The sequence below is a fragment of the Embleya sp. NPDC001921 genome (genome assembly GCF_053594475.1).
This window is the reverse complement of sequence record NZ_JBSFEO010000008.1, coordinates 13,482-244,167: the sequence shown is the minus strand read 5'-3', so window position 1 is coordinate 244,167 and position 230,686 is coordinate 13,482. Positions and strand designations below refer to the sequence as shown.

The window sequence follows — 230,686 nt, the reverse complement described above, 5'->3', positions numbered from 1 at the left end:
CGTCGACGACGGTCCCCGCGCTTGTCCGTGAAGTCCGTTCGGAGCGGGCGCAGGCCAGAAGCCAGGCGTTGCACACGCTGTCCAAGATCGGGGATCGGCAGGCGTGGCCAGCGATCACCCGCGCACTCCTGTCCGACGCCGACGACGAGGTGGCGCGGAGCGCTTGGCGGGCGGCGGTCGTCCTCGTGCCCGAAGGCGAAGAGCCGGCGTTGGCCGCTGTGTTGGCGACCCGGTTCGGGCGCGGCGGGCAGGAGACCCGGCTGAGCCTCAGCCGGGCGCTGATCGCGCTCGGTGAGGCGATCGAGCCGACCCTGCGCGCGGCGATGACGGATCTCGACCCTCGCGTACGCCGGCACGCGATCGCCACGGAGCGGCTGTTGCGCGACCCGGACGCGGCATTCGAGTTCGCGACCGAGCAGGCCAAGCGTGTCGTGGCCCTCGGCGGGGCCGGCCAGGAGAGTGCCGGCCGGTGTTGATCGGTGACGTGGCACGACGGTCCGGGGTCAGCGCCCGCATGCTCAGGCATTACGAATCGCTCGGGTTGTTGCGGCCGACGGGTCGTACCGGAGGCGGCTATCGCGAGTATTCCGGGGAGGACATCCGGCGCATCTTCCATATCGAGAGCCTGCGGTCGTTGGGGCTGTCGCTGCGCGAGGTCGGGTCCGCGCTGGATGATCCCGGCTTCAGGCCCGCGGATCTCGTCGACGACCTCATCCTCCGCACGCGGGAACGCATCGCGCGTGAGACGGCGTTGCTGACGCGGCTTCGTCGGATCGGGGCCGCGGAACCCGCCGGCTGGGAGGACGTCCTCCAGGTCGTCGCACTCCTCCAGGCCCTGGGGTCGGAGAGCGCCGGGAAGCGCCAGCGCGCGGCGCTGGCCTCGACCGAAGAGGTTCCGGTGCCGGTGGAAGCCCTGGTCGAGGCGGCGTTGAGCGAGACGGATCCGAACGTCGCCGGGGCCCTTCGCTGGGCCCTGGCGCGATCGGGCGACGGCGGATGGGCGCAGCCGCTGGCGGAGGGCCTCGGCTCACCGTCGGCCCAGGTGCGCGAACGTGCCGTCCGGGCCATCGCCGAGATTCCGGACGACGAGGCGACCGCGCTGCTGCGGGACGCGCTCACGCACTCCGACCTCATGGTCCGCCGGTGTGCGGCGCTGGCGCTCGGTCCGCGCGGAGTGGCCGACGCGGTCCCGACGCTCGTCGACATGGTCGTCCAGGACACGAACGACGTCGACGCGGCCGATGCGCTGAGCGCGCTGGCGAGTCGTCCCGCGTCGGCGGATGAGATCGCCACCAGGCTCGTCGACCGCCTCGCCCACGGCAGCACCGAAGCGTCCGCGCGTCGACGGCTGACGCAGGCGCTCGCGGACATCCCCGGCATCACGGCGTCCCGTGCCCTGGCGGATCTCGCACGTGACGAAGACCGCGTGGTCGCGCTCACGGCGGCATACATCCTCACGCTGCGCGAGGCGCGGTAACGATGCCTTCCGGGTGCCGGGCGCAGTTCCTCCGTCCCGCTCCCATCGCATAATTGAACACGTTCAAATCCTCTGACATGATGCGTCGTGGTATCCGGAGAATGCTCCATGAGGGGACCATGGCCATGACGAGTTCGCTGCTTCGACCCAAGCGCCGTATCCACGAGGACACCGTCGAGCGGAGAGTGGTCGCGGGAAGCACGGCGCCGACGCCGATCCTCGACTGGCCGGACCCGCGCGTCACCGCACTGGCCGAGCGCGCCGCGAGCGCGGGCGCGGCGTCGGCCGAGCACCCGGGAAGCACCGGGAATCCAGGCGTCGAGGGTGCGATGGGCGCCGAGGATCCCGGCATTGCCGGGGATCCCGTGCGTCGGGTGCAAGTCCTGCGCACAGCCCATCGCTTGATCGCCACAGCCGTCCGACCCGTGTACTCCGTACAGGACGAACGGCCCACGTCGCAGGTGCTGCGCCTGGGTCGCGGATCGTGCAGCCAGCGCCTGGCCGTGCTCGAAGCCGTGGCCCGCGCGTCCGGAGTGGCCACACGGGTGCGCGGCCTGCTGCTGGACGGGGCGTTCTGGTATCCGAGGTTCCCGCACCTGCGTCGCATCGTCCCGGACCAAGTGGTGCTGGCCTGGCCGGAATTCCACCTGACGGGCCCGTCCACCGGCGACCACCCCACGTCGCACTGGTTGACGGTCGCGGAACTCTTCGGCGGCCTCGACGAGTTGAGCGGCGGTCCCGGCGGCGGCTTCACCAACGCCGGCCCGGAGACCCTCTTCGAGGCGCTGTCCAGGACGGCGATCGACTGGGACGGGGCGACGCTGTGCCCGACCACCGACGCCGGAGCCGCGTGCGACCTCTCCGCCTACGTACTGGCAGACTTGGGCCACTTCGGCTCGCGCGACGAACTCTTCGCCCGGCACGGCCAGACGTTGTGCCGCGTGGCGCGACTCGTCGCGGAACCCGTCCTCGGCCGACACGCGGCGGGCGCCCGGTAGTTGCGTATCGACCCGGCCGATGGAAGGCACCATGCTCACCCGGGCGAACCGCCTCGCGCCTGGGCTTCCGGGGGGCCGACGAGGGGGTCGTCGGGTGGTGGTGGCAGGCGATCGAGAGTGAGGAAGCGGCATGTCGATGTGGTTGACCCTCGTGAAGGTCGGGCCGGCGATGCTCGGGAAGGTCGGGGACTCTCCCGTGCCGGTCGGCGAGTTGTCCGTCGACCGGGGTGGCAGCGGCTCGGCCGTCTCCGGTTTTCGTCCGGAGGTGGACCGCTACGGATGCGACTATCGCGTGCTGACCATGGCGGCCGAGGGTCGACTGGAGGCCGAGGGCGGTACGGGACGTTGGACGAAGGAGTATCCCTGGTTGGCCATGGCGGTCGGGTACGGCTGCGAGATCGTCGAAGGTGTCGAAGTCGCGGGTGAGTCCGCGTACCTCCTGCCCCCGGAGAAGGTGGGTCCGGTGGTGGAGGGACTACGCGCCGAGCGGTGGGCCGCCGGCGCGGGCACGTCCCGGCCCTGGAACGGGACCACCGGAGGCAACACGTTCGAGGACCTGATCGTGTTCCTCACCGCAGCCGCCACCGAGGGCAAGGCCGTCATCAGCACGGTGACCTGACCACCCTCCGCCCGACCCGAATCACGATCGTGTCGGCCGATCCGGTCGTGCTGGTCGTGCTGATCCCCCGCGACCACGACGCCGGGGCGGCGGTGGTGTACGGTCCGCCGCCGGCAGCACCGGGCGCACCGCCGCCGAACGGGTGGTCCGTCGTTGTCACGGACCCGGGCCGGGGAACACGGCCGAGGTGAACGAGGTCCCGCCGGGCCCGGAACGCGCCACCGGCGCGCGACGCCCGGCGCGGTTCGACCACATCGACACCCCTCGCGCGGCGGGCCCCGATCGGCCCCCGGGAACGGAGACACCACGTGTACGCGCTCGCACACCTGCGGCGGATCGCCCTCGCGATCGGCGCCGCCGTCGTCCTGGCCACCGGGCCCATCGGCTCGGCCCACGCCGCCACCGGCACGTTCACCTACGAGAACGTCGACGGCGAGCAGTTCCGGCTCGTCGACCCGGCCGACGGCGAGTGCTTCCCGCTCGTCGGCGGCGCCCGCATCGCGACGAACGGCACCGCGACGGTGGCCGCGGTGTACGCGGACCAGGGGTGCGAGGACGGGCCGTACGGGCTGCTGGGCCCGCACACCACGGCGGTGTTCGCCGCGCCGATTCCGCACAGCGTGAAGTTCGGCTGACCCCGCTCGTATCGAGGGCCTACCGGGAGGCGGCCCGGAGGACCCCCGGAGCCGGGGCCGGCGCTCCCCCGACCGGCTCCGGGCGATCCGGGTCGGATTCGTCGTCTCGCCCGCGACTACTCGATGACGAGTTCGACCGGGATGTTGCCCCGGGTCGCGTTCGAGTACGGGCAGACCTGGTGGGTGGCCTCGATCAACGCGCGTCCCTCCTCCGCGGACAGGTGCTCGGGCAGTTCCACCCGCAGGGTCACGCTCAGCCCGAAGCCGCCGTCGCCGTTCGCGTTCAGGCCGACCTCGGCCGTCACCGAGGCGTCCGCGGCGTCCACCTTCTGCCGCTTGGACACGAGCTGCATCGCGCTCGCGAAGCACGCCGCGTAGCCCGCCGCGAACAGTTGCTCGGGGTTGGTCCCCACGCCGTCCCCGCCGAGTTCCTTCTGCATGCCCAGCTTGACGTCGAGCTGCCCGTCGGAGCTCACCGCACGTCCGTCGCGTCCGGCGGAGGTGGCGATCGCGGTGTACAGGCTCATGGTCCCGCCCTTTCGAAGAGGTAGACAGATAGGTCTGTCTTGGCGTGTTCCGAATGTAGACAGACCTGTCTGGTAAAGTCAAGGTGTGAGTACGACAACCTCCGACCACCGCCGCGAGAGCCCGGCCCGCCGCCGCGTCCTCGACAGCGCGACCGCGCTCTTCTACGCGGAGGGCGTCCACGCCGTGGGCGTCGACCGGATCATCGCCGAGGCCGGCGTGGCCAAGGCGACGTTCTACAACCACTTCCCGTCCAAGGACGAGTTGGTCCACGCCTACCTGGACGAGCAGTACCGCACGCAGCGCGACGGTGTCGCGGCGCTGTTGGCGGGATCGACCGACGTACCGCCGCGCGACGTGCTGCTGCGGATCTTCGACCTGATGACCGAGATCGGCCGCGAACCCGGCTTCCGGGGTTGCCCGTTCATCAATGCCGCCGCCGAGTTCCCGGACGTGTCCCACCCGGTGCGCAAGGCGGTCCTCGACCACCGCACCTGGTTCCGCACGATGCTGACCGACCTGCTGTCCGCCGCCGGCGACCCGAACCCGCTCGCGACGACCGACATCCTGATGCTGCTGCGGGACGGCCTGGCGGTCGGCTGCTACCTGGACGACGCCGACGCCCTCCGGCGGATCATCCCCGACGCCCTGAACCGCGTACTCGACGCACCCGGCGACACGGACCGCTGACCGACGGCGCGAACGGCACGGCCCCGACGCACACCTCGGCGCACCCGCCGGCGCGAAATCATGGCGCCCCGGGGCCCAGCGGAGCAGAAACCCGGGCACGGGACGGCTCGTGCTCGACGACCTCGACCGGGTCGTCTCCGCGCCGCGGGTCGACGCGCGTGTCCCGCGGGGCCGCCGGCACCGACCCCTCGCGCGCGACCCCGGCCGCGCGCGCGGTGGTCACCCGTTCGTCAGCTCGGCCATCAGCCGGACCGTGACGGGTACGGGCGTGCCGTGCCGCGTGGCCGCGCGCAGCAACGCGCCGCCGATCGCGTCGAGTTCGGTGGGACGGCCCGCCTCCGCGTCGCGTTGCATGGACGACTTGGTCTGCGCCGGGAAGGAGTCGTACAGCGCCAGGGATCGCGCGGGATCGACCGGCGCACCGCAGGCCGCGCTCACCGCCGCCGCTTCCTCGACGAGAGCGACCAGCTCCGCCCGGCGCTCGGTCCTCACCTCGCCGATGGTGAGCCCGTAGCGGGTGGTGAGCAGGGCAAAGGGGGCGAGGAAGGCGAGTTTCGCCCACAGGGCGGCGGCCTCGTCCCCGACCGTGCGCGTGTGAACGCCGGCGTTCGTGAGCACGGCCGCCAGGGGAGCGAGCGGCTCCCGCGGTCCGGCCAGGTCGATCTCCGTGAACGGGCTGCCGTGTTCGATTACGCCCGGTGCGACGCGCGTCGACTCGACGCGGATCACGGCCGGCGCGACGACGCTCCGTTCGCCGAAGTGTCCACGCAGTACGGAGGGATGCTCGATGCCGTTGAGCAGTGGCACGATCAGGCCGTTCCCGACCGCCTGGGGCGGTATGCGTTCCAGCGCGCCGCGCAGCGCGGTGTGCTTGACCGTGATCAGGCACAGATCGACGGGATCGCGCAGTTCGGTATCCGTCTCGACGGGCGCGGCGAAGTCCCCGAACTGCCCGCTGCGCACCCGAATCCCGCCTCGCCGCAAGGCGTGTGCGGTCTCCTCCCCCGCGACGCAGATCACCCGGTGACCGGCCCGGGACAACAGTGCGGCGAGCAGGCCGCCCACTCCCCCCGGCCCGAGTACCGCCACGGTCCACGGGCGCGCGCCGGCGTGTTCGTCGTCGGAGGGAGTGGGAGTCGAAGCGGACACGGGATATTCCTCTCGATGGCGGCCGGGGTCGGCACCTGCTCCACCGGGCTCTCCCGTCCGGACGGGGGCGCGTGGGTGGGAGCAGGTTGCCGCCCGGATCGATCATCGAACCGGAGCACTTCCAAGTCAATCCTCGGGTTTTATGCCAACTACCCAAGCATTACCTTAAGTCCATGACCCTCGATGATCTGCGTGTCTTCGTGGCGGTGTGCCGGGCCGGGAGCCTGAGTGCCGTCGCCCGGGAACTCTCGTGCACGCAGTCGGCGGTGAGTCAGCATGTGAAGCGGCTGGAACGGGAGACGAAGATACGACTCCTGGAACGCCACCCCCGCGGCGTCGCCCCCACCGCGGCGGGACGCCTGCTGCAAGCCGCGGCGGCCGACGGCATCGCCGGCCTGGACGTGGCCCTGCGCCGGCTCGACGAACTGGCCCACGGCGAGGCCGGATCCGTACGGGTCACCACGGGCGCCACCACCGTGCGGCACTTCCTGTCCGGGGCCGTCGTCGCCTTCCGCAGCCGATTCCCCAAGGCCAGCCTGGAGTTTCGGACGGAGACCTCCAGCCGCGGTTGCTTCGACGCGCTCGCCTCCAACACCCTCGACCTGGCCTGGATCACCGTCGGCGACCCGATTCAGGGGATCCAACAACGCCGCGTCGCCGAACTGCCCTGGGTATTGGCCGTCCGCGCCGACGATCCGCTCGCCGATCGCACCCGCATCGACGCCGCCGACCTCGTCGGCATCCGGCACATCAGGCTTCCGGAGGACTCCTCCTCGCGGGCCCACCTCGACGCGGCCTTCGCGAAACTGGGCATTCACGTCACATCCGACACCAGCGTCGCCGACTGGGACACCGCCATCCTGCTCGCCGAACTCGGCCTCGGACACGCCGTCGTCCCCGCACTCCCGGACCGACGCACCACCGACGAAACCGGCCCCGTACGCTTCCTCCCCATCCCCGACCTGCCACCCTTGTCGGTCGGCTGGGCCGTCCGCCGCTGGGACGACCTCACCCCCCTGGCCCGAGCCTTCGCCGACAGCGTCGCCCTCGACGGCACACGGTGAGGAACGAGCCGGCACGGTAGCCGGCGGGACGGCGGTTCTCGATCGGGCGGACACCCTTGGATGTCGTGGCGCGCCGACTGTCGACGGATCGCTCGGGACGGGTCGGGACGGGTCGGGGTCGGGACGGCCCGCGCGTGGGTGGCCGGTGCCTCGGTGGGATGCGGGACCGGTCAGGGACTGCCGGCTCAGGCGCCCGGGACAGCGCGAGATCGATGGTGAATGGCAGATGCCGCGATCCGGACTCGGATCCGAATCCGGATCGAAGGGTGAATCCGGGATCGGGCCCCGAGGGCCGCGTGTCCTCTCGGCACCTTCCCCCCACCACCACTCCACGCACAGCAAGGCAACCGCAATGATCCGCACCGAACGCTGCCACGGGCCGTCCCTGCCCCGCCCCGTCGGCCGTCCCACCGACGCCACCGGCAACACGGGCAGCACGGGCAGCACGGGCGCTACCGAAAACACGGGCGTTACCGGCAACACCGGCACAACGGCGACTCGCTCACCCCGGCCCCGTATCCACCACCCGTCCGCGCCGCCTCGCGGGCCGACCTCGCCGCTGCCGGAGGTCGACCTGCCGGCGACACCCCTGGCCCGCCTCGAACACCTCGTCGGCGCGGCACGGCTCGCCGAGGTGCGCGGCGCACTGCACGAGGCCCGCGAGCGCCTCGACGGACGCGAGGTGTGGCACGTGAGTGACAATCCGACGCGCGGTGGAGTCGCCGAGCTTCTCCGCACCACGCTGCCCCACGTGCGCGGTGAGGGCATCGACACCCGGTGGGCCACGATCGAGGGCAGCCGCGCGTTCCGCGCCCTGACCAAGTCGCTCTATTACCGGATGTGCGGTGTGGCCGCGAGCACACACGAGGACCCGCCGAACCCGGAGAGCGGACGGGCCCTGTACGAACGCGTGTCGCGCGCCGCCGCGGAGCGCCTGCTCGGTGCCCTCGGCCGACGCGGCGTGGTCGTCCTGCACGACCACCAGACCGCCGGCCTGATCCCGTACCTGCGCGAAGCCGGGTGCACCGTGTTGTGGCAATGCCACATCGGCACCCCTCTGAACGCCGAACCCGCTGGGCCGGCTTGGCAGTTCCTGCGCCGGTACCTGTCCGCCGCGCACGGCTTCATCGCGTCGTACGACGGAGCGCTGCCGGCCGGCCTGCCCGACATACCGGTCCGCATTCAGTCGCCGTCGATCAACCCCCTGTCACCGAAGAACCTGCCGCTGCGTCCCGCCGTGGACACGTCGCGCCTGATGGCGCGTATCGGCGTCTTCCCGGAGCCGGGCGACGGTGGCGCGGATCCGTCCGGTGGCTCCGCCTTCGCCGATCCGCTCCTTCGCGCCGGCGCGCGGATCGATCGGCACGCGGGCGCGTTGCCGGCGGGCACGCCGCTCGTCACGCAGGTGAGTCGATGGGACCGGGTCAAGGACATCCCGGGCGTGATCGAGGCGTTCACCGACCATGTCGACCCGGACTTCGGTGCGCACCTGCTGCTCGTGGGACCACGGGCGGCCGGCGACGCGCAGGCCGAACAGGTGCTCGCGGAGTGCCGCGAGGCCCGCGAACGCCGGCGGAACCGGCCGGGTCGGGTACATCTGGTGGAGATTCCCACCGAACATCCGACCGAGCACGCGTTGACGATCAACGCCATCCAGCGGTGTTCGACCGTGGTGATCCAGAAGAGCCTCGCCGAGGGATTCGGACTGACCGTGTCCGAGGCCGCCTGGAAGGGGCGGCCCGTGATCGCCTCACCGGTGGGGGGCATCCGACAACAGATCCGACACGGCCGATCCGGCCTGCTGCTGGACCACCCGCACGATCTGCCCGGACTCGGCGCCGGCATCGGGCAACTGCTCGCCGACCCGGCGTACGCCCGGGAACTCGGCGACAACGGACGCCGGCACGTGCGCACGAACTTCCTCACGGACAGCGGCGTGCTGGGGTTCGCGCGGATTCTCTGCGACCTCCCGTAGGAGGTGGCGGCGAACGCCGTACGCGATGGACCGCACGACCTGGCGCACCGAACGCACTCCCGAGACGGACGCGGGACCCGGGCAACGCCATCCACCCCGACACCAAGGACCGATCGCCATGCGAATCCTCGCCCTCGGCGCACACCCCGACGACGTCGAACTGTTGTGCGCCGGAACCCTCGCGCACTACCGAGCGCGGGGCGCCCACGTGACCATCGCCGTCCTGACGAACGGCGCACCGGGCGCACCGCCCAAGCCTCCGGCCGCGTCCCCACCCCCACCCCCGTCCCCGATCGCCCGTATCCGCGCCCACGAGGCCCGCGAGGCCGCGTCCCTGCTCGGAGCCGACTCGATCATGCTCGGACTGCCGGACGGCTTCCTCTACGACACCCCCGAGACCCGTCTGCTCGTCGTGGACGTGCTGCGCCGAACCCGCCCCGACGTGCTGTTCGCGCATCACCCCGAGGACTACCACCCGGACCACCGGGCCGCGGGCGCCCTCGCGAGCGCCGCGCGGCTGCCGGCTCGCGAACCGGGCCTCGAAACCGGGTACGCCGCCCTCGACACCGTTCCGGCGTTGTTCCGGATGGATACGTTGACCGGCGCGAACGCGGGTACGCCGGACCTGTGGGTGAACATCACCGACACCATGCCGACCAAGGAGGCCATGGTGTCGCGGCACGCGAGTCAGAACGACCGCCGCCGGCAGCGCGGTGGCCACGACTTCGTGGACCTCGCCCGACGGCAATCCACGCTGCGCGGCCGAGAGGTGGGCGTCGCGTACGCGGAAGCGTTCACCCTTGCCCGCGCCCATCCACCGACGACGCCGGCCGACCTCGCGCTGCCCTGGATCACTCCCACCACGCCGGCCACGCATGACACGCTCGGAGTCGCCGCGAACGCGGCCGGCCGCCGCCCGAGCAGGACGTGAAGCCACCCGGAGAACGCAGATCGGAGAGCCATGCCCATCCGCCCCGACGCGCCCGGCGCCCGCCGCGAGTCGCGCCTACGCCACCGAGACCGGGAGCGCCGGTCGGGTTCCGGCCGGTGGGGGCTGTACGCCGTGTTCTTCCTCAACGGGACGGTCCTCGCCAGTTGGGCGCCGCGCATCCCGCAGGTCAAGGCCGATCTGCACCTGTCGGACGGACAACTGGGCATCGCGCTGCTCGGCGTCGCGCTCGGGTCGGTACCGGCGATGCCGGCGGCCGGCGTCCTGGTCAACCGATTCGGAAGCCGCGTCGTCACCCGCGTCGCGCTGCCGATCTACGCGTCGGCGGTCGCCCTGCTCGCCCTGGCCGACGGTCTGATCGCGCTCACCCTCGCCCTCGCGGTCCTCGGTGCCGCCGTCGGCGCGCTCGACGTGGCCATGAACACCCACGCCGTCGACGGCGAACGCGACGCGGAACGCCCGCGGATGTCCTCCTTCCACGGCCTGTACAGCGCGGGCGCGCTCACCGGCGCGCTGATCGGCACGATCGCGGCGGCGGCCGGCGTACGTCCGGCCACCCAGTTCGTGGTCACCGCCGCCGTCGCCCTGATCGCCTCGGCGCCCGCCGTCGCGGCGCTGCGGCCGGCCCTCCGCCATGTGCCGAAGCCGCGCACCGGACCCGCGTCCCGAATCCGGCCGGGCCTGCGGGGGCGCCTGTTGTGGCTCAGCCTGCTCGGGCTGTGCGTCCTGCTCATCGAGGGTGTGGTCACCGACTGGGGCACCGTGTATCTGGCGGACTCGGTACACGCGGGGCCCGGTGTGTCGGGCGCGGGCTACACGGTGTTCGCGCTGGCCATGACGCTCGGACGGCTCGCCGGTGATCGTGTGGCCGCGCGCTTCGCCCCGGTACGGGTCGTGCGCCTCGGCGCGTTGGTGACCGGTTCCGCCGCCGCTCTCGCGATCGCGGCGCCGTACCCGTGGGTGGTGGTACCCGCGTTCGCGGTCGTCGGCCTGGGCATCGCCTCGTCGTTCCCGCTCGTGGTGGGCGGCGTCGGCCGGCAGTACCCCGACACCCCCGGCCCCGCGGTCGCCACCGTCTCCACCACCGGCTACCTCGCCTTCCTCGCCGGACCGCCACTCGTCGGCTTCCTCGCCGGCCACATCACGCTGCGCTTCGCCCTGCTCCTGCTGCCCCTGCTCGCGGTCGTCGCGGCGTGCCTCGCCGGACTCCTGTCCGAAAACCGGACCTCCCGGAACCCCGGCGGTGTCGAGGGCCGTCGGGAGCGTTCGGAATTCCCGGAGGGCTCGGACGGATCGACAACCCCGACCGACGATGCCGGCCGGGGCGTGCCCTCGATACCGACGAAAGTCGGCTGCCCCGACCCGAGAGTCGAACCGGACCCGGCCACCTCGGGGAACGTGCCGCCGTCCCGCGACGATGTGCGACGCTGTGGCCATGTCAACACCCCTGGACCTCACCGAGGTCCGCACTCGGATCGATGAACTCGACTGTGAAGTGGTCCGGTTGCTCGCCAGGCGGCAGGAACTGGTCCGCACGGCCGCCGGATTCAAAAGCGACGAGCAGGCGGTCCGGGCTCCCGATCGAGTCGAACGCGTCATCGCGGCAGTACGTGACCGCGCCGTCACGGCGGGACTGGCACCCGAGGTGGCCGAAGCCGTCTGGCGGGCCATGATCGCCGCATTCATCGATCTCGAACTCCACGAGCACCGCCGGAACACCGAAGTGGCCGCGGCCGATCCCGTGCCACCCCCGGGGTCGTAGCCGGCCCCTGCACGTCGCCGGTTCGGGCTTCCCTGTGCGGCGACCTGCGTGTACCTGCCCTCTTCGCGGGTCTTCGCTTCCCACGGGGTGCACGCCTCGGAGAGGTCGACGGTGACCCCCGCCGGTTCGAGGGCTTCGCGGAGCCGTCGGGCGGCGCCGTCACCCAGGAAGTGGTGCCGGATGGTCAGGCGCTGGAGATGGGTGAGGGGGCGGCCGGCGAGCAGGGCCTCGGCGCCGGTGTCGGAGAGCGTGCCCATGGGCAGGTCGCGCCGACACGCCACGCGCGCGACGTGCGGGGCGGAACGCGGCGGGGCGCGACGCGGCGACGGATCGGGCGTGGGCGCTCAGGCGTCGAGCGCGTGGCCCGTCGTCGCGTCCACGTGGGCCGGGATCTCGTCGTGACGATCGCCGACCGTGGGCGTCCCGGTGGGCTCGAACAGCAGGATCTCGGCGCCGGACGGGGCAAACGGCTTGTGCTCCGTCCCTCGGGGGACGGTGAAGACGGCGCCCTGGGGAAGCACGACCGTGCGCTCCCCCGCGGGCTCGCGGAGCGAGATGTGCAGTTCGCCGCCGAGCACCAGAAAGAACTCGTCGGTGTCGTCGTGGGCATGCCAGATGTGTTCGCCGTGGACCTTGGCAACGCGTACGTCGTAGTCGTTGACGCGCGTGACGATGCGCGGGCTCCACAAGGCGTCGAAGGAGGCCAGGGCCTTGCCGAGGGCTATGGGTTCGCTGCTCATGGGCTCATCCTTTCCCGCGCCCCGCACCCGGCGTGAGTGCTAGGAATTGCATATGGCGCAAGAATCCTCGCATTCGCTCCCGGCAGTCCGACCGGTCCACGCGGCCCCGGCGCCCCCGGCGCCCGCCCCGCATCGGGTCGTCGTCATCGTCGACGAGAACTCGAATCCATTCGAGCTCGGTTGTGCGACCGAGATCTTCGGCCTGCGCAGGCCCGAGATCGGTCGTGACCTCTACGACTTCCGGCTCTGCTCTCCCGAACCGCGCACGTCGATGCGGGACGGCTTCTTCACTCTCACCGGAGTCGCGGATCTGGAGGCGGCCGACTCGGCGGACACCTTGATCGTCCCCAACCGGCCCGACGTCGAGGTGCCGCGCCGCCCGGCCGTGCTCGATGCCATTCGCCGGGCACACGCGCGCGGGGCGCGGCTGGTCGGTTTCTGCAGCGGCGCCTTCACGCTGGCCGAGGCCGGGGTACTCGACGGTCGCCGGGCCACCGCGCACTGGCAGTGGGCGGACTCGTTCCGGGCCCGCTTCCCGGCGGTTCGGCTCGAGTCGGACGTGTTGTTCGTGGACGACGGCGACATCCTCACCGCCGCGGGAAGTGCGGCCGCGCTCGACCTCGGGCTGCACGTGGTACGCCGTGACCACGGCGCGGAGGTCGCCAACGCGGTGAGCCGGCGACTGGTCTTCGCGGCGCACCGAGACGGTGGGCAGCGGCAGTTCGTGGAGCGGCCGGTACCCGACCTGCCGGACGAGTCGCTGGCGCCCCTCCTGGCCTGGGCCCAGGAGCGGCTCGACTCGCCGCTCACGGTGTCCGGTCTCGCCACCCGCGCGGCGGTCAGTCCGGCGACCCTGCATCGCCGTTTCCGAGCGCAACTGGGCACCACGCCGCTGGCCTGGCTCACGGGCGAACGGGTCGCCCTGGCCTGCCGGTTGATCGAACGAGGAGAGTCCCGCTTCGACGTGGTCGCGCGCCGCAGCGGACTCGGCACCGCCACCAACCTGCGCGCGCTGATGCGTCGCGAAACCGGGCTCAATCCCTCGGCGTACAGACACCGATTCGGACCGGAGGCGGGCTGAGGTCCGGGCATCACCCGCCGACCGACCCATCGGGCAACGGACACGGACCGGCCGAGCCGGGTGCGCCCCGCCCGACGCCTCGGCATCCCCTCGCGACGCGCCCATCGTGTTCGTCTCAACGCCGGCCGCCGGCGGTGATCTTTCGCCCCCGGCTCCTCGCCCCTACCTTTGAGATGCTTCGCGAACCGAGGGGAGGACGAGCCGTGGCCTACATCCGGCGGCACCGATTCAAGCTGATGGCGTGGCCGTGGACCACGATGGCCTGGGTGCAGGTCCCCGAGGGGCTGGAGTACACCCTCTACGAGGTCGGCGACGTCGGCCCGCCCGTGCGGCCCGTTCGCTGCCTCCCGCAGGAGTACGCCCGGTGGTACCGCGCCTTCGAGACCTTTCAGGACGAGCTGCGATCGGCCGAGTCGGAGCTGCGATACCGGCACGGAGTGCGAACCGTGACCCGGCCGTTCGCCGACCGCACGGTCATCCGCCGACACTGGGTCGACCTGATGCCCAACCGCCGCGAGCGCTCCCGCGTCTCCTTCGAGCGCTGCGCCACCCGCATGCGCGCGGCCGACGCGGCGTACGCTCCGATCCGCCTGGTCATCGAGGAGCGATTGGCACAGGCACACGCGGCGGAGGCGGGTACCCAAGCCGCCGAGGAGTGACCCGGCAGGCCCATCGGGCTCCAGCCGCGATGGTCGCTCGATGAGCCGTGGACGAGCGCGAGCGGCTCGCCCTCGCGCGCGGCTTCGGGTCGGTGGGGGAAATCCCCGTATCCGGTGTGATATCGCCGCGCCACACTGGTCGGCAGGTCTCCCGGACGGAAGGAGCGGGGCCTTGACGACGACCCACCGGTACTGGGCCCGATCGAGCGACGGCCGCACCCATGAGGTGCGTCTGAACCGACTCACCTACGACGTGTTCGTCGAGTGCGACGCCTGCGGTACGCGCCGCGCGGTGTACCGCGTCACGCCGCGCCAGGCCGCGGCACGCCATCTCGCCGAGGCACACGCGGCGTTCGACCGCCCCGGAGGCAAGCGCACGGCCGGGTGGTACTCCGGAATCTTCTGGCGCCTGCTCGGCTCCGCCTGATCACCACCGCCGACTCGCTCGGCGCCGCACGGATGCGGATGGCGTCGACCCGGGTGATCATGAAGACCGCCCGAGGAGAAGGCGGCATATATCCATGATTGTTGCGGAAGGCCTCACCAAGAGGTACGGAGCGAAGACGGCTGTCGACGACGTCAGCTTCGAGGTTCACCCCGGACGGGTCACCGGGTTCCTCGGCCCCAACGGCGCGGGAAAGTCCACCACGATGCGGATGATTCTGGGCCTGGACCGGCCCAGTGCCGGTCGGGTGACGGTGGACGGTCGGGCCTACCGGGACCTGGCCGCGCCGATGGTGGAGGTGGGGGCGCTCATCGACGCCAAGGCCCTGCACGGCGGCCGCACCGCCCGCGACCACCTGGTGGTGCTGGCGAAGTCGAACGGCATCCCGCTCACCCGGGTGGACGAGGTACTGGACACGGTCGGCCTCACCTCCGTCGCCCGAAAACGCTCCGGGGGCTTCTCCCTGGGTATGGGCCAACGCCTGGGGATTGCCGGGGCGCTGCTCGGCGACCCTCGGGTGCTGCTGTTCGACGAACCCGTCAACGGGCTCGACCCCGAGGGCATCCTGTGGATCCGGAACCTGATGAAGCGGCTCGCCGGCGAGGGCCGCACGGTCTTCGTCTCCTCCCATCTGATGAGCGAGATGTCCCTCACCGCCGACCACCTGCTGGTCATCGGGCGCGGGAGGATCCTCGCCGACACGGGCGTGGCCCAATTCATCGCGGAGAACTCGATCAGCCATGTGAGGGTGCGCTCGCCGCAGGCGGACCGACTCGCCCGGCTCGCGACGGACGCGGGCTGGCAGGTGACGCGGGATCAGGCGGGGGCGCTGCTGGTCCAGGACGTGAGTACCGATCAGGTCGGTGACCTCGCCGGGCACAACGGGGTGTTCCTGCACGAACTGGCGAAGGTCGAGGCCTCGCTCGAGGAGGCGTTCATGCGGCTCACCGCCGACAGCGTCGAGTACCACACCGGCGGCGCGCCCCCGGAGGCCGCCGCGGTCCCGGGCTGGGGTCCGCCGGCCACCGCCGACCGGATCGGATGAGGCCTCCATGACGACGACCACGCCCACCGCGCCCACCGCCTTCGGGCACGCCCCGCGGCTGACCTTCGCCCGGATCCTGGACTCCGAATGGGCCAAGATCAAGACCGTACGCTCGACCATGTGGACGCTGCTCGCCCTGTTCGTGGTGAGTGTCCTGATCAGTTGGGGCATCGCCGCCCTGGCGGCGGGCGATGTGGCCGACGACGTGGCCGAGGGAAAGCAGAACGACGCTCCCGACCTGCTCACCGTCGGCGTCGCGTTCGGCCAGATCGCCGCCCTGGTGCTCGGGGTGATGTCGATGACCGCCGAGTACTCGACCGGCATGATCCGTACCAGCCTGACCGCGGTGCCGTGGCGCGCCTCGATGCTCGCCGCCAAGGCCCTGGTGCTGGCCCTCGTCCTCTTCGTGGTCGGGGCGGTCACCGCGTTCTGCTGCTACTTCCTGGCCAACCTGATGCTCGACGCCAAGGACGTCGGTGTCGGCATCGACGAACCCGGCGTGCTCCGGGCGCTGATCGGCACGGGCCTGTACCTGGCCGTCCTGGGCCTGTTCGGGATGGCGCTGGGCGTGCTGCTGCGGCACACCGCCGGCGCCATCACCCTGGGCATCGCGCTGATCTTCGTGGTCGGCGGCGTGGTGGGCCTGATCCCGGGCAGGACCGGCGACTGGATCGCCAAGCTGATGCCCGCCAACGCCGGCGGACAGGTCATGGCGGTCGAGGCCGCGGACAAGATGTTCCGACCGTGGACCGGCTTCGCGGTCTTCGTCGCCGAGACCCTGCTCCTGCTGCTCCTGGGCGCACTCCTCCTGGAGAAGCGGGACGCCTGATCCCGGCACGCCCGGGTCCTGACGCCCCCGACCCACCACGAACACGCCGGAAGGCGCCGACCGCACAACGGTCGACGCCTTCCCCGGCCGCACGGTCACCGACGCGCGACGCGTCGGTACACCACGCCCGGATCGATCGCGCTACTTCGCCGGGTCGACCGCGAACGTGCGGGCCAGGTCGTCCAGGACCACGTCCGCGCCCTGGAGGGACACCGCCGTCATCCAGCTCTCGTCCTTGACCTCGTACACGTGTCCGGCCTGCACGGCCTTCAGGCGCTGCCACAGCGGGTTGGCCATGAACTTGGCCTTGCGCTCCTCGCCGCCCGAGAAGGACGTCAGGAAGATGTAGTCGGCGTCGGCCTGCCCGATCTGCTCCTCGCTGACCTCGATGTTGAACTTCTCGGGGTCGCGCTGGTTCTCGGGACGGGTCAGGCCCATGTCGCTCAGGATGATCCCGCTGAACGTCTTGCCGAGGTAGATGCGCGTCGGGCCGTCCACGAAGCGCACGATGGACACCGTCGGCTTGTTCGCCTTCGCGTTGATCGCGTCGCCGACCTTCTTGGCGCGCGTCTCGTACGCGGTCAGCTTCGCCTTGGCCTTGTCGTCCTCGCCGAGCGCCTGGCCGACCAGCTTGACGTTCTCCTTCCAGATCGGACCGGTGGTCTTGACGAAGACGGTCGGCGCGATCTTGGACAACTGCGCGTACAACTGGTCGTGTCGCACGGTCGCGGAGACGATCAGGTCGGGCTTGAGCAGCGCGATCTGTTCGAGGTTGGGGCTGTCGAGCGGGCCGACGTCCTTGGTGTTCTTCACCGCGTCGCCGAGGTAGGGCGGGAAGCCCTTCTGGTCGCGGTAGGAGCCGATGCCGCCGACCAGCGGAACGTCCAGGGCGGCGACCGCCTCGACGAGGCTGTTGTCGAGCGCCACCACGCGCTTGGGCTTCTCCTTGATCGTGGTGGTGCCCTTGTCGTGCGTGATCGTGCGCGGGAAGGAGGCCGTGGAGGCGGCCGCGCCGGAGGACGCCGCCGCGGGCTTGTCGGTGCCCGCGGCCTTGTCGTCGGAGTCCTCGCCGCACGCGGCGAGGCCCGCCGTCAGCGCGATGGCCAGTGCGGCGAGGCCGAGACGGGCGCTCCGTCCGCGGCGTCCGAGCGTGAGCATGTGCCCTCCATGGATGAGCGATTCGGCAGGATGTCCGGGCACGGCGCAGCGCGAGGCCATCCGCATCCGGGAAGTGGGGATGAGGTTAGCCTTGCCTATCCGGGCACAAGCGACAGGGTCGTGTTTTCCGGATTTTAGGCGTGCCTTACCTTACGTTCGTGCCTTCGAACATCGATCTCGCCGCCCCACTGGCGGCACCCGAACGACCACCGGCGCCGGAGCGCCACGGCGCCGGCCGCCGCGTCACGGTGGCGGCCGTCCTGCTCGCGGCCCTGGCAACGGTCCTGTTCGCGTCGCTCGCCATCGGCGCCAAGAACGTCCCGCTCGCGGATGTCTTCCACGCGCTGGGCGGCAGCCGCGAGGGCGACGCGATCATCGTTCGGGATCTGCGCGTCCCGCGCACGTTCCTGGGCCTGTTGGTGGGCATCTCGCTGGGTGTGGCGGGCGCGGTCGCGCAGGACATCACCCGAAACCCGCTCGGCGACCCCGGGCTGATCGGGGTCAGCGCGGGCGCGGCCTGCGCGGTCGCCGCGAGCATCGGCCTGCTCGGACTGACCAGCCCCTACCAGTACGTGTGGTTCGCCTTCCTCGGCGGCGCGCTCGCGGGCCTGCTCGCCTACGTCGTCGGCGGCACCGGGTACGGCGGCGCCACCCCCGCCAAACTCGCCCTCGCCGGCGCCGCCGTGACCGCGTTGCTGGACGCGTTCACCAACGCCCTCGTGCTCCTGGACGTCCGCACCCTCGACCAGTACCGCTTCTGGGCGGTCGGCTCGCTGGCCGGACGCGACACCGATCTCGGCGTCCGCCTCCTGCCGTTCGTGGCAGTCGGGCTGATCCTGGCCCTCGGTCTGTGCGGCCGGCTCAACGCCCTCGCCCTGGGCGACGACCTCGCCTCGACCCTGGGCGTCAAGGTCGGCACCACCCGCGCGCTCGGCGCCCTCGCGGTCATCCTGCTCGCCGGCGCCGCGGTCGCCGCCGCCGGCCCGATCACCTTCGTCGGCCTGGTCGTTCCGCACGTGGTCCGAGCCTTCACCGGCCCCGACGCCCGCTGGCTCGTCCCCTGTTCCGGCCTCGCGGGCGCGACCCTCACCATCGGCGCCGACGTGATCGGCCGGGTGGTGGCGCGCCCCGGCGAACTCGAGGTGGGCGTGGTCACCGCGATCATCGGCGCGCCGTTCCTGATCGCGCTGGTCAAGCGCGGCAAGCTCAAGGAGCACGCCCGATGAGAGTCGAACTCGGCCCCTTCGGCATGTCCGTTCGTCCGCGCGTCGCGATCGTCGCCGGCACGCTGCTCGCGCTCATCGCGTGCGGCCTGGTGGCGTCGGTGTCCATCGGCACGTACTCCATCCCGATCCGCGACGTCGTCGACTCGCTGCTGGGCGTCGGCTCCGGCGACGCCGACCTGATCGTGCGTGAACTGCGGCTGCCGCGCGCCCTGACCGCGCTGCTCGTCGGCCTCGCGTTCGGATTGTCCGGCGCGATCTTCCAGGCCGTCACCCGCAATCCGCTGGCCGGGCCGGACCTGATCGGCATCTCCGCCGGGGCGAGCGCCGGCGCGGTCTGCACGATCCTGATCGGCGGCGTCACCTCGGCGGGCGCCGCGTCCTTCGGCGCCGTCCCCTTCGGCGCACTCGCCGGGGCGTTGCTCACCGCGGTCTTCATCTACGTAATGGCCTACCGCGGCGGCACCATCACCGGCTACCGGTTCGTGCTGGTCGGCCTGGCGATGCACGGCGTGCTGATGGCCCTGACCCGCTGGATGCTCGCGCGGGCCGACATCGACCAGGCCTCCCGGGCCATGGTCTGGCTCACCGGCAGCCTCAACGGGCGCGACTACGCGCACGTGCGCTGGGTGGGTCTCGCGCTGCTGGTCCTGGTGCCGCTCACGCTCGCGCTGGCCCGCCCGTACCAACTGCTCCAGTTCGACGACGACACCGCGCTCAGCCTCGGGATGCCGCTGCGCCGCGCCCGGATCGCGCTGCTCGTGGTGGCCACGTGCCTGGCGGCGGTGGCCGCCGCCTCGGCCGGACCGGTCGCCTTCATCGCGCTCGGCGCACCGCAGATCGCCCGCAGACTCGCCGGCACCGCCGGCATCCCGCTGATCGCGAGCGGACTGGTCGGTGCCGCGACCCTGCTCGCCGCGGACCTCGCCGCCCGGCTCGCCTTCTCGCCGACCGAACTGCCGGTGGGCGTGGTCACCGGCGCGGTCGGCGCCCCGTACCTGATGTGGCTGCTCGCCCGAACCAACCGGGCCGGAAAGGGAGGCTGACGTGACCACCAGCGCACTCGACACCATGGGGTTGTCCGGTCGCGGCCTGCGTCTGGGCTACGGCGACCGCGTCGTCGCCGACGACCTCGACCTGCACATCCCCGCAGGCAAGGTCACCGCGCTCGTCGGCCCCAACGCGTGCGGCAAGTCCACCGCGTTGCGCGCCCTGGCCCGCCTGCTCAAGCCCGCGGCGGGCGTCGTACACCTGGACGGGAGCGACATCGCCGACCTGCCCGGACGCGAACTCGCCCTGCGCCTGGCCCTGTTGCCCCAGACACCGACCGCGCCCGACGGCATCGCCGTCCGCGATCTCGTCGCCCGCGGGCGTACTCCGCACCAGCGCTGGTGGCGGCAATGGTCCTCGGCCGACGAAGCCGTGGTAGATCGTGCACTCGCGGTCACCGGCGCCACCGCCCTCGCCGAGCGCTCGATCGACGAACTCTCCGGCGGCCAGCGGCAACGCGTGTGGATCGCGATGGCGCTCGCCCAGGACACCGACGTGCTCCTGCTCGACGAGCCCACCACCTACCTCGACCTCGCCTACCAGGTCGACGTGCTCGAACTCGTCGCCGACCTCAACCGCACCGACGGACGCACCGTCGTGATGGTCCTGCACGAACTCAACCACGCGTGCCGGTACGCCGACCATCTGGTCGCGATGCGCGCCGGCCGCGTCGTGGCCGCGGGTCCTCCCGCCGACATCGTCACCCCCGAACTGGTCCACGAGGTCTTCGACTTGCGCACGTCGGTCATCCCGTGCCCGGTCTCGGGCGTCCCGCTGGTGATCCCCCTGGGCGGCCGGCGGGAGGCCGGCGAGCCGTCCGTGAAGGCGTAGACCCCCCGCGCGCGCGGCCGACCCGCCCGACCGGCGGTCGACCGCTCGCGCCGTTCGGCCGCGCCGTTCGGCGCACCTGCTGATCGCAGCTCGCGAACCGGGCGGCACCACGCGTCGATTCGCCGTCCCGCGCGACCACAACGCGCCCCCCATACCGCCGAAGTACGCGCCGGCACCACGCGCAGCCGGCGGTCCCCGCACGGACCGGGCGGCAACCGTCGCGCATCCACATCCCGAGATCATCAATCGAGTTTCCTTGACTGTCGTCATGTCAGCGGCATACTGACCTCGGCGTCGGACGCCGCTGGGGTGTCCGGCGCGGACCGAAGGGAAACCACGAGCATGCAGGATTCGCCTCCCGATGTGATCGTCTCGACATCGCACGGCGCCATCCGGGGCACCGCGCACGGAAATTCCTTCGCCTTCAAGGGCGTTCCCTATGCCGCGGCGCCGATCGGCACGCGGCGCTTCGGCCCGCCGCTGCCCCCGGAGCCCTGGATCGGGGTTCGCGACGCCCGGGCGTACGGGCCGGCCGCACCGCAGAACCACGACGCCGTCCTGGAACGGATGTTCGGCCACCCTCCGTTCGTTCGGGACGAGGCGGAGTGTCTGAATCTGAACGTGTGGACGCCCGGCCTTGATGCCGCGCGGCGACCGGTGATGGTGTGGCTGCACGGCGGGGCCTTCCTCACCGGCAGCGGAAGCGACCCGGTGTTCGACGGAGCCCGTCTGGCGAAACGACACGACGTGGTGGTGGTCACCCTCAACTACCGCCTCGGCGCGTTCGGTTTCCTCTACCTCGGCGAGCTGCTCGGCGAGGGCTACCGGCACTCCGGAAACCTCGGCCTGCTCGACCAGCGCGCCGCGCTCGCCTGGGTCCGCGACAACATCGCGCGCCTGGGCGGCGACCCCGGCAACGTGACCCTGTTCGGCCAGTCGGCCGGCGCCTGGAGCATCGCCGCCCACCTGGCCGCCTCCGGGTCCGGCGGCCTGTTCCACAAGGCGATCCTGCAGAGCGGCAGCGGCGAGGGCACACACGACACCGCCTCGGCGGCCGAGGTGACCCGCGAGGTACTCGCCGAGCTGGGGATCGGTCCCGCCCGGGCGCGTCGAATCCTGGACGTCCCGACCGCGGACCTGCTCCGCGCCCAGGACGCGGTGAGCCGGGCGCGGTGGGCGAGGAGCGAGAGTGTGGCCCTGGCGTTCGGGCCGGTCGTGGACGGCCTGACGCTGACCGGGACGCCGCTGGCGCGGATCCGCGACGGCGCGGGCGCCGACATCCCGCTGATCCTGGGCGCCAACGCCGACGAGGGTCGGATGTTCACCGTGCTCGACCCGTCCGCGAGCGAGGTGCCGCCGGCGGCGCTCGCGCCCCTGTTCGCCGCGGCCTACGGCGCGCCGGAGCCGGCCTTGGCGGCCTTCCGCGGTGTCGAACCGGACACCTCGCCGCCGGGCCTGGTCTCCGCGCTGATCGGGGACCGGGCGTTCCGGGCCCCGACCCGGCGACTGGCCGAGGCGCGGGCCGGCCTCGGCGGCGCAGGCGTGTGGCGATACCGGTTCTGCTGGCCCTCGACCGCGCTCGACGGCCGGCTCGGCGCCTGCCATTCGCTCGAACTGCCTTTCGTCTTCGACAACTTGGCACTCGACGGGGTCGAGCGGTTCACCGGCGCACGGCCACCGCAGGAACTCGTGGACACCCTCGGCCGGGCCTGGGCGGCGTTCGCCCGGGACGGCGATCCGGGGCTGTGGCCGGCGTACGACCGGGTGCACCGGCACACCATGACCTTCGATCACGCCTCGCGTGTCGAGCAGGATCCGGACCGGGCGCTGCGGCTGCTCGACGACGTCGCCGAGGCGCACTGAACGCGCGGACGGGCACCGAGGTCATCGACGAGCCGACACACCATCTATCGCGTCTCATTGACTGTCGTCCAAATTTCAAGATACTGGGGCCTCGGCCTTCACGCCGACGCTCCACCGCGACAGTCCACCTTCCCCATGTTCGCCGCGCACCGGACCGGCCCACCCCAAGCCCTCCGCGCCGGCGCTCCACGACAGTCCGCGTTCCGCCGCGCAGCGAGCCGGCCCACCCCCGCCGCCCACGCCCGGCGCTCCACGACAGCGGCACGTTTCGCCGCGTTCGCCGCGGATCGAGCCGCCGGCCCACCCCGAGCCGCGGCCGTATCCGTACCCGTCCACGCCGGCGTTCCGGCCGGTCCACGTTTTTCGACACGTCTCGACGGTGACGCACGTCGAGGACAGGAGGATGTCCATGGGCATGATCGTCAAGACCACCGGCGGTGAGGTCGAAGGCGTGGTCTCGACCGCGCCGACCGTATTCAAGGGAATCCCGTTCGCGTCCCCTCCCGAGGGGCCGCTGCGCTTCCAGGCGCCGAGCGCGCCGCCGAAGTGGGCGGGCGTTCGTCCCGCACGCGAGTTCGGCGCGGCGCCGCCGCAGCTTCCCCTGGTGCCCGGCTCGCCCAGGGTGTGGCTGCCCGAGGACGGAATGGACTGCCTGAGCGTCAATGTCTGGACGCCGGGCGGCGCGGGCGACGGTTTGCCCGTCATGGTGTGGATCCACGGCGGCGGCTGGAAGTCCGGGCACTCCGGTGACCCGGCCCACGACGGCGCGGTGCTCGCGCGCGGCGGCGTCGTGCTGGTCACCTTCAACTACCGGGTGGGCTTCGAGGGGTTCGGCCACGTTCCCGGCGCTCCCGCCAATCGCGGTTTCCTCGACCAGATCGCGGCGCTGACCTGGGTCCGGGACAACATCGCCGGGTTCGGCGGCGACCCGGACAACGTCACCGTCTTCGGCGAGTCCGGCGGTGGCGCCTCGATCGCGGCCCTGATGAGCGCGCCCGCGGCGCACGGCCTGTTCCGCCGCGCCATCGTGCAGAGTCTGGCCGGCCGCTACATCCCGCAGGAGGAGGCGCGGCGGATCTCGACCCTGATCACCGACGCGGCGGGCGTGGACCCGGACCATCTCGCCGACGTGCCGCCCGAGGTCCTGCTGGCCGTCCAGGACGTCCCGCTCGCGGCGATGGAGGCGGATCCGGCCGCGTGGAGCACCCCGGAGGCGATCACCGCGTTCTCGCCGACGATCGACGGGGTCACGGTGGTGGACAAGCCGTGGCTCGCGCTCGCCTCGGGGGTCGCCCGCGACATCGACCTGATCTCCGGGTACACCCGCGACGAGTTCACTCTGTGGTCGCTGCAGCAGGGCGCGATCAGGCCCACCGTGCTCGGCATGGCCAAGTCGCTGCCGCAGCTCCTGGCGATGGCGCGCAGCCGACCGCCGCGGGACAAGGCGGCGCCCAAGCCCGCGCGCCGCTCGACCGACCCGGCCGAGACCGCGAGGCTGCTGGGCCTGGACGCCGACGCGCCGGCGGTCTATCGGGCGGCGATGTCCGGGCGCGGCGACGGCGAGGTGTACACCGCGATGTATTCCGACTCGCTGTTCCGGATGCCGTCGACCTGGTTGGCGCAGGCGCACGCGGCCGCCGGCGGTCGCGCCTTCCTGTACGAATTCGCTTGGCCCTGCCCGGTGTTGGGCGGCGTCCTGGGGGCCGTCCACACGCTCGACGTGCCGGCGACGTTCGGGCACGCCAGGGGCGAGCTCGGCGGGTTCCTGTTCGGCGGCAAGCAGCCGCCGGCGAGTTTCTTCCAGGTCTCCGCGGCGCTTCGCTCCGCGTGGATCTCGTTCGCGACCACCGGCGATCCCGGCTGGCCGCGATTCACCGCGACGGACGCGTCGACCCGGGTCTGGGACGTCGAGCCCACCGTGGTCGTGGACCCGCTGGCCGCCTCGCGCCGCCTCTGGCGGGTTCGGTCGGAACTGTAATCTCGCTCGTATGCAGTAAATCTAGCGGTGGTCAAAATTCCGCAGTACGATTCCGTTGATCGCTGAATCGAATCAGCTTCCACGGTGAATTGATGGTGATCCGACGCGGTGCTCCGCCACCGCGCAGTCGAGGGACCGGCGCGATCCGCTTTCGTCCCGCTCGCCGCACGATCTCGAAACCTGCCCACGGCGCCGGACGGTGCCCGCCTTCTGCCCGTCCGGCGACCGCGGGCAGCCGGGGTCGGCCACCCGCCGACGGGGCCGACCACCGGCCGACCACCCTCCAGGCCCGGGCCCGGCACAGGCCGAGCACAGGCCGCTCGAAGGCCGAGCACCGACCGACCACAGGCCGAGCACCGGCCGACCACCCTCTTCAACGCTCCCGGTGACGGCAATGGCGCCGCCCGCTCCCCGCGCCCGACGGGCTACACCCCACCCCATGAGGTGAGCGCATGGCAGTACTCCGAACAGTGGCCGGCCGGCTGCTGTCCTCGATCCCTCTGTTGTTCGCGGTCTCCGCCCTCACGTTCGTCCTGGTTTCCCTGGTGCCCGGGGACCCCGCGCGGACCATCGTCGGCCAACACGCGACCGAAGCGCAGTACCACACCGTTCGCGACCAACTGGGCCTGGACCAGCCGCTGCCCGTGCAGTACTGGCACTGGCTGAAGGGGGTCGCGCGCGGCGACCTGGGATCCTCGCTGTTCAGCGGCGAGCCGGTCACCGCGATCCTGGGCAGCCGGCTCCCGGTCTCGCTGTCGCTGATCCTGGCGGGCACCGCGCTGTCCGGAATCGTCGGCGTCGCGCTCGGCGTGCTCAGCGCGCGACGCGGTGGGGCGCTGGTCCGGGCCGTCGACGTGTTGTCGCTGCTCGGACTCGCCGTCCCGGCGTTCTGGCTGGCCCTGGTCCTGATCGCCGGACTGGCGGTGAAACTGGCCTGGTTCCCGGTCACCGGCTACGTGCCCCTGGCCGAGGACCCCTTCGAATGGGCCCGTTCACTGGCACTGCCCGTGCTGTCGCTGTCCCTGGGCGCGGTCGCGATCATCGCGAAACAGACCCGGGACTCCGTACTGGACGTCTCCGGCAAGGACTTCATCCGGGTCATGGAGGCGAACGGCTTCGCGCCGCGATCGATCCTGTACCGCCACGTGTTGCGCAGCGCGGCCATGCCGGTGGTGACCGTCCTGGGCGTCGTCCTGGTCAACCTGCTCGCCGGCACCGTCTTCGTCGAGACCGTGTTCGCGATGCCGGGCCTGGGCGGCGTGATCCAACAGGCCACCGTGCAGCACGACATCCCGCTCATCCAGGGCACCGTCCTGTACATCACCCTGCTCGTGGTGCTGGTCAACCTGCTCGTCGACCTCGCCTACAGCCGGCTCGACCCGAGGGTGCGTGCGGCATGAACGAGCCGACCACAGAGGCGACTTCCGGGTCGGTGACCTCCGGCGCCGCGACCTCCCCGGTCGCGACCTCCGCCGCCGCGGCTTCCAACCCCGAGGCTTCCAACCCCGTGGCTTCCGAAGCGACTTCCAAGGCGACTTCCCATGCGACTTCCGACCCCGCGACTTCCGACCAGGTGACTTCCCACCCGGCTGCCGCCGACTCCGGGACGTCCGACCCCACGACCCCCGGGCCCGGCCGGCACACGCCCGCCGAACCGGTGCGCGCCGGTCTCGCCCGTCGCGTGCTCCGCCGACCCGTCGCGGTGTTCGCGCTGGGATGGCTGGTACTGCTGACCCTCGCCACCACCGGCGCGTCGGCGGTCACCACGTACGGGCCGCTCGAACAGGACCTCGGCAGCGTCCTGTCGGGCCCTTCCGGGGCACACCTGCTCGGCACCGACGGCCTCGGCCGCGACCTGCTCAGCCGGCTGTTGTTCGGCGGCCGGTCCACCCTGCTCGCCGTCGCCGAGGCACTCGTGGTCCACCTGTTCCTCGGGGTGACCCTCGGCTTGCTCGCCGGCTACCTCGGCGGACGCGTGGACCGGCTGATCACCTGGACCGCCGACCTGATGTTCGCACTGCCCGGGATCATCATCGTGCTGGTGGTGCTGTCGGTCTTCCCCGGCAACCTGCACGCCGCGATGATCACCTTCGGGGTGCTCGGCAGTCCCGGACTCGTCCGCATCCTGCGCTCGCAAACCCTGGGCATCCGCGAGGAGTTGTACGTCGACGCGGCCAAGGTGGCGGGCCTGTCCCACCCGCGGATCCTGGCACGGCACATCCTGCCCCGAATGGCGAGCATCGTCATCGTCCAGGCCGCGCTGTTCGCCGCGATCGTGGTCACCATCCAGGCCGGGCTCGGCTTCCTCGGGCTCGGGGCACAGCCGCCCGACCCCTCGTGGGGCGGCCTGGTCTCCGACGCCTCCCAAGCCATCGACCGCGACCCGTGGATGCTCGTCCCCGCCGGCGTCCCCATGGTCGTCACCGTCGTCGCGCTCGCCCTGCTCGGCGACGCGGTGCGCGACGCGGCCGTGGAGAACTGGTCGGTCCGGCAGGGCTCCGGTGCGACGCGGCGGGAGAGGGCGCAACGCCCGGTCCCGGGGAGCACCACCGGCGCGCCGGATCCGACGGCGCTGCTGTCGGTGCGGGACCTGTCGATCGAGATCGGCGGCGTACTCGTCGTGCACGGGCTCAGCCTCGACGTCCAACCGGGGGAAACCCTGGGAGTGGTCGGCGAATCCGGCTGCGGCAAGTCGGTCACCTCGCTCGGCATCCTGGGCATGGTCCCCGGCGGCGGCCGGATCAGCGCCGGCAGCGTGGTCTTCGACGGGATCGAACTCGTGGACGCGCCCGAGGCGTTGGCGAGCGTGCGCGGATCCGGCATCGCCTACGTCTCCCAGGAACCCATGGTCGCCCTGGACCCCACCTACCCCGTGGGCCGACAACTCGCCGAGGCGGTACGCCGACACCGTCGGTGCGACCGCGCCGCCGCCCGGCGGCGCGTGCGCGAACTCCTGGACCTGGTGAACCTGCCGAACCCGGAAGCGGTGGCCCGGCGTTACCCCCACCAGCTCTCCGGCGGCATGGCCCAGCGGGTGGCCATCGCACTGGCCCTGGCCGGCGAACCCCGGCTGCTGATCGCGGACGAACCGACCACCGCGTTGGACGTCACCGTCCAGGCGGAGATCCTCGATCTGTTGCGCACCCTCCAGGCCGAGACCGGGATGGCCGTACTCATCGTCACGCACGACTGGGGTGTGGTCGCCGACCTGTGTCGACGCGCGGTGGTCATGTACGCCGGCCAGGTCGTCGAACAGGCCGTCGTGGACGCCATGTTCGACGTACCGCTGCATCCCTACACCGCCGGACTGATGGCGGCCAACCCCCACCACGCGGGCGCCCGCGGACCGCTCCCGACCATCCCCGGGTCGGTCCCGGCGCCCGGAAACCGGCCGCACGGCTGCGCGTTCGCCGCACGCTGCCCGCGCGTGACCGACGCGTGCACGCGCGAACCGGTGGCCCTGGTCGAACCGGCACCCGAGCGACTCACCCGCTGCGTGCATGCCGAACACCTGCTCACGGAGGGATCCCGCCGATGACACCACCCCTCGTCCTCGACATCCGCGACCTGGCGGTCGAGTTCCGCCAGGGCCGACGGACACCTCCACTGCGCGCGGTGGACGGCGTCTCGCTGAGCATCCGCGAAGGCGAGACCGTCGGCCTGGTCGGCGAATCCGGCTCCGGCAAGTCCACCATCGGGCGCGCCGTCCTGGGCCTGAACCCGATCCACTCCGGTCGGGTGCACTTCCAGGGCACGGACATCACACACGCCGCCCGCGCCACGCGCCGCGACCTGGCCGACCGCCTGCAGGTGGTCTTCCAGGACCCGTACTCCTCGCTCAACCCCGCCCGGACCATCGGCCGGACCCTGGCCGAACCGCTGGTGGCGCGGCGGCGGTCGGATCGGGCGGCGATCGCCGAGCGCGTCGCGACGATGCTCGAACGGGTCGGCATGCCGGCCGACACCGCCGACCGCTACCCGGGACAGTTCTCCGGCGGGCAGCGCCAGCGGATCGCGATCGCCCGGGCCCTGATGATCTCGCCGCGGCTGGTGATCTGCGACGAACCGGTCAGCGCGCTCGACCTGTCGATCCAGGCCCAGGTGATGAACCTTCTGGGGGACCTGCAAAGGGAGTTCGCGCTCAGCTATCTCCTCATCGCGCACGACCTGCCCGTGGTCCGGCACCTGTCCCACCGCATCATCGTGCTCTACCGCGGCCGGGTGATGGAATCGGGCACCGCCGACGAGGTCTACTCCGACCCCGTCCACCCCTATACGCGGACCCTGCTCGCCGCCGTGCCGGTGCCCGACCCGCGCGCACAACGCGCCCGCAGGCGGCACCGCGTCGCGGCCGAGCCGCCCCGCCCGCCCTCGGCGGCCGGCTGCGTCTTCGCGCACCGCTGCGCGCACACGGTGGACATCTGCCACACCGTCCGCCCCGAACCGCTGCCCCTCCCGGGCCCGTCGGGCACGCACACGGCCGCGTGCCACCGCAGTGCGGAACTGCACCCCCATCCCGTCGCCGTGAACCGTTCGGCGAAGCAGCAGCCGGTTCCCACCGGTCACCACGTGAGAGAGGGATCGTCTTGCGAAGACTCCGAATAGCCCATGCGGTAGCGGCCGTTGCCGCACTCGTGTTGGTCGCCGCCGGTTGTGGCGGCTCGTCTACGGGCAGTTCCGGCGGCAAGGGCGACACGCTCACCCTCGTCTCGCTCGGCCCGCCGGCCAGCCTGGACCCGGCCAAAGCCAATGTCGGCTCCGACAACTGGTTCGTGAACCTGACCTACGACACGCTTCTTCGACTCGACCCGAACGGCAGGACCCAACCCGCGCTGGCCACCGAATGGGGCTATGTCGGGACCGGCAACACCGACTTCGAGTTCAAGCTGCGCGAGGGTGTGACGTTCGCGGACGGCACGCCGCTCACCGCCGAGGCGGTCGCCGCGTCGCTGAACTACACCCGCAAGAACGGGCTCAACGTCTCCTGGTTGTCGTCGATCGAGTCGATCACCGCGACCGGCCCGTTGAGCGTGCGCATCCACTGCGCGACCCCGAACCCGGTGCTGCCCCGGCTCCTGGACCACGTGTCCCTGGTCGGTTCGGTGATCAGCCCGGCCGGCCTCGCGGACCCCGCGAAGATGGGTACCGCCTCGTTCGGCGCCGGCCCCTACGTCCTCGACGCGGGCCGCACGGTGTCGGGCGACCACTACACGTACACGCCCAACGCCCGGTACTGGGACAAGAGCAGGATCCACTGGAAGACGGTGGTCATCAAGGTCATCCCCAACCCCAACTCCGCGCTCCAGACGGTCAAGACCGGCCAGGCCGACGTGCTGAACATCACCGCCGGCCAGGTCGCCACCGCCAGGTCAGGCGGCCTGGAGATCAGCAACACACCCCTGTTCACCCTCGGCGTCGACCTGGTCGACCGGGCCGGCACGGTGGCTCCCCCGCTCAAGGACGTCCGGGTCCGACAGGCGCTCAACCACGCCGTCGACCGCGAGTCGATCACCAAGGCCCTGGTCCAGCAGTACGGACAACCCACCACCCAGGTCGCCCTGCCCGGAGCCGACGGCTTCTCGGCGGAGCTCGATCGGCGCTATCCGTACGACCCGGCGAAGGCCAAGCAGTTGCTGACCGAGGCCGGCTACCCCAACGGCTTCTCCTTCGACATGGAGACCACGAACCTGCTCGGCATGGACCTGGCCACCCAGGCCGTGGTCGAGCAATGGAAACAGATCGGCGTCAACGCCAAGGTCACCACCGACACCAGCGTCGGCCAGTGGCTCGCCAACGCCACCTCCAAGAAGTTCCCCGTGCTCGCCTTCGGCTACGGCGCGGCGCCCACCTATCTGATGTCGCTGGACTGGCTGCTGCCGCACGCCACCGCGTTCAACCCGTTCGCCTCCGAGGACCCCGAACTCACCCGCCGACTGACCGAGGCCGCCGCGGCGCCCGCCGACCGACAGGGGGCGCGATACGAGGAGGTACTGCGCTACGTCGTCGACCAGGGTTGGTTCGTGTCCGTGATGCGGATGGACGGCATCTACGCGTTCAACGGCAAGAAGCTCTCCGGCTTCACCTCCGCCCCCAATTACCTGCCGGACGTCGCGTGGGTGGTCGCACCCCGGTAGGCGGTCGCCCGTGGCGTCGCGAGACGCCACGGGCTTCCGACCACGGTCCGCAGGACGTGGGACGGGACGGTCGGGTCGGGTCGGGTTCAGGCGTCGACACCCTCGCCGGCGCCGGCGCGCTTCGGCAGGAGCCCGGCATCGGACACCGGTCCGAGGTGGCCGAGCTTGTCGGGATTGACCACCGAGTGGATCGCCCGGACCACGCCGTCGACGATGTCCAACTCGACCACACTGGCCACCCGTTCCTCGGCGTCGTACATCACCACCCCCGGCCGGCCGTTGACCCATGCCGGTCGGACGGAGACGCCGAGCATCCGAACCCGACGGAATCCGCCGACGAGCAACTGTGCGACACGCCCCGGCTCGGTCTGCGGCCGGCCGATCGCCTGCGCCTTGCCGCCGCCGTCCCCATGGAACACCACGTCCGGTGCGAGCATGCCGAGCAGCGCGTCCATGTCGCCGCCGTCGGCGGCCTCGAAGAACCTGCGGGCCAGTTCCTGGCCTTCGGCCCGCCGCGCCGGGGCCGGGGCGCTGTCCCGCACCCGCCCCGCGGCGGCGATGCGCTGCCGGGCGCGCGTGAAGATCTGCCGGCAGTTCACTTCGGTCTTACCGGTCGCCGTCGCCACATCCGGGTAGCCGTACCCGAACACCTCGCGCAGCATGAACACCGCTCGCTCCACCGGCGAGAGGGACTCCAACAACACGAGGAACGCCATCGACAGCGAGTCGGCCAACTCGGCGTGCTCGGCCGGGCCCGGCCCGTCGGCGGGCGTGACGACCGGCTCGGGCAGCCATTCCCCCACGTACGTCTCCCGCCGCACCCGCGCCGAACCCAGGTGGTTGATGCCCAGCCGCGTCACCGCTGTCGTCAGATACGGCTTCGGCTCGACGATCGTGGTTCCCGCCCGGCGCGCCCGGGTCAGGCCGAGGAAGGCGTCCTGCACGATGTCCTCGGCGTCGCCGACGGAACCGGTCATCCCGTAGGCGATGGAGAACAGCAGCGGGCGGTACCGGGCCACGTCCGCCTCGTCGACCGACCCGGACATCGATTCCCGTTCGCCGACCGGCGTCTCGCGACTCATCACCACGCCCCTCACTCGACGGCGCTTCCGATCGCGCGCGACGTCGGGCAGGCTATCCGTGGCCGTCCGGCCCGATGATCATGACGTACGCGGCACGATCGCCCGCGGCGCCACGACCCGGGGTCGAGGCCGGATGCCGGCGCCGGCCGTCCGGCCTCGACCCCGGGCGGGTCGCGTGGCGCTCACCAGGCAACGGGGCCGAGGCGGTCGGTGAAGGTCCCGGTCGGGCCGTCGGCGTCGAGCAGCGCGAGCCTGACGATCGAATCGGTGCCCTCGGTGACCGTCAGCTCGCCGGTGTGGCGATTCATGTCGGTGGCGGCGAACTTGCGATTGGCGACCTCTCCGGGAGTGGCGACATTGAACTTGATCCCCGGGAGTGCCTGCGCGTATCGCACGGTGAGCATGTTCAGCGCCGCCTTCGACGAGCTGTAGGCCAGCTCGTGCATCTTCGAGACGGGCTGGGCCGGATCGGTCACGACCGAGAAGGCACCACCGCCGCTGGACACCATGACCACCCGCGGCTGTTCCGCCGCCCGCAGCAGGGGAAGGAACGCGTGGGTGACCCTGATCGGTCCGTAGACGTTGGTGTCGTAGACCGAGTGGATTTCCTCGACCGTCGCGTCCGCGGGCGTGATGCCCCTCCCTGACGCGCCGGCGTTGTTGATCAACACGTCGAGCCGGTCGGTGTGCTCTCGAACGAGTCGTACGGCCGCGGCCACCGACTCGTCCGAGGTCACGTCCAGCGGGACCATGACCACCTTCGCGCCGCCGTCGGTCAGCGTCTCGGCGGCTGCCCGCCCCCGGCCCTCGTCACGCGAGCCGAGAAAGATCGTCCAACCCAGTTCGCCGAGGCGCCGAGCCGCCTCGAAGCCGAGTCCCTTGTTGGCGCCGGTGATCAACACTGTGGTCTGTTCCGAGTTCGTCATGGCCTCTAGGACATCCCTCTCCCATCGGCTGTGACACATCCGGGCCACTTGTGACCGGCCTCACAATCACCCGTCGCGGCCGGCGGTACCGGCTGCGCCCGCGTCACGGCGCGTCGACGCCGAGCGGGTCCCGGTTGCGTCGGACGAAGTCGGCCGGGTCGAGGGTGCCGCCCAGGCGGGGCGTCAGTCCCACCTCGGCGACCCGCCGGAAGTCGGGGGCCGTCGCGGCACCCTGCGCGAGGGCGCCGGCCGGTGGTTCGCCGATCGTGTGGGTGAGATCGGCGAGGTTGGAACGGGCGGCGAGGTCGGGTTCGGTCGGCCAGGCCCCGATGACGACTCCGGCGCAGCGTACGTCTCGCGCGGCCAACGCCTCCAAGGTCAGCGTGGTGTCGTTGAGCGTGCCCAATCCGGCCGCGGTGACCACGAGCACCGGCGCACGCAGTTCCTTCGCCAGGTCCGCCACCGTCCAATCGCCGAAGCGCACCAGCAGCCCTCCGGCCCCCTCGACCAGCACCAGGTCGCGCAGCGCGCCCAGTTCGCCGATCGACGCCGCGACATCGTCCAGTGCCGGTGCCGGGCGGCCCGCACGGCGGGCGGCGGCCTCGGGCGAGAGCGCGTCGCGGTAGCGGGCCATCTCGTGCAGATCGTCGGCGCCGGACAGGCGACGCACCTCGGCCGGATCGCCCGGTTCGTCGGGCGTGACTCCGGTCTGGGCGGGCTTGACCACCGCGACCGACCTGCGCCGCGCCAGTGCCATCGCGGCAACGGCCGCGGTGGTGACGGTCTTGCCGACGCCGGTCCCGGTTCCGGACACGATCACGATTCCTTCGAGCACGACGAATTCCCTTGCTGTGGTCGGTGGTTCCCGGCCCTGCCGGGCATGCCCCGCTCCGACCGAGCCTTGCGGGCGCAGTCCGCGCGGCACCCGTGCCCGGCAGTCTCTCCGAGCCCGGCCCTCCCCCACAGCGGCGCGATGCGACAAGAACGACGCCCTGACGTTGTCCGCGGGTCACCACAACGCGCGGACTCGCGCGGGGCGTTGCCTTGCTGCGAAGTACGCTCGCCCGTGCCGCAGCTTGGGCGGGATCGCGGCTTGCGCGGATCGCGGCTTCCCGGGCCACGCGAACCAGCGCGGGACGGCCCTGCCCGGGGGCGGCGTTGCCCGGGGCGGCCCGCGGTAGGCGCGCCCCTGCCCCGGACGCGAACTCGCGGGAGGTCGGCTCCCCGGGAGGCGTGCAGCGAACGGAAGCCGGCCCGGAGCCGGTTGGCCGACTCCTGCTCGGGGCCGACTCCAGCTCGGGGCCGTCTTCGTCCAGGCGGATCAGGGGCCGCAAGGCCGGATCGGCGTCCTCCACCGGCAGCCGGCCACCCGGTCGCGGGCGACGCCCCGAGGCCGCCGCCGCGAACCGCGTGGACGGAGTCGGCGTCGACGCGGAAGGGCCTCGTGGACGACCCGCGATCAGGCGCGCGGCCCCAGGAACAGGCCACCGCTCGCGTCGATGACCTGTCCGGTGATCCAGCGCGCCGCGTCGGAGGCGAGGAACACGACCACGTCGGCGACGTCGTCGGGACCGCCCAGCCGGTCGAGTGCCGTGCTCGCGGCGATGAGTTCGGCCAGGCCCGGCGCCTCGAAGACCGATGTGTTGCTCGCGGTGCGAGTGGCGCCGGGAGCAACCGCGTTCACCGTGATTCCGCGGGTCCCGAGTTCGTTGGCCAGCGTCTTGCTCATCGTCTCGACGGCGCCCTTCGTCATCGCGAAGGACGTCTGGCCGGGGTTGGCCATCCGGGTCGCCACCGACGAGATCGTGACGATGCGCCCACCGTCGCGGAGCAGCGGCAGTGCTCGCTGGATGATGAAGTACGGCGCGCGCACGTTCACCGCGAAGAGGTGGTCGAACTCGGCCCGCGTCGTGACTCCCATCGGGCCGGCGGGCGGGGCCGCCGCGTTGTTGACGAGGATGTCCAGCGGCCGTCCGGCCAGGCCCGCCTCGACTCCCGCGAACAGCGTCTCGACGTCGTCGTCGGCACCCAGCGCCGCTCCCACGGCGAACGCGGTCCCGCCGCCACGCTCGATCTCGTCGACCGTCGCCGTCGCGCCGTCCTCGTCCGTGCCGAAATGTACGGCGACCGCCACCCCCTTCGCGGCCAGCCGGGCCGCGATCGCCCGCCCGATGCCGCGCGACGCGCCGGTCACCAGAGCCGTTTTTCCGGTCAAATCAGTCATATCGCCCACCCCATGATGTCAGTCACTACCGATTGGAGAGTTTCTACCTACTTGATAATCACTACCGATCTGGTAGTCACTACCAGTCAGGTAGGGTCTACCATATGGTCGACCAGCACTCAACCCTGCGAGCGCAACGACGAGCCGAGACCCAGCGCACGATCCAGGCGCATGCGGTACGGCTGTTCACCGAGCGCGGATACGACGCCACGACCATGACCGACGTAGCCGAAGCCGCGGGCGTGTCGCCGATGACCGTGTATCGGCACTTCCCCACCAAGGAAGACCTCGTGCTCGCCGACCGGCACGGCCGGCTCGTCGCCGAACGGATCCTCGCGTCGCCCGCCGCACAACCCCTGGTCCGCCGCATCGGCACCGCACTCGTCGAGTCGGCCTCGACGTTGACCGGTCGCGGCGAAGGAGACGATCCGTCGGCGAACAGGCAGTTCCTGCTCGCCCGCCTCCGGCTCATGATCTCGACGCCTGCCCTGCGCGCCAGGCACTTGGACAACCACTACGCGCTCCAGCAGGCGATCGTCGACGCCCTCGGGGACGAGGCCGGCGATCCCGACGCGGCGTTTCAGGCCCAGGCGGCGGCCGGCGCCTGCCTGGCCGCCATGCACACGGCACTGGTGCGCTGGGCCGAGGACGACGGACGCACCGAACTGCCCGATCTGATCGCGAAGGCACTCGCCGCCGCCTTCGGCAACGACATCGTCGGGACCGACCGGGGCGCGTGAGAAGGACTCTCCAAGCGCATACTCCCGGGCACAAAGCCGCGCACGCGGCACACGGCCATCGCGCCGGTCATCGGCGTCCCTGTCCGTCCGGCGCGCTCAGGACCGCGATCGTCTTGCCGCCGCGGCCCGTTCGGCGGGCGGCCCCGCCCACACCGGACTCGGGCTCCGCCTCACCCGGACTCGGACCCGGGTTCGAGCCCGGGCTCGGGCCCGGCCACGGCCCCGGACCCGAACGTGGACCCGAACGTGGACGCGGACGTGGACGCTGACGCGGACGTGGACGCGGACTGTACGAGCACGCGCCGAAGCCAGCGCAAACGCGCGTCGCGGGCGTCCCGGCTCAGCGCCGCCCCCGGCACGAACGTGTCGAATCCGTGGAAGGCCCCGGGCCACACGTGCAGTTCGGCTTGCCCACCCGCCTGCCAGATCGCGTTGGCGTAGGCCACGTCCTCGTCCCGAAACGTCTCGGCCGACCCGACCTCGATGTAGGCCGGGGGCAGCCCGGACAGATCCGTGGCCCGGGCGGGCGCCGCGTAGGGCGACAGGTCCGCGGCGCCGTAGCGGTCGCCCAACAACGCCTGCCACGCGGTCGCGTTGGAGGTTCGGTCCCAGGTGTCGACGCCGGCCATCTGGTGACTGGAGAAGGTGTCGTTGCGGTCGTCGAGCATCGGGGACAGCAGCAGTTGCCCGATCGGCGTGGGCCCGCCCCGGTCGCGGTTGAGCAGGGCGAGTGCCGCGGCGAGTCCGCCGCCGGCACTCTTTCCCCCGATGACGACGCGGCTCGTGTCGATGCCCAGTTCGGCCGCGTGCGCGGCCACCCGGACGAACCCGGCGTGGCAGTCCTCCACCGGGGCGAGGTACCGCGCCCGTGGTGCCAACGGGTACTCGACGGAGACGACGGCCAGTTCCAGCGGGAGCGCCCATTCCCGAAGCAACCGCGGCAGTACGGACCACGCGTTGCCCGTGATCATGCCGCCGCCGTGCATGTAGTACAGGAGCGGCAGCGGCCCGGCGATCCCCGCGGGTCGCGCACTCACGAGCGTGACGTCCCGTCCGCCCGACGCCCCGGGCACACGCAGCTCCTCCACCTCGAACCGACCGTCGGCTCGGAGGTCCCCAACCGTCGGCCTGGGTCGGGTCGCGGCATCCCGCTCCTGTCGGGCGGCGAGGTTCTCCGGGGTGAACGGCTGCCTGTCCTCGTCCCCGAAGGCGGCCTGCGCCGCGCTCGGTTCGGGGTCGAAAGGGGGCGCGTCCCAAGCCGTCGAAACGGGTCCGGGCTCCACCGGCATGCCGGCCCCCACGCTCACGACAGGCCATCCCGCCGGGCGAACGCACACCGGTAGCCGGCGCGGCCCGACCACACGCCCTCAACGGCAACTCCGTGCAGGAAGAACGCTCGCGCGATGTCCATGCGACGTAGTCAATCATCGATGGTCTCGCCGCCTCGGGACGAGGGCGGTGAGTCAGGGCATCCGTGCGGGGATGAACCGCGCGGCCCGCGCGGGGTGTTCGTCTGTTACTCCGCCGACCGGGTGAGAACACGACGTCTCCGGTCCGATATTCGGAGAACCCCGATCGTGTGCTTGTATATGCCACCGGAAGTGCCGCGGATCATCGAATGAGAGCGAACCGCGAAGACGGCGCAATTCGCAAAGGGCGATCTCGATTTGATACTGCTCGATTGTTGTCGGAATCGGCTCGGATTCGGCTCGGTATCGGCGCGAAGTCGTCTCGCTATCGGGCCGGACTCGGCACGCACTTGGTTCGCACTCGACGCAGACCCGGTTCGCGCTCGGTTCGCGCTCGGTTCGCGCTCGTTTCCCATTCGACATCGACACGTGATCACCGATCGCCCGTCCCCGGCGTATCCGCACGCGGCCGAGCCCCCGCCTTCGGGTGGGAACTCGGCCGGGTGTTCTCGGGCTTGCGTGGGGCACCAGGGCGTGTTGTACGTTCGTACTCCCGTATGCTCCGCCGCCTCCCGGGCGGTGCCTTGGCGCGGCGGTTCGGCCGGGGCCGAGGGTGCCCGTGGTTCTGTCCGTACTTTCACTACGGACAGCATCCACCACGGGTACCCGAGGCCGGCGACCGAACCGGTCCGGTTCGTCCGCGCACGTGCGTCGTGTTCGACCACGCACGCGTCCCGTTCGACCACGCACGCGCGTCCGGTTCGTTCGGATCGCGATCGGACCGGGAGTCGGTCAGATCGGGAAGCCGGTCGGAGCCGGGGACGCCTTGAGGGTGCAGGTGACGGTCAGCCCGGGCGGCGTGATCGTCATGACGATGCTGCTCGGCGCACTGGGGATGCCCACACTGGCCGCCTTTTGCAGGACGATGCTGGTGTGCACGCCCGCGCTGATCGCCGTGGGGTTGGCCAGGCCGCTCTGGTTGCCGGTCAGTGTCCCCGTGATGCCACCCGCCGGGATGGCGGTCGGCACCCAGTAGGTGATGCTGGCGGTCAGCGTGAGCAGGTTGGTCGCGCTGCGGTTGAACGTGGCGCCGACCGAACCGCCGTAGATGCCACAGTCGTAGGTCGCCTTGCCGGTACCCGCCGCGGAGGCCGGGGTGACCATGGCGGCGGCGGCGCCGATCGCGCACACCCCCGCGATGGCCGCGCTTCTGATCTTCGACATGAGAGGTAGTCCCTTCCGCATCGACCTCGAAGCGCGGGACTGCGCAACGCACACGTGGCCCCGAGCGCCGAACGTGATGCAGTGATTGCCATTCGTGAGAACCGGGCCGGGCAGCCCGGACGTAGCCGTGCGGTCGCGTATCCTGCCGGCCGTTCGGCGAATGCGACAAGGCAAAGCTCCCTAAGGATCGCCCGCAGGTCAAGACCCTTCGAGAGGAAACCGTAACGACGGTGAAATCCGGGCGTCGGTGAATGATCTTGGATTTGAGACCGCGTGCGGAGTCGACACGTGTCACCTGAATCGGCTGTTCGCCGCTATTGATTTCCGAGCGATTTGCGTACAGATTCCCCAGCATCATTGGACCTTCGCATGCCGCCCCGCATCCGACGGATGTCGTTCGCGCGTGGCCCGGAGCCGGGACGACTTGCGGAAGCGATCTCCCACTCGTCCCCGGCGGGTGGGGGTCAGTTCACGAAGGAGCACGGTTTTGGGGTTACGAAGATTGATTCCCCACAGGGCCACGGCCGTCGTGGTGACGGGGATGCTGGGAATGGCGGGGATCGCGGCACTGGCGCCGGCCGCGCATGCCGCGCCCATCGAGTACACGTCGCAGTGCGTGAACCAGACACTGCCGGACCTTCCGATCGACCCGTCGCAGACCAAGGTCGACATCTCCGTGGACCCGGTCAAACCCGCGTACAAGGTGGGCGAGACGATCACGGTGAACTGGAAGTGGCTGTCGTACGGCATCGTGCCGCCGAACACGCCGATCGTGACCAAGGTGGAGAAGGACTCGACACTGCCCAAGGGCAGGATCGGGTTGTCGGGTGCGCAGACCCGGGAGATGGACCTCGAGGGTGAACGCAAGAATCCCGAGACCCCGCTCGGTCAGGAGTTGATCGTCACCGACATGAAGGGCACCGTCACCCTCACCGACGCCGGGACCGTGAACCTGACACCGCTTCAGCACTCGACGTGGACGAAGGCGTTCGGCTTCGACTCCGAGACCCGGTGCCTGCCCACGACCGCGGTGCCGGTGGGTGCGTCGATCACGGTGGAGCCGGGTGAGGTGGAGTTGCCGGTTCTCCAGGCACCGGACGGTGACGTCTACTCGGGTTCGACCATCACGCTCACCGGCAGCAGGTTCGCGCCGAACGGCACTCCGCAGGTCGCGCTGTGCGACGCGAACGGCAGCGGATGCGATGCGAGCAGGTTCCTGATGAACACGCTCGCCATCGACGCCCAGGGCAACCTGACCGGGACCGCGATGTTGTACCCGTTCGGCATCGACGACGGACGATACGTCGTGCGCGTCTCCGACGGATCCAAGGAGGCGACGGACACCCTCTCCATCAAGGCGTTCGTGCCGGGGCAACGAGTGCTCACGGCCGACAGGACGTCGGGCCCGGTGGGCACCGTGGTCAAGCTGGAGGGCCACGACTGGGTTCCCAACTACGAGATCCAGATCAGCGGTGTGGACGCGGACGGGAACATCTCCGACGTCCCGATCGGTGTCATGACCTCTCCCGACGGCAGGTTCGCCGCCGAGTACGTGATCGGAGCCGCCGAGGACGCCGCGATCCGCGCCGTCGCGGGCTTCGAGGACGAGGGCATGTCGGTGCCGTTCACGGTGACCGACGGCGGCGGCGGCCTGGAGCAGTCGCTCACCGGCACGATCACCCCCGGCGGCCTGACGATGACCCAGACCGCGGCGGGGATCGACTTCGGTACGACCACCCTCAACGGCCGGGTGCAGACCATGCACGCGGCGTTGAACCGGGTGACCGTGGTCGACGCGCGCGGCAGCGAACTCGGTTGGCAGTTGACCGGGTCGGTGTCCGACCTCACGTCGGACCGGGGCACCATCCCGGCCGCCAACGTGGCCTGGACGCCGTCCTGCGCGGCGACCCAGGGAAGCCCGTCCACGGTGTCCTCGGGATCGACCGGCCCGATCGGGTCCGGCGCGACCCTGTGCACGCAGGCCCCGGGCGCCGGCCCGACCGGCGGCACCTTCACCGCGGACGCCGCCCTGGCGCTGACCGTACCGGCGTACGCGGCAACGGGTACCTATGGCGGGACGATCACGCTGACCCTGTCGTGACCGACCCGGCTCGCCTCTCGCTCTCGCGCGAGGTCGCGTGACCGGTCCCGGCGCATCGTCCGGCCCCGTCCGATCGGACGGGACACCCGGTGCGCCGGGGCCTTCGCACGCCGCCCGGGCCACGACACGCCGCGCCGCGAACCGGTGGGCGCCGACGACGACTTCCCGAGGCCGTGTGGGCACGGGTCCGTCCGGGGTGCAGCGGTCGAGCGGTCAATAGGCCGGCGCCGAACGCCGCTTCGGCGGCGCCGAGGCCGCCGGGACCCGCGCGCGGGCGGTGCCGGTGACGGGTCCGGCGGCGGGCGCGGCGCGCGGTGCGGGGTCGGTGACCGCTGTCGCCGAGGGTCTGCCGGGAAGTCCCGCCGCGGTGCAGGCGGCGGCGAGGGCCGCCGCCGCGGCCAGGGCGAAGACGATCAGGTAGGCGTGCAAGGTGGGGTACGCGGTGCCGTGCACGTCGGTGGTGAACTGTGCCAGGACGGCCACCACCGTGGTGCTGCACACGCTTTGGCCCATCGTGCGCATCAGGACGTTGAGACCGGTCGCGGAGGCGGTCTGCTCCTGCGGCACCGCCTGGAGGACGAGGGTGGGCAGCGCGGAGTACACCAGTCCGGTGCCGACCGAGCACAGGGTCGCGCCCAGGACGATGGTCCACAGGGTGCCGCTGGTGAAGATCCGGAACACGTACGCGCCGGCGATCACCAGGGATCCCGCCAGGAGCGTCCATCGGCCACCGCGGGCGGCCGAGAGTCGCGCGGAGACGGAGGACATGCAGACCATGACGAATCCTCCGGGCACCAGGCACAGGCTCGCGGTCAGCGCCGACGCGCCCAGGCCGTACCCGGTCGAGGTGGGCGCCTGGACGAGCTGCGCGGTGGCCAACCAGTTCGCGTAGAACGCGAAGCCGGTGAGCAGGGCGGCGGTGTGCGGCAGCGCCACGGTACGGCGTCCGGCCAACCGCAGGTCCACCAGCGGTTCGCGGGCCCGCAGTTGGCGCCAGACCCACAGGCCCAGGGCCACCACGCCGGTGGCCGCCGACACGGCCACGGGCATGCTGCCCCAGCCCCAGACGGCGCCCTTGGACAGCGCCAGCAACAGCGCCACCAGGCCCACCGACAGCAGCACCGCGCCCACGACGTCGAAGCGGCCGCGCGTACGCACCGGGGAGTCCGGGACCACCCACCACGACGCGCACGCGGTCAGCGCGCCCAGCACGGTGGTCACCCAGAACAGCGCGTGCCAGTCGGCGTGTTCGACCACCACCGAGGCCAGCGGCAGGCCCAGCGCCGCGCCGATGCCGACGGTGGAGCTCATGAGCGCGACGGAGGATCCGATCCGGTGCCCCGCGAGTTCGTCGCGCAGGATGCTGGTGGCCAGCGGCACCACCGCGGCGGCGGCGCCCTGCATCGCACGGGCGGCGATGAGCACCCGGATGTCGGACGTGAGCGCGCACAGCGCCGACCCGATGGTCATCGTCACCAGTGCGCCGATCAGCACCGGGCGTTTTCCGTACATGTCCCCGGCCCGCCCCAGGACCGGGTTGAGCACCGCGCCGGTCACCAGGGTCGCGGTGAGCATCCAGCTCACCGTCGAGGGCGAGGAACCCGTCGCGCGAGGCAGGTCCGGCAGCATGGGCACCACGACGGTCTGCATCAGCGCCATCAGGACGCCACCGAACGCGAGCACCGGCACCAGCAGCCGCTGCCGCAATCGCACCCCGAGAGCGGTCGGGCCCGGCCCGGGTTCAGCCTCGGGCGCGGCCTCGGGCGCGGCCTCGGGCGCGGCCTCGGGCCCGGTCGGGGGCGCCGCGGAATGGTCACGGGGTTGTTCCATGGTGCTCCTGAGACTCGGCGAGCCGCGCCCGTCATCGATCGACTATCGATCACAGTCACGCATGTACCGTGCACGTGATCAAGAGTCGCCACCCAGGAATCTGACGCTCCGTCAGATGACTTGTCTCACACACGCCGGCCGTGGATCGGCGCCGCCCCGGGGGCACCGTGGAGGGCGCAGGACTCCGCTGCCGCTGCGACGGTGCCGCACGCGGCTGGGGCGTCGCGCACAGGGCAGGGGGCACGAGACGCGGATCGTTGCACTCGCCCGGTGCTGCTCGCCGTACCGCCGCCCGGAAACCCGGTTGCCCACGATCGGGCGTACGCCGGAGGATTTCGACATGCCCGAGGCCACGTCCGACAGTTCCGTGTGGATTCCCTACCCCAAGATCTCCGCGAAGGCGCGGCTCGGGATGGCCGGGGGTCGGGAGTGGCTCGCACAGGAGAAGGTGCACGGGGCGCACTTCGCGGTGGTGTGCGACGACTCCGGCGTCCGCCCCGCGAAGCGGCGCGAACTGCTGTCCGACGACCTGCTCGACGACTTCTTCGGCGTCAGCAGGATCTGGCCGGGGTTGTCCGTGGCCGCCGCGCGATTCGCCGCCGCGCTGCGCGGTGTGTGGGGCGACGCGGCCGTGGTGACCATCTACGGTGAACTGGCCGGCGGGCACTACCCGCATCCGGACGTTCCCGCGGACTCCGCGGTCGAGCCGGTGCAGACCGGCGTCTGGTACACACCGGACCTGCACTGGTTGTTGTTCGACACGACGGTCGAGACCGAGGGCGGGCGTTGCTGGATCTCCGACCGTGCCCTGCGCGACGCCGCCGCCGACGCCGGGCTGCGCTGCGTACCGACCCTCGCGCACGGCTCGCTCAACTCGCTTCGGCGGTTGCCGTGCGCGTATCCCAGCCTGGTTCCGGGCCTGTTCGGGCTGCCCGCACTCGTGGACAACCTCGCCGAGGGGTACGTGCTCAAGCCCGCCGGGGACTGGTGGGAGCACGGCGGCACCGGCACGAATGCCTCCTCCGCCCGCCCGGTGGCCAAGGTCAAACAGGACGGTTTCGCCGAGGACGAGCGCTTCGCCGGTTCCCGCCCGTACCTCGCCCCGCCCGAGGGCGCGGCCGGCGTACCCGCGTGGCTCCTGGTCCGGGCGGCGGCCCTGCTCACCCCCACCCGCGCGGCCGCGGCGGTGAGCAAACTCGGGCCGCGTGCCCCCGCCGACGCCGTGGCGGAGGAGATCACCCGCGACGTGGCGGAGGAGATCGCCGACGCGGTGGGCGGCCTGCCCGACGCCCACCTTCGCGCCCTGACCCACGCGCTCGAACCGGGGGCACGCGCGCTCACCCGCTTCGACGCCGACGAACGCCGAGCCGCAAGCTCTCGGCGCCGGCGGCCGTAGCCGTCGCGCCATACGGGACGGATGCCCGGATCCGAGACGGACACCGCGATAGTGGAGCCGCGATACCGGATCCGAGACGGACACCGCGATACCGGATCCGAGACCGACACCGCGATAGTGGAGCCGTTCGACGCATTCGATCCATCCGGTCGCACGTCGACCCGCACGACGGCTCGGCTTGTCGCGGGACATCCGACCGACCGACTCATCCCAGGAGGGAACATGACCCACCCCGAGGCTCCGAAGACACCGCCGGTACGTCAACTACGCCTGGTCGTCGAGGCGGACGACTTCGAGGCTGCCCTGGCCTTCTACCGTGACGCCCTCGGCCTGCCCGAGCAGGCGGCCTTCTCCGGGGACGGCGGCGCCCGCGTCGCGATCCTCGACGCGGGCCGCGCCACGCTGGAGATCGCGAACCCACAGCAGAAGCGCATGATCGACGACGTCGAAGTCGGCCGTCAGGTCGCACCCAGGATCCGCATCGCCTTCGAGGTCGACGACACCCACACCGCGACGAACCACCTCATCGCCGCGGGCGCCACCCAGATCGCACCCCCCACCCGCACGCCCTGGAATTCCCTGAACTCCAGACTCGACGCCCCCGCCGACCTCCACATCTCCCTCTTCCAAGAACTCACCGACCCCAACCACCAGCCCGCGTCCGGCGCCCCCCAACCGACGGAACCCACCCCGCCCCGCACCGACTCCTGACCCCACCCGCAACCACATCGCCGCCGACCCGACCACCGAACCCGCCCGGCGAATGTGCGGATGTGCGGATGGATGTACGGATGTACGGATGTACGCGTGTCCGCATGTCCGCACCGCGCCTCCAGCGCGACGTGATGCCCGCCGGCGCGAGCCGACCATCCTCGAGTGCCGGTGGGACGGCGGGCGGGTCCGGGAGGGCGGGGTCGTTGAGTGGGGGTAAACGATGGGGTGGGGATCGGGCGTTGATCGGCGACGTCACAGGCGTGAAGGTTGAGGTGTTGGCATACCACCTCGGGAGCAGTCGACATGAGCCTGGAAATCGTCGAATCCGCACACCCTCACCCACCCACGCCCTCCGGCGGCGACCCGTACCGACCCGACGCGTTCGCGGACGCGGCGCTGCGCAGCGTGGAGCGGGTGTACCTGGCCGCCGTACGGCTGACCGGTGATCGGGACGCGGCGGTGGATCTCGTCCTGGACACCTACGCACACACGTACCGAAGCCATCTGGAAGGCAGTCCGAGCGCCCCCGCCACCTTGCCGCCGGAACCGTGGTTCAGTGCCTGGCTGCTCCTGGTCCAGTACGAGCTCTGGTCGGCAAGCGGCAAGGGAGCGGCGGCCGGGAGTCGATGACCCCGGCCGCACGGGGCTTGGGCGAGGACCGGGTCACGCCCGGGTTCGCGTGCGGTCGCGTGCGACGGGATCAGGTGCGGCCCTCGTCGTTCTGGGCCTGCCGCAGAATCGTCGAGGCGGGCATCCAGTCGGCCCGGACCACGTGGAATCCCGCGGCCTCGTAGGCGTCGCAGACCTGGGCGTCGTCGTCGACGACCATGGCAACGGTCCGGCCCCGCGCCAGTTTGCGCAACAATTCGGGCTTGGCGACACGGGCCGCACGGCGGTCCCGGTCGGCGCGCATCACCAGCCGGCCGGAGGGCAGGCCGTGCCGGTCCAGCCAAGCCACGGTGTCGCGGCGGCAGCGCTCCGGGCGACCGGTGACGTACACCACCTCGTGTGCCTCGGCGCTGTCCCTCGCGAGCGCGACCCCCTCCGCGAGCGGCGCGTCGTGCGCCGCCGCCGCGAAGAACGCCGCCCAGTCACGGGGCGGCGACTCGACGAGGTGCAGCCGGTGACGGGTGTCGGCCACGGTGCCGTCCAGGTCGAACACCGCCAACGGGCGGGATATCACAAGCGCCTCCAAGGCATTCCGACTCGGCCGGGGAGTCTACGCCGAGCCCGGCACCGGCGTGCCGGCGCGCCGGTCGGCTCCCGGAAACCCGAGTGCGTCCCCTCGGCGCGGTCTGGGACCATGCCGGATGGCCCACACTCTCGAAGCCCTGATCGTCCGACATGCCCGCCGCCTCCCGGTCCCCTCCGGACCCACCGGGCAAGGCGACGTCGCCGCACGGCAATTCGACGCCGCGCTGTTGTCCGTGGGCTTCAAGTTGTCGGCGGACCTGTGGGGACGGCTGTCGGGACTGGCCGAGGACACGGTCCTCGACATCGCCGCACGTACGCTGAAGACCGTCCGCGAGATGGTCGGCGACCACGTCCGGCACAACAGCTACTTCATCGACTTCCCGGCCCACGTGCCAAACACCCTCGAATTCTGGACGCGGTGCATCACCGAGGCGCTCGCCGACGACGCGTCGCACGACGACGTCCTGGCGCAGCTCGACACCGGCGTGGTCGACCTGCTGACCCTGCCGTCGTACGGCAACTACCGGCACACGTATGCCGAGATGCTCGCGGCCCACGGCGAGCTGATCGCCGCCGCGGGCGACCGCCTGACGATCCTGCACCTCGGGGGAACCCCGGACGAGGAGGTCACCGCCCTCTACCTGGCCCTGGCGGGAAGCACCACTCCCCTGGGCGACGAGGGCCTGCGCGACCTGGGTCTGCTCGCCGCGCACTGCGCCGCCGGCCCCCAGCCCGAGGCGATCCCGGTGCGGGAGAACCGCGCCGTCGTCAACCGTGCCCGTCTCGACCTCGGCGCGGACCTGCTCGTGGACACCGTCACCGACGTGCTCCGCCTGGCCTGCGCGCTCGCGGACGGCGATGTGGCCCTCGTGGAACCGACCCGGTTCAAGGCCCTTTCGCGCCCCGTACGCCGCGCCCTGCTCGCCGCCCTCGACGCGCTCGTCGCCGCCGCCCCGGCCAAACTCGCCGACGTCACCGCGCACCGCGAGGCCTTCAAGCGTCTCGGCGAGCGGCTCCACCCGCACGAGTACCCCCGTTGGCCGCACGCCGCGGACGTGTTCGCCGTGGCCCGGGGCGAGCTGAAGGCGCCGTCCCTGGACAGCCGCGTCGAGCAGTTGCTCGGCGCCGGCGACGTCACCGGGGCGACGCGACTGCTGACGGCCGCTCCCGGCAGGCTGTTCCGCGCCCTGGACCGGCTGCTGCGCCTGTCTGGCACCCAGGAGGAGCGCGACGCCGTCGTGGCCGCCGCCGAACAGCTCGCCGCGCGGGTCTCCGGGCGCGTCCTGCTGTCGGTCCGCGAGCACTTCCACAACCGCACCGACGAGTGCACCGCGCGTCGCGTCTTCGTCAACCGCCTCGGCCGCGCCTGGGTGGCCGCCGACACCCGCGCGCCGGTGCGGTCGCCCGAGCGCGAGCGGCTGATCGCCGCTCTGGACGCCGAGACGCGCCGCCGCCTCCCCGAGCCGGGGCACCTGCTGATCGACCCGGACGTCCTCGACGTCGCGCTCCCGCTCAGCGGGAAGGCGACGGCCGCCGGCCTCGGCGTACTGCCCCGCGGCTCGGTCTCCGCCATCGACGGCGAACTGCTGCGGTTCTTCGTGTACTGGAAGCAGACCCGACACAGCACCGACTACGACCTGTCGGCGCTGATGCTGGACGAGGAGTACGCGACGGTCGGCTGGCTGTCGTTCACCGCCCTCACCTCGTACGAGGGCGAGCACTCCGGCGACATCACCGACGCGCCCGACGGCGCCTCGGAGTTCATCAACCTGCGTCTGGGCGGTGTCACCGGGAGCTACATCGTCCCGCAGGTGAACATCTACTCGGGGGAAGGCTTCGAGCAGGTCGAGGAGTCGTTCTTCGGCTTCATGCTGCGCGACGCGGAGCAGCGGGGTCGTCCCTTCGAGCCGAGCACCGTGCGGATGAAGTCGGACCTGCGCGGCCCGGGCCGGGTCGCGCTGCCGCTGGCGTTCATCCGCGGGAGCGACGGCCGTTGGCGCGCCAAGTGGTTGCACCTGTACCTCCAGGGCGCCCCGAACTCCAACATGGTCGAGGGCAACCGGGTGTCCGTCTCGACCCTGCTGCGCGGCATGCTCGAGCGCGAGCACCTCACCATCGAGTACCTCGCCGAACTGATGGCCGACCGAGCCGCGGCCACCACGCTGTGGGACCCCGAGTCGATCCCGGACGGCCCCGTCACCTACATCGGCCTGGCCCGCCCGGACGGCCTGCACCCCGACTCCCGGATCTTCACCCCGGAAAACCTGCGCGACCTGATCCCCGCCTAGTGCTAACGTTGGCCTCGGCGAGGCCATGATCGGACTTCCTTCTCACTCCTTGAATAGTCCCTTCGCTTTCCTCGCCCTCGACTTGCGAGGCCGGGATGCCGTCAGGCACCCCGGCCTCGTTGTTTTTCCCGGACTCCCTCCCGGGCACCGTCCCGCAGACATCACCGACACGCGCCGCGTGGGTCGGCGCCGTGCGTGGGGTGCCTGCCCGGGGGATCTCCCTGGCGCGGGCGCTCGTCCGCCAGGGCCGGGAGCGTGTCGATGATGTCGAAGTCCGCCCGGAGGCCCGGGAGTTGCAGGACGTGCCGGACGAACGGGTCGACCCGGAACAGGCGCAGGTCGCCGTTGCGGGCGTGGGCGCGCTCGCGGCCTCGGGCCAGCACGGAAATGGCGCGGGCGCCGAGGAAGGTCACCTCCCCCAGGTCGACGATCACGTGCGGCCGGTCGATTCCGGTCAGGGCGTCCAGGGCGCGGGCGAGCGGGAGGACGGTGGCCACGTCGAGTTCACCGCGTGGGGTGATGACGAGGTGGCGTCCGTGCGACCGCGTGGACAGGCGCGGGCGGGCGAGGGCTCGGTGCGTGCGGGTCATGGCGGAATCGACCTTCCTGGCGGCGGGTGGGCGTGGGGGACGTGGCGGGCGGAACCCGGCGCCGTTCCGGGTACCGCCCGCCACGCCGGCGGGGCGAGGTGTCGGCCGACTCCCACCCCCGGGGGGTCTCGATGGGTCCGCATCGTCCGGCACCGCAACGACGCGGCGCCTGTGCGGCGTCGAGCGTCGAGACCCCCGGACCTGCCCCGAACCTGTCTAGGCGTGGCCGGCGGCGGCGAGCAGGCAGGGGAAGCGGTCGTTGGGTCGGCAGATCTCGCCGAGGTCGGGATCGTCGACCTCCTCGATGCCCGGTTCCACCCGCGCGACGTACGCCTGCGGGTCACCCGCGCCCTCGGTCTCGGCCGGCACCGGGGCGGGCGTGGCCGCCCGCAGGCGGCCGGCCCAGTGGTGGGCGTCCTCGGGTTCGCCCTCGACCCGGTGGTGCAGGGTGAGCAGGCGCATCGCCTCGACGGTGTCGGCGCCGGCGGCGTACCGCCACCAGAACGCGGCGGGTGCGGGCCGCCCGGTGAGGTACAGCAGACATCCGAACACCAACGCCCCTGCGGGAATGCGCCTTTGCACGAAATCCCCGAGGAGGGGGCCGGTGGTCGGTCGGGCGACGATCGCCTGGCAGAACTGTTCGAGTTCCGCCGCGGCGGCGTTCTGCGCGGCGTGGGCGTCCGTGAAACCCGCCCCGCGCGGGCGTGCGATGCCCGCGGGCCGGACCAGTGCGGCCACGAGTTCCTCCTGGACGATGCGGTCGGCCAGGCGGCGGGTGGCGGCGGCGGGGTCGTAGTCGGCGAAGGCCGTGTCCATGTCGCGTCGGCGCTGTTGGAGGGCGCGGTCGAGCGGGGTCAGGTCGTTCATGCCTTGGGTTCCCGGGGGTGCGTGGGGGTCGGTGGGGTGGGGGCCGGTGGGGCGTGCCGGGTTCGGTCGAGGGCGTTGGCGAGTTGTTTGCGGGCCGCGTGGACGTGGCTGCGCACGGTGGAGATGGTCACTCCCAGGTAGTCGGCGACGTCCTGGAGCGGCAGTTGCATCACCAGGTGCAGGCGGGCGCAGGTGGCGCGCTTGGCGGGCATGGCGGCGATGGTGCGGTCGAGGGTGTCCAGGTGCGGGACGAGGGCGGCCGGGTCCGCGGTGGTCGTGGAGGCGACGTCGGGGGCGCCGGGGGCGGTGAAGTCGATCGGTACCTCGAGGCTGCGCCCGCGGCGGCGGCGGATGTCGACGACCCGCCGGCGCAGGATCTCGTACGCGAGCGCGAGCGGCGGGCCGGGGTGGCTGACGATCTCGGCCCAGCGCCTGGACAGGGCGAGCAGGACGTCGGCGACCGCCTCGTCGGCGTCGTGCGGACAGCCCAGTTGTTTCCAGGCGTGGTCGGTCAGCGTCTGTTGGTGCTCGCGACAGAACCGTACGAAGTCCCCGGGCGTGTCGAGGACCGGGCCGCCCGGGGCGGGACGCCATCGACCGAGCGAGTCCCGGCTGCGGGAGTCCCGGTCGAGCGAGTCGCGGACGAGGTCGCGGCGCAGGCGGAGGTCCTCGAGGGCGTCGGTCAGCATGCGGAACGCGCGCTTGACCGGCGGGGCGGGCTCGCGCAGTACGTCGTCCCAGCGCCGGTAGAGCGCCAGGAGGACCTCGGCGACGATCTCCTCGGCCTCGGCACGCGATCCGAGGTGGTCGTACGCGAAGCGGGTCAGGGTCGGGTGGTGGCTGTGGCAGAAGGCCACGAAGTCGACGCGCAGGAGGTCCACCAGGTCCACCGGGTCCATTTCCACGACCGGGGCCTGGTCGGGGCGCAGCGGTTCGGTCATCGCCCGCCGCCCTTGCCGCGCGCGGGGCGCGTCCGCCGATGCCCGGAGCCGCAACGGTGGTTCGGCTCGGGGAACGCCGTGCCGCGCATCAGGGCACCGAGCGGCGCGCGCACGACGACGACCAGCACGCCTATGACCAGCCACAGTTGTCTGGCCTCGGGGCCGAGAATTTCGTTCAAGGCAGCGCATCCTTCCGTGAAGTCCGGCGCGGACCCTGCCGGGGTACGAAGGGCGTGTCCCCGGCGGCGTCCACGAGGCCCGAGGGCCTCTCACCCCATAACTCGCCCACCGGGCGTCCCGCGTCCAAGCCGGAACCGCAAAATCTCGCCCACCGCGCCCCAACGACCACACGTTCTCGCGCCACCAGGGGAAACGCCGACGAATGTATCCGCACGGCGGCGCACGCGGGCCTGGTCGCCGCGGAGATCCGCCGGATTGCCGGCGAAACGCCGGGCGCCGAGCGCGCATCGGCCGCCTGACCGTGCGGGTCGGGCCGAGTTGCCGGCTCATGTCGCGTCGGCGGCTCGGGGGCGCTTGAACGGCTCGGCGAGCTGGGCGAGATAGGCGTCGGGATAGTCGGGCTTGGCGGCCATGCCCAGGTCGTCGCTGGTGAACTCCCGTGCGCGGTCGTACGAGTGGGTCCCCAGCAGGTGGTCCCAGAGCAGCGTGAACAGACCGAAGTTGACGTCGCCGACGCCGGGCCACTTCAGGTGGTGGAAGCGGTGGCCCTCGTTCAGCGCCAGGACGTGCTTGAACGGGCCGACGCTGTAGTCGGCGTTGGAGTGCTGGAGCAGCAGCTGCACCGCCACGGCGAAGGCGAGCGCGGCCCCGACGGGGGTCGGGAGGCCGATGAGCAGGAGCGGGGCGACGCCGGCGGTGGTTTCGACGGCTTGGTGCAGGGGGTGCTTCATCAGGCCGTTGAAGCCGTAGAAGCGCTTCACGCTGTGGTGGACGGCGTGCAGGCGCCACAACGCGTCGATGTGGTGGCTGGCGTAGTGGGCGAGGGTGATTCCGGCGTCGGCGACCAGGATCGCGGTCAGCACTTGCAGCGCGAACGGCCAGTGCTCGGGCCACAGGTCGACGAGGGTGAGAGCACCGGCGAGGGCGGGGATGACGGCGAGCGAGGCGGTCAACAGGCCCTCGTTGACCACCGCGTGTGCCACGTCGCGACCGGTGTCGTCGCGGTCACTGTTCCACGGCCGGTGATAGGGCAGGACACGTTCGGCGGCGAACGACAGGCCCACCGCCACGAGCAGCAGCGGAAGCAGCCACACCTTGGAACGGCCGTCGGCCATCAGCGCGATGGCGACGGCGTTGACGCCGACCAGCATGAGCGGGACGTGGCCGTAGCGCACGAGGGCGCGGAAGAGGCGTTTCATGTCCGCCAGCCTCGCCGCCGACCGTACGGGAGGGCTTGAACGGATCCGCTACGGGTTCGGGTACAGCTCCGGACACGGATTCGGACACGGCTTCGGGCACAGCTCCGGACACGGCTTCGGCCGCAGGTCCGGCTACGGATTCGGCCGCCGGTTCGCCCAGCGGGTGCTGCCGAGGGCTTGCGAGGGTGTGATGCCGAACATGGCGCGGAACGTGCGGGTCAGGTGGGGGCTGTCGGCGAACCCGGCGGCGTGCGCCGCCTCGGTCAGGTTCGCGCCGTCGCGGGCGGCGTCCATCGCGGCGCGCAGCCGTGCCCAGCGCACCCAGGCCGGGAACGGCAGGCCGAGCTGTTCGGCGAACAAGTGCCCCAGTCGGCTCGCGGACACCCCTGCCCGGGCCGCGAGTTCGGTGATTCGCACCGGTTCGCCCGCGGCGAGGGCTTCGGGCAGCCGGGCCAGCGCGGCGGAGAGCGCGGGGTGTCGGGGCGACGATGGTGGGCCGAAGCGGTCCGCCGTCGCCGCGATGTCGGCGGTCGGCGTTTCGGGCCCGGTCAGGAGGTGGGCTGCGGCGGCCCACCTCGACACCGGCGCCGCCGCGCCCGTCGGCGCGTCGTACCCGGCGGTGGCGCGCCGATGCAGGGCCTGGCCGGCGGCACCGTCCGCGTCCAGGTACAGCGACCAGCCCTGCGGCGGCTCCCGTTCGTCCGGAGCGAGGGTGACCGCGTGCCGGGCCCCGGCGGGGATGACCGCCGCCCGTACCACGGCCCGATGCCGGCCGTCGTCGAGGAGCACCGCGCCCCGGGTGCAGACCAGGACCTGCACGGCGGCGTGCGCGTGCGCGTCGGCCGCGCCGAGGGTGCCGGTCAACGCGAGCACGCCGGGCCGCAGTTCGGCGCGGACCTGCCACGCCGCGGCCGGTGACGCGGACGCCGACACGCGGGGAACCGTCGACGGCGTGGGCGGGCTCATCGTGGGCGGATGCGCGCCGGGCCGACAGCGGCGGCGGGCAGGGCGGCGAGGTCCGGCGGGGTCGGCGCGCTCATGGGTACGTTCGCCCGGCCGGTGTCCCCGACCGGGTAGCGCCCGGTGCCCGACCCGCGCGCCACCCGGCCGACCGCGCGCCGGACGAATTCCCCGGCCACCTCGCGCGGGTCGCGCGGACGCACCGCGCGGGCGAGCATCGCTCCGTGCGCACGCACGTGTGTCCGCACCCACGGCCGGGACAGGACACGCGCCCGCTCCGGATACGCCCGCCCCCGCGTTCCCGGTCCGGCGGCGCGGGCGGCGGCCGACTCCGCGGCCGACGCGGCGTGTACGCCTCGAAGCATCTCCGGCATCCCAATCCCCTCCGTACACCGCCGACGCCCGGTCGCAACCACGCGCCCACGTGCGGTGGTTCGGCGGATTCGTCCGCGACACCCCGAGCACCTCGGCCGGTTCGCTCGGAGTACGCCGGGCTCTCCCGCAGCGCCGGCAACAGCCGCGAACGGTCGGGTCCGACCGTCAGTGCCCGAGTCGAGCCGGCGCTCCGCCTGCTCCGCGGCAATAGTCGTAATGTGCCGAACAATAAGTCCCATGCCGAACAATCAGGAAGGGGTTCGGCGGGGATACGGGTGCCGAGGATCCGCCGTGCGCGGGCGAGGAAGCCGGAGACGACGAGGCTGCCGGAACGGTCAAGTGGTGCGCGTCGGCCGGTCGCTCTGCCGGTCGTGACCGGCTTCGTGCAGCCGCGCGCCGCCGCCCTCGGTTCGCTGCCCGGCTCCCCGTCCCCGCTCTCGACGGGTCGCTCCTCGGTCAGTCCCGGACGGGGATCGCATCGCGGTCGTCGGTCCGGTCGTCCTGTTCGACCCGTGACGGCGGGCCGGTCCGACGCAGGACGGTGAGGGCGATGACGGCTGCGGCGACCAGGAGCGCGGCGCCGAGGGTCAGGCCGAGCGCGTACCCGTCGTTGAGGGCCTCGCGCGTGCCGGTGTCACCGGTACGGTCGTGTGCCGCGGTGCCCAGGGCGGCGAGGCCGAGCGAGGCGCCGATCTGGCGTGAACTGGCGAGCAGGCCCGACGCGGTGCCGGCCTCGTGCGGCGCGACACCGGCGGTGGCGATGGAGACGACCGGTCCGAGGCACAACCCGAAGCCGAGGCCGGCCACGATCGAGGGTCCCAGGACGTCGGTGGCGAAGCTGCCGTCGGGGCTGATCAGGCCGAACCAGGCGAGTCCGGTCGCGGTCAGGAGTCCGCCGGCGACCAGCAGGAGGCGCGGAGGGAAGCGGTAGCCGAGTTTCACGGCGACCACGGAGCCGGCGATCACGCCGAAGGCGAGCGGCAGGAACATGGTCCCGGTCAGCGCCGCGCCCGTCCCGAGGACGCGTTGCAGGTAGAGGGACGCGAAGTAGAAGGCCGAGGCCATGGCCGCGCCCACCAGGAGGTTGTAGGCGTTCGCACCGGCCACCGCGCGATTGGCCAACAGGCCGAGCCGGATCAGCGGTTCACGCGCGGTGGTCCGCTCGACATGGATGAACGCCGCCAGCAGCGCGACGGCTACCGCCAGGGTGGTCAGGGTGACCGACGAGGTCCACGCGTACCGATCGGTGCGCACGACGCCGAACACCAGCAGGGTCATGCCCGCCGCGGCCAGGACGGCACCGAGCACGTCGGGGCGCCCACCGCGCGAGGTCGGCGCACTCTCCGCGATGCCGCGCCACGCCAGGGCCAGCGCGCAGGCCGCCATCGGCACATTCACGAACATCACCCAGCGCCAACCGGCGTACTCGGTGAGCAGGCCGCCGATCAGGACACCGAAGGCACCCCCCGCGGCGTTCGTCGCGCTCCAGATCCCGAAGGCCCGGACGCGGGCCTTGCCGGTGGGAAACGTCGCCGTCAGCAGCGCCAAAGCGGCCGGGGCCAGCGCGGCTGCCCCGATGCCCTGTGCGGCTCGGGCGGCGACGAGTTGGCCGGGCTCCCGGGCGAAGCCGCCGAGGAGCGAGGCCAGGCCGAACAGGCCCAGCCCGAGCAGCAGCACCCGTTTGCGGCCGTACCGGTCGGCGGCCTTGCCACCCAGCAGGAGCAGTCCGCCGAAGGTCAGGGCGTAGGCGTGGATCACCCAGGTCAGGCCCACCGCGCCGAAGCCGAGACCGGCGGCGATCTCCGGGAGTCCGACGTTCACGACGGACAGGTCCAGCGACACCATGAACTGCACGACGGCCACCACGGCGAGCGTGAGCCCCGGTCGGGTACTCGAATCATTCGTCCTATTCGTCATCGCGAACCCCGTCCCCCGTGTTGCCGACTGTCTTTTCGAACATGTTCCGAAAGTAACATCGAGGCAGGCCGCTGTCGACCCGCGAAAAGCCGAGCACCCTCGGCCGACCCCGCACCGGTTTCGCGGCGAAACAGGGCGGGGCGGCATGATGGGGCGATGCCCTCACCGCTCCCGTCGCCCGTACCGCACGGCCGCACCGGCCGCCCGCCCGTGACCTCCCGCGCGCAGATCCTGACGGCGGCCCGCCGGCTCATCGACCGGGACGGCTGGGAGAAACTGACCGTGCGCCGGCTCGCCGCCGAGTCCGGCATCGGGGCGACGACCATGTACCACCACATCCGCGGCAAGGACGACCTGCTGGTCCTGCTGCTCAACGGCTACATCGAAGAGATCGAACGTCCACCGCTCCCCGACGACCCGCGCGAGCGCATCCTCACAGCCGCCACCGCGATGCACGACGCCCTCGCCTCCTGGCCCTGGGCCGCGGAGATCCTCTCGGCCGACGGCTTCGTCGGCCTCCTCGACGAGTCCGCACTGTGGATGGTCGACGCCATCGTCGGCGGTGCCCGCGACCACGGCTGCACACCCGCGCAGACCGTCCGCGTCTTCCGCGACATCTGGTACTACACCATCGGCGAGGTCCTCGTCCGCGCCCACAGCACCCGTGCCCGGGAGAACCACGAGCACCCCGCCTATCGCGAAATCTTCGACGCCGCCCGGGTCCCCCACCTCGCCGCCGTCGCCCACCTGTGGGCCGAGGAGGCCGCACGCGACAGCTACCCCCGGGGGCTGCGCGCCCTCGTCGACGGACTCCTCGCCCAGACCACGCCGACGAACTCCCGCGGCATCGACTGAGCAAGGCGGCGTGGCGGCACGGCTATGGCGTGGGCGTGGGCTCGCGCATGAGCGTGGGCGTGGCGGACCGTACGCCCCTCACTCGGACCGTGGTTCGCCCGTCGTCGGCGGGCCCGCCGATAGGCTCCCCCCGTGTTCGAATACCACGGCTGGATCACGATCGTCGAAAGCGCCGCGGTCGACGAGGACGACAGCCGGTGGGCCGAGATCGTCGAAAATCTCCGGCAGCGCGTCCGGGAGATCGCCGACCCCTACCTCCTCGACCTCCGATGGATGAACGGCCGACCGTTCATCCACATGGCGGGCTTCCCCAACCATCGCACCGCACCCGAGATCCTCGAACTCTTCGGCCACGTCGGCACGATCGCGCCGGGCTCCTACGGGCTCCTGCACCTCCGCGACGACGAAGACCCCGCTCACGACAACGACTTCCGCGTGCTCAGGCTCGCTCGCGGAATCGTGACCGAGCACACCGAGCCGCTGCTGTCGCCGTGCGTCCCGACCCTCGAGGATCCCTACGAGGGATGACCGGACGGATTCGCCACCGGCAGCCGCGTGACGGGCGCCGGCGGCGTCCCGTGACATCGAGTCGCGAGGATGGATCCGGGCCCGGAAGCGTCGTTGCCGGTTGCGGATCCACCTCTCCGGATCGATCAGACAGGTCCGTAGAGGGCATGGTCGGTGTCGGTGTGCAGTGCCCAGTAACGGTCGCCGTAGGACCAGTGCCACCATTCGGTGGGGTAGTTGACGAAACCGGCCGCGGTCATGGCCGATGCCAGGATGTCCCGATGCCGGCGTGCACGAGCGGGCACCGGGGCATCCATCGGGCAGGACATCTCGTCGCCGAAGCGGTGGGCGTTCACGACCCCGCCCATGTCCGTTTCCACGCCGTCCGAATCGGCGAGCGTGACGTCCACGGCAGCGCCGGCGCAGTGCGGGGCAACTTCGACCGGGGAGACGAACGCACTCGTGCGGCGCCGGAGTTCGGCGGGATCGGTGACACCGGACCTGCGTATCCGGTCCTCGTGGCGGGCGAATCGTCGTGCTTGCTCGGCGCTCTCGCGGTGTCCCTCCAGGACGAGAAGGACGTAGCCGTCCGGCAGTTCGTCCGCCGCGAAGCGCAGACGATCGAGCACGCCGGCCCGGACCCGACCGTACGCTCCGGCCTCGTCTCGCTCCCGGGGGTCCAGCCGTAGCGCCGTCACGGAGGCGACTTCCACCAGGGGTTCGCCACAGTCCCGAACCGGGACGGCCATGACGCGGGGATCACTCAGCAGGATCATGAGCAGCGAGCATAGGCGCGCCGGCACCTCGCCCTGGTCGGCGCCGGAACCGCGACCCGCCCACGTCGTGGCAGGGCCTTCGAGAACGGGCCCGGTCCAGGCGACGATTCGACCTGTCGGAGCCGCAGCGGCGCGGGCAGTTCGGGTCGCCGCTTCCTCGGTGGTCGGTCCGTTGACGTCACCCAGGGGCCTGTTATTCATATAATCCGCATATTCCTTCGCGCCTCGCGCTCCCGGCGTTGAGCCGATCAGGGCGACGCCCGGGCAGGACCCAACCTGCCCACAAACGGGCGGCGTTGGTGCCGCGGATGCCCACCTGCGCCAACCCCGTGCGCGCGCCGAACCGGTCGACGCGCGGCGATTCGCGAACCGTCCCCTCGGCGCACAGAGCCGACATCCGCCCGCGGCGCGCCCACCCGCCTCCGGCGCTACGCGATGCTCGCGGTCGCGGCAGCGACAGGGCCCGAGTTCGGGTCGACGGCGTCGTCGGTCGCTATGGCGGCGATGATCCCGGCCGCCCAGTGTCGCGGGTGGTCGTGGCCGAGGGCGGTCGACAGGTGGACCATGCGCGTGCGGCGTTCACGGCGGGGCATGCGCAGGGCCCGTCGCAGGGCCCGCACCAGGTCGGTCGGGGAGCGGGGGTCGGTGAGGAGGGCACCGTGCGCGAGTTCCTCGGCTGCTCCGGCGTAGCGGGACAGCACCAGGACGCCGGAGCCGCCCGCGGCCGATTGGGCCGCCACGTACTCCTTCGCCGTGAGGTTCATCCCGTCCTGGAGCGACGTCACCCAGAACACGTCCGCGGCGAGGTAGTGGTCCAGGACTTCGTCGAACGAGAGGTTGTGCGGGAGGTATTCGACCGGTTGCCAGGTCTCGGTGCCGAACCGGGCGTTCACGTCGGCGATGCGACATTCGAGCGCGACGCGCGTCGAGTCGTAGGCGGTGATGCCGGGTTCGGGTGGCGGGCAGACCAGCCGGAACCGGAAGCGACCGTGCAGGTCGGGGTCGCGCTCCAGCAGTTCGGCGACGGCGGCGACCTTGCGCTCGGGAGCCTTGACGTAGTCCAGGCGCTCGACGGAAAGCACCAAGTGGCCTACGGCGGACCGAGCGTGCCGCCCGCGGGACCGCACCATCGCGTCGATCGCCGCGCGGTCGACGCCCAGCGGATGCACGCCCACCCGTGGCGCCCTGCCGGTCTCGCCCAGTGTGTCCCGGAAGTTGGCGGCGAATCCCTCGGTCTGGAAACCGACCCAGTCCAGCGCCGCCAGCGAAGTTCGCACCTCGGCCGCCACCGGCAGCGCGTCGAAGACGTGGGCCGGTGGGAACGGCGTGTGATGGAACAGGCCCACCCGCAGGTCGGGCCGCGACGCGCGCAGCAGTCCCGGTACGAGCCACAGGTTGTAGTCGTGCAGCCAGACCGTCGCCCGCTCGGCCGCCCGGTCCGCGATGTGTTCGGCGAACCGGCGGTTCACCGTTCGGTACTCGATCCAGGCCGCGCTGTCGAAGCGCACGCGTTCCGGCTGCGACATCAGGGCCGGCCACAACGTTTCCTTGCAGGCCCGGTGGAAGTAGGCGGACCACACGGCGGGTTCGAACCGCTGCAAGGACAGCGCAAGGCCGTGATCGTCCTCCCCGACATCCGCGCCGAAACCCGGCGCCGGACCCGGACCCGCACTCGCACCCGCACCGACGCCGGCATCGACACCGGCTCCGGCCTGGTCCCCCTCCACCACCGCCCCCGCGACCCACAGCGCCGGGAACACCTCGGATCCGTCCGCGTGTTCCGCGCCGAGAACGGCACACAATGTCGGCAGGATCCCGTTCGGGCTGACCGGGGCGCGCCACCCCGTGGAGGTCCACACCCGGGGCGGCCGGTGATAGCCCACGACCAACGCGTGCTCCGGCTCCACCCAACCCAGGTTCCGTAACGCGGCGACGATCCCCGCCGCGCCGCGCCGTTCGGTGCGGTACACGGTCTCGTCGCCGGCCACCGCCCGCTCCAGGGCGGGCTCCGCGCCACCGACCACCACACCGTGCGCACCGATTCCGAACATCGACAGATCGTTGAGCGAGTCGCCCGCGACCAGCATGTCCGCCCGTTCCCAATCCAGCGAACACGCCAGGGCGGCCACCGCCGCGCCCTTGCTCGCCCCCGGGGGCAGAACGTCGAAGTAGCGATCGGCCGAGTAAGCCCACGAGCAGCCCAACGCGACCACCGCTGCGATGAGTTCGTCGGTCAACTCCCCGGGAGGCAGATCGAAGGAACACCGCCCCTCCTGCGCCACCCCGTCCTGATACCTCAGAGCGGAGAATCCGGAGAGCGCGTCGCGCACCCGGGCCGCACCGGGCCAGCCCGCGCGCAACCGGGACTGAAGATCCGCGACGGCACCCAGGTCCCTGCCGTCGGCCAGGCTGGCTCCGACATCGGCGACGATCCACCGCGGCCTGGGCACGAGCGGGTCGGCCAGCACCCGGCGCACCGAGGCAAGCCCGCGGCCGGTTGCGAAGACCACCGTGATCTCGGGATGACGCGACAGGATCCCGTGCAACCGCAGGCGTTCGGCGTCCGTACCGCCCAACAGCGTGCCGTCCAGATCGGTGACCAGGACTCTCACCACACCCCCCGACCGACCCCGACGCGCACGCCACGAACACCCCACACGCAAACGAGCGTCGATCGACCCACGCGGAACGCGCTCCGCCCGATGAGCCGGAGCATGTGGTCGACCGACGACCTCGAAACGCTAACACGCGCGGGCAACCATCGGGAGTACCGCAACTACCTGGGGTGATGCCCGAGTTGTGGCTCCCGGAGCGGCGGCACCGGCTTGGCCGGCGCAAGCCACGCGGACAGTTCGCCGGCATCCAGGGCCCCGCCCGATCCCGGAGCCGTGGCCGCCGCCGATCCGCAGGCCACTGCCGCTGCCAGAGACCGGGGCAGATCCCAGCCGGCGAGCAGTCCGTGCACGAATCCGGCGTTGAAGCAGTCGCCGGAACCCGTGGTGTCCACGACGCGAACCGGCACGGCGGGAACGGCGATCCGGTCCCCGCCCCGCGCCGCCAAGGCACCGTGCTTCCCGCGCTTGATCAGGACCGTGCCCACCAGTTCGCCCAACAACGTCGCCGCGTCGTCCGGCGTGCCGGCACCGGTGAGGCGCAGCGCCTCGTCGACGTTGGGCGCGAAGACGTCGACACACGCCAGGACTTCACGCACGGTCGGCGTCTCCAGTGTGACCGGGACATCCTGGCAGTCCATGAAGATCGACGTGCCCGCCTCCCGCACCGCACGCAGCGCCTCCGCGACCCCCGGGCCGTACCGCAGTTCGGGCAGTACGAGGACCCGCGGCCGGTGTACGCGCACCAGTTCGTCCACCGGGCGCGGCGTCATCGGGTCCTGAAAGCTGACCATGGCCCGGTCCGCGGTGTAGGAGAGCGCGACCGTGACGCTGCGCACGGGCCCCGGGTGGTGCCGGAATCCGGACTCGGGCAACCCCGCGGCCCGCGCCCCGGCCAGGACGTGCCGGCTGAACTCGTCGTTCCCGAAGTCGGTGGCCCACACCACGTCGTCCCCCAGCCGGTGCAGCGCCATCGCCGGGTTGAAGGCGCCACCCGGCAACATCTCGAACCCGCCGGCGAACGTCTCACGCCCCACGGTCACCGTCCCGGGCAGATCACGAAAGATCAGATCGGCGAAGTACGCCCCGGCAACCAGCACATCGCAACGAGCCTCGGAAATACGCATCCCCGCATCATCACCCTCGACCACGTCACGGGCATCGGACTCGGGCATCGGATGCGGAGTTCGGACTCGGGCATCGGACTCGGGAGTTCGGACTCGGGCATCAGACCTCGACCCTCAGGCGTCGGTCCGCTTCCCGGCACGCACGCGCCTCCGTTCCACGGACATGCACACGCCGTACACGTTCACGCACGCGAGTCGACAAGGCGCGATAACCACCCGACATCGAGCGCCAAACTCGAACACTCTTAGGCTAGGCTCACCTAAATTCGCTCAGCGATCGGTCGCGGATGCGCAGTCCGCGTACTTCGCCCTGCCCTGGAAGAGGGAGTTCGTGTCCGGATCGTCGTCATCCCTGGTGAAGAGACTCACCGACAAATCCCGGCTCGCCGCGGTCGCGATCACGGCGGCATTGGCGTTGACCGCCTGTGGCGGCGGCGGTGACGACAAGTCCGCGAACGATCCGCCGGCCTCCGCGGGACCTGCGGCAAGCGCCGCCGGAACCTTCCCGGTCACCGTGGAGCACAAGTACGGCACCACGCAGATCAAGGCTCAGCCGAAGAAGATCGTCACGCTGGGCCTGTCCGACCAGGACACGGTCCTGGCCCTGGGCGCCAAGCCGGTCGGTGCGATCGACTGGTTCAAGGAGAAGCCGTACGGCAAGTGGCCGTGGGCGAAGGACCTGTGGGGCACCGCGCCGCAGATCGTGGGCGAGCGCGACGAGTACAACATGGAGAAGATCCTCAAGCTCCAGCCGGATCTGATCATCGCCGTCTACTCCGGGATGAAGAAGGAGCAGTACGAAACGCTGGCCAAGATAGCCCCCGTGGTCGCCCAGCCCAAGGGCTTCGACGACTACGGCGCACCGTGGCAGGCGATGACGCGGCAGATCGGCAAGGCGCTCGGCAAGGAGCCCGAGACCGAGCAGCGCATCGCGGGCATCGACGCGCGGTTCAAGGCCATCCGCGCGGAGCACCCCGAATTCGCGGGCCAGACGGTGACCGTGGCCGACACCTTCGAAGCGGGCATCTACTCGGCCTTCGGCAAGACCGACCCCAAGGCGATCTTCTTCGCCGAGCTGGGGTTCAAGAGCAATCCCCGGGTGGACGCGCTCGCCAAGCCGGGCTCCAATGTCGTCAACCTGAGCGCCGAGCAGTTGGACGTCCTGGACACCGACCGGCTGATCTGGGTCACCTCCGGAGCCGAGCACGACGCACGCATCAAGGCCGAGCCGTTCTACGGCAAGCTGAAGGTCTCCCAGGAGAAGCGCGACCTGTTCGTCCCGTACGAGAACCCGGACATCGGCGCCGCGTTCTCCTTCAACACGGTGTTGTCGATCCCGTACGCGATCGACCGGATGTTGCCTCTGCTCACCGCCAAGTCCAACTGACGTCTCGTGGATGTGGAATCCGTTCGCCGGGAGACCGCGGTTTCCCCCGACGCGTCGTCGTCACGGGCGACGCGTCGGGTGACAGGGCTGGCAGTCGCGGTCCCCGTATTGGTGCTGTTGTGCTTCGTCAGTGTCTGGGTGGGCTCGCGCGACATCGCGTTCACCGAGGCCTGGAACCTGTTGTGGCACAACGACGGTTCCAAGGCCGCGCTCGTCATCCACGACTACCGCCTGCCCCGTACGGTGTTGGGCCTCCTGGTCGGGATGGCGCTGGGCCTGTCCGGGGCGCTGATGCAGGCGATGACGCGCAATCCGCTCGCCGACCCCGGTCTGCTCGGGGTGAATTCCGGCGCGTCGACCGGTGTGGTCCTGGCCATCGCGTACGCCGGCGTGGGTTCGGTCCTGGGTCGGCTGTGGTTCGCGTTCGTCGGTGCCGCGATCGCGTCGGTGCTCGTCTACGTGGTGGGATCGTCCGGGCGCGGCCCCGCGACGCCCGAGCGCCTGGTGATCGCGGGGGCGGCGGTGACCGCCGTGTGCTACGCGTTCGACTCGGCGGTGCTCCTCCTGGACCCGCGCGCGTTCAACGACTACCGGTTCTGGATCGTCGGCTCGCTGGCCGGCCGGCAGTACGACGTCGTGTGGGTGATCGCGCCGTTCATCCTGACGGCGATCCTGCTGGCCCTGAGCCTGGCCCGGCCGCTGAACGCGCTGTCCCTGGGCGACGACGTCGCGCGCGGGCTCGGCATCCGGGTCGGCCGCGTCCGGGTGCTCGGCGTCGTCGCGGTGATGCTCCTGTGCGGGACCGCGACCGCGGCGGCCGGCCCGATCGCCTTCGTGGGCCTGGCCGTTCCGCATGTGGCGCGCTTCATCGTCGGCCCGGACCAGCGCTGGGTCCTGGCGTACTCGATCGTGCTCGCGCCGATCCTGCTGATCGGTTCGGACGTCCTGGGTCGGGTGCTGGGATCACCGGGCGAGATCCAGGTCGGCATCGTCACCGCGCTCCTGGGAGGGCCGATGTTCCTGGCGTTGTGTCGCCGGCGGAAGCTGGTGGCGTTGTGACCCCCGGCCTGGTCCTGCGCGATCGGGGCGGCCGATTCTCCATCCGGGTCCGGCCCCGGCCGGTCGTGGTGGGCCTGGTGTCGTCCGCCGCGCTGGTGACCCTGATGGCCGTCACCCTGACCACCGGCGAATTCACGCTGTCGTTGTCCGAGGTGGTCCGGGCCCTGATCGGTCGGGGCACGCCCAGTGCCGACTTCGTCGTCAACACCCTGCGCCTGCCCCGACTGCTGACCGCGGTGTCGGTGGGCGCCGCGCTCGCGGTCAGCGGGGCGATCCTGCAGACCGTGTCGGGCAATCCGCTCGGCAGCCCGGACGTCATCGGCTTCACCAACGGATCGGCGACCGGCGCCCTGGTCGTCATCACCGTGCTGCACGGCGGCATGACCGAGATCGCCCTCGGTGCCCTCGTCGGCGGACTGGCCACCGCCGCGGCCGTCTACCTCTTGGCGTTCGGCGGGGGTGCCGGCGGATTCCGGCTCGTCGTGATGGGCATCGGCGTCGGCGCCATCCTGCTCGCGCTCAATTCCTATCTGGTCACCCGGGCCGACTGGCAGGACGCGCTGGAGGCCCAGCACTGGCTCGTCGGCAGTCTCAACAGCCGAGGCTGGGATCAGGCGAACGCCATGCTGATCGCCTGCCTGGTCCTGCTCCCGGTGGCCTTCGGATACACCCGCAGGCTCTCGCTGTTGGCCATGGGCGACGACAGCGCGCAGGCGCTCGGAGTGGACGCGGGCCGCACCCGACTGGTCATGTTGCTGGTCTCCGTCGCACTGGCCGCGGTCGCCACCGCCGCCACCGGCCCGATCTGGTTCGTCGCACTGGCCGCCCCGCAACTCTCCCGGCGCCTGGTCCGGTCCCCCGGCCCGGGACTGGTCAACGCCGCCCTGATGGGAGCCGTCCTGCTCACCGCGAGCGACCTGGCCGTCCAGCGCCTGTTCACCTCCGGTGTGCTGCCGGTGGGCGTGGCCACGGGATCCCTCGGCGGCCTCTACCTGATGGGCCTCCTCCTCACCGAGTCCCGCCGAACCCGGTCCTGACGACACGGGGCGCTGCACCGATGGGAGATCGAAGACCCGCCCTGGCTTCGAGGAAGGCTGGTCCCGCACAGCGCTGCCTCCCCCGTTGCGAACGTCTCCGTCCTCCGTCGGCGAACCGACGCCCTGCGATCCTGCCGTGTGACCGGTGCGGCGGCACGCCCGATACGCGGAAACCGCACCGCGTGGAGGCACCGTGTCGACGCACCGGATCAGGTGAATGTCGCATCCGCCAGGGCGGCGCCGAGGTAGGCCGCGGCCAGGCCCGCCGCAGTGCCGAGGATCGCGTTGGCGGCGGCGAACGCCTTCGCTCCGGTCTCGGTCAGGCGGACGGTCTCGAAGGAGAAGGTGGAGTACGTGCTGAGCGTCGCGCACAGCCCGGGGCCGATCAGGTGTTGGAGGGCCGCCGGCACGGTGGTGGCGGTGGCGGCGCCGGTCAGGAAGCCGAGCCCGGTGCAGGCGGCGAGGTTCACCGCGAGGGTGCCCCACGGGAAGACGCCTCCGTGCCGGGCCTGGATGGCCTTGTCGGTCAGGTAGCGCAGGGGTGCGCCGATGAGGGCGCCGGTGATGACCATGAGCCAGTTCACGCCGAGCCCGCCGTCCGGTCGGCGCGGGGCGGGGCGAGCCGCCGGGTGAGTCCGGCCGCGCCCCACAGCGCGAACAGGGCGGCGGCGAGGGTGGCCGCGAGGTAGGCCGACGCGACGCCCGCGCGTCCGCTGTCGATCAGGTGTCGGGCGTCGACGGCGTAGGTGGAGAAGGTGGTGTAGCCGCCGAGGACGCCGGTGCCGAGGAAGGGCCGCACCAGCGGGTGGGCGGTGGCGCGTTCGGTGATCAGCACCATGAGCACGCCCATCAGGGCGCTGCCGGTGACGTTGATCCAGAAGGTGGTCCACGGGAACGTGCCCGGTGCGGTCGGCCAGATCAGGGTCGCGCCGTAGCGGGCACACGCGCCGATCACGCCGCCCGTCGCGATCGCCGCGAGGATCTCGGCCCGGTGGCCGCGCCGCCCGGGGCGCGGCCAGGGATCGATCGCGGTGTCGGGGTCGACGGGCTCGGCCTGCCACCCGCTCGGCGCGGCGGGTTCGGAGTGTGAATCGGGGCGCTGGTCGGGATGCACGGCGTTCAGGCTCCCACCTGATCGACTTGGCCCCGTGGCGCACGGACACGCACGGGGAAGGTCAGGTAGGGACCGTTGGCGACCGAGTCGCGGTTCGGGTACGGCGGGCCCCACCGCCGCGCGACCGCCCAACGGACGGCCGCACGGCCAGGATACCGACACGTACGGCGGCGTCGGGCGCACCCGGGCCCTCGCCGGAGGGCCGGTCGGCGCGGGGAGCCGGCTTGCGCGGAGGGCGGGGCCGGCCGCCCTAGCGCGTCGCCGGGTCGGTCGCGTCGCGGACGGGCTCGGGCATGGTCCAGCGGTGCTCGCGCCTGGGGTGCAGGTAGGCGTAGTAGTAGAGGTAGCCCGCCGCGACCATGGCCACGGCGATCCCGACCGGGCGCCAGTCGGAGTCGATCGACTCGTACAGCACGTAGGCCATCACGCCGATCACGCCCACCGGCACCCACGGCCAGGCCGGCATCCGGTATGTCGCGTGCGCCGTGGTCCCCTTGATCCGGCCGTACAGCGCGCAGACGGCGACGAAGATGTACAGCACCACCAGGTTCGCTCCGGTGGCCAGGATCAGGGTGTCGAGCGGGACGAGCCACGCGACCACGATCGCGGCGCCGCCCATCACCAGGGTGGCCAGGACCGGGGTGCGCAGCCGCGGGTGCACGGCGGCCAGCGGCCTGCCCACCACGTCGGGCCAGGCCCGGTCGCGCGCGGAGGAATACAGCAGACGGCCGACCTGCAGCATGATCGCGATCACCGCGTTGACGATGGCGATGGCTATGCCGAGGCTGACGACGGTGTTCACCGCGTCGCCGCCGCGTTCGAGCAGGAAGTAGTTCATCGGGGACGGGGCCGCCATGAGTTCGCTCGTACTCGGCGTGCCCAGGAGCACGGCCACCAGCGGGAGGCACTCGGCGACCACGGTGATGCCGAGCGACCACATCACGACCTTGCCGATCGAGGAGACCTGCCGGGTCTCCTCGGCGAAGTACACGGCGGTGCCGTAGCCGTTGTAGGCGAACAGCGCCGTGGCGGCGAAGGACACGACGAGCCCGGCCGAGGCGCCGACCAGGACGTTGCCCTCGCCCAGGGCCTGCGCCGTCCACAGCGTGGACACCGGCTGGTCGACGTGGACCAGGCCGAGCCAGGCCAGGACCGCGATCGCCGCGAGTTCGACCGCCAGGAAGACCCCGGTGACCCAGGCGTTGAGGCGAATGCCCAGTACGGCGACGAGCGAGGCCAGTGCGATGACGGCGAGCCCGGTGCTCTTGCCGCCGAGCGAGCCCCACACCACACCCAGGTAGTCGCCGGTGCCCAGCGCGATCACCGCCACCGTCAGGACTCCGCCGAGCAGGCCGAGCGCGAACAGCGCGAAGCCCGTCGACCGGCCGAGGGTGCGCGCGGCGAAGGCGTACTCGCCGCCGGTGATCGGGAACGCGCTGGACAACTCGGCGTAACACAGGGCCATCAGCATCCCCGCGACGGCCGCGAGGGCGAAGGCCAGGGCCGCGGCGCCGCCGAGCCCGCTGATCGCCGACGGCATGATGATGAAGACGCTCGACGCGGGCGTGACCGAGGACAACGTGATGAACATGTTCTCGCGCAGGCCGAGCGAGCGGGACAGGTCCTGGGCGTAGGCCGTCGGCTGCGCCGACGAGGTGCCGGCGGGCGTCTGACTGCCATCGGTTTCGACCATGAGGCTCCCTTGTCAGTTCTTTGACGCCGGAGTCAACGTTATGGAAGACTTCCACGTCAATAGGCATTCAATAATTTGGCACTCAGGACAAGGAACGGTGCATGGCGCGACCGAGGAACCAGACGGCGAGACGTGAGCAACTGGTCCACGCGGCCACCGCGGCGGTCGGCCGGCACGGTCTGGCCCAGTTGCGGGTGGCCGACATCGCCGAGGTGGCGGGCGTCGCCAGGGGGTCGGTCAGCTACTACTTCAGCGACCTGGGCGACCTGCTGCGGCAGGTGTACCAACAGGCCGCGGACCGCTTCTACACGTCCCGCACCGACACCGCCTCCCGGCTGCCCGACGCCCGCGACAAGCTCGTGGCCTGCGCACGGCGCGGTCTGCCGGCCGGGCCGGAGGACGAACTCGCGGTGGTCCTGTACGAGTTCAGCGCCGCGGCTCGCGACGAGAGCGAATACGCCACGCTGGCCCAGAGCCTGTACGACCGTCAGGTAGCCATGTACGGCTCGATCCTGGAAATCGGGCAGGCCCAGGGCCACTTCCGGTTCACCGAACCGATCCGGGACGTGGCCGCGAACCTGGTCACCCTCGAGGACGGCTACGGCCTGCACATCGTGAGCCGCAACTCCTCACTGCCGCCCGAGCGGGCCCTGGCCCTGATCCTGGCCCATGCCCGCCAGGCCACCGGCTGCCCCGACCTGCGCCCGGACCGAGCCGTCCCCGATCCGGGCGTCCCCGATCCGGGCGCAGCGGGCCGAGACGCGCCGGGGCACGACGCGCCCGACCGGGGCGCGCCGACCCCGGACGCGACCGACCACGGCAGCGGTGGCCACGGCACCGGTGGCCACAGCGCTCCCGACGACGACCCCCGGAAAGGCACCGCGTGAACGCCCCCGCATCATCCCCCCTGACCTCCACCCCGTCGGGGCGACCACGCGCCCGGGCCCTGGGCATCCCCCTCGACGGCACGCCCGGGCCGGCCAACGCGCTCACCGACGTCCCCGGAGTCCGCGTCGGCTACACGACCCTGGTCCAGGGGGCGTCGGTGCGCACCGGCGTCACCGCCGTGTTGCCGCGCGGCCGGGACGGCGTCGGCCTGCCGTGCGCGGCGGGTCGGTACTCGCTCAACGGCAACGGCGAGATGACCGGCAGCAGTTGGCTCGACGAGACGGGCAGCCTGGCGGGCCCGGTGATGATCACCAACACACACGCGGTGGGTCCCGTGCACCGCGGGGTCGTCGACTGGACGGTGGCCAACCGACCCGAACTCGCGCGGCAGTGGCTGCTTCCGGTGGTCGCCGAGACCTGGGACGGCTACCTCAACGACATCAACGGCCCGCACGTACGCGCCGAACACGCGATCGCCGCGATCGACGCGGCCACCCCCGGCCCGATCGAGGAGGGCTGCGTGGGCGGCGGGACCGGCATGAACTGCTATGGATTCAAGGGTGGTTCGGGAACCTCCAGCCGGGTGGTGGAGTACGGGACGGCCCACTACACCGTCGGCGCCTTCGTCCAGGCCAACTTCGGCGCGCGGCGCGAACTGGTCGTCGCCGGACTGCCGGTGGGCCGGCGGCTGACCGAGGACAACCCGATGGAGGACACCGACTGGTTCGCCCCCGGCGGGGCCGGTTCGGTCATCGTGGTGATCGGCACCGACGCTCCCCTGCTCCCGGGCCAGTGCAAGGCCCTGGCCCGCCGGGTCCCGCTGGGCCTGGCCCGTACCGGCACGACCGGCAGCCACTTCTCCGGCGACATCTTCCTGGCCTTCTCCACCGCCAACCCCGGCGCCCTGACCAGCACCTTCCCGCAATCCCCGCCCACGGACGAGGACTACGACACCCTGCGCCACATCCCCTGGGGCCGCGTCGACCCGTTCTACGACGCGACCGTGCAGGCCGTCGAGGAGGCCGTACTCAACGCCCTGGTCACCGCCCAGGAGACCACCGGCCACAACGGTCACCGCACCCCGGCCCTCCCGCACGCCCGCCTGCGCGCCCTGCTCGCCGAACGAGGACCCGACATCGCCGGCTGACACCCCGGGGGCAGCGGGTCGGATCCGGCCTCCGACATCCCGTTCACGCGACCGCGCCGGCCGGATGGCGCGAGGCCCGTCGGGCCTGAATTCGGCCCGAGTACCTCCCTGTACGGTGGTTTTCGGCCGGCGCCGAAAGGCGCGTGCACGGCCTTGAACGAGGGGGTTACGGGGATTTGAAAGTCACGGGGAAACGCCGAATATCGCTGGTCGCCGCCTTCGCGGCGACCGCCGCGATCGTGGGTGGATTGCAGCTCTCGGGCTCGGCGTTCGGCGACCAGAGCGACCAGGACGCCAAGCCGGCTCCGACCGCCGAGGCTCCGGTGCCGACCCGGCAGGCGCTGGAAGGGGTCGAGGCACCCGACACGGGCTGGTCGGATGTGGACGGCACCGTTTTCGTCAACGGGCGGATGACGATTCCCGCGGTAGGCCCCACCAGACAACGCGCGGCCGTTTCCGCCGCCGCGGCGGCACCGTCCGGGCCCGGTTGGAAGTCGGGAGGCGCGACGAAGTTTCTGTCGACCGGCTACACGATCAAGTTCTACGACCAGAAGTCCGTCGACTGGCTGGGTCCGTACGTCAAGCGCTCGGCGGCCGAGATCCAGCGCGAGACGGCGCTGCCGATCAACGTGGACACCAAACCGGTCGGCCACGACTACGTCCGTCCCAAGGGCGAGATCGTGATCGGCGCGTTCCTGAACCCGTGCGTGACGACCACGGACGGCAGTCCGTGGAAGATCGTCATGGACGGTTCCGGCACGCCTGGGTGGAGTTGCGGGTTCCATTCGCGCAGCACTCCGGACACGGTGACCAGCGGGCACGCGTACATCAACACGTCCTTCTTCACCGCCGCCGGCAAGCCCACCGCGCGCTTCGGCGAGGTCGGCATGCGCAACCACATCAGCCACGAACTGGGCCACACCCTGGGCCTGGCGCACGCCGACGACTCGCCCGGGAAGTGCGTCAAGGGCACGGACTCGGGTGAGAACCCGGTCATGTGCACGCTCTTGAACGCCTACCCGGACTCCCGAGCGGGCCAGTACGTCCAGCAGTTCGACGTGCAGGGTCTGCGCTCGCTGGCCGCCGCGACCGGCGCTCCGGTGTCCCCGCAGGGCAAGGTCACCGGGATCGCCGGCAAGTGTCTGGACGTCAAGGGCGGCAAGCCGGCCAACGGCACCCAGATCCAGATCTACACCTGCAACACCGGCCCGGGCCAGTCCTGGATCCTGCACCCGGACGGCACCCTGCGCTCGATGGGCAAGTGCCTGGACAACGCCCGCAACGCGAGCACCGAGAACAACAGGATCTCGCTGTACGACTGCAACGCCTCGGCCGCGCAGAAGTGGCGGATCGACGCCAACGGTCGGATCGTTCACGTCGCGAGCGGCAAGGTCCTCGACGTCAAGGGCGGCAACACCGCGAACAGCACCGTGGTGCAACTCCACTCCGCCAACGCGGGCAAGGGTCAACTCTGGAACGTCCCCAAGTAGGGACGACGGAAGCGGGACACGGAAGCAGGACAACGAACACCCCCGTCGATCGGTGCCGCGAGCCTCGGCAAGCGCGCCGTTCGACAGGGCGGCCCGGGTCGGCTCCCCCGACCCGGGCCGCCTTGCGTTCGACCCGGGGCCGGCGGCCGCTTCGGTCAGCGACCGGAGGTCGGGCGCTTGGGCGGCTCGATGCGCACGCGCCGCTCGGCGGGCGCTTCCTCGATGTCGTCGAGCTGCGCGACGATCGTGCTGCGCAGGTCGTCGTAGTCCGCGAAGTAGTAGTCGTTGAACAGGGTGTAGCCCGTCCACATCAGGTTGGCACACACCCGCGCCGGCACCCGGCCGGTCTGCGCGCCCATGCCGACCAGCGCGACCGACGCGATGCTGCCCGGCGCCTCCTCGTTCTGCCGGTGGATCGCCTGGAACGCGGCGGCACACGCCAGCGCCACGTTCAGCGTCTCGCTGACGTTCTCCGACGACGTCTGCATCGTCGGGGTGGAGATCAGGAACTTCGGGTTGATCGCGCCGGACGAGACGCACACCGCGCTTCCCACCGGGAGGCTTCCCGCGAACCGGTCGCGGATCGCCCGCTGTACGCGCAATTGGATACCCGCCCCGAGGTGGCGCTTGATGACCGCGTCGACCCCGCCGTCCATCCGCCCGCGCGAGTTGGTCGGGGTGACCCAGGCGTCGACCTTCTCATCGAGAATCGAGCCTTGGTGAATCTCGATCCCGGGAGTGTCGGCGAACGCCGCCCGCCACGCCTGCACCACGTCGGCACTGATGTCGGTCAGCACCACCTCGAGCGGCGACTGCGCGCGATTTACCGTCATAATCCACTCCGATCAACAAATGCGTCTTCCCGGTGTCTGCCACTGCTCGAGAACGTTACCGGGCCGCACCGACAATGCGGATGTCGGTCGGGCTGCATACCCTGTCGTCATGATTGCGAGCGCACCGGCCCGGTGCCGGCGACGCTGTCGACGGGGAAGTCCACGAATCCGAATATGTGGGCCTTTTGGGCTCTTTGTCGGCGAGTCCTGGGCTTTCGCGTGGAAATCGTCCGGCTCGCCGATCATGCCCATGTCAGCACGGTTCGATAATTCGGAGCCTGTCCACAATGAGCGACGCCAACGTCACCGCCAACGACTCCGCCACGCCCGACCCGAACGACCCACTGGCCCTCGCCGACCTGTTCAAGGGCGGCGGCGAACCGTGGCTTCCGCTACTGAAGCCGGTCATCGAGGCGCAGCCGGACGCGGCCGCGTTCATCGGCCCGGGCCGCGGCCCCGAGGTCGTCCCCGTCCGCGAACTGACCTTCCAGGCGCTCAAGCCCAATCCGCCGCACAAGTGGAAGGTCGTCGTCTTCGGCCAGAATCCGTACCCGCGGCCGGAGAGCGCCACCGGTATCGCGATGTTCGACAACACCTTCCACGACTGGAAAGACAGCCAGTTCGGCAGGGTGGTCAGTATCCGCTGCATCATCAAGGCAGCGGCCATGTGGAAATACGGAATTCCCAAGAAGACCCCCATCGCCGATATACGCTCCCTTTTGGCGAAGCAGGACACCGTGCAGCCGCCGGAATGGTTCCAGGCGATGCTCACGCAGGGCGTACTGCTGTTGAACGCGGCACTCACCGCCCATAGCGACGGAGCAAGGGCTACCGACCGGCACACCGCGTTCTGGCGTCCGGTGATCGAACGGATCGTGGAGGGAATCCTCGAAGCCAAGCAGAATGCCGACGAGGAGGACCGCAGCGTCGTCTTCGCGTGGTGGGGGGCACACGCGCGCAATCTGAAGAAGGTCGTGCTCCGGCTCGAGAAGAAATACCCCGGCGTCGAGGTCCGGCATATCGACCACGCCAATCCCGCGGCGCAGGGCGACCTCTTCTGCGACGGCGACCACTTCGCCATGGTGAACGACGCCCTCGCGTCGTTGGGCGCGCAGGAGATCGACTGGTTGCCGAGCCAGGGGTGGAACAAACCCGCGGCGGGGACCGGCGGGGCGAACGCCGATACGGCCGAGCGCATGGGCGCGTTCATCGCGTCCACCATGGAGCTGCATCAGCTCTACCTGGAACGGCTCGCCGGCGTCAAGGACGAGGGGCTCGACCTCCCGGCGATCACCGGCGTGTTCGACACCGCGCTGATGGACTTCCGCGACGCCGTCACCCCGGTCGCCGAACTGCTGGCCGGCCTGGACCGGCACGTCGAGCGGTCGCACGAGTTCGGGAAGCGGCGGGCGGACGAGGCGGACGGCAACCTGTCCGCCGACGCGATCGCGGCCCTGTACCTCTACACCTGCGAGTCCACGTTCTACCGGGAGATCAACGCCATTCTGCGCGCCCCGGACCGGGCGAAGGTCGTGCCGTACCTCCCGTATCTGCGGCTGCTGTTCTCCGCGGTGTCGCGGCTTCCCGCGCGTACGGAGCCGTTGTGGCGCGGGGTGTCGCTGGATCTGCGTGCGCAGTACCCGCTGGGCCGGACCGTGACGTGGTGGGGCGTGTCCTCGTGCACGTCCGAGCTGGGCGTGGCACGGGCCTTCCTCGGCAGCCGCGGCAAGCGCACCCTCTTCGAGGTGCTCCCGGCCCGGGCCGTGGGCATCCGCCGCTTCTCCGCGTTCACCGACGAGGAGGAGTTCATCCTCCTGCCGGGCACGCAGCTCAAGGTGACGAGCGTCAAGGCCGAGCGCGGCGGCCTGTGCACCGTGCACCTGACCGAGTTGGAGGAGCAGACCCTCGTGTCGTGATCCACCGCCGGTGCGGTCCGCCGCACCGGCGCTCACGCGGGAAAGGGAACTCGCCGTGCCCGAGCCGGGCGCGGCGAGTTCTTGTCGTCGCCCCCGATCGTCGTCCCCGATCGTTGCCCCCGGCCATCGCCCCCGGCCATCGCCCCCGGTCGTCGTCCCCCGGTCGAGCCCGAGCCGTTCCGGGGCTTCGAACACCCTCAGCAGCCGGGCGGGTTCGACCCGGGCTCCCCGCACACGCCGGCGTCGTCGGAGACCGCCAGTTCGAGCAGGTGGAAGAGGCTGTCGCGTTGGGCCGGGGTCAGCGCGCCCAAGACCTCCTCCTCGGCCGCCGCGAGGGCGAATTCGGCCCCGGCGAGCATGCGCAGCCCGGCGTCGGTGATGTGCACGGTGTGCCGCCGCCGGTCCTCGGGAGAACGCCGGCGCTCGGCGAGTCCGGCGGTCTCGAGTTCGTTGAGCAGCCCCACCACGTTCGCACGATCCAGCGACAACTTCGCCGAGAGCGCCTGCTGGCTGCTGCCGTCGATGTGCCGCAGCACCGTCAGGGCGACCAAGTGCCGCGGACGAAGCCCCAGTTCGGTCAGGACGGCCTCCGAATGCACGCGCATCCTGCGCGCGAGGTGGTCCAACAGGGCGCCGGACCGGCGCGCCGGCTGATTCACCACGGGCAAGGAGGCCATGCAAGGAGGGTACCCATGCCCCCGAAGATATGTATGCTGTGAATCGTTGGCGATGCACAAATCAATCATGGAAGGCAAAGCGATGCCTCACCTGCTGCACATCGACTCCAGCGTCCTGGGCGACCGCTCGATCAGCCGCCGGCTCACCGCGCGCGCCGCGGCCGCCTGGCAGGCCGCGCACCCCGACGGATCCGTCACCTACCGCGACCTCGGCGCCGATCCCCTCCCGCACGTGGACACGGCCTCCGCGTCGGCCGGAGCCGTGCCGGCGGACGAACGCACGTCCGCTCAGGCCGCCTCGTGGGAGCTGGTCGAGCGGGTCGTGGGCGAGGTGAAGGAGGCGGACACGGTGCTCCTGGGCCTGCCGCTGTACAACTACGGCGCGCCCAGCAGCGTCAAGGCGTGGGTCGATCACCTCATCGCCCCCGGCCTGTCCCTGGACGCCGCGACGGGCGAACCGTTGCTGGGCGGCCGGGAGTTCCTCGTTCTCGCCGCCCGCGGCGGCGGGTACGGTCCCGGGACCCCGCGCGAGGGGTGGGCGCACGCCGAGCAGTGGCTCGCGCACGGGGTCTCGCTGACCGGACTGGAACCGGTCTTCATCACCGCCGAGCTCACCCTGGCGCCGGTGCAGCCGGCCATGGCCGAACTGATACCGCTGTTCGAGGAGAGCCTCGCCGAAGCCGAACGTGCCATCGACCGGCGCTGGACCCCGGTGACCGTGGCGTAGCACGCCGACGCCGACGCCGACGCCGGGGCGGGAGCGGGGAGCGGGGGGCGGGATCCGGCACGGGCCGGCCGCCTGCGGGCGCCGGGTCGGCCCGACGGCCGGCGGGGCCCGTGCTCGCGCCCGCCCGTGTCACCCGACCCGCGTCACCCGCCCCGTGTTCACCCGGATCGGGTCGACACCGGCTCGGCCGCGCGGCGACGGTAGGCGTGGATCGCGACCGCGAGGTCCTCCCACGCCATCCCCACACTCTTGAACAGACGCGGCCGGTCGTCGGGAACGACCGCCCGTCCGCGCACCAACTCCGCGATGTTGACCGGCGCGAGCGCCCCGTCGAGCGCCTCCTCGCCGGCGGGGATGATCAGGTCCCCGGCCTCCTCGAGCGCGGCGGCACGCGCCTCGACATACACGGCCGAGCGCCGCACGAGCGCGGTGTCCACCTCGCGCGCGGTCGGTTCGTGGGATCCCACCGCCGCCACGGCGGCGTGGGCGGGGACCAGGCCGCCGTCGAACAGTGGGGTGCGGGCCGTGGTGGCGCACACCACGATGTCGGCGCCGGCCACCGCCTCCGGACCGCCGACGGCCGCCGCGAGACCGAGCGAACGGGCGTACTCGGCCAGCGTTCGGGCCGACGCGACGCGTCGGGCGACCACGGTGAGTCGGGTCAGCGGGCGGATGGCGAGCAGGGCCCGCAGGTGTCCGTACGCCTGCGGGCCCGTGCCGAACAGCACCAGGTGCGACGCGTCGGGCACGGCGAGGCGGCGCAGCGCGACGGCGGTGACGGCCGGGGTGCGGATCGCGGTGAGCGCGGCGCCGTCGAACAGTGCCAGTGGCTGGAGCGTGGGTCCGTCCAGGAGCAGATAGCTGCCGGTGATCCGCGGCAGGCCCCTGGCGGGGTTGCCGGCGGCCACTCCGGCGATCTTGACGCCCACATGGGTCGACAGGGCGGCGGGCATCAGCAGAAGTTCCCCGGCGGGAACGGCGACGCTCGAACGTGCCGGCACCCGCTCGGGATCCAGCCCCGCCACCAGGGTGTGCTCGATCGCCGTGACGGCCTCGATCGGCGTCGAGGCGAGCTCGATCGTGGGGAGTCGGCCCGTCGTCACAGCAGAAACCCGGTGCCGAGGCGGTCGTCGGCGTCGAGCACGAAGCGGTGCTCGCCGGTGCGATGCGCCGTGCCGGTGACCTCGGTGATCACGCCGGCGGGATGTTCGCCGGCGACCCGGCCGGTGAAGACGGTGCCGATGATCGACTCGTGCCGCAGTTCCTCGTGCGGCCCGATCCGACCGCCGTCGGCCAGCAGCGCCAGTCGGGCGGAGGTGCCCGAACCGCACGGGGACCGGTCTATCTGGCCGTCCGCGAAGACGGTGACGTTGCGTTGGTGGGGTCCCGTCGCGGTGTCCGGGAGTTCCTCGTACAGGATGACGCCGTAGACACCGGACAGGCGGGGGTCGTCGGGATGCCGGGTGGCGGGTTCATCCGCGAGGGCGGCGCGGATCTCCCGGCCGATCGCGGTGAGTTCGGGAAGTCGGGCCGGGTCGAGGGCGAGCCCGAGGGCCGCCGCCGAGACGGAGGCGTAGCACGCCCCGGAGTGGGCGATGTCGACGTGCACCGGGCCGCGGGATGTGGTGACCGGGATCTTTCTGCCGGCGACGCCGGTGGGGACGTTGCGGAAGGTCACCGCGGTGGTGCGACCGGCCCGGCGGTGCACGGTGGCGGTGACCCGGCCGGAGGGGACGTCGATGCGCACCCGTGCCGGACCGTCCGCTGGGGCCGCGACCAGTCCCGAGTCCACGGCCCACGCACCGAGCGCGATGGTGCCGTGGCCGCAGGCGGTGGAGTAGCCGTCCTTGTGCCAGAAGAGCACCCCCAGGTGCGCCTCGTTGTCGTCCGCGGGAACCACGAACCCGCCGTACATGCCGCTGTGTCCGCGCGGTTCGCGGGTGAGCAGTCGGCGGATGTCGTCGAGCGGTCCCGGACGCGGGGCGGTGGCGGTGCCGCCCGCGCCGAGGGCGATCGCGCGGCGCTCGGCGACGGTGTCGCCCGCGACGGGGGGCAGCCCGCGCGAGACGATCCGGAACGGTTCTCCCGCGGTGTGGTAGTCGACGGCGTCGATGGTCACAGGGTCGGCACTCACCAGGCAACTCCTCTATGAGATGTGACATGGTACTGACCATCGTCGACACGCCGCAAGACACCGGATCCTCCCGCCCCTCCCCCGCGATGGCGGCGCCGTCACGACCACGGCATCCACCCGAACGGCGAACACCGCGACCAGGGCGAGCCGTTGCCCGACCGAACCCTGCGGGCCGGTCCCGACTAGCCCCGCGGAACGTCCCTGACGAAGACGATCCCGTCGATTCCGGCGAGGTGCGCCGGGTCGAGCGGGGCGTAGCCGTACCAAGTGGACACGCGCGGGGCGGGCCGGGTTTCGCCCAGGGCGGTGGCGAGCCGGCGCGGGTCGACGACGCGGTTGTCGTGCGGGAGCGCGTACAGAAGTCCTTCGACGGTGTCCGGGGACGGTGTGTGCACGCCCCGGTGCCGAATCGTGCCGAGGGCCGTGTGGACGAAGGCGTACTCCTCGCCCAGATGGGCGTTCACGATCGCGCCGGCACTCCACCACTCCAGCGGCAGGTCGTCCATCCGCGTCGTACTCATCTCCCGCTGGAGATGGCCGTTGTGCGCGTGCACCAGTGCCGGGCCCCGCGCGGCGACGGCGAGCAGGTTGTCGGCCATCATCTGATCCCGTACGCCCAGCAGTTGCGTCATGCGGCTCGGCCCGGGGTCGGCCATCCGGACGTGGTAGCGCAGCAGGCCGGTGGCGGTACGCCCGTACAGACGCGCCCGGTCCCAGTCCTCGCGCGAGCCCGCCGCGATCGACTGGGGCGTGCGCGCGTCCAGCAGCGCCACCAAGTCGTCGACGAGCAACCGCAGTTCTGCGACCTCGGCCGATCGCCCCACGGACCGGGAGGGGTCCCTCATCGCGGCGGGATCGCTCCACCGCCCGTCCGCGCCGAGCAGGCGGTCGAGCGTGTGCGCCGTGCAGGGGAGCAGTTGCGCGTCCACCAGGGCCGCGAGGTGCTCGTGCAGCGCGGTGACGGCCTGTCGTGGACTCGCGGCGCCGGTGATCTCCAACGGGCCGTCGACGCCGGCGAAGCGGAGTTGCTCGGGTGCGGGCCGTCCTTCGTTGAACTCCCGCATCCAACGCACCAGTTCGCGGTTCGCCGCAGACGCGCCGAACCCGTGGCTGAAGCCGCGCTCCATCACCTCGTCGAGCGTTCCGGCACCCGAGGTGACGTAGTCGTCCACAACCAGGCCCATCATGCAGTCGCTCTCGATCGCGATCGTCCGATACCCCTCCTGCTCGACGAGTTGTCGGAAGAGGTGGTTGCGCAGTTCGAGCAGGACGTCCTCGCCGTGGGTGGGCTCGCCCAGCGCGAGCAGCCGCGGCCGGACCGGGAGCAGCCTCATGACGGCGGCGGCCTCGACGGCGTGGGCGGTGTCCTCGACGGCGGCGTTCATACCTTGTCCAGTAGCCATGCCTTGAACGGTATCGTTGAACTTTCGGTTGAAGCTTTTTTGCTGGAGCATGGGGTTCATGGGGCAAAGCGGTCGGCAAAACCCTCAAACCGGTGATCGGCTCAGGCCGGTCGACCTGGCGCGCGGGCACGGTCTGTCCACGCAGGCCGTCCGCAACTACGAGGACGCCGGCATCCTTCCGGCCGCCGATCGCACGGCCCACGGCTACCGCACCTACACGCCGCTGCACGCACGTGCCCTGGGCGCGTTCCTGGCCCTGGTGCCCGGCCACGGCCACCGCACGGCGAGCGCGATCGTGCGGGCCGTGAACGAGGGCGCGGTCGACGAGGCGTTCCGCCTCATCGACGAGAGCCACGCCCGACTCCTCGAGGATCGGCAGACGCTCGAGGCCGTGCGGGGCGCCCTGCGCGATCTGGCGCCCGCGATGGCGTCCGCACCCGACGCGGCGGTGTCCGGCGGGCGCGGCGGCACGTTCATCGGGCCGTTGGCGGGGAAGCTCGGAGTCCGGGCCGCGACGCTGCGCAAGTGGGAGCGGGCCGGGCTGGTGCGTCCGCGCCGCGACCCGCGGACCGGGTACCGCGTCTACGACGAGGCGGACGTACGCGACGCCCGGCTGGCCCACCAACTCAGGCGGGGCGGCTATCTGTTGGAGCAGATCGCCCCGCTGATCGCCCGGGTGCGGGCGGCCGGCGGTCCGGAACCGCTGGAGGCCGCGCTCCGCGACTGGCGCGACCGGCTGTCCGCTCGCGGGCGGGCGATGCTTGCCGGCGCCGCCGAACTGGAGGCGTACCTCCGCGCGCGCGGCTGACACCTCGGCCGCCGACCGAGGAGAACACGTCCGCGGACGACGTGGCGGCCCCCGACCACACATGCCTCCGGGTCACCGCTCCGGCCCGGCTCACGGCGGAGGCGGCCGGCCCCCGCCTCGACCCAGCCCCCACGGCGGCGCCGGCGATCGCGCGCGGCGGGGCGATCGGCCTCAGCCGAGGAAGAGCGGGAACCGCGCCGCCGACTCGCCCAGTTCGGCCTGCTCCGCGTCGGTCGGGGCACGCCGCCCGGTGCCGATCAGCAGCGCGTCCCGGTCCGCGAACGACGCGGGGAACGCGGCGCCGGCGATCTGCTCCAGCATCTCGCGCGTCCGGGCGAGGCCCTCCGCCGGTGGCTCGGCGGCGTCCGGCAGATGCGCGATCAGGTCGAGGTGGTGCAGCGTCCACTCCAGGACGTACACGCTCAGGTAGTCGTGCACGGTCAGGACCTCGTCGCGGGTACCCACCCGAAGGTCGGGGTCGGCGAGTTCGGCGGCGCGACCGGCGGCGGAGCCGACGTCGTCCAGGTGGAACTTGAGCAGCCCCGGGTCCTGGTACGCGGCGGCCAGCCGAACGGTCAGCGCGTCGAGCGGGTCCTCGCCGGTCGGCGCCGCCTCGGCGACGTCCCAGTAGGTCACCGCGTCGCGGGTGGGTTCGGTCTCGGCGGGGGTCACGAGGGTGATCAGGACGTCCTGGGCGTCGATGACCAGATGGCACACCAGGTCGCGCACGAGCCAGCCGGTACAGCCGGACGGCTTGGCGAAGTCCTCGTCGGAGAGTTCGGCGACCGCCGTGCGCAACGCCGTCCACGCTTGTGAGAAGAGTTCCACGTCGCCACGCTAGTGCGATGCCGCGCGGGCGGACAAACGTATTCGCGGCCGCCGGATCGCGTCCCCGGACGGCCGCCTCTCGACGGCGGCGCGGCGTAGGCGGCACTCGGGCGGCCGCGTTCGCGCCGTCGGTCCGGATGTGACGCGCGGCACAGGGAACGAGACCACGATTCACGGCCTCTTCCGGACGTCAACATCGTCGACATCCGTGGAGGCAACGGTGCGGCCCGGCACATTCACAACACGCCGAGTGTTCGGCAAACGCGCGACGGCATCGGTCGCGGCTCTCCTGCTGGGGGCGGGACTCGGCCTCGGCGCGGCCCCGGCCGAGGCCGAGGACGGCGGCCGGGACGGCCGGCGGTTCCGGGAGGCGTACGTGTCCGTCGACGCGGTCCGCGTGCTGAAGGTGGGGCGTCCCGACGCCCGCCGAGTCCTCGTCCTGACGCCGGGCATGTACGGCGCGGCCGGCGATCTGCGCGTCCTGGCCCGCGATCTGACCCGCGCGTCGCCCGGCACGCAGGTATGGGCGGTGGACCGCCGCGAGCAGTCCCGTGCCGACACCCGGGGTTTCGAGGGCGGCGATCCGGCCGCGTACTACCTCGACGGGCACTACCGCCGGCGCCCTCCGCTGCCCGAGGCCCGCGACTGGGGGCTGGCGACCGCGCTCGCCGACCTGCGCGGTGTCGTGCGCCAGGCGGCCGACTCCGGCCGCCGGCGGGTTGTGCTCGGCGGCCATTCGTGGGGTGCCACCACGGCACTCGCCTACGCCGCCTGGGACTTCGGCGGTCGGCCCGGCTATCGCGACCTGGCCGGGCTGGTCCTCATCGACGGGGGCGTGGACGGCGCCTTCGCGGGCGAGGGCTGGGAACCGCGGAACGCCCCGGACGTCGTGCGCACCCGCCTCGCCGCGATCAACGCTCCGGACGCCCCGTCCTCCGCGCTCGTCGACGACTACCTCACCCGGGCCCTGGGCCTGGGCGATCGACCCGAAACCACAGCCGTCTGGTACCAGTTGATCGCCTGGTACGCGCAGCACGCACCGCACCACCGCTCGCTGCTCGCGGCCCGCCTGCCGGAACACCTGCGACCGCCGCGCCCCGTCACCAACGCCGGGCTGCTCGGCTGGTTCATGCAGGAGTCCCCGCACACGCACGCCGCGCTGTCGGTGCGGTCGGGTCACCTGGACGCCGCGGGCGACTGGGTGGACGACGACATGACGCCGCTGCACCGGGTGGCCGAGGCACAGGCCGGCCCCGCGCCGACCGGCTTCGAGTGGTACTGGCCGCAGCGCCTGAGCCTGGACCTCGAGGCCGCCGACGCGTACGGCGACACCGAGTCCGCGCGCATCCTGGACCTGCGTCTTCACCACACGCGCGAAGTCGACGTCCCCCTGTACGTCTTCGAGACCGGCCTCGACAAGGGCACGCAGTCCGCCGCCGCCCGCCGGGTCGTCGCCAACTCCCGTATCCCGCGGGCCACCTATGCGGCCGACCCGACGATGACCCACCTCGACGCCCTGTTCGCCGCCCCCGAGCGCAACGAACTCACGCGCACACTCCCGGCGTTCCTCCGCACCACCTGAATTCCCCCGGAGCGGGCCCACGCGGTCGACCGAGTGGGCCCGCTCCGGGGAGTACGCGGAGTTGCTCGAACCCGTTCGCGAGTCGCGCGTGGTCGACTCCGAGACAATCGATGGAAGCGAGGGAACCGATCGGAGTCGATCCACGTCCGATCGACGCGGGTCGATTCGAGAACACTTGGGTGGGGTGCGCTGTGAGGACATGGAACCGCGGGGTGCGGACGGTACTCGTCGCGACGGTGGTGCTGATCACGGGGGCCGCGACGGGGGCGTGCTCGGACGACGGTTCCTCCGGGCCGGATGTGGTCCGGGACAACCCGGAGTTCACCCACCGTGCGGCGCGGATCTGCGGTGACGTGCTGAAGCGGCGCGCCGGCGACGCCGACTACCGCAAGGACCGCGATGCGATCGTGATGGCACTGGCCGCCGTCCTCAAGAACCAACGCCCTCCCGCCGAGGTGGCCCAGGCGCTGACCCGCACCGCCGAGGAGTACGAGCGCACCACGCGCGACCTGGGGAAGATCACCGCCGCCGACCCGAAATGGGCCGAGGCCTGGTCCCAGGTCGCCGCGGCGATCACCGGGGACGCGAAGGCATACCGTGATCGGCGTGACGCGCTGGCCGGCGAGGACTCCGCGCGGTGGGCCGCGTCGTTCCGCCCCGATCGCCTCACCGCCGACATCAACGCGCCCTTGACCGTCCTCGGCCTCAACGAACGCGACTGTCGCCTCCTGCTGCGCTGACGACCGCCGAACCCGCACACCACACCGGCCGTCCCCCACCGGCGCACCGCACGCGCCCGACTTCGCCGGAAGCGGTCCCGGCGGCCGGGATGCCCACCGCGAACCCGAGCCGGCGAAACGTGCCCGCCGCGGCGCCCGCCATCCCCGCCTGGTCCCCGCGGGCGCCGCGGCGAGCGCGGCCGACGCCGGAGTCGGCGAGGCGATGCCGATTTCGATGCCGACACCGCTCACCGACAGGCCGGGCAAAGGCACCGTTCAGCCGGGGCTCCGGTCCGCCGACCCCCGGGCTCCGCACGGGCGGGATCGCGTGCGGTGACGGGGCGTCAGTCACGCTCGTTCTGCAGGGCCGCCGCCGAGCGGCGAACGGTGTCCGGGTCGATCTCCTGGATCTGGATGGTGACGCCGTCGGGGTCGACGACGCGGATGCTGCGCCCGAAGTCCTCGTCGAAGAGCTCGAATGCGTAACCGGCGTCGGCCAGGCGCCGGGCGACGTCCTCGAGCCTCTCGTCCGTGGCGAAACCCAGTTCTACCGTGCCGGGAGCACGCCCCTTGGACACGGCCGCGTCGTGGATCCCCAAGGCCCCGGCTTCGGCGGACAGTTGCGCCCAGACGTCGACACTGAGCTCCGGCCGGAAGGCGAGACCGAGCCCGGCGTAGAAGCGCCGTGAGGCGTCGACATCGGTCACATACCTGATCGGAAGTACGGTCAGCAAGATTGCGCTCCTTGGATCGTCGAAAGGGTGCGGCATCCGGTCGCCGCGCGTCGTTCACCCGCTCGGACCGCCCGTCGGTCGGCCGTGCCGCCCGCACGCACCGCGCGGCGGTCGAGTACGGGCGCCGCGGCCCCGCCGGGTCCCGGGATCGGGGAGCGGCGGCCTCGTGTGCGTTCGGTGCTGCCAGTATCGTCACCGGCTGTCCGGCACCGGATGCGATCACCGTCGAGTTCATCGAAATAGGACGTTCCAGGAGGCGAAACCCGTGGAATCCGTCACGTTCGACGATCTGGATCGCCGGCTGATCCACGCCCTGCAACTCGACGGACGGGCCTCCTACAGCCGCATCGCGGCGGTGCTCGGGGTCCCCGATCGCACGATCGCGCGCCGTTACCTGCGCCTGCGCTCGCGGCTGATCGTGCGCGTGGTCGGCAACATCGACAGTCGCCGTATCGGGATGCTCGACTGGTTCGTGCGCGTCCGCTGCCTGCCCGCGACCGCGGCGGCCCTCGCCCGGACGCTCTCCCAGCGTGAGGACACCTCCTGGATCGCCCCGCTGGTGGGCGGAACGGAGATCACGTGCATGGTGCGTACCCCCACGGGAGAAGACGAGGCACACCCTTCGTACGAGGCACGCCCCTCGTTCTTCGACCAACTGGGGCGTACTTCCGGGGTGCGGGACGTGCGCGCGTCCTGTGTGCTGCGGCCGATCGTGGGAGTCGGCGGTTGGAAGGGACGCATGCAGGCCCTCGACGCGTCCGAACAGACCCGCCTTCGTCCTGCGGCCCCCCTCGAAGCGCCCGAGGCGGTGGATGCAGCGCGCGGCTCGATCGTATGGAACGACGGCGACGAGCGCCTGGCGCGGGCGCTCGCCGAGGACGGCCGTGCGCCCCTGTCCCACCTGCGGAGCGCCACCGGATGGTCGGAGTCCACCGTTCGGCAGCGCATCGCCCGGTTGCGCGACGCCGGGGTCCTGGCCTTCGAGGTGGAGGTGCATCCCGGGTTCTTCGGTCGCTCGGTCGAGGCGATCGTGTGGCTGGAGGTGGCACCGGGCGAACTGATGGCCGTCACCGAGGCGTTGTCCCGCCACGACCTGGTCGCGTTCGCCGCCGTCACCACCGGCCGGGCGACCGTCGTCGCGATCCTGGAGTGCCGCGACACGGACGCCCTGTACGAATACCTGGCCACCGACCTGGCCGAGGTCGCCGGCATCGGCCGCATCGAGATCTCCATCACGCAGCGCCGTACCAAACGCGCCGGACCGGTGGCTCCCGTGGCGTCCCGACCTGCACGCACCCGACCCGAGGACACGAGGAGGTCGTCCCGTCCGGGGTGACGGAATCCGCCGGCCGCGCGCAAGGGCACGTTTCCGACCGGGAGGCGACCCGCCGGAACGGGGTCGAGCCGGGGCCGCCGTCGGGGGACCCGGTCAGCTCAGCAGCAGGGCCCGGTCCCAGGTGGGGGGAACGTCGGTGGCGGCGGCCAGCAGGGCCAGGATGGCGCCCGCCGCGCCGTCGAGGAAGCCCGGTCCCGCGGCCGGCAGCGCGGCGCGCAGCCGCAGGAGGTGTTCGGTGAGGTGGCCGGCGGCCTCCACGAACGCCGGGTCGCCGGTGTCGTGGGCGAACCGCAGGGTGATCTGCAGCAGGCCGGCGACACCGTGGCACAGGCCGGGCGTGTCGTCGACCAGCCGCGCCGACGCGGGGCGGCGATACACGGCCTTCAGGGACCGCGTCGCGAGCTCGCACAACGACGCGTCGCCCAGTGCGGACCCGGCCAGCCACAACGCCCGCGCGATGCCCGGGCTGCCGTAGCACCACGAGGCGCGCGCGACGCGGGTGTTCGCGGACGTCGGGCGTGCGGATCCAGGCGTGCCCGGGGGTTCGGGTACCGCGACCATCGCCGCCCAGTTGGGCCCCCACGCGTCGTCGGCCCGGTGGTCGGTCAACCAGCGCGCCGCGCTCGTGAGAACCTCGCGTTGGCCCTCGACCCGGACCCCGGCGTCCAGGGCCAGCGCCAGCAACGCGAGCGGGCCGGAAATGCCGTGCGACATACCGCAGTTGAGCGTGCCGTTGGGGAACATCTCGCGCACCCGCGGGTCCTTCGCGGCCTCGACCGGCGTGTACCAGCGCGGCGTCCCCTCCCGCTCGGCACACAGCCGCACCAGCGCGGTCAAAATCGCGCGGAGCGCCGCGCCCGAGGTCGGGTCGGCCGCCGACTCCGGGTCCGAGCCCGCGGCGCGGCGCAGCAGGTAGGCGCCGATTCCGGTCAGGCCCGAAATGACGTCGAACTCCCGTACCGGCAGCCCGGATCCGCCGGCGCCGAGGGCCCGGGCGCGGGTGATCGCGTCCGCCACGACCCGGTCGTGTGGCGTCTCGCGGCCGTCGCCGTCGGGATTTCGGTCCGGCGTCCGAGCCGCGAAGGCGGGTCCGGCGAGACCGCCGAACAGGCCGGGCGCGCAGGCGCCCACCCGTTCCGCACCGGCGGTCGCCGCGGTCAGCCAGCCGTCGGCCGTGGCGCCCCAGCCCCGCCCGGGCAGGCACAGGTCGAGGTGCCGGTACACCAAAGCCAGGCCCGTGCCGCCGCCGGCGAGGTCGTGTCGCACGGCGCGGGGAAGCTCGCGCGGCCGCCCGGCCAAGGCGACGACGTGGTCCAACACGGCGGCCGACGTCGCGTCGGGCAACACCGCTCTCCATCGCGCGTCGCCCAAGGCGCTCCCTCCCGCGACCCGGCCGGTGCCGTGCGGACGGCGATGCCTCGTTCGCCCGCACCCCGCCCGCACGGCACCGCGTGCGTCGATCCGACCGTCAGCCGTGGCAGCGCGGCGGTTCCGTACAGGTGTCCGTGCACTCGAAGCTGGTGTGCATCGTGTCGCAACACATCACCGGCTCCAGCAATTGCTCGTCCGTTTCCGGCAGTTCCTGAAGTTCCAGAACCAGAGTCTCCGTGGTTTCCATGGTCGGCGTCCTCCCTTCGGGGGTGATCCTCACGCGTGTTCGTTCGGCCGCGACGGCGATCGGCCGGCATCCACCAGCCACGAACGATCGCCGCCGAGTCTGAGGCGCAGCAGGAAGTCCAGGACGCCGGCCAAGCCGACGTTGTAGCTCGCGCAGACCTCCCGCATCGTGTCGTCGGGAACCAGCAGCCGGCCGTTCCTGCGCGTGGCCCGCACGAACAGGCAGTGCGCCATTTCGGCCGCCCGGGCCCGATGCCGGTCCTCACCCGTCGCGTCGGCCAGGTCCAGGAGCAACTCGGCGTTTCCGGCGACTCCGTGGCAGGTGCCCGGGCCGAGCCGCCAGCGGTCGCGGTACGCAGCGAGCGCGGCCCGTTCGGCGTACTCGCGAAAGTGCGGGTCACCGGTGGCCCGCCACAGCCGGACCAGGAACGTGCCCACGCCGGACGTGCCGTTGCACCAGAGGTTCAGCCCGACGCCGTCGGTTCGGCCCGGCCCCTTCGGCCACCGGGCACTGTCGCCGCGGCGCTCCGCGACGGCGCACAGGAGGCGTCCGCCGGCGACCGCCGTCTCGATCCAGTCGGGCCGCTTCAGATCGCGTCCGGCGGCGAGCAGGAAGGCCGCGTTGCCGGCGACGCCGTGCCCGAAGCCGTACAGGGCCGAACCGCGCAGGTCGTCGGGGTGATCGGGGCCCAGCGGCCAGTCGACGCCGGCTTCCGCGGCGCGGGTGATCCGAAGCAGCCCCTCGGCGCACCGCGCGACCCGGTCGGCGAAGCGTTCGTCGCCGCTCGCGTGCCACAGATGCAACTGCGCCATGCCGGCGCCGGCCAGTCCGTGGCAGATGTCGGGGTTGTTCCACTCCAGCGGGATGCCCAGCGCGTACTCGCTCGCCCGTCGGGCCAGTTGCCGATCGCCCAGGGTGTGTGCCGCGTCGTACAGGGCCCAGGCCGTGCCGGAGCGACCGAAGTACAGGCCGGGCAGCACGCGGCTGGGCAGGGTCAGGCGGCGGTCGAGCCAGTGGGCGGCGGTGGCGAGCGCGGGCTCGGCCCGGGTGTGGCCGTGCCGCACCGCCCGGTCCAGGACGGCCAGCACCCCTGCCGCGCCGACCTGCACGTTGCAGGCGTCCCCGTACGGGAGCGAGCGCGGGCGCGCCCACAGGTATTCGCCGGCCGGGTCGATCGTGTCGCCGAGGTGCGCCAGGCCGTCGTCGATCAGCCGGTCGAGGTCGGCGTCGGCCGCCATGGGCCCCGCGCGTACCGGCCCCGGGGCGGGTTCGCGATCGAGGAACGCCGCCGCCCTGGGGAGCGGCCAGCGGACCGGCCCGTCCGCGGTCAGCCCCAGCACCAGTGGGGCGAGCGCCCGCAGCGCGGGGGACGCGGGCGCCGCGGCGTGCACGATCGCCGCGATCCGGTCGCCGTACGACCTAGCGGGCGCGGTGTCCGCGGCCTGCACCGGGTTGATGCCGGTGGTGACGTACAGGAGTGTGGCGCCCAGGCTGTAGGCGTCGACGTCCGGGCCGGGCGCGGGCGGGGCGGTGTGCGCGTCCCGGCCGGGGCCGTCGAGGTATTCCGGCGCGGTGAATCCCTGGGTGCCGGCGACGTGCGCGGGCTCGTCGAGGCGGACCGTGCACTCCATGTCGACGAGTACGGGCGCGTCGCCGGGGGCCATCACCACGTTGCTCGGCTTGAAGTCGCGCACCACGAAGCCGGCGGCGTGCACCTCGCCGAGGAGTCGGACGAGTTCGCGGGCCAGGCGCCACGCGAGCGGCACCGGCAGGCGACCGTCCGTGTCGTTCAGCCGGTCCGCGGACCACTGTTGCAGGCTCCTGCCGTCGATGAGGTCCTCGACGAGGAACACGTGACCGGCACTCTCGAACACCTCCCGTACCGCGGGCGTGACCGCGCGCGGCGCCAGGCGGGTCAGGATGTCCGCCTCGTAGCGCAACCAGTCGCGGGCGTCGCGGCCGGCGAGATCGGCTCCGACGTGTGGGCGGGCCTCCTTGAGCAGGACGTCGTCGCCGGTGTGTTCGTCGAGCGCGCGGTAGACACCGCCGCGATTGGAGTGCCGGATCGCCTCCTTGACGAGGTAGCGCCCGCCGATGCGCACGGGGTCGCCGCGCCGCCGGCCGGGGACGGCGGGGGCGGGCGGGTCGAAGGGCGGGCGGGCCCACGCGGGCGGCGAGAACCACGGGTCGCGCCGGTCGGGTACGAGCGTGCCGTCGGGCGCTTCGAGCCGCCCTTCGTAGAAGCCCTCGTCGGTCAGTTCGCGAGGGCGGGCGAAGCAGCCGAAGCGGTAGTGGACCAGGCTGTCGGGCCGGTATCGCCGGTCGGACAGGATGGCCGGGCCCGGCAGTCCGAGGGTCACCGCATGCAACCGCTCGGCCAGCACCCGCAGTTGGGCGTCGTCGGCCGGGTAGGCGGTGAGGAACTTCCCGGACTGGGCGCGGTTGGCCCGAACCGAGTTGATCTCGGCGGTGAATCGCGGCGTCACCGCGAATTTGAACGCGCATTCGTGCGCCACCAGGATCCGGGCCGCGTGCTCCAATACCGCGGGCGCCGACGCGGGAGTGGCCGAGATGTGCAACTTCCAGCCCTGCGCCCGGCGTTCATGGCACGGCGGGGTCACCATGCACCAAGATTCGCCGTCCCGGATCTGCCACGCGCGGGACGGGCCCACCGCACTCAGGATCTCTTTCGTGATCGACTGATAGCTGCGTGTCACGGCAACAGAATGGCACCGGCGGGGTTGGTCCGGGAGAGCGGCCACCGGAAAGTCCGAAAACCGATGGTCCGCGGACGGGAACCGGGAAGGCGAGGGGCGCCCGGGCCGGGCCGGCCGAAGGCGATCGCACCGCGGTCGGCTCCGATTCCCCTACCTCGGCAGAGGGAGGGCCCCTACCTCGACCGAGGCGTCACCACCTTCCGGGCGATCGCCACGGGCCGTGTCGAGGCTGGTCACGGGGCACCGGCGTGGACGAAGTCGACGTACGCGCGGAGCCGTTGCGCCTCGTTGCGGCGGGCGCTCCCGAAATCGGGATCGGGAACAACCCCGAGAACTGTTCCAGGGACGGGTCGGGAACATCTCCGATAGTGGCCCGGAGCGTGGACCGGCACGCTCGGGGCATGACAACCTCGCCTGGCTCGACCCCTAACTACCCTGACGCAAACGGGAGTTCAACCACGTCGCCAGCGTCCCCCGGGGGCGGCACGCACCGCACTGCCGGTACCGCCTCCCCGCCCGCGCTCCCCCAGTACTCCATCGCCGCGGTCCTCACGATCTGGGCGGCGGCCGTCGTCCCGATGGCGCTGCTCGCCTGGGTGGCGGCCCCGATGGTCGCCGGCGACGACGCCTCGAAGGGGCGGTTCGCCACGGTCTTGATCGTCGCCCTGACCTGTGGCCTCATCTGGCAGGGAATCCTCGTGCTGGCCCTGGTCGCCCGCGAACAGGCGAGCCTGCGTTGGTCGGTGCTGCGCGACGCGTTGTGGTTGCGGGCCCCTTCGGACCACCGGGGTCGGCGAGGAGGCGGACTGTGGTGGTGGGTGGCGGTGTTCGCGCTCGGCTTCCTGCTGGTGCAGTTCGTCCCCACCGGCCTGTCCGAGCCGTCCGACCGTAGCCTCGGCGCATTCCTGGAATCGACCGAAGGGCAGGACTACGTCAGCGGCGCGTGGGGATGGCTGGCACTGGTCGCCGTCATGATGACCTTCAACAGCGTGCTGGGCGAGGAACTCCTTTTCCGTGGCCTGCTGTTGCCGCGCATGCGCGGGTCCTTCGGCCGGCACGACTGGTGGGTGAACGGTCTGCTCACCGGCCTGTACCACGTGCACCAACCGTGGTCCATGCCCGGCGCGGCGGTGGCCGGCTGCCTGTTCGCCTACCCGAGCAAACGATTTCGCAGCGCGTGGATGGGAATCGCGATCCACTCGATCCAGAACGTCGTCCTGATCGTCCTCATCCTCGCCCTGGTCGTGCGCTGAACCGATCCCCACCGGTGCCCGCGATCCCCGCACGCACCGGACACCCGGCGTCGCGTCGGCGGCCCACGCACCCCCGGGGCCGCTTCGACGCCCGCCGGACGTCCGGGTCGACGTCGACGTGCCGCTCGTGCGTCCGGCGCCGTCGACCGCGTCCCGCCGGACCAGGAGAACCGCGTTCCTGCCGACCTGCGGCCTGCTCCCCCGGGCGATCGTGAAGACGGTCCGGACGCTCGGAGGCGTCGCGCTCGGCGTCACCGGAGAACGCCGGCAGGCATCGAACTCCGGCGAATCCCGGGCGGCGCGAGCACTCGCCGCCGCGGGCGTCGACGCGACCGTATCGGCCGCGGGACTGGCGTTCTTCCTGATCGCCGGACTGATGTACCTGTGGGGGCAACGGTTTCCGCGCCGGATACCGTATCTCGCCGGGCGCCGCGTCGCTCGCCTGATCCCGGCGGCGCCGACCGCGTTCGGGCTCGCCCTGTACGGCGTGTTCCTGTCGGTGTACGCCCCGCTCGCCGCACTCGGCGCCGTCCCCGCCCCCGATCCGGACCCGGCGCCGGGCGGCACCCGGTCCGGCACCCTGTGGCTGGTCGCCTTCGGCGCGTCGGCGTTCGGCGGCCCGGGCTTCGCCCTGCTGATCGCCGCCCGCTCCCACGCCGCCCGCACATGCCCCACGCGCGCGTCCCCCTCCGGGCAGCCCGAGGCGCCCCTGCCCACTGCGTGACGGGTGGACCGCCGTACGTGTCGCCCCGTAGGGAGCGAGGAGGCGCGGGGGCGGCGCGGGCTTCCGTGCGCTTCCGGTGCGTCGCAGTGCGTCGCGGTGCGCTGCGGTCCGCCGCCGGCACGCTGACAGTATGGACTCGTGAACGCAGAGAACCTCGCCGCATTCGTCGTACGCCGCGCCCGGGAGTCGGACTCCGACACGTTGGTCGGGATCGACGCGGTCGCGATCGAAGGGGACGTCGCGCGCCGGGCGAGCATCCGAAAGTGGTGCCGGCAGGGCCTGGCGGTCGTGGCGGAGGACGCGTCCGGCGCCTGCTCGGCTACTGCGTCGTCGAGTACACGTTCTTCGAACAGGGCTTCGTCACGATGTTGATGGTCGCCCCGTCGGCGCGCGAACGAGGCGTCGGGCATCGGTTGTTGGACGCCGTGGCCGCCTCGTGCGCGACGCCGAAGCTGTTCACCTCGACCAACGTCTCGAACCAGCCGATGCAGCGGCTGCTCCAACGGGCCGGATGGAGCCCGGTCGGCCTGGTCCACGGCCTCGACGAGGGTGACCCCGAGTTGTTCTACCTCCACCGACCGCAGGCCGAGCAGACGTGCTCGTGACCCGTACTTCCGGGCGCATCGCACGAGTTCATCCGATGGACACATAGTGTGTCCGATCGAACTCGTAACGCGACACGCGCGTTTCCGTGTGCCGAACGGCGTGCGACGGACCACACTGGCACCCATGAAGGATCACGAGGGCTCGGCGATCGTGGTCCTGCCCAGCGGACGGCGAATCGGCGTCCACGCGATCGTGGACGCGGACGAAGAGCGCTTGTACGACCCCGGGCCGGACGCGACACCGATCGGCTGGACCGCGACGCTGAGCCCCAGAAGCCCGGCGTCCCGCACAGACCTGCACGAGATCTATCGGGCCGGCCACGGAAGGTTGTGCCTCCCCTGTGGCACACGCGAGAACTTCCTGGTGGTCGGCATCCGCATCGGGGCCGGCCAGGGCGATCGGGTCGACATCCAGGGCACGGGCGCCCCCCCGAGCGAGTGACACGGCCGTCGCCGACACCGAGAACAGGCCGGCCGAGGCCGCGGCACCGGTCGCCCGTTCCGCGGACGGGGTTCAGCTCACCGCGCGCTTCACGAGCTCGGCGATCCGCGCCTCCACCTCTGTTGTCACCTCGATCAGCGCGAACCCGGCCGCCCACATGGGGCCGTCGTCCAGCTTCGCCAGGTCGCTGAACCCGAGCGTCGCGTAGCGCGCCTTGAACTTCTCCGCGCTCTGGAAGAAACAGACGACCTTGCCGTCCAGCGCGTAGGCGGGCATCCCGTACCAGAGCTTCGGCGCGAGCACCGGGGCGTTGGCCGTGATGACGGCGTGCACGCGCTCGGCCATGACCCGGTCCGAGTCCTGCATCTCGGCGATCTTCGCGAGTACGTCCCGCTCCGCCTCCGCCGCCTTGTCCGCGCGCGAACCGCGGCGCGCGGCGGCCTTCCCCTCCTTGGCGTGCTCCTTCATCGCGGCCCGCTCCTCGGCCGTGAAACCCTCGTACGTGCCGCTGTCGTCGTTGCCCATGACAGACCTCCCCCGTCGATGATCATGCTGTGAACGATCTTGAAATGGGACCTTATCCCGGCGCCACGGCAGCGACCAGTACCTATCGCGCGGACGGGCCGGGGTGTCCCCGGGGCTGCCGTTCGCCCGCGACGTCGTCCGGGCGTCGGCGCCGACCGAAGGCCCGTCGGCGGTACGGCCCGTGCCGGCCGAGGGTCTTCGCGGGGTCGCGCTCCCATTCGGCTCGACTCGTCGTCGACCTTTGAGCTCGACGCCGCGAACGGCACGGTTCGGGTGGCACGGCGCGGGTGGGTTGTCGTGGTGTCGTAGGCTCCGGGACATGCACAGCAGCCCGACGGAGCACGCACGCTGCCTTTACGGAGACGAGTACCGACCCACGCCGCCGTGCGACCTCGAACACCGGGAGTCCTCCTTCGTCGAGGAGCTGACCTTCGCCGACGCGGATTCGATTCTCGCCATGTTGCGCGAGTTGTCCCCACACCTGGTCGACGGCCGCCTGCCGGTCTGGATCCGCAACCTGTCCTACCGGCTCGTGCTCCTGCAACGACCGGACGAGCCCGCGCTGATGCGCGAGGCCGCCGAGAACCTGTGGCTGCACGGACCGGACTGGGACGACATCGCCGCGGACCTGACCAGGGCGGCGGACGCTCTGGGCTCGGGCTGAACCCGGGCCGAACCCGGGCCGAACCCTGGCTGAACCCGGGCCGAGCCCTGGCTGAACCCGGGCCGAGCCCGAGCGCTACTCGGCGCGAAGGGCCTCGCGCAGCGCCTGTACGGCGCCGCTCGGGTCGTAGCCCTCGGGCACGCCCTCGATCAGGATGATGTCGCCCTCGATGTGCCGCGAGCGCAGCGGCGCGATCATCCGGTACGCGGGCGAATCCCACCAGGCCCGCGCCTCGGCGATCCCGGGAAAGCCGATCATCACGACGTTCCCGACCCAACCCCCCTCCAATACCTCGTGCTGCGTGACGTGCACGAGGTAGCGGCCGCCGTACGGCGCGAAGGTGCCGGGGAGTTGCTCGATGTAGTCGGCGATCTCGGGGTGCGGGGCGGCGTCCCGCAGGTTGGCGATGACGTACGCGGGCATGTCTTAACCTCTCGGTCGATCGGGTCCACCGGACGAATTGGCGTTGCCTCGGGTCCGCTGCCGGGCCGACGGGTCGTCAGGCGGCCCGGGCGGCATGGGCGTTCGGGTTCAGGGCGACGCGGACCCGGGAAGGGGAGAGCACCGCCCGGACCCGCGGTATGCGGGCACGCGTCGACCGGTTCCGGGCCGCGGCGGCCGGCGCGTCACAGGCCTTCCAGCCGGCCGGGTAGTTCTCGACGGCAGCGGTGTAGTCGATGGCGCCGCTCATGGCGTCCGTCCTTCCCGGGTCGATCCGCCGGGCGTACCCGACGGGTTCCAGTGCTTTGACCTGCGCGGTTCCTGTCGTGCTTTCCGCAGGTCAAAACGTTACGGACGAACAACCGACCCGGAATCAGTCACGCATCAGTACTCGGACGAAGGTGGTCACCCACGCGATCAAGCCCGATCACCGCTGGACTTAGTAGGACGTCCGACTATATCGTCTTGAACTACAAGGTCCGCGGTGCAGGGAAGTCGGTGTGAATCCGGCACGGTCCCGCCACTGTGACCGGGGAGTGCGCTGCCGAGGCACCACGCCACTGGCGAAAGCCGGGAAGGCGGGCGGCGTATGTCGATCCGGAAGTCAGGATACCGGCCGCGGGTATATCCGTGTTGTCCACGAGGATGGAGCAAACACGCATGACGCCGGTCTGCGCACTCGCCCCGGACGATCTTGCGAACGTCGAGGTCGTCGGGCTCGCCTGACCACCCGCACGTGCCACCCGACCTCGGCAACCCCGCGCCCCGAAGCGGCGGTTGCCGTGGTCGGGTCATTGCCCCGCCTCCGGACCGCACCTGACGAGAGACAGGTCGTTCATGGTCCGCGAGCTTTCCCACTTCATCGGCGGCAGGCACGTCCACGGCGCGTCCGGCGCGTTCGGCGACGTGTACGACCCCAACACCGGACGCGTGCAGGCGCGCGTTCCGCTGGCCGACCGTGCCGACACGCTGGCGGCGATCGCCGATGCCGAGCAGGCACAACCGGCGTGGGCCGCCTGGAACCCCCAAAAGCGCGCCCGGGTGTTGTCCCGATTCCTGCAACTGGTCGAGCCCGAACGCGATTCGCTGGCCGAGCTGCTGTCGGCCGAGCACGGCAAGACCATCGCCGACGCCCACGGCGACCTGCAACGCGGCCTGGAGGTGGTGGAGTTCGCCGTCGGTATCCCGCACCTGCTCAAGGGCGAGTTCACCGACAACGCGGGTACCGGTATCGACGTGCACTCGCTGCGCCAGCCGCTCGGTGTGGTCGCCGGCATCACCCCGTTCAACTTCCCCGCGATGATCCCGCTGTGGAAGATCGCCCCCGCCATCGCGTGCGGCAACGCGTTCGTCCTCAAGCCGTCCGAGCGCGACCCTTCGGTGCCGCTGCGCCTGGCCGAGCTCTTCCTCGAGGCGGGGCTGCCGCCGGGTGTGCTGAACGTGGTCAACGGCGGCAAGGAGTCGGTCGACACGCTGCTGGAGGACCCGCGCGTCCAGGCGCTGGGCTTCGTCGGCTCGACCGCGATCGCCGAGTACGTGTACACCTCGGCCACCGCGCGCGGCAAGCGTGCCCAGTGCTTCGGCGGCGCCAAGAACCATCTGATCGTGATGCCGGACGCGGACCTCGACCAGGTCGTCGAAGCCCTGATCGGCGCCGGATACGGTTCCGCGGGCGAGCGCTGCATGGCGATCTCCGTGGCGGTTCCGGTCGGCGCGGAGACCGCGGACGCGCTGGTGGCCAAGCTCGTCGAGCGCATCGCCACGCTGCGGGTGGGCCCCTCCCACGACCGCGACGCCGACTTCGGCCCGTTGGTGGGTCGGGACGCGCTCGCTCGGGTCCACGACTACCTGGACATCGGCGTGCGAGAGGGCGCGAAGCTGCTCGTCGACGGCCGTGACGTGCGCGTCCCCGGCCACGAGGACGGCTACTTCGTCGGCGCGTCCCTGTTCGACCACGTCACGCCCTCGATGCGGGTGTACCGCGAGGAGATCTTCGGTCCGGTCCTGTCGGTGCTGCGCGCGGCCGACTACGAGGACGCGCTGCGACTGGCGAGCGAGCACGAGTACGGCAACGGCGTGGCGATCTTCACCCGCGACGGCGACACCGCCCGCGACTTCGGTCGCCGGGTGAACACCGGCATGGTCGGCGTCAACGTGCCGATCCCGGTGCCGGTGGCCTATCACACGTTCGGCGGGTGGAAGCGGTCCGGATTCGGCGACCTCAACCAGCACGGACCCGACTCGATCCGCTTCTACACCCGGACCAAGACGATCACCTCGCGCTGGTTCTCCGGTGCACGCGAGTCCGCGAGTTTCACCATCCCCACGATGGGCTGACCCGATGACGACCCTCACCGAGGATCAGCACGCGATCGTCGAGACGACGCGGGACTTCGCCCGCGAGCACCTGGCCCCGCAGGCGATCGAGTGGGACCGCACCAAGCACTTCCCGGTCGATGTCCTGCGCAAGGGCGCCGACCTCGGGCTCGGCGGCATCAACGTCCGTGAGGACGCGGGCGGTTCGGGTCTGAGCCGACTCGACGCCGTGCTGATCTACGAGGCGTTGGCCGGCGGCTGCCCGAGCATCGCCGCCTACTACTCCATCCACAACATGGTCGCCTGGATGATCGACCGCCACGGCACCCCCGAACAGCGCCACAGGTGGCTCCCGGACCTGTGCGCGATGCGCGGTCTGGCCAGCTACTGCCTGACCGAACCGGGCGCGGGGTCCGACGCCGCCGCGCTGCGCACGCGCGCGGTGCGCGACGGGGACGACTATGTCCTGCACGGGGTGAAGCAGTTCATCTCCGGCGCCGGGTCCTCGGCGGTGTACGCGGTGATGGCGCGCACCGGCGGGGACGGCGCCGACGGGATCTCCGCGTTCGTCGTGGAGGCCGACTCCCCCGGGCTGTCCTTCGGCGCGAACGAGTTGAAGATGGGCTGGAACGCCCAGCCCACCCGCCAGGTGGTCCTGGACGGCGTGCGCGTGCCGGTCTCCCACCGGCTGGGCGCCGAGGGCGACGGCTTCCGCATGGCGATGGGCGGCCTCGACGGCGGCCGGATCGGTATCGCCGCCTGCTCGCTGGGCGGCGCTCGGGCGGCCCTGGACGCCGCCGTGGCCCATCTCACCGATCGGGAGGCATTCGGCGCCAAGCTGATCGACGCCCAGGCATTGCGGTTCGAACTCGCGGACATGGCGACCGAGTTGGAAGCCGCACGCACGCTGGTACGGCACGCGGCGTCCTGCCTGGACCAGGGCGATCCCACCGCGCCGCAACTGTGCGCGATGGCCAAGCGGTTCGCCACCGACACCGCCTTCTCGGTGGCCGACCGCGCGCTGCAACTACACGGCGGCTACGGCTACCTCTCGGACTACGGCATCGAGAAGATCGTCCGCGACCTGCGGGTGCACCGCATCCTCGAAGGAACCAACGAGATCATGCGCGTGATCGTCGCGCGCGGACTGATCGGAGCGACCCGATGACCTCCACGACGGAGCACGAGACGGTACTGACCCGCCGTCAGGCGGGCGTGGGCCGCATCGTGCTCAACCGGCCCAGGGCGCTCAACGCCCTCACCCACGCCATGGTTCGCGGAATCGACGCCGCGCTCACCACGTGGGAGCACGACGAGGACGTACGACTGGTGGTGATCACCGGCGCGGGCGAGCGTGGGCTGTGCGCGGGCGGCGACATCCGGGCCATCCACGCCGACGCCGTCGGCGGCGGTACCGGTAGTCTGGACTTCTGGCGCGACGAGTACCGGCTCAACGCCCGCATCGCCCGCTACCCCAAGACCTATGTCGCCGTCATGGACGGCATCGTGATGGGTGGCGGTGTCGGTGTGTCCGCGCACGGCGGCCTGCGGATCGTCACCGAACGCTCGACGATCGCCATGCCCGAGACCGGCATCGGGTTCGTCCCCGACGTCGGCGGCACCCACCTGCTCGCCCGCGCACCGGGCGAGTGCGGCACCCATCTGGCGCTCACCGGTTCGGCGATCGGCCCCGGCGACGCGATCGCCTGCGGGCTCGCCGACCACTTCATCCCCTCGCATCGGCTCGACGCGGCCCTGGAGGCACTGGCCGGCCGCGACAGCGGCGAGGTCGTGGCGCGGTTCGCCGAACCGGCGCCGGGCGGTGAACTCGTCGAGCGGCGTGGATGGATCGACGCGTGCTATGCGGGCGACAGCGTCGAGGAGATCCTCGAACGCCTCGAGGCCGATGGGGAGCAGGCCGCGAAGCAGGCCGCCGAACACATCCGCGCCAAGTCGCCCACCGCGCTCAAGGTCACCCTGGCGAGCCTGCGCCGTGCCCGCGAACTCGCCTCCCTGGAAGCCGCGTTGGATCAGGAGTATCGGGTCTCGACGGTGGCGCTCGGCACGCCCGACCTCGCCGAGGGCATCCGCGCCCAGGTGATCGACAAGGATCGCGCGCCGCGCTGGTCCCCCGACACGCTCGAAGCCGTAACGCCCGAGCACGTCGCCGCATTCTTCGAGCCGCTGGGCGCACGCGAGTTGGGCCTGGCGATCTCGCCCCCGACCGAGGAGGCCGGCCGATGAACGCCGCGATCGCATTCGTGGGGTTGGGCAACATGGGCGGCCCGATGGCCGCCAACCTGGTCGCCGCCGGACACCGGGTCACCGGGTTCGACCCGGCCCCGGAGGCGCTGGATCGCGCGCGGGAGAGCGGTGTGCGGGTCGCCGCCTCCCCCGCCGAGGCCGTCGCCGACGCGGATGTCGTGATCACCATGTTGCCGGGCGGGCCGCACGTGCTGGACTGCTATCGGGGTCCCGCGGGCCTGTTGGCGGCGGCGCCCGCCGGTGCGGTGTTCGTCGACTGTTCCACCATCGACGTCGCGGACGCGCACGCCGCGCACGAGGCGGTGGGTGCCTCCGGGCGCCGCTCGCTGGACGCGCCGGTCTCCGGTGGGGTGGTCGGCGCGGTCGCCGGAACGCTCACGTTCATGGTCGGCGCCGCCGACGAGGACTTCGCTGCGGTCGAGCCGGTGTTGACCGCGATGGGCCGCCGCGTCGTGCACTGCGGTCCTCCCGGCGCCGGGCAGGCGGCGAAGATCTGCAACAACCTGATCCTGGGCGTCACGATGATCGCGGTCAGCGAGGCGTTCGTACTGGGCGAGCAACTCGGGCTCTCCCACCAGGCGTTGTTCGACGTGGCCTCCGCGGCGTCCGGCCAGTGCTGGGCGCTGACCACGAACTGCCCGGTGCCCGGGCCGGTTCCGGCCAGCCCGGCCGACCACGACTATCGACCCGGTTTCGCCGCGGCCCTGATGGCCAAGGACCTGCGGCTGGCCGCGAACGCGATCCGGGCGGGCGGGGTGTCCGCCGAACTCGGGCTGCACGCGGCCGAGGTGTACACGGCGTTCGCCGAGAACGGCGGCGCCGAGCGCGACTTCTCCGCCGTCATCCACGCCATCAGAGACCACGCCGACACCGGCGCGAACGAAGGAAACCGCACCGCATGAGCGACTACGAGACCATCCTGCTGGAGCGGCACGACCGCACCGCGGTGATCACCCTCAACCGCCCGAAGGCCCTGAACGCCCTCAACCTCCAAGTGATGGCCGAGGTCGTCGACGCCGCGACCACGCTCGACCGCGATCCCGACGTCGGCTGCGTGGTGATCACCGGGTCCGCCAAGGCGTTCGCCGCCGGCGCCGACATCAAGGAGATGCTGCCCAACGACTACATGGACGTCTACCTCGCCGACTGGTTCTCCGCGTGGGACCGACTCGGCGACGTCCGCAAGCCCACCATCGCCGCGGTCTCCGGCTACGCGCTCGGCGGCGGATGCGAACTCGCCATGCTGTGCGACATCCTCCTCGCCGCCGACACCGCCGTGTTCGGCCAGCCGGAGATCAAACTCGGCGTCATCCCCGGGATCGGCGGCTCGCAACGCCTGACCCGGGCGATCGGCAAGGCCAAGGCGATGGACCTGTGCCTGACCGGCCGCACCATGAACGCCGAGGAGGCCGAACGCGCCGGTCTGGTGTCGCGGGTCGTACCCGCCGCCGACCTGCTCACCGAGGCCCTGGCCACCGCCGGGATCATCGCCGGCATGTCCGCGCCGATCGCGATGATGGCCAAGGAGAGCGTCAACCGCGCCTTCGAGACCACCCTGGCCGAAGGTGTGCGCTTCGAACGCCGCCTCTTCCACGCCACGTTCGCCACCGCCGACCGGAAGGAAGGCATGGCGGCCTTCACCGAGAAGCGCCCGCCGTCGTTCACCCATCGCTGATCCAAGGGCCGGCGCGCGCCCGGCCCCGGATCAGGGGCCGGGCGGCCGGCCGCCGGGACGCCGCAGGGACGCACCCTGCGGCGTACCCGGCACCGGTATCGCGGACGGTGCGCCGCGCCGGAGTGCGCTCGGGCCGCACCGGCGGTCACCGCACCGCCCGGTCACGGTGGGCGGCCGAGGCCCGATTCCCGTGCCACCGCGATCCGACCGATCCGTGTCGGTGGCGCCCGGCGGCATGTTCGGTGGTCCACTCCTTTGCGCGGTCCGCCTTCGGTGTGTCGCCGGTCCGCGTTCGGTGTGTCGCCGGCCGTCTTCGGTGTGTCGCCGGGCCATCCGGATGCGACGCCTGCGGTCCCATGTTTGCCTGAACGGGAGTCCTCCCGGTGCGTCGCGCGCCGGAACACGCTTCGCCACGGCTCCTGATCGAGTCGCAGGCCCGCTCTCCGGTCGGGATACACGGAAGGATCAGCGGTGGAAGAGTCCGAGGGTCCCACCCGACGCCCGGGGCCGGGTCGGAGCAGGCGACTGGTCACGGTCGCGGGGTTGCTGGGTGTGCTGCTCTGCGTAGGGGCCGGGGTCATGGCACCGATGTGCATCGCGCACACCCAGGTCGCACCGCCACCTCCCCCGCCACCGCCTCCACCTCCTCCGCCGCCACCCCCGCCGCCGCCACCACCCCCACCACCTCCGCCACCTCTGGTACCGGAACCGCCCCCACCACCGGTCACCCGTCCACCGGATCGTCCCTCCCCCGTGGTTCCGACCTCGGCCCCGGGCTATCGAGGAACGACGGCGCCGCCACCCTCCCAGAACAGTCGGCCGCCCACCCAGCGGACGACGCCCGCCCCTGATCCTCGATCGCGCCCCGCTCTGGTCCTGGCCCCCGCAAGGGGCGGTGCCGGCACGACGGTGGCGGTCTCCGGTTCGGCCTACTCGGCCTGCCGCCCCGGATCCCGGATCGACATCCGTTGGGACGGTGCCGCCATCGCCTCCCTCGATGCGCCGGTTGCCCCGAATGGAGGCAGTTTCAGCGTCCGATTCGTGGTCCCGAAAGGCGCGTCCAAAGGGAGCCACCAGGTTTCGGCGCGATGTGAGGGAGCGGACGCCTCCACCTCCTTCGAAGTCACCACGGGCACCGGACCGGGTTCTTCTCGGCCGCCGACCGCAACCCGCTCCCCGTCGTCTTCGACCGCGGTACTCGACACCGGAGCCGGAGCCGGCGCGGGCTCGGGCTGGGTGATCGGGGCGGCGGCGGCCGGCGGTCTCCTGGTGGCCGCGCTCGCGGGCTACCTGGGCTTCTCCCACCGAGGGCGCGGACCGCGCTGGACCCGTCGACACGTCCGCGCGGTGCTGCGGCCGGGCTTCGCGTCGGACGGGGTGCAGGACGTCAGGGATACGGGCGGAGCGAGCCGAACGGTACGGCTCGAACCTCGTTCGGATCCCGGTGAACAAACCATCAAGGAGGTGGACCCATGACCGACGGCGTCCCGCATCCCACGTCCGTGCGCGAACTGCTGTTCGGCGACGACGTCGAAGCCGCCGCGGAATCGCTCGTCGACGCGGCTCGCGAACACGAGGTCGCCGCGATGCTCAAGCGCGGAGCCCAGGGCCTGACGGACAACGCGAGCCGGACCGTCGAGCGTGAGGTCGCCTCGGTGGTCAACGGCTTCCTGAGCCTGGATCTCCTCGACCTCGTGGCCGCCGGATGGGCCAAGCACAGTGCGATGGTCGAGGCCGCACGACGCACCCGTGCCGCTCCGGACACCGAGGAGGTCGTCGCCCTGGCAACCCACCAGGTCACGTCCACGCATCGCCCGTGCGTCGACCTGAGGGTCGACGGTGTCCGGGTCGGCACCCTGGAGATCGGCCTCACTGTCGCCTTCGACATCGAGGGGATGCTGGCCGTCGTCCGCCAAGCCCATCTGATGTCGCTGCGCTGCGGCACCTGCACGACCACCGGCACGCTGGCGATGCAGGATGCGGTCGTCGCCAGTCGCCACTGCGACCTGGATCTGCCGGGCGCCATGCGGTTCAGGTCGGGCATCGCCCTCCTCCCGGCGCAGGACCGGACGTCGCACAACGACCCGGCATAGCGCGTCGAGCACATCGGGTGTCCTGCGGCGCGCCCTGCGAGGGCGGATCGCGGGTACCGGGAACCGGACGGCCCGAGGGTGCGTCACATCGGCGCCGCGCAGGGTGCGTGGCGTTCCGGAGGTGGACCCGTGCCCGTCACCCCAGCGCGATTGACCCTGGCGCTCGCGGCCACGCTCTTCGCGACCGTGCTGACCGCGTGCGGTGCGGAGCGTGATTCGGCCGACCCGAGCGGACCCGCACACAGCGGGCGCGAGCCGGCCGACACCGGCGCGCAGGCCCGACGGGACGCCGAACAGGCGGCCGACCGCTGGGAGGCGGATCACACGACGGACAGGCCGCGCGCGTTCATCGTCCGCGACGCCCACCCGACCCAGGCCGGCAACTGGGAAGCGCACAACCACGCCTTCAAGGTCTCGCTCTCCGACGGCTGCTTCGCGCCTCCCGAGCCGGGAGTCCTGCCGCGGACACCGGTCGACGGCGAGGTCCGCTGGGCCGACGGGGTCCTCCAGCGCCGCCCCTCGCGGGCCCCGCTCCAAGGATTCGGCGCGTCGCTGCCGGCCGAGTCGAAGGCACGGTGCGGAACGGCGGAGTCGCCCAGGCTGACCGTCGCCTCCGCGACCGCCACGACGCGCACCGTGCAGACCACCGAGGGCGCCGCGACCGTCCCGGCCTGGGAGATCGCGTTCGCGGGAACCTCCGTACGGGTGACCACCCTCGCGGTCACGACCGACCCGCCGCCGTCCTCGCGCGGCGCGTTCGGGAGCGCGAGTACCGCGACGGTGGGCGCGGACGGCCGCACCGTCACCGTCGGATTCAGCGGTTCGCCGGACGGGCCCGGCCCGTGCGGAAACGACTACGAGTTGGTGACCGTACAGCGCGACAGGGTCGTCGCGGTGGCCCCGGTCACCATCCCGAAGCCCGGCCCGACCGCCGACGGCGCCGGCCACCCCCTCGCGTGCCCCGCGATCGCGGCCATGCGTACCGAAACGGTCGTCCTCGACGCACCACTGGGCAACCGGGCACTGATCGGCACCGACGGCCTGCCCCTCGCCCCGGCCCCGACGATCCCGGCGAGGTGACCACCGATTCCGCGAGTCGGCACGCCGCGGGCAGGACGGGCTTCCCACCCGTCCTGCCCGCGGCGGCGGAACACCCGCCCCGTCGACCGCGGTTGCCAAGGCCGCGGGGCGGCACACCGCCCTGGCGCGGCGGGATGATCAGCAGGGCTGGTCGATGTGGTCCGGGTGGAACCGCACGGCGCCCAGGCCGTTCGGGTCGAAGAGGTCCAGGAGACCGCGCAGCGGCTCGTCCGGCTGCGCGGGTCCCCACAGTTCCAGGGCCATCTCGCCGTGGTAGAGCATCGGCCAGCGCACGTAGTGGCGGGTGTCCGCGGGGTCGTGCAGGGCGCGCGAGGCGGCCAGCGTGGAGCGGGCCACGTCGATCATCAGGTCCGTGCCGCAGCCGAAGCCGTACGGGTAGCGCTCCCGGTCCGGCGGGATGGTCTCGATCAGGGCCGGGTCGGCGTACGAGACCCCGACGTGCGCGTGCAGGCCCGCCCGGATGGCCGGTACCTCGTGGGTGCCGTTCGGGTCCCACTGCCAATGCCCCGCCGCGTTCCTGCCGACCCGTACGGTGGGCGCCGCCTCGAACAGCGCGCACACCTCCCACGCCTCCACCGACGGCGCCATCGGCTGCGCGCCCTCGGGGGCCAGGACCCGCAACCGGCCCTGGTTCAGCCGGTAGTCGACGGCCACGAGGTCGGTGTCGGAGAGATCGCGCTTGTCCACACCCCAGCGTCCGGACGCGGTGACCACGAGCGCGTTCAGGTCGGGGTCGAACGCGAAGAGCATGCCCTCGCTGAATCCCTGCAGGTTGAGGTACATCGCGTAGGTGCGGCTCAGCCGCGGCGACACGAAGTCGCGCATCGCGTGCGGGGCGGGCAACAGCCCGAGGTCCCCCATCCGCGTCCCGGCCACCGCCAGGCTCCGCGGCGCGTGGGCCGCGGCCCACGCGTCGGCGGTGATGGCGTCGGGCACCACGTCGTGCCGGCCGGCCACCTCGTGGGCGCAGGCCGCGGAGACCAGTCGGTCGCAGACACCCTGGGCGACGTTCTCGGTCTCGGTGGGGTGTCCGCCCTCCATCGTGCACAGCGTCGCCTCGGCGACCTCACCGGGCACCGCGCCGGGCGTGATGAACACGACGGTGAACACGCCCACCCTGGCCATCAGGATCCGCGCGGCGCGCACCACCTCGGGGTGCGACATCTCGCTCAGCCGCTCGGGCACTTCCGCCACCGCGACCAACCGCCCGACCGTGCCCTGCCGGCCCTGCTCCTTGCGGAGTTTGAGCATCAGCGGGGTCTGTTCCTCCACGATCCGGTCGGCCAGCGGGCCGGGGCCGTCGGGTACGGACACGCCCACCAGGACCACGTCGAACCTGGTCTCGTTCTCGCCCGGCGGGATCACCCGGTGCCCGCCGCGCTCGAACGCCGCCGCCAGGTCGCGCAGGAACGAGCGTGCCACATCGGAGAGTTCGGGAGCCGGGTCGATGACCCGGACCGTGCACGAACGCCACCAGTCCAACTCCTCGAGCCGTCGACCCGGGGCCGGGGCGGCAAGTCGCGCCGCGGATCCCGCCGATGTCGATTCCGCCCGGGTTACGGTGGTCATGAAGGAGCTCCTGACGTTGCTGTGCGGAAGGCGAGGACGGCGTTCTGCCCGCCGAACGCGACCGACGTGGAGATCGCGGTGTTCAGGCGAGTGGGACGGCGCGGGGTCTTGGCAACCACGTCCAGGTCCGGATCCAGATCCGGGTCGGTGCGGTGGTGGTTGGCGGTGGGTGGAATGCTCCCGTGTTCGAGGGTCAGGACGGTCACGATCGCCTCGATCGCGCCGCCCGCGCCGCCGGTGTGGCCCAGCACGCTCTTGACGGCGGTGATCGGTGGGCAGCGGTCGAAGGTGGTCGCGAGGAAGCGCGCCTCGGCGGCGTCGTTGAGCAGCGTGCCGGTGCCGTGCGTGTTGACGTGGTCGACGTCGGCCGCGCTCCAACCGGCGTCGGCCAGGGCCGCGAGGGTGGCCAGTCGCGCGCCCCGGCCGTCGGGGTGCGGCGCGGTGAGGTGGTGGGCGTCGTTCGCGGCGCCGTAGCCGGACAGCAGGGACCGCACCCGGGCGCGGCGGGCGCGTGCGTGCTCCGGGCGCTCCAGCACCACGACGCCCACGCCCTCCCCCAGGACGAAGCCGTCCCGGTCGGCGTCGAACGGCCGGCAGGCGTGCGCCGGGTCGCCGGGGTGGGTGGACAGGGCGCCCAACTGGGCGAAGCCGCTCGCGGTGAGTGGATTGCACATGCTGTCGACACCGCCGGCGAAGACGATGTCCAGGGTGCCCGCGCGCAGCAGGTCGCGGGCGACGCCCAGCGCCGTCGCGCCGGAGGCGCAGCCCGCGGCGGGCGCGAAGTTGGTGCCCTGGGCGCCGAGATCGAGACCCACCTCGGTGGCCGCGGTGTTGGGCAGCGAGCGGGGCAGACCGGCCGGGGAGATGGCGGTGATCCGGCCGGTGAGCAGCCTCTCCATGCAGGTCAGCAGGGACTCCATGGACGGTCCGCCCGCGCCGATGACGACGCCGACGCGGGTGGGGTCCCAGGTCTGGGGATCCAGCCCGGCGTCGGCCAGGGCCTCCCGGGCGGCGACGACGGTCATCTGCGCGCTGCGGTCCATCCGCCGGGACAACCTCCGGCCGAGGACGGCGTCCGGCGCGAAGCCGGGGACCCTGCAGGAGATGTCCACGGGCAGGCCGGCCAGCCCCGGGTCGCGGCGAGCGGTGGACACACCCGCGCACAGGGTCCGCCAGGTGGCTTCGACTCCGATCCCGCCGGCGGTCACCAGGCCCAGACCGGTGACCGCAACCTCGGAGGACGCCATCTCAGCTCGCCGGGGACGCGACAGGGGCCGGAGGCTGTGCCGGGGCCGGGACGGGGGCCGAGGCCGACTCGGCGGCCGGCGCTTCGGAGGGGGCGACGGCGGAGGGCGGCGCGGTCCGCACGAACGGTTCGGCCTGCGGGGCGGCCTCGAACGCGGCGACGGCCTGGGCCAGCGTGGTGTCCTTGCCCAACTCGCCGAGCCTGCTGAAGTCCTTGCCCGTCTGGTCCGCGATGATGACGGCCAGCTCCGCCATCGACAACGAGTCCAACTCCAGCGCGCTGAAAGTCGCTTCCGGAACGACATCCCCGGCGTCGATGCCGAACTCCTCGACCAGCAACTCACACAGCATCGCGTACACGGGGAATGCCTTCCTGCTCGGTGGGACCGCGCACACCCGGCGGCGCGTGCTCGTACGGCACCGATCGGGTATGCGATCGAGCACCTTGTGTATCGGTGGCGAAGGCTCGGGCAAAATTCCCGCCCCGCGTCTCCCTTGGCCCCCAATCTGCCCTCCACCTGGGGTGATGTGCCGGGAACTGCGCCGGACGACACGCTGATGTTCACCCGCAAGTACGCAGCGCCACGCGCCCGGACCCATCCCGCGGCGGCGGAGCGTGACCTTTCCGGGGCCCGTTCGGTTAACGATCCCGGACGCCTCGGAAGGCAAGCCTCGGAGAGACAAGGAGGACAGCGATGTCCACCGCCCTGGTCACCGGCGCCAGTCACGGCATCGGTGCCGACCTCGCCCGCGCTCTCGCCGCCCGCGGCCACGATCTGGTGCTGGTCGCCCGCGGCGCCGAATCGCTGGACGCTCTCGCGGTCGAGTTGGAGAAGGACCACGGCGTGTCGGTGCGCGCGCTGCCCGCCGACCTGACCGTCGAGGACGACCTCGAACGTGTGGCCGTCGCGGCGCGTGACGCCGACATCCTGGTCAACAACGCCGGCGCGAGTGTGGGCACTTCCTTCGAACGTACGGCCTGGGCGGACGAGCGGCGCATGCTCGACCTCAACGTGGTCGCCCCCTCGCGGCTCGTCCACGCCGCGCTTCCGGAGATGCTCCGGCGGGGCAACGGCCGCATCCTGACGGTGTCCTCGGTGTCCGCCGTCGCCCCGGTCTGGCAGGGCACGGCGTACGGCGCGACGAAGGCGTACGAACTGGTGATGACCGAGTCGTTCGCCTACTCCCGCCGCGTCCGCACGTCGCCGGTGGCGTTGACCGCGCTCGTACTCGGCTACACCGCCTCCCGGTTCCACCTCAGTGCCGGCATCGCCGCGCCGCCGCCGTCGCTCACGCTCGCGTCGCCGTACGTGGCGGAGCGGGCGGTGCGCGCCATCCACCGACGCCGCCCACCCGTCGTCTGCGTGCCGAGCCTGCGCTACAAGGTGCTGGCGGGCCTGTTGCGGCACACCCCCCGCCGGCTCCTGACCCTGCCCGGCCTGGCCAAGGACTTCACCACCCTCACGGGTGAAGTCGACACCTCCGTCGCCGGCGTGCGCGAAGCGGAGAGCGTGCCCGAGGTCTCGGTGCGGGCCCGCGTACCCAGCCCGATGGAGCCACGCCCGTAAGCCCCGGGCCGAGCCTTTGGGGCATCCGGCGCGACCTCCCCGCGCGGCGGCGGGCTCGGGTTCGCCTCGTGGCGCACCGGGTCGAATCGGCGGGGGCGGCCGGGGGCGGGGAAGGTGGTCCGGGGCTTGTCGGGTCACGGGTGCGCGGCCTCTCCGGTGGGTGATGCCTGCCCGACTGCCGCCGGCGCCAGGGTTTCCACGGGTCCGCTCGCCGCGGGCCGGCGCCGCGCGGACCCGGGCGCCCGCACGGGCTGCGTCTTGACCGGCTCCGGGAAGTGGCAGGCCACCTCGTGTCCGGGTCGGCCCTCCAGCGCGGTCAGCGGCGGTTCGGTCGTCGCGCACACGTCCTGCGCCTTGTGGCAGCGGGTGCGGAAGCGGCATCCCGAGGGCGGGTCGATCGGGCTGGGTACGTCCCCGCTGAGCCGGATGCGCTCGAGCCGGGCGCCGTCCGGGCCGGTCGCGCCGGGCACGGCGGACAACAGCGCGTGGGTGTAGGGGTGGTGGGCCCGTTCGTACAACGATTCGCGGTCGGCGCTCTCCACGACCCGCCCGAGGTACATCACCATCACCCGGTCGCAGAAGTGCCGGACCACGGCCAGGTCGTGCGCGATGAACACGAACGCGATGCCCAGATCGCGCCGCAGTTCCCCGAGCAGGTTGATCACCTGTGCCTGGATGGACACGTCCAGCGCGGACACCGGTTCGTCGGCCACGATCAGGCTGGGTCCGGCGGCGAGCGCCCGGGCGATGCCGACGCGTTGCCGCTGGCCGCCGGAGAACTCGTGCGGGAAGCGGTTGCGATGCTCGGGGTTGAGGCCGACGGTCTCCAGGAGTTCCTCGATCCGGCGTTCGCGTCCGCCGGGCGGCTCGATGCCGTTGACGTCGAGTGGGGCGCGCAGAATGGTGCCGATGGTCTGCCGCGGATTCAGGGAGGAGTACGGGTCCTGGAAGATCATCTGGATCTGCGCGCGGATCGGCGCCAGTTCGCGGCGTGAGGCGTGCGTGATGTCGCGGCCCCGGTAGGCGATGGTGCCCGCGGTCGGCTCCAGCAGTCGGGTGATCAGCCGCCCGGTCGTGGACTTGCCGCACCCGGACTCGCCCACCAGGCCGACGCTCTGCCCGGCGCCGACGGTCAGGTCGACGCCGTCGACCGCGCGGACGGCCCCGGTGCGACGGCGCAGCAGGCTTCGGCCCGTCGGGAAGTGCTTGGTCAGTCCGCTCACCCGGAGCAGCGACGACTCGGGCGCGTCCGGCGACTTGGTCTTCATGGGGTGGCTCCTCGCGAGTCCGTCGGCGCCGCGGTGGCCGGCGCCCCGTCCAGATGGCAGGCGGCGGCGTGCTCGCTGCCGCCGGGTCCCGCATGCACGCGCTCCAACAGCGGGAGCACCGTGCGGCATGGTGCCTCGGGGCCGTCGATCACCTGCGTGCAGCGCGGATGGAAGGCACAGCCGGGCGGTGGCGCGAGCAGGCTGGGCGGCGAGCCCGGCACCGGCCGCAGCGGCCGGTCCAGGGCGTCGGACAAACGCGGGACCGAGGCGAGCAGACCCCGGGTATACGGATGCCGGGGCGTCTCCAGGACCTCGCCGACCGCGCCGAACTCGACCGCGCGGCCCGCGTACATCACCAGCACGTCGTCGGCGACGTCGGCGATCACCCCCAGGTCGTGGGTGACCAGGATGATCGCGGTGCCCAACTGTTCCTGCAACTCCGCGAGCAGGTCCAGGATCTGGGCCTGCACGGTGACGTCGAGCGCGGTGGTGGGTTCGTCGGCGATCAGCAGGTCGGGTTCGCACACCAGCGCCATCGCGATCATCGCGCGTTGGCGCATGCCGCCGGAGAACTGGTGCGGGAACTCCCGGGCCCGGCGCGCGGGTTGCGGAATGCCGACCCGGTCCAGCATGTCGACGGCGCGGGCCGTGGCCTCGCGTCGGCCGGCGCCGGTGTGCCGGCGGTAGGTCTCGACGATCTGCGCGCCGACCGTGAAGTACGGCGACAGGGCGGTGAGCGGGTCCTGGAACACCATCGACACGCGTTGGCCGCGCAGGTCCCGCAGGACGCGTTCGGGGGCGCCGACCAGTTCCGTCCCGTCCAGGATCGCGCTGCCCTCGATGGTGGTGCGCGCCGGGTTGTGCAGACCGAGCAGGGTGAGGTTGGTGACGCTCTTGCCCGAGCCGGATTCGCCGACGATGCCGAGCGTACGGCCGCGCTCGACGTCGAAGGAGACGCCGTCGACGGCCTTGACCACGCCGCCCTCGGTGGCGAAGCGCACCCGCAGATCGCGGACCGCGAGGAGGGGAGAGGCCATCACACACGCACCCGGGGGTCGATCACGGCGTACACGGCGTCCACCGCGACATTGGCGAGCACCATCGCGGTGGCGGCGATCAGCACCACGCCGGTGATCATCGGCAGATCGGAGTTGGCGACCGCGTTCACCGCGAGTTTGCCGATGCCGGGGATGTTGAAGGTGGTCTCGGTGACCACCGCGCCGCCGAGCAGGACGCCGAGTTCGATGCCGTAGACGGTCACCACCGGGGTGATCGCACCCCGCCACGCGTGTTTGGCGTAGACCTGACGGGACGTCAATCCCTTGGCCCGCACGGTGCGTACGTGGTCCTCGCCGAGCGCGTCGATCATCGACGCCCGGGTCAAACGCGCGTACACCGCGGCCTGTACGCAGGCCAGCGTCAGCCAGGGCAACAGCAGCCCGCCCGTCCATCCGCCGGGGTCGTCGAGGAGCGGGATGTACTCGGGTTTGGGCAGCCAGCGCAGTTGGTCGACCAGGACGTAGCGGGCGATCACCCCGAGGAACTGGATGGTCACCGAGGCGCCGATCAGCGAGAACGCCATCGTGGCCTTGTCCAGCCAGGTGCCGCGGCGCAGCGCCGCGAGCATGCCGATCATGATGCCGACGCCGAGGAAGATCACCGAGGCGCCCAGGGCCAGCGACAGGGTCGCGGGGAAGCGGTCGAGCAGGGTGTCGAGCACCGGCTCGTGGTTGACGAACGAGTAGCCCAGGCACGGCGCGGAGCAGTGCGAGGAGCCGAAGTCGCGGCCGGCGAAGACGCCGACGATGTAGTGCCAGTACTGCATCGGTACCGACTCGTCCAGCCCCAGGTCGCGTCGGATCAGGGCGAGCGTCTCGGGTGTGCAGGTCTTGCCGCAGGACAGGCGGGCCGGGTCGTCCGGCATCGCGAAGAACAGGAAGAAGGTGACGGTGAAGACGATGAACAGGATCAGCGCCGCACCGAGCAGTCGCTGCACCAGGAATCGGAACATGGGGCCCTCACTGGAGGTCGGACCGGGCAGTGGCCGGGCGGCCCGGCGGCGCGAGCGGGAAGGGGTGAGCCTGCCCACCCGCGCCGGCGGTCGGAGCCGGGGCCGCCCCGCCCGGGGCTACTTGACCCAGACGTCGATCGGATAGGTCGAGCCGATGAAGCCGACTCGTACGCCGCCCAGACCGGGGCCGTACAGGGTCAGTTGGCGCCGGTACACGAACGGCACCACCGGGGCCTCGGCCATGATCTTCTTCTCCAGGTTCGACCATTCCTTGCCGGCCGCCACGACGTCCGACATCGCGGTGATGCGGTCCATCTCGGTGCTCATCACCGGGTTGTTGTAGAGGCTGTAGACGGAGCCGTCGTCGATGATCTTGCGGCCGTCGAACTTGGCCGGGAGCACGGTGGCGGCGCTGGGCCAGTCGGCGCCCCAGCCGGACCAGTACAGGTCGTACTTGTTGTCCATGCGGCCGATCTCGGTGTAATAGCTCTTGTCGTTGATCGGCTGCGGAACCACCTTGAAGCCGGCCTGCTGCAGGGCCTGGACGATGGTCACCGAGACCTGTTCCCACAGCGGGGTCTGGCTGTACGCGTAGGTGATGCTGGGGTTGGGGGTGCCGGACTCGGCCAGCAACTGCCTGGCCTTGGCCGGGTCACCGGTGTTCGGCACGCCGGCCAGGTCGAAGGGTTCGAAGCCGAGCACCGTCGCGCCCATCAGCGTGGTGGCGAACTCGCCGTACGCGGGGCCGCCCAGGATCTGCCGCACCTGTTCCTTGGGGAACGCCGCGATCAGCGCCTGGCGGATCTTCGGGTTGGTCTGGCGCCGGTTGTTGATCTCGAAGTACTCGGTGTACGGGGTGGCCGCGTCCGCCGTGCGGGCCTTGAGGTCCGGTGTGGTGAGCACCTGTTGGGCGACCTCGCGGCCGACCGCGACGCGGAAGGTCATCGCCGTGCGGTCACCGCCGTTGGCCGCGATCAGCCGCTCGTTGATCTGCTGGTTGGACGCGCCGAACTCGAACTTCCACTGGTCGGGGTAGGCGTGCCGGACCGCGTCGGTGTTGGGGTCCCAGTGCTCGTTGCGGACCATCGTCATGGACTTGTCGATCTCGCGGGCGGAGATCTTGTAGGGGCCGCTGGAGAACGGGTGCTTGTCGTACTCGAGTTTCGTGTCCTTGGCCCGCGGCACCGGAGTGCTGGTGTGCATGGCGACCGCGAACGGGAAGTCGCCGCGCGGAGCCGGGAGTGCGAAGGTGATGGTGCGCGCGTCCGGGGTCTTGATCGCGTCCAGTTCGCGGCCGGCGTACGGGCCGTCGTACACCGAGCGGAAGTCGGCGTTGCCGACGAGCCATTCCTGGATCCAGGTGGGGCCGCCGGTGATCTCCTTGGCGAACGAGCGCTCGACGCCGTACTTGACGTCCTGCGCGGTGATCGGCGACCCGTCCTCGTACTTGAGCCCGTCCTTGAGGGTGAAGGTCCAGGTCTTGCCGCCGTCGGGGCTGGTCCCGGTGTCGGTGGCCAGGTCGCCGACCAGGGTGGTGTGGTCGCCCTCCTGCTTGTACGTGGTGAGCTGACGCGAGATCAGCAGCTCCGCCGTCTGCTCGTGCGAGACGTAGACCCGGGCCGGGTCCAGATGGTTGAAGTCCGCGCGCTCCAGGACCGTGGCGGTGCCGCCGGTCTTGGCACCGGGGAGTGCCTTGGCCGGGCCCTTCGACTCGGCGGCGGCGCCGATCGACACGGCGCGGACCTGGGCCTTGGGGGCACCCTTTCCGGGCTCCTTGGTGTCCGGGGTGCCGCCGCCGCCCGAACAGGCGGCCGCGCCGAGGGCGAGGGTGAGCGCGGCGAGCGCGGTTCGGGTGAGGCGAGTGGGTCTGCGCCGAGGGTTCATGATTCCTTCCGAGGGTTGCCGTGCGAGTGCGGTGTGGCGAAGGGACCGGTGCCGGACGCGACGTGGCGGGCTCAGCGGTCGCTCTTGGGATCGAGCGCGTCGCGGACCGAGTCGCCGAGCAGGTTGAAGGCGACGACGAAGACGAGCATCGAGATGCCGGGAACGCACATGTAGGTGATGTCGGTCCGGTAGACCTCGGCGCCCTTGAGCAACATCCGCCCCCAGTCGGGGGTGGGTTCGACCATGCCCACGCCCAGGTAGGACAGGGCGGCCTCGGTGGTGACGTACGCGGGCACCGCCATCGACGCGCTGACCAGGATCGGGGTGACCAGGTTGGGCAGCAGTTCGCGCAGCACGATGCGGCCGGGCGAGGCGCCGATCACCCGTGCCGCCTCGACGTATTCGCGGGCGCGCAGCGAGAGCACCTGACCGCGCAGCAGTCGGGCCACCGAGGCCCAGCCGAAGGCGGAGAGCACCGCGACGATGACCGCCCCGCGCAGCACCGGGGACATCTGCTCGCCCGGGCGGGTCAGCAGCGAGGTGACCACCGGGGTGAACGCGATGAAGAACAGCGTCGCCGGGAAGCTGAGCATGACGTCGATCAGTCGGCCCACCAGGAAGTCGGCGCGTCCGCCGAGGTAGCCGGCGGTCACTCCCACCAGCACGCCGAGCACGGTGACGATGGCGACCACGGCCAGCGAGATGAGCAGCGAGGTGCGGATGCCGTACAGGAGTTGGGTGAGCACGTCCCGGCCCAGTCCGGGTTCGAGGCCGAGCCAGAACTCGCCGGACATGCCGCCGTTGGGTGCGATCGGGAAGCCGAACTCGTTGAGCAGGCCGGGTCGGTTCTGGCCGTAGGTGGTGTAGGGGTCGTGCCCGTACCACCGGGCGAACAGCGGTGCGCCCAGGCCCGCGACGACGAAGACGGCGACGACGCAGGCGGCGACGATCCCGGTGCGGTCGCGCCGGAAGCGACGCCAGGCGAGTTGCGAGGGGCGCAGCCCGGTGGGGGCGGTGCCGACGGCGGGCGAAACCTGGTCCGCCGGCGGATCCGTGGGGGGCGCGAGCGTGGTCATGGTGGCGGGCCTCTCGGGAGGCGGCGGGGTGGGGTGGTTGGTGGGGAACTCTGCCCACGGGCGATGCAATGGTCAAGATCTGCACCGTGTCACATTTAAGGTGCGACATTGTATTTATCTTTTCTTTACCATCCACCTGCGGTTTTACCGCCACGCTCGACTTTCGACGCGATCGACGCCGGGTCTGGTGAAACCATGAAGCAATGTGACATTGTACTGACGTTGTCACTGCCATCGACTTCCGCATCGACCCGAGGAGCCCCCGTGTCCGGCCCGATCCCCACCGACCACACCCGCCGGCCGTGGCGCGGCCTGATGGTCGCCACCACGCTGCCGCTGCGCGCGGACCTGAGCATCGACTACGACGCCTTCGCCGACCACGTGCGCGCACTCGTCGACGCGGGCTGCGACGGCGTGGTGCCCAACGGTTCCCTGGGCGAGTACCAGGTCCTGACCCCCGAGGAACGCGCCGAGGTGGTCCGCGTCGCGGTCGAGGCCGTGGGCGGCGCCCGGGTGATGCCCGGCGTCGCCGCGTACGGCTCGGCCGAGGCCTGCCGCTGGACCGAGCAGGCGGCCCTGGCCGGCGCCGAGGCGGTCATGCTGCTGCCGCCGAACGCCTACCGCGCCGACGAGGCCGAGGTGCACGCGCACTACGCCGACGTGGCCTCGGTCGGCCTGCCCGTCGTCGCCTACAACAACCCGTTCGACACCCGGGTGGACCTGGCCCCCGAACTACTGGCGAAGCTGCACGCCGACGGCCACATCGTCGGCGTCAAGGAGTTCAGCGGCGACCCCCGCCGCGCCTACCGCATCGCCGAACTGGCGCCCGGCCTGGACCTGTTGGCGGGTGCCGACGACGTGCTCCTGGAGCTGGCCGTGGCCGGCGCCAAGGGCTGGATCGGCGGATTCCTCAACGTCCTCCCCCACTCCTGCGTCGAGCTCTACCGCGCCGCCGTCGCCGGCGACCTGCCCCGGGCCCGGGAGTTGTACGACGTCCTGCACCCGCTGCTGCGCTGGGACACCCGCACCGAGTTCGTCCAGGCGATCAAGCTGTCCATGGACGTGGTCGGCAAGCCGGGCGGCCCCTGCCGTCCGCCCCGCCGGCCGCTGAACGCCGAGACGCGGGAAAGCGTCCGGCTGGCGACCGAGCGGGCCCTCGCGGCCGGACTGAGCTGAACCGGCGCCGCCGCACCCGGCCGACACGACGCCGACTCCCGCCGGGCCGTCCGGCCGACCGGTCGTCCCGCCGACCCCGGCCCGCCGTCACCGGGCGCGCCCGGATCACCGCGCACCCGCGGTATCCCGATCGATCCACCGACCCCTTCCCGAAGGGCTTCCCGCCGTGACCACCACGTCCGCCGCACCGCCGGTGCGCAGCCACAACCCCGCCGACCCCGACGAACTCGTCGCCGAGGCACCCGCGGTGTCGCCGTCCGACGTGCGCCGCGCCGCCGAACGTGCCCGCACCGCCCAACGCGGTTGGGTGGCGGCCGGGGCCTCGGCCCGGTGCGCCGCGCTCGGCGCCGCCGCCGACCGACTCGCCGCCACCGCCGACTCCTTCGCCGACCTGATCGTGCGCGAGGTCGGAAAGCCGATCGGCGAGGCGCGCGGCGAGATCACCCGCGCCATCGCGATCCTGCGCTACAACGCGCAGCAGGTCTACGACCCGGTCGGCTCCGTGCACGAGCCCGCCTCGGGCCCCGGCCTGCTGCTGACCCGACGCCGACCGTACGGCCTGGCCGGGCTGGTGACACCGTGGAACTTCCCGCTGGCGATCCCGCTCTGGAAGGCCGCGCCCGCGCTCGCCACGGGCAACGCGGTGCTGCTCAAGCCCGCCCCGCAGGCGGTCGGCTGCGCGCTGCGCCTGGCCGAACTGCTCGACGCGGTGTTGCCGGCCGACCTGTTCACCGTGCTGCCGGGCGAGGCCGCCACCGGTGCGGCCGTGGTCGAGGCCGCCGACGTGGTCTCGTTCACCGGTTCGACCGCCGTGGGCCTGGACGTGGTCCGCGCGGCCACCGTTCGAGGGGTCCCCGTGCAGGCCGAGATGGGCGGTTGCAACGCCGCCCTGGTCCTGCCGGACGCCGATGTGCGGGCCACCGCCGCGCAGTTGATCGCGGCGGCGTTCGGCTACGCGGGCCAGAAGTGCACCGCCACCCGGCGGATCATCGTGGTGGGCGATCCCGATCCGCTGCGCGAGGCGCTGGACGCCGCCGCCCGGGCGCTGCCGGTGGGCGACCCGGCCGACGCCGCGACGGTGTGCGGGCCGGTGGTCACCGAGGCGGCCCGCACCCGGGTGCGCGACGCGCTCGACTCGGCGCTCGCCGCCGGCGGCCGGGTGCTGACCGCGGGCCGCGCGTACGACGGCGCGGGCTGGTTCGCCACCCCGACCATCCTGGAGCGGGTGCCGACCGGCCACGCCGTGCTGCACGAGGAGATCTTCGGCCCCGTCGCGGTCCTGCAACGCGCGAGCGACCTGGATCGGGCCATCGAGCTGGCGCGCGACGTGCCGCACGGCCTGGTCGCGTCGGTGCACACCCGCGACCTGGACGCCGCGCTCGCCGTCGTCGACCGGATCGACACCGGCCTGGTCAAGGTCAACGCGCCCACCACGGGTGTCGACTTCCACCTGCCCTTCGGCGGAACGAAGGCCTCCAGCCACGGGCCGCGCGAACAGGGCCGCGCCGCGGCGGACTTCTACACCGCCACCCGCACCGTGAGCCTGCTGCCGGCGAATCCGACGGGCGCTGTGTGAGCACGCCGGAGCACGCGAGCGCCGCAATGCCGAAGCTCCGGGGCAGCACGCGTCGGGAACGGGACGGGGAGGTGGTGGGCACAATGCCGAACAGACTGTAACATTGCACATTGCACAGGTTTTCGAGGTGCACCCCGCCTCGAGGAAGGACATCCGATGAGAGCGCACGCCGAAGTGCCGACCGAGCCGACCGGCGAGACCGCCGCCGCGGCGAACACGCCGGAGCGGCCCCTGGATCTGCCGTTCGTGCAGGAGCGCCGCAGCCTGCGCGACCAGGTGACGCACGCCCTGCGTGCCGCCCTCATTGCCGGTGAGCTGCGCCCGGAGGTCGTCTACTCGGCGCCGAGCCTGGCCGCCCAGTTCCGCGTCTCGGCGACCCCCGTGCGCGAGGCGATGCTCGACCTGGTCAAGGAAGGTCTGGTCGAGGTCGTCCGCAACAAGGGCTTCCGGGTCACCGCGCTGTCCGGACGCGACCTCGACGAGTACACCGAGATCCGGTCGATGATCGAGATCCCGATCGTCGTGGGCCTGGCCGAGACCGCCGACCCCGCCGCGCTTCAGGCACTGCGCCCGGTGGCCGCCGCGATCGTGGCCGCCGCCGAGCGACGCGACCTGATCGGCTATCTGGAGTCCGACCGGCAGTTCCACCTCGGGCTCCTCCAACTCGGCGGCAACCAGCGCCTGGTCGAGGTCGTCGGCGACCTGCGCAAGCGCTCGCGCCTGTACGGACTCACCCGACTCGCCGAACGCGGCGCGCTGGTGGCCTCCGCCCGCGAACACGAGGAGATCCTCGACCTGTTGCTCGCCGGCGACGGCGAGGGCGTGCGGGCGGCGATGAGCGAACACCTCGGCCACATCCGCTCGCTCTGGTCCGACCCGGCCCACGAGCCCGCACCCGGGTCCGCACCCGAATAACGCGCGTCGCCGGCGCGGTGGCCGGGAACCCACCACGGTTCCCGACCACCGCGCCGAACGCGGACCTCCGCGATCACCCTCACCGATCCAGGTTCGCCGGCACCCGGTCGGCACGGGGGCGGTCGGCACGGGTGGACACATGCAGCCGCGGCGTGTCCCCCGCGCGAACACTCGGCCAACCTGACCACGCCACAAGATCCATAACGCTGATCCGCACACCGACACACGCCCGCGGCAGGCGCCCTCGGTGCCGGACCGGTCATCTGCCCGAGGCAGCCGCCGGGTTGCCCAGGGCCGCCAGCTCGACGCGGGAGGTGATGCCGAGTTTGGGGTAGGCCTTGTACAGGTGGTAGCCGATCGTGCGCGGGCTGAGGAAGAGTTGGGCGGCGATGTCGCGGTTGGAGAGCCCGTCGGCGGCCAGCCGGACGACCTGGAGTTCCTGCGGAGTGAGCCGGTCGAGGATCGATCCCGCGGGTTCGGTCGGGATCGACACGCCCGTCGCGCGCAGCTCGGCCCGGGCCCGATCGGCCCACGGTCTCGCCCCCATCCGGTCGAACGCCTCCAGCGCGGACCGCAGTTGCGAGCGGGCCTCGGCCTTGCGGTGCTCCCTGCGCAGCCATTCCCCGTAGAGCAGTTCGGTCCGCGCCCGCTCGAACGGACGCCCGCCGCGCTGGTGCAGGACCACCGCCTCGGCGTACAGCCCGCCCGCTTCCCCCTCCGCCGCGAGCAGCGCCCGACAGCGCAGCGTCACGGCGTCGGCCCAGGGCCGGTTCGCGGCGGCGGCCCAGCGCTCGAAGCGGGCCAGCGGCGCGGCGGCGCGGGCGGGCTGTCCGCTGCGCACCGCCGCCTCGACCTGATCGGGCGCGAAGAACGTGGCGCCGAGGTGATGGCCGATGCGTCCCCGGGACGCGGTCTCGAGCCGGTCCAGCGCGTGGTCGACCCGGCCCAGGGACAGATCGAGCAGTCCCAGGGCCATCACCCCCCACGCCGACGTCCGCACGATCCCGCGCTCGGTCGCGCGCGCCACCGCGGGTTCGGCCGACGCGCGACAGAGCCCCTCGTCGCCGGCGACCGCCGCGTGGCACGCGAGCACGCAGCGCAGATGATCGACCCGGTGCGCCTGGCCGATGCTCTCGGCCAGGGCCAGCCCCTCCTCGGCGTGGGCACGCGCCTCGCGGAAGCGGCCCAGGAAGCCCTCGACCACCGCGAGATGCTCCAGCAGATGTGCCGACCAGCCGACCAGTCCGGCGGTCCTGGCATCGGCCACCAGCGCCACCAGGATGTCGGCGGACGCGTCGTCGTCGCCGGTCATCATGCCCATCGATCCCGCGATCAGCCGCTCGCCGGGGCCATGGGCCGCACCGGACCCGAGGTCGGCCCGTACCGCGTCGGACAGCGCGCGCATGGCCGGCAGCCCTCGCGCGGGTTCGCCGGCGAGCAGGTGCGCGAGTCCGTCCAGGGCCCGGACGAAGACGGTGTCGCCGGCGATCGCGCGCAACCGGTCGGCCGCGTCCCGGGCCAGTTCCGGCTCGCCCGCGAAGTAGCCGTTGCGGACCGCCTCCATCAACAACGCGGCGGCCTGCTCCCGGTGTGCACCGCCCAGCGTGGCCGCGGCGGCGACCAGCAACCGGGCGGCGCGTGCCGGCGAACCGTCCTCGAACTCGACGGTCGCCCGCACTCGGGCGATCCGCGCGGCCAGGAGCGGTTCGCCAAGTTCGCTCCCGACCCGCCCGGCCGCCCGCGTCGCCCGGCGCGGTTCACCGGCGGCGAGGGCCGCCTCGGCGGCTCCGGTCAGCCGTCGTGCGCGCGAGAGCGGGTCCGGCGAGAGTTCCGCGGCACGCTCCAGGGCGGTCGCGCCCGCCGCGAATCCGCCGCGTCTGCCCGCCCGATCGGCGACCTCCTCCAGGGCCGACGCCGTCGCCTCGTCCGGCCCGTCGGCCGCGGCCGCGAGGTGCCACGCCCGTCGGTCGGCCGCGTCCGGCGAACTCGCTCGCCCGGTGCCCGCGGTGTCGGCGAGGGCAAGGTGTGCCGCGCGGCGTTGCTCGGCCGACGCGCCCTGGATGACGGCGGCGCGGGCCAGCGGATGCCGGAAGAGCACGGTCTCGCCCGAGGCCCGGCGCAGCAGCCCCGAGCGCTCGGCCGACGCGACGGCGGCCGCGTCCGCACCGAGCGCGCCGGCCGCCGCGCGGATCGTGTCGAGGTCGCCGCTCTCCTCGAAGGCGGCGACGAGCAGGAGGGCGCGCGTCGCGTAGGCGAGAGAGTCGGTGCGCGCGCCGAACGCGTCCCGGAGCCGCTGCGTCAGGGGCAACGGGTCCGGGTGCGGGCGCGCGGCGGGCGATCCGAGGTCGCCGGCTCGTTGCCGGGGGGTGAGGGCGGCGGGCAATTCGATGAGCGCCAGCGGGTTTCCGTCCGTCTCGTCCAGGATCCGTGCGCGCACGTCGTCCGCCAGATCGGGGGCGCCCTCGGCGAGGAGCGCGGTCGCCGCGGACCGGTCCAGCCCGCGCAGCGACAACTCGGGCAACCCGACCGCCGGCGGCTCCGGACCCTCGTCGCGGGCCCCGAACAACATCAGCACACCCTCGTTGGTGAGCCGACGGGCGGCGAACAGCAACGCCTGCGTCGACGGGCGATCCAGCCACTGGGCGTCGTCCACGACGCACAACAGGGCCCCGTCCCGCGCGAGTTCCGCGAGCAACGACAACACGGCAAGACCCACCAGGAACCGGTCCCGGGGCTCGGCCCGCCCGAACCCGAGCGCCGTGCGCAGCGCGTCCGCCTGTGCGGCGGGCAGCGCGTCCAGCCGATCGAGCACCGGGAGCAGCAGCGCGTGCAGGCCGGCGAACGGCAGTTCCGCCTCGAACTCGATGCCGGTGGCGCGGATCACCCGCGTGCCCGGCGACTCGGCCGCGACCCGGGCCGCGTGCGTCAACAGCCGGGTCTTGCCCACCCCGGGTGCGCCGCGCACGACCAGGACGGCACTTCGGCCCAGTGGTGCGTCCGCCAACAGACCTTCGACGAGCCGCCGTTCCTCGGCCCTCCCGTGCATCATCGTGCGCGACCAACGGATCCGCGCAGGGGCGGATGCACGCCCGGGATCGGGGTCGAGGAAGGCCGAGACACGGCACGAGCCTAACGACCCGCACCGGTGCACGATCTCGGCACCCCGGACGTGCCTCCGCCCGCGCCCCGGCCATGCGTACCGGACACCCCAGTCATTCGACGGAATCCGCCGGCGTGCCCGGCGCCTAGTTTCGGAACCCGGATCACAACCACCCGGGAGCAAGCGATGCCACACCTTCCCTCCGACACGGACGTCCTGATCGTCGGCGCCGGGCCGGTCGGCCTGACCCTGGCCACCCACCTGGCCTCGAGCGGGATCGGCGTGGTCCTGGTGGACCGTGCCGCGACGGTCGCCGACACCTCGCGCGCGGCGGTCGTACACGCCCGGACCCTCGAAGTCCTGCGGGAGATCGGCGCGAGCGACGAACTCGTCGAACGCGGCCTGACCGTCTCCCGCTTCAGCGTCAACGACCACGACCGCACGCTGCTCGGTGTCGGATTCGACGATCTGCCCACCGACTATCCGTTCACCTTGCTGATCCCGCAGAACGTCACCGAGGAGGTGTTGCTCGGGCGACTGCACGCGGCCGGCGCAACGGTGCTGCGGCCGTACGGGCTCGTCGATCTCGCGCAGGACGCCGAGGGGGTCGTCGCGACCATGGACGACGGTGCGCGCGTCCGCGCCCGGTACGTGGTCGGCGCGGACGGCATGCACAGCACGGTGCGCGAGTACACCGGGATCGCCTTCACCGGTGACAGCTACCCCGAGTCCTTCGTGCTGGCGGACATCCGCCTGGACCGGCCCTACGGCGACGATGAACTGCGGCTCTACCTGGCCCCGGAGGGGGTCACGGTGGTCGCCCCGCTGCCGGGCGGTCGACACCGCGTCGTGGCCACCGTGGACGACGCGCCCGCGCGCCCGGACGCCGCGTACGTCCAGGGCCTGCTCGACACCCGAGGTCCCCGCGCGCATCGGGTGCGGGTGTCGGACGTGGTGTGGAGTTCGCGCTTTCGCGTGCACCACCGACTCGCCGACCGCTATCGCGCCGGGCGGCTCCTGCTCGCGGGGGACGCGGCGCACGTGCACAGCCCGGCCGGCGGACAGGGCATGAACATCGGGATCCAGGACGCGCTCGTGCTCGGCGACAAGCTCGCCACGACGCTCCGCACCGGGCACGACGTGCTGGACGAGTACGAACGCGAACGCCGCCCGGTCGCGGAGCAGGTGGTCGCCTTCACGCACCGCATGACCAGGGTCGCCACCGTCGGTTCCGGCCCGCTCCGGGGTGTCCGCAACACCCTGCTGCGCGCGTTGGACTGGCTCCCGGCCGTCCACCACACCCTGGCCATGAACCTCTCCGAGCTCGCCACGGCACCGAGGACCCCCGCCGCATCCACCGGAGCCGGCACCCGGCATTGACGTCCCGTACATCGTGCGCACCCCCGATGCCGCACGGGAGCGGCGGCCGAGGCGGCCCGGAGAGGATTCCTCCGGGCCGCCTCGACACCCATGAACACGGCTCGGCGGTCGGTCAGTCGGCGGTCTCGGCGATCTGTGCGCGGGTCTCGGCGGCCTGGGCCTCGATCCGGCGCTGCACCTGGGCCGGCAGGTGCTTGGAGCGGAAGTGCCCGACCATCCTGTCCAGCACGACCGCGGCCTGTGCGACGTCGCCCTCCTTCGCGTGCACCGTCGCCAGCCGGCGCATCGCGGCGTTGAGGGTGATGTTGTCCAGGCCGTCGTCGCCCTTGGACGCCGCGATCGCGGCGGACAGTTGGGTGATGCTCTCCTTGATGTCTGGTTCGCGGACCTGGACCCGCCCGTCACGCAGATGCTGGAAGTGGCGCCCGGCGTTGGCACCGCGCACCAGGCGGGCGTACGCGGCGAGCGGGTGCTTGCCGTGTTTCTCCACGATTTCCGCCAACGCGTCGTTCCCGTGCCGCAGTTGCGGCGCGTCGGAACCGAGCAGGGCGAGCAGCGTGCCCTGTTGGTCGCCCATCAACAGGTCGCCGACCTCCTGCTCGACGCGGGTGACCGGGTGCCGGACGCGGATGACCCGCGAGTCGGAGACCACCCGGGAGCCGTCCGGCGCGAGATACACGGCGGTGACCTTGTACCGGCCGGGATCGGAGAAGTACAGGCCGTCGCTGCCGTACCCGATGAAGGCCGTGTCGTAGACGGCCGGTTCGGCCTCGGTCAGGGTCCGCAACGGCGCGCCCGGCCCGTGACCGGTACACAGCCGCGCGATCGGCCGGAACAATCGGGTGCGGCCCTGCGGGTCGCCGACGAAGATCGCGACGTGCTCGCTCTTGGGGTTCGGTTCGGGGACGACGCGCACATCTCCCCGGGTACCGGTGCGGGTCAGCTTGAGTTCGGCCATGACCGGCTCGCCGTACTCGAACGTGGTCTTGCCGCCCACCTCCAGGCGCAGCCCGGACTCGTCGCCGATCGGGACCGTGGCGACCTCGGCGCCGCCGAGGTCGAGCGCCGAGTCGACCACGAAGTTGTCGCCGCCGGGCACGACGTGCCGGTAGAAGCCGTGCCGCAGGTGCCGCAGTTCGTCGTCGGAGAATCGGAACGCGAACGCGCCCCAGAACGCGTCCTCGCCGTTGTCGCCGGACGGTCCCTGGTAGTTCTGCGGGTAGTTCATCCAGGACAGGTCGCCGAAGCCGTTGTTCGGGCCGAGCGGTGCGGGCGGCCGGGCCAGGTTCTTCTGCCACGCGTGCAACAGGTTGAAGGCGTGACCCAACTCGTGCACGTAGGTGTGGAATTCGTGGTTCCGGCCGACCAGTCCGAAGTCGGCGAGCGCGCTGTGGAACACCGCCATGCCCTGGCGCTGCGCGCCGCTCTGGTCGAACATGACGCCGATGACGCCGTTCTTGGTGTGCCGGGTCGTCACGAACGTCCACAACTTCCACTGCGGGACGTCGCGTTGCAGGCCGAAATTGGCCACCATCGACGCGTGCAGTTCGGCCTCCGACCAGCGCAGGTCGGCGCCGGAGGCGTCGGTGGCCACGTTGGTGGTGCCGGCCGCGCGCAGTTCGATCCCGGCTTCGGCGTACGCGCCGGGAACCGTCGCGACCCGGTGCCGATCCCAGGCGGGCGCCGGACCGCGCGAGGTGTCGTAGCACGTGAACGGAACCGTGCCGGCGATGTGGTCGGTCTCCACGTCCACGCTGCGGAAGGCCGTGGATTCGTACGCCGCCGACCACTGGTCTCCGTCGTCCCAGGCCGGGACGGCCAGGATCAGGTCGGCGTTGCCCTGCGGTTGCCCGACGGCGCTTCGGGGGACGACCACCTGCAGGTCGGTGCGCGTGGAGGGGTTGGCGAACAGTACCGAGCCGGTCACGTTGATCTGCACCTGGTGCTCGGACACCAGCGCGTCCACGCCGCCCGCGCGGAAGGAGTTGGTATACGTCGTGGTGCCACCGGTGACGGTGAACACGTCGCCGCTGACCGTGTTGAGCGCCCGGTCGCCGTCGACGTCCAGCCGCAGTTCGACGCGACTGGCGCCCTCGACGCCCACATACCGACCACTGACCGGGCGGTACTGCGTCGTGAACGGGGCGGGCAGCGCGGCCAGGCCGGGCATCAGCGTGGCGAGCGGGCCGGTCTTCTCCACGCCGCTCCCCCAGTCGAGCACGCAGCCGATCTCGCCCCGGATCAGCAGCGAGCGGCGCGTGCCGTCGGCGGTCGGGGGCAGCGCGAGCACGTGGTCCAGGTCGGCCCGGAAGTCGGCGGGCAGTCGCGCCCATCCGGCGCAGCCCGCCGGGTCCGGGCCCTCGGTGATCAGGCCTTCGCGTTCGACACCGGTCACCCAGTGCAGGGTCAGCACGCGCGGTCCCTTGAAGAAGTACGTGCGCCAGTTGCCGTCGGCCGAGTTCGGCGCCTGCGACATCGCGTCGATTCCCGAGCGGTATCCGGCGGGAAGCGCGATGCCCCAGTTGTCGTTCCGCGTCCACGGCACGTCCCGGATGACGCCGCGCTCCCAGTTGTAGAGCAGCGCGCCGTCGCCGCGCACGAACATCGTCTGCCACGATCCGTGCGCGTCGTCGGGCAGTTGCAGCAGGCCGTCGGTGTGGAACCGATAGGGGTCGGGCACGCCGCCCAGCTTGCCGCCCCCGGCACCGGCCAGGTCGCCGTTGTAGGCGAGGCCGTTCTCGTCGATCACGGCGACCTTGTCGCCGCGCAGGAAGAACGCCTGCCAGGAAGTCGCGGGAGAGGCGAACGCGCCCGCGAATCCGGTGCTCTTGTGTCGTATCAGTGCCACGTGCTCTCTCCGTCCGCCGAGGGTGGAGGTGCGGGCCGGGAAGCTCTTCCCGTTCGGCGCACGGCCGGAATGACCGTGTATGCACGGCTGGAATGCCCGTGTACGCGCCGCTGGTTGCTCCCGAGTCGGAGTCTGGCACGCGCGACACAGAGATCGGGGCGATACGGCGAAAGACGTCACATTGTGTTCGAAGGCGGCGATCCCGTCCCGAGGCGGGCGGACCGGGCGGTCGACGTCACGACGGCGTCGCGCGGAGCGGCGGTCGTCGATCCGGCGTCGCGCGGATGGACGACCTGCCGCTCCCGGAACACGAAGTCCGGGCCTTGCGACCCCTGTTCGGCAGCGAGGGTTACTTGTTGATCTTGGTGACCTGGCCCGCGCCGACCGTACGTCCGCCTTCGCGGATGGTGAAGCGCAGACCCTCCTCCATCGCGACGGGCTGGATCAGGTTCACGGTCATCTCGGCGTTGTCACCGGGCACCACCATCTCGGTGCCCTCCTTGAGGGTCACGACGCCGGTGACGTCCGTGGTGCGGAAGTAGAACTGCGGGCGGTAGTTGTTGAAGAAGGGGGTGTGCCGGCCGCCCTCGTCCTTGGACAGGATGTAGGCGGTGGCCTCGAACTCGGTGTGCGGGGTGGTCGAGCCCGGCTTGATGATGCACTGGCCGCGTTCGACGTCCTCGCGCTTGATGCCGCGCAGCAGCAGACCGACGTTCTCCCCGGCTCGGCCCTCGTCGAGCAGCTTGCGGAACATCTCGATCCCGGTGACCGTGGTGGTGGTCTTCTCCGGCTTGATCCCGATGATGTCGACGGTCTCGTTGACCTTGAGCACGCCGCGCTCGATCCGGCCGGTGACCACGGTGCCGCGGCCGGTGATCGTGAAGACGTCCTCGACCGGCATCAGGAACGGCTTGTCGACGTCGCGCGCGGGCTGCGGAATGTTCTCGTCGACGGCCTTCAGCAGGCCGAGCAGCTTCTCGCCCCACGCCTTGTCGCCCTCCAGGGCCTTGAGCGCCGAGACCTGCACCACCGGGGTGTTGTCGCCGTCGAATTCGTACTCGTTGAGGAGTTCGCGGACTTCGAGCTCGACCAGTTCCAGGATCTCCTCGTCGTCCACCATGTCGGCCTTGTTCAGCGCGACCACGATGTAGGGCACCCCGGACTGGCGGGCCAGCAGCACGTGCTCCTTGGTCTGCGGCATCGGGCCGTCGGTGGCGGCGACCACGAGGATCGCGCCGTCCATCTGGGCCGCGCCGGTGATCATGTTCTTGATGTAGTCGGCGTGCCCCGGGCAGTCGACGTGCGCGTAGTGCCGGCTCTCCGTCTGGTACTCGACGTGCGCGATCGAGATCGTGATGCCGCGCTGCCGCTCCTCCGGCGCCTTGTCGATCTCGTCGAACGGCGTGAAGGGATTCAGTTCCGGATGGGCGTCGTGCAGCACCTTGGTGATGGCCGCGGTCAGCGTCGTCTTGCCGTGGTCGACATGACCGATGGTGCCGATGTTGACGTGCGGCTTGGTCCGCTCGAACTTCGCCTTCGCCATGTGAATCCTCCTCTTGCCCGGACGGGCCGACCCGATCTCACCGACTCACCGTCCATTCCTCCGATGGGACAACGCGCGAGTACGACGGCCGCGCCGGGAGATGCGTCCCGACATCGGAGGTCACCAGTGGTGGTCATACCGACGCACAGAGTAACCATATCGGGATCGCGACGAGCCTCCCGGATCCCCACGCTCGCCCCGCCCCCCGAAAGCGGCAGCGGGCGGGTGGTGCCGAGCGTCGACACCACCCGCCCGCTCGTACGCCCGCCCATCCGCCGGGTCGGTGGCGTCGCACGTACCCGCCCTCGCATCGCCGCGCCGCGACGAACACCGCACAGCCGGCGGCGAGCAGGCCGAGGGATGTCGCCACCGGAGTGGGCGCGTTGCTGCCGGTCAAGGCCAGGCCCCACCACCGCCGCGTGCCTTGCCGGCCCGCCGGAGGAGGATCCCCCGCTCGAACCGCCGTCGCCTCCGGGGCCGTTGGTCGACGCGCCGGTGTCGCCGGTGGCGCCGGTGGCGCCGAGGGCGGACGCCGTGGCCGGGTCGGGTCGCTCGCCGCCGGGCGGCAACGACGGCGACGACAGCGGCGCGATCGCCTCGGTGCCGGGAGCCACCCGCGATGCCTGGATCACCGGTCCGGTCGTGGCGAAGTCGGTACCACGCCGACTGCCCGCTGCCCGCTGCCCGCTGCCCGCAACGATCATCGAACCGGCGAAGCCGCCGTCTGCGCACCGCGTCCGCGCCGGCCGGGCGACGGCCGCTGCCGGGGGTGCCACACCGGCGCGGGCCGGGACCAGGATGCCCAGGGCCCGCGTGGTCGGGCTGAAGGTGCCGACGAAGCCACCGGGGGCGGTGCGGTGCTTTGGCCCGCCGGTTCCCTACCGGGTCGGCTCCGCCGGGATGTGACCCCGCGGGCCGGCTGCGCGGCGCGGGATTATCGGTCGAAATGTGTCGTGCCGCGGTGGCCTGCGGCCACCGCGGCCGGCGACGTACTAGGAGGCGACGATGTTCTCCGCCTGCGGGCCCTTCTGGCCCTGCGTGACATCGAAGGTCACCTTCTGCCCCTCGAGAAGCTCACGGTACCCACTGCCGGAGATGTTCGAGTAGTGGGCGAAGACGTCGGGGCCGCCGCCGTCCTGCTCGATGAAACCGAAGCCCTTTTCGCTGTTGAACCACTTCACGGTGCCACTGGCCACGGTCGAACTCCTCGATCAGATGTATGGAATCGCGCCACGCGAGGTGCGGGCCCGGAGGTGATCGCCATGGTCCGAGAAGCGCTGTGGACAGCAAAATCGCCCGTGATCGCGATCACGGGCGAACGAACGTCGAGCCACGACTACTGGGGAACGACCGTACCCGAGCAGGGTTCGCCGCGCCATGTCCCCGACCAAACCGTCACGAGCGCAACACCGGCTCGGGGGTCCGAGAGTGCCCTCGGGTACGGATTTCGGTCGAACTCCCGGAATGCGCCCACCTGCCGACGGTTGGACGAAATTCGGCGACCCCTCCCCCGGCTCGATGCGCCCATGCTGGGTCGATACGTCGCCACCGCCCGCATGGCCGCCGGCCCCGACCTCGCCACGTCCGACCCCACCGCGACCGGCCCCACCCCGAGCGCCTCGCCCGACTGACCCCCGGACTCCTCGCGCACCGCGCGGCTACCCCGATCGACCCCGACCCAGCAGTTCGTCGCCCGGCGGCGCGCGACGGTACAACACCTTGCGTCCGTCGCGCGCCCGGGTGACCAGGCCGGTGGCGTACAGCACGCGCAGGTGCTGGGACACCGCGCTCGGGGTGACCCCGAGCCGGCGGGCGATCTCGACCGTGGGCAGCGGCTCGTCCAGGAGGCCCAGCAGTCCCGCCTTCGGCGCACCCACGAGGGACACCAGGGCGGCCGGGTCGGCGACGGGCGGGCGTGCCCACAGCGTCGCCACACCGCGGCTGGGGTAGGCCAGCGACGGTGGTTCCTCCGGGCTGACCGGGGGCGCGGGCTTGTGCGCGAACACCGACGGAACGAGCAGCAGGCCCCGACCCGACGCCGCGACGTGATGCCGGCCGATCATCTTGTCGATCCGCAGCACCCCGTTGTGCCAGCGCAGATTCGGGTGCATGTCGGCGAACAGCAGGCGGGCGCCGCCCACGGCCAGTTGCCGCGCGCGGTAGGTCATGTCCGCCTCCAGCAGCAGGCGCATCCGCGGCCACGTCGGCTCGACGGCGATCTCCCAGTACTGCCGCAGGAGTTCGCAGATGGCGTCGCGAAGCGCGAGCACCGGCGCGTCGTCGTCGGCGCCGGCGTCGAGCAGCGCGGCCGGCAGCGGGTCCGGAGCGTGCGCGGCCGACAGATCGCGCCGCACCAGATCCGCGGGCGTGCGTCGCACGACGGCCAGTTCCTCGTCGAAGGTCGCCGCGAAGGTCGCCGGTCGCGGCGTCAGGAAGTCGGGCAGGGTAAGCCTGGCCGCGACCAACGACATCAGCAGTTCGGTGTCGAGTGCCCGGAGCTCGCCCAGAACCGCTCTGCGCCACGGCAGGTGCAGCGCGGCCAGTCCCGGCTCGCGCAACACCCGCAGACTGACCACGGTCTCGTGCAGGGGCGAGAGGGCGAACCGCGTGTCCGCGAGGTCCTCGACGCCGAGCTCGAAGCTGATCATCAAGCCATACGCTACATCCATTGGCGGCGCGGCACGGGTGCCGTGAACTGCCACACATGACACACGCAGCCCGCCCCCGGCCCCCGGTGCCCTCCCCCGGAACGACCCGCCGCGTCGCCGACACCGTGGACACGCGCGAGTCGGTGGACGCGCGATGAGCCGCGGCCTGGTCCTGATCCTGTCCCTGACCTGCGCCGTCGGCGTGGGCAACATCTACTTCCCGCAGGCGATCAGCCCACTGATCGCCGCCGGGCTGCACGAGTCCCCCGGCGCCGCCGCGCTGGTGGTGACCGCGACCCAAATCGGCTACACCGCCGGAATCTTCCTCCTGGTGCCGCTCGGCGACCGACTCCCCCACCGCACCTTCATGGTCACCCTGCTCGCCCTCACCGGCGTCGCCCTCCTGGCCGCCGGCTGCGCGCCGACCCTGCCGCCCCTGGTCGCCGCGAGCACCCTCGTCGGCGTCACCACCGTGGCCGCCCAGATCGTCGGCCCGCTCGCGGCCGGGCTGGTCGCCGCCGAGCGCTGCGGCGCGATGATGGGCACCTTGCTGAGCGGCTCGATCGGCGGCATGTTGCTGGCCCGCACCTTCGGCGGGTCCCTCGGCGAATGGCTGGGGTGGCGCGCGCCCTACCTGGTGGCGGCGACCCTGGTGCTGCTGCTCGCCGTCGTCCTGGCGCGCATCCTGCCCAAGACGGTCCCGCCCTCGCGCCGGCCGTACCCGGCCCTCCTGGCCGAACCCCTGCGCCTGCTGTGCGCCGAACCGGAGTTGCGCCGCTCCTGCTTCTACCAGGCGACCGTCTTCGCCGGGTTCTCGGCCGTGTGGACCTGCCTGACACTGCTGCTCACCGGCCCCACGTACGACCTGGGCGCCCACGCGGTGGGAATGCTCGCGCTGGTCGGCGCGGCGACCATGGTCTGCACCCCGATCGCCGGACGGCTGGTCGACCGAAGGGGACCCGACACGGTGAACCTGGTCTGCCTGCTCGCGGTCCTCGGCTGTGCCCCGGTCCTCGCCGCGGGCGCCCTGGGCGGCACGTCGGGCCTGGTCGCCCTGGTGCTCGGCACCCTGGTGCTCGACGTCGCGATGCAGTCCGGCATGGTCGCCAACCAGGCCCGGGTGTTCGCGCTGCGCCCCGACGCCCGAAGCCGGCTCAACACCGCCTACATGACCTGTGCCTACCTCGGCGGCAGCGCGGGTTCCTGGATCGGGGTACGCGTCCACGGCCGGGCCGGGTGGCCCGGGGTGTGCGCGCTCCTGGCGTTCCTCGCCGCGCTCGCCCTGGCCCGCCACCTCGCGGTGCCGTACGGCAGAGGATCGCGCACGAGCCGATCGTGCCTGGCGGACCGCGCCCACACCGACGCGTGAACACCCCGCGTCGCTCGGATCGCGATGTGGGCCGGAAACCGTGTACCGGGCGTTCGCGGGACGGGTCTAGACTGGCCCGAGTTGTGCGGGCACCTCGTTCGGTGAGGCGTCGTCACGGACACAGGCCACTGACCCCACGACGTCGAGAGACGCCCAGGTTCAGGACAGGTCTCCCCGGCTTAAGGGGTGACCCCAAGTGGCTGCGCGCGGACTCCCGGGCGCTACGCCGTGGCGTGCCAAAGCTCTGACGAGACAAGGGGTGCGCCGTCCGCGATCCGCGGGCCGGGCCTCCTGTTGCCACGATCGGCGACGCCGTCGGGCGTCCGAGGGCAAGGAGGTGAGAGCTGTGGCATGCAGTAGTCCGGGTCGAAGTCGACCCCACCCAGCGATGTCCCCGTCCTCGTCCCGTCCCCCTCGCGTCCCGCGCCGGTCCTCGCGCGCGACCTCGCGTCCGCCCCTGTCCTGCTGAGTCTCGGCACCGGGGCTGCGACGCCGGTCCGCCGTGGGTGGGCTGCCGCGGGATGCCCCCGTCGCGGTACCGGCTGTTCGCCGCTTCGCCACCTCGCCGTGCCTTCCGGGCAGGCGCGCGGTGGTGGAGTGGGGTGACGCCCGCGGCGGGTGTATCCCCTCTGGAGGTTCCTGTCATGTCCGACTGGCGTGCGCGTGCGGTCCGTGCCGGAAAGCGGCCGTTCGTCCGGCCGACCCACTCGACCCACGGCAACCGGGCGCAGCCGGCCCCCGAACACTCGATGGACCCGCGAGCCGACCCGCAGGTCTCCGTCGAGGTGTCCCTGGCGCACAGTGTGGTCGACGCCGCCGTGTATCGGCAGGGGCGGCGGATCGACGCGCCGGCGACGCCGGAGGAGATCTACCGCAAGTTGCCCGGCGAGCCCGGCACGCTGACCTGGATCGGGCTGTACCAGCCGGCCGAGGCCCAGTTGCTGGCCGCCGCCGAGCGCTTCGATCTGCACGAGGTGGCCGTCGAGGACGCCATCGTCGCGCACCAGCGCCCCAAGCTGGAGCGCTACGGCGACACGCTGTTCGTGGTGTTGCGGGCCGCTCGCTACCTGGACGCGAGCGAGCAGGTGGACTTCGGCGAGATCCACCTGTTCGTCGGCCCGGAGTTCGTGCTGACCGTGCGCCACTCCGAGTCCCCGGACCTGGCCGCGGTACGCAATCGGCTCGAAGGCGACCCCGAACTGCTCGCGCTGGGCCCGGAGGCGGTGCTGTACGCGGTGCTGGACGCCGTGGTCGACGGGTACGCCCCGGTCATCGCGGGATTGCAGAACGACATCGACGAGATCGAGACCGAGGTCTTCGGCGGCGACCCCAAGGTCTCCCGCCGGATCTACGAACTCTCCCGCGAGGTCATCGAGTTCCAGCGCGCCACCCGCCCGCTTTTGGAGATCATGAGCAGCCTGGAGGCGGGATTCGAGAAGTACGGCACGGACGAGGAACTCCAGCGCTACCTGCGCGACGTCGCCGACCACGCCACCACCGCCGCCGAGCGCGTCGACGGCTTCCGGCAGATGCTCGGCGCCATCCTCACCCTCAACGCCACCCTGGTCTCCCAGGCCCAGAACGAGGAGATGAAGCTGCTGGCCGAGGCCGGTCACGCGCAGAACAACGAGATCAAGAAGATCTCCTCGTGGGCGGCCATCCTGTTCGCCCCGACCCTGATCGGCACCGTCTACGGCATGAACTTCGACACCATGCCCGAACTCGCCTGGACCTACGGATACCCCTTCGCGATCGGCATGATGGCCGCCGTGTGCCTGAGCCTGTACGTCGTCTTCAAGCGCCGCGACTGGCTCTGACCCACCACCCTTCACCCACCGCCTCCCACCCACCACGTCCGACCCACCGCCTCCGACCCCCGGCGTCCGACGCACCCCGGCGGGCCGCTTCGGCTCGCACACGGGGGCGTCCGGCACTATGTGACAGTCCTTATATAAGCACTGTTATGATTTCCGCATGCCCCAGGACCACACACCCGATCCCTCCCGGCACAGCCACTGGCGTCCTCTGCGGCTGCTCCAGGCGTCGATGGACGCGGACATCGCCCGGCTGTACGCGGAGAAGCGCATCGAGGGGCTCAAACCGAGCTTCGTGATGGAACTGCTCCGGCTGCACGCCACCGGGCCGATGACCATCACCGAACTCGCCGAGTCCGTCGGCCGGACCCATTCGGCGCTCAGCCAGAAGGTGTCCGCGATGCGCGCGGCCGGTTGGGTGCGGACCGTCGCGGGCGAGGACGCGCGCAGCAAGAAGGTGACGCTCACCGACGAGGCCCGCGACATCGTCGGCCGACTGGCGGCGGAGTGGCGGGCCACCGAGGCCGCCATCGCCGAGATCGAGGCGGAGATCCCCTACCCGCTCACCCGCGTCGTCACCGACATCGAACAGGCCCTCGAACGCAAGAGCTTCCACGACCGGATCGCCGAGAAGCTGGCGCGGGACCCCGCATGGGAGTGAGGCACGCGCTGATCGACGTGTCCCCGCTGCGCACGTCACCACCGTTTCGACGGTTGTGGATCGGTCGGACCCTGTCCGGCCTGGGCAGCCAAATGGCGGTCGTAGCGGTGATGTTCCAGGTCTGGCAGACGACGGGCAGTACCGCCTGGACCGGTGCCGTGGGTCTGGCCCAGGCCCTTCCGATCGTCGCGTTCGGACTCTTCGCCGGGTCGATCGTCGACCGCGTGGACCGGCGGCGGTTCTATCTGATCACCACCTGCGGCCTGGCGTCGTGCTCGCTGCTGCTCGCCGTCCAGGGCTTCCTGGGACACCTCCCGCCGGCGGGCATGCTGCTGTTGGTCGCACTGCAATCCTGCTTCGTGGCCGGCAGCGGCCCGGCGGCCCGCACCTTCATCCCGCACCTGCTGCCCAGGGAGCAACTCGCGGCCGGGCTGGCCCTGAACGGGATGTCCTTCCAGGGCGCCATGCTGGTGGGCCCCGCCCTGGGCGGGCTGATCGTGGGCGGGTTCGGCGTCGGCGCCTGCCACCTGATCGACGCCCTCACCTTCCTCGCGGCGATCCACGGTGCCCTGGGCCTGCCCAGGATGCGCCCCGGTGACGAACAGGTGCGCCCCGGCCTCCGAGGCGTGGTGGACGGCCTGGCCTTCCTGGTCCGTACCCCCGTCATCCGCGGAGCGCTCCTGACCGACCTGGCCGCCACCGTGCTGTCGATGCCGATCAGCCTGTTCCCGTTGGTCAACGCCGAGCGGTTCGACGACAATCCGCGCACCCTCGGGCTGTTCCCGACCGCCATCGCCGTCGGCGGCGTCGTCGCGTCCGTGTTCTCCGGGACCTTCACCCGCCTGCCTCGCCCCGGTCTGGTGATGCTCGGCGGATCGGCCGCGTGGGGTGTGGCACTCACGCTGTTCGGTCTGTCGCCCGACCCGTGGGCGGGGCTTGGCTTCCTGGTCCTGGCAGGCGCCGCCGACACCGTGTCCGTGATCTCCCGGAACACCATCGTCCAGTTGCACACCCCGAACGAGTTCCTCGGCCGGGTCGGCGCCGCCGAACAGATCGTCGGACAGGCCGGGCCGGACATCGGCAACCTGCGCGGCGGTCTCGTCGCGAACGCCACCTCGGGGACGGCGGCACTGATCAGCGGCGGCCTCCTGTGCGTCGGCGCGGTCGCCCTGGTCGCGACGACCACACCGGGCCTTCGCCGATTCGCGACGACACCTCCCCGCCCGGCCGCACTCACCGAGTCCTGATCGGCAACTCGCCCGCGCCGCATGGAACATCGCGGTCGAGCCGCCGGTCGCGCGTGACCGTCGCGGCATGGGGGCGAGACGGCCGAGGGCCCCACCCCGAACACGACGGGTGCACCTCAGCTCGTGAGTTCGCCCCGCGCCCCACCCGGGTTCGGCCCGGTCGAGACGGGGAGCACGAAGACCATGGTGAGCCCGCCACCGGGCGTGTCCTCGGCGGCGAGCGAGCCGCCCATCACCTCGGCGAAGCCGCGCGCGACGGCAAGTCCCAGACCCACACCGCGACTTCGCGGGGCGTCACCGTGCCGCGCGAATGCCTCGAAGACCCGGTCCTTGGCGTCGTCGGGCAGGCCGGGACCACGATCGACCACCCGCAGTTCGACCCGGCCGCGGACCGTCCCGGCCGCGACCGTCACGGGCGTGTCCGCAGGAGTGTGCAAAACCGCGTTCTCCACCAGGTTGGCCATCACCCGCTCCAACAACTCCGCATCGGCCCGAACGCTCGGCAACGTCTCCGGAATCGACACCCGCACCCCCGACCTCGCGGCCCGCGCCACCGCCCCCGGGATCACCTCGTCCAGCGCGATGTCGCTCGGCAACGGATCGACCGTGCCCATCCGCAACCGGCTCATGTCGAGCAGATTGCCGATCAGCCGGTCGAGCCGGTCGGCGCCCGCCTCGATCGTGGCGAGCAACTCGGCCCGGTCCGCCCGCTCCCAGTCGACCTCCTCCACCCGCAGACCCGACGCCCCGGCCTTGATCGCCGCCAGCGGCGCCCGCAGATCCCGGGCCACCATGGCGAACAACGCGGTATCCACCCGGTTGCCCTCGTCGAGCCGACGCACCTCCGCCGCCTCGGCGACCAGGGCACCACGCTCCAGGACCAGCGCCGCCTGCGCGGCGAACGCGCCCAGGACCCGGCGCGTGGCCGCGGGCACCGGGCGGCCGGACAGGACCAGCACGAGCGACTCGTCCACCTCGACCTCGACGTCCGCCGCGTCGGGCCGCGTCGGCGGATCCGCGCCGACCGAGCCGACGCTCTCCCAGGACCCGCGGGGTCCGTCCCGGCGCAGCAGGGAGACGGATCGCATGTCGAAGGTCACCCGAACCCGCTCCAACAGGGCGGGCAGCGCCCGTTCGCCCCTGAGCACACTTCCGGCCAGGAAGCCGAGCGTCTCCGCCTCGGCCCGACCACGCGCGGCCTGCTGGGTTCGCCGTGCGGCGAGGTCGACGACCGACGCCACCGCCAGCGCGATCACCACGAAGACCACCAGCGCGAGCACGTTGCCCGGCGCGGCGATGTCCAGGGTGTCCAGCGGCGGCGTCATGTGGTAGTCCATGAACAACGAGCCGAGCACGGCGGTGGTCACCGCCTGCCACAGGCCGCCGAACAGCGCCACCGCGACGGTCAGGGCCAGGAACAGGAGCATGTCGTGGGGCAGCGCGGCGTCGCCCCGGATCGGCACGAGCGCGGCGGTCAGCGCCGGTGGCCCGAGCAGCGCGACCACCCAGGCCGACACGGCTCGGCCCCGGGCGGTGACCGTGCGCCTGGGTCGGTCGTCCCGCCCGCGACCGGCGTACTCGTGGGTGACCACGTGGGTGTCGATGTCGCCGGCCCGGGCGGCGACGGTGGCGCCCACGCCCGGGCCCAGGACGTACTGCCAGGGCTTGCGCCGACTGCTGCCGAGCACGAGCTGCGTGGCGTCCTGTGCTCGGGCGAAGTCCAGCAGGGCGCCGGGGACGTCGTCGCCGACGACGGAGTGGAAGGTGCCGTCGAGCGAGTCCACCAACCGGCGCTGCCGGGCCAGGTCGGCCGGTGAGGATCCGGACAGGCCGTCGCTGCGGGCCACGTGCACGGCCAGGAGTTCCCCGCCCGCGCCCCGACCCGCGATCCGCGCCGCCCGCCGGATCAGCGTGTCGCCCTCCGGCCCGCCGGTGAGCGCCACCACGACCCGTTCCGGGATCGGCCACATCGCGTCCGACCCGTGCCGGTCCCGGTGTTCGCGCAGGTACTCGTCGACCCGGTCGGCCACCCACAACAGGGCCAGCTCGCGCAGCGCGGTCAGGTTGCCCGGGCGGAAGTAGTTCGCCAGGGCGGCGTCGGCCCGCTCGGGGCTGTACACGTCCCCGTCGGCGAGTCGGCGGCGCAGCTCCTCGGGAGGCGGGTCGACGAACTCGATCCGATCGGCCCGACGCACCACGCCGTCGGGTACGGTCTCGCGCTGGGGGATGCCGGTGATCGACTCGACCACGTCGTTGAGCGACGCGAGTTGCCGCACGTCGACCGTGGAGATCACGTCTATCCCGGCGTCGAGGATCTCCTCGACGTCCTGTAACCGCTTCTCGTTGCGCGATCCCGGCGCGTTGGTGTGCGCCAGGTCGTCGACCAGCGCCACGCGCGGTCCGCGGGCGATCACCGCGTCCACGTCCATCTCGGCGAACACGCCGTCTCGGTGCGCCGGTTCGCGTGGCGCGACGATCTCCAGGCCGACCAGCATCTCCTCGGTGAGCGGCCGGCCGCCGCAGTCCACGACCCCGACCACCACATCGGTCCCCCGCCGGAGCCGACGATGGGCTTCGTCGAGCATCGCGTACGTCTTGCCGACGCCGGGCGCCGCGCCGAGGTAGACCCGCAGTTCGCCGCGTCGTGAGGTCTTCGTCTCCGGGGCGGATCCGCTCACCTCCGCGGCGGCGCGCTTCGACGACTTCCGGCACCGGCCGTGTCCGTATGCCACCCGCGCTCAGCCCTTCCGTTCGTCCGCTCGCGGCCGGGCGAGGCCGGGGTCGGGGTCGGCGACCCCCGCCCGTGCGTCGACCCGCCCGCACCCGGTACTTCCGACGACCGGGCTCCGGACATTGTCGTGGACGAACGCGCCGACCACCTGCGGTCGTGCCGGCCGGGCACGACCGCGGGCGCGGCAACGTCGGCACGGCCGGGCGGGATCGGTCCCGGCCCGGGTCCCGCGCCGTCGGGGCCGACGGGGCGAATCCGGGGGCGGATCACGCTCGTTCGAGTCTCGTGGGCCGGCTCCGGGTGCGGCCACGGCGCGCGGTCGCGCGTCGGTGCCGCCGGGTGCGCGCGCACCACCCCCACACGCCCTGCCGCGCGAGGGGGTTCGGGTGGTGGAGTGACAGCCGGGCGGCCACGCGGTCGCCCGGAAGGAGCGGCGTGCGACCGACCGGGGCGGACAGGAATACGTCCGTCGTCACCGGTGCGGTGGGCGGCATCGACCGGACGGTGCGCACGGCGACGCGGCCGCGCGTCGCGTGCGGATCCCGCCGGGGCCGGTCACGTACCCGCGTCATCGCCGACGTTGTCGTGTCCGCCGCCTCCGATCACACCCGTCGATCACCCGCACCGCCGCCACGTCGACGACGGTGCGTCCCCGCGCGGCCGGCACCACCGGCCGCACGACCCCCGGGAGCGGATCATGTCCCATGACCCGGCACACTGGCTCCTGACCACGTCCCGGCACGTTCTGCGGGCCCGGTCCACCACCCCTCTGCCGACCCAAGTCCCGGTAGGTCCCGGGCAGTTCACCCGGGCCGCGCACGCGGCCGCGAGAACACTGCGCGATGCCGACCCGCGCTGGTGCGTCGTCGGCGCGCTGCCCTTCGACGAGGACACCCCCGCCGCGCTCGCGCTCGGCCGGGTGACGGCCACGCCCCGGCAGCGCCGACCGGGCCCGCCGGCCGTACCGACCGGACCCCATCGCGTCGACACGCGGGGGGAGGCGGCCTATGTGGGAGCCGTCGCCAAGGCCGTGCGCCGCCTGCGTGCCGGCGAAGCCCACAAGGTGGTCCTGGCCCGGACGCTGACCCTGCGCCGCGACATCGACCCCGTCGCGACCCTGGCCCTGCTGGACCGGCTCCACCCCCTGGCCCATCTCTTCCACGTCGCCCTCGACCCGCCGGGCACGCCCGGCGCCCGAGCGCTGCTGGGCGCCTCCCCCGAACTCCTGCTCACCCGACAGGGCGACCTGCTGGCCCTGAACCCGCTCGCCGGCACCGCCACCCGGCACCGCGACCCCGTCCGCGACCTGGCCGCGGCACACGCGCTCGCCGCCTCCGTCAAGGATCTGCGCGAACACGCCCTGGTCGTCGACGAACTGCGCCGCGTCCTGCATCCGCTGTGCACCCGCCTGCACATCCCCGACCGGCCCCGACTCAAGGCCGCCGGGCGTCTGTGGCACCTGTGCACCCCGATCCGCGCCCGGCTGCGCCGGCCCGCGCCCACCGCGTTCGCGCTGGCCGCCCTGCTCCATCCCGCCCCCGCGGTATGCGGCCTGCCCCGCGATGCCGCGCACACCCTGATCCGCCGACTGGAGACCCGGCCCCGCGACTACTACGGCGGTCTCGTCGGCTGGACCAACCGCCACGGCGACGGCCAATGGGTCGTCGCCCTGCGCTGCGCGCAGACCGACCCGGACGGCGTACGCCTGCACGCGGGGGCGGGCATCCTCGCCGAATCCGACCCGAGACGCGAACTCGCGGAGACGAGGGCCGAGTTCACCACCATGCTGGACGCCCTGCGACCGGCTCCGGTCGTCCGGAGCCACGGCGCCGCCGTCCGGTGATCCCCGAGTACACCGCGGCCCCGGCGCGGCCCCGGCGCGGTCCCCGTGCACGCACGCGGGGCCGGATCCGCCGTGGACCCCATCGACGGCACGCCGAAACGGCTTCCGGGCGCGGCCGACCTCGGAGGCGGGCGAACCCCGGGGGCTGCGAGCGCGCGAAAGCCGCGTACGTGTGTCGGTTGTTACGCCTTGGGCGTCTGCGAGATGCGCACCATGTTGCCCGAGGGGTCCCGGAACGCGCAGTCCCGCGGGCCCCAGGGCTGGTCGATGGGCTCCTGCAGCACCTCGGCGCCGGAGGCGCGCACCCTCTCGAAGGTCGCGTCGAGATCGTCGGTGCGGAAGACGACCATCGGCAGCACACCCTTGACGAGCAGTTCCTGCAGGGTGTCCCCGTCGGCCTCGGACCGGCCGGCGTGCGGCACGGACAGGACGAGTTCGGCGTCCGAATGGGAGGGGCTGCCGAGGGTGATCCAACGGAACCCGTCCGAGCCGACGTCGTTGCGCACCTCGTAGCCGAGTCCGTCGCGGTAGAAGGCGAGCGACTCGTCCACGTCGTTGACGGTGATGTGGCAGTACTGGAGTGAAATGTTCATGCGAACAACGCTAGACGGCGGTGGTGGGAGCCGCTTCTCCAATCCTGACCGACGACTCCCTGATCGGCCGGGTACGCACCTTGGCCACACGCACCTTGGCCACACACGCACCTTGGCCACACACGTGGGCATCGCCAACACGGCTTCGTGGTCCGCGGCGCGGTACGCGCTCGGCGTCATGCCCACCAGTTCGGTGAACCGCGAGCTGACCGTCGCACCACGACAGCCCCGCCGACCTGCACGAATGCGGCTCGGCGGGGGTCGCGCCCGGGTCATCGCGGACCCGCCGCCGAGCCGGCGTCGCGCCCCCGCGCGATCGGGCCGGGCGGCGGGTCACGGTCTCAGGCGTCCACCGCCGACCGGGAGTCGTCGGTCGAGAACGCCGCCGCGTGGTCGCGGACGAAGTCGGCGATGTCGCGCGGCGGGCGACCGAGCAGGTCGGCGACCGTACCGGTGGTGAAATCCCCCCACCCGGAGGCGTACGCCCGCGCGTACTCCTCGAGCATGTCGACGATCCACGGCGGAACGCCGTAGCCGAGCAGCGTCTCGCGCTTGGCCGCGTCGCCGACCGGCAGGTACGCCGTGGGTTTGCGGAGGGTCCGGCCCGCCTGCTCGGCGACCTCGTCGAAGCTCAGCGAGCGCGGACCGGTGAGGGTGTACGTGTTGCCGTGGTGGCGATCCGGGTCGTCCGACAACACCCGGGCGGCGCACTCGGCGATGTCGCGGGCGTCGATCATGCCGATCCGCGCCGAGGCCATGTTCAGCGAGAACGTGCCGCCGGCCCGGATGTCACCGGCCTCGTTCAGCAGGTTCTGCATGAACCAGTGCGGGCGCAGGATCGTCCAGCGCATGCCGCAACGTTCGGTCTCCCGGTCGGACAGCGCGTGCAGCCTGCCGCTGCGGTTCGGCGCGTCGTGTGCCGCGCCGACACGGACAGGCGCACGACACGCTCCACGCCGGCCCGGCGGGCGGCCCAGAGCACGTTCATGTTGTTCTCCGGGGCGCGCGGACCGTTCGGGGTGAGCAGCCACAGGTCGTGCACACCCTCGAAGGCGGGCGGCAGCGACCGGGCGTCGTCGAGGTCGGCGACGAAGACCTCGGCGCCCTGCCCGCGCGGGCCGTCCGCCTTGCGCTCGTCGTGCACGAGCGCGCGAACGGCCACATCCTGTGCCGTCAGCGTGTTCAGCAGTGCGGTGGACACGGTTCCGGTGGCTCCGGTGATCAGCACGGTGCGCGTCATGTTCATTCTCCTTTGGCGGTGGCGGGGATTCGGACCAGGTCACGGACGACCTCGGGGGTCAGTTGCGCGGCGGCGACGGCGGACAGCGCGAGCACGAACCCGAAGCACTGCCACGGAGTGAGCGATTCGTCCAGGAACAACCAACCCAGGAGCGTGGCCACCACGGGTGAGAGCAGGGCCAGGAACGACACGGCGACCACGGGCAGCCTGCCGATGCCCTGGAACCAGACCAGGAAGGAAAGCAGGGCGCCCACACCGGACAGCCACGCGTAGCCGCCGAGCGCGCGAGCGTCCAGTCCGGACGGGAGTCCTTCGAAGACGAGCGCGAGCGGCACGAGCACGAGACCGCCGGCGGTGAGCTGCCAGGCGGCGATGGTCGCCGGGCCGACGCCGGCCGGACGTCCCCAGCGTTTGGTCAGCACGATCCCGCCGGCCATCACGCCGGCGGCCGCGATGCCGGCCAGGACGCCGAGCAGGTCGAACGAGAGCCGGCCGCGCAGCACGATCAGCCCGACGCCCAGCACACCGACCAGCCCCCAGCCCAGCCGCCAACCGGTGGGCTTCTCGCCCAGGAGCAGGTACGCCAGGCCGACGACGAGCAGCGGCTGGACGGCGGTGAGGGTCCCCGCGACGCCACCCGGCAAGCGGTAGGCGGCCACGAACAGCAGGGCGAAGAGCGCGCCGATGTTGAGGGCGCCGAGCAGCAGGGAGCGCCACAGCCACTTGCCGTGCGGCAGCCGGCGGGTGACGGCGAGCAGGATCAGCCCCGCCGGCAGCGCGCGGATCACGCCGGACACCAGCGGATAGCCGACCGGGAGGAACTCGGTGGTGACCAGGTAGGTGGTTCCCCACGTGGCCGGTGCGGTCGCGGTCAGCAGGGTCAGTCCCAGGGTGCCGCCGGACGGGGACGCGCGTCCCGCGTCCGACCGGCTAGGGTCCCGGAGCATCTATTCTCCTTAACGTTGAACTATTCAACGTTGGCGAATGTAGCTCCCTGTTAGGATGGCGTCAAACAGTTTCACGTTAAGAGGTTCTGGGAGGCGGCAGCCCGTGGAGGACAACGTCGACTGGCGGATGGACCAGTGGCGGGTCGAGCGGCCCGACATCGACCCCACACCGATGGGCGTCGTGTCCCGGATCCAGCGCGCCTGCCGCCTGCTCGAGCGCGAGCTTCGCGACCACTTCGCCACGCACGACCTACAGCTTTGGGAATTCGATATCCTGGGCACGCTGCGCCGATCCGGGCAGCCGTACCGGCTCACCGCCAAGCAGCTCGTCGAGTCGTCGATGGTCACCTCCGGGGCGATCACCAACCGGATCGACCGTCTCGTCGCGAGGGAGATGGTGACCCGCGAACTCGATCCGCTCAATCGGCGCAGCGTGCTGATCACGTTGACCGACCGCGGCCGCGAACTCATCGACGGAGTCGTCGTCGACCACGTCGACCTGGAGGCGAGACTCCTCGCGAAACTGAGCGCCGGCGACCAGGAACGCCTCGCCGGACTCCTGCGCCAACTCCTCAACAGCCTCGGCGACCACGCGCCCGGCAACCCCCTGAAACCCGAGCAGCCCAACTCGTAGTGCTTGTGCGGGGTAGGGGTGATCCGCCTCGGAACAGGAGGCAATCCCACCGACGTTCGGGCGATCTCCTCATCCGGCCGCGTGCGGACCGAACAGCGCGCCCTCGCCCGGGATTTCGCCGACCCGCCGATCCCCCGCGAGCGGCAACGCCGAACGGTTCGTGCGCGTGCGGTCTCGGCGCGCGCCGCGAGGTGCCGTGCTGCGTGCGGGAGTCCCGATCGCGCCGGATCTCGCGGGCGCCGGCGACGTCCCGGTGGGGTCGCCGAGGGTGTGTCAGATGTCGAGGAAGCGCACGTCCTGGGCGTTGTGTTGGATGAACGAGCGCCGGGCCTCCACGTCTTCGCCCATCAGGACGGCGAACAGATCGTCGGCCAGGGCGGCGTCGTCGAGCGTGATCTGCCCCAACACGCGGTGGTCCGGGTCCATGGTCGTGACGCGGAGCTCCTCGGCGTTCATCTCGCCGAGCCCCTTGAAGCGTTGGATGCCGTCGTCGCGCAGGCGTTTGCCGTACCGCCGGCCCAGTTCGACGAGGGTGTCGCGTTCGCGGTCGGTGTAGGCGTACTCGAAGTCGTCCCGGCTCCACTTGATCTTGTAGAGCGGGGGTCGGGAGAGGTAGATGTGGCCGGCCTCGATCAGGGGCCGCATGAAGCGGAAGAGGAAGGTCAGCAGCAGGGTGTTGATGTGCCGGCCGTCGACGTCGGCGTCCGCCATCAGGATGATCTTGTGATAGCGGAGCTTGCCGAGATCGAAGTCCTCGTGCACCCCGGTGCCGAACGCCGAGATGAGCGCCTGGATCTCCTGGTTGTGCAGGATCTTGTCGATGCGCGCCTTCTCGACGTTCAGGATCTTGCCGCGGATCGGCAGGATCGCCTGGTACCGGGGGTCGCGGCCGGACTTCGCGGAGCCGCCGGCCGAGTCGCCCTCGACGATGAAGATCTCGCACGCGTCGGCCTCGGTGGACTGGCAGTCCGCGAGCTTGCCGGGCAGCGCGGCGGATTCCAACATGCCCTTGCGGCGGGTGAGATCACGCGCCTTGCGGGCGGCGACCCGGGCACTCCGGGCCGCGATCGCCTTGCGGACGATGTCCGCCGCGTCGTTCGGGTTCCGATCGAACCAGTCCGCCAACTGCTCGTGGACCACCTTGTGGACGGACGTCCGCGCCTGCGTATTGCCCAACTTGGCCTTGGTCTGGCCCTCGAACTGCGGCTCCGCCAACTTCACCGAGACGATCGCCGTCAACCCCTCGCGCACGTCCTCGCCGGAGAAGTTCTCGTCCTTGTCCCGCAGCAGCCTCCGCTCCCGGGCGTAGCGGTTGACCACGCCGGTCAGGGCGGTGCGGAAGCCCTCCTCGTGCGTGCCGCCCTCGTGGGTGTGGATGGTGTTGGCGAACGAGTACACGCCTTCGTTGAAGCGGGTGCTCCACTGCATCGCGACGTCCACGGACAGGTGTTGCCCCGCGCCCTGGGCCCGGAGGGAGATGATCGTGGGGTGCACCGGGTCGCCCCTGCGGGAGTTGAGGTGCTTCACGAAGTCGACGATGCCGCCCTGGTACCGGTACGAGACCGACCGGGCCCGGTCCGCCCCCGCTTTCTCGACACCGACGCCGTCCGGGCCGGACGGCGCCCGCGCGCCCGCGCGTTCGTCCGCCAGGGTCAGGGTCAGGCCCTTGTTGAGGAAGGCCGTCTCCTGGAGGCGGCGGGCCAGCGTCTCGAAGGAGTACTCGGTGGTCTCGAAGACGTTCGGATCGGCCCAGAAGGTGAGTGAGGTGCCCGTGTCGGTCACGCCTTCGTGCCGGGCCAAGGGCGCGGTCGGCACACCGTTGCGATAGCCCTGACTCCACCGGTGTCCGTCGGCGCGCACCTCCACGAACAGGCGCGTGGACAAGGCGTTGACCACCGACAGTCCCACCCCGTGGAGCCCGCCGGAGACCACGTATCCGCCACCGCCGAATTTCCCGCCGGCATGCAGCACGGTCAACACGAGCTCGACGGCCGGTTTCCGCTTCTCCGGGTGCAGACCCACGGGAATGCCACGCCCGTTGTCCACCACCCGAACACCGCCGTCGCCGAGCAGCGTCACGTCGATCCTGTCCGCGAAACCGGCCAGCGCCTCGTCGACCGAATTGTCGACGATCTCCTGCACCATGTGGTGCAGGCCGCGCTCACCGGTCGAACCGATGTACATGCCGGGCCGTTTGCGAACGGGGTCCAGCCCCTCCAGCACGCTGATCGCGTCGGCGCCGTACGCGCCGGGCTCCCCGCCGTTGCCGTTGCCGCTGCCGTTGCCGCTGCCGTCACCGTCGCGGGAGGTGGGTGCCGGGGCGGACACAGGGGCGGGGGCGGACGCGGGATCGAGGGAGGTGTCGGCTCGGGTCCCGGTGGCGACGGAGAGGATGTCGGAATCGGTCACAAGGCACTCTTTTCTGGCACTACAAGCCGCACTCCCGCCGGGCGGCGGGAGCGTACGTGTCTTCGGGTGAAGCCGGCCGCACACGGGCAGGCCGAACAAGGCCCTCCGGGGGCCGTGTTCCTCATGCGAGAACGGGCTTCAGCATATCCATTGCGTGCCTAACAAGCAGGCATGGAAGCCATTTCATCGTTGATTCCGGGTCCGAAAATCCCCATCGGCAAATCCCCCCACGCTGAAACTCTGCAAGGCCCGCAGATCGCCATACAGGGCTTCGATGGACATCGGGTAGAGCACCCCTGAACCCGACTCCCAGTGCCCCTTCGCAGGCCGCCGAAGGGGCCTGGGAGCCACTGGTTCCCACTCCCGAGGGTGTTGGGACCTCCTCCGGGCGCCGGCCCGTGAACAAGCAACGAGAGACCGGCAAGCCGCGCTGCCGCGGTGCCGGTGACGTTCCGATACAGCGCTGAGGACGGCGACGTGGAGGATCGGGTCCGGCCTCGGTCCGTCTCGACGGCATCCACTCGCAAGTGCGCGGTGAGGACTTCGGCGGTCGGGTCGGCGGCATTCGGTGTGCGGGCGGCGGCGGAGGCCCATCATCCGCGGGGCGGCCGGGAAGCGGGCGCGCCTGCGGTCCCGGGGCTCACTTGGATTCGAGTCGTCCCAGCGGGTGGCCGGCGGCGAGAACCCTCTGGGCCTTCTCCCAGTCGGTGTGGTCGATCCCGGTGACGTGGCGCAGGTAGGCGAGGGTGACCTGCTGGACGAGAGCGACGCGGCCGGGGTCTTCGTCGGTGGTCTCCGCCGCCTGATAGCCGGAGATGCCGCCGAGGAAGTGCTCGGCGCCGTGGACGGTGAGAAGGCTCTTGTCGCCGCGGCTGAGGGTGTAGGGGTCGGTCGTCCAGGCCGGTCCCCGGGTGGAGAGCGGGAGGTCGTCCCTGTCGCCGGCGACGACGAGTCCGGGGGCGGTGATGTGGGAGAAGTCCTGATCGCGCAGCCAGGGAAGGTTCTCGTGGGCGAAGGGGGTCAGTTCGTCGCCGCCCTTGCCGGCGGTGGCCAACTGGATGCCGGCCATGATCCGGGAGTCCGACAGGTCCTCGGCGGTGCCGGTGTGCGGGTCCTTGACGCGCAGGCCCACCAGGATGCCCGCGGTCTGGCCGCCGAAGGAGTGACCGGCCGCGACGACACGGCTGTGGTCGACCCGGCCGGCCAGGCCCGGCACGGACGCCTCCAGAGTCCCGAGCTCGTCCAGGATGCGCTGCATGTCGTGCACCCGGTGGCGCCACAACCGGGGCCCGCGGGGATCGTCCGCGGCCAGGCCGAGCCGCTTGGAGTCCAGGTGGGTGGCCTGGACGACCACGAAGCCGCCGGAAGCCCAGTGGTCGACCAGCGGCGCGTAGCCGTCCAGGTCCGAGCCGAACCCGTGGGCGAACAGCACGACGGGCAGACCGGTGCCGGTGGCCGGGACGGAGACGCGTACGTGCAGGTCCTCACCGCGCTGCGGTCCGCGCAGCACGAGCGGCTTGACCGATACGGTCGGGGTGGGCTCGGGACCGGTGAGACCGGTCGCCTGATACGTGGTCATGCGTGTGCCTTTCAGACGTGGTGCGAGGTTCGGGCGGCCTCGAGGTTGAGGATGCGCTCGGCGTTGAGGTGAGCGAGCTTCACCCGGCCTTGCTCATCGGTCGCATCACCGCCCCACCCGAGAAGGGCGCGGCGCAGTTCGGGTGTCCAGGCGTGTTTCTCCACGCCGATCACCCGCCGGGCCGGTGCGGTGTCCTCACTCATGGAACAGTCCGTCGTTCGATTCGTGCCTATGACGTGACCTCACCGGATGAATCACCCGGCACCGAGCACGTCGGCTACGCTAAAACCTGACGTTGACGTGAAGGGCAAGAACCTGTGTCTCAGGTCACAGGAAGGGGAGCCGAACATGCGCATCGGGGAACTCGCCCGCCGCACGGGCGTCACCACCCGGGCTCTGCGGTACTACGAGGAGCGGAACCTACTCGCCTCCGAGCGCAGCAGCAGCGGCCAGCGCCACTACGCGGAAGGTGCCGTCGACCGGATCCGTGTGATCCGTCAGCTATACGCCGCCGGCCTGTCCAGCAAGGCCATCGCCGAACTCACGCCCTGCGTCGTCGACGGCAAGGCCACACCCGAGCTGCTCCAGCGCCTGGCCGTGGAGCGCGACCATCTCGACCGGCACATCGCGGACCTCGCCCACACCCGGGACCGGCTCGACTCCGTCATCGCCGGCGCCTCTTCCAGCATGCACACCGGCACCCCCTGCCGACGGGATACGACCGCCCAGACCGACAGAGGCCACCTGTCGGCAAACGATCGTTTGACGACAAGAGGCCCACGCGCCCAATGAATTCGAGGAGGACCCGGCACCTCCAGCCGCCTCCCCCCTCCAGCGCCCGAAGTTCCGCGAAGGCAACCGGCCGGGGCGGCCGGGATGGCACGGCGACCGGAGCGGCCGGCGGGACAACCGAGACAACCGTCAGCGGCTCGGCACGAGAACCGAGATCGGCGGCTGAGCCCCATGCCGGCGGATCATGAACGCGGCCGGTTCGCCCGGGCCGACGTCGATCCGCGCCACCACCATGGCGATCACTCGCGCCTGACGCCCGGTCGAGGAGGCGTTCCACGCCTCGACCACCTCGTCGACGGTGCGCTTCGCGGACGCGAGCTTCCTCGACGCGCAGATGGTCGCCACGACCTGCGTCGCCACGACCTCCTCCAGCATCAACCCCCGCACCGCGAACCGACACGCCCCGCAGCGATACACATCGCCCTCGACCTCGAACCGCAGGCGCTCGGCACAGGTCGCACACCAGACCAGGCCCGCCAGTAGGGCGCCGTCCTCGCCGATCTCCCGCAGCCGCGGAACCCACGCCGCGACGATCCAAGTGCCCTCCTCGGGCATCACACGTTCGTTCACACGCCTCAGCCAACCCGGGCATCGCCGCGACGTCAAAGACATACCCCACCGAGCAAGGCCACCGACCACGATCCCGGCCGTCCGGAAGGCCGGGTCCACGGCGGCCCTGCGGGATGCCTTGTGGGCGTGGGCGTGCGCGTGTCAGCTCATCCGAGCCTTGATGTGATCGATCACCTCGGTGAATTCCTCGGTCGGTGAGAAGTCCACGTACTCGCAATCCTCCAGCGCCTCCGGCACATGGCCGGGTGCCCAATAGAACGCCTGGCCCGCCTCGTAGACCTCGTTCCCGTCCTTCGTGCGCATCCTCAGCCGCCCCTTGAGCAGGTAACCCCAGTGCGGGCACTGGCACATACCGTCGGGCAATCCTTCGAGCCCCGGTGCCATGTCGGCACCTTGCGGGAACCGCACGAATGCGACGGACATCCCACCGCCGACTTCGCGCGTCCGAAGCTCGACACCATCGCCTTCGATCGCAACGGGTGTGTCGTAACGTGTCGTTGCCGTCATGACTCCTCCATGTGGCGATGGACGCGGTGGCGGTCGCGGCGGGCACACTCGGACGCACCGAACCACCCGAGGCGATGACCGCGCCCATCGGACCGCCGGAGACCGACACCGCCCCGGTCACGGACCGCAGCCGACACGGCCGCAAGCCCTCTCGGCCATGGCTCCGGTGCGGCCCCTTCCAGAGTGACACCGCGCGGGGGAGTCGGCGACACGCCGATGCCACCTCGGTGATCGTCCCGGGAATCGCACCCGGTCCTGCGGCCGTCGATATCCGCCCAGCACGCGGGAGATCCCACGAATGGTGAGCGATCCGTATCCCTCGGTGGCGACGACGTGTGAGGCGGCGCCCGGAATCCGCTCCCATCCAATACCGTCGACTGCCGGCCGCCGGCCGCCGGCCGCCAACCCGTTCTTCAGCCTTCGCGTGCCTCGTACGGCGGTGACGGTCGTTTCCGGAAACCGTCCAACCTGCCGATGATCAGGCGCAGTTCGCGCGCGCTTCGACGGGACAGCGCCGACATCAGGGTGTCCAGGAGAGCGCGGGCTTCGAGGGGATTGCCGCAGCAGTACCAGTGCGCGTTGCCCCACTCGTAGTCGTGCCACAGTTCTCGCTCCGGGCGGTGGACGTGGTTCCGCCACAGCCGCACGGCCGCGCCGACGTCTCCCGGCTGCAGGTAGTTGCGGGTGAGTTCCAGCCGGAAGATCTCGGACATCGCCCGTGCGGACAGTCCGTCGATGGCCGTCCGCGCCCCCGGCGTCCGCCCGCGAAACATGCCGGCCCGGACGTGCCCCGGCCGTCTACGCGGCATGGACCTTTCGGTTCGTCGTCATGCCATACATGGTGCCACGATCACGAAACACACCACCCGCCCGGCCCCCGAGTCCGACCCGGACCCGTCCTCGGGCACGCCCCGGCCCGACGAGGTACGTTCGGAGTTCCCTCAGCCGGGATCACGTACGAACTCGGCTTCGACGGGGTAGCCACCCCCTCCCGGGCCACCGGCGCCGCGCCCGGCGCGCCCGGCGTGGCACCGGGGGCAGGGGGTTGGGCGGCGAACCGGGCCGGGGACTTGCGGTAGCCACTCGGTTGGTCGGGCGCGCGTTCGAGTGGGGCGTGGCCGTCGCACGCCTTACCCGCACGTCCACGCGCTCTGTCGCCGGTCCCGGCCGTTGACCACCATGAGCGGACGCCGCCGATCCGGGCTCGCCCCCGGCCGCGCGAGGCGATATTCGAACGCCCCTCGACCGGCCCCTCCCCAGGTGCGGCCGGTCGACCTTCGGCGACTGGAACTCCACTCGCCATGAGGAAAGTTGGGAACCGACGAGTGAACATCGGCACGAAGGTCAAAGCCCAGCAGGACATCGGTGAGGGCCTGCAGCAGCGAGTGCCCCAAGGGACGGAAGGAGTGGTGACGGGAAAGGCGTTCGGCGGAAGGATCGTCGTCCGATTCGTGCTGCCCGGCGTCTTCGGTGGTACCCGCAGCGTCGACGTACCCGTCGATCCCACACAGATCGTGACCGTGTGAGGCTCGAACTCCGACCGGGTCCAAGGGCTCCACCACGGTTGGTTCCGGACCGCGGCGACGATGTCGGCGGTCCGCGCCGATCCGTCCGCGTTTCCGGGCCGGGCCGCAGGCACCGCGACGATGCGCGGCGCGCTGCGGGCCGGACGGTGCTCTCGGATGACGGCCTCGCGCCCCGAGCGTGATCACACACGCCGGTGCTACCGCGTCCGCCTGCACCCGACGCGGCCGTCTCCGCGGTATGTCGACCCCATGCCGTACGACGAACCGACCGGACCGACAGAACCGAAGTCCCGGGCGGATCCCGCACCCCCGGCCGTACACCGTCCGAGAAGAGTCCGGCGAGGGCTTCAGCCCTCTTCCGGAAGGCTTTCCCACGCGTCGCCGTCGGGGAAGAGTTCGTAGCCGTGCTCCGCGGCGATTTCCCGGGCATGCGCCCGGCTGCGGATCACCGTGTCGTAGCGGTTGCTGACCACCTCGCCGTGGACGCCGCCGTCCTCGACCACCTCGATCGAATATGTCTCGTACACGACGTGCTCGGCCGCCTCCGAGTTCCAGACCACATGCATGCTCGTCGCCAACGAAACTCACCCTCCGAAGATTTGGTCCTGCGCCAAGGTCGACTCTCCACGGGAGTTCCCCGCCGGTTGTGAGGGTTGCAGTCCGCACCTCCGGCCGGGTCGTGACGCTCCGCACACGGACGGCCCGCCACCCCATCGGGTGAACACACGGCGGGCGCAGCCGCCGACGCCCCGGCGCAGCCTCGCGCGCGGCAGGTGGGCGGACCGGGCAGGCGCGCATTTCCTCGACCGGCGAGCGCACGGCGCCGCTCCGGGGGCTCGGCGGTTGCCGGCGTCGGGGGCCGACGGCCCATCGCCCCGGACGCCGGCAGTCGCGGGTACCAGGACACGCCCTACGAGCGGGTGTAGGTGAGGAAGGCCGCGCCGCTGTCCAGGACGGTGTGGTCCGTGAGGTTCCAGACGCGCGGGTCGAAGTCGGCCGTGCGGCCGAGGAGGGGAATCCCCGTGCCGATGGTCAACGGGCCGAGCTTGACGATCAACCGGTCGATCTCGGTGTACAGGGCGCCCGCCAGTTCTCCGCCGCCGACCAGCCAGATGTCCTTGCCGTCCTCCCGCTTCAGCTCCCGCACCTTCGCCACCGGGTCGCCGGCGACCAGTTCGACGGCCGGGGCGGGGACCTCGGTCAACGTCGTGGAGAACACCAGGTGGCGCAGGTGCGGGAAGGCGTCGGGGACGCCGGCGGCCAGGCCGATCTCGTACGACTTGCGCCCCTCGACGACGGTGTCGAAGTGCGTGCCCTCCGCCGTGATCGACAGCGCGTCCCGGGCCGGGCCGGGCAGGGTCTCGGGGTACTCCCGGGCCAGATGCTGCAGATAGTCGCCGGAGATCGGCCAGAAGCCGCCGGGTCCCGTGGGATCGGCGCCGTCCGGACCGGCGATGAAACCGTCGAGCGTGGAGGCGATGTAGTACACGAGCTTGCGCACGAAGGGTCCCCTGCCGGATCTGTGGATCTGTGGATCGATCGCCCTCAGGCCGTTCGGCCGAGCGGCGACTTCATGATCACCTTGCGTCTGACCTGGCACAATACCCGACCGCCTGGAGCCCTCCGGCGCGGAACCCCAGCCTGACCGCATCACCCGCGAACAGTGCTTCGACGCCTTCCCGGCCGGACGAGGACGCACCGTGCGCCGCCTCGACGAACCCTGCGGTCACCATGTCGCCCTCCCCTACGCGCGGGCGATCGGCCGGCTCCGTGCCCCGGCCCGCGGTCGCCGGGGCCGACCTGCGCGGAGCGCCGGAACGAGCCCCCCTTCCGCGCCGACTTGGTCGACACCGGGCGGCGCCGGCCGGTCGCCGACCACGTCGATTCCGGCCAGTACAGTACGTGGATGGCGAACCCACGCGAGCAGATTCTCGCCGAACTCGGCGTCAAGGCGACCATCGTGCCCAAGGTCGAGATCCGGCAACGGGTCGACTTCCTCAAGGACTACCTGCGGTCGACCCCGGCCAAGGGCTACGTGCTCGGGATCAGTGGCGGCCAGGACAGCACGCTGACCGGCAGGTTGTGCCAACTCGCGAGCGAGGAGCTGCGGGCCGAGGGCCACGAGGCGGTCTTCGTCGCGGTGCGGTTGCCGTACGGCGTACAGGCCGACGAGCACGACGCGCAGATCGCGTTGGAGTTCGTCAAGCCGGACCGGTCGATCACGGTCAACGTCAAGCCGAGCACGGACGCCGTCGCCGCCGAGGCGGCTCTCGGCCTGCGCGAGCTGCTCGGTGACGAGCCCGAGCTGCGGGACTTCGTGCGCGGCAACATCAAGGCACGCGAACGCATGGTGATCCAGTACTCGATCGCCGGCCAGCTCGGCCTGCTCGTCGTGGGCACCGACCACGCGGCCGAGGCGGTGACCGGCTTCTTCACCAAGTACGGCGACGGCGGCGTCGACATCACCCCGCTGACCGGGCTGACCAAGCGCCAAGGCGCCGCGCTGCTGCAGGAGTTGGGCGCACCGCCGAGCACCTGGGAGAAGGTGCCGACGGCCGACCTCGAGGACGACCGGCCCGCGCTGCCCGACGAGGTGGCCCTCGGCCTGACGTACACCCAGATCGACGACTACCTGGAAGGCACCGACGTCACGCCGGACCTGGCGGCGAAGGTGGAGTCGGTGTACCTCGCGACACGACACAAGCGGACCGTCCCGGTCACTCCCCTCGACGACTGGTGGCAAGGCTGATCCCGCACGGCAACCGCCGGCGATCGTCCCGAGCAGTCGAGTCGCTCGGGCCGCTCGGGCCGCTCGGGCTGCTCGGGCCGGCGATCCCGGCAGGCACCACGGCCACGTCGTAGCCGTCGCCGCCCGGGCCGACCCTTCCTCGGTGCCGGCCCGGACGAGGGCCCGGGTCCGCCGTCGCCCGACAGGCGCGCGACGGCGGACCCGGGGTGGGTCAGTGGTGCGTGCCGGGCATCGCCGACGTGCTCGGCGTACTCGGGGTGCTCGGGGTCGCGCCGCCCTTCCCGCCGAGGAGTTGTCGCATCTGCCGGATCTCCGTCGCCTGGGAGGTCTTGATCCGTTCGGCGAGACCGCGGGCGTCGGGGTTGGCGCCCTTGGCGAGTTCGGTGTCGGCCATGGCGACCGCGCCGTTGTGGTGGGCGATCATCATGGCGAGGAACTGCCTGTCGAACTCGGCGCCGGTGGACGCCTTGAACCTGCTCATGTCCGCGTCCGACATCATGCCGTCGCCGTGGCTCATGCCGCCGGGTGCGGCCGCGGGCCTGCCCCAGCCGGCCAGCCAGCCCTTCATCTGTGCGATCTCCGGGGCCTGTGCGGCCTCGATCGCGGCCGCGAGCTTCCTCACCTCGGGGTCGGCCGCCTTGGCCGGGGCTTCCTTGGCCATCTCCACGGCCTGTTCGTGATGCGGGATCATCATCTGCGCGAACATCACGTCCGCGTCGTTGAACGCACCCGCCGATACCGGGGCGGAAGTGCTCGGCGCGGCCTGGGGGTTCGCCGGGGCCGAGGCCGACGGCTTGTCCATGCCGGCCGTGTCGTGACCCTTGTCGTCGCTGCCGCAGGCGGCGAGGACGAGCGCCGCGGTCGTGGCGGTCGCGGTCAGGGCGATGCTGCGGGACAGTCGTTTCACGGTGGTTCGTCTCCTGGAGGTACCCGGGTCCGCGCGGTGCGACGGCCCGAGGATGCGAAAGAGGGCGCGACGTCACGGGCCGTGGCTCGTGACCGAGCGGCGGCCTATATGCGCAGTACCTGCAGGAGCGAGAGTTCCGGTGGGCCGGGCGGGGGCAGGCCCGACACGAACCGCGCCGCTCGCGCCCGCGGACGGAACGCGCGCGGATCGCGGGCGCGGCGAAGAGCGAGCAGGGCAAGCGCCGTGGCGAGCGCGCCGAGGCCGGCGAACAGGACCGCCAGGCACATCGAGGCCGGGTCGGTCCCGTGCTCGGACCCGTGCTTGTCGCCGGACCTGTCCGCCGGCGCGCAGTCCCCGCTCGGGCACGCCCGACCGTGGCCGGTCGCCGGTTCGTTCGTCACCGCGTGCTCCGCGGCGCCGGACGCGACACGCGTCCCGGAGACGGACTCGGCACCCGACTCGACGACGGGCTCGGCTTGCGCCACGACGTCGGACCCGGCGGCGAACGCGGCGCCGGACGCCCCACCGGACCCGGCAGCGGACGCCCCGCCGGACTCGGCAGCGGCGCTCGCCGGGTGACCCAGGGTGTGCATGCCGACCACACCGCACGCGAGGACGACGAGCAGGATCCACCGGGTGAGCACACCGGCCCACCGGTTGCGCCCGGGGGAGGCGGATCGGATCGTGGGGACCACGTCGCTCACCTCCCGTCTCGCGTCGCCGGCGTACCGACACCGACACCCGCACCCGCACCGGCCGCGTCCCATAGTGCCGGCTCGGCGATGTCCCGCCCCGACAGGCCGTGCCCGGAAGGACTTTGCCGCCGACCGCGCGATCGGCCGACCATATCGCCGACCACCGGCGGCGTTCCCTCCCGCCGGCGCCCGGACCCCGCGACCGCCCGGACCGCGACACCTACCGGACCACGACACCTACCGGACCGGCGTGACGGGACCGAACGCAGCGTCCGCGACCGGTGTCGGCGCCTCACCCGGGTACGGCCAGGACCGTGCGCAGCGTCGCGGCGATGGTCTCGCCCGCGGCGGCGCGCTCGAGGCGGCCGGCGTCGACCTCGTCGGCGGCGGTGTGGATCAGGCCGTAGTACGCGGCGGTGAGCCACGCGGCCGGCACGTCGGTACGGATGTCGCCCTCGCGCCGACCGCGCTCGACGAGTTCGTCGACCCTGGCCAGGACGTGGGCGTGCTGCCGGCGCAGGCTCGCCTCGCCCAGCGCCTTCAGGGCCGCCGTACGCAGGCCGCGGCAGCGGTCCAGCACCTGCCAGCCCTCCCGGGCGAGTCGGGTCAGCGCCTGCGGGGCGGGTCCGACGGTGATCCCGGCGTCGTCCATCGCGGCGTGCAACTCGCCCAAAACTTCCTTGATCGCGGCCTCGATCAAAGCGTCACGGGAGCCGAAGTGCCCGTACAGGGTCACCCGTCCGACCCCGGCCGCTCGCGCGATGTCGGTCATCGTGACATCGGGATCACGCGCGAAGGCGCCGATCGCGGCGGCAAGGATCGCGGCGATGTTGCGTTCGGCGTCGGCCCGTCGACGTGTGCCGGGTGGTGGTGTCGCGCCCATGGTGGTCAACCCTACGGTCGGGAACGTGGTGGTGGTCGTGCGGGCGGCGCTGCTCAGTGCACGTGCCGCGGGCCGTCGGAGACCGGCGGCCTGCCCGCCGGCACGAGTACGACCACCACGAGCGCCGCGACGACGGCCGTGCCGGCGCAGGCCCGGAACGCGTCGGTGTAGCCGTCGACGACGCCGGCATCGGCCCCGGCGACGAGGCTGGGCGCGGCGATCGCCGACGCCAGTGCGACGCCGAGCGCGCCGCCGAGTTCGTGGAAGGTGTTGACGACGCCCGAGGTGATGCCCGCCTCGTGGTCTCGCACACGCGCCATGGCGGTCGTGGTCGCCGCGACGAACGCGGGTCCCACGCCGGCCGCGGCCAGGGCCAGCCCGGGGACGATGTCGAGCGCGTCGCCGCCGTGGGCGGGCAACCGGCTCAGCCACAGCGCCCCGGCCGCGGCGACCGCCAGGCCGAGGGCTCCCACCGGCCGGGCGCCGAGGCGGCCGACGAGCAGACCCCCGACGTGTGCCCCGAGGGTCACCGCGACGGCGACCGGGAGGAAGGCCGCTCCGGTGCGCAACGGGCCGAATCCGAGCGTGTGTTGCATGTAGAGCGATCCGAGGAAGAACAGCGGGATCATCAGCGCGCTCGCCACCGTCATCACGAACGCGCCTGAGACCACGGGCCGTCGGGTCAGCAGTGCCAGGGGCACCAGTGGATGGCGGGTCGCGCGCTCGACGAGCACGAAGAGCGTGTACCCGACGGCGGCGCCGGCGAGCGGCACCAGCGTCCAGGGCGACCCCCAGCCGACCTCGCCGGCACGGGTCACGCCCAGGATCAGCGCCACGGTGCCCGCGGTGGCCGCGAGCGCGCCCGGCAGGTCCGGGCGTGCGCCGGAGGCGACCCGCGGCTGCGCCGGTATCACCGACACGGCCAGGACCGAAACGAGCAGGCCGACGGGCACGTTGGCGAAGAAGATCCATTGCCAGCCCGGGCCGGCGGTCGCCAGTCCGCCGACCAGGACCCCGGCCGCCGCGCCCGCGCCGCCGATCGCGGCCCACACCCCGAGGGCGCGATTGCGCTCGCGGCCGTGGAAGGTCACCGTCACGAGCGCGAGCGCGGACGGCGACAACAGCGCGGCGGCGGCCCCCTGGGCGACGCGGCCGGCCAGCAGTACCGCGCCGTTGGGCGCGAAGCCTGCGGCCAGCGACGCGGCGGTGAAGACGGCCAGGCCGAGCAGGAAGCCGGTCCGCCGGCCCAGCGTGTCCGCGATCCGGCCGCCGAGGATCATCAGGCCGCCGAACGTGAGCGCGTAGGCGGTGACCACCCAGGTCAGCGGTTCCCGCCCCAACCCCAGGTCCGCGCCGATGCTCGGCAGCGCGACGTTCACCACCGTGACGTCCAGGATCAGCATGAACTGCGCGACGCATACCAGGGCCAGCACGAGCCAACGCCGGTTCGGCGCGGGCCGGTGCGCGGCGTCGGGCGCGTGCGCGGCGTCAGGCACGCGCGCGGCGTCAGGCACGCGCGCGGCGTCGGGCGCGTGGTGGTCGGCGCCGGCGCCTGTGTCGTGGACGCCGTGGGTGTCGTGGGTCAAGGTCCGCTCCTTCGCTGCCCGACACGAGCCGCCGGGCCGGCCTTCCGAATCGGGCCCGTCGACACACGCCGATATCCCGTACAGGTGTGTACGGGATAGCGAACCGCAAGCATCGAACTTGTACAACCGTGTTCGAGTTAGCCGCCGGACCCCCGCTTCGGGCGGAGACCGCCCGGCTCACGGGTCTGTTCGAGACTCGCTCGTATCCGGCCCGGCCGGCGGTGTCGGATGCGTGCGCCGCGCGTCCCTGCGCCACAGGGCGCTCGGCCACCACATGCGTTCGCGGAGGTCGAGGATGAGCGCGGTGACGACCACGGAACGCACCACCAGCGTGTCGACCAGCACACCCAGTGCCACCGCGAAGCCGATCTCGGCGAAACCGACGATCGGCAGCGTGGCCAGGGCGGCGAAGGTGCCGGCGAGGACCAGACCGGCCGAGGTGATCACGCCGCCGGTCGCCGCGAGGCCGGTCAACGCACCGGTGCGGGTGTCGCCGCGGATGCTCTCCTCGCGCACCCGGGTGGTCAGGAAGATGTTGTAGTCGATGCCCAGCGCGACCAGGAAGACGAAGACGAGCAGGGGGAAGGAGGTGTCCTCGGCGGGGAAGTCGAAGATGTGCCGGAACACGAGCGCGCTGACACCGAGCGTCGCGGTGAAGGACAACACCACGGTGGCGATCAGCACCACCGGGGCGACCACGGCCCGCAGGAGCAGCGCCAGGATGATCAGCACGACCACGAGGATGACCGGGATCAGCAACTTCTCGTCCCGCACCGACGCCCGATTGCTGTCGAGTTGGGCCGCCGTACCGCCGCCCACGAGGGCGTCGGCCTGCGGCACCGCGTGCACCGCGGCACGGGCGTCGTCGACCGTGTCCTGGGCCGCGCCGCTGTCGGCGGCGTCGGTGAGGGTGGCCTCCACGTACGACCGCCCGTCACGCTCCGCGGGAACGCCCGGCGGCACCACGACGCTCTCGGGCACCACGCCGGGGACGGTCGCCAGCGACGCGCGGACCGCGTCCAGGGACGATGTGTTCGCGACCACCTGGAGCGGCTGCCCGGTACCCGCCGGGAAGTAGCGGGACTGCACCGCCTGGCCGACCACCGAATCGGGTTTGCCGGTGAAGCTCTCGGCGGTGGTGAGCCCTTCGGCGTTCAGCGCCAGCAGACCGAACGACAACGCGCCCAGGGCCGCGACGGTGCCGATCCACACCGCGCGCGGCCGGCGGGCGATGCGCTGACCGGTCCGGGCCCACAGGCCCGTCTCGGTGGGCTCGGGCGAGCCCAGGTGCGGGATGACCGGCCAGAAGATCCACCGCCCGACGATGAGCAGCACCGCCGGGAACAGGGTCAGCATCACGAGCAGGGCCACCGCGACGCCGATCGCGGCGACCGGCCCGAGGCCGTTGGTGGAGTTCATCTCGGCGGCGAGCAGACACAGCATGCCGAGGATCACGGTCGAGGCACTGGCGATCACCGCGGGGCCGGCCCGGTGCAGGGCGAGCGCCATCGCCTCGTGTCGGTCCTCGTGACGGCGCAGTTCCTCACGGTAGCGGGCGACCAGCAACAGCGCGTAGTCGGTACCGGCACCGAACACCAGGACCGTCAGAATGCCCGCGCTCTGCGCGTTGACCACCAGCGAAGCGTGCCGGGCCAGCACGTAGATCAGCGCCTGCGCGACGAACAGCGCGCCGACCACGCACACCACCGGGACCAGGAGCAGCGTCGGGCTGCGGTAGGTGAACAGCAGGATCACCACGACCACGGCCAGCGCCGCGAACAGCAGGGTCCCGTCGATGCCCTCGAACGCGTCGCTGCTGTCGGCGGCGACCCCGCCGGGGCCGGTGATGTGCGTTTCCAGGCCGTTGTCGGGGTTGTCGTCCAGGACCGCGCGAATCTCGTCCACGGCCTTGCTGATGGAGTTCCACCCGTTGTCACCGAAGGTGATCGGCACCAGGACGAGCGCGGCGCGTGGGGCTTCCGCCCGGTCGGGGATGGGGCCCTGCACCTGGGCGCCGACGATCCCGTGCGCGGTCAGGGTGCGCATCTGCGCGGCGTCGGCGGCGATGGTCCGGTTGTCGGCCGGCGTCAGACCCGACGAGCGCGCGAACACGACCACGGCCGTGACGTTCTGCGGCAGGAAGTCCTTGGATTCGTCGACGACCTTGGTCGACTCGGCGTTGCCCGGCAACCACGCGGAGGCGTCGTTCTTCTCCGCGTCCGTCAACTTGCTTGCCGCCGGCCCGGCCACGGCGAGTACCACGACCCACAGCACAAGGATGATCCATTTGGCGCGCCGACCGCAGATCAGCCGCGCGGCCCGCCCCGCTCCGCCCATCGTGGCCACCTCCACCGCTCGAACGTGATCTGGTGTCGCCCGAGGTGCACTCTCACCAGGATGGCATCGGGCCTGCGATCACGCGCCCGCTGGCACACTCCGCACGAGCGGAACGCCGCGAACAGGCGCCTCCCGTGCGGTGATCCGCGTCCGGCGCGGGTGGGTGCGACCGGCGTCCGGCGCGGGTGGGTACGACTCGCGTCCGGTCCGCGTGGGAGCGGCCCGCGTCCGGCAGCTCGATTCGCCGATCGTCGCCCGCCGCGCGACCGTGGAAGGCATGAGCGACAAGGCGCACGGCCGCTTCGACCTCGTGGTCCAGGCGTATCGCCCGGGGCAGTCGTACCGACTGGTGATGCTCGCCGACGGCTCCTACCGCCAACTGCACACCCGTCGCGAACTCGACGAACTCGCCGCCCGTCTGGGCCTGGACCCCACCGACCGCGATCGGGTCGCGTGGGAGGGCGGCGACGAGTGGCCCGGGGGCGACGCCCGTTGACCCGGCCGCCCTCCGCGGCTTCGGGTGGCCGAGGACACACGGCGTAGCCGAAGGCACACGGTCCGAACCCTCGACCCCTCCCGCCGATCGAGGCGATCGAGGCGATCGAGGCGATCGGGAATCCCGCCGGCCGGCGACTCGTCGTCGCCTTCCCGCACATCGTTCATATCGCGAACCAGTTCGAGTAACGTGCTCGGATCTTTGGAAGTCGGATCCTTCACCCGATTTCCCTCTCCCTACCGAAATTTCCCCGGGGCGGACGTAAAGGATCTCGTCTCGATTCGGCACCGAACCCATCAATTCATCGATACCTGGGGCGCGCACCTCGAAGCGAGGGGAATGGCGCGGTGGGCGTGCGGATCCGGACCCGGAGCGGGCGAACTCGACGGGAGATCCCGGGCATCCCGGCTGTATCGATCCCCGGGAACCTCCGCGACGAGTAATCCCGATAGACCGACCGGGAAGGTTTGCCGGTCGGTCGGTTGCGTCCGCGACAAACAACGGACGTCGAATCCTCAAATTCAGCACAGATCCAACGAACCTGTAGCGCGCCCTGGTTAGTGTTCGCGGTTCCGAGCCGACACATCGGGGGGAAGCGAGGATCCGGGGACGTGACAGCCATCTGTACCCATGACCGTGACACCGGCAGCCGGGCACACCCGACACCCGAGAGCGAACTCGCGGAACTCGCCGAACTGGTCTACCGGCGCTACTCGATGCAGTTGTTGTCCTACTGCCTCAAGCTCACCGGCGGAGACCGGCCGTGGGCCGAGGACGTCGTCCAGGAAACCATGCTGCGGGCCTGGCGCCACGCGGACTCGATCGCCGACGCCGCGTCGGACCTGATGCCCTGGCTGGCGACGGTGGCGCGCCGGATCGTCATGGACGATCGTCGTGCGCGCCGCGCCCGACCGCAGGAGTGCAGCCCCGAACCACTGGAGTACGTACCGGCCGACGACCAGTGGGAGCCCCTGCTCTGGAAGATCGCCGTGGCCGACGCACTGCCCTCGCTGACCGCCGCGCATCGCGAGATCCTCGCCGAGACGGTGTTGCGAGACCGTGAACTCAAGCAGGCGGCCGAGATCCTCGGCATCCCGGTGGGAACGGTGAAGTCCCGTATCCACTACGCGATCCGAGCCCTGCGTCAGGCTCTGGACGAAGGCAGTGCAGGATGAACGCGGCACGGGGGGAGCGCAGCGCACGATAGGCGCCCGGGATCGCATGGTGTGCCGCCCGGATGGCGCGGCGCCGCGACCGGGTGATCCCCTGGATGTCCGTTGGGAGGAGTTACCCGGCACATGAGGAACACCGATCCGCTCGACTTCTTCGCGAACCACCGCGACACGATCCTGCGTTGGGGCGGCATCTCCGCCGCCGCCCTGGTCCTCTTCCTGATCATCCGATCCATCGCGATGCGATTCGGTGGGTGGAAGGCGGCATCGCGTCGCCTGGGTCGGGAAATCGCGCTGACCGCTTACGCGTTCGGTGCTCCGATGCGGACCTGGCTGCGCTACCGACGCTCGGTGCGGCTGCTGGTGGGGCGACTGGGCGCGAGCACGACCTGGCGGGACGCGGAACGTGCCCTGATGGCGGCCAAGTTCGCTGCCGCTCCCGGTCAGCCGTACGCCGCCGTCGTCGGCGACGCCACGGTGACGGTGCTGTTCGCCGCCGTGGACATGCCGCCGCCTCCAGCCCTTTGGCGGCCGGTACCGGACGACCCCTGGGCGTGGACGGCTTCCAGGGCGGAGCTGCCCGCGGTCACACCGGACGCCGAGGGGACCAGACCGGTGGTCGTCGCCTTGGGCGAACGCGACCGGGACTGTGTGTTCCTCGACCTGGTGGTCGGCCCGCCGATGGTGTGCGTGCAGGGCGATCCTCGATCGGGGCCGGCCCTGTTCCAGGCCGTCGCGGCGCAGCTCGACGCGCGGCTGCCGGGTGGACAGGTCCTGGTCGCCGACGGGGTGCACCGCGACGTACCCGGACCGCCGGTACGGGACGCGTACCGGGCCGCCCGCGCCACGCCGCCTCGGCTGGGCCTGCCGGTGTTCCTGGTGACCCCGGAACTGCCCGACCCGCTGCCGCCCGAACTCGCCGAGCCGCAAGGCGATTCACCCCCGTTGCGGGTGCTGCTCGGCGGGCCGGGGCGGAGCCACGTACGGACGTTGTCGACCGATGTGCACGGTCGAGTCGCCGTGCCCGGAACCCCGTTGGTGCTCTCGTGCAACGCGCTCGGGGCAGCCCTCGCCCGGGTGTTGCCGACCGTTCCGCCGGTGCTCCCGCCCGTTCCCGCGCCGGATGCCCGGGCCGGCGCGGGTCGCGCCGAATGGTTCGTGGAGGAGGAGGGCGGATCCGCGGTCGCGCAGCCGCGGACGGCGCGGACGGAAACGGCGGATCCGGTGGCGCCTGCGGAACCGGCGGGAGCCATGGCGTCGGCGGTCTCGGCACGTACCCCGGTCGCGGAGCCGCCCGCACGGTCGTCGGGCGGACAGGCCGCCCCGGGTACGTCCCGGCCGGCCGCGTGGAGCACCCGCCCCGCGTCGCCTGCCGCCGACCCGGGCCCCGAGCCCGCTCCTCCCGTCGGCGAACCGGCGGCCCGGCCCCTCGCACGGACCCCGACCGCGACGGGGTCGGCGACCCTGGCATCGGACCACGAACCGCCTTTCTCACCCGCCGTATCGGCCCGAAGGAACCCGACTTCGGAGCGGGATCCGAAGCCGCGGCCGCCGGCTCCGGTCGACGGCCCGGACCTGGCTCCCGTCCCCGAGCCGACGCCCGAGCCCGACCCGACTCCCAAGCCCGAACCGACCGTCGAGCCCGAACCGACACCCGAGCCCGAACCGACTGTCGAACCCGAACCGACACCCGAGCCCGAACCCGATCCGACAAGCGAGCCCGAACCGACACCCGAACCCAAACCGGAACCGACAAGCGAGCCCGAGCCCGCCCACGACCCCGCCCCGGCACCCCACACCGACCCCGCACCGGAACCCGACGCCGCGAACCACCCGACGGGAGGCCCCCAGCCCCCGTCTCGCGCCCCATCGTCATAGGCCACCCACCCGGTTCCCGACCGTCCCCCGCGGTCCCTCCCTACCCCGCCGTCTCGCCCTCCCCGCGAGAGAGTTGGATGCCCGTGAATCTCGCCGTCACCACCACCGATCCGCAGGGCCGCCGCGTCGACCACCTGCTGGACGTCCCCGATTCGGCGACCGTCGCCGAACTCGGTTCAGTGCTCGGCGCCACCGCCGACCTGTTCCTGGGGAGTCGACGGCTCAATCCCGACGTGCGCGTGGGCGCGAGCGGCATCCGCACCGGGGCGCTGATCGGCCTCGACGGCCCCGCGCCGACCGGGACGGCGACGCGCGCGTGGCAGCCGCCCGGGTCGGATCCGGTGCTCGTCACCGTGCGCCACGTATCCGGCCCCGGTGCGGGTCGGGTGTGGCGGCTCGGCCCGGGTCGGCACGAGGTCGGCACGGACCGGGCGTGTGCGTTGCGGCTGGAGGGCGGCGAGGCGCCCCCGCAGGGCACGTGGATCACGGTCGCCACGAACGGATCCGTCACGGTCGCGCTGCCGGACGACGCGGACGAGGACCGGTGCGGCCTGCGCAGCCTCACCCCGCCGCCGCCCGTGGACGCGATCACCGGTACGCCCCTCACCGCCGAGGAGCCGGCCGGGACGCAGGAGGGCGGCCCGGGCGGGCATTCCACCGAGCCCGCGCCGCCGGGGCCGGACGGCATGCCGAGCGCGCCGCCGTTGCCGCCGATCGGTTGCCTTCCACCGCCCGACGACGGCTCGCTCCCCTGGCCGACGTACGCCGACCTCTCGCTCGGCGAGCATCTCCTGCGCCTGGGCCCGCCGAACGAGCCCGGGGCGGCGGTGCGCGCGTCGGCGGACGGGCTCGGCGTCGAGTACAACCGGCCGCCGCGCATCGCGCCGCACCTGGACGGCGAGTCGATCCGGATGATGGGTCCGCCGACCGACAACACCAAGCGGCCGTTCCCCTTCCTGATGATGATGGCCCCGCTCGTGATGGGCCTGGCGATGATGTTCCTGTTCCGGAGCCTGTTCTTCGTCGTCTTCGTGTTCTTCACACCGGTGATGGCGCTCGGCAACTGGGTCTCCGGTCGGCGCAGCGGGCGCAAGCAGTACGAGGAGGCGAAGCGGGTCTTCCGGATCCGCCGGTCGGCGCTGGAACTGGAGATGCGGCGCGCGACCGTGGAAGAACGCGGGCTGCGCAACGCGACGTTCCCGGATCCCGCGGCGGTCCTGCTGACCGCGACCGGGCCGGGGCTGGGTCTGTGGCAACGCCGCCGCCGGGACACCGACCACATGACCATCCGGCTGGGCACGCTCACCCGCGCGTCGCTCAAACGCATCGACGACCAGGCGCGCGAGACGCACTATCGGCAGGTCAACTGGCGGCTGGCCGATGTGCCGTTCGGTGTCGAGATGGCCGACTTCGGCGTGCTGGGCATCAGCGGCCCCGGGTCCGCGCCGCGCCGGATCGCGAGTTGGGCGGTGATCCAGACGGCCGTGTTGCACAGCCCGCGTGACGTGCGCATCGTCGTGTTGACCGAGGACGAGCACGCCGACGCGTGGCAGTGGGTCCGTTGGTTGCCGCACCTGCGGCCGGGCCGGGCGGGCACGGCGGTGGTGGGGCTGGGCACGGATCCCGAGAGCACCGCGCATCGGGTCAACGAGTTGATCGCCGACATCCAGACCCGGGTCGACTCGGCGCAGTCGGCGCTGGGCCGCACGCTGCTGCGGGTGCCGGACGTCCTGGTGATCCTGGACGGCGCCCGCCGGCTGCGCGATGTGCCCGGCGTGATCGAGGTGTTGACGACCGGACCGGCCGTGCGCGTGTTCAGTCTGTGCCTGGAGGAACGCGAACACCAGTTGCCGGAGGAGTGCACGGCGGTGGTGACCGCGAACGGCGCTCGCCTGAACGTGAAGGCGTCGCACGTTCCGGAGGTGGCGGACGTACGGGCCGATCTGGTCGACCCGGCCTGGTGCGAGGAGGTCGCGCGGGCGATCGCGCCGATGCGCGATGTCACCGTGGAGAGCGACTCGGGCCTGCCGGCCGAGGTCGCGCTGCTGCCGCTGATCGGCCAGGAGCCGCCGGACGCCGACGTCGTGGTGGGCGAGTGGGCGCGCCGCCCGGCGTCCACGACGTTCGTGCTGGGCGCCGGGTACGAGGGCACCCTGCGGCTGGACCTGGTCCGCGACGGCCCGCACGGCCTGATCGGCGGCACCACCGGCTCGGGTAAGTCGGAACTGCTCCAGACCGTGATCGCCTCGCTCGCCGCGGCCAACCGGCCCGACGAACTCACCTTCGTCCTGGTCGACTACAAGGGCGGCAGCGCGTTCCGCGAATGCGCCGAACTGCCGCACACACTGGGCATGATCACCGACCTCGACGGTCATCTGGTCAAACGTGCCCTGGCCTCCCTGGATGCCGAACTCCGGCGCCGCGAGACGGTCCTGAACGAGGTCGAGGCCAAGGACCACACCGAGTACCGGCTCAAGCGCTCGCGCGATCCGCGACTGCCCGCGCTTCCCCGACTCATCCTGGTGATCGACGAGTTCGCCACCCTGGTCCGCGAACTGCCGGACTTCGTCCCCGGTCTGATCAGCCTCGCCCAGCGCGGCCGGTCACTGGGCCTGCACCTGCTGCTGGCCACCCAGCGGCCCGGCGGCTCGGTCAGCAACGAGATCAAGGCCAACACCAACCTGCGGATCGCCCTGCGCGTCACCGACCGTTCGGAGAGCCAGGACATCATCGACAGCGGCGACGCCGCCGGGATCTCGCCGAACAATCCGGGTCGGGCGCTGGTCCGCCGGGGCGAGGGCGCGCCCACGCCGTTCCAGACCGCTTTCGTCGGCGCGGAGCGGCCCGGTGCGATCCCGAGCGCGGTCGCCGAGGTCGCCGCGACCCGGCCGGTTCGCGGCGTGCGACTCGGCTGGCAGCGCCTCGGCCGCCCGCTGGACCTCTCGGGCCTGGGTCCGGACTCGCACACCGACCCGCAGGAGGGCGCAACGACGCCGCCGTCCGAGGAACAGCCCACCGATCTGCGCGCGTTGGTGGACACGCTGCGCGAGGCGGCGGACCGACTGCCCGACTTCCGGCCGCTGCCCAGTCCCTGGCTCCCGCCGCTGGACGGCCGGCTGCGTCTGGACGATCTGCCGGCCATCCCGGAACCCGAGCCCGGCGCGCTGCCGATGGTCCCCTACGCGCTGCTCGACATCCCGCAGTTGCAGTCCCGACGGCTGGCCGCGATCGACTTCGCGACCTTCGGGCACCTGTACATCATCGGCGCACCCCGCTCGGGCCGTACCCAGGTCCTGCGCAGTATCGCGGGCGCGGCGGCCCTCACCATCCCCTGCTCGGATGTGCACATCTACGCCATCGACGCGGCAGGCGGCGGGCTGGGTGTGCTGGAGGCGCTGCCGCACTGCGGCGCGGTGGTCTCGCGCCACGACGCGGAGCGCATGGAACGGTTGATCACCCGCCTGTCCGGCGAACTGACCCTGCGACAGCGACTCATCGCGCAGCACGACTGCGCGGGCATCACCGAGCTGCGGACCAAGCTGCCCAAGGACCGCCGGCCCGCGCACCTGGTGTTCATGGTGGACGGCTGGGACGCGCTGAGCAACATGCTCGACGATTACGACGGCGGCCGGCTGTACGCCGAATTCGTGCGGCTGTTGCGCGAAGGGCAGGCGGCCGGGATCCACGTGATCGCCACCTCCGAGCGCCTGCTGCTGGGTGGACGCCTCGCGGCGCACAACGACCGCAGGCTGCTGCTGCGGCAGACCGACCCCGGCGACTTCACCCTCATCGGCATACCCCGCAACAGCGTTCCGACGCATGTCCCCCCGGGTCGCGGCTGGTTCGCGCCGGGAGCGGTCGAGGCCCAGATCGCGTTGTTGCCCTCGATCGCCGAGTCGTCCCTCGGCCGGCCGTCGACCGATCAGCCGTCGACGGCCTCCGTCGCGGGTGCCGTCGAGGAAGGTGACACCTCCGCGGGCGACCAGAGCGACCAGGCCGAGGCGATGCGCGACCTGGCTCGGCGGGCGACGATCCGCGACACCAACGTGCCCGGCGTGCGGCGGCCGTTCCGGGTCAACGAGATGCCGACGCTGATCGGCTTCCAGGAGGCCCACGACCGGGTGCCGCAGGCGCTGCGCACGCCGCTGCGGGCCCTGTTGGGCGTGGGGGGCGACGCGGTCGAACCGCTGAGCTACGACTTCGCGGACGGCGCCGGGTCGTTCATGGTCACCGGGCCGCCGCGCAGCGGGCGCAGCACGGCGCTGGCCGCCATGTGCGTGTCGCTGCTGATGAGCGGGACCCATCTGATCGTGCTCACGCCGCGCGACTCACAGTTGCGCAAGCTGGCCGCGCACGGCCTCGCCCAGGTGCTGACCGACCCCGATCCGTCCCCGGAGGAATTGAACCAGGCGTTGGCCGCCGTACAGGGGAAGCCGGTGGTGGTCGTGGTGGACGACGCGGATCTCATGCTGGCGTGCGACGCCGACTCGGTGCTGCGGAAGTTGGCGACGTCGGGCCGCGACCGCGGGCAGGGGCTGTTGCTGGCCGGCACGGCGGAGTCGATGAGTTCGCTGGGCTGGGTCGGCATGGCCCGCAGGTCGCGCCGCGGCCTGCTGTTGGGGCCGAAGACCCTGGGCGAGGGAGACCTGATCGGGGTCAGGCTGTCGGCCGAGCAGGTCCGCGCGTCGCTGGGCCCGGGCCGGGGCTGGACCGCGGGCGACGCGGGGTCGGCGATCGCGGTGCAGGTGCCGCTCACGGTCTTGGACGGCTGACGGCCGGGAGCACGCGGCACCCGCGCGAGGCGGGGCGGCGAACGGCGGTGTGTGCGCCGCTCGCCGCCCTTCCGGCGGCTACTTCTTCTGGGCCGCCGCGTCGGCCTTCATCTTGTCGATGGCGGCCCTGATCTCGGTCGTCAGCTTGTCGTCCGAATCCGTGAGCGACTTCGCGATCTCCCGGAAGTTCTGGCCGTACGAGTCGATGTTCTTCGCGGATGACTTCATCTGCGCGCTGAACGTGTTGTATGCCTCCGTCAGGGCGGGGCTGGCCTTCTCGAACACCAGGCCGTCTTGAAGCAGACCGCTCACGGCCGTCTCCAGGTCCCCGAGCTCTTTGGAGATGTCGGCCAGTTTGGCAGCCATTCTCGTTGCGCCGCGGGCGATTTCGTCCACATCGACGTGGATATCGGCCATGCGGTCCTCCCAAGGGGTCGCTTGTCGGTTGCCGGTAGGGGTAAGCAGGCTGCTACTGGGGCGAGTTGACCTTGTCGGCGATGTCCTTGTCCAGGTCCTGCACAGACGTCATGATCTGGCGGAACTGCGTCGCGTAGCCCTTGATGCTCTCGGTGGCCTGGGTGAGCGCGGTGTTGAACTTCTCGTACTGGGTCTGCAACGCCGGACTGGCCTTGGTCAGCACGAGGTTCTGCGTGAGCAGGGTGTCCACCTCGTCCTTGGCCTCCTTCATCCGGGGCACGAGCGTATGGTCGACACTGTTGTCCAACAGATTGGACACCCGGGTTATCTCGGCGTAGGTGAGTTTGATGTTGGCGGCCACGGCGAATCTCCTCGGTCACGGAAGCGAACGGAAGCGAACGGAAGCGGGAAACGAGAGCGGGAACGGAACGGAAACGGGAGTCGGTGCGGAGGCGGGCACGAGTGCGCGGGTGAACGCCGATGGGCGCGGGGCGGAGGTCAAATGATGCGGTTCTTGCCCTTGTCGCCGGTGCCGGTTCCCGTCTCCTTGTCGCGACCGGAGTCGCTGTCGGCGTACGCGGGATCCGGCTTCCACTTGCCTTTCGGTCCGTCCCGGATGTAGTGCTCGGACTTGCCGTCGGCGGTGGAGATCATCGTGCCGCTGCCGTCCTGGTTGATCGTGAAGACGGCCGTACTCGAGGTGCCGTCACCGAAGTTGGTGGTCATGGTGTAGTCGCGGACGTCGATCCGGTCCGGCTCGTTGCCCTTGTCGTCGCCGTCCGGGATCTCGACCCATTCCGGGGGGCCCTTGTACGTCGTGATCGTCTCGTAGCTCTGCCCCTGCGAGGTGGTGATCTTCGAGGTCTCCTTGACGACGTTGTTGTCCTTGTCCAGCTCGACGCTGACGTCGATCTTGCCGTCCTTGTCCTCGTGGTGGTACGAGGTCGGGGGCTTGTCGTCGGGTTTGGGCGGCTCCTTCCCGGGGTTGGGAGGTGCGCCGTCCTCGCCCTTGGCGATCCACGCGGCACACCACGCGGGGGCGTCCGGGGCGTGGCATACCGACCGGATTCTCTCGTCGGGATGGTCGCGGAAGTAGTCGGTGGCGCCGATCGAGGCCAGGTACGCGTCCCACTTGGCCTTGTCCGCCACCCACTTGTCGTGCGTCGCCTTGATGTTCCGCCACTTGTCGAGACCCAGACCCACGGTCATCAGACCGGCCCCGGCGGCGATCCGCTGGTCGGCGTCGAAGAACCGGTCGGACACCGCCTTGAAGGTGTCCGCGAGCTGGTTGAGACCTTCCTTCGCCTTGCCGGTACGGGACTTCGAATGGCGGTGGAAGCTGTTGAACGCGTACGACAGACTCGACGTGCCCAGACACGCCTTGCGTTCGCCGGCCCCCGCCTCGCCGAGCTCCCGAAATGCTCCGCCACTGCCCGAATCGGCCTGCTTGGCAAGATTTCGGAGCTTGCTCTGGATCGTGTACAGGTTGTTGTAGTCGACCGCGAAATCGACCATTTCGACCTCCTGTCCCTCGACGAGCCCGCGTCGTGCACCGCTCCTCGAACTGCCTCCACTTCTGTACGCGTTGCAACCGATGGAGGTTCAACGACGTTACTCGGAGAAAGATTGAACCTCTCCCGAGGAAGGCGCGTACAGAAGGCGGCCGTGGTTGCACGATCGAGCGAAAGGGGCACCTCGATGGCTCGTCCGGGAGACTGGAGTGCGCTCGGTCTCGACCGCGACCCCACCCCCGGCGACCCCGGCCGGATCGACCGCGTGATCGCCGCGGAACTCGAATTCATCGATCTCGCACGGGAGATCGACAACGGCCTGAACGAGGTCAAGAACACCGCGAGCACCGTCTTCATCGGCAAGACGGCGGACGCCATGCGTGGCGTCATCGACGGCAATCTGCGCAACTACATCTCGACGTACAAGCAGGCGCACGAAAAGGTGCGCGCCGCCCTGGTGATCTACGTCGCCGTGATGCGCGCGCAGCAACAACGCGCGGACACGGCCCTGTCCGCCGCCGCCGCGCTGGCCGAGGACGACGACGCCGGCCGGGACACGCACAAGGCCACCGCGGCGGATGCCAAGACCACCCTGGAGGACGCGGCCGACACCGCCGCGCGAGCGCTCAACGCCGCCGCCGAGTCCATCGCCTCCCCCGTGGACGAGTGCGACGAGTTCTGGAAGGCGCTGTCCTGGATCGCGATGTTCCTGGTCGTCCCGGCGATCTTCCTCGGTGGCGTGGTCGCGCTGCTGTCCATCGCCCTGAACGTCGCGCTCATGATCAAGACCGCGATCGACTTCGCGCACGGCAAGGCGGGCGTCACCGAGCTCGTGCTGGGCATCCTGGGCATGATCGCCCCGACCACCAAGGGGCTGCACCTGGGCAGTCTGTGGAATGTCATCAAGGGCACCGGCACGCGCGGCCTCGCCGGCACGAAGACCTTCTTCCGCGGCGGCGCCAACTCGTTCGGCCTGCTCGGTCGGATGGGGCTGGGTATCGACGACGCGCTCGCCGCGGGCGGCGCGTGGATCAAGGGCGGGATCCAAGGCATCAAGCTGGGTCCGGCCCTGACCCACATACCCGAACTCTCCATGTTCGGCGTCAATGTCGGGCGCGGCATCCGCGTCTTCCCGATCGGCGCCGACCTGACCGTGATCAACCTGGCCGGCGCGAAGACGTTCTTCGGCCTGCGCAGCATCGTCAGAACGGTCAACGCCTTCAAGGGGCTGGGGGGTTCGATCGCGAGCGGCCTGAGCGGCTTCAAGAGTCTGCGGCTGTTCCTGCCGGTGGCGGCCGACGAGATGGGCCAAGGCCTGGGGCTCGCCTTCCGGATCGGCTTCATCGACCGCGGCATGTTCAACATGTACCGCTACGGCGCCTTCATCGACGGCAAGTTCATCGGCGCGGGTTCCAAGATCACCGGCGGCGTACACGCGGGCTTCACCGCCTTCGGATCGGGCGGCGGCCTGGGGAAGCTGCCGCATGTGGACATCGGCGGGCTCAACTCGCTGCAGAACGGACCCCTCGGCCACGGTTTCGACATGCCGCCCATGTCCACCCGGTTCACCAGCGGGCTCGGCGAGTTGGGCATGGTGAACGTCCCCTCGCTCGGCACGTTCGGCGACGGGTTCCACGCGGGCACCTTCCCGAGCCTGGACACCTATCTCGCCAACAGCGGCAACCTCGGCGCGGTGGCGCCGCTCACCGGGTTCGGGGCCAAGATCGTCGACCTGCCGCCGTTCTCCTTCAACGGGCTCGGCACGTTGGACCTCGGCGGCAGACTCGGCGTCCCGCCCGCCGTCACCGGGACGGGCGTGACCGCGCTGGGCACGGGCGGGCTCAACGCACCGGCGAGTTCGCTCGGCCACATCAGCATCCCGAACCTCGACACGGTCACCAACGCGCTGCCCAAGGTCGACGTCGGGCTGCCGGGATCGGGCGCGCTGGTGCACGACCTGCCCTCGACCGGCTCGATCACCCTCCCCCAGGTCGAAGGCCTGGGGAGCGTCGCCCTCCCGCAGATCGGCAACGTCTCGCTCCCGCACTCGGGCACCGCCGCGCTGCCCAACGTGGCGACGCCGACGCCGGCGCACGTGAATCTCCCGACCGTGTCGACCACACCCGTCTCCGGCCTCACCGGGTCCCTCGCCCCCACCCTCGGCCACAACGCAGGGGCGTTCCCGGGCCAGATGCTCGGCGACCTCAAACCGCCCGCCGTCGGCGCACAACTGGCCGACGTACCGGCCGTTTCCTCCGCCGACCTCTCCACCCCGCAGGTCACGGGGCTGCACGACGGCGCCCGGGTCGGTGTCCCGGAGATCGGTTCGGTCCCGCTCACGTCGCAGGTCCAGGCGCCGAGCGTGGGCGCGATACCCCACACGGGTCAGGTCTCCACGCCGGGGGTCGGCGTCACCGGGGGACTCGGACACGTCGCGACCCCGAACCTCGGCGGCGTACCCAACGTCGCACAGCCGGCCACGCCCAACGTCGGCGCAGTGTCGGGCATCACCCAGGTGGGCACGCCCGACCTGCGAACGCCGCACACCGGCCCCGGCGTCGGCGCGCCGAACACCGGTACCGTCGAAATACCCCCGGTACGAGGCGGGCACGCCGACGCCTCGCCCACCGCGCCGGCCCCGAACCCGGCCGACCTCAAGGGCGCCGGCGGCGCGACGACACACGTCGACGTCAACGGCAGCCGCGTGACGCTCGGCACCCTGTCGCCGCGCGGCGGACCGGGCGACACCCCGCCGGTGGGCCCCGAGGCCGTGGTCGGCGTCCCCGCCTCCGGAGGCCACTTCCCCACGCTGCGCCCGGCGGCCGACGACCTCACGGTGTTCATGGTGAACAACGTGCGGTACGACTTCGCGCACACCTTCAACAACATCCCCGGCCTGGGCGGCGTCGAGGTCCGGGTGCTGCCGAGCTCCCGGGCGGACCGACTCGTCGACATCCACGTCGCCTCGGGCGGGCGCACCGACATCAGCGCGAACCACATCACCGTCGGAGAGCAACAGATCCTGCGGATCGAACAGGCCTTCGCGGGCGGCGTGCACCGGTGGGACTACGAACTGAGCGCGCTGAACAACCACCGGCTCCTCGACGACCAGATCATCGACGCGCGCGTGACCGGCCCCGTCCCCGGACAGTCCGTCGAGCTGACCGCCATGCCCCCGGCCGGCACGATCACCGGGTCGACGACCCTCGGTGGCGGCACGACCGTGCCGACGGTGCCCGGCCCGGGCGCCACGACCGGCCCGGGCTCGCACCTGATCGACATCCCGGGGCTGCCCGGAACCCGGATCGAGGTCCGCCTCGGCGCCGACGGCATCGGGGGAATCCGCACGGTGGGCGGTGCGGACGGACCCCCGCTGATGCCCTCGCACCACACCGGACCGACCGGGAACACCATCGTGCGCGTCGAGCAGGACGTGGTGGCGAACGTCGAGATCCGCCGTTGGGACTTCGACATGTCCGCGGCCGGCGGCCGACTCGTCGACATCGAGCGGCGCATCACGCTCAGCGGCGGCGACTTCGACCGCAACCTCGTCGTCATCCGCGTCGATGTGCAGGACCAACCCCTCGGCATCACCCACTTCGACGCCGACGGCAAGGTGCACAACCCGGGCGGGTCACCGGTACGGGTCGGCGCGACCGGGGTCAACATCCCCACCGGCACCGGCTTCCGGATCCACGACCGCACGACCGGCGCGCCCTCGCACAGCGGCCTGCGGCTGACCGATTCCACCGGCCACGTGCTGCCCATGCACGTGCTGACCCCGGACGACGGCGGGGCCCTCTCCCTCGTCGACGCCGGCGCCACCAGGACCCTGGGCTCCGTCACCGTGCCGCCGGGCGCGAACGGCATGTTCCATGTCGTCCCCACCGACGCCGGTCCCACCGTCCGGGTCTTCGGCGCGAACGGCCGGTTCTCGCACGACTCGCTTCCGCTCGGCGGCATCGACGGACCGGGCGTGCCCGGTGGTCACATCCGCTCGCCGCACGTCGGCACACCGCATCTGGCCGGAGCCGACGGCACGCCGATCCCCGACACCCGGGTCGTCCCGCAAGTGGGCGGCGAGTTCCGGATCCGGCACGCGGGCGGGCAGTTCCACGTCGACGCCACAGGCGCCCGCAGACACGACGTCGTCACCCTCACCACCGCCGACAACCGGGGAACGGGGCTGCACGTCTTCACCCCGGTCGGCGCCGCGAACCCGCTGCCCGCCCCGCGCGGTGTGGACGGTACGCCGTCCACGACCACGACCGTCGCCAACGTCGACCACACGTTCCACATCACCCGCACCGGCCCCGACGGGCAACCCCACGGGACGGTGGACGTGCACACGCCACAGGGCGCGTTCTCGCACACCGCGCTCCCGCTCACCGGCGGCGGTGCCCCCGGCGGGTTCATCCGGATGCCCGAGAACGCCGGCGGCATCCCGCACCTCACCCGAGGCGACGGCACGACCGTGCCGCACACGAGCGTCACACCGCAACACGGCGGCGGGTACCTGGTCAAGTACCGCGGCGGCGCGATCCTCGTCGACGGCGCGGGCGCGCGCACGCACAACGTCCTCGAACTCAGGGTCGGCGACGCGTCGGTCGGGCAGTACGTACACACGCCGGTCGGCACCGCCGACGTGCCGGTGCCGCACCCGAGCAACCAGGCCGGCGTACCCGATCCGAACCTGACCATCACCCGGGTCGGCGACGAACTGCGGCTCACCGACCCCGGCGGGTCGTTCACCGCGCACGGTCTCGACGGCGTGCGCCGGTACCAGGCGATCCACGTGGTCGGCGGCCCGTTCGCGGGCCGGTTCGTCCGGGTCGACGCCGCCGGGGCCGTCACCCTCGTCGACGGACGACTCGGCCCCGTCCCGGACGCACACGTCGTGCGGCAGAGCGGGTTGCGGGGAGACGGCTTCCGGATCCTCGACGACGCCGACCATGTCGTCGTGGGCCCGCGGGGCGAGCACCGCTTCGACGCCATCGGCCTGCGTGGCCCCGACGGGGCTCCGACGGGCGAGTTCGTCTTCTTCAACCCCGCCCCGGCCGCAGGGGCCGTCGGGGCGCCGGCGCCCGGCCCGCTGCCGCTCGTCAAGCACACGGACGGCGGCAACCTCGGCTTCTCGGTGCACACCCGCCCCGACGGCACCCTCCAGGTCGCCGGCCACGAATCGCCGTCGATCCGGGTCTTCTCGAACACCGGCGAGTTCGACTTCCAGGTGTTGCGCCTGCGCGACGCGGACGGCGCGCGCCTGCCGCAGAACGTCCGGGTGCACCCGGGCGGGGCACATTCCCTGGTCGGCGGCGACCTCGTCGACATCCCGAACATCACCGTGCACCCGCGCGACGGCGGCGGGTTCCAGGTGCGCGCCGGCGACGGCGGGTTCCGCCTGTTCGACGAGAACGGTGGGCTCGACTTCACCGCGACCCCGCACCAGGTGCCGCACGACGGTGGCCACATCACCGTCTTCCGGGTGAGCGACGGCGCCGGCGTCCACCGCTTCGACGGCATCGGGCTGTCGGACGCACGGGTCGGCAAGCCCGGACAGACGCGATTCCTGGACACGACGGCGGGCAACCCGCGGATCCTGGACGGCAACCTCGACGCGATCCCGGGCCTGCGGGCGATCCCGCAACCGGGCGGCGGATACCGAATCGACGGCATCGGCGTGCAGACCCGCGAGTTCCGGCTCTTCGACGCGGGCGGGCGCCTGGAGTTCCAGCGCGTCGACATGGTCGACGCCAAGGGCGGGATCCACCCGAACCGGCACTTCGCGATCACCCACCCGGCCGACGGCGATCCCACGTGGGCGCTGGTCAAGACCGACGCGCACGGCGTGCCGGTGCCCGCTCCGCCGACCCGGAAGTGGTTCGAGGGCGGCCCGGTCGACATGCAGGGCGCGGCGGCGGGCCGGGTCCACCTGATCAGCCATCTCAAGGTCACCGTCTTCGAACGTCGCCGGCTGCCCGACGGCGGCATGCTCGACGCGCACCACTCGACGGCCACCCTGGGCACCTTCGGCTGGTTCAATCAGCGCGGACCGTGGGCCGAGTTCACCCCGAACGGCACCCTGGTGCAGCACGGCACCCGGCACTGGGGCGAAAGCACGCGCAGTTGGTTCGACGTCAAGAGCGTGTTCGGCTTCGACGTCCGCGTGCGGCACTTCCAACTCAGCGCGGACGGCGGCCACGTGCTGGCCAAGCTGGACACCGTGCCGGCCGGACAGAGCTTCGCGGACACCACCTGGGTGCGGTACGACGCCGACTTCGGGCAGATCGCCTCGGGAACCCGGCACTGGGGTCCCGGCCGTGGCTGGACCGACAAGATGAACCACCCGATCACGAACCGACTCCTCACCTCCCAGGAGAAGTACGGCCGCTTCCAGTTCGGTCTGCACGACGTGCGCCGCTACCACCAGGTCGAGATGGGCCCGGACGGCATCCCCAAGCGGGACTTCGTCTCCCGGCACCCGGACGGCAACGTCAACGGGTTCGGCAAGACCCTGCTCAACGGCGACTTCCTCAAGGTCGAGCGGTTCGCCGAGCAGCGGCCTCCGGTGTTCTTCCGCAACATGTTCAGCTCCGACATCCGCACCACCGACCTCAGCGGGCACCAGTGGCTGGCCAAGGACAACCGCCTGCGCGTGGCGACGTGGACCCAGGAGCCGGCGGGCGGCGGCGCGGGCACCCGCGGCGTGCAGTTCACCACCAACAACAAGACCGTGATCGACGTCGCGAGCAACGGCGACATCGTCCGCGAGACACGCACCCTGCTCGGCGGCAAAACCCTGACCGTCGGCGACGTACGGCTGCCCGCCGTCCACGCGGGGCCGAACATGGGACAGCCGGTGCCACACCGGCCGAACTACCTCCCTTGGTCCGAGGGCGCCGACGGCCTCCAGGGCCACCGCACGTTCGTACAGGGCGACTTCGTCCCGACCCCGGGCGTGGGCGGCAAGCGCGTCACCTGGCAGGACCGCGTCACCGACGACCTGGCCGACGGCGACTGGTACACCCCGGGCGCCAAGCCGTGGACCGTGGTCCGGACCGGCTTCGACGACGGCACGTTCATCGACTACCGGCCCAGGCCGAACGACGGCGCGGGGGGCGCGGGTCCCAACACCCGCACCTCCATCGACGCCCACAACGGCGACTGGACGATGTACGACCACCACGGCGTCGTCGTCGGTCGCTCGGATTCCTTCCCCGATCCCAACGGGGCCGGGCACCTCGACATCGTCGGCACCATGGGGGCGAACACCCGCCAGTTCCGGTGGCACGACGCGGCCCACCCGGAGACGGGCGGCATCCGCACCACCGCGTTCGAGCGACAGATCACGCCGTGGCACTTCGACCGCGAGTCGTTCCAGGACTACGACGCGACCGGCAACCTCATCCGCGACCATCGACAACTCGGCGAGGGTCTGAGCGTCGTGGCATGGCGTGGCGTCGACGCCCGGGGCAATGAGGTCTGGCACTGGAACAAGCTGGACCCGAACGGCAACGTGATGTCCTTCGGCGACGGCGTCGGCGACCGCGTCCGGCACTGGTTCGACGCGGACGGCAACCGGCTCCCCGGCTGGGCGAAGGGCGCCCGGTGGTCCGACCGGATCACCAGCCTCGACAACCAGGTGGTCCAGGAGATCCCGGAGCGCAGGTTCACCAACGCGGTCCGCGACCTGCTCACCGACAGCCCGTTCCGGGTGCGCGACTTCCGCCCGTCGCCCACCACGGCGTTCGACCGGCACGTGTGGCAGGAGTCCGACCAAGGCATCCTCTCGCAGGTGAAAATCCGGCTCTCGGACGGCACGTTCCTGGAGACGAACAACTTCAACAAGCACGCGCGGCGCTACGACGTCGACGGCGTCACCGTCGTCAACGACCGCACGATCCCCGGGTACATCCACGAGTACGACGTCAACGGCGTCGACACCATCATCGGACGGGAGACGCACTTCACCGGCTGGGCCAACGAATACCGCGCGCTCAACCGCACGTTCCGCGAGCCGAACCGCTGGAACTTCGGTCCGTCGGTGGACGGCGAGGCGGTCCCGGCGCCGTTCGCGCTTCGGGCGATCCAGTCCATCGGCATCGACATGACGCACGAGTTCCTGCTCGACTTCGCCATGAACCTCGTCGTCCTGTCCATGGTCCGGATGATCTCCGGCGGCGCGTTGAGCATGGTGGACGTCGGACGCGCAGCGTTCGGCGCCTCGTTGAGTTCGATGACCAAGGGCAGCGTCTCGGCGGCGCACATGGCGTTCAACCGGGGCGGCTGGAAGGTGCACTGGTCGAACATCGACTACGGGATGCCGGGGAGTTGGCGGCCCAACGACGACAGTCACAACACCGAGTGGGGGGCGAACGAGCGTCCGGTGCGGTGGCGCGGCGGCACCTACGAGTTCGCCCTCGGCCTCGGCACCGGCGCGCTCGCCGGGTTCGTCAGCGGTGCGTCGCAATCCGCCATCTTCGGGGTCCGCAGCGCCGACGGCGCGATCATCAAGCTCACCGGCGGCGACGCCGCGTTGGCCGGCCTGGCGTCCATGGTCGGCGGGGCTCTCGACACCGTCTCGGTCGGCGCGCTCCGCACCCTGGTCCAGCACTTGGTCGGCAGCAGGTGGATCCACCGCCAGGGGCCGATGGACATCTTCGTGATCGGCGCACTGGGCAAGCTGGTCGACAAGCTCGTCGGCCTGCTGGTGTTCAGTCCCGCGACCGTGCGCTGGATCGGTCACGTGCCCGACGGAACGTCGTCCGACAACCTATTGCCAGGAACAGGTACCGGATGAGCACACCGGTCTTTCGCGTCGGCCCCAGGGGCCGAGGCACCCACCGCGACATCGGGGCCGCACTCGCCGCCGCGCCCGCCGGCGCCGAAATCCTGGTCGCGCCCGGCGAGTACGAGGAGCGCCTGCGGCTGGAGCGACGGGTGGTGCTGCGTCCGGAGTACGGGGCCGGAACGGTCGTGCTCCGCCCGCCGGCCGGAGCGGCCCTGACCGTCGCCGCCCCCGGCTGCGTGGTCCGCGGCCTCGTCCTGCGCGGCGCCGATCCGGCGGAGCCGGTGGTCCGGGTGGAGGACGCGGCCGGCCTCACCCTGGACGCGTGCGAACTCGACCGCGGCCGCGTGGACGTACTCGGCTCGGCGAAGGCGAGCGGCAACGTGCGGAACGCCACGCTCGCGCTCGCCGACACCCTCGACGCCGACCTCGGCGACCCGACCGGTGGCGGCGTCCTGCTGATCCGCCGGACCCGGTTGCGCGGGGCGCGACACGCCGCGGTGGTGCTGGACGGCGACGCCCGGGCCCGCGTCGAGGACACGGTCCTGGAGACCATCGACGGCGTCGGCGTGGTGTTGTCCGGCCACGCCGTGCTGATCGCCGACCGGTTGCGGGTGCGCGAGACCTCCGGTTCGGCGCTGCGGGTACGCGGCGACGCCCGACTGCTCGCCCGCGACAGCACGCTCGACGGCGCCGGACGCAACGGCGTCCTGGTCGAGGAGCGCGGCGAGGTCCACCTCGACGACTGCCGCGTCCGCGACGCCGGGCGCAGCGGCGTCCAGGCCGAACACGAGGCCCGCGTCCACCTCGACGACTGCCGGATCACCGACGCCCAGGGCAGCGCGGTCGCGGTCGGCGGTACGGCGCGCCTCACCGCGCACGGCTGCCGGATCGCCGCCCCGGCCGCCAACGGCGTCGTCGCGCTCGGCGAATCCGAGGTGGAGGTGACCGCGTCGCTGATCACCCGCACCGGATTCACCGCGGTGCACCTCGGTGGGAACGCCCGCGCCCGGATCGGCGGTTGCCGTCTCGACGGCAGCGAGGAACACGGCTTCGCGGTCGTGGGGTCCGCCCAGGCGGAGGTCGTGGACACCACGGTCACGGGGGCGAGCATGTGCGGGGTGCACGTGGCCGACGAGGCCGCGCTCTCGATGCGCGCCGGCCGGATCCAGGGCGGCGAGACGGGCGTACGGCTGCGCTCGTCCGCGGCCTGCGAACTGCGCGAATGCGTGGTGAGCGGGCAGCGCAGGACGGGTGTCGAGATCGGCACGGACGCGGTCGCCACGTTGTACGCGACCCGGATCGCCGAGACGGGCAGCGCGGGTGTCAGCGTCGACGCCGGTGCCCGGCTGCGGATGGACGGCGGCGGCGTTTTCGCGGTCGGCGGCAGCGGACTGGTGGTGGGGCGCGGCGCCGAGCCGACGGTGCGCGGCATCCGGGTGGAGGGGACCGCGAAGAACGGCATCGTGTTCGGCGAGGGCGCGCGCGGGGTGATCGAACACAGCGACCTGTCGGCGTGCGCGTACCCCGCCCTGCACATCGGCCGCGACGCCGAACCGCGCTTCGTCGGCTGCCGCGTCTTCGACTGTGCGCGGGACGTCGGCCACAGCGAGGGCGCCCGCCCGGTGTTCGAGGAGTGTGTGTCCGTCCGGGTGGCCGCGGCCTCGCTGCCCACCCTGTCGGAGGCGTCCACGCGGACGCCGCGCCAATCCGCGGCGCCGCCCGGGGGCGTGGCCGGCGCCGCCACGGCGGGCGGCCCGCCCCCGGTCGGCGCGCCGGTGTCGGTCGACCTGGCCGAGTCGGGCGAGGCTCCGCCGCCGCCCGAGACCTTGGAGGACCTGCTCGCCGAACTCGCCGAACTCGTGGGACTGGGCGGGGTCAAACGCGATGTCGGCGGCATGGTCAAGCTGATGCAGACGGTGCGCATGCGTCAGGAGGCCGGGCTGCCCGCTCCGCCGCTGAGTCGTCACCTGGTCTTCGCGGGCAATCCGGGCACCGGGAAGACGACCATCGCCCGCCTGTACGGAAGGTTGTTGAAGGCGCTGGGCCTGCTCGAACGCGGCCATCTGGTCGAGGTCGACCGCAGCTCCCTGGTCGGCGAATACGTCGGGCACACCGGTCCGAAGACGACCGAGTCGTTCAATCGTGCCCGCGGCGGTGTGTTGTTCATCGACGAGGCGTACGCGCTCGTGCCCGCCGGGGTCGCGAACGACTTCGGCGGCGAGGCCGTCGCGACGCTCGTGAAGCTCATGGAGGACCACCGGGACGAAGTCGTCGTGATCGTCGCCGGCTACCCCGGCGAGATGGAGCGGTTCATCGCCTCGAACCCGGGCCTGTCCTCGCGTTTCACCCGCAGTCTGCTGTTCGACGACTACTCGGCCGAGGACCTGGTGCGCATCGTCGAGCACCATGCCGGCCGGCACCGCTACGAACTCAGCGTTCCCGCGCGCGAGGCGCTCGGCGAGTTGTTCACCGCGATGCCGCGTGGCGCGCAGTTCGGCAACGGCCGGACCGCGCGCCAGGTGTTCCAGCAGATGACCGAACGTCAGGCCATGCGGATGGCCGAGATCGAAACGCCCGACGAACGGCAACTGGTCGTCCTCGACGAGCTGGACCTGCCACGACTGGTCGGCTCCGACTGACGGCGCACACCGCCCCGTCAGATGTCGTGCCCACGAAGGAGAGCTTGTGTCCGAACCCAACGGAACCGGCGCGCACGTCGGTTCGTCCGCGCCCTCGTTGGCGCAGGCGTACGCCCGCCGGCCGACCCGGCCCCGACGCGGTCTCGCGCCGGGGCGCCGGGTGTGGGTCTCGCTCGGCTCGGCCGCGGGCATCGCCGCGGTCACGACGCTGGCCGTGGCGCTGACCCCGACCGGCGCGAGCGGCGACCCGTCGGCCGGCGGCCGGACGGTCGCGGCCGCGGGGGCGGGGGTGCCGGGCGCCGCGCCGCCCGGGGGTTCCGGGGCGGTCGGCGCACCGGGTGCGCGTGGTCTGCCCGGTTCACCGGGCGCGCCGGGTGAACCGGGGGCACCGGGCTCGCCCGGCCTACCGGGTGCGCCTGGTGTCCCCGGCGAGCCCGGTGCGCCCGGTGAACCGGGCTCGACACCGACGGGCGCCGGATCCACACCGCCCGCCGCGACTCCCGGAACGCCGGTCGCCGAGCGACCCCCTGCCGCCGGGCGGCCCGCGACGCAACCGCCGCAGGAGCCCCGGCATATGCCTCTGACCAAACCCGCCCCGGAGCAACCCAAGGTGGCACCCCAGCCCCCGCCGGCCCAGCCGCCTCGGCCGAACGTCCCGGGCAACCCCCTGCGGAACGGGTACTCCGGCAAGTGCCTGAGCGGGTCCGCGGGTTCCGACGGCACGCCGCTGGTCCTGTGGTCGTGCAACGGAGACGTGAACCAGAAGTGGGACATCAGATCCGACGGCACGATCCGCACCAAGGGCCTGTGCATGGACGCGGCCTGGGGTTCCACCCAGAAGGGCACCGTCATCCAACTCGCCTACTGCAGTGGGAACCCCGCCCAGCAGTTCACGCTGCGCGGCAACAACATCTACGCGAAGGCGTCCAACATGTGCGCCGACGTCTGGGACTTCAAGACCAACGACGGCGCGGCGATCCGCCTCCACCCCTGCCACGCCGGGCAAAACCAGGTGTGGACCCGCGCCTGAGCACCGCACCGCCCGCTCGACGGCCCCGATCCGACCGCGAGCCCCGCCGCACCACGAAACGGCGGCCGGCTCCGACCGCCCGTGCGGTCGGAGCCACTCCCTGCTCCGGGCCGGTTCGGGATCAGGTCCGTGTCGCGGGCCCGGTGGGGCGTGGAAGGCGGTTACCGGCTCCGGGGGCGGCGGGCTTCTGGACAGTGTGGCGGGCATCAGGAACGCCGCTCCCAGACCCTGCGCGGCCCGGGCCGCGGACAACATCGCCGGCGACACGGCCGGGCCGCAGGCGAGGCCGGCCGCCGTGCAGAACGCCATGCCGACGCACAGGATCCGGCGCGGCTCGTACACGTCGCGGCAGCGCGGGATCGCCGCCCTCGAAGCGTGGCGCACCCGCGGGCCGACGGGTCACGCGCGGCTCCCGAGGGGATGCGTGCGATCAGCTCCCGCGTACGCTCGGGGTGGTGTCGCCGTCCGTGGGTCGGGGGCCGGTGTAGACGCCTACGGCGCGGTAGCGCAGGCCGGGTTGTCGGTACTCCTCCAGCGCGTGGGCGAGCCAGCCGACGGTTCGCGCCGTCGCGAAGATCGCCTCGCCGGCGTCCGGGCGCATGTCCAGGGAGTGGGCCACCGCCGCCAGGGCCAGGTCGGCGTTGGCGAACATACGCTCGCGTGCCGCGGTTTCGTGGGTGAGGGCGTCCACCGCGCCCATAACGCGGGCTACTTGGCCGTCCGTGTCGGCCAAGTCGCGGAGCAGGCCCAGGAGTCGGTCGGCGCGGGGGTCGCGGTCCGTGTAGAGGAGGTGGCCCAGGCCCGGCAGGTTCTCGCCGGCGCGGAGTCGGTCGGCGATCGCCGTGGTGGGGCTGCCGAAGGGGTCCAGGGCGTCGCGCAGGAAGCGGTGGGCCAGTCCGATCGCGGCGCCGTGGTGTCGACCGTCGAAGACGCCGAGGCCGGCGGACACCACGGCGTACACGTCCGCCCGCGCGCCGGCCGCCACCCGCGCGGCCAGTGTCGACACCGCCAGGTCGTGGTCGGCCTTCAGGACGAGTGCGGCGTTGAGCAGGTGGAGGTGCTCGGGTGTGGCCGGGCGGGCGGTGAGTTTCGGCCACAGTCGCCGAGCGAGGTCGCGGCCGGTCGGTGGCCGCGCGCCGGGAAAGGACGGCAGGGCGTCGACGATCACCGCGAGGAGGGTTTCGCCACCGCGTACGACGGCCTGCTCGGACAGGTCGAAGCGCAGCGGATCGGCGGCGCCCGCGGCGGCCACGATCATCCGGATGCGGTCGGTGAGGCGCGCGCTGTCCGGCAGGAGGGCGACCGTACGCCGGATCAGGTCGGTCAGCTCGGCCGAGACCTCGAAGGGGGGTACGTCCGCGAGTTCGGCGCGCCACAGCCAGTGGGCGACCGATTCGAAGCGGTGCTCGGCGAGTTCGGCCACGTCTCGGCCGCGGTAGTAGAGGTGGTCGTCGGCGAGCAGGGTCAGTTGGGTGTGGATGCGTTCGATCGAGCCGTTCGGGTCGCGGCGCCCGCCGACCCGGTCGGCCAGGGCCTCGACCTCGGCGGTGGCGAAGCGGCTGCCGCGCCGGCGGACCTCGCGCACGCTGGTCAGCAGTCCCCGGCTGACATAGGCGTAGACCGTCTCGGGTTTGACGCCGAGTCGTTGTGCGGCCTGGGCGGTGGTCAGGTAGTCGTGCGGGTAATCCTGCTCACCTTCGCCGTCCGGAACAGGGCTCCGACCAGCCATTTCGTTCCAGCCTTCCGTTCATGTTGATCCCGTCAATATTGACGATACTCGATGGGTGATCGACATTCGTGGTGGGCGGGATGTGCGGCTGTGCCGGCGACACCGCGCCGGGACGGGCACTGCCCGGACAGGGATCCGCCCGGACAGGCTCTGCCGGGACAAGTTCCGCCCGGAGAAGTTCCGCCCGGAGAAGTTCCGCCCGGAGACGTTCCGCTTGGACAAGCTCCGCCGAGCAGGCTCCGTCGAGACATATGGGAGGCGTGTCATGTCGGTCGTCACCGACGATGGGATGCAGATGGCTGGGATCGATGTACCCAGGGGCCTGAAGGGGGTGGTCGTCACCACCACCGAACTGGGCGACGTACAGGGCACGAAGGGCTTCTACCACTACCGGCAGTACTCGGCGATCGAGCTGGCCCGCACCCGCACCTTCGAGGACGTGTGGTTCCTGTTCGTCCACGGCCGACTTCCCACGGCCCGGGAACGCGGGCCGTTCGCCGCGGAGGTGGCCCGGCTGCGCGTACTGCCCGAGGAACTGCGTCCGGTGTTGCGGTCCATCGCGACGGCCGGCGAACGCTTCGACCCGCTCGCCGGACTGCGTACCGCGCTGTCACTGATCGGCGCCGCGCGCAACCTGCCGCCGTTGTGGGAGTCCACGCCCGAACGGCGGGCGGCGGACGCGCTGTTGGTCGGCGCGGTGACACCGACCATCCTGGCCGCGCTGTATCGCATCCGCGAGGGCGCCGAGCCGCTGGAGCCGCGGGCCGATCTGTCCACGGCGGCCAACTGGCTCTACCTGGTGACCGGCACGGACCCCGAACCCGCGCACGTGGCCGCGATCGAGCGCTACCTGACCGCGACCGTCGACCACGGCTTCAACGCCTCCACGTTCACCGCGCGCGTGATCGCGTCCACGGGAGCCGATCTGGTGTCCGCGGTGACGGGCGCGATCGGCGCGTTCTCGGGCCCGCTGCACGGCGGCGCTCCGGATCGGGCCCTGGAGGCGCTGGATCGCATCGGCACTCCGGACCGCATCGACTCGTGGGTGCGCGCGAAGATCGCGGCGGGGGATCGCATCATGGGATTCGGCCACCCGGTGTACCGCACCGAGGATCCCCGCGCGGTGATGCTCGCCGGGATCGCCGGCGACCTCGCCGGGCATGCCGACGCGCGCGGCGTCGAGTTGGTCGATTTCGCGAACGCGGTGCACCGCCGGGTGACCGAGATCCTCGCCGAGCTGAAGCCGGGGCGGGAGCTGCACGTGAACGTGGAGTTCTACGCCGGCGTGGTGATGGAACTGTGCGGCATCCCGCGATCCATGTTCACTCCGACGTTCACCGCGAGCCGAGTCGTCGGCTGGTGCGCCAACATCCTGGAGCAGGCCACCGACACCAAGATCATCCGACCGATCGCCCGTTACACCGGGCCTCGGCCGGGCCGGACGGTCCCGGCCGCCTGAGCGGCGTCACCCGCCGGAGCCGGCGTCACCCGGCCGGCGCGCCGTACGGCCGTCGAGGGTCTGCGCGGCGGCCCTGTCATGGCGTGGGCGCACGTCCCTCGGGGCGGGGGCGCGGCAGGGGTGGGTTCAGGGTGGTGGCGGGTCCGGGCCGGTAGAGGGCGGCCGGTTTGCCGCGGCCTCCGGTGAGTCGTAGGGCGTCCGGGACACGTTCGACGAATCCGGGACTGGCCAGGACCTTGCGACGGAAGTTGGGCAGGTCGAGGGTGGTGGCCCAGACCGTCTCGTAGACCTGGTGGAGTTCGCCGAGTGTGAACTGCGGTGGGCAGAAGGCGGTTGCCAGGCAGGTGTGTTCGAGTCGCGCGCCCACACGGTCGCGGGCGTCCGCGAGGATGTGGTCGTGGTCGAAGGCGAGCGGGAGCGCCTCGTCGGATGGGACCGGGATCCAGCGTGCGGCCGAGGCGTCGCCGCCGCCGGTTGCGACGGGTTCGGGCAGGTCGGGGACGAGCGCGGTGTGGGCGACGGAGACGACGCGCATCCGGGGGTCGCGGCCCGGGTCGCTGTAGGTGCGCAGTTGCTCCAAGTGCAGGGCGGCCACGACGTGTTCCGACAGTCCGGTCTCCTCGGCGAGTTCGCGCCGGGCGGCGGTCTCGGCGGATTCGTGCGGCAGGACGAATCCGCCCGGGAGTGCCCACCGACCCGCGTACGGTTCCTGCCCGCGTCGGATCAGGAGGGCGTGCAGGCGCCCCTCGCGCACGGTGAACACCGCCAGGTCGACCGTCACCGCGAACGGCGGGAACGCGTGCGGGTCGTAGCCCCGCGGGCGTACCGCTTCCCCCCGGCTCACCGGCGCTCCGGGAGCGGGGCGGTGAAGTGCCAACCCTCGGCGACGAGTTCGTCGACCGCGGTCACGGCGGTGGTCAGCCGCTGCTCGTGGGTGCCGCGTACCACGACGTGCCGGCGGTCGGTGCGGTGGAGGCGGTCCAGGAAACGTTCGGTCATCCAGGGCCGCAGGTGCGGCTGGTCGCGCAGGCCGTCGTCCTCGAAGGGCACGTCGGCGTGGTCGGTCACCAGGTAGAGGTGGCGTCGGGTGCGTTCGGCGATGTCCTCCACTTCGCGGTTGCGGCCGCCCATGTACCGCTCGTGCCATACGCCGGTGGCGAAGGAGTCGGTGTCGCAGACGAGGACGGGCGAGCCCCGGCGGGCGGCGTCTTCCTCGTGTTCGTCCTGTCGGCGGGCGATGAGCGGGAATTCCTCCGAGGTGAACGTGGCGTCCTCCCAGCCGGCGGCGGGGTCGAGCCGGCGTAGGTCGGCGAGTTTGTCCTCGCTGTACTCGCGTCCGTATTCGGCGACGTACCCGGTGTTCGCCCACACACCGCCGCGGCGGCGCAGGTGTGCGGTGAGAGCGCGGGCGAGGGTGGTCGTGCCGGAGGATTCGGCGCCGAGGACGACGACGCGTTTGGCGAGCGCGGCGCGTACGTCGGGCCCGAGGAAGTCCCAGTTGCCGAACGGGTCTTCGCGTACGGCGGTGCCGGACACGGGATGGCGCAGCCGGTTCGGGTCGACCCGGACCTCGTGGGCGCCGAAGCGGTGGGCGAGTTCGGTTCCGTAGTCCTCGGAGGTGAACACGGCGTCCACGCGGTCGGGGACGGCGGTGCGGAAGACGGCCATGTGGGCGTCCCATACCGCCGGGTCCAGGAGGTCGACGGGGTGGTCGTCGACGACGCCGACCACGTCGGCGTCCGGGTGCGCCGCGCGCATCCAGGCGACGCGGTCGGCGAGCGGCACCGATTCGACCGTCGCGGCGCAGACGAGCACGGTCACGCGTGCGCACTGCTCGAGGGCGGTGTCGACGAGGTGGTGGTGTCCGGCGTGCGGCGGATAGAACTTGCCCAGGGCCAGGCCGTGTTCGTGGCGTTTCACGCGGTGGTCTCCAGGGTCGTGGGTCCTGCGCTGGGGGCGCTGTTGGTGGTGGTGGTGTGGGTTGTCGTGGCGGCGCGCCGCCAGTTGCGGAGGCCAAGGATGCACAGTGCCAGGAACCCGGCGTAGAGCAGGGAGGTGAGGTAGAGCTCCTTGTAGGCGTACAGCGGGATGTAGACGATGTCGGCGGCGATCCACAACCACCAGGATTCGACGAGTTTGCGGCATTGGCCGTAGGTGGCCATCAGCGACAGGGTCGTGGTCAGGGCGTCCCAGAACGGGACTTCGGAGTCGGTGGCGCGGTGCAGCAGCAGGGTGAGGCCGGCGGCGGCCGCCGTTCCGGCGAGCGCGAGGCAGGTCCATTCGACCCGTGTGGTGCGGCGTACCGCGAGCGCGGCGGCGACGCGTGCGACGTCGCCATGGGTCCAGGCCCACCAGCCGTACGCGGCCAGGGCGATGAACACCACTTGGAGGCACGCATCGGCGTAGAGCCCGGATTCGGTGAACAACAGGATGAAGAACAGGTTGTTGGCGATGCCGATGGGCCAGTTGGCGATGTGTTGGCGGGTGACCAACCACACGCACAGGGCACCGCTGCCGAAGCCGAGGACTTCGGTCCAACTGATCGGCGTGGACAAGACGGTGAACAACGGTTGTTGCAGCGGTTCGAGCATATCCGCGAGACTCACGACTTTCCCCTTAATAGTCGTGGTGACCATAAAGGAGTCGACGCGAACCGGACAAGCCATTTGACGCGCGAACGCCGTCGGACGGCACGCACGAGGCGCGTTCGGCGCATCGCGTCCGCGGGAATCCGGCCCCGATCGGCCCTGCACACGGGTCGCGTCGAGGCGGGCAGCGGGAAGCGCTCACCGCTGCCCATGCCTACCCGTCCGCGCCATCCCGGCGACCGCGAGCATCGCGCGGACGCCTGGTGTCCACGTTGTCGGTCAGGCTCGTGAGGATGCCGGGTAGTTCCGCCACGGTTTCGGCGGGGAGGCCGGTGACCGTCTCCTCCGACCCCCTCGTACTGGGCCCGGTTGACGCGGCACCGCCTGCGCGGACCCGTCACCCGTCCGCAGCCGGCCGGACGGGGCGCACGTGCGGGCCATATCCTGGGATTCCGGGTCCGCAGCGTCGTCAGGGAAGGGCCCGTCGTGGCATTGGACATCGAACCGGAGCGCCTGTCGGCGATCGTGGCTGAGCAACCCGATCCACTAGTGTTCGCCACCGTGTCCGGCGCGCACCTGTACGGCTTCCCCTCCCGGGATTCCGACGTCGACCTGCGCGGCGCGCATCTGCTGCCGTTGACCGCGTTGGTCGGGCTGCGCGAGGGCGAACACACGCGCGGGCGCATGTGGGAGGCCGACGGCGTGGAGAACGACCTCGTCACCCACGACCTCGGAAAGTTCGTACGGCTCCTGCTGCGCCGCAACGGCTACGTCCTCGAGCAGTTGCTCTCCCCGCTGGTCGTACACACCACGCCGGCGCACGCCGAGTTGGTGGCGCTCGCCCCCGGACTGGTGACCCGGCACCACGCGCACCACTACGCCGGATTCGCGCGCACCCAACTACGGCTGTTCGAGCGGACTGGCGAACTCAAACCGCTGCTGTACACGTTCCGGGTCCTGCTGACCGGGATCCACCTGATGCGCTCGGCACAGGTCGTGGCCGACCTCCGCACGTTGGCCGACCTGTGCCGGGACATCGCTCCGGCCTGTCTCGGCGACCTGGTGGCCGCGAAACGCGAGGCCGAGCACGGCGCGCTGGACGGGCTGGTGGCGGTCGACGCGGCGCGGGCGGACGTCGATCGGCTGCGGGCCGCACTCGACGACGCACACGAGGCGTCCACACTCGCGGAACGCCCCGAGGGCCACGACGCGCTGCACGACCTCCTGGTACGGGTACGCCTGACCGGACTCTGACCGGGCATTCAGGCGCCAAGGCGGCCCGCGCCATCCATCCCGGTCACACGCTCATCCGCACCGGTCACACCACCCCTGCCGGTCCCGCCCTCCGCACGGGCCGCGCCGGCCGCTCCCTGGCCACCGTCCCCGTCGTATCCGCATCGGTCGTTTCGCGAAGCCGATTCTCGGCGTTGCCCGGCTACCCTGAATGACCATGACCTACGTCACCGACTCGCGAGTCGACGACTACATCGAGGCCCTGCCCGACTGGCAGCAGGCCATCTGCCGCGAGGTCCGCGACCTCGTCCACGGTGCCGACCCGGAGGTGGCCGAGACCATCAAGCGCACCGTGCAACCGTACTTCGTCCTTCAGGGCAACATCTGCGCGCTCCTGGCGGCGAAGGACCACGTCAACGTGTTCCTGTACGACGGGGCCATCGTCCCCGACCCCGAGGGAATCATCACCGGCGGCCACGACAACAAGACCGCCCGCACCGTGGCCGTACGCCGGGGCGAGACGATCAACGCGCCGGCCCTGACCGCCATGTTCGAGCAGATCATCGCCAACAATCGTGCGGGCGGCTGGCGCAAGCTCAAGCACTGACATCGACCCGACATCGCTCGCCCCCGTCGGCGATCGGCGATCGGCGCCCTACGCGAGCAACTTCTCGCGATCGCGCCAGGCCCGCTCCCATTGGCGAGTCAGCGCCGGGTAGACGATCAGGTAGCGGAACGGCGTGATGAGGGCCATGTACACCCTGCCGTACCGTCCGTTGGCCTTCACCAGCACCGCCATCCGCAACTCATAGTCGCCGCCGTCCCCGTCCCCGTTCCCGTCCCCACCGCCACCGCCGGTGTCCCCACTGCGCACCCACCCCAGGTGCATGATCCCGTGCACGGTCCGGTTGGCCAGTTCGCGCGCGGACTCGTTGTCGAGGTCGTACACGGGCGTGAACGGGCCGCCGGAGGGGAGGGAGGGGTCCACGGTCTCGGCGAGCTCGCGCGGCACGCGATCGCGCAGCGGTCGGACCCGCGTGCCCAGGCCCGTCTTCGGCTTGTCCCAGCCGAGCAGGGCGCCGAGCTTCCAACGCACCGCGAACAGGAAGCGGGCCGGGAGCGCCTGCTTGCCGAGCCCGCCGCCGGCGCGCATCGCGGCGAGCATGACGGGGAAGTCGCCCGGGCCGGAGCCCGGAGCACGGTAGGACCACACGTCCTCCACCCGGAAGTCACGGGCGAGTTCATGGATCCGCCACGGCTGATCGGTATGGGCTGTGCGGGGAAGTCTCACGGCGCGCCGCCGCCTTTCCTGCCTCGGGCCATCGCTGCCACCTCTGTTATACGCTTGCGTATAACGCCAGGCAAGACCGAGTATGCGGTTGCGTATAACCGGACGGACGGTCGCGTACATCCGGTGGACGGGCACGAAGGGACACACACCGTGGGCGCTGCTCGCACACCGCGCGACAGGTGGGTGGAGGAGGGCCTGCGCGCGCTGGCCGACGGCGGCCCGGACGCCGTGCGCGTCGAGGCGCTGGCGAAGCGGCTCGGCGTCACCAAGGGCGGGTTCTACGGGTACTTCGCCGATCGCGACGCGCTGCTGCGGGCGATGCTGGACACCTGGGAACGGGAGAGCACCGACGAGGTGATCGACCGGGTCGAGCGCGAGGGCGGCGACCCGAAGACCAAGATCCAGCGTGCGGGCATGCTCACCTTCTCCGACGACCGACTGCTCCCCCTCGACCTCGCGGTCCGCGACTGGGCCCGGCGCGACGAGGCGGTCGCCGAGCGCCTGCGCCGGGTGGACAACCGCCGCATGGCACTGCTGCGCGAGATGATCGGCACCTTTTGCTCCGATCCCGACGAGGTCGAGGCACGCAGCCTGTTGGCCTTCTGCGTGGCGATCGCACACCGCTCCCTCGCCACCGACCACGAGGGCCGCACCCGCGCCGAGGTCCTCGCCCACGCCGCCGACCTGATCCTCAACCGCCCGCGCCCCGATCCCCGTCAGGGCACTCCGGGACGCCCGTGCGCCACGGAACGCTCCACGCCGACTGCCCATGAACCCGATCGGTGATCCGTTCGAGGCGCCCGAGCCCCACCGGGAGTCCAACTTCACACGCCCTGCGGGCAATTCGTCGCCGATGCCCGTGGCGGCGTGATCCGCACCCGGGTACGCTGCGGCGCCTGCCGCAGATGCCGGTTCCGGTCGGCCGGACGACGTCGAGTCCGCGGATGTCACCGCTTTCGTCTCGTTTGTGTATCGGACCGCGCGGGGACTCCCGGCGTGCGGTGGACTCGAACAAGCGGAACCGCCCGCCCGGAGCGGCGTGTTCTTCGGCGTGTGATGGGGGAGACAGTGACCGACACCTGGGATTGTGAGTGTCTGGTGGAGCACGGCCGCGCACGGGTGGTGGTGCCGAGGGTCGTGGACCGTTCCGTCGCCCATCGGCTGCGCAAGGACCTCGTGGCGCGGATCAACGCCCTGCCCGACGACGTCGTCGAAGTGACGTTCGACCTGGTGGCGACCGAGGTGCTCGACGAGGCGGGTGCGGCGACGATCGGATCCGCGTACCGGCACGCCTTCCTCCTCGGCCTGCGCCCCTCCTGGCGGGCCGCGTCGCCGGAGATGCGCGCCGTGCTGCTCCACGAGGACGGCGAACTCGGCACCCGAGAGAACGAGCTGAACGCGTCTCCCGCGTAGCACAGGCGGGCCGGCGCGCGTTCGGGCCCGCCCTCCGAGTGGCGGAGCCGGGCGGGGCGTCGGAGGCGGGATCTTCCCCGCTGTCGGCACTACCTCCGGGTGGGGTCGTACGGATCGGGGTGCGGGACATGCGCTCCCGCGCCCCGATCCGCCGTACCCGACCCGCCGCACCCGACCCGCCGCACCCGACCCGCCGCACCGAACCATCCGACGGGTCCGTCCGCCGGACCATCCGACGACTCCCCCGACTCCCCCTGCCCCCGGCTCCCCCGGACCCGAGGAACCGTCGCCGTCGGCGAGGGCTACCCGGACGACGCCGGGAAGACCTTCGAGAAGATCAGTTTGGTCAGTTCGTCGGCCGGCGCCTTGCCGTCGGGAGACTGGTTGAGGTTGACCAGGACGACAACGGTCGCGCGCGACTGCGGGTTGTAGCCCACGAAACTGTTGTAGCCGGGCAACTGGCCGTCGTGGCCGAGGAAACCACCGAAGTCGGCGATGGCGAGACCGTAGGTGGGCGCACCGGGCTGATCGGAGGCCGGGACGAAGGTCAGCCGCTCGCGCTGGACTTCGGGGCTCAGCAGGGCGCCGGTGGCCAGCGCCGGGGCCCACCGGAGCAGGTCGTCGACGGTGGAGACGGCCGCGCCGGCCGCCCAGGCCCACGAGGGGTCGGAGTTCGTGACGTCCTTGGGATTGCCCGCCGACCAGTCGGCCCAGGCGGCGTCCTTGCCGGTGAGTACCGGCGCGGTCAGGCTTTCGACGTTGGAGATGAACTCGTAGCCGTGCGCGTGCGGGCCGGGGAGGCGGGAGTCGGTTTCCAGGCTGCTCTCGGACATGCCCAGCGGTTGGAAGATGCGTTGCCGGAACAATTCGGCCAGTGGCTGTCCGGTGAGTTCCTCGGCGATCAGTCCGAGCAGGATGGTATTGGTGTTGGAGTAGTGGAACCCGCCTCCGGGCGGGAAGTACGACGGGTGCGCGAAGGCGATCGCCAGGAGTTCGTCGGGGGTCCACGGGGCCTGCGGATGTTCGTCGAGCGCCCGGTTGAACTCGGGATCCTCGCTGTAGTTGTACAGGCCGCTGGTCATCTGGAGGAGCTGACGGATGGTGATGTGCTGTCCGTCGGGTACGTCGGGCCGGTAGGCGGCGACCGGGTCGTCGAGGGACAGCCGTCCGGCCTGGACGAGTTGCAGGATGATCGTCCCGGTGAAGGTCTTGGTGATGCTGCCGACCCGCATGTGGTCCGTGGACCGGATGGGTGCCCCGGTCGTCAGGTCTCCGGTGCCGAGTGTGGTGGTCCACGTACCCGACTCGGGGGTGCGGATGGAGACGATGGCGCCGGGCACCCGCATCCGCTGCATGAGGGCGATCAGTTCGGGCGTCAGCGTCTTGGCGAAGGACGGGACCCGCTCCGCGGACGGGGCGGGCGCGTCGGATCGCATCGCGGTGGCCGGCGCCGGCGCGGCGGCTGTGAGGCTCAGCAGCGCCGCCGCCAGTACGGCCGCCGCTCTGGGGCGGCGCCGACGCGGCCGGGTTCGACGCGAACCTCGTTCGGCGGGCGGGAGCGGGCTCGACAGTCGGGTTCGCACGAGGTGGTCCGTTTCGTTCGGGAGCGGTGAACCCCACAGATACCGGCCGCATTCCACGCGTGCCCGGCGTTGCGCCACCGGTGGGCGTGTTCGCCCGGCCCCCCTGCCCGACTCCCTGGCCCGACCGCCCCGCCAGACCGCCCCGCCCGACATCAGGGCCCCGGAGCAGGTTCCCGCTCGGCCCCGATCGCGGCGAGTTTCGATCGGGTACGCCCTGCCGGCGGCTCGCGTCGAGGAGCCGGGCCGGCCCGTTCGGCCTCCCTGTCGGCCGAACGGGCGGGCGGCCCGACGGACGGCGGATGTGGGCGTTACACCGCCGCCTCGTCCCACAGTTCGCTCGCGTGGGCGTCCACGAGGGTGCCCACGCGTGCGAGGAGACCGGCGGCGGGTTGCGGGGTGATGCGGCGGCCGTCCCGCAGGCGCAGGGCGATCCGGTCGTCGGCGGCCTCCTTGGCGCCGATGACGGCCTGGTACGGGACGAGACGGGACTCGCGGATGCGCGCGCCCAGGGTGCCGCGCTCGGGCCCGGCGATCTCGACCCGCAGTCCCGACTCCTGGCAGCGCCGGGCGAACGCCCGCGCGTGCGGGAGTTCGGTCGCCGAGATCGGGAGCACCACCAGTTGCACGGGGGCGAGCCACGCGGGGAAGGCGCCGCCGTGTTCTTCGATGAGGTGCGCGACGGCCCGCTCCACGCTGCCGATGATGCTGCGATGGATCATCACCGGTCGGTGCTTCGCGCCGTCCGCGCCCATGTAGTGCAGGTCGAACCGCTCGGGCTGGTGGAAGTCGATCTGGACGGTGGACAGGGTGGACTCGCGCCCGGCCGGGTCGACGACCTGGACGTCGATCTTGGGGCCGTAGAAGGCCGCCTCGCCCCCGACCGCCTCGTACGCGAGCCCCGAGCCGTCGAGCACGTCGGTCAGCAACGCGACGGACCGCCGCCACATCTCGGGCGCGGCCACGTACTTGCCTCCCGCGCCCGGCAGTGAGAGTCGATATCGCGCCGCACCGATGCCGAGCGCCAGGTACGCGCGAGCGATCATCCCCAGGGCGGCCCGCGCCTCCTCGGCGACCTGGTCCAGGGTGCAGAAGATGTGCGCGTCGTTGAGCTGAATGGCCCGGACCCGGGTCAGCCCGCCGAGCACGCCGGACGGCTCGGACCGGTACATGCCACCCAACTCGGCCATGCGCAACGGCAGTTCGCGGTAGCTGCGGCCCCGGGAACGGTAGATCACCGCGTGATGGGGACACAGGCTCGGCCGCAGCACCATCTGCTCGCCGCCCACGTCCATCGGCGGGAACATGTCGTCGCCGTAGTGCGACCAGTGGCCCGAGATCTCGTACAGCTCCCGCTTGCCCAGCACCGGCGAGTACACGTGCCGGTAGCCCGCCCGCCGTTCGGCGTCACGGATGTACTCCTCCAGGGCGTGCCGCACGGCGGCGCCGTCGGGCAGCCAGTACGGCAGTCCCGCGCCGATCAGCGGGTCGGTGTCGAACAGCTCCAGCTCGCGGCCGAGTCTGCGGTGGTCGTGCATGGGGTCTCCTCGCGTACATCGGGCGAGTGACCGCAAGACGAAGCCCCGGGGCACTCGCCCCGGGGCTTCGACCAAGAAAATCGTCAGCGCGCCGGGACACTCTCCGGCGTCGTCGTCATCATGTCGGCGCGCTTCACGCCGTCGACGCTAGCAAACGAGCCGCGCCGCCGCGATCACATTTCGCCCGGGCGGCGCCGGCCCCACGCCCGGCGCGCCGCTCACCTGGGACGAGGATCCGGAATCCGGTAGGCGCGGAAGTCGCCGGGCGGCAGGAAGCGGATCATCGCGTCACCGTATGGCCCCGCACCCGACACTGATCCGTGTGGCCCTGCCCGGGATGCCCGGAACACGGGTCGCGGGCACGATCGGGACATGCGCAATCACCCGCCACTCGGTGAACGAACCACTCGACGCTCCTCGCCCTCCGTGATCCCGGTGGGCTCGGACAACGAGTGGGATCCGCTGGAGGAATGTGTGGTCGGCACCGCCCGGCGATCGATGTTCCCGGCCGAGGACGAGCGCATGATCCGCGCCACCATGCCCCGTGAGCACTGGCACCGGTTCGTCGCCGGAAATCCGTTCCCGGCCGACATCGTCGACAACGCCGAGCGCGAACTCGACGCACTGGGCACCCTGCTGGAGAGTCGCGGCGTCCGCGTACGCCGTCCCCACCCGGTGGACTGGACGGAGCTCGGCGGCTACACCGCCGCGATGCCCCGGGACGGATTCCTGGTGGCGGGTGATCGCATCGTCGAAGCACCCATGGCCTGGCGCAGCCGACGCGACGAGTTGTCGGCCTATCTGCCCCTGATCCGTGAGTACCGACAGGGCGGGGCGACCTGGCTGCCCTCGGGGGTCTTCCGCGACAGCGCCTGCCTGTTGGAGGACACCGCGAGCCCGCGGGGCGACTGGGCGATCAACGACTCGCGGCCGGCGTGGGATGCGGCCGACTTCCTGCGCCTGGGCGGGGGAGTCGTCGTCGGCCAACTCAGCCATGTGACCAACCGCTCCGGAGTCGAGCACCTGAGGGAGCGCCTCGGGCCCGGGTATCGCGTCCACCTGCTGGAACCGGACGACCCGCACGCGATGCACATCGACGCCAGTCTGTGCCCGCTCGCGGAAGGCCTCGCCCTGTACAACCCCGACCGCCTCACCCCGCGCCGGCTGCGGCACACTCCGCTGCGCGACTGGCGGTTGGTACCCGCGCCGGTGCCCAAGCGCCGCTCCTGGCCGCCGCTGTACATGACCAGCCCCTGGATCAGCATGAACCTGCTCGTCCTCGGGCCGGAACACGTGCTGGTGGAGGCCGAGGACGACGACATGTGCGCACTGGTCGAACAGTTGGGCTACCGGCCGCTCCGCTGTCCCTTCCGGCACGTGCAGAGCCTGGGCGGCTCGTTCCACTGTGCCACCCTCGACATCCGTCGCCGCGGCGACCGGCACGGGTGACGGTCGCGCCGACCGCCTCGACGCCGCCGGGCTTCAGCGCGCGCTCGTCGCCGGCTCCCGGGCGCTTCGCGACGGTGTGCGCAGGGCGAGGGCCCGGGCGTTGAAGGCTCGAATGCGGGCGGTTTCGTGCGAGGCGCGCCACACGAAACCCCATTCGATCGGCGGGGCGTCGGCGATGGGTACGTAGGTCACGTCGGGCCGGGCGTAGAAGCGGGTCACCTGGCCGCCGACGGTGAAGGTGCCCTCGTCTGCCGCGATCAGGGCCAGGGCCTCCTGGAACGAGGCCACTCGCGGCCCGTGCGTGATGGGCCGTCCCTGTGGCGTCGCGGCCGGGACCCGGTCGTCGGCGATGGCGGCGGGCGCGTTGGCGGGCATCCGCAGCAGGGTGACCCGGGCCAGGTCCTCCAGGCAGACCTCCGGCCGGGAGGCCAGGCGGTGCCGCGAGGAGACGGCCAGGTATCGGGGCTCGCTCCACAGCGCGGGCCCGGCGACCATGTCCGGCTCGGTGACGGGTCGGGTGTTGAGCACCATCTCCGTGCGGTGCTCGCGCAGTTCCGTGAAGGAGTTGTCCATCTGGAGTTCGTGGACGATGACGTCGCCGGTGGGGTGCTCGGCACGATAGGCGCGGGCCGTCTCCAGGACGAGCGCGCCGGCCGCGGCGCCGAGGAAGCCGACCCGCAGCGGTCCCTCGAAGCCGCGAGCGGCCATGATCGCGCGTTCCAGCGCCCGCTGCACCTGCTCGTGTCCGGGCCGCAGATCGTCGTGGAACAGGGTCCCGATCGTGGTGAGCGTCACCAACCGACTCGTGCGGTCGAACAGGGCCGCCCCGACCCGGCGTTCGAGCTTGCGGATGATCTGACTGATCCGCCCCGTGGACACGCCCAATCGCTCCGCCGAACGACCGAAGTGCAGTTCCTCGGCGACCGTCAGGAATGCCTCGATCTCGTACGTCTCCACGCAGGCCCCCGCCCGATCGTTGAATCCTGCTCAACGATAGTTGATCATGACGGCGTTGATCCCGCCCGGCGGCTGGTCGATCTTTGAGGAACACATTCACGATGCCGAACGGACATGACATGACGGTGACCTCGAACAAGATCCTGGTGCTGGGTGGGACCGGCAAGACCGGTCGCAGGATCGTGGATCTGCTCCGCGCGCGCGACGCCGACGTACGGGTGGGCTCGCGCGGGGCCGACCCGGGCTTCGACTGGGAGGAACCGGCGACGTGGGCACCCGCGTTGCGGGACGTGGACAAGGTCTACGTGTCGTTCTTCCCGGACCTGGCGGTACCCGGGGCCCCGGCGGCGATCCGGGCCTTCACCGAGGCGGCGGCGAGCGCGGGCGTGCGGCACCTGGTGCTGCTGTCCGGGCGCGGCGAGGAGGAGGCCCAGGCGTGTGAAGGCGTGGTGGCCGGTTCGGGAATCCCCTGGACCGTGGTGCGCGCGAGCTGGTTCAGCCAGAACTTCAGCGAGGGCTACCTGATCGGGCCGGTCCTGGAAGGCCGGGTCATGCTGCCCGTCGGCGACGTGGGGGAACCGTTCGTCGACGCGGACGACATCGCCGAGGTCGCCGTCGCCGCGCTCACCGAGGACGGGCACCACGGGCAGACGTACGAGGTGACCGGGCCGCGCCTGCTCACCTTCGCCGACGCCGTCGCGGAGATCGCGACCGCCACCGGACGCCGCGTCGACTTCGCGACCGTGGGCGCGGACGAGTACGCCAAGGCACTCGAGGAGGCCGGCCTCCCCGCCGGCGACATCGACTTCCTCATCTACCTCTTCACCACCGTGCTCGACGGCCGCAACGCGCGCGTCGAGGACGGCGTCCGGCGGGCCCTGGGCCGCGCACCGCGCGACTTCGCGGACTACGCGCGCGCCACGGCCGCCACGGGAGTCTGGAACCCGCGGACCTCGTGACCGGTCGCACGACCTCGGGGCCGGCGGCCTCGCGGCGAGGCTGAACCTCCGGCCCGTTCGCCGGGGTCGCCGACTCGCCGATGCTCGGTGACGCTCGGGGCCACCGAGGCGGCACAGCACGACAACCGCGCCCGGATCACCCACCGGCGCCGGCGCCGGCCACCGGATCGGCAACCTCGACGACCGCGGACCCGGGTCGGCGGCAGGGACGGGCACCACGCCCACCCCGGCCACCGGCCCGGGTCCCACGCATGCCCGGGCAGTTCCCCGGCGGATGCGGGGCGCCGGTCGGAGCCGGGATCCTCGACGCGCTGACGGCGACGGCGGCGGCGGCAATTCGAGGAGCGCGATCGGGGCGCGGGGCCGCAAAATCGGAGGTTCCGCTTCCTTGAGATTGTCAACGATATGCGGCGGTGTCACGGCCGGAAAATATGCGGGCGGATCCGGCCGGGCGGCGAAGATCGATCTCGTCCACGATCTCCGCCACGCGCGACCCGCATCGCGCGCGTTCGGTCGATATCCAAGGTAAAGCGCCTGATCAATGGCACCTCGACAGTTGTCAAAGATTGGGGAACCGGAATACGATCTTCGCGTTTCCCATCCGGCGCCGGTTAATCGATCTTCCCGGGAGGGTCGCCGCGACGCACTAGCCAAGCCGCCGGTGCTGCTATAGAGTCTATCTCGGTCATCAGCCCGTGCGAACTCGCACGAAAAGATTTGATGACGCGACTCTCCGGTTAAATCAAAGTGAATAGCTGAGTAATAGCCGTTCCGAAGCTTCTCCGCGGAGTCGGTACCCCTTCCTCCAGTCGCCACCGACTCATTGGACGGACCGGAACCGGGTCTCCGCGACCTGCCTGTCGTGCTCGAAATCGAGCATAAGCGGGCAGGGAATCTCGTGTGCGTAAAATCCGACCACTTGTCGCCGCCCGGCGTGCGCCGCGGACAACCGTTCGACTTCCGCAGCGCGTGGCGGCCAACCTCCGAGAAGCATCTGTCGTGAAGCTCCGCGTGGGCCGGTTCCCGGCGCACCGGGGCTGTTCCCCGGCCGTGTCGCGAGTTACGCGCGTTGCGCAGGGGGATTTCGCCGGATGACCAGTCCTGCGCGAGTGCTGGGAGTGTCGTCGAGCCGTGGGGAAATCAGTCGAAAACCGTATTCCGGGTAAAAACGAACCTCAGTCGGCGCAGTACCGCTGTGTCGGCATCGGAGTCGGTCCTGCCAACCTGAGCCTGGCGTCGCTGCTGCACGGGCGCTCGGAGACACCGAATCTCTTTCTCGACCAGAAGGAGCAGTTCGGCTGGCACGACAATCAGCAGATACCCGGCGCGTCGTTACAGGTGTCGCTGCTCAAGGATCTCGTCATCCTCTCCGACCCGACGAACGGGTTTTCCTTCCTCTCGTATCTGCACGAACAGGGGAAGATCTACCACTTCATCAACGCCCAGTACGACGCGGTTCCCCGTCGGGAATTCAGGAATTATCTGGAGTGGGCGAGCCGGCGCAACGAGAACATCGTGTTCGGCGAAAAGGTGGTCTCCGTCGAATTCGACGACGCGGATGATTCATTCGTCGTGCACACCAGTCGCCGCACCGTGACCGCGGAGAACATCTGCGTCGGTGTCGGCACCAGACCCTGGGTTCCGGAGCAGGCTCGGGACAAGCTCGGCGACACCCAGTTCCACGTCTCCGACTTCATCGACGGAACGCGCGCGGGACTCGTCGGCAAGAGGGTTGCCGTGGTCGGTGGCGGCCAGTCCGGAGCGGAGGCGTTCCTGGACCTGATATCACGGACGCCGAAGGAATTACCCCGGCGTGTGACGTGGATATCGCGGCGCGGGAACTACTTTCCCATCGACGACTCGCCGTTCACGAACGAGTACTACATGCCGAGCTACTCGGAGTACTTCTCCGGCCTGGACAAGGCGGTGCGCGAGTCGCTCAACAATCGCAACGTGCTGAGCAGCGACGGCATCTCGGAATCGACGCTGCGGGAGATCTACCAGCGCTGCTACGAGCACCGCTTCATCGACGGGGCGCAGGATCTGCTGGCGCTGCTTCCCAATCGTGGCGTCACCGACGTGAGCGGGAACGAGTCCGGCGGGTGGACCATCAAGATGGGCCACAACGACCGACCGGGTGTGGTCGAGCACGTGGATGTGGACACCATCGTGTGGGCCACCGGATTTCGTCCGGCGTCGACGGATTTCCTCGCGCCGATCGAAAGCCGACTGGAGCGCGAGGGCGACGAGTACCGCATCGACCGGGACTTCGCCGTGCAATGGGACGGCCCCCGCGATCGCCTGATCTTCATGCAGAACGCGGCGCGCGGGCAGCGCGGACTGGCGGATCCCAATCTGAGCCTGACCGCCTGGCGCAGCCGGCGCATCCTCGACCGGCTTCTGGGCGTGGGCTCCGACGAACAACTGCCGTCGTTCGTGGAGTGGTCCGCCAAGCCGCCCGTCGACGAACTGGACGCTCTGTGAGCCCGGAACGCACCGATGTGGCCGTCGTCGGGGCGGGAATCGTCGGGTGCCTGGTCGCCCGGGAGATCACCGCACGCGCGCCGCGGGCATCGGTCGTACTCCTGGACCGGGACACCGTCGGTGCCGGCGCGAGCCGGCGGTCGGCGGGACTGCACTGTCCGCGCGGCGCGACGGAGCGGGTTCGGCGCATGACGGCGTACAGCCAGGACTACTACGCCCGGCTCAAGCACCGCACCCCGGAACTGCCCATCCACGCGGTACCGATGTCGGTGGTCGCCTCGCCCGCGAACGCGGCCCGAGTGCGCGAGATCTACCTCGACAGCGCCGGGTTGACCCGGATCGACACCGTGACCGGCGGTCCCGCCCCGTCCGACCCCACCGGCACCCCGCCCGAGCGCGGTCCGGCCGAGCGGGATGGACCCGCCGACCTCCGCCTCCCCGAGCACGCGCGGATCTGGAACTGTCGAGGCGCCCAATACGCCGACGTGTACGCCCTGGTCCACGACCTCGCCCGCGAGCTCCGTCCCCGGGTGACCCTGCGCGAGGGCGTCCACGTGGACGCGGTCCGCGCCCTCGCCCACGCGAGCCCGGCCCGCGACACGAGCGTGAACGGCGTCGAACTCACCCTCGGCACCGGCGAGACGCTGACCGCGGATCGGGTCGTGCTGGCGCCGGGCCCCTGGCTCGCCGAGCCCGCGTGGCGGGAGTTGCTCGCCCCGCTGGGCGCCCGGGTCAAGAAGATCGTCGCCCTGCACATCGAGCGGGTCCCGACCCGCACCGACCGGGCCGTCGTCTTCCAGGACGAGGACGCCTTCCTGCTGCCCCTGCACGCCTCGGGGCACTGGCTGTTCAGCTACACCTGCACGACCTGGGACGTCGATCCCGACGACCTGGTGGACGGGCTGTCCGCGGCCGACGTCGACCAGGCGCGCGCGAGCCTGCGCCGCTACGCCCCCGAACTGGCCGAACGCTGCGTCTCGGGCCGGGTGTTCTGCGACGCGTACAGCCCCACCGGCGAACCGCAGGTGCGGGCGCTGGGCGGGGGGCGCGTCGTCTTCGCCGGCGCCGCCAACGGTTCCGGGTATCGGCTCGCCCCGGCGATCGCGGCGGAGGCCGCGGACCTGCTGGACCTGTCCTCGATTCCTCCGCACGCGTGGGAGAAGCAAAGGAGTCTGTCGTGAAGATCAGCACCTACCGCCCCGACGCCCCCCGCGCCGCCGACGGCGTCGCCGTGGCCGCCGTCGAGGCGGGCTCCGCGACGCGGCTGGGTGTCGGCGCGACCTGGGTCGGCATCGCCTCCGGCACCCGCTCGGAGCCGCATCAGCACGACGAGACCGAGACCTGGGTGTTCGTCTCCGGCACCGGGGAACTGACCGTGGACGCCGAGCGCCATCCGGTGTCCGCCTCCACCGTCGTGCAGTTCGAGCCGTTCGAGACGCACTCGGTGGAGAACACCGGCGACACCGACCTGCTGTTCGTCAGCTTCTACTGGCGCGACGGCGAACGAGCGGTACACGCGGCCGAGGACACCGGGCACCGCGGGTTCGGCAAGCGTCCCGTGTTCGTCTTCTCCTCCGCGCCCACGCCCAACGGCGACCTGCACCTGGGGCACCTGTCCGGGCCGTTCTTCGGCGCCGACGTGTTCGTCCGGCACCAGCGCATGCTCGGCGCCGACGCGTGGCACATCACCGGCAGCGACGACTACCAGAACTACGTGGTGGCCGCCGCCCGCCGGGAGGGCCGCACTCCGGCGCAGACCGCCGCGCACTACAGCGCCGAGATCCTGGCCACGCTGAAGCTGATGGACATCGACGTCCATCGGTACACCGCGACCAGCCGCGACGACGCCTACCCGGCGGCGTTGCGCACCTTCTTCTCCCGGCTGACCGCCTCGGGGACCGTGGCGCCGAGGGAGGGTGCCGCGCTGTTCGCCGCCGACACCGGCGAATACCTGTACGAGTCGGGGGTCACCGGCCGCTGCCCCACGTGCGACGCGGACAGCGGCGGGAACGTCTGCGAGACGTGCCTGGAACCCAACGTGTGCACCGACCTGGTCGAGCCGCGCTCCGCCGCGTGCGACGCGCCTCCGCGCGAGAGTGCGCTGGTGCGCTACACCTTCCCGGTGCACGAGTTCGGGAAGGTGGTCACCGACCACCACCGGCTCGGACGCGTCCCGGCGGGGGTCAAGGAACTGGCCGAACGGCTGTCCCGCCGCGAGCGGTTGAACATCCCGGTCACGCACCCGGCCGAATGGGGCATCGCGCCCACCGAGTCCGACGTACCGGGCCAGGTCATCTGGTCGTGGCTGGACTACGCCTTCAGCATCCTCCACGGCATCGGGGCACTCGGCCGCGACCTGGGCCGCGACTGGGCCGCGGACGACCCCGGGGCCGACTGGAAGATCGTGCACTTCCTGGGTTCGGACGGCAGCTTCTTCCACCCGATGTTCATCCCGGCGCTGTACCGCGTCGCGCATCCGCGATGGCAGCCGGACATCGACTACCACATCAACGAGTTCTACCTGCTGGAGGACAGCAAGTTCTCCACCAGCCGCGGCCACGCGATCTGGGGCAAGGACGTGCTGAACCCGCGCACGGTCGACTCGATCCGCTTCTACCTGGCGCTGACCCGTCCCGAGGGCCGACGCACCAGCTTCTCCCCCGACGCGTACGAGGGCTTCGTCCGCGACACGCTGGTCGGCACGTGGCAGGCCTGGCTGAACGACCTGGGCGAGCGCGTCGCGAAGCGGTACGGCGGTGTGGCGCCCGACGCCGGCACCTGGCGGCCCGAGCACGCGGCCTTCCTGGCCCGCCTTCAGGCGCGCCGATCCGCGCTGACCGGAGCCCTCGGGCAGGACGGCTTCTCGCTCAACCGCGCGGCGGAACTGTTGGACGGCATCGTCACGGACGTCACCACCTTCGCCCGTCTCCAGGCCCCGGCCGCGGACGTGGCGGACTTCAAGGACGAGGCGCGCACGGTGGTCGCCCTCGAACTGGCGGCCGCCCGACTGCTGGCCACGTGCGGCGCGCCGGTGATGCCGAGGTTCGCGAACCGCCTGTCGACCGCGCTCGGCGTACCCGCGCCGACCCGGTGGCCCACCGGGGTCGACCTGGTGCCCGCCGGAACCGCCGTCGACCTGGCCGGCCAGGTGTTCTTCGCCGCCCCGGGGACAGCCGACCCGGCGCCCTCGAACCCCGCTTCCTCGAACCTCCCTTCCTCGAACCCCGCGTCCTCGAACCCCGCGTCCGAACAACCGACTTCCGAGCGGCCGGCTCCCGAACAACCGGCTTCCGAACAACCGGCCCCGCCGCTGCTCCCCTGGTTCAGCGGCCTGGTCCGCGATCTCCTGCGCCTGCCCGCGGACGAGCCCGTGCGGGACCGGTCCCTGGTCCAGCTCGGCATGGAATCGTTGCAGGCCATTGCCCTGCAGTACCAGCTCACCGAGCAGGTCGACGCCGACGTGCCCATCGAGGAGCTGCTCGGTGCCCGCACCGTCGCCGAACTGAGCGCGCTGATCGCCGAGGGCCTGGACCCGGACGACGTAGCCGCACACGCGGAGGTGCGGGCGTGAGTCACATCCGGGTTCTCCGCGAGATCGAGGCCAGGGGTCTGACCATCACGGCCGCCGGGGCCGACCTGCGCCTGCAAGGCCCCAGGGAGCGCATGGATCCCGATCTGCTGCGCCTGATCAAGGAGCACAAGGCGGAACTCGTCGCCCATCTGGACGCGCCGGACGGCTTCGCGATGACCGACCTGCAACGCAGCTATCTGGTCGGGCGGGGCGAGCACGTCGAGATGGGCAACGTGGCCAGCCACGTCTACCACGAGATCGCGGGCGTCTGGGACATCGACCGCCTGGAGGCGGCGCTGCGGGCGGTGGTGGCGCGCCACGGCGCGTTACGCACCCGCTTCACGCCCGACGGTCGACAGGTCCGGGAGCAGGACGTCGACGTGCGCGTGGCGCGCCTGGACCTGCGCGGCGCGTCCGAGCCGGCGCAGCACGAACATCTGCTCGCCGAGCGCGAGTCGCGCTCGCATCGCATCCTGCCCGCCGATCGCGCGCCGCTGCTGGTGGTCGACGTCACCGTGCTGGCGAACGACCGGATGGTGCTGCACGTCGACCACGACGGTCTGGTCATGGACGCCATCAGCATGTTCCTGTTCTTCCGCGACTGGCGCCGCGCCTACGACGCGCTGGGGAACGCGACGGGCGAGTCGGCCGGGGAAACGACCCGGGAGGCGGGCGCCGAGCACGCGGATCCGCCGGAGGAGGCGTCCTTCGAGGCGTACGTGGCCGCGGTGGAGGCCGCGCGCACCCGTGCCCCGGCGAAGCGCGCGCGCAAGTACTGGCTGGACCGGCTCGAGGATCTCGCGCCCGCTCCGGACCTGCCGCTGCGTACGAGTCCCTCCTCGATCGTGGCACCGCGCTTCTCGGCGCACTTCGCGCGGCTGACCGAGCCGCAGTGGATCGCGCTCAAGGCCCGGGCGGCGACGGCCGGACTCACCCCCTCCGCACTGCTGTTCGCGATCTACGCGGACACCCTCGCGGCGTGGGGCGCCGGTTCGCGCTTCACGATCAACACCACGGTGGCGAACCGTCCGCCGATCCACCCGCGCATGTTCGAGGCCGTCGGCAACTTCTGCGAGACGATGCTCGTCGAGATCGAGGTGGATCGGCGAATTCCCTTCGTGGAGCGGGCGCGCGCGCTCCAGGCCGGGCTGCGCCGGGGGTTGGACAACCGGCACTTCACCGGCATCGAGGTGCTGCGCGAGGCGGGTCGGCGCGGCGACGGTGCGGCGCGCGGGCCGATGCCGTACACCTTCAACAGCGCGCTGGGCTACGCGTACGCCGACGTCGACGGCTCGGCCCTGGAGGCGTTCGGCGCGGAGGTGTTCACCTCCAGCCAGACACCGCAGGTGTGGCTGGACGTGTCCACGTTCGAGCAACACGGCGGTGTGGTGGTGCAATTCGACAGCGTGGACGGGCTGTTCCCGGACGGTCTGGTCGCGGACCTGGTGTCCGGCTACCAGCGCCTGATGGAGGCCCTCCTGGCCGAGGAGGCATGGTCGGCGACCACGTTCGACCTGCTGCCCGAGGCGCAGCGCGAGCGCCGCCGGGCGGCCAACACGACCACCGTGACGCTGCCTTCGCCCGGGATGCTCACGGACGCGTTCCTGGCGCACGTGGAGCGCGCGCCGAACGCGCCCGCGGTGCTGACCGGCGCCGCGTCGTACAGCTACGCGCACGTGTACGGGCACGCCGCGCACGCCGCCGCGTGGTTGCGCGCCCGGGATGTGGGCCCGGACGAGTTGGTCGGGCTGGTGATGCGCCGCGGGCCCGAGCAGATCGTCGGCATCCTCGCCGCGCTGCTCGCCGGGGCCGCGTACCTGCCCGTCGACGCGGCCCTCCCGCGGGCCAGGCGCGCGTACATGCTGGGCAACGGCCGGGCGCGGGTGGTCCTGACCAACGACGCCGAGGCCGCCGTCGGCGACGACACCGGGCACGAGGTCCTGGTGCTCGACGCGAACCGCCCGTTGCCGCCCGTCCCGGTGCCCGATCCGCGTCCGGTGCCCGGCGCGAACGACGACGACCACCTGGCGTACGTGCTGTACACGTCGGGGACCACCGGCGAGCCCAAGGGCGTGATGGTCAGCCGCAAGAGCGTGGCCAACGTGGTCGCCGACTGCAACGCGCGGTTCGCCGTCGGGCCGGCGGACCGGTTCTTCGGGATCAGCGCCTTCAACTTCGACCTGTCCGTCTACGACGTCTTCGGCGCCCTGTGTTCGGGTGCGGCCGTGGTGTTGCCGGACGCGGACAGGGCGGCCGATCCCGCGCACTGGTTGCGGTTGTGCGGCGAGCGGGGCGTGAGCGTGTGGAACTCGGTTCCGGCGATCGTGTCGCTGCTGCGCGACCAGGCGGCCGAGGGCACCGACGCGCTGGGCACGCTGCGACTGGTGATGATGAGCGGCGACCGCATCCCGCCGACGTTGCCGCTGGACCTGCGCAAGCTCGGGTTGAACCCGCGGATCGTCTCGCTGGGCGGGCCCACGGAGACCACGATCTGGAACGTGTCGCACCCGATCGGCGAGGACGAGGACGGCTCGCGCAGCATCCCGTACGGCCGGCCGAACGCGAACAACCGGGCGTACGTGCTGGACGAGTACCGGTGCGACGTGCCCGACGGGGTCACCGGCGAGATCTGGGCCGCCGGGGTGGGCCTGGCACGTGGCTACTGGGGCGACCCGGAGTTGACCGCCGAGCGCTTCGTGATCGACCCGGAGCGGGGCGAACGCCTGTACCGGACCGGGGATCTGGGCCGCTACCTGCCGGACGGCGAGATCGACATCCTCGGCCGTGGCGACTTCCAGATCAAGGTGAACGGCTATCGCATCGAGGCCGGCGAGGTGGAGACCCGCCTGGTCGCGCTGCCCGCCGTGGAGCGTGCGGTGGTCTCCCGACAGGGCGGCGCGCGAGGCGATCGACTGGTCGCCCATCTCGTACCGGCCGGCGACGAGCGTCCGGACGTGGAGGCGGTGCGCGCGGCGCTGCGCGAGCATCTGCCGCAGTACATGATCCCCGCCGCGGTGTACTGGCACGCCGCGCTGCCGCTGACCCGCAACGGCAAGGTCGACCGGGCCAGGCTCGCGGAAGCCGCCGAATCCGCCGCGCCGTCGGCGTCCGCGCCCACCGCCGCCGACTCGGAACTGGAGCTGGTGGTCGCCGGGTTGTGGGCCAAGCCGCTGCGCGTCGCGGATGTGGACGTGGACGTCACCCGCCCGCTGTACGACCTGGGCGGCGACTCGCTGGTGGCCGCCCGCGTCCTGGCCGGGGTGCGCAAGCGGTTCGGCCTGACGATCACGCTGGACCGGCTTCCGGAGGTGGACACGGTGCGCACGATGGCCGCGCACATCGAGCGCGGCCTGGCCGAGCGCGACGGGGCGGGGGCGAGCGCGACATGAGCGACTCGGTGATCAACCACATCGTCTCCCGAGCCCCCGCCCCCGGCCCGCACATCTCCTTCTTCCGGCTCGGCGGGATCCGGACGATGGAGCTGACCGAATTGCACGCGCGCGCCGGGCGCCTCGCCCTGTGGTTGCGCGACCTGGGCATCGATCGGGGCGACCGGGTCGGCATCCTGGCCGCGAACTGTCTCGAGTGGGTGCTGCTGGATCTCGCGGCGATCCGCCTGGGCGCGGTGACGGTGGGCTTCGATCCGGCCAAGTTCGACACGGACACCGGTCTGCGCGAGCGCTACCGCCTGGGCGTGCTGTTCACCGACGGCCCGCCGCGGGCCCCGGGCAGCAGGGCTCTCGCGGAGGTCGACGCGGCGGCGAGCACACCGGACGACGGCCGCGTCCCGGAGCCGATCGTCCACACGCCCGAGGACGTGTTGTCGCTGAAGCTCACCTCGGGCAGTACCGGCGAGCCCAAGACGCTCACCGCGTCCGTCGGCAGCATCGACGACGATCTGCGCGCGGTCCAGGAGATGTTCGCGCACGGTGGTGCGGACAACCTGCTCGTGTTCCTGCCGCTGTCGGTGCTCCAGCAGCGCTACTGGACGTATTCCGCGCTGCGTTGGGGCCACGACGTGACTATCTGCACGTACGAGGCGGCGTTCCCGGCGTTGCGCCGGATCCGGCCGACGGTGGTGATGGGCGTGCCGGGCTTCTTCGAGACGGCCAGGAAGCACATCGAGGCCCGAATGGGTGGTGCCGGCGTCGGCGCCGACGAGGCGACCGCGCGGCGCGGCGCCGCGCGGCAGTTGTTCGGCGACCGCATCCGTTATCTGTGGACCGGTTCGGCACCGGCCTCGACCGGCACGCTGGCCTTCTTCGAGGACGCCGGGTTGCCGATCTTCGAGGGCTACGGGCTCAACGAGACGTGCATCGTCACCAAGAACCACCCGGGCGCGCACCGGCGGGGCAGCGTGGGACGCGTACTGCCGGGCAAACGGGTGTTGTTGGACGCCGAAGGGGTGATCCACGTGCGCGCCGAGCATCCGGTGTGCACGGGCTACGAACAGGCGCCGCCCGGAGTGTCCGAGCGGGTGTTCGCCGCGGACGGGACGGTGCGCACCAACGACATCGGCCACCTCGACGAGGACGGGTTCCTGTTCGTGCACGGTCGCGCCGACGACGTGATCGTGCTGGACAACGGCCGCAAGATCGTCGTCCGGCCGCTGGAGGAGCACATGAAGTCCAGCCCCGTGATCGAGGAGTGTGTGGTGTTCTGCCCCACGCAGACCCGTCTGGTCGCGGTGGTCTCGCCCGCCGCGGAGCCGGTCGGGCCCGCCGAGGAGCGCGCCATCGCCGAGCAACTGGCGCGCACCAACGCCGCGTTCGGCCAGGACGAGCAGATCCGCGCGGTGGTGGTGGCCAGTCCTCGGTTCAGTGTCGAGAACGGGCTGCTCACCTCTCAGCTCAAGGCCAGGCGCGGGCGCATCCTCGACGCCTACCGTTCCCGGATCCACGACCCCCAGGGAAGCATCCATGCAGTGCGAGATTGAGACGGTGGCCAGGAGGAACCTGGCCCAGGTGTTGGAATCCGGCGTCGCGCCCCAGGACATCGACCCGGATCAGGACATGGTCGGCACGTACGGGTTGACCTCGCTGAACAAGGTCCTGTTCCTGATGTCCGCCTGCGACGATGCCGGGGTGGACCTGGCCTGCTTCACCGAACCCGACGTGGCGGCCATGAGCACGCTGCGCGATGTGACCGAGGCGCTGTCGCGCCACGCCGGAAAGGTGGCTTGAGATGACCTGGGTGCGGACCGCGTCGACGACGCTGGAGAACGAGCACGTCCTGCTGCGGCCGATCGTGCCCGAGGACCGCGAGGCGGTGCGCAAACAGGCGATGGACCCCGAGATCTGGCGCTACTTCGTGCTGGTGATCGCCACCGACGCCGAGTTCGACGCGTTCTTCGACGCGGCCCTGGCCGATCAGGCCGCCGGTCGCCGCGTCGTCTACAACGTGATCGACAAGTCCGTGGACCGCACGGCGGGCAGCATGAGCTTCTGCGGCATCGCCGAGCCGGACGGGCGGCTGGAGATCGGCTGGTCGTGGCTGGGCGCCGAGTTCCGGGGCAAGGGCATCAACCGCTGGGCGAAGTTTCTCATGCTGGAGCACGCCTTCGAACAACTGAACGCCGAGCGCGTGGAGTTCAAGACCGACGTGCTCAACCTCCAGGCGCGCGCCGGGCTGCGCAACATCGGAGCCACCGAGGAGGGCGTGCTGCGCAGCTTCAATCCGATGCCCGGCGGCAGGCGCCGCGACGCGATCTACTACAGCGTGCTGCGCGCGGAATGGCCGTCGGTGCGCGCGCAGTTGCTCGCCGGGCCCAAGGTGACGCGACCGACGGGGAAGGCATGAGCGGGGCCGGCCCGCGGGTGCCGGTGGTACGGGCTCGGGGCGACGCCTTCGAATGCGGCCGCCGGCACGGCGTCGAGCGCGCCGAGAGCCTGCGCGCCTTCCTCGACGACGGGCTGGCCCGGCTGAACCGGATCATGCCGGCCCCGGTGTCGTGGGCGACGCTGAGGCCGACACTGGACGCGTACCGGGTCGAGATCGAGGCCCAGACGCCGTTGCTGGCCCAGGAGTTGCGCGGGCTGGCCGAGGGCGCGGGGCTCGGTGCCGACGAGGCGCTGCTGCTGCAGATCCGGCGCGAGATCATGGGGTACCAGCGCATACCGACCATGGGTGACTGTACGACGTACGCCGTCGGCGGCGCGGCCGGCCCGGTGCTGGCGCAGACCGTGGACCTCAACGGCGACCTGGACGACCAGATCTGCGTCCTGGACATCGCGCGGACCGGCTCGCCCCGCCGGGTCCTGGTGCTCGGCTTCGGTGGGCTCCTGGGCTACCTCGGGGTCAACAGCGACGGGCTGGCGGTCGGGCTCAACCTCGTGCTCGGCGGCCGGTGGCGACCGGGCCTGCCGCCCTACCTGGCCATCCGCCACCTGCTGGACAGCGCCCGCGACGTCGACGACGCGGTACGGATCCTGCGCACCCTCAGACTGGCGAGCTCGCGCAACCTGGTCCTGTGCGACACCCGCAAGACGGCGTGGGTGGAGATCCTCGGCGGCGACCTGCGGGTGAGCGAGTCCTCGACCAGCACGCACACCAACCACTTCCTGCACCCGGACTTCGTCGCACACGACGAACTCAACGTCTTCGCCCGCAACTTCTCCCGGCAGCGGCTGGACGCCTGCCGTGCCGGCCTGACCGAGCTGGCGCCCGACGCGGGCGTCGAGGAGCACTTCGCGCTGCTGTCGCGGGCGCCGATCCGGGTCGAGGGCAACGGCGACGTGCGCCGTGAGCACACGGTGGCGGCCGTGGTGTTGCGGCCGGACCTGGGCGAACTGCACGTGCGGCCGGGCGATCCGGCACTGCATCGCACCCACTCGTTCTCGCTGCGCGCTCCCGTGGCCCACGGCGCCGCACCGACGGAGGTGATCTCGTGAGTGTGTCCGTGACCGGCGACGGCTGGTTCGTCACGCGTGACGGCGCCGCCGCACACACCCCGCGCGTGTACTGCTTCGCGCACGCCGGCGGCGACTCGCGTTCGTTCCTGTCCTGGCAGGAGGAGCTGGGCGACGAGGCCGAACTGGTCGCGGTGTGCCCGCCCGGCCGCGCGCACCGGGCCCGCGAGGCACGACCCACGCTGGCGGAGTTCGCGCACGGCGCGGCCTCGGCGATCCGGGCCCGGGCCAAGGAGTCGGGCGCCGACGGCACCCGGCCGGTGTACCTGTTCGGGCACAGCCTGGGCAGCCTCGTCGCGTTCGAGACCGCCCGTCGGCTGCGCGATCTGCCCACGCTACGGCGGTTGTTCGTCTCCGGGGTGTCGGCCCCCTCGTTGGCGCCCTCGCAGCGCGTTCGCCATCTCGCGGCCCTGGAAGGCCGGGAGTTCGCCGAGGCGCTCCAGTTCTTCGAGGGTCTGCCCCCGGAGGTGATGGCCCAGGAGGAGGTGCTGGACCTGCTGCTGCCCGGCGTGATCGCCGACTTCCGGATGGCCGCCGGATACGAGTACACCCCGGCCGCCCCGCTGGCGGTGGGCGTCACGCTCGTCGCCGGCCGCGACGACCCCTACCTGTCCCCCGACAAGCTGGCGTTGTGGGACCGGGAGTGCGTGAGCCCGCCCGAGTGCCACTGGGTCGACGGCGGCCACTTCCACTTCCGCGACAAGGGCCCCTCGGCGGTGATCGACCTGCTGCTGACCGCCGTTCGGGCCGACCAGCACATCGAAGTCATCTGACCCGGCCGGTGCACCCCGAACGCATCGCAAGCACATCGGAAGGAACGGCAATGCTGCTCGACCCGGCAGACCGGTACCGAAGGGGCCTCGCCTTCAAGGAGGCGCACGAGAGCGATCAGGCGTTCGTGGTGGCGAACGCGTGGGACGCGGGCAGCGCCCGCCTGCTCACCGGGCTCGGCTTCACCGCGCTGGCGACCACCAGCGCGGGCCTGGCCTTCGCGCTGGGCCACTCCGACGGCGTGAACCTCTTGGATCGCGAACAGGCGCTGGACAACGCGCGCGCGATCGTGGCCGCGACGCCGCTGCCGGTCAGCGCCGACCTGGAGAGCTGCTACGGCGCGTCCGGCGAGGAGATCGCCCACACTATCCGGCTGGCCGCCGACGCGGGCCTGGTGGGCGCCTCCATCGAGGACGCCACCGGCGACCCGGACGACCCGATCCTGCCGATCGAGACGGCAGTGGAGCGGGTGGCGGCGGCCGTCGAGGCGGCCCGGGCACTGCCGTTCCCGTTCACGCTGACCGCGCGGGCGGAGAACTTCCTGTACGGCCGGGGTGATCTCAAGGACACCATCGTGCGGCTCCAGGCCTACGAGGCGGCGGGCGCCGACGTGTTGTACGCGCCGTGTCTGCCGGACGTCGAGGCGATCCGCACCGTGTGCGCGGTGCTCGATCGGCCGGTCAACGTGCTCGCGGGGGTCGGCCCGGCCTTGTCGGTCGGGGAGTTGCGCGAGTGCGGCGCCCGGCGGATCAGCCTGGGTTCGGCGTTCGCCCGGGCCGCGCTGGGCGGCTTCCTGCGCGCGGCGCGCGAGGTGCGCGAGCACGGGACGTTCGCCTTCGTCGGGCAGGCCGTGCCCTACGCCGAGGTGAACGCGCTGATGTCCGAGCCGGCCGCCGAACCGGAGGAGGACTCGTGACCGGCCCGTCCGCCCACCTGCACGGGCCGCGGTACGTCCTGGGCGAGTTCGAGGTCCCGCACACGAGCATCGCCAACCTGGCCGCGCGCGCCGCCGAGTTCAAGATGGCGCCGACGCCCGGCCTGTGGGGCTGGGGGTCCGTGCGCCGGACCGAGCGAAGCCTGGAGGCGATGGCGGCGCAGAGCGCCGCCGCGACCCTGCGGGCCACGGCGAGCGGCGCCGACGCGGTCGTACTGTGTTCCACCCGGGTGCCCGGTCCCTCGGCGGGTCACGGCGCGTTCATGGAGACCTTCCTGGCCGAGTCGGGCCTGGACGACGTCCCCTTCTACGGACAGAACATGAACCGCTGCGTGAACCTGCTGGCCGCGATCGACACCGCGACCGCGTTCGTCCGCGCCGGCCGCCACCGGCGGGTGCTGGTGGTCACCACCGACAGCGCCGCGCACGAGGACGACCGGATGGCGAGCTACGCGCTCTTCAGCGACGGGGCGGCGAGTTGCCTGGTGGCGGCCGAGGGTGAGGTCCGGGGCGGCTACGAGATCCTCGCCTGCGCGAGCGCCCAGGACCCGGTCGGGCTGGCGCACACCAACGAGATCAGCGCGGACCTGGCCCGCACGGTGAACGAGCGCCTGCTCACCCCCCTGGGGATGAAGCCGGGCGACATCGCGGGCCTGCTGCACGCGAACATCTTCAAACCCGTGATCGTGATGAAGGAACGGCAGGCCGGTTTCACCCCGGCCCAGCTCCATCTGGACAACATCACCCGGGTGGGCCACTGCTTCGCCGCCGATCCGCTGATCAACCTGGTCGACCGGGCCGAGGCGGGGCACGTCGAACCGGGCCGGCACTACCTGCTGGCCGCCGGCGTTCCCGGTCAACGGATCGGAGTGCTGCTGCGCAGGGCCGCCGGATGACCGTGGACGACACCCCGAGAAGGAGGCCCAAGATGACCACCGCCCCGCGTACGCCGGGCCGCGACCGTGGCTTCGTGCCCTTCGTCCTTCCCGACACCATCGACGCGCTGCCGCACCGGCCCTTCGCGTTCAGTCGCGCCGGCTGGGAGGAGGCCCGGGCGGCCACGCTCGCGGAGCCGAACGAGTTGTTCCGGCTCCTGCTGCGCGACCAGGAGTCGGAGTCGACGCTCCTGGTCGCCCGGCGGGTGATCGACGCCTTCCTGCCCGCGGCACAGGACCGGGCCCCGGACCCGACAGCCCACGCCGACGTCGACGCCGACACGATCGCCGCCGAAGTGCGGGCCGTCCGGGACGAGTCGGCCGCGGTCCTGGCGGCCCTGACCCGATCGGGCCCGCAGGCGCGCGCGAACGCCCTGCGCGAGCGCGCGCCGCTGGCCCTGTCGGCCGGCTGCCGGTTGGACACCATCTCCCAGCCCGCGACCCAGCCCTCCGTCGTCGTCAACCGGCTCTTCGCCCACCACCTGGCGCTGCGCGGCGGCGGCAACGCCGAGCGCGGCCAGGCCCGGTTGCGCCGGCGCGCGCTGGAGAGCGCGGGCGTATTCCTGCCGGAGATCGCCGCCGCCGACTTCCTGGACAAGGCCCGGGCCCGCCCGCTCACCGCCCTGCACGGCAGCTTCCACCTGGCCCTGTCCCGGCTGCCCGCCACCTTCCTGCCCGAGGTCTCGGGCGTGCACTACGCCTGCCACGCGCTCGGCGTGGACGACCTGCTCGCCGACACCGCGCCGCTGCTGCCCGAGCCGGACCTGCGCGAGGTGCTGGCCGAGCACCTGGCGCTGGCCGGTCCGGCCGCGCGGCGCAGGTTGTACACGGCCGTGCGACTGACCCTGGACCTGGAGCGGGAGCACGTCGCGATGCTCGCCGAACTCGGTGCCTGGCGCGAGAGCCTCACCCTGGAGTCGAAGGTCGCCGGGATCATCGCGCGCCACGCCCCGCTCGCCGGCCGCCAGCACGGCGACGTGCGGATCGGCGGCAAGGCGCTGACGGACGTCTTCGGCGCGGCCCGGATCGACCTCGCCGGCTTCCTGGCCGACCTGCGCGAGTCCGGCCGGCTGCGCGGGCCCGGCAACGGCGACTGCCGGCTCCTGGACGCGATGCGCTTCGGCGGGCCGATGTTCGGGATCTTCGACGAGCACGAGGCGGCGACGTTGCGGGCCTGGGCGGCGAGCGTCCAGGCCGGCGAGCGGCCCGCCATCGAGATCTCGCCCGAGACCGCCGGTGACGAGGCGGCCGAGCGCAGGCGGGCCGCGATCGCCCGCAGCGCGCCCGCCGACGTCGTGATCGCCGAGGCCGAACCGCGCGACCACCGCGAGTTGTTCCACCGCCTGGTCAACATCGAGAACTTCCCCAACACCCTGCCGATCGCCGCCGAGCGGGCCGAGCGCTGCTTCCGGGACGCGGAGATCCTGTTCGTGCACGGCGCCGGCGGCAGGTACACCGACGCGACCTGGTTCGACTACAGCCCGCAGGCGCTCTACGAGCGGGCCGAGCGGGTCTACTGGGAGAAGCTGGTCGACCCGTACGAGCCGCTGCGCGAGATCCCGGACCGCGACGAGGTGCTCTTCCGGCAGTCCACCTACTACCTCACCTACCTCATCGACGGCGCCTGGCTGCACCGCCTCGGCAATCTCGGGCACGACGAGCGCGAGACCGACGCGATGTTGTTCGCCATCTACGCCGACGAGATGGGCAACGGCGACCTGCGCAAGAACCACATCACGCTGACCCACCGGGTGTTGGCCAGCGCGGGTATCCGGCTTCCGCACATCCGCGACGAGGCATTCATCGAGCAGGACGAACTCCCGGACGACCTCTACGGGTTCGCGATCCAGCAGTTGTGCATGTGCCTGTTCCCCGACCGGTTCCACAACGAGATCCTGGGCTACAACCTGGCGATCGAGATGTTCGGCTCCGGCGAGATGCGGCTGCACGAGTTGCAGAAGTTGCGCCACCACGGCATCGACGACTGCTACGAGCAGGCGCACCTGACCATCGACAACTTCTCCGCCGGGCACGCCAGGCAGGCCGCCGACATCATCGTCGGCTACCTCGACCGGGTGCGGCGCACCGTGGGCGAGGCGGCGGTGGCCGAACAGTGGCGCCGCGTGTGGCGCGGGTACGCCTCCTTCGCGTACTTCCTCGAACAGCCGATGCTCAAGCGCATATCCGCCGGCGACCCGCCCGCCGGCCCGGACACCCCGTCCCCCGGCGAGGTCGACGACCTGGCCGACCTGGTCATCTGAGTCGGCCCCGACCCCGCGAGACCACGAACCGGCAACCGGAGGACACCACATGGCCGACCCCCACCCGCGCACGACCGACGTCGGGATCACGATGCGACACGAGACGCGCGAGAGCGAGCGGCGGGCACCGATCGTGCCGGCCGACGCCGCGCGGCTGGTCGCGCACGGCATCACGCTCACCGTCGAGCACTCGCCGCAGCGCGCGTTCCCCATCTCGGACTATCTCGACGCCGGTTGCGTGGTCGCCGAGGCCGGTACCTGGCTCGACGCCCCGGCCGCGGAGTTCGTCGTCGGCCTCAAGGAACTGCCCGACGGGCCCTCTGCGTTGGCGCACCGACACGTGTACTTCGGCCATGCGTACAAGGGCCAGCGCGACGCCGCGGCGCTGCTGCGGCGCTTCGCGGCGGGTGGCGGCGCGCTGCTGGACATGGAGTACCTCACCGACGCGGACGGGCGGCGGCTGGCCGCGTTCGGGTATTGGGCCGGGTACATGGGCGCCGCGCTCGCGGTGCTCCGGCATCGGGGACGGCTGGACCTGCCGCTGCGACCGCTGGCGAAGGAGGCCCTGGACCGGATGTTGCGCGAGGCGTCCGGCGACGCGCGGCCGAGCGTGCTGGTCGTCGGGGCGCTGGGCCGGTGCGGGCGCGGCGCGCGGGACGCGCTGGCGGTCGCCGGGATCGAACCGACCTGCTGGGACGTCGCCGAGACCCGATCGCTGGACCGCGCGGCCCTGCTGGATCACGACATTCTCGTCAACGCCGTGCTGGTGACCGCGCCGACCCCGCCGTTCGTGACCGTCGATTCGCTGCGGTCCGGGCCTCGGCGACTGTCCCTGATCGCGGACGTCACGTGCGATGTCGCCTCGCGCGACAACGTGTTGCCGATCTACCACGACACCACCGATTGGCGCGAGCCGGTCCGCCCGCTGCGCGACGTCGGCGACCCGCTGGGCGTGATCGCCATCGACAACCTGCCGTCGCTGCTGCCTCACGAGGCCAGTGTCGCCTTCTCCGCCGAACTGACACCCCATCTGCTGACCCTGGGAGAACCCGGCCAACCCTGGCAGCGCTGTCTGCGGGTCTTCCGCGAGGCATGCGAAGCGAACGGCCTGGAAACGGAGAACATCCATGTCTGACGCGATACCCGCCGACGGAACCGTGCACTGGATCGGCACCGGCCTGTCCACCGGCGGCGGCTTGCGCGTGGTGGCCGACCGGGCCCGGCGGCTGCTGGTGTGGGGCCGCACCGACGCCAAGGCCGAGCGCTGCCTGGCCCGGCTGGGCCTGACCGACCGCGCCGGCGCCCGCACGTACGATCTCGGCCGGCTCGCCGAGGAGTTGCGCATTGGCGACATCGTGGTGTCGATGTTGCCCGCGAGCGAGCACCCCGCGCTGGTGCGGCTGTGCGTCGAGCGCAACGCCCACTTCGCGTGCAGCAGTTACGTCTCCGAGGGCATCCTGGCCGAGGCACCGGCCGCGGCGAAGGCCGGCCTGGTCGTGCTGACCGAGGCCGGCCTCGACCCGGGCATCGACCACCTGTTCGCCGACCTGCTGGTGGCCAGGGGCCGCGAGGTCGTCGGCGACGGCCCGGCCACGGTCGAGTTCACCTCGTACTGCGGCGGAGTCCCCGCCGAGCCCAACGAGTTCCGCTACCGCTTCAGTTGGGCACCACGCGGGGTGCTGAGCGCGCTGCGCGCACCGGCCCGCTACCTCGACGAGGGCGTCGAGCGGGTGGTCGACCTGCCGTGGACGGCGACCCGTCCGCACGTGCTCGACGGCGAGACGTTCGAGGCCTATCCCAACCGCGACAGCGTCCCCTACCTCGCCCAGTACGCCTTCCCGCCCGCCTGGCAGGCGCGCGTGTTCGTGCGCGGCACGCTGCGCCTGGAGGGCTGGCTGCGGGCCTGGGAGGACGTCTTCGCCACGGTGCGCACCGGCGACGGCGACCGCATCGCCGCCCTCGCCGACGAACTCGCCGCCCGCCATCCGACCACCGACGCCGACCGCGACCGGGTCGTGCTCGCCGTCGCGCTCGACATCCGCGGCGCGAACGGCGCTTCCTGGCGCGGCGAATACGTCCTGGACACGGTCGGCGACGCCGAGGAGAGCGCGATGGCGCGGTGTGTGTCCCTGCCGCTGGCGTACGGGATCACCGAGATCCTCGACGGGACGGCGCCCGCCGGCCTGCGCCAGGCCGCCCAGGGTGCCGAGGACGCCCGGCGGTGGCTGGCCTTCCTGAGCGCGAACGGCGTCGACTGGCGCTTCGACGAACAACGCCGGACGGGCTGAGCACCGGCTCGTCCCACGATCCACCGATCCACCGATCCACCGATCCACCGATCCAGGAGGACACGGAACCATGACCCAGGCACGACTCGAGTCGCGGGATTCCGCCGACCGGCCCAAGGCATTCATCCTGACCGGCTCGTTCCCCGTGATCCGCCGCAATCCGCTGTATCTGACCGAACTCTCCGGGCGCGGCCTCGAGATCCTGGTCATCACCGCGGAGTCCTACCGCGAGCAGGCGACGGCGGCGATGGCCGACACCTCCAATCCCGCCTCGCAGATCACCGAAATCGCTTACGTCACCGGCGACTTCACCGTCCAGGGCGCGTTCGTAGCGGGCGCGATCGCCCGGACCGCGGCCTGGCGTGAGGCGTACACCATCGTCGGCGCCTACGCCGTGGGCGACTACCTCGCCGAGCCGACCGGCCTGCTCGCCGACGGACTCGGCGTGCGCTCGCCCGGCTTACGCGCCAGCCGCGCCTGCCGCAGCAAGTACCTCCAGCGCTGGTACGCCGCCGACCTGGGACCGGCGTCGCTGACCATTCCCGCCGGAGAGCGCGCGAGCGTCGACCTCGGCGCGGTGCGCTTCCCCGCCGTGGTCAAACCCGCCTCGCGCGCCTCCAGTTCCGGCGTCGAGACGGTCGACGACGTGGCCGCGCTGCGCGAGCGGCTGGCGACGTACCCCGACCACGAGGTCGTCCTGGTCGAGGAGAAGGTGCTGGGCCCGGAGTTCTCCGTGGAGAGCCTCGTCCAGGACGGATCGGTGGTCTTCGCGTCGGTGACGGACAAGGTCACCACCGACAGCCACACGCACACCTTCGTGGAGATGGCGCACAGCGTGCCCGGCGTGCGCGAGGATCTGCGCGAGGCGCTGTTGACGGCCAATCGGCGACTGGTGGAGGCGCTCGCGTTCGAGAACGGGATCGCGCACTCCGAATGGCGGGTCGGCGACGACGGTCGCCCGCGCCTGATGGAGGTGGCCGCGCGCACTCCCGGCGACGGGCTGCTGACGCTGTATCAACTGGCCACCGGCCGCCCCCTGGAGCCGGAGATCCTGCGCATCGCGCTCGGCGAACCGGCCGCCTACCCGCGGCCGCACCGCTACACCCGGCAGGTCTACCTGGAGCACCGGCCCGGCACGCTGGAGGACGTCGTCCTGGACTGGCCGGACGTACGGCCCGAGTGGATCGGCGACAGCGGCGTGTGGCCGGACATCAAGCCCGGCGGGCCGGGCGACGAACCGACGCTGCGCGCCGTGCTGGTCCTGCACAAGCGCGGTGCCTCGCTGGTACCGCTCACCAATTCCGACGACCGGTCCGTCACCTTCTTCATCGACGCCCCCACGCCCGACGGACTCGACGCCCTGGAGCAGCGCGTCCGCGCCGCCCTGCGCATCGTCATCGGCTGACCGGCATGACCGACGTCGTCCACGAGGAGGGCCACGACAGCGACAAGGCCGCCGTGGTGGCCACCTTCCGGCAGGCCTCGCTCCCGGCGAAGACGCTGCTCGCCGGGGCGTTCGTCAACCGCCTCGGCGCCTTCCTGAACATCTTCCTGGTGTTGTTCCTGACCGCGCGGGGCTACTCGGACGGTCAGGCGGCGTTCGCGCTGGGTGTCTACGGCGGCGGCGCCATCGTGGGCGTGCTGCTGGGCGGGGCGCTGTCGATCAGGCTCGGCGCGCGCACCGCGAGCGTGCTGAGCATGGTCGGCGCGAGCGTGCCCCTGGCGGCCATCCTCTACCTGCCCTCGTTCGGCCTGATCCTGGTGGCGGTGGCCCTGGTCAGCCTGGCCGGGCAGCTCTACCGTCCGGCGTCGGCCACCCTGCTCTCCGATCTCACCCCGGCGAACCGCCAGGTGATGATCTTCGCGATGTACCGCTTCGGGCTGAACCTGGGCGCCACCGTCGCGCCGCTGTTCGGATTCGCGCTGTACAACCTGGCCGGCCGCAGCTACGCCCTGGTCTTCTGGGTCGAGGCGACGATCGCGCTCTTCTACGCGACCATCGCGTGGCTGACGTTGCCGCCCCGATCCGCCGAGCCGGGCGCGGCGGGCGCGCCCGCCGAAGCGGACGCCGACGGGGAGGAAGGCGCACAGGAGAGTGAACGGCTCGGGCGGGGCGGGTATCGCGCCATGCTGCGCGATCGCCGCTACATGCTCTACCTGACCGCGATCTTCTTCTTCGGGGTCGTCTACGTGCAGTACCTGTCCACGCTGCCGCTCGACGTCAAGGACAGCGGCGTGGCGATCTTCTGGTACACGCTGGCGGTGTCGCTGAACGGCTTCATCGTCATCTCGTTCGAGCTGCTGGTCACCAAGTACGCGCAGGCCTGGTCGCAACGCCTGACCATGGCGTGGGCCCTGGTCCTGGTGGGCGTCGGCGTGGCCGTGTACGGCCTGCCGCTGGGCCCGGCCGTGATCCTGCTCGGCACGCTGATCTGGTCCGTCGGCGAGATCCTCGGCGGCCCGGCGACCACGGCCTATCCGGTGGTCGCCGGACCCGCGCATCTCAAGGGCCACTACATCGGCGGCTTCCACTTCGCCTGGAGCCTGGGCGCGGCGGTCGGACCGGTCGTGGGCGGGTGGTTGTTCATTCGCTTCGGGCATCAGGTGTGGCCGGTGCTGACGGTGGGTTCGGTGTTGTCGATCGTGCTGGTGCTGGTGTCGGTGCGGGACAAACCCGTGGCGGAGCCGCTGGGTTCCGACGCCGCCGACGCGTCGAGCGCCGCGGCCGGCGCGTCGGGCGGGTGACAGGGGGCCGATTTCCCGCCGCGGACCCACGCCCGAGGCGTCGACGGCGGTCCGCGAGGGAATCAGAGGATCAAGGACGGGCGGTGTCGCTATCGTTGCGTACCGGCCGTGCCCGTCCGGGTGCGCAGAGGGAAGGCTCATGGTGTTCACAAGCGTTCTGATGGTCGAGCAGCCGCTGTCCGCGGCGGACGTCGAGCTCGTCACCACCCTCCACGACGACACGATGTCCTTCGTCGTGCTGATGCAGCCGCGCGGCAACGAGGACCGACTGCTGCGCTCGATCGACGACGTCGCGCTCGGCGAGCTGAAGCAGGCCGTCCACGAGGCCGACGAGCCGGAAGGCGAGGGAGCCGAAGGACCCGCCGCCCTGGCACTGGAGCACTCGCTCCGAAGCCTGCGGGACACCGGCAGCGAGGCCGTGGGCCAACTGATCGAAGGCCACCCCCTGGACCTGCTTCGATCCGTGGTCGAACAGACCCACGCCGACGAGGTGATCGTGCTGACCGCCCCGCACCTCGTCGAGGAGTTCTTCCACCGGGACTGGGCCAGCCGGGCCCGCCACAAGGTGGGCGTTCCGGTACTGAAGCTGTACGCCCACGACGACCAGGAGGAGTGACCCGGCAAGTCCGCGACGGCGGCGGGCCGGGCGGACTCACCGGTCGCCGCCGGCTGCCCCGGCAGGACGGATGCCCTCGCCGGCGCCGATGGTGAGATTGTTCAAGATCCTTGCCGGGCCGCCGATGCTCTCGGTGTGAATTTCTCGTTCCCGATTCCCGAATTCAAGGCCCTCCGGCCGCATCCGGCGGCTCCACTCCGGCCCGTGCCGCCCGCCCGCCGGCGACGTTGGACAGGGGTCGTCGTGGCGGTCGCCGTGACGTCCGCCCTGGTGACGGGCTCGGCGAGTCCGAGCCCGAAGCGGCCGGTGGCCTCCCTCGCGTCGATCAACGCCAAGCGGGCGGCGGTCATCACGCTCGACGGTGACCACTTGACCCTCGCGCAGATGAAGGCCGTGCTGCACGGGAACGCGGGCGCGGTACGCCTGGCCCCGGCCGCCGCCGAACGCATGCGCACCGCCCGCACGGGAGCGTTGGCGGCGCTCGCCCGCGGACAACGCGTGTACGGCTGGAACCAGGCGCTGGGCCCGCTCAAGGACCATCCCCTCACCGATGAACAACAGCGCGACTTCCAACGCCGGGTCCTGCGCTCGCACGCGGCCGGTACCGGCGAGGAACTCCCCCCCGGCGTGGCCAGGTTGGCCCTGGTGCTGCGGGCGAACGCGATGGCCCGGGCCAGGATGGGCGTACGGCCCGAGATGGTCGAGCGCATGCTCGCGTTGGTCAACGCGGGCGTGACCCCGGTGATGCCCTCGATCGGCTCGCTGGGCACGGGAGACCTCCAGCCGATGGCCGCCGCGGGACTCGTGCTCACCGGCGACGCGGGCACCGCCCGGTTCCGCGAGGGGCCCGCGCGCGGAGCCCGCGAGGTGCTCCAACAGGCGGGGCTGCCGGTCGAGTTCCCGTTGGAAGCGGGTGAGACGCTGCCACTGATCAGCGGCAGCGGCGTGCTGACGGCCCGTTACGCGGCATCGGTGGATCGCTCGGAACGGTTCCTGGACCAATTCCGCGGCGCGTTCGCGCTGTTCCTGGAGGCGACCCGGGCCGAGGCGAGTTCGCTGGACGAGCGCACCCACGCCGAGCGGCGCATCCCCGCCGAGGAGCACGAGGCGGCCCGGCTGCGCGAGTTGACCGACGACAGCGCGTGGATGACCGAGCAGGGCCGGGAGCGGTTCGGCGAGACCTCGCCGCGCGTGCAGGACGCGGTGTCCGTACGCGCCGCCCCGCACATCGTCGCGACCGCCCGGCAGACCCTGGACGAGGCACAGACCATCATCACCCGCGAGGCGAACGCCTCGACGTCCAACCCGCTGCTGTTCGAACGCCCGGACCACACGTGGGAGTTCGTGATGGGCGGCAACTGGGACGGCGCGCAGATCGGACACGCGATCGACACCCTCAACGCGCAGATCACCGACGTGTCCGTGCTCTCGCACGAGTTGTCCGGACGGCTGATCGCGTCCAAGTGGAGCTACGGACTCCCCGACAACCTCGCCGGCCCGCCGATCGGGCTCAACTCCGGCATGGTGCAGGTCCAGACCGTCGGCGCGGCGCTGATCCCGGAGATGCAGGCGCGCGCGATGCCCGCAGGGGTGCTGTCCCGACCGGAGAAGTTCGGACAGGAGGATCACAACACGATGGCCATGGCCTCGGCGCGCAACCTCGACGACAACCTGCACCGCGCCGAGATCGTGTTGGCCGTGCAGTTCCTCCTCGCCGCGCAGGGCATCGACCTGGCCCGTCCCACCATGGGCGACCTGCCCCTGGCCAAGGCCACCGACGAACTGCACCACCGCTTCCGGGAACGGGTACCCACCCTCGGTGAGGACCGCTGGATGACGCCCGACGTCGACACCGCCGTCGACATGGTCACCCGAGGCGCCCTGCGCCCCGACGGGGTCTGACCCCCGCGCGATCCCGCCGGAGCGGCGGCGTCGACGCGGGTCGACGCCGCCGACCGGGCCGGCCGTACCGGAGCCGCCGGACTCCGGGGCCGGGGCACGGCGTCTCCCGGGGGCGGGGCGCATGGTCGCGACCCTTCGGACCGGGGTCCGGGCCCGGGTCACTACGCTGCCGTCATGTCCTCGCACGAGCCGGTCCTGCCGCCGTGGATCGAAGGGGAGGTGTGCGGGTACTGCCCGTCGCTGCGCTTCGCCGCCGGCGAGTTCGACGTGGCCGCCCGGCCGGACCCGGCGTGGCCGTGGCGCCCGGGCGAGGGGCGCCGCATCGACGCGGAGTCGGGTGTGGGGGTGTGCGTGCACCCGCACAAGGTGCGCCTGCCGGTGGGCCGCTGGGGCAGCGAACGCCGGGCCCCGGACCTGTCCGCCTGGCGCGCTCCCGAACCGGACGTCGCGCCCCCGCGCGACCCGGATCCCGCGCGGCCCGCCGAGCCGGTCACCCCGTCCCAGGGCCTGCGACGCCTCCTTCGCGGCACCCGCCCCACCCCGCGCGAGCCGCGGCGCGACGAGCGGCGCCCGGCGGCGGAACGGCGCGCGCCCTCGGTTCCCGGCCTGGTGTTGCCGGGGGTTCCGGCCGACGCCGACCGCCTCGTCCCGTGGCTGCGCGACGTGCTGAGCCGCGCGGAACCCGAGCGGTTCGCCGACATCCTCGACGCGGCCGAACGCGCCGCCGCCGCGACGCACCCACCCGAAACGATCGTCGCCGCGCTCCGCGACGCGATATCCCAGGGGGCGTCGTGGAGCTCGGCGGGGGATTGAAGACACGCCCTGGCCAGGGCGTGTCTTCAATGGCGAGGGTGCACCGCGCGCGGGGCGACCGGACTGCGACCCGAGTCGAGTGCCGCCGCGACGCGGACGTCGAGCACACGCCGGTGGGCGGGACCCCGAAGGAATCCCGCCCACCGGTGGGCCTCGACCGCGCGCGGGCGCGGGCTACGGCCGGTTCTCGACCGTGACCGTCTCGTTGTCCGAGTGCACCAGGAGGCGGTGCTTCCGGTCGGGTTGGTCGGCCATCCACGCCACCTGGTTCGGTACGTCGACGACCACCCGGGCCGGGTGTTCGCCGTGCGCGCGGGCCACGTGCTCGCGCATCGCGACCTCCTCCGCGTGCAGTCGGGCCGGGGCCCCGGCCGGCAGGCCGTAGACGTAGGCCAGCCCGCCGGTCGGCCAGTCGGCCTGCTCCAGCACGGCCCGGTCCAGCCGGCTGGCGCCCCCGACGACCTGGGACATGCTCATCGCCGGGGCGTATCGGCGCTCCAGGAGGAAGGCTCGCCGGTCCGCGCCGGATTGCAGCTCCAGCACACTCGGCGGCGAGACCATGCTGACGTTGCGGAACGCGGCGCACAGCCGGTCCCCCGCCAACACCTGGAAGTCGACGAAGAGCAGATCACCCTCGGCTCCGGCCGGACGGGCCTCCACGCGCAGTTGCCCCTCCGTGGGGAACGGGGCGAACAGGTCCATCCGAACCAGGCCGTGCGGATAGGGCACCACGTTCGGCCCGACCTGCGGATAGGGCAACCAGAACACCCGGTCGGCGATGATGTGCGTCGCCGCGTCGAGCAGCCCGGGATGGGTGAACGTACCCGGAACGGAACCGCGTCGCGCGTCCAGGATGCCCACCGCTCCGCCGCTGCCGTAGCCGACCTCGGTGAGGTACTGGAAGGCCGGACCGTGTGGCAGCCGATTGGTCAGATACGGCAGCTCCGCGCGCCGGGCATCGGTGAGCGGCGGCAGCGGAGCCGGCGTCGCGGGCCGGTCGAAGGTGATCGTCGCCTCGGCCACGAGTTCGAACCGGGACAGCGCCTCGTTCCGGGCCGGCCGCCACATCAACAGGCTGACGTGTACGTCCCGCTCCCGACCCGCGATCGGCTCGACCCTGGTGGCCAGACGTGTGGGGCTCACCACCGGGATCCAGCGCTGGAGGCGCAGTTCCCGCAGACCGGTGGCCCGGAGTCCGGTGTGCGTGCTCGCCGCCTGGAAGAGGTGGTCCACCGTGCACATCATCGGCAGCACCGGCAACGTCCAGGTGGGGCAGTGGTCCAGCACCCACGGATCGTCGTCGGGGCTGACCACGAACTCGCGCTCGGCCGGGCCGCGTTGCGGCGTCGGCATCGGCATCGGCGCGGCGACCGCAGTTGCCTCGGCGACCTCGGCGACCTCGGCGATTTCGGCCACCGGTTCGGCCGGCAGCACCGGGGCGATCGAGGCGACCGGAGGTACCGGTTCCCCCGGTCCCACCGGGTGCGGTACCGGTGCGCCCGTCCGCGCGACATGCGGTGCCGGTGCCCCGACCTCCGCCGGATACGGCTCCCGGAACGCGCCCGCGACCTCGAGCAGTGCTCGGGCCGCCCGCTGCTGCATCTCCAGGAACAGCAGGTGGTTCTCGTGCCGAGCGTTCAGGAACTGCAGATGCGACCTGCCCACGAGCCGCTGGTGGGCGCTGAGCGCGGCCGGCACCAGGCTCTCCTCGACCGACACGTGGCTCGGCGTCACCGACGGGGGCGGCGGGGGCGCGGCCATGGCCGGGGCCGCGACCGCGGCCGGGACCGCAGCCGGGACCGCGACCGCGGCCGAAGTCCGGGCCACCGCCCGTGCGCCGGCACCGATCTCGACCGCCGGCACCGCGCGGGCCGCCGGAAGCGCCACGAGTTCGCGCGCCGGGCGCGCCTCCTGGAGCCGCAGCACGGTCCTGAGGTCGAAGAACGCGATGCTGGACAGACGCCGGGCGGGCGTCTCCCCTTCGGCCCTCCGGCCCAGTGTCGCGAAGCCGGTCTCGGCCGGGGCCGTGTCCCCCGCGTTCAGGACGAGCTCGGCCGGCGGCGCGCCGAGCGCGGCGACGCTCACCATCGCCCGGGTCAACTCCGGCCGCGGCACTGCCCCGGCGCCCAGGGTGGGCACACTGCGGTGGTACAGGGCCACGGTCGCACAGGCCACGCTCAGGAGGCCGGCGGCGCAGTGCGGGCGACCGAACAGGCCGGACGGATCCAACCGATCCGACCGGTCCGACCGGTCCGACTGCGCGAGCGAGGATTCGAGGTCGCCGACCACCAGATCGACGGCGTCCGACGCCGCCGCCCCGTCGGCCGAGTCCCGGTCCCGGCCCTGCGGTTCGATCAGGGCGAGGACGGGGTCGCCGTCCCGACGCGCGTGGTCGAGTCGCTTCAGGGCCAGCACCACGGCCGCGTTTCCCTCGGCTCCGGGGAGTCCGAGGTCGCGGACGACCGCTCGGTGGACCACCGTGGAGGCGAGGTCGACCGCGCCCACGAGTGCCGCGTCGCTCGCCCCACTGCCGATCGCGTCGACCGCCATGTCGAGCGCGCGGATCCCGGAGGCCTCCTCGGCGCAGACCGCGACGCTGTGGTCGGTCAGCCGAAGTTGCGCGCTGATCCGGTTGGCGGCGATGTTGCCCAGGCCCCCGAGGGACCACGGCGGGCAGTTCAACGGGTCGGCGACGCGGTCCTCGGAGGACGCCTCGGCCGCCGCCGACCGGCGCGCCTCCAGGGTGGTGCGGTTGTGCCAGACCGAGAACTCGGCGTGCACGGTCGCCGCGCCGACGCCGACGAGCACCATGGTGCGCTCCTCGGGCAGTTCCAGCCCGCGGGCGGCGTCGCGGGCGGCCTCCAGCACCAACAGGTGTTCGCCGGAGGTCTGGAGCATGTCGTTGGGCGGCATGCGCAGGCCGTCCACGCGCAGTTCGACCGTACGCGGCGGTCGCAGCCTGGGCTCGCCCGCCAGCAGGGCGTCGACGAAGTCGCCGGTGGTGTCGCCGTCACCGACGCGGGCGCCGAGGCCGACGACCGCCACCTGGTGCCGGCGGCGCGCGGCGGGGCCGGGCACGGCCACGCCGGGGAAGGAGACCGACGCCCGGTCGGCGGTGTTCCAGGCGTCCACGACCAGGTGGGCGTTGACACCGCCGAAGCCGAATCCGCTGACCGCGGCGCGCCGAAGGCCCTGCCACTCCTCCGGCCGGGCCAACGGACGCAACGGTGTGCCGCGCATGGCGTCGATGGCCTCGTCGGCACCGACGGTGGGCGGCAGCGTGCCGTGTTCCATCGCGCCCAGCACCTTGAGCAGCGCGGCGCCCGACGCGGCGGTGAGCGGATGGCCGAGGTTGCCCTTGACCGAGCCGACCGGCAGGTCCGTACGCTCCGCGAAGATCCGGGCCGCGCAGCCCGCCTCCACGGTGTCGCCGACCGCGGTGCCGGTGGCGTGGCATTCCAGCAGGGACACCGTCTTGGGATCGATGCCCGCGGCCTGGTAGGCCAGGCTCATCGCGCGTTGTTGCCGGCCGCCGTCCGGGACGAGCATGCCGCCCCGGCCGCCGTCGTTGGTCGCCCCGATGCCGCGGATCACGCCCAGCACGGGCACGTCCGCGGCCAGGGCGTCCTCCAGCCGCATGAGCGCGACCATGGCGGTCCCCTCGGCGGGGACCAGACCGTCGGCGTCCCGGTGGAAGGGCCGGGAGCGTCCGCTGGGGCTCAGTGCCCCCAGCCGACCCATGCCGTGGCTGATGATCTCGGGCGCGCCGCCGTTGAGCGCCCCGGCGACCATCAGGTCCGCCTGCCGGAAGGAGAGCTTCCGGCAGGCGAGTTCGATCGCGTACAGCACCGAAGCGCAGGCCGCTTCCAGGACCACGGCGCCGGCGCGCAGTTCGAACGCCCGGGCCACCAGTTGCGCCGGGAGCCCGAAGCAGAACCGGCTCGCCGGGATCGGCGCGTGCCGGTCGTGCCGGGGCCATCCGGCCCGGACCTCGGCCGGCTGCGAGCGCAGCCAGACGTCCTCGGCGTAGGCGGTCATCGACGTGGTCGGGCACGAGATGTTGCCCAGGACCAGCCCCGCGCGTGGCTGCAGGCCGAGCCGGCCGACGTCCGCGAGCGCCTGCCGGGTCGCGTGCATGACCCAGCGCACGGTCGGATCCAGGCCCATGACCTGTTCGGCGTCGATGGCCAGGCCGTTCGGGTCGAAGCGCTCCTCGAACCCGGTGACATGGCCGAACACGGTGCTCGCGGGGTCGGCCCCGCTCCAGTCGGGTCCGGCCTTCGAGCGCCCGATGGAGAACGGGGTCAGTCGTACCGCGCCGGAGACCACGGTGTCCCACAGTTCGGCGGGATCGTTGGCTCCGGGCAGAACGCAGCCGCGTCCCACGATGGCGATGGCGGGAAAGTTCATGCCCCTCACGCGTCCGTCGAGATCAACGCCGCGGTTCGCTGCGAGCTGGACAGGTCCGGACGGTAGACCATCTCCACGCCGGCGAGCACGCCCAGGACCCGCTCCGCGCCCTCGTGTTCGGTGGTCAGCCAGATGTCGCAGATCGCGTTGTCGGTGCCCTGCATGACGCTGTGCACGGTGCACTTGACCGGCGCGTCCACGGCTCCGGTCGACAACACGCGTACCTCGCGAACGCCCATCGGCAGGGACTGCACGCTGGCCGAGGACAACACCCACAGGCAGGCCGCCTGGAGCGCGCCGTCCATGACGAGCGGGTCGGTCTGCCAGTTGTCGTGCGCCCAGCCGAGCTGCCGGAGCCCGACGAGGTCGCAGGTCGCCCCGGCGGAACTCAGCCCGTTGATCGTGCTGATGGCGTGGAAGAGCGGTCCGTGGAAGAGCATGGCCCCGTCGTAGACGGCGCTGCCGGGGTGTACCTCGAAGCTCTCGTCGACGGGCTCCGCGGCCGGGGCGGTCAACGTCGCGACCTCGCCCGGACCCGCGAGGGCCGCGTAGTGCAGGGCGCCGTCGGCACTCTTGAGTTCCAGGCGCAGCGGGGCGTCCGGGTGGGTGGCGTCCGGGCGCGCGTGCACCCGCAGCCGGGTCTCCTCCACACCGAACTTGTCCAGTGCGACGGCGCGCAGCACGCGCAGGTCGCGGACCAGCACGGAATCCTGGTCGGGCAGGGCCGCACGCGCGGCGCGGGCGAACCATTCCAGGACCAGGGCCACCGGCACCACGGGGCGTCCCGCGATGCTGTGGTCGACCAGGTAGGGGTGGGTGTCGGCGCCGACCAGGATCTCCGTGACGCCGCCGTGGTCGGTCTCGACGGCGGGACCGGCCGCGCCGGCGGCGATCGAGACGCAGGCCGGTCCGGACTGCTCGAGTTCGGTCATGAACGCCTGGACGCCCGCGCTCTCTTCCAGGAGCGGGACGCCGAGCCGGCGGAAGTGCTCGGCGTGCGCGGGGGAAACCATGCCGGCGGCCCAGGGGCCCCAGGCCACGGCCCGAACGGTGCACTGCGGGCGGTGGGCCGCCTCGGTCGCGGTGATCTGCTCCATGGCCTGGTTGGCCGCCGCGTAGTCGCTCTGCCCGGCGGTGCCCAGTCGCGCGCTGACCGAGGAGAAGGCGCACACCAGGCGCACCGGGTCGTTGTCGGTCAGGTCCAGGAGGGTGCGGAATCCGCGCACCTTGGTGTCGTAGACGGAGGTGAACTGGGCCTGGGTCTTGTCCGAGATGTTGCTGTCGGCGATGACACCGGCGGCGTGGATGATGCCCGTGATCGGACCCCAGTCGCGGCGTACCTCGGCCAGCGCCTCGAAGACCCGCTCGCGGTCGGTCGCGTCGGCGGTGACGTAGCGGGTCTCCGCTCCGGCGACGGCCAGCAGTTCCAGGGTGGTGCGGATCTCGCGGGAGGCGAGCACCCGGCCGGAGGCGACGGCGAGTTCGGCCAGGGTCGGGGTCGCGCCGGTCTTCTCGTCGCGACGGTTGCTCAGCACCTTGCGGATGGCGGTCTCGTCCGCGGCGCCGCGCAGTTCGTCGTCCTCGTCGACGGGGCGGGTCCGGCCCAGGAGCAGGAACTTGGGCCGGTGGGCGCCGGCGAGGGCGATCAGGCAGGACGCGGTGATGCCGCGGGCGCCGCCGGTGACCACGACCACCGGGTCCGGCCCGAGGTCGAGCGGCCGCGGCGTTCCGAGGGTCTCGGTGGTGCCGCGGAGCAGCGCGCGCGAGCCGTCGGCGGTCAGCGCGACGTCGGTGGTGTCGTCGCCGTGCAGGAGCTCGGTGGCGATGGCCTGGGCGAGGTCCTGGGGGGCGCGGGCGGCCCGCTCGATGTCGATCGTCTTGATCGAGGCGTGCGCCCATTCGTTCGCGGCGGTGCGGGCCAGCGCGGCGATGCCGGCGCAGCCCTCGCGACCGCGGATGCCGGAGGTGCCGAACGCGCCGCCGGTGTCCTGGACGACGACCAGGACGCCGCCTCGGCGGTCCATCGCCTCGGCGATGGTGTGCAGGATCGTGAAGACCTCGCGGGTGGGTGCGTCCGGGTCCTGCTCCGGGTCGATCTCGCGCAGGCCGGCGAGGGCGATCACGGCGGTGCAGTCCTCGGTCACCCGGTCGGTGACGGTGACCTTGATGCCCTCGCGGCGCAGGGTCTCCGCCAGGCATTCGGCGACGCCGGTGCCGTCGTCGGTGATCAGCAGGGGTTGTTCGCGCAGGCCCTTGAGGGGACCGCCGGTCGCGGCCTCGGTGGGTACCAGGGTGGTGCCGGTGCGCAGGACCGTGAGCTGGGGCTCGGCGTGCTTGGCCTGCGCGGGGATCTGCTCCTGCGCGCGGGCGGCCGGCGCGGCGGGCGCGACCGGGGCCGGGGCCTGCGGGGTCGCGGCGTCGGGCGTGCGCAGCGAGGTGATCTTGTCGGCGATGGCGGCGATCGTACGCAGCCGGGCCAGGTCCGCCGGGTCGACGTTCGCCTCGTCCGGGAAGTGGTCCCGCAACCGGGTCAGGATCTGCACCCGCTTGATCGAGTCGACACCCAGGTCGACCTCCAGGTCCATGTCCGGCGTGAGCATCTCCACCGGATAACCGGTCAGCTCGGCCACGATCGCCAACGCCACGTCCGCGCCGCTCTCCTGGGTCGGAGCCGCGGCCGATTCCGGAAGCGGGGCCAGGGCCGGGGCCGGGACGGAGGCGAGCGCCCGGGACTGCGGGGTCGCGCCGTTCGGCGCCCGAAGCGAGGTGATCTTGTCGGCGATGGCGGCGATCGTACGCAGCCGGGCCAGGTCCGCCGGGTCGACGTTCGCCTCGTCCGGGAAGTGGTCCCGCAAC

187 protein-coding genes and 2 riboswitches (1 of these 189 running past the window's edge) are annotated in these 230,686 nt (G+C 71.8%); of the genes, 104 read left to right on the top strand and 83 right to left on the bottom strand.

Features of this window, described 5'->3' with window-relative positions:
- From ACWCPW_RS12515 to ACWCPW_RS12495, 5 genes are all read left to right on the top strand, one after another.
- Positions 1–476, top strand: partial view of a HEAT repeat domain-containing protein gene (locus ACWCPW_RS12515; RefSeq protein ID WP_449761528.1) — the 3' portion only. Its footprint begins 205 nt before the window's first position; 476 of the gene's 681 nt are visible here — the last part of the coding sequence; the start codon falls outside the window, past its left edge; it ends in the stop codon at positions 474–476.
- Positions 470–1,477: a HEAT repeat domain-containing protein gene (locus tag ACWCPW_RS12510; protein ID WP_449761527.1), complete on the top strand. Its 1,008-nt coding sequence runs from the start codon at positions 470–472 to the stop codon at positions 1,475–1,477. Before ACWCPW_RS12515 ends, ACWCPW_RS12510 begins: the two co-directional genes overlap by 7 nt.
- 125 nt (positions 1,478–1,602) lie before the next feature.
- Positions 1,603–2,475 carry a transglutaminase domain-containing protein gene (locus ACWCPW_RS12505; RefSeq protein ID WP_449761581.1) on the top strand — a complete coding sequence of 291 codons (873 nt, stop codon included), beginning with the start codon at positions 1,603–1,605 and terminating at the stop codon, positions 2,473–2,475.
- A 130-nt stretch (positions 2,476–2,605) separates the two neighbouring features.
- Complete coding sequence (locus tag ACWCPW_RS12500; RefSeq protein ID WP_449761526.1) at positions 2,606–3,094, top strand: hypothetical protein; 489 nt, start codon at positions 2,606–2,608, stop codon at positions 3,092–3,094.
- 308 nt (positions 3,095–3,402) lie between these two features.
- The gene (locus ACWCPW_RS12495) at positions 3,403–3,729 is read left to right on the top strand and encodes a hypothetical protein (protein WP_449761525.1); all 327 of its coding nucleotides are present in this window, start codon (positions 3,403–3,405) and stop codon (positions 3,727–3,729) included.
- A gap of 116 nt (positions 3,730–3,845) precedes the next feature.
- On the opposite strand, the gene ACWCPW_RS12490 is transcribed toward ACWCPW_RS12495, so the two are convergent.
- Positions 3,846–4,256 (bottom strand): organic hydroperoxide resistance protein, encoded by a 411-nt coding sequence (locus ACWCPW_RS12490; protein WP_402238423.1) that lies wholly within the window; start codon positions 4,254–4,256, stop codon positions 3,846–3,848.
- 85 nt (positions 4,257–4,341) lie between these two features.
- On the opposite strand from ACWCPW_RS12490, the gene ACWCPW_RS12485 reads away from it, so the two are divergent.
- On the top strand, positions 4,342–4,944 hold the full coding sequence (locus ACWCPW_RS12485; RefSeq protein ID WP_449761524.1) for a TetR/AcrR family transcriptional regulator: 603 nt from the start codon (positions 4,342–4,344) through the stop codon (positions 4,942–4,944).
- Positions 4,945–5,163: 219 nt separating this feature from the next.
- Here ACWCPW_RS12485 and ACWCPW_RS12480 read toward each other — a convergent pair whose 3' ends face one another.
- Complete coding sequence (locus ACWCPW_RS12480) at positions 5,164–6,093, bottom strand: ketopantoate reductase family protein (RefSeq protein WP_449761523.1); 930 nt, start codon at positions 6,091–6,093, stop codon at positions 5,164–5,166.
- A gap of 173 nt (positions 6,094–6,266) precedes the next feature.
- On the opposite strand from ACWCPW_RS12480, the gene ACWCPW_RS12475 reads away from it, so the two are divergent.
- The 5 genes from ACWCPW_RS12475 (at position 6,267) to ACWCPW_RS12455 (ending at position 11,843) form a co-directional block, all read left to right on the top strand.
- A complete protein-coding gene (locus ACWCPW_RS12475) occupies positions 6,267–7,157 on the top strand; it encodes a LysR family transcriptional regulator (RefSeq protein WP_449761522.1) in 891 nt (296 codons plus the stop codon).
- A gap of 352 nt (positions 7,158–7,509) precedes the next feature.
- Positions 7,510–9,132, top strand: coding sequence for a glycosyltransferase (locus ACWCPW_RS12470; protein ID WP_449761521.1), 1,623 nt, complete (start codon positions 7,510–7,512; stop codon positions 9,130–9,132).
- A 118-nt stretch (positions 9,133–9,250) separates the two neighbouring features.
- A complete protein-coding gene (locus ACWCPW_RS12465; RefSeq protein ID WP_449761520.1) occupies positions 9,251–10,063 on the top strand; it encodes a PIG-L deacetylase family protein in 813 nt (270 codons plus the stop codon).
- A gap of 30 nt (positions 10,064–10,093) precedes the next feature.
- Positions 10,094–11,563, top strand: coding sequence for an MFS transporter (locus ACWCPW_RS12460; RefSeq protein WP_449761519.1), 1,470 nt, complete (start codon positions 10,094–10,096; stop codon positions 11,561–11,563).
- Positions 11,517–11,843, top strand: coding sequence for a chorismate mutase (locus ACWCPW_RS12455; RefSeq protein ID WP_449761518.1), 327 nt, complete (start codon positions 11,517–11,519; stop codon positions 11,841–11,843). The genes ACWCPW_RS12460 and ACWCPW_RS12455 overlap by 47 nt, the downstream gene beginning before the upstream one ends.
- Before the next feature lie 344 nt (positions 11,844–12,187).
- Here ACWCPW_RS12455 and ACWCPW_RS12450 read toward each other — a convergent pair whose 3' ends face one another.
- The gene (locus ACWCPW_RS12450; RefSeq protein ID WP_449761517.1) at positions 12,188–12,583 is read right to left on the bottom strand and encodes a cupin domain-containing protein; all 396 of its coding nucleotides are present in this window, start codon (positions 12,581–12,583) and stop codon (positions 12,188–12,190) included.
- Positions 12,584–12,635: 52 nt separating this feature from the next.
- Between ACWCPW_RS12450 and ACWCPW_RS12445 the strand changes: the two genes are divergently transcribed.
- The 5 genes from ACWCPW_RS12445 to ACWCPW_RS12425 all read left to right on the top strand — a co-directional run bounded on the left by ACWCPW_RS12445 (position 12,636) and on the right by ACWCPW_RS12425 (position 16,642).
- Positions 12,636–13,664, top strand: coding sequence for a GlxA family transcriptional regulator (locus ACWCPW_RS12445; protein ID WP_449761516.1), 1,029 nt, complete (start codon positions 12,636–12,638; stop codon positions 13,662–13,664).
- A 203-nt stretch (positions 13,665–13,867) separates the two neighbouring features.
- The gene (locus ACWCPW_RS12440) at positions 13,868–14,323 is read left to right on the top strand and encodes a hypothetical protein (protein WP_449761515.1); all 456 of its coding nucleotides are present in this window, start codon (positions 13,868–13,870) and stop codon (positions 14,321–14,323) included.
- Between the two features lie 172 nt (positions 14,324–14,495).
- Positions 14,496–14,750, top strand: coding sequence for a hypothetical protein (locus tag ACWCPW_RS12435; RefSeq protein ID WP_449761514.1), 255 nt, complete (start codon positions 14,496–14,498; stop codon positions 14,748–14,750).
- 94 nt (positions 14,751–14,844) lie between these two features.
- The gene (locus ACWCPW_RS12430) at positions 14,845–15,813 is read left to right on the top strand and encodes an ABC transporter ATP-binding protein (RefSeq protein ID WP_449761513.1); all 969 of its coding nucleotides are present in this window, start codon (positions 14,845–14,847) and stop codon (positions 15,811–15,813) included.
- Positions 15,814–15,820: 7 nt separating this feature from the next.
- Positions 15,821–16,642, top strand: a complete 822-nt coding sequence (locus ACWCPW_RS12425; protein WP_449761512.1) for an ABC transporter permease — start codon at positions 15,821–15,823, stop codon at positions 16,640–16,642.
- A gap of 141 nt (positions 16,643–16,783) precedes the next feature.
- On the opposite strand, the gene ACWCPW_RS12420 is transcribed toward ACWCPW_RS12425, so the two are convergent.
- A complete protein-coding gene (locus ACWCPW_RS12420) occupies positions 16,784–17,800 on the bottom strand; it encodes an ABC transporter substrate-binding protein (RefSeq protein ID WP_449761511.1) in 1,017 nt (338 codons plus the stop codon).
- Positions 17,801–17,958: 158 nt separating this feature from the next.
- Between ACWCPW_RS12420 and ACWCPW_RS12415 the strand changes: the two genes are divergently transcribed.
- The 9 genes from ACWCPW_RS12415 to ACWCPW_RS12375 all read left to right on the top strand — a co-directional run bounded on the left by ACWCPW_RS12415 (position 17,959) and on the right by ACWCPW_RS12375 (position 30,879).
- Entirely contained in the window at positions 17,959–19,026 is a 1,068-nt protein-coding gene (locus ACWCPW_RS12415; RefSeq protein ID WP_449761510.1) for a FecCD family ABC transporter permease, read from the top strand.
- Positions 19,023–20,069 carry a FecCD family ABC transporter permease gene (locus tag ACWCPW_RS12410; RefSeq protein WP_449761509.1) on the top strand — a complete coding sequence of 349 codons (1,047 nt, stop codon included), beginning with the start codon at positions 19,023–19,025 and terminating at the stop codon, positions 20,067–20,069. The genes ACWCPW_RS12415 and ACWCPW_RS12410 overlap by 4 nt, the downstream gene beginning before the upstream one ends.
- Before the next feature lie 25 nt (positions 20,070–20,094).
- On the top strand, positions 20,095–20,904 hold the full coding sequence (locus tag ACWCPW_RS12405; protein ID WP_449761580.1) for an ABC transporter ATP-binding protein: 810 nt from the start codon (positions 20,095–20,097) through the stop codon (positions 20,902–20,904).
- 342 nt (positions 20,905–21,246) lie between these two features.
- Positions 21,247–22,767, top strand: a complete 1,521-nt coding sequence (locus tag ACWCPW_RS12400) for a carboxylesterase/lipase family protein (RefSeq protein WP_449761508.1) — start codon at positions 21,247–21,249, stop codon at positions 22,765–22,767.
- A gap of 409 nt (positions 22,768–23,176) precedes the next feature.
- Positions 23,177–24,745 (top strand): carboxylesterase/lipase family protein, encoded by a 1,569-nt coding sequence (locus ACWCPW_RS12395; RefSeq protein WP_449761507.1) that lies wholly within the window; start codon positions 23,177–23,179, stop codon positions 24,743–24,745.
- 452 nt (positions 24,746–25,197) lie between these two features.
- Positions 25,198–26,145, top strand: coding sequence for an ABC transporter permease (locus tag ACWCPW_RS12390; protein WP_449761506.1), 948 nt, complete (start codon positions 25,198–25,200; stop codon positions 26,143–26,145).
- A 173-nt stretch (positions 26,146–26,318) separates the two neighbouring features.
- Positions 26,319–28,283, top strand: coding sequence for a dipeptide/oligopeptide/nickel ABC transporter permease/ATP-binding protein (locus tag ACWCPW_RS12385; protein WP_449761505.1), 1,965 nt, complete (start codon positions 26,319–26,321; stop codon positions 28,281–28,283).
- Positions 28,280–29,350, top strand: coding sequence for an ABC transporter ATP-binding protein (locus ACWCPW_RS12380; protein WP_449761504.1), 1,071 nt, complete (start codon positions 28,280–28,282; stop codon positions 29,348–29,350). The genes ACWCPW_RS12385 and ACWCPW_RS12380 overlap by 4 nt, the downstream gene beginning before the upstream one ends.
- Positions 29,332–30,879 (top strand): ABC transporter substrate-binding protein, encoded by a 1,548-nt coding sequence (locus ACWCPW_RS12375; protein ID WP_449761503.1) that lies wholly within the window; start codon positions 29,332–29,334, stop codon positions 30,877–30,879. The genes ACWCPW_RS12380 and ACWCPW_RS12375 overlap by 19 nt, the downstream gene beginning before the upstream one ends.
- Before the next feature lie 86 nt (positions 30,880–30,965).
- Here the strand turns inward: ACWCPW_RS12375 and sigJ are convergent, their stop codons facing one another.
- From sigJ to ACWCPW_RS12355, 4 genes are all read right to left on the bottom strand, one after another.
- Entirely contained in the window at positions 30,966–31,925 is a 960-nt protein-coding gene (gene sigJ, locus ACWCPW_RS12370) for an RNA polymerase sigma factor SigJ (protein ID WP_449761579.1), read from the bottom strand.
- A gap of 218 nt (positions 31,926–32,143) precedes the next feature.
- Positions 32,144–32,887 carry an SDR family oxidoreductase gene (locus tag ACWCPW_RS12365; RefSeq protein ID WP_449761502.1) on the bottom strand — a complete coding sequence of 248 codons (744 nt, stop codon included), beginning with the start codon at positions 32,885–32,887 and terminating at the stop codon, positions 32,144–32,146.
- A 103-nt stretch (positions 32,888–32,990) separates the two neighbouring features.
- Complete coding sequence (gene bioD / locus ACWCPW_RS12360; protein ID WP_449761501.1) at positions 32,991–33,722, bottom strand: dethiobiotin synthase; 732 nt, start codon at positions 33,720–33,722, stop codon at positions 32,991–32,993.
- A 624-nt stretch (positions 33,723–34,346) separates the two neighbouring features.
- On the bottom strand, positions 34,347–35,111 hold the full coding sequence (locus tag ACWCPW_RS12355; RefSeq protein ID WP_449761500.1) for an SDR family NAD(P)-dependent oxidoreductase: 765 nt from the start codon (positions 35,109–35,111) through the stop codon (positions 34,347–34,349).
- Between the two features lie 104 nt (positions 35,112–35,215).
- On the opposite strand from ACWCPW_RS12355, the gene ACWCPW_RS12350 reads away from it, so the two are divergent.
- Positions 35,216–35,851, top strand: a complete 636-nt coding sequence (locus tag ACWCPW_RS12350) for a TetR/AcrR family transcriptional regulator (RefSeq protein WP_449761499.1) — start codon at positions 35,216–35,218, stop codon at positions 35,849–35,851.
- A 170-nt stretch (positions 35,852–36,021) separates the two neighbouring features.
- On the opposite strand, the gene ACWCPW_RS12345 is transcribed toward ACWCPW_RS12350, so the two are convergent.
- Positions 36,022–37,140 carry an alpha/beta hydrolase gene (locus ACWCPW_RS12345; protein WP_449761578.1) on the bottom strand — a complete coding sequence of 373 codons (1,119 nt, stop codon included), beginning with the start codon at positions 37,138–37,140 and terminating at the stop codon, positions 36,022–36,024.
- Between the two features lie 912 nt (positions 37,141–38,052).
- Complete coding sequence (locus tag ACWCPW_RS12340) at positions 38,053–38,484, bottom strand: hypothetical protein (RefSeq protein WP_449761498.1); 432 nt, start codon at positions 38,482–38,484, stop codon at positions 38,053–38,055.
- 541 nt (positions 38,485–39,025) lie between these two features.
- Between ACWCPW_RS12340 and ACWCPW_RS12335 the strand changes: the two genes are divergently transcribed.
- Complete coding sequence (locus ACWCPW_RS12335) at positions 39,026–40,585, top strand: hypothetical protein (protein WP_449761497.1); 1,560 nt, start codon at positions 39,026–39,028, stop codon at positions 40,583–40,585.
- Between the two features lie 213 nt (positions 40,586–40,798).
- Here ACWCPW_RS12335 and ACWCPW_RS12330 read toward each other — a convergent pair whose 3' ends face one another.
- Positions 40,799–42,415 (bottom strand): MFS transporter, encoded by a 1,617-nt coding sequence (locus ACWCPW_RS12330; RefSeq protein ID WP_449761496.1) that lies wholly within the window; start codon positions 42,413–42,415, stop codon positions 40,799–40,801.
- Positions 42,416–42,755: 340 nt separating this feature from the next.
- Between ACWCPW_RS12330 and ACWCPW_RS12325 the strand changes: the two genes are divergently transcribed.
- The 3 genes from ACWCPW_RS12325 (at position 42,756) to ACWCPW_RS12315 (ending at position 45,155) form a co-directional block, all read left to right on the top strand.
- A complete protein-coding gene (locus tag ACWCPW_RS12325) occupies positions 42,756–43,811 on the top strand; it encodes an RNA ligase family protein (RefSeq protein ID WP_449761495.1) in 1,056 nt (351 codons plus the stop codon).
- A gap of 222 nt (positions 43,812–44,033) precedes the next feature.
- Positions 44,034–44,522, top strand: coding sequence for a VOC family protein (locus ACWCPW_RS12320; RefSeq protein WP_449761494.1), 489 nt, complete (start codon positions 44,034–44,036; stop codon positions 44,520–44,522).
- 306 nt (positions 44,523–44,828) lie between these two features.
- The gene (locus ACWCPW_RS12315) at positions 44,829–45,155 is read left to right on the top strand and encodes a hypothetical protein (RefSeq protein ID WP_449761493.1); all 327 of its coding nucleotides are present in this window, start codon (positions 44,829–44,831) and stop codon (positions 45,153–45,155) included.
- Positions 45,156–45,225: 70 nt separating this feature from the next.
- On the opposite strand, the gene ACWCPW_RS12310 is transcribed toward ACWCPW_RS12315, so the two are convergent.
- Complete coding sequence (locus ACWCPW_RS12310) at positions 45,226–45,708, bottom strand: phosphatase domain-containing protein (RefSeq protein WP_449761492.1); 483 nt, start codon at positions 45,706–45,708, stop codon at positions 45,226–45,228.
- A gap of 127 nt (positions 45,709–45,835) precedes the next feature.
- Here ACWCPW_RS12310 and ACWCPW_RS12305 point away from each other — a divergent pair, with 127 nt between their 5' ends.
- A complete protein-coding gene (locus ACWCPW_RS12305; RefSeq protein ID WP_449761491.1) occupies positions 45,836–48,007 on the top strand; it encodes a hypothetical protein in 2,172 nt (723 codons plus the stop codon).
- Positions 48,008–48,168: 161 nt separating this feature from the next.
- Here ACWCPW_RS12305 and ACWCPW_RS12300 read toward each other — a convergent pair whose 3' ends face one another.
- The 8 genes from ACWCPW_RS12300 to ACWCPW_RS12265 all read right to left on the bottom strand — a co-directional run bounded on the left by ACWCPW_RS12300 (position 48,169) and on the right by ACWCPW_RS12265 (position 55,036).
- The gene (locus ACWCPW_RS12300; RefSeq protein WP_449761490.1) at positions 48,169–48,597 is read right to left on the bottom strand and encodes an STAS domain-containing protein; all 429 of its coding nucleotides are present in this window, start codon (positions 48,595–48,597) and stop codon (positions 48,169–48,171) included.
- 216 nt (positions 48,598–48,813) lie between these two features.
- Complete coding sequence (locus ACWCPW_RS12295) at positions 48,814–49,464, bottom strand: hypothetical protein (RefSeq protein ID WP_449761489.1); 651 nt, start codon at positions 49,462–49,464, stop codon at positions 48,814–48,816.
- A complete protein-coding gene (locus ACWCPW_RS12290) occupies positions 49,461–50,405 on the bottom strand; it encodes a sigma factor (protein WP_449761488.1) in 945 nt (314 codons plus the stop codon). Before ACWCPW_RS12290 ends, ACWCPW_RS12295 begins: the two co-directional genes overlap by 4 nt.
- The gene (locus ACWCPW_RS12285) at positions 50,402–50,584 is read right to left on the bottom strand and encodes a hypothetical protein (RefSeq protein ID WP_331772050.1); all 183 of its coding nucleotides are present in this window, start codon (positions 50,582–50,584) and stop codon (positions 50,402–50,404) included. The genes ACWCPW_RS12290 and ACWCPW_RS12285 overlap by 4 nt, the downstream gene beginning before the upstream one ends.
- Positions 50,585–50,911: 327 nt before the next feature.
- Positions 50,912–51,784 (bottom strand): sterol desaturase family protein, encoded by an 873-nt coding sequence (locus ACWCPW_RS12280; protein WP_449761487.1) that lies wholly within the window; start codon positions 51,782–51,784, stop codon positions 50,912–50,914.
- Positions 51,785–51,916: 132 nt separating this feature from the next.
- The gene (locus ACWCPW_RS12275) at positions 51,917–52,717 is read right to left on the bottom strand and encodes an AraC family transcriptional regulator (RefSeq protein WP_449761486.1); all 801 of its coding nucleotides are present in this window, start codon (positions 52,715–52,717) and stop codon (positions 51,917–51,919) included.
- 29 nt (positions 52,718–52,746) lie between these two features.
- A complete protein-coding gene (locus tag ACWCPW_RS12270; RefSeq protein ID WP_449761485.1) occupies positions 52,747–53,118 on the bottom strand; it encodes a DUF3703 domain-containing protein in 372 nt (123 codons plus the stop codon).
- A gap of 457 nt (positions 53,119–53,575) precedes the next feature.
- The gene (locus ACWCPW_RS12265) at positions 53,576–55,036 is read right to left on the bottom strand and encodes an MFS transporter (RefSeq protein ID WP_449761484.1); all 1,461 of its coding nucleotides are present in this window, start codon (positions 55,034–55,036) and stop codon (positions 53,576–53,578) included.
- A gap of 156 nt (positions 55,037–55,192) precedes the next feature.
- Here ACWCPW_RS12265 and ACWCPW_RS12260 point away from each other — a divergent pair, with 156 nt between their 5' ends.
- Both ACWCPW_RS12260 and ACWCPW_RS12255 read left to right on the top strand, forming a co-directional pair.
- Complete coding sequence (locus tag ACWCPW_RS12260) at positions 55,193–55,891, top strand: TetR/AcrR family transcriptional regulator (protein ID WP_449761483.1); 699 nt, start codon at positions 55,193–55,195, stop codon at positions 55,889–55,891.
- 132 nt (positions 55,892–56,023) lie between these two features.
- On the top strand, positions 56,024–56,419 hold the full coding sequence (locus tag ACWCPW_RS12255) for an Imm7 family immunity protein (protein ID WP_449761482.1): 396 nt from the start codon (positions 56,024–56,026) through the stop codon (positions 56,417–56,419).
- Positions 56,420–56,544: 125 nt separating this feature from the next.
- On the opposite strand, the gene ACWCPW_RS12250 is transcribed toward ACWCPW_RS12255, so the two are convergent.
- The 3 genes from ACWCPW_RS12250 to ACWCPW_RS12240 form a co-directional block, all read right to left on the bottom strand.
- Positions 56,545–57,375 (bottom strand): M15 family metallopeptidase, encoded by an 831-nt coding sequence (locus tag ACWCPW_RS12250; RefSeq protein WP_449761481.1) that lies wholly within the window; start codon positions 57,373–57,375, stop codon positions 56,545–56,547.
- Positions 57,376–57,602: 227 nt separating this feature from the next.
- Positions 57,603–59,786 carry a trehalose-6-phosphate synthase gene (locus tag ACWCPW_RS12245; RefSeq protein WP_449761480.1) on the bottom strand — a complete coding sequence of 728 codons (2,184 nt, stop codon included), beginning with the start codon at positions 59,784–59,786 and terminating at the stop codon, positions 57,603–57,605.
- A 164-nt stretch (positions 59,787–59,950) separates the two neighbouring features.
- Complete coding sequence (locus tag ACWCPW_RS12240) at positions 59,951–60,913, bottom strand: carbohydrate kinase family protein (RefSeq protein WP_449761479.1); 963 nt, start codon at positions 60,911–60,913, stop codon at positions 59,951–59,953.
- Between the two features lie 355 nt (positions 60,914–61,268).
- Here ACWCPW_RS12240 and ACWCPW_RS12235 point away from each other — a divergent pair, with 355 nt between their 5' ends.
- From ACWCPW_RS12235 to ACWCPW_RS12225, 3 genes are all read left to right on the top strand, one after another.
- Positions 61,269–62,300, top strand: coding sequence for an iron-siderophore ABC transporter substrate-binding protein (locus ACWCPW_RS12235; RefSeq protein WP_449761478.1), 1,032 nt, complete (start codon positions 61,269–61,271; stop codon positions 62,298–62,300).
- Positions 62,301–62,378: 78 nt separating this feature from the next.
- Positions 62,379–63,359, top strand: a complete 981-nt coding sequence (locus ACWCPW_RS12230; RefSeq protein WP_449761477.1) for a FecCD family ABC transporter permease — start codon at positions 62,379–62,381, stop codon at positions 63,357–63,359.
- Positions 63,356–64,396 (top strand): FecCD family ABC transporter permease, encoded by a 1,041-nt coding sequence (locus ACWCPW_RS12225; RefSeq protein ID WP_449761476.1) that lies wholly within the window; start codon positions 63,356–63,358, stop codon positions 64,394–64,396. The genes ACWCPW_RS12230 and ACWCPW_RS12225 overlap by 4 nt, the downstream gene beginning before the upstream one ends.
- A 209-nt stretch (positions 64,397–64,605) precedes the next feature.
- Here the strand turns inward: ACWCPW_RS12225 and ACWCPW_RS12220 are convergent, their stop codons facing one another.
- The 3 genes from ACWCPW_RS12220 to ACWCPW_RS12210 all read right to left on the bottom strand — a co-directional run bounded on the left by ACWCPW_RS12220 (position 64,606) and on the right by ACWCPW_RS12210 (position 67,203).
- Positions 64,606–64,980 carry a fluoride efflux transporter FluC gene (locus ACWCPW_RS12220; protein ID WP_449761475.1) on the bottom strand — a complete coding sequence of 125 codons (375 nt, stop codon included), beginning with the start codon at positions 64,978–64,980 and terminating at the stop codon, positions 64,606–64,608.
- A complete protein-coding gene (locus ACWCPW_RS12215) occupies positions 64,977–65,510 on the bottom strand; it encodes a fluoride efflux transporter FluC (RefSeq protein WP_449761474.1) in 534 nt (177 codons plus the stop codon). Before ACWCPW_RS12215 ends, ACWCPW_RS12220 begins: the two co-directional genes overlap by 4 nt.
- A gap of 250 nt (positions 65,511–65,760) precedes the next feature.
- Entirely contained in the window at positions 65,761–67,203 is a 1,443-nt protein-coding gene (locus ACWCPW_RS12210; RefSeq protein ID WP_449761473.1) for an APC family permease, read from the bottom strand.
- A gap of 101 nt (positions 67,204–67,304) precedes the next feature.
- On the opposite strand from ACWCPW_RS12210, the gene ACWCPW_RS12205 reads away from it, so the two are divergent.
- The 3 genes from ACWCPW_RS12205 to ACWCPW_RS12195 all read left to right on the top strand — a co-directional run bounded on the left by ACWCPW_RS12205 (position 67,305) and on the right by ACWCPW_RS12195 (position 70,728).
- On the top strand, positions 67,305–68,090 hold the full coding sequence (locus ACWCPW_RS12205) for a TetR/AcrR family transcriptional regulator (protein ID WP_449761472.1): 786 nt from the start codon (positions 67,305–67,307) through the stop codon (positions 68,088–68,090).
- A complete protein-coding gene (locus tag ACWCPW_RS12200) occupies positions 68,087–69,238 on the top strand; it encodes a DmpA family aminopeptidase (RefSeq protein WP_449761471.1) in 1,152 nt (383 codons plus the stop codon). Before ACWCPW_RS12205 ends, ACWCPW_RS12200 begins: the two co-directional genes overlap by 4 nt.
- A gap of 176 nt (positions 69,239–69,414) precedes the next feature.
- A complete protein-coding gene (locus tag ACWCPW_RS12195) occupies positions 69,415–70,728 on the top strand; it encodes a ricin-type beta-trefoil lectin domain protein (RefSeq protein ID WP_449761470.1) in 1,314 nt (437 codons plus the stop codon).
- A 155-nt stretch (positions 70,729–70,883) separates the two neighbouring features.
- Here the strand turns inward: ACWCPW_RS12195 and ACWCPW_RS12190 are convergent, their stop codons facing one another.
- A complete protein-coding gene (locus tag ACWCPW_RS12190; RefSeq protein ID WP_449761469.1) occupies positions 70,884–71,561 on the bottom strand; it encodes a macro domain-containing protein in 678 nt (225 codons plus the stop codon).
- Between the two features lie 287 nt (positions 71,562–71,848).
- On the opposite strand from ACWCPW_RS12190, the gene ACWCPW_RS12185 reads away from it, so the two are divergent.
- A complete protein-coding gene (locus ACWCPW_RS12185; RefSeq protein WP_449761468.1) occupies positions 71,849–73,477 on the top strand; it encodes an ADP-ribosyltransferase domain-containing protein in 1,629 nt (542 codons plus the stop codon).
- A gap of 197 nt (positions 73,478–73,674) precedes the next feature.
- On the opposite strand, the gene ACWCPW_RS12180 is transcribed toward ACWCPW_RS12185, so the two are convergent.
- Positions 73,675–74,154: a MarR family winged helix-turn-helix transcriptional regulator gene (locus ACWCPW_RS12180; protein ID WP_449761467.1), complete on the bottom strand. Its 480-nt coding sequence runs from the start codon at positions 74,152–74,154 to the stop codon at positions 73,675–73,677.
- Positions 74,155–74,221: 67 nt separating this feature from the next.
- Between ACWCPW_RS12180 and ACWCPW_RS12175 the strand changes: the two genes are divergently transcribed.
- Positions 74,222–74,881 carry an FMN-dependent NADH-azoreductase gene (locus ACWCPW_RS12175; protein WP_449761466.1) on the top strand — a complete coding sequence of 220 codons (660 nt, stop codon included), beginning with the start codon at positions 74,222–74,224 and terminating at the stop codon, positions 74,879–74,881.
- A 158-nt stretch (positions 74,882–75,039) separates the two neighbouring features.
- Here ACWCPW_RS12175 and ACWCPW_RS12170 read toward each other — a convergent pair whose 3' ends face one another.
- From ACWCPW_RS12170 to ACWCPW_RS12160, 3 genes are all read right to left on the bottom strand, one after another.
- Complete coding sequence (locus ACWCPW_RS12170; protein ID WP_449761465.1) at positions 75,040–75,984, bottom strand: ornithine cyclodeaminase family protein; 945 nt, start codon at positions 75,982–75,984, stop codon at positions 75,040–75,042.
- Positions 75,981–77,015: a proline racemase family protein gene (locus tag ACWCPW_RS12165; RefSeq protein ID WP_449761464.1), complete on the bottom strand. Its 1,035-nt coding sequence runs from the start codon at positions 77,013–77,015 to the stop codon at positions 75,981–75,983. Before ACWCPW_RS12165 ends, ACWCPW_RS12170 begins: the two co-directional genes overlap by 4 nt.
- Positions 77,016–77,197: 182 nt before the next feature.
- Entirely contained in the window at positions 77,198–78,418 is a 1,221-nt protein-coding gene (locus ACWCPW_RS12160; RefSeq protein WP_449761463.1) for an erythromycin esterase family protein, read from the bottom strand.
- 58 nt (positions 78,419–78,476) lie between these two features.
- Here ACWCPW_RS12160 and ACWCPW_RS12155 point away from each other — a divergent pair, with 58 nt between their 5' ends.
- On the top strand, positions 78,477–79,226 hold the full coding sequence (locus ACWCPW_RS12155; RefSeq protein WP_449761462.1) for a TioE family transcriptional regulator: 750 nt from the start codon (positions 78,477–78,479) through the stop codon (positions 79,224–79,226).
- A gap of 171 nt (positions 79,227–79,397) precedes the next feature.
- On the opposite strand, the gene ACWCPW_RS12150 is transcribed toward ACWCPW_RS12155, so the two are convergent.
- Positions 79,398–80,054, bottom strand: a complete 657-nt coding sequence (locus ACWCPW_RS12150) for a maleylpyruvate isomerase N-terminal domain-containing protein (RefSeq protein ID WP_449761461.1) — start codon at positions 80,052–80,054, stop codon at positions 79,398–79,400.
- Positions 80,055–80,304: 250 nt separating this feature from the next.
- On the opposite strand from ACWCPW_RS12150, the gene ACWCPW_RS12145 reads away from it, so the two are divergent.
- Positions 80,305–81,636 (top strand): alpha/beta hydrolase, encoded by a 1,332-nt coding sequence (locus tag ACWCPW_RS12145; RefSeq protein ID WP_449761460.1) that lies wholly within the window; start codon positions 80,305–80,307, stop codon positions 81,634–81,636.
- Positions 81,637–81,848: 212 nt separating this feature from the next.
- Positions 81,849–82,376, top strand: coding sequence for a hypothetical protein (locus ACWCPW_RS12140; RefSeq protein ID WP_449761459.1), 528 nt, complete (start codon positions 81,849–81,851; stop codon positions 82,374–82,376).
- A gap of 323 nt (positions 82,377–82,699) precedes the next feature.
- On the opposite strand, the gene ACWCPW_RS12135 is transcribed toward ACWCPW_RS12140, so the two are convergent.
- Positions 82,700–83,062, bottom strand: coding sequence for a VOC family protein (locus tag ACWCPW_RS12135; protein ID WP_449761458.1), 363 nt, complete (start codon positions 83,060–83,062; stop codon positions 82,700–82,702).
- Positions 83,063–83,354: 292 nt separating this feature from the next.
- On the opposite strand from ACWCPW_RS12135, the gene ACWCPW_RS12130 reads away from it, so the two are divergent.
- The gene (locus tag ACWCPW_RS12130) at positions 83,355–84,425 is read left to right on the top strand and encodes an AsnC family transcriptional regulator (protein WP_449761457.1); all 1,071 of its coding nucleotides are present in this window, start codon (positions 83,355–83,357) and stop codon (positions 84,423–84,425) included.
- Between the two features lie 93 nt (positions 84,426–84,518).
- Here the strand turns inward: ACWCPW_RS12130 and ACWCPW_RS12125 are convergent, their stop codons facing one another.
- The 3 genes from ACWCPW_RS12125 to lanL form a co-directional block, all read right to left on the bottom strand.
- Positions 84,519–85,769, bottom strand: coding sequence for a lanthionine synthetase C family protein (locus ACWCPW_RS12125; protein ID WP_449761456.1), 1,251 nt, complete (start codon positions 85,767–85,769; stop codon positions 84,519–84,521).
- A gap of 124 nt (positions 85,770–85,893) precedes the next feature.
- Positions 85,894–86,043, bottom strand: a complete 150-nt coding sequence (locus ACWCPW_RS12120; RefSeq protein WP_331772027.1) for a hypothetical protein — start codon at positions 86,041–86,043, stop codon at positions 85,894–85,896.
- A 29-nt stretch (positions 86,044–86,072) separates the two neighbouring features.
- Complete coding sequence (gene lanL, locus ACWCPW_RS12115) at positions 86,073–88,760, bottom strand: class IV lanthionine synthetase LanL (RefSeq protein WP_449761455.1); 2,688 nt, start codon at positions 88,758–88,760, stop codon at positions 86,073–86,075.
- A gap of 578 nt (positions 88,761–89,338) precedes the next feature.
- On the opposite strand from lanL, the gene ACWCPW_RS12110 reads away from it, so the two are divergent.
- The 4 genes from ACWCPW_RS12110 (at position 89,339) to ACWCPW_RS12095 (ending at position 91,784) form a co-directional block, all read left to right on the top strand.
- Positions 89,339–90,013: a CPBP family intramembrane glutamic endopeptidase gene (locus tag ACWCPW_RS12110; RefSeq protein ID WP_449761454.1), complete on the top strand. Its 675-nt coding sequence runs from the start codon at positions 89,339–89,341 to the stop codon at positions 90,011–90,013.
- A gap of 127 nt (positions 90,014–90,140) precedes the next feature.
- A complete protein-coding gene (locus tag ACWCPW_RS12105) occupies positions 90,141–90,737 on the top strand; it encodes a hypothetical protein (protein ID WP_449761453.1) in 597 nt (198 codons plus the stop codon).
- A 266-nt stretch (positions 90,738–91,003) separates the two neighbouring features.
- On the top strand, positions 91,004–91,342 hold the full coding sequence (locus tag ACWCPW_RS12100; protein ID WP_449761452.1) for a GNAT family N-acetyltransferase: 339 nt from the start codon (positions 91,004–91,006) through the stop codon (positions 91,340–91,342).
- A gap of 124 nt (positions 91,343–91,466) precedes the next feature.
- Positions 91,467–91,784 (top strand): hypothetical protein, encoded by a 318-nt coding sequence (locus tag ACWCPW_RS12095; protein WP_449761451.1) that lies wholly within the window; start codon positions 91,467–91,469, stop codon positions 91,782–91,784.
- Positions 91,785–91,856: 72 nt separating this feature from the next.
- On the opposite strand, the gene ACWCPW_RS12090 is transcribed toward ACWCPW_RS12095, so the two are convergent.
- Positions 91,857–92,309, bottom strand: coding sequence for an iron chaperone (locus tag ACWCPW_RS12090; RefSeq protein ID WP_449761450.1), 453 nt, complete (start codon positions 92,307–92,309; stop codon positions 91,857–91,859).
- A gap of 319 nt (positions 92,310–92,628) precedes the next feature.
- On the opposite strand from ACWCPW_RS12090, the gene ACWCPW_RS12085 reads away from it, so the two are divergent.
- Positions 92,629–92,973: a hypothetical protein gene (locus ACWCPW_RS12085; protein WP_449761449.1), complete on the top strand. Its 345-nt coding sequence runs from the start codon at positions 92,629–92,631 to the stop codon at positions 92,971–92,973.
- 75 nt (positions 92,974–93,048) lie between these two features.
- Here ACWCPW_RS12085 and ACWCPW_RS12080 read toward each other — a convergent pair whose 3' ends face one another.
- Together ACWCPW_RS12080 and ACWCPW_RS12075 are read right to left on the bottom strand one after the other, a co-directional pair.
- A complete protein-coding gene (locus ACWCPW_RS12080; RefSeq protein ID WP_449761448.1) occupies positions 93,049–93,396 on the bottom strand; it encodes a DUF1330 domain-containing protein in 348 nt (115 codons plus the stop codon).
- 76 nt (positions 93,397–93,472) lie between these two features.
- Positions 93,473–93,664: a hypothetical protein gene (locus tag ACWCPW_RS12075; RefSeq protein ID WP_449761447.1), complete on the bottom strand. Its 192-nt coding sequence runs from the start codon at positions 93,662–93,664 to the stop codon at positions 93,473–93,475.
- 215 nt (positions 93,665–93,879) lie between these two features.
- Positions 93,880–94,049: riboswitch (cobalamin riboswitch) on the top strand.
- A gap of 202 nt (positions 94,050–94,251) precedes the next feature.
- Between ACWCPW_RS12075 and ACWCPW_RS12070 the strand changes: the two genes are divergently transcribed.
- The 7 genes from ACWCPW_RS12070 to ACWCPW_RS12040 all read left to right on the top strand — a co-directional run bounded on the left by ACWCPW_RS12070 (position 94,252) and on the right by ACWCPW_RS12040 (position 102,843).
- A complete protein-coding gene (locus tag ACWCPW_RS12070; RefSeq protein WP_449761446.1) occupies positions 94,252–95,751 on the top strand; it encodes a CoA-acylating methylmalonate-semialdehyde dehydrogenase in 1,500 nt (499 codons plus the stop codon).
- 4 nt (positions 95,752–95,755) lie between these two features.
- Positions 95,756–96,898 (top strand): acyl-CoA dehydrogenase family protein, encoded by a 1,143-nt coding sequence (locus tag ACWCPW_RS12065; protein WP_449761445.1) that lies wholly within the window; start codon positions 95,756–95,758, stop codon positions 96,896–96,898.
- Complete coding sequence (locus tag ACWCPW_RS12060) at positions 96,895–97,974, top strand: enoyl-CoA hydratase/isomerase family protein (RefSeq protein ID WP_449761444.1); 1,080 nt, start codon at positions 96,895–96,897, stop codon at positions 97,972–97,974. Before ACWCPW_RS12065 ends, ACWCPW_RS12060 begins: the two co-directional genes overlap by 4 nt.
- Positions 97,971–98,897, top strand: a complete 927-nt coding sequence (gene mmsB / locus ACWCPW_RS12055) for a 3-hydroxyisobutyrate dehydrogenase (protein WP_449761443.1) — start codon at positions 97,971–97,973, stop codon at positions 98,895–98,897. Before ACWCPW_RS12060 ends, mmsB begins: the two co-directional genes overlap by 4 nt.
- Positions 98,894–99,670, top strand: coding sequence for an enoyl-CoA hydratase (locus tag ACWCPW_RS12050; protein ID WP_449761442.1), 777 nt, complete (start codon positions 98,894–98,896; stop codon positions 99,668–99,670). The genes mmsB and ACWCPW_RS12050 overlap by 4 nt, the downstream gene beginning before the upstream one ends.
- Positions 99,671–101,142: 1,472 nt before the next feature.
- On the top strand, positions 101,143–101,763 hold the full coding sequence (locus ACWCPW_RS12045) for a hypothetical protein (protein ID WP_449761441.1): 621 nt from the start codon (positions 101,143–101,145) through the stop codon (positions 101,761–101,763).
- A gap of 129 nt (positions 101,764–101,892) precedes the next feature.
- Positions 101,893–102,843 carry a hypothetical protein gene (locus ACWCPW_RS12040; RefSeq protein ID WP_449761440.1) on the top strand — a complete coding sequence of 317 codons (951 nt, stop codon included), beginning with the start codon at positions 101,893–101,895 and terminating at the stop codon, positions 102,841–102,843.
- 138 nt (positions 102,844–102,981) lie between these two features.
- On the opposite strand, the gene ACWCPW_RS12035 is transcribed toward ACWCPW_RS12040, so the two are convergent.
- From ACWCPW_RS12035 to ACWCPW_RS12025, 3 genes are read right to left on the bottom strand one after another with little or no spacing between them, the layout of a single operon-like run.
- Positions 102,982–104,433 carry a hypothetical protein gene (locus ACWCPW_RS12035; RefSeq protein WP_449761439.1) on the bottom strand — a complete coding sequence of 484 codons (1,452 nt, stop codon included), beginning with the start codon at positions 104,431–104,433 and terminating at the stop codon, positions 102,982–102,984.
- Positions 104,430–105,680, bottom strand: coding sequence for a beta-ketoacyl-[acyl-carrier-protein] synthase family protein (locus ACWCPW_RS12030; protein ID WP_449761438.1), 1,251 nt, complete (start codon positions 105,678–105,680; stop codon positions 104,430–104,432). Before ACWCPW_RS12030 ends, ACWCPW_RS12035 begins: the two co-directional genes overlap by 4 nt.
- Before the next feature lies 1 nt (position 105,681).
- Positions 105,682–106,029, bottom strand: coding sequence for an acyl carrier protein (locus ACWCPW_RS12025; RefSeq protein WP_449761577.1), 348 nt, complete (start codon positions 106,027–106,029; stop codon positions 105,682–105,684).
- A gap of 344 nt (positions 106,030–106,373) precedes the next feature.
- Between ACWCPW_RS12025 and ACWCPW_RS12020 the strand changes: the two genes are divergently transcribed.
- The gene (locus tag ACWCPW_RS12020; protein WP_449761437.1) at positions 106,374–107,246 is read left to right on the top strand and encodes an SDR family NAD(P)-dependent oxidoreductase; all 873 of its coding nucleotides are present in this window, start codon (positions 106,374–106,376) and stop codon (positions 107,244–107,246) included.
- Between the two features lie 134 nt (positions 107,247–107,380).
- On the opposite strand, the gene ACWCPW_RS12015 is transcribed toward ACWCPW_RS12020, so the two are convergent.
- The 5 genes from ACWCPW_RS12015 to ACWCPW_RS11995 all read right to left on the bottom strand — a co-directional run bounded on the left by ACWCPW_RS12015 (position 107,381) and on the right by ACWCPW_RS11995 (position 113,485).
- Positions 107,381–108,514: an ABC transporter ATP-binding protein gene (locus tag ACWCPW_RS12015; RefSeq protein ID WP_449761436.1), complete on the bottom strand. Its 1,134-nt coding sequence runs from the start codon at positions 108,512–108,514 to the stop codon at positions 107,381–107,383.
- The gene (locus ACWCPW_RS12010; protein WP_449761435.1) at positions 108,511–109,551 is read right to left on the bottom strand and encodes an ABC transporter ATP-binding protein; all 1,041 of its coding nucleotides are present in this window, start codon (positions 109,549–109,551) and stop codon (positions 108,511–108,513) included. Before ACWCPW_RS12010 ends, ACWCPW_RS12015 begins: the two co-directional genes overlap by 4 nt.
- Positions 109,551–110,525 (bottom strand): ABC transporter permease, encoded by a 975-nt coding sequence (locus ACWCPW_RS12005; RefSeq protein ID WP_449761434.1) that lies wholly within the window; start codon positions 110,523–110,525, stop codon positions 109,551–109,553. Before ACWCPW_RS12005 ends, ACWCPW_RS12010 begins: the two co-directional genes overlap by 1 nt.
- 117 nt (positions 110,526–110,642) lie before the next feature.
- On the bottom strand, positions 110,643–112,409 hold the full coding sequence (locus ACWCPW_RS12000; protein ID WP_449761433.1) for an ABC transporter substrate-binding protein: 1,767 nt from the start codon (positions 112,407–112,409) through the stop codon (positions 110,643–110,645).
- A gap of 71 nt (positions 112,410–112,480) precedes the next feature.
- Positions 112,481–113,485, bottom strand: coding sequence for an ABC transporter permease (locus tag ACWCPW_RS11995; RefSeq protein ID WP_449761432.1), 1,005 nt, complete (start codon positions 113,483–113,485; stop codon positions 112,481–112,483).
- Between the two features lie 315 nt (positions 113,486–113,800).
- On the opposite strand from ACWCPW_RS11995, the gene ACWCPW_RS11990 reads away from it, so the two are divergent.
- From ACWCPW_RS11990 to ACWCPW_RS11980, 3 genes are all read left to right on the top strand, one after another.
- Positions 113,801–114,661 (top strand): dihydrodipicolinate synthase family protein, encoded by an 861-nt coding sequence (locus ACWCPW_RS11990; RefSeq protein WP_449761576.1) that lies wholly within the window; start codon positions 113,801–113,803, stop codon positions 114,659–114,661.
- Between the two features lie 166 nt (positions 114,662–114,827).
- Positions 114,828–116,237, top strand: coding sequence for an aldehyde dehydrogenase family protein (locus tag ACWCPW_RS11985; RefSeq protein WP_449761431.1), 1,410 nt, complete (start codon positions 114,828–114,830; stop codon positions 116,235–116,237).
- 156 nt (positions 116,238–116,393) lie between these two features.
- Positions 116,394–117,152 (top strand): GntR family transcriptional regulator, encoded by a 759-nt coding sequence (locus ACWCPW_RS11980; RefSeq protein ID WP_449761430.1) that lies wholly within the window; start codon positions 116,394–116,396, stop codon positions 117,150–117,152.
- Between the two features lie 259 nt (positions 117,153–117,411).
- Here the strand turns inward: ACWCPW_RS11980 and ACWCPW_RS11975 are convergent, their stop codons facing one another.
- Positions 117,412–120,201: a LuxR C-terminal-related transcriptional regulator gene (locus ACWCPW_RS11975; protein WP_449761429.1), complete on the bottom strand. Its 2,790-nt coding sequence runs from the start codon at positions 120,199–120,201 to the stop codon at positions 117,412–117,414.
- Positions 120,202–120,438: 237 nt separating this feature from the next.
- Between ACWCPW_RS11975 and ACWCPW_RS11970 the strand changes: the two genes are divergently transcribed.
- Positions 120,439–121,632, top strand: coding sequence for an FAD-dependent oxidoreductase (locus ACWCPW_RS11970; RefSeq protein WP_449761428.1), 1,194 nt, complete (start codon positions 120,439–120,441; stop codon positions 121,630–121,632).
- 112 nt (positions 121,633–121,744) lie between these two features.
- On the opposite strand, the gene ACWCPW_RS11965 is transcribed toward ACWCPW_RS11970, so the two are convergent.
- The 4 genes from ACWCPW_RS11965 to ACWCPW_RS11950 form a co-directional block, all read right to left on the bottom strand.
- The gene (locus ACWCPW_RS11965) at positions 121,745–124,480 is read right to left on the bottom strand and encodes a hypothetical protein (protein WP_449761427.1); all 2,736 of its coding nucleotides are present in this window, start codon (positions 124,478–124,480) and stop codon (positions 121,745–121,747) included.
- Between the two features lie 349 nt (positions 124,481–124,829).
- Positions 124,830–126,023 (bottom strand): elongation factor Tu, encoded by a 1,194-nt coding sequence (gene tuf, locus ACWCPW_RS11960; RefSeq protein WP_449761426.1) that lies wholly within the window; start codon positions 126,021–126,023, stop codon positions 124,830–124,832.
- Positions 126,024–127,015: 992 nt separating this feature from the next.
- Positions 127,016–127,219, bottom strand: coding sequence for a cold-shock protein (locus ACWCPW_RS11955; RefSeq protein WP_331771990.1), 204 nt, complete (start codon positions 127,217–127,219; stop codon positions 127,016–127,018).
- A gap of 462 nt (positions 127,220–127,681) precedes the next feature.
- Positions 127,682–128,671, bottom strand: a complete 990-nt coding sequence (locus tag ACWCPW_RS11950) for an ArsR family transcriptional regulator (RefSeq protein WP_449761425.1) — start codon at positions 128,669–128,671, stop codon at positions 127,682–127,684.
- A gap of 154 nt (positions 128,672–128,825) precedes the next feature.
- Between ACWCPW_RS11950 and ACWCPW_RS11945 the strand changes: the two genes are divergently transcribed.
- From ACWCPW_RS11945 to ACWCPW_RS11930, 4 genes are all read left to right on the top strand, one after another.
- Positions 128,826–130,040 carry an MFS transporter gene (locus ACWCPW_RS11945; RefSeq protein WP_449761424.1) on the top strand — a complete coding sequence of 405 codons (1,215 nt, stop codon included), beginning with the start codon at positions 128,826–128,828 and terminating at the stop codon, positions 130,038–130,040.
- Between the two features lie 86 nt (positions 130,041–130,126).
- Positions 130,127–130,306, top strand: a riboswitch (M-box (ykoK) riboswitch).
- A 378-nt stretch (positions 130,307–130,684) separates the two neighbouring features.
- Entirely contained in the window at positions 130,685–131,857 is a 1,173-nt protein-coding gene (locus ACWCPW_RS11940) for a magnesium and cobalt transport protein CorA (RefSeq protein ID WP_449761423.1), read from the top strand.
- A gap of 157 nt (positions 131,858–132,014) precedes the next feature.
- Positions 132,015–132,515 (top strand): MarR family winged helix-turn-helix transcriptional regulator, encoded by a 501-nt coding sequence (locus ACWCPW_RS11935; RefSeq protein ID WP_449761422.1) that lies wholly within the window; start codon positions 132,015–132,017, stop codon positions 132,513–132,515.
- Positions 132,506–133,762 carry an MFS transporter gene (locus ACWCPW_RS11930; RefSeq protein ID WP_449761421.1) on the top strand — a complete coding sequence of 419 codons (1,257 nt, stop codon included), beginning with the start codon at positions 132,506–132,508 and terminating at the stop codon, positions 133,760–133,762. Before ACWCPW_RS11935 ends, ACWCPW_RS11930 begins: the two co-directional genes overlap by 10 nt.
- A 116-nt stretch (positions 133,763–133,878) precedes the next feature.
- Here ACWCPW_RS11930 and ACWCPW_RS11925 read toward each other — a convergent pair whose 3' ends face one another.
- Positions 133,879–136,440: an ATP-binding protein gene (locus ACWCPW_RS11925; protein ID WP_449761420.1), complete on the bottom strand. Its 2,562-nt coding sequence runs from the start codon at positions 136,438–136,440 to the stop codon at positions 133,879–133,881.
- 750 nt (positions 136,441–137,190) lie between these two features.
- Here ACWCPW_RS11925 and ACWCPW_RS11920 point away from each other — a divergent pair.
- Entirely contained in the window at positions 137,191–138,336 is a 1,146-nt protein-coding gene (locus ACWCPW_RS11920; RefSeq protein WP_449761419.1) for an isochorismate synthase, read from the top strand.
- 182 nt (positions 138,337–138,518) lie between these two features.
- On the opposite strand, the gene ACWCPW_RS11915 is transcribed toward ACWCPW_RS11920, so the two are convergent.
- The 4 genes from ACWCPW_RS11915 to ACWCPW_RS11900 form a co-directional block, all read right to left on the bottom strand.
- Entirely contained in the window at positions 138,519–138,929 is a 411-nt protein-coding gene (locus ACWCPW_RS11915; protein ID WP_449761418.1) for a VOC family protein, read from the bottom strand.
- A gap of 341 nt (positions 138,930–139,270) precedes the next feature.
- Complete coding sequence (locus tag ACWCPW_RS11910; protein ID WP_449761417.1) at positions 139,271–139,780, bottom strand: hypothetical protein; 510 nt, start codon at positions 139,778–139,780, stop codon at positions 139,271–139,273.
- Positions 139,732–140,169: an SDR family oxidoreductase gene (locus tag ACWCPW_RS11905; protein WP_449761416.1), complete on the bottom strand. Its 438-nt coding sequence runs from the start codon at positions 140,167–140,169 to the stop codon at positions 139,732–139,734. Before ACWCPW_RS11905 ends, ACWCPW_RS11910 begins: the two co-directional genes overlap by 49 nt.
- 2 nt (positions 140,170–140,171) lie before the next feature.
- On the bottom strand, positions 140,172–141,116 hold the full coding sequence (locus ACWCPW_RS11900; RefSeq protein ID WP_449761415.1) for an EamA family transporter: 945 nt from the start codon (positions 141,114–141,116) through the stop codon (positions 140,172–140,174).
- Between the two features lie 103 nt (positions 141,117–141,219).
- Here ACWCPW_RS11900 and ACWCPW_RS11895 point away from each other — a divergent pair, with 103 nt between their 5' ends.
- Entirely contained in the window at positions 141,220–141,750 is a 531-nt protein-coding gene (locus tag ACWCPW_RS11895; RefSeq protein ID WP_449761414.1) for a MarR family winged helix-turn-helix transcriptional regulator, read from the top strand.
- Positions 141,751–142,023: 273 nt separating this feature from the next.
- On the opposite strand, the gene gyrB is transcribed toward ACWCPW_RS11895, so the two are convergent.
- The 3 genes from gyrB to ACWCPW_RS11880 all read right to left on the bottom strand — a co-directional run bounded on the left by gyrB (position 142,024) and on the right by ACWCPW_RS11880 (position 145,941).
- Positions 142,024–144,078, bottom strand: coding sequence for a DNA topoisomerase (ATP-hydrolyzing) subunit B (gyrB, locus tag ACWCPW_RS11890; RefSeq protein WP_449761575.1), 2,055 nt, complete (start codon positions 144,076–144,078; stop codon positions 142,024–142,026).
- Between the two features lie 721 nt (positions 144,079–144,799).
- Positions 144,800–145,738 (bottom strand): alpha/beta hydrolase family protein, encoded by a 939-nt coding sequence (locus ACWCPW_RS11885; RefSeq protein WP_449761413.1) that lies wholly within the window; start codon positions 145,736–145,738, stop codon positions 144,800–144,802.
- Between the two features lie 11 nt (positions 145,739–145,749).
- Complete coding sequence (locus tag ACWCPW_RS11880; protein ID WP_449761412.1) at positions 145,750–145,941, bottom strand: hypothetical protein; 192 nt, start codon at positions 145,939–145,941, stop codon at positions 145,750–145,752.
- A 145-nt stretch (positions 145,942–146,086) separates the two neighbouring features.
- Here ACWCPW_RS11880 and ACWCPW_RS11875 point away from each other — a divergent pair, with 145 nt between their 5' ends.
- A complete protein-coding gene (locus tag ACWCPW_RS11875; RefSeq protein ID WP_449761411.1) occupies positions 146,087–146,530 on the top strand; it encodes a MerR family transcriptional regulator in 444 nt (147 codons plus the stop codon).
- Between the two features lie 129 nt (positions 146,531–146,659).
- On the opposite strand, the gene ACWCPW_RS11870 is transcribed toward ACWCPW_RS11875, so the two are convergent.
- The 3 genes from ACWCPW_RS11870 to ACWCPW_RS11860 form a co-directional block, all read right to left on the bottom strand.
- Positions 146,660–147,100, bottom strand: a complete 441-nt coding sequence (locus tag ACWCPW_RS11870) for a hypothetical protein (protein ID WP_449761410.1) — start codon at positions 147,098–147,100, stop codon at positions 146,660–146,662.
- Positions 147,101–147,241: 141 nt separating this feature from the next.
- Positions 147,242–147,607 carry a hypothetical protein gene (locus ACWCPW_RS11865; RefSeq protein WP_449761409.1) on the bottom strand — a complete coding sequence of 122 codons (366 nt, stop codon included), beginning with the start codon at positions 147,605–147,607 and terminating at the stop codon, positions 147,242–147,244.
- A gap of 413 nt (positions 147,608–148,020) precedes the next feature.
- Positions 148,021–148,320 (bottom strand): hypothetical protein, encoded by a 300-nt coding sequence (locus ACWCPW_RS11860; protein ID WP_449761408.1) that lies wholly within the window; start codon positions 148,318–148,320, stop codon positions 148,021–148,023.
- A gap of 612 nt (positions 148,321–148,932) precedes the next feature.
- On the opposite strand from ACWCPW_RS11860, the gene ACWCPW_RS11855 reads away from it, so the two are divergent.
- On the top strand, positions 148,933–149,133 hold the full coding sequence (locus tag ACWCPW_RS11855) for a hypothetical protein (protein WP_449761407.1): 201 nt from the start codon (positions 148,933–148,935) through the stop codon (positions 149,131–149,133).
- A 347-nt stretch (positions 149,134–149,480) separates the two neighbouring features.
- Here ACWCPW_RS11855 and ACWCPW_RS11850 read toward each other — a convergent pair whose 3' ends face one another.
- Both ACWCPW_RS11850 and ACWCPW_RS11845 read right to left on the bottom strand, forming a co-directional pair.
- Positions 149,481–149,711 carry a hypothetical protein gene (locus ACWCPW_RS11850; protein ID WP_449761406.1) on the bottom strand — a complete coding sequence of 77 codons (231 nt, stop codon included), beginning with the start codon at positions 149,709–149,711 and terminating at the stop codon, positions 149,481–149,483.
- Between the two features lie 332 nt (positions 149,712–150,043).
- Positions 150,044–150,634 (bottom strand): dihydrofolate reductase family protein, encoded by a 591-nt coding sequence (locus ACWCPW_RS11845; RefSeq protein ID WP_449761405.1) that lies wholly within the window; start codon positions 150,632–150,634, stop codon positions 150,044–150,046.
- A 405-nt stretch (positions 150,635–151,039) separates the two neighbouring features.
- Between ACWCPW_RS11845 and nadE the strand changes: the two genes are divergently transcribed.
- Positions 151,040–151,882 (top strand): ammonia-dependent NAD(+) synthetase, encoded by an 843-nt coding sequence (nadE, locus tag ACWCPW_RS11840; protein ID WP_449761404.1) that lies wholly within the window; start codon positions 151,040–151,042, stop codon positions 151,880–151,882.
- 211 nt (positions 151,883–152,093) lie between these two features.
- Here the strand turns inward: nadE and ACWCPW_RS11835 are convergent, their stop codons facing one another.
- From ACWCPW_RS11835 to ACWCPW_RS11815, 5 genes are all read right to left on the bottom strand, one after another.
- Entirely contained in the window at positions 152,094–152,789 is a 696-nt protein-coding gene (locus tag ACWCPW_RS11835) for a DUF305 domain-containing protein (protein WP_449761403.1), read from the bottom strand.
- Positions 152,790–152,893: 104 nt separating this feature from the next.
- Entirely contained in the window at positions 152,894–153,484 is a 591-nt protein-coding gene (locus tag ACWCPW_RS11830) for a hypothetical protein (protein WP_449761402.1), read from the bottom strand.
- A 292-nt stretch (positions 153,485–153,776) separates the two neighbouring features.
- Positions 153,777–154,367, bottom strand: coding sequence for a TetR/AcrR family transcriptional regulator (locus tag ACWCPW_RS11825; protein WP_449761401.1), 591 nt, complete (start codon positions 154,365–154,367; stop codon positions 153,777–153,779).
- Positions 154,368–154,420: 53 nt separating this feature from the next.
- Positions 154,421–155,800, bottom strand: a complete 1,380-nt coding sequence (locus ACWCPW_RS11820; RefSeq protein WP_449761574.1) for an MFS transporter — start codon at positions 155,798–155,800, stop codon at positions 154,421–154,423.
- 330 nt (positions 155,801–156,130) lie between these two features.
- Positions 156,131–158,290, bottom strand: coding sequence for an MMPL family transporter (locus ACWCPW_RS11815; protein WP_449761573.1), 2,160 nt, complete (start codon positions 158,288–158,290; stop codon positions 156,131–156,133).
- A gap of 277 nt (positions 158,291–158,567) precedes the next feature.
- Between ACWCPW_RS11815 and ACWCPW_RS11810 the strand changes: the two genes are divergently transcribed.
- The 4 genes from ACWCPW_RS11810 (at position 158,568) to ACWCPW_RS11795 (ending at position 166,608) form a co-directional block, all read left to right on the top strand.
- Positions 158,568–158,786, top strand: a complete 219-nt coding sequence (locus ACWCPW_RS11810; protein WP_449761400.1) for a hypothetical protein — start codon at positions 158,568–158,570, stop codon at positions 158,784–158,786.
- A gap of 611 nt (positions 158,787–159,397) precedes the next feature.
- The gene (locus ACWCPW_RS11805) at positions 159,398–159,961 is read left to right on the top strand and encodes a sigma-70 family RNA polymerase sigma factor (RefSeq protein ID WP_449761399.1); all 564 of its coding nucleotides are present in this window, start codon (positions 159,398–159,400) and stop codon (positions 159,959–159,961) included.
- A gap of 123 nt (positions 159,962–160,084) precedes the next feature.
- Complete coding sequence (locus ACWCPW_RS11800) at positions 160,085–161,836, top strand: hypothetical protein (protein ID WP_449761398.1); 1,752 nt, start codon at positions 160,085–160,087, stop codon at positions 161,834–161,836.
- A gap of 77 nt (positions 161,837–161,913) precedes the next feature.
- Positions 161,914–166,608: an FtsK/SpoIIIE domain-containing protein gene (locus tag ACWCPW_RS11795; RefSeq protein ID WP_449761397.1), complete on the top strand. Its 4,695-nt coding sequence runs from the start codon at positions 161,914–161,916 to the stop codon at positions 166,606–166,608.
- Positions 166,609–166,686: 78 nt separating this feature from the next.
- Here the strand turns inward: ACWCPW_RS11795 and ACWCPW_RS11790 are convergent, their stop codons facing one another.
- The 3 genes from ACWCPW_RS11790 to ACWCPW_RS11780 all read right to left on the bottom strand — a co-directional run bounded on the left by ACWCPW_RS11790 (position 166,687) and on the right by ACWCPW_RS11780 (position 168,540).
- Positions 166,687–167,025 carry a WXG100 family type VII secretion target gene (locus tag ACWCPW_RS11790; RefSeq protein WP_449761396.1) on the bottom strand — a complete coding sequence of 113 codons (339 nt, stop codon included), beginning with the start codon at positions 167,023–167,025 and terminating at the stop codon, positions 166,687–166,689.
- Positions 167,026–167,077: 52 nt separating this feature from the next.
- Positions 167,078–167,386 carry a hypothetical protein gene (locus ACWCPW_RS11785; RefSeq protein ID WP_331771957.1) on the bottom strand — a complete coding sequence of 103 codons (309 nt, stop codon included), beginning with the start codon at positions 167,384–167,386 and terminating at the stop codon, positions 167,078–167,080.
- Between the two features lie 137 nt (positions 167,387–167,523).
- Entirely contained in the window at positions 167,524–168,540 is a 1,017-nt protein-coding gene (locus tag ACWCPW_RS11780; protein WP_449761395.1) for a serine/arginine repetitive matrix protein 2, read from the bottom strand.
- Positions 168,541–168,723: 183 nt separating this feature from the next.
- On the opposite strand from ACWCPW_RS11780, the gene ACWCPW_RS11775 reads away from it, so the two are divergent.
- From ACWCPW_RS11775 to ACWCPW_RS11765, 3 genes are read left to right on the top strand one after another with little or no spacing between them, the layout of a single operon-like run.
- Positions 168,724–177,336 carry a hypothetical protein gene (locus ACWCPW_RS11775; RefSeq protein WP_449761394.1) on the top strand — a complete coding sequence of 2,871 codons (8,613 nt, stop codon included), beginning with the start codon at positions 168,724–168,726 and terminating at the stop codon, positions 177,334–177,336.
- On the top strand, positions 177,333–179,966 hold the full coding sequence (locus tag ACWCPW_RS11770; RefSeq protein WP_449761393.1) for a right-handed parallel beta-helix repeat-containing protein: 2,634 nt from the start codon (positions 177,333–177,335) through the stop codon (positions 179,964–179,966). The genes ACWCPW_RS11775 and ACWCPW_RS11770 overlap by 4 nt, the downstream gene beginning before the upstream one ends.
- 46 nt (positions 179,967–180,012) lie before the next feature.
- Entirely contained in the window at positions 180,013–180,996 is a 984-nt protein-coding gene (locus ACWCPW_RS11765; protein ID WP_449761392.1) for a ricin-type beta-trefoil lectin domain protein, read from the top strand.
- Between the two features lie 430 nt (positions 180,997–181,426).
- Here the strand turns inward: ACWCPW_RS11765 and ACWCPW_RS11760 are convergent, their stop codons facing one another.
- Positions 181,427–182,725, bottom strand: a complete 1,299-nt coding sequence (locus ACWCPW_RS11760; RefSeq protein ID WP_449761391.1) for a citrate synthase — start codon at positions 182,723–182,725, stop codon at positions 181,427–181,429.
- 295 nt (positions 182,726–183,020) lie between these two features.
- Here ACWCPW_RS11760 and ACWCPW_RS11755 point away from each other — a divergent pair, with 295 nt between their 5' ends.
- Positions 183,021–184,184 (top strand): citrate/2-methylcitrate synthase, encoded by a 1,164-nt coding sequence (locus tag ACWCPW_RS11755; RefSeq protein WP_449761390.1) that lies wholly within the window; start codon positions 183,021–183,023, stop codon positions 184,182–184,184.
- A gap of 76 nt (positions 184,185–184,260) precedes the next feature.
- Here ACWCPW_RS11755 and ACWCPW_RS11750 read toward each other — a convergent pair whose 3' ends face one another.
- Genes ACWCPW_RS11750 through pnuC form a run of 3 tightly spaced genes read right to left on the bottom strand, consistent with a single transcriptional unit; the run spans position 184,261 to position 186,790 of the window.
- Complete coding sequence (locus ACWCPW_RS11750; RefSeq protein ID WP_449761389.1) at positions 184,261–185,028, bottom strand: NUDIX hydrolase; 768 nt, start codon at positions 185,026–185,028, stop codon at positions 184,261–184,263.
- Positions 185,025–186,104 (bottom strand): AAA family ATPase, encoded by a 1,080-nt coding sequence (locus tag ACWCPW_RS11745; protein WP_449761388.1) that lies wholly within the window; start codon positions 186,102–186,104, stop codon positions 185,025–185,027. The genes ACWCPW_RS11750 and ACWCPW_RS11745 overlap by 4 nt, the downstream gene beginning before the upstream one ends.
- Complete coding sequence (pnuC, locus tag ACWCPW_RS11740) at positions 186,101–186,790, bottom strand: nicotinamide riboside transporter PnuC (RefSeq protein WP_449761387.1); 690 nt, start codon at positions 186,788–186,790, stop codon at positions 186,101–186,103. Before pnuC ends, ACWCPW_RS11745 begins: the two co-directional genes overlap by 4 nt.
- A gap of 468 nt (positions 186,791–187,258) precedes the next feature.
- On the opposite strand from pnuC, the gene ACWCPW_RS11735 reads away from it, so the two are divergent.
- On the top strand, positions 187,259–188,026 hold the full coding sequence (locus ACWCPW_RS11735) for a nucleotidyltransferase domain-containing protein (protein WP_449761386.1): 768 nt from the start codon (positions 187,259–187,261) through the stop codon (positions 188,024–188,026).
- 196 nt (positions 188,027–188,222) lie between these two features.
- Complete coding sequence (locus tag ACWCPW_RS11730; protein WP_449761385.1) at positions 188,223–188,612, top strand: DUF1801 domain-containing protein; 390 nt, start codon at positions 188,223–188,225, stop codon at positions 188,610–188,612.
- A gap of 48 nt (positions 188,613–188,660) precedes the next feature.
- On the opposite strand, the gene ACWCPW_RS11725 is transcribed toward ACWCPW_RS11730, so the two are convergent.
- The gene (locus tag ACWCPW_RS11725) at positions 188,661–189,296 is read right to left on the bottom strand and encodes a DUF2867 domain-containing protein (protein ID WP_449761384.1); all 636 of its coding nucleotides are present in this window, start codon (positions 189,294–189,296) and stop codon (positions 188,661–188,663) included.
- A 150-nt stretch (positions 189,297–189,446) separates the two neighbouring features.
- Between ACWCPW_RS11725 and ACWCPW_RS11720 the strand changes: the two genes are divergently transcribed.
- Together ACWCPW_RS11720 and ACWCPW_RS11715 are read left to right on the top strand one after the other, a co-directional pair.
- The gene (locus ACWCPW_RS11720; RefSeq protein ID WP_449761383.1) at positions 189,447–190,082 is read left to right on the top strand and encodes a TetR/AcrR family transcriptional regulator; all 636 of its coding nucleotides are present in this window, start codon (positions 189,447–189,449) and stop codon (positions 190,080–190,082) included.
- Positions 190,083–190,364: 282 nt separating this feature from the next.
- Positions 190,365–190,709, top strand: a complete 345-nt coding sequence (locus tag ACWCPW_RS11715; RefSeq protein WP_449761382.1) for a hypothetical protein — start codon at positions 190,365–190,367, stop codon at positions 190,707–190,709.
- 302 nt (positions 190,710–191,011) lie between these two features.
- On the opposite strand, the gene ACWCPW_RS11710 is transcribed toward ACWCPW_RS11715, so the two are convergent.
- Entirely contained in the window at positions 191,012–192,292 is a 1,281-nt protein-coding gene (locus tag ACWCPW_RS11710) for a serine hydrolase domain-containing protein (protein ID WP_449761381.1), read from the bottom strand.
- A gap of 308 nt (positions 192,293–192,600) precedes the next feature.
- Positions 192,601–193,863: a threonine--tRNA ligase gene (gene thrS / locus ACWCPW_RS11705; protein WP_449761380.1), complete on the bottom strand. Its 1,263-nt coding sequence runs from the start codon at positions 193,861–193,863 to the stop codon at positions 192,601–192,603.
- Between the two features lie 336 nt (positions 193,864–194,199).
- Between thrS and ACWCPW_RS11700 the strand changes: the two genes are divergently transcribed.
- A complete protein-coding gene (locus ACWCPW_RS11700; protein WP_449761379.1) occupies positions 194,200–195,276 on the top strand; it encodes an amidinotransferase in 1,077 nt (358 codons plus the stop codon).
- A 33-nt stretch (positions 195,277–195,309) separates the two neighbouring features.
- Here ACWCPW_RS11700 and ACWCPW_RS11695 read toward each other — a convergent pair whose 3' ends face one another.
- Entirely contained in the window at positions 195,310–196,233 is a 924-nt protein-coding gene (locus ACWCPW_RS11695; protein WP_449761378.1) for a LysR family transcriptional regulator, read from the bottom strand.
- A gap of 101 nt (positions 196,234–196,334) precedes the next feature.
- Between ACWCPW_RS11695 and ACWCPW_RS11690 the strand changes: the two genes are divergently transcribed.
- The 20 genes from ACWCPW_RS11690 to ACWCPW_RS11595 all read left to right on the top strand — a co-directional run bounded on the left by ACWCPW_RS11690 (position 196,335) and on the right by ACWCPW_RS11595 (position 223,420).
- Positions 196,335–197,192, top strand: a complete 858-nt coding sequence (locus ACWCPW_RS11690) for an NAD(P)H-binding protein (protein ID WP_449761377.1) — start codon at positions 196,335–196,337, stop codon at positions 197,190–197,192.
- A gap of 1,131 nt (positions 197,193–198,323) precedes the next feature.
- Positions 198,324–199,676, top strand: a complete 1,353-nt coding sequence (locus ACWCPW_RS11685) for a lysine N(6)-hydroxylase/L-ornithine N(5)-oxygenase family protein (protein WP_449761376.1) — start codon at positions 198,324–198,326, stop codon at positions 199,674–199,676.
- The gene (locus ACWCPW_RS11680) at positions 199,673–200,857 is read left to right on the top strand and encodes an NAD(P)/FAD-dependent oxidoreductase (RefSeq protein WP_449761375.1); all 1,185 of its coding nucleotides are present in this window, start codon (positions 199,673–199,675) and stop codon (positions 200,855–200,857) included. The genes ACWCPW_RS11685 and ACWCPW_RS11680 overlap by 4 nt, the downstream gene beginning before the upstream one ends.
- The gene (locus ACWCPW_RS11675; RefSeq protein ID WP_449761374.1) at positions 200,854–203,247 is read left to right on the top strand and encodes a class I tRNA ligase family protein; all 2,394 of its coding nucleotides are present in this window, start codon (positions 200,854–200,856) and stop codon (positions 203,245–203,247) included. The genes ACWCPW_RS11680 and ACWCPW_RS11675 overlap by 4 nt, the downstream gene beginning before the upstream one ends.
- Entirely contained in the window at positions 203,244–206,636 is a 3,393-nt protein-coding gene (locus tag ACWCPW_RS11670; RefSeq protein ID WP_449761373.1) for an amino acid adenylation domain-containing protein, read from the top strand. The genes ACWCPW_RS11675 and ACWCPW_RS11670 overlap by 4 nt, the downstream gene beginning before the upstream one ends.
- Positions 206,633–208,183 (top strand): AMP-binding protein, encoded by a 1,551-nt coding sequence (locus tag ACWCPW_RS11665; RefSeq protein WP_449761372.1) that lies wholly within the window; start codon positions 206,633–206,635, stop codon positions 208,181–208,183. The genes ACWCPW_RS11670 and ACWCPW_RS11665 overlap by 4 nt, the downstream gene beginning before the upstream one ends.
- On the top strand, positions 208,167–208,430 hold the full coding sequence (locus tag ACWCPW_RS11660) for an acyl carrier protein (RefSeq protein ID WP_449761371.1): 264 nt from the start codon (positions 208,167–208,169) through the stop codon (positions 208,428–208,430). Before ACWCPW_RS11665 ends, ACWCPW_RS11660 begins: the two co-directional genes overlap by 17 nt.
- A gap of 1 nt (position 208,431) precedes the next feature.
- Positions 208,432–209,046 (top strand): GNAT family N-acetyltransferase, encoded by a 615-nt coding sequence (locus tag ACWCPW_RS11655; protein ID WP_449761370.1) that lies wholly within the window; start codon positions 208,432–208,434, stop codon positions 209,044–209,046.
- Entirely contained in the window at positions 209,043–210,137 is a 1,095-nt protein-coding gene (locus ACWCPW_RS11650; protein WP_449761369.1) for a C45 family autoproteolytic acyltransferase/hydolase, read from the top strand. The genes ACWCPW_RS11655 and ACWCPW_RS11650 overlap by 4 nt, the downstream gene beginning before the upstream one ends.
- The gene (locus ACWCPW_RS11645; protein WP_449761368.1) at positions 210,134–210,928 is read left to right on the top strand and encodes a thioesterase II family protein; all 795 of its coding nucleotides are present in this window, start codon (positions 210,134–210,136) and stop codon (positions 210,926–210,928) included. Before ACWCPW_RS11650 ends, ACWCPW_RS11645 begins: the two co-directional genes overlap by 4 nt.
- Positions 210,929–210,978: 50 nt before the next feature.
- Positions 210,979–211,842, top strand: a complete 864-nt coding sequence (locus ACWCPW_RS11640) for an isocitrate lyase/PEP mutase family protein (RefSeq protein ID WP_449761367.1) — start codon at positions 210,979–210,981, stop codon at positions 211,840–211,842.
- Positions 211,839–212,756, top strand: a complete 918-nt coding sequence (locus ACWCPW_RS11635; protein ID WP_449761366.1) for a 3-oxoacyl-ACP synthase — start codon at positions 211,839–211,841, stop codon at positions 212,754–212,756. The genes ACWCPW_RS11640 and ACWCPW_RS11635 overlap by 4 nt, the downstream gene beginning before the upstream one ends.
- 32 nt (positions 212,757–212,788) lie before the next feature.
- Positions 212,789–215,056 (top strand): iron-containing redox enzyme family protein, encoded by a 2,268-nt coding sequence (locus ACWCPW_RS11630; RefSeq protein WP_449761365.1) that lies wholly within the window; start codon positions 212,789–212,791, stop codon positions 215,054–215,056.
- A 49-nt stretch (positions 215,057–215,105) separates the two neighbouring features.
- Complete coding sequence (locus ACWCPW_RS11625) at positions 215,106–216,191, top strand: saccharopine dehydrogenase (protein WP_449761364.1); 1,086 nt, start codon at positions 215,106–215,108, stop codon at positions 216,189–216,191.
- Complete coding sequence (locus ACWCPW_RS11620) at positions 216,184–217,344, top strand: saccharopine dehydrogenase C-terminal domain-containing protein (protein ID WP_449761363.1); 1,161 nt, start codon at positions 216,184–216,186, stop codon at positions 217,342–217,344. The genes ACWCPW_RS11625 and ACWCPW_RS11620 overlap by 8 nt, the downstream gene beginning before the upstream one ends.
- 70 nt (positions 217,345–217,414) lie before the next feature.
- Positions 217,415–218,749, top strand: coding sequence for an ATP-grasp domain-containing protein (locus tag ACWCPW_RS11615; protein ID WP_449761362.1), 1,335 nt, complete (start codon positions 217,415–217,417; stop codon positions 218,747–218,749).
- Positions 218,750–218,754: 5 nt separating this feature from the next.
- Positions 218,755–220,089 carry an MFS transporter gene (locus tag ACWCPW_RS11610; protein ID WP_449761361.1) on the top strand — a complete coding sequence of 445 codons (1,335 nt, stop codon included), beginning with the start codon at positions 218,755–218,757 and terminating at the stop codon, positions 220,087–220,089.
- A 142-nt stretch (positions 220,090–220,231) separates the two neighbouring features.
- Entirely contained in the window at positions 220,232–220,705 is a 474-nt protein-coding gene (locus tag ACWCPW_RS11605; RefSeq protein ID WP_449761572.1) for an indole-3-glycerol phosphate synthase, read from the top strand.
- 243 nt (positions 220,706–220,948) lie between these two features.
- The gene (locus ACWCPW_RS11600; protein ID WP_449761360.1) at positions 220,949–222,607 is read left to right on the top strand and encodes an HAL/PAL/TAL family ammonia-lyase; all 1,659 of its coding nucleotides are present in this window, start codon (positions 220,949–220,951) and stop codon (positions 222,605–222,607) included.
- A gap of 174 nt (positions 222,608–222,781) precedes the next feature.
- Complete coding sequence (locus ACWCPW_RS11595) at positions 222,782–223,420, top strand: hypothetical protein (protein ID WP_449761359.1); 639 nt, start codon at positions 222,782–222,784, stop codon at positions 223,418–223,420.
- A 174-nt stretch (positions 223,421–223,594) separates the two neighbouring features.
- Here the strand turns inward: ACWCPW_RS11595 and ACWCPW_RS11590 are convergent, their stop codons facing one another.
- Both ACWCPW_RS11590 and ACWCPW_RS11585 read right to left on the bottom strand, forming a co-directional pair.
- Positions 223,595–227,830: a hotdog fold thioesterase gene (locus ACWCPW_RS11590; protein WP_449761358.1), complete on the bottom strand. Its 4,236-nt coding sequence runs from the start codon at positions 227,828–227,830 to the stop codon at positions 223,595–223,597.
- Positions 227,831–227,835: 5 nt separating this feature from the next.
- The coding region (locus ACWCPW_RS11585) for an SDR family NAD(P)-dependent oxidoreductase (protein WP_449761357.1) at positions 227,836–230,686 on the bottom strand (2,851 nt) is incomplete at its 5' end.

Bases quoted from the DNA above. Each gene is read 5' to 3' on its own strand.
- ACWCPW_RS12505 (WP_449761581.1), top strand. From the start codon at position 1,603: ATGACGAGTTCGCTGCTTCGACCCAAGCGCCGTATCCACGAGGACACC.
- ACWCPW_RS12500 (WP_449761526.1), top strand. From the start codon at position 2,606: ATGTCGATGTGGTTGACCCTCGTGAAGGTCGGGCCGGCGATGCTCGGG.
- ACWCPW_RS12490 (WP_402238423.1), bottom strand. From the start codon at position 4,256: ATGAGCCTGTACACCGCGATCGCCACCTCCGCCGGACGCGACGGACGT.
- ACWCPW_RS12475 (WP_449761522.1), top strand. From the start codon at position 6,267: ATGACCCTCGATGATCTGCGTGTCTTCGTGGCGGTGTGCCGGGCCGGG.
- ACWCPW_RS12470 (WP_449761521.1), top strand. From the start codon at position 7,510: ATGATCCGCACCGAACGCTGCCACGGGCCGTCCCTGCCCCGCCCCGTC.
- ACWCPW_RS12465 (WP_449761520.1), top strand. From the start codon at position 9,251: ATGCGAATCCTCGCCCTCGGCGCACACCCCGACGACGTCGAACTGTTG.
- ACWCPW_RS12460 (WP_449761519.1), top strand. From the start codon at position 10,094: ATGCCCATCCGCCCCGACGCGCCCGGCGCCCGCCGCGAGTCGCGCCTA.
- ACWCPW_RS12455 (WP_449761518.1), top strand. From the start codon at position 11,517: ATGTCAACACCCCTGGACCTCACCGAGGTCCGCACTCGGATCGATGAA.
- ACWCPW_RS12450 (WP_449761517.1), bottom strand. From the start codon at position 12,583: ATGAGCAGCGAACCCATAGCCCTCGGCAAGGCCCTGGCCTCCTTCGAC.
- ACWCPW_RS12445 (WP_449761516.1), top strand. From the start codon at position 12,636: ATGGCGCAAGAATCCTCGCATTCGCTCCCGGCAGTCCGACCGGTCCAC.
- ACWCPW_RS12430 (WP_449761513.1), top strand. From the start codon at position 14,845: ATGATTGTTGCGGAAGGCCTCACCAAGAGGTACGGAGCGAAGACGGCT.
- ACWCPW_RS12425 (WP_449761512.1), top strand. From the start codon at position 15,821: ATGACGACGACCACGCCCACCGCGCCCACCGCCTTCGGGCACGCCCCG.
- ACWCPW_RS12420 (WP_449761511.1), bottom strand. From the start codon at position 17,800: ATGCTCACGCTCGGACGCCGCGGACGGAGCGCCCGTCTCGGCCTCGCC.
- ACWCPW_RS12410 (WP_449761509.1), top strand. From the start codon at position 19,023: ATGAGAGTCGAACTCGGCCCCTTCGGCATGTCCGTTCGTCCGCGCGTC.
- ACWCPW_RS12405 (WP_449761580.1), top strand. From the start codon at position 20,095: ATGGGGTTGTCCGGTCGCGGCCTGCGTCTGGGCTACGGCGACCGCGTC.
- ACWCPW_RS12400 (WP_449761508.1), top strand. From the start codon at position 21,247: ATGCAGGATTCGCCTCCCGATGTGATCGTCTCGACATCGCACGGCGCC.
- ACWCPW_RS12395 (WP_449761507.1), top strand. From the start codon at position 23,177: ATGGGCATGATCGTCAAGACCACCGGCGGTGAGGTCGAAGGCGTGGTC.
- ACWCPW_RS12390 (WP_449761506.1), top strand. From the start codon at position 25,198: ATGGCAGTACTCCGAACAGTGGCCGGCCGGCTGCTGTCCTCGATCCCT.
- ACWCPW_RS12380 (WP_449761504.1), top strand. From the start codon at position 28,280: ATGACACCACCCCTCGTCCTCGACATCCGCGACCTGGCGGTCGAGTTC.
- sigJ (WP_449761579.1), bottom strand. From the start codon at position 31,925: ATGTCCGGGTCGGTCGACGAGGCGGACGTGGCCCGGTACCGCCCGCTG.
- ACWCPW_RS12365 (WP_449761502.1), bottom strand. From the start codon at position 32,887: ATGACGAACTCGGAACAGACCACAGTGTTGATCACCGGCGCCAACAAG.
- ACWCPW_RS12355 (WP_449761500.1), bottom strand. From the start codon at position 35,111: ATGACTGATTTGACCGGAAAAACGGCTCTGGTGACCGGCGCGTCGCGC.
- ACWCPW_RS12350 (WP_449761499.1), top strand. From the start codon at position 35,216: ATGGTCGACCAGCACTCAACCCTGCGAGCGCAACGACGAGCCGAGACC.
- ACWCPW_RS12345 (WP_449761578.1), bottom strand. From the start codon at position 37,140: ATGCCGGTGGAGCCCGGACCCGTTTCGACGGCTTGGGACGCGCCCCCT.
- ACWCPW_RS12340 (WP_449761498.1), bottom strand. From the start codon at position 38,484: ATGTCGAAGATCAGAAGCGCGGCCATCGCGGGGGTGTGCGCGATCGGC.
- ACWCPW_RS12335 (WP_449761497.1), top strand. From the start codon at position 39,026: ATGCTGGGAATGGCGGGGATCGCGGCACTGGCGCCGGCCGCGCATGCC.
- ACWCPW_RS12330 (WP_449761496.1), bottom strand. From the start codon at position 42,415: ATGGAACAACCCCGTGACCATTCCGCGGCGCCCCCGACCGGGCCCGAG.
- ACWCPW_RS12325 (WP_449761495.1), top strand. From the start codon at position 42,756: ATGCCCGAGGCCACGTCCGACAGTTCCGTGTGGATTCCCTACCCCAAG.
- ACWCPW_RS12320 (WP_449761494.1), top strand. From the start codon at position 44,034: ATGACCCACCCCGAGGCTCCGAAGACACCGCCGGTACGTCAACTACGC.
- ACWCPW_RS12315 (WP_449761493.1), top strand. From the start codon at position 44,829: ATGAGCCTGGAAATCGTCGAATCCGCACACCCTCACCCACCCACGCCC.
- ACWCPW_RS12305 (WP_449761491.1), top strand. From the start codon at position 45,836: ATGGCCCACACTCTCGAAGCCCTGATCGTCCGACATGCCCGCCGCCTC.
- ACWCPW_RS12300 (WP_449761490.1), bottom strand. From the start codon at position 48,597: ATGACCCGCACGCACCGAGCCCTCGCCCGCCCGCGCCTGTCCACGCGG.
- ACWCPW_RS12295 (WP_449761489.1), bottom strand. From the start codon at position 49,464: ATGAACGACCTGACCCCGCTCGACCGCGCCCTCCAACAGCGCCGACGC.
- ACWCPW_RS12290 (WP_449761488.1), bottom strand. From the start codon at position 50,405: ATGACCGAACCGCTGCGCCCCGACCAGGCCCCGGTCGTGGAAATGGAC.
- ACWCPW_RS12280 (WP_449761487.1), bottom strand. From the start codon at position 51,784: ATGAAACGCCTCTTCCGCGCCCTCGTGCGCTACGGCCACGTCCCGCTC.
- ACWCPW_RS12270 (WP_449761485.1), bottom strand. From the start codon at position 53,118: ATGCCGGAGATGCTTCGAGGCGTACACGCCGCGTCGGCCGCGGAGTCG.
- ACWCPW_RS12265 (WP_449761484.1), bottom strand. From the start codon at position 55,036: ATGACGAATAGGACGAATGATTCGAGTACCCGACCGGGGCTCACGCTC.
- ACWCPW_RS12260 (WP_449761483.1), top strand. From the start codon at position 55,193: ATGCCCTCACCGCTCCCGTCGCCCGTACCGCACGGCCGCACCGGCCGC.
- ACWCPW_RS12250 (WP_449761481.1), bottom strand. From the start codon at position 57,375: ATGAATAACAGGCCCCTGGGTGACGTCAACGGACCGACCACCGAGGAA.
- ACWCPW_RS12240 (WP_449761479.1), bottom strand. From the start codon at position 60,913: ATGCGTATTTCCGAGGCTCGTTGCGATGTGCTGGTTGCCGGGGCGTAC.
- ACWCPW_RS12210 (WP_449761473.1), bottom strand. From the start codon at position 67,203: ATGGTCGAAACCGATGGCAGTCAGACGCCCGCCGGCACCTCGTCGGCG.
- ACWCPW_RS12205 (WP_449761472.1), top strand. From the start codon at position 67,305: ATGGCGCGACCGAGGAACCAGACGGCGAGACGTGAGCAACTGGTCCAC.
- ACWCPW_RS12190 (WP_449761469.1), bottom strand. From the start codon at position 71,561: ATGACGGTAAATCGCGCGCAGTCGCCGCTCGAGGTGGTGCTGACCGAC.
- ACWCPW_RS12185 (WP_449761468.1), top strand. From the start codon at position 71,849: ATGAGCGACGCCAACGTCACCGCCAACGACTCCGCCACGCCCGACCCG.
- ACWCPW_RS12180 (WP_449761467.1), bottom strand. From the start codon at position 74,154: ATGGCCTCCTTGCCCGTGGTGAATCAGCCGGCGCGCCGGTCCGGCGCC.
- ACWCPW_RS12175 (WP_449761466.1), top strand. From the start codon at position 74,222: ATGGAAGGCAAAGCGATGCCTCACCTGCTGCACATCGACTCCAGCGTC.
- ACWCPW_RS12160 (WP_449761463.1), bottom strand. From the start codon at position 78,418: ATGGCTACTGGACAAGGTATGAACGCCGCCGTCGAGGACACCGCCCAC.
- ACWCPW_RS12155 (WP_449761462.1), top strand. From the start codon at position 78,477: ATGGGGCAAAGCGGTCGGCAAAACCCTCAAACCGGTGATCGGCTCAGG.
- ACWCPW_RS12120 (WP_331772027.1), bottom strand. From the start codon at position 86,043: ATGGAAACCACGGAGACTCTGGTTCTGGAACTTCAGGAACTGCCGGAA.
- ACWCPW_RS12110 (WP_449761454.1), top strand. From the start codon at position 89,339: ATGGCGCTGCTCGCCTGGGTGGCGGCCCCGATGGTCGCCGGCGACGAC.
- ACWCPW_RS12095 (WP_449761451.1), top strand. From the start codon at position 91,467: ATGAAGGATCACGAGGGCTCGGCGATCGTGGTCCTGCCCAGCGGACGG.
- ACWCPW_RS12090 (WP_449761450.1), bottom strand. From the start codon at position 92,309: ATGGGCAACGACGACAGCGGCACGTACGAGGGTTTCACGGCCGAGGAG.
- ACWCPW_RS12085 (WP_449761449.1), top strand. From the start codon at position 92,629: ATGCACAGCAGCCCGACGGAGCACGCACGCTGCCTTTACGGAGACGAG.
- ACWCPW_RS12080 (WP_449761448.1), bottom strand. From the start codon at position 93,396: ATGCCCGCGTACGTCATCGCCAACCTGCGGGACGCCGCCCCGCACCCC.
- ACWCPW_RS12075 (WP_449761447.1), bottom strand. From the start codon at position 93,664: ATGAGCGGCGCCATCGACTACACCGCTGCCGTCGAGAACTACCCGGCC.
- ACWCPW_RS12070 (WP_449761446.1), top strand. From the start codon at position 94,252: ATGGTCCGCGAGCTTTCCCACTTCATCGGCGGCAGGCACGTCCACGGC.
- ACWCPW_RS12065 (WP_449761445.1), top strand. From the start codon at position 95,756: ATGACGACCCTCACCGAGGATCAGCACGCGATCGTCGAGACGACGCGG.
- ACWCPW_RS12060 (WP_449761444.1), top strand. From the start codon at position 96,895: ATGACCTCCACGACGGAGCACGAGACGGTACTGACCCGCCGTCAGGCG.
- mmsB (WP_449761443.1), top strand. From the start codon at position 97,971: ATGAACGCCGCGATCGCATTCGTGGGGTTGGGCAACATGGGCGGCCCG.
- ACWCPW_RS12050 (WP_449761442.1), top strand. From the start codon at position 98,894: ATGAGCGACTACGAGACCATCCTGCTGGAGCGGCACGACCGCACCGCG.
- ACWCPW_RS12045 (WP_449761441.1), top strand. From the start codon at position 101,143: ATGACCGACGGCGTCCCGCATCCCACGTCCGTGCGCGAACTGCTGTTC.
- ACWCPW_RS12035 (WP_449761439.1), bottom strand. From the start codon at position 104,433: ATGACCACCGTAACCCGGGCGGAATCGACATCGGCGGGATCCGCGGCG.
- ACWCPW_RS12030 (WP_449761438.1), bottom strand. From the start codon at position 105,680: ATGGCGTCCTCCGAGGTTGCGGTCACCGGTCTGGGCCTGGTGACCGCC.
- ACWCPW_RS12025 (WP_449761577.1), bottom strand. From the start codon at position 106,029: ATGCTGTGTGAGTTGCTGGTCGAGGAGTTCGGCATCGACGCCGGGGAT.
- ACWCPW_RS12020 (WP_449761437.1), top strand. From the start codon at position 106,374: ATGTCCACCGCCCTGGTCACCGGCGCCAGTCACGGCATCGGTGCCGAC.
- ACWCPW_RS12015 (WP_449761436.1), bottom strand. From the start codon at position 108,514: ATGAAGACCAAGTCGCCGGACGCGCCCGAGTCGTCGCTGCTCCGGGTG.
- ACWCPW_RS12010 (WP_449761435.1), bottom strand. From the start codon at position 109,551: ATGGCCTCTCCCCTCCTCGCGGTCCGCGATCTGCGGGTGCGCTTCGCC.
- ACWCPW_RS12005 (WP_449761434.1), bottom strand. From the start codon at position 110,525: ATGTTCCGATTCCTGGTGCAGCGACTGCTCGGTGCGGCGCTGATCCTG.
- ACWCPW_RS12000 (WP_449761433.1), bottom strand. From the start codon at position 112,409: ATGAACCCTCGGCGCAGACCCACTCGCCTCACCCGAACCGCGCTCGCC.
- ACWCPW_RS11995 (WP_449761432.1), bottom strand. From the start codon at position 113,485: ATGACCACGCTCGCGCCCCCCACGGATCCGCCGGCGGACCAGGTTTCG.
- ACWCPW_RS11990 (WP_449761576.1), top strand. From the start codon at position 113,801: ATGGTCGCCACCACGCTGCCGCTGCGCGCGGACCTGAGCATCGACTAC.
- ACWCPW_RS11980 (WP_449761430.1), top strand. From the start codon at position 116,394: ATGAGAGCGCACGCCGAAGTGCCGACCGAGCCGACCGGCGAGACCGCC.
- ACWCPW_RS11975 (WP_449761429.1), bottom strand. From the start codon at position 120,201: ATGATGCACGGGAGGGCCGAGGAACGGCGGCTCGTCGAAGGTCTGTTG.
- ACWCPW_RS11970 (WP_449761428.1), top strand. From the start codon at position 120,439: ATGCCACACCTTCCCTCCGACACGGACGTCCTGATCGTCGGCGCCGGG.
- tuf (WP_449761426.1), bottom strand. From the start codon at position 126,023: ATGGCGAAGGCGAAGTTCGAGCGGACCAAGCCGCACGTCAACATCGGC.
- ACWCPW_RS11950 (WP_449761425.1), bottom strand. From the start codon at position 128,671: ATGATCAGCTTCGAGCTCGGCGTCGAGGACCTCGCGGACACGCGGTTC.
- ACWCPW_RS11945 (WP_449761424.1), top strand. From the start codon at position 128,826: ATGAGCCGCGGCCTGGTCCTGATCCTGTCCCTGACCTGCGCCGTCGGC.
- ACWCPW_RS11940 (WP_449761423.1), top strand. From the start codon at position 130,685: ATGTCCGACTGGCGTGCGCGTGCGGTCCGTGCCGGAAAGCGGCCGTTC.
- ACWCPW_RS11935 (WP_449761422.1), top strand. From the start codon at position 132,015: ATGCCCCAGGACCACACACCCGATCCCTCCCGGCACAGCCACTGGCGT.
- ACWCPW_RS11930 (WP_449761421.1), top strand. From the start codon at position 132,506: ATGGGAGTGAGGCACGCGCTGATCGACGTGTCCCCGCTGCGCACGTCA.
- ACWCPW_RS11920 (WP_449761419.1), top strand. From the start codon at position 137,191: ATGTCCCATGACCCGGCACACTGGCTCCTGACCACGTCCCGGCACGTT.
- ACWCPW_RS11915 (WP_449761418.1), bottom strand. From the start codon at position 138,929: ATGAACATTTCACTCCAGTACTGCCACATCACCGTCAACGACGTGGAC.
- ACWCPW_RS11910 (WP_449761417.1), bottom strand. From the start codon at position 139,780: ATGCGCTGGACGATCCTGCGCCCGCACTGGTTCATGCAGAACCTGCTG.
- ACWCPW_RS11905 (WP_449761416.1), bottom strand. From the start codon at position 140,169: ATGACGCGCACCGTGCTGATCACCGGAGCCACCGGAACCGTGTCCACC.
- ACWCPW_RS11900 (WP_449761415.1), bottom strand. From the start codon at position 141,116: ATGCTCCGGGACCCTAGCCGGTCGGACGCGGGACGCGCGTCCCCGTCC.
- ACWCPW_RS11885 (WP_449761413.1), bottom strand. From the start codon at position 145,738: ATGACCACGTATCAGGCGACCGGTCTCACCGGTCCCGAGCCCACCCCG.
- ACWCPW_RS11880 (WP_449761412.1), bottom strand. From the start codon at position 145,941: ATGAGTGAGGACACCGCACCGGCCCGGCGGGTGATCGGCGTGGAGAAA.
- ACWCPW_RS11875 (WP_449761411.1), top strand. From the start codon at position 146,087: ATGCGCATCGGGGAACTCGCCCGCCGCACGGGCGTCACCACCCGGGCT.
- ACWCPW_RS11865 (WP_449761409.1), bottom strand. From the start codon at position 147,607: ATGACGGCAACGACACGTTACGACACACCCGTTGCGATCGAAGGCGAT.
- ACWCPW_RS11860 (WP_449761408.1), bottom strand. From the start codon at position 148,320: ATGTCCGAGATCTTCCGGCTGGAACTCACCCGCAACTACCTGCAGCCG.
- nadE (WP_449761404.1), top strand. From the start codon at position 151,040: ATGGCGAACCCACGCGAGCAGATTCTCGCCGAACTCGGCGTCAAGGCG.
- ACWCPW_RS11825 (WP_449761401.1), bottom strand. From the start codon at position 154,367: ATGGGCGCGACACCACCACCCGGCACACGTCGACGGGCCGACGCCGAA.
- ACWCPW_RS11815 (WP_449761573.1), bottom strand. From the start codon at position 158,290: ATGGGCGGAGCGGGGCGGGCCGCGCGGCTGATCTGCGGTCGGCGCGCC.
- ACWCPW_RS11810 (WP_449761400.1), top strand. From the start codon at position 158,568: ATGAGCGACAAGGCGCACGGCCGCTTCGACCTCGTGGTCCAGGCGTAT.
- ACWCPW_RS11800 (WP_449761398.1), top strand. From the start codon at position 160,085: ATGAGGAACACCGATCCGCTCGACTTCTTCGCGAACCACCGCGACACG.
- ACWCPW_RS11795 (WP_449761397.1), top strand. From the start codon at position 161,914: ATGCCCGTGAATCTCGCCGTCACCACCACCGATCCGCAGGGCCGCCGC.
- ACWCPW_RS11790 (WP_449761396.1), bottom strand. From the start codon at position 167,025: ATGGCCGATATCCACGTCGATGTGGACGAAATCGCCCGCGGCGCAACG.
- ACWCPW_RS11780 (WP_449761395.1), bottom strand. From the start codon at position 168,540: ATGGTCGATTTCGCGGTCGACTACAACAACCTGTACACGATCCAGAGC.
- ACWCPW_RS11775 (WP_449761394.1), top strand. From the start codon at position 168,724: ATGGCTCGTCCGGGAGACTGGAGTGCGCTCGGTCTCGACCGCGACCCC.
- ACWCPW_RS11770 (WP_449761393.1), top strand. From the start codon at position 177,333: ATGAGCACACCGGTCTTTCGCGTCGGCCCCAGGGGCCGAGGCACCCAC.
- ACWCPW_RS11760 (WP_449761391.1), bottom strand. From the start codon at position 182,725: ATGGCTGGTCGGAGCCCTGTTCCGGACGGCGAAGGTGAGCAGGATTAC.
- ACWCPW_RS11755 (WP_449761390.1), top strand. From the start codon at position 183,021: ATGGCTGGGATCGATGTACCCAGGGGCCTGAAGGGGGTGGTCGTCACC.
- ACWCPW_RS11730 (WP_449761385.1), top strand. From the start codon at position 188,223: ATGACCTACGTCACCGACTCGCGAGTCGACGACTACATCGAGGCCCTG.
- ACWCPW_RS11700 (WP_449761379.1), top strand. From the start codon at position 194,200: ATGCGCAATCACCCGCCACTCGGTGAACGAACCACTCGACGCTCCTCG.
- ACWCPW_RS11690 (WP_449761377.1), top strand. From the start codon at position 196,335: ATGCCGAACGGACATGACATGACGGTGACCTCGAACAAGATCCTGGTG.
- ACWCPW_RS11665 (WP_449761372.1), top strand. From the start codon at position 206,633: ATGAGCGACTCGGTGATCAACCACATCGTCTCCCGAGCCCCCGCCCCC.
- ACWCPW_RS11660 (WP_449761371.1), top strand. From the start codon at position 208,167: ATGCAGTGCGAGATTGAGACGGTGGCCAGGAGGAACCTGGCCCAGGTG.
- ACWCPW_RS11655 (WP_449761370.1), top strand. From the start codon at position 208,432: ATGACCTGGGTGCGGACCGCGTCGACGACGCTGGAGAACGAGCACGTC.
- ACWCPW_RS11650 (WP_449761369.1), top strand. From the start codon at position 209,043: ATGAGCGGGGCCGGCCCGCGGGTGCCGGTGGTACGGGCTCGGGGCGAC.
- ACWCPW_RS11640 (WP_449761367.1), top strand. From the start codon at position 210,979: ATGCTGCTCGACCCGGCAGACCGGTACCGAAGGGGCCTCGCCTTCAAG.
- ACWCPW_RS11630 (WP_449761365.1), top strand. From the start codon at position 212,789: ATGACCACCGCCCCGCGTACGCCGGGCCGCGACCGTGGCTTCGTGCCC.
- ACWCPW_RS11625 (WP_449761364.1), top strand. From the start codon at position 215,106: ATGGCCGACCCCCACCCGCGCACGACCGACGTCGGGATCACGATGCGA.
- ACWCPW_RS11620 (WP_449761363.1), top strand. From the start codon at position 216,184: ATGTCTGACGCGATACCCGCCGACGGAACCGTGCACTGGATCGGCACC.
- ACWCPW_RS11615 (WP_449761362.1), top strand. From the start codon at position 217,415: ATGACCCAGGCACGACTCGAGTCGCGGGATTCCGCCGACCGGCCCAAG.
- ACWCPW_RS11610 (WP_449761361.1), top strand. From the start codon at position 218,755: ATGACCGACGTCGTCCACGAGGAGGGCCACGACAGCGACAAGGCCGCC.
- ACWCPW_RS11595 (WP_449761359.1), top strand. From the start codon at position 222,782: ATGTCCTCGCACGAGCCGGTCCTGCCGCCGTGGATCGAAGGGGAGGTG.
- ACWCPW_RS11590 (WP_449761358.1), bottom strand. From the start codon at position 227,830: ATGAACTTTCCCGCCATCGCCATCGTGGGACGCGGCTGCGTTCTGCCC.